The organism is Aquabacterium sp. G14 (assembly GCF_037482285.1).
Lineage (GTDB): Bacteria > Pseudomonadota > Gammaproteobacteria > Burkholderiales > Burkholderiaceae_C > Aquabacterium.
This window is the reverse complement of the sequence record NZ_JBBEYB010000001.1, coordinates 339,173-520,288: the sequence shown is the minus strand read 5'-3', so window position 1 is coordinate 520,288 and position 181,116 is coordinate 339,173. Positions and strand designations below refer to the sequence as shown.

Below are 181,116 nucleotides of genomic sequence, written 5' to 3'. Positions count from 1 at the left end.
CACGAGCGGGCAATTCGGACACTGATTGCGGCGGCACTTGCCCAGCTTGAAGTTGAAACAGGCACCGCCATCGCCGCCAGCGTTGATCCAGCAACACTTGATCGCTGGCGAGCCTCAGTTTCAGAGCTGCGCCCAGATGGACAAACCCAGCAGAGTTGGCTATGGGCTGCACCGGCGAAACACTCAACCCGCCAAATCAGCGAGGTACTGGAGCGCATCGACCTGCTTTACACGCTGGACGTTCATAAGCACCTGGCAGACATCCCCGATCTCATCTTGCGCCGCTACGCGCGCCGACTTGTCTCCAGGCCGCCCTCAGCCGGAGCCAAGATCAAAGAGCCAGCGCGCACCGTGGAGGTCGCATGCTTTCTTCGGTATTGCCTGTTCACCACCACAGACCAGTTGATCCTTATGGTGCAGCGCCGGATCGCCGATCTGTGGCGTCAGGCTGCCGCCGATGTCCCCGCTACCGTCAATTGGGCCGCAATGTACAAAACGCTGCTCGGCGAACTTGTTGCCTTGAGCGCGCAAGGTGCGGTGCCAGATGCTGAGTTGCGTGCCCGTCTTGAAGCCTTGATCACCGAAACCCAGAAACGCAAACCACCGAGCAGGGCCTCCCTGGTCCGCGAGGGATTGATTGATGGAATTCGCCCCGTGCGGTCGTTGCTCGTCGCCATTGCAAAGCTGCCCTGGCAGGCCACCGGCGAGCATCCTGCCATCGAGTACCTTGCCAAGCTGCAAGCTTTATATCTCAAAGGATCCAGAAAGCTGCCAGTTGAAGTGGTGGCACCAAGTCTGGGAATGATCTGGCAGGTTTCGATCTCCAGCCCAGACCGGGAACGGGCGTTTCAGGCGTTGGAGGTGGCCACCCTGTTTGCCCTGCGCCGCGCGGTGCGCAATGGCTCGGTCTGGATTGAGCACAGCCTGAGCTTTCGGGGTCGTGCGCGCTTGTTCTTCACGGACGAGCGTTGGCAGGCAGAGTCCAAGAAACACTATGCCCGTCTATCGTTACCCAGCAAGGCTGCCACTTTCTTGAAGCCTTTGCTGGCCAGAGTAACTGCCGGTGTCGATGCGGTGGCCGCTGCAGCCCGCAGTGGCGTACTGCGCGTGGATGATGAACTCCATTTGTCGCCATTGCCCGCAGAGGACGAAGACCCAGAAGTGACCAAGCTGCGCGCGGCTTTGGATCACCGCATCGGTGAGGTTCAATTGCCGGAAGTGATTCTGGCCGTTGACGCCCAGGTGCGCTTTAGCTGGATCATGCTCGGACGTGAGCCGCGCTCTACCGACGAGCTGCTGATGGTCTATGCCGGCATCATGGCCCACGGCACCAGTCTGACTGCGGTCGAATGCGCGCGCATGATTCCGCAATTGTCTGCCACCAGCATTCGCCAGGCCATGCGCTGGGCGCGGGACGAACGGCGTCTGAGCCAGGCCTGCCAGGCTGTGCTGGAATTCATGCAGCGACACCCGATTGCCGCCACCTGGGGGCGGTCCGATTTGGCATCTTCTGACATGATGAGCATGGAGACCACCAAACGGGTGTGGCAAGCCCGGCTTGATCCTCGGCGCAACACACCTTCCATTGGAATCTACTCCCATGTAAAAGACCGGTGGGGCATCTTCCATGCGCAGCCCTTTGTGCTCAATGAGCGCCAGGCGGGCGTGGCCATTGAAGGTGTCATCCGCCAAGAAAAGCTGGAGACCAGCCAGCTTGCTGTGGATACCCATGGCTACACCGACTTTGCCATGTCACATGCCCGTTTGCTTGGTTTTGATCTTTGCCCGCGGTTGAAGGAACTCAAACAGCGCCACCTCTTTGTGCCACGCGGCACCAAAGTGCCCGCAGAAATCGCTGCGGTGTGCGAAGCCAATGTCGACGTCGCTTTGATCGAAAAGCATTGGGATAGTCTGGTGCACCTGGCAGCCTCGGTCATGAGCGGACATGCCAGTGCGGTGGCAGCTCTTGCGCGGTTCGGTTCTGCCGCCCAGGGCGATCCAATCTATGAGGCTGGCGTGCAATTGGGGCGGTTGCTGCGTACGGCGTTTTTGGCTGACTACTTTGTCAAGGACGCTTTCAGGAACGAGTTGCGCCGGGTGCTCAATCGGGGCGAGGCTGTTAACGCCCTCAAGCGCGCCATTTATACCGGCCGGATCAGCCCGGCGCAGGCCAAACGTGTCGATGAAATGCAGGCTGTGGCCGATGCGTTGAGCCTGATGGCCAACATCGTGATGGCGTGGAATACCTCACAGATGCAGGCGGTCCTGGATCGCTGGTCGAACCGCCGCCAGGTCATTCCACCGGAACTGATCGGGAAGATTGCGCCCACCAGGCTGGAGAGCATCAACTTGCGGGGTGTGTTTCGCTTCCCGGTTGACCGCTATGCTGACCAAATCCTGCCTTCGCGGCCAAATGCATCGATAACTGGCACCAATGGATGAAACCGACCACGGTTTGACGCCACGAATCGCAGATTTGAAAGTGAACAGGAAAGTCAATGAAATCAACGATCTACCAACACCACCTCCGCGCCAGTGCTAGCTTTTCGTACCGTCACTTATTGCACTGAAAACGAGGAGACCCCAAGAAGTACCAGAAGTTGACGCACCACGCGGCCAACAAGAGGCCCACCGCCCCGGAAAAGCCGAACAACAAGGTTGCCAACAAGCGCACACCGGCTGGCAGGTAGACCCAGTTGATGCCAGGCACGTGCTCACTGGCACGGAACAGCAACTCATTGACCCCCACCATCGTCAAGAAGGCGACAAAGGTGGCCAGAACCATCCACATGTGCAGTCCGAGCCGCGCGCTGAATGTCATAAAATTTAGAGTGTGAGGGGTACTGCGCTGTCTATGGTACTCCCACCCACCTGAGGATTGATCTGTGCCCCGTCCCGCCGATATCTATCTGCGCTTCCTGAAACTGGCCGAAGCCGTGCGCGGTTTGCCCAGCCTGCCGCCGCTCGACCCTCTCGAGGAGCGCATTCTGGAGTTGGTGGCACGCACCAACCAGGCGCAGCAACGCCTGTGCGTGCGCGACCTGATCGGCACCGCCGAACTGGGTTCGCCCGCCACCTTGCATTCGCGCCTGAAGTCCATGCGCGCCAAGGGCTGGATCACCCTGGCCGACACCGAAGACGCACGCCGCAAACAGGTGGAGTTGACCCCCGCGGCCCTGACGCATTTCGACAAGCTGTCTGAATGCCTGGTGCAGGCCACACGCCAGTGACCCGTTTGGCGCCACCGATCGGCCTGTCTTCCATAGCTCCAGCCCCGGACTCATTGCGCCAGCGCCTGCGCCTGGCACTGCCGCTGCTGCTGCTGTCGGTCCTGATCGGGGCGGTGGGCTCCTTCGTCTACCGGTCTCTGGCGGACGAAATTCGCCGCGAAACCCACCGTACGCTGACGGTCATTGCCGAACAGAAAACCCTGCAGATCGAGGACCTGCTCGACGAGATCCGCACCGATGCGCGGGTGAATTTTGCTGCCCGCTCCCGGGTGACCGCGCTCTTCACGCAATGGTTGGACAGCGGCCGGCATGACAGCCGTCTGCTCGCCGACATGCAGGTGGCGGCTCGCGCGGGCATGCGTGTGAAGGGCTGGCAGGGCATGGTGGTGCTGGATCTGAACGGGCAGCCGGTGTTCCGACATGGCACGGCAGACCTGGGTCCCCACGCCGCCCTCATTGCCGACCTGCTCAAGCGCCCCCGCATTGAGCTGGTGGACCTGCATCAGACCGCACACGGCCAGGTGCAGTTCGGGGTGCTGGCGCCCATCGGCCCGGACCCACAAGCCCCGCTCGGCTGGGCCTACCTGAGCTGGAACGCCGCACAGACCCTCTACCCCCTGGTGAGCACCTGGCCCGTCCCCACCCGCACGGCCGAAACCTACCTGGTGCGGCGCGACGCGGCTCAGGTGCGCTTTGTGACGCCGCTGCGCCACCGACCCCATGCCGAGCTGAGCCTGACCGAGCCGCTGAACACCCCGACGCTGCCAGCCGGGCGGGCGGCCCAGGGTGAGCGCGGCATCTTGCTGGGTGGGCGCGATTACCGCGATGTGCCTGTGCTGGCCTATGCCTCGGCCGTGCAAGGCACCCCCTGGCTGATGCTGGCCGAGATCGACGAGCGCGAAGCCTACGCCGGCATCCGCAGCATGGCCTGGGCCACCGCCATCGTGATGGGGCTGGGCTTGCTGCTGGTCTACTCCGCAGTGTTCCATGCCTGGCGACGCGCCCGTCAGCGCCAGGAGGTGCAGACCCTGCAGGCACGGCAACTGGCAGAGTCGCGCTTTCGGGTCATCTTCGAGCAGGCACCGCTGGGCGTGGCCCTGGTGGACTCACGGACTGGCTTCATCCTGGAGGCCAACCGTCGCCTGTGCGACATCATCGGTGTGCCGGCGGATGCTTTGATCGGCGTTGACCCGCTGCGCTACACCCATCCCGAAGACCAGGCCCTGTCGCAACAGCACATCGGCGCCCTGAAGGCTGGCGGCAAAGCCAGTCACACCTTCACCAAGCGCTACGTGCGCCCCGATGGCGCAGTGGTCTGGGCCAGCGTGACGGGCGCGCCCATCCAGGTGGATGCCGACGATGCGCCGCGCCACCTGTTCATCGTCGAAGACATCAGCGAACGCAAGCGCCACGAGCGTGAACTGCGCGAGGCCACCGAGGCCGCCAAGGCGGCCAACGCCGCCAAGAGCGAGTTCCTGGCGCACATGAGCCACGAGATCCGCACGCCCATGAATGCGGTGCTGGGCCTGGCCCAGGTGCTGGCGCGCGAACCACTGCCGGAGCACCAGCGCGACATGGTCACGCGCATCCGCACGGCGGGTCAGTCCCTGCTGGCCCTGCTCAACGATGTGCTCGACCTCTCCAAGATCGAAGCCGGTCAGTTGCGGCTGGAGCCACGGCCCTTTCAGCTCGCGAAACTGCTGGCCAACCTGGACAGCCTGATGGGACAGATGGCGCGCAGCAAGGGCATCACCTTGCGCCTGCTCACCCCGGACGCCCCCGTGCCCCCGCTGCTGGGCGATGGCCTGCGGCTGGAACAGGTGCTCGTCAACCTCACCGGCAACGCCATCAAGTTCACCGAGCATGGCGAAGTGGTCGTCACCGTGCGCCTCACGCCCTCTGCCGAATCCCCGGACGCGCCATTGCGTCTGCGCTGCGAGGTCAGCGACACCGGCATCGGCATCGCCCCTGAGGCCCTGGGCCGCCTGTTTGCCCCCTTCACCCAAGCCGATGGCGGCATCGGGCGTCGCTTTGGGGGCACCGGACTGGGCCTGTCCATCTGCAAGCGCCTGGTCGAGTTGATGGGCGGCGAGATCGGCGTGCACAGTGAACTGGGTCAGGGCAGCACCTTCTGGTTCGAGTTGCCGATGTCGAACGTCCCTGTAGAGGCGCTGAACGGCGCCGATGCGATGGGTGCCACCGACACCCAGTCAGACGCTTCGCCCTCTGCCCCCCAGGGTCCCCGCCTGGTGGGCGCGCAGGTGCTGGTCGTGGACGACAGCGCCATGAACCGCGATCTGGTGGAGCGCGCCTTACGTCTGGAAGGCGCCACGGCCACCCTGGCGGCCGATGGTCAACAGGCCGTGCAGATCCTGCGCACCCGCCCCACGGGCTTTGACGCCGTGCTGATGGACGTGCAGATGCCCGTAATGGACGGGCTCAGCGCCACGCGGGTGGTCCGGGAAGAGCTGGGCCTGGCCCAGTTGCCCATCATTGCCTTCACGGCCGGTGTGCGCGATGACCAGCAGGCCGCCGCCCGCGCCGCCGGAGCCAACGACGTGCTGCCCAAGCCCATGGACCTGGAACAAATGGCCGTGGTGCTGGCAAACTGGATCGTGCGTCCTGACAAAGCCACCGCACTGACCGAGACACCTGCCCCCCTCCCGTCGGCGATGAGCCCTGCAGCGACCGACACCATGCCCGCCCCCGCCATGGACCTCGATTTTCCTGACATTGCCGGCATCGACGGCAAACGCGCCGCGCAACGCCTGGGCGGTGACCGCGAGATGTTCATCGACCTGCTCAAGATGTTCGTGACCGAGTACGCCGATGCGGTCGCGCGCACGCGTGCCGACCTGACCGCGGGCGACCGTACACAGGCGTCCCGGCGCATGCACACCATGCGCAGCAGTGCCGGTTTCCTCTGCGCCTTGTCGCTGATGGACGCCGCCGGCGATGTGGAAGACGCCATCGGGGCCGACGACGACAGCCTGGAGCCGGCCCTGCGCCTGCTGGAGCGCGAGCTCCTGTCTCTGCTGGACGCCAGCGCACCCTGGCGCTGAGTCGCCCCCCGCGGCCGACCTGGGGCTTGCAGCCCCGCATTTGGCCCATACTTGAGCTGTTGCAGGCGCCGTGGCGCACGCAACCCCAGGCCGCCGTGCCCGGGATTCCTTTTTTCTTGAACCAGTGAGTCCGATCATGCAAGTTTTGCTGCACACCGACAAGAACATCGACGGCGGCGTCCGCACCGCCGAGTACCTCGAATCCCTGGCCAAGGACGAACTGCACCGCTTCGGCGAACACATCACCCGCCTGGAAGCCCACCTGGCCGACGCGAACAGCCACGCCAAGGCCAACAAGGACGACATCCACTGCACGCTGGAAGCCCACGTCAAGGGCCTGCAGCCCGTGGTCGTCAAGGACCATGCGGCCAACGCCCACCAGGCCATCCACGGCGCCATGGACAAACTCAAGCGCGCCGTCGGCACCGCCCTGGACAAGCACGCCCCCCGTCGTGACGCCACCCTGGCCGTGCCGGAAGCGGACGACGCCCCCAACGCATGAGCGACCACTACGCCGCCCTCGGGGTGGCACCCAGCGCCCCGCTGGCCGAGATCAAGAAGGCCTTTCGCCAGCAGGCGGCGCTGTACCACCCTGACCGCAATCCCTCACCCGACGCACCCGCCCGCTTCCGGGCGGTGCAACAGGCCTACGACGTGCTGTCCGACCCGGACAAGCGTCAGGCCTACGACGACAATCGCCGTCGCAACCTGCTCGATGACCCGCTCGCAACCGCGCAGGACATCTGGCAAGCCTATTTCCGCCCCCTGATCTGATCCCGACGTGAGCCTTTCTCCTTTTTTCCAGCAACTGCGCTCGGCCTATGAGGCCGAACTTGATGACCTGACCTCCGACTCGGAAGGCCGCGGCGTGCTGCGCCAGCGCCTGGCCGAAAAGCGCAAGGAGTTGGGCTTCCTCGTCAAGATGATCGAGATCAGCCCCGAGATGGTGGCCGTGGTCTTCCACCAGGCTTTCCGTTTCGTGCAACCGGCGGTGCTCAACCACCTCCTCAGCTGCGATGCCGACGACCTGCCCGACTGGGACGCCGTGTCCGACGCCGTGGAGTTGGCCCCTTGGGCGCAAGACCTGGTTGACACCATCCTGGCCGAGCCCGCCGGCCCCTGGTTCATGACCCTGGCCGTGGCCCTTGAGTACATGCACAGCCGCCCTGGCCCCGCCGCGCGCGCGGCGGAGGACGAGGACACCGACGGTGAAGACGGCGACGACCGTGAAGACCGCGATGACGACGACCGCTACGACGATGACGGCGAGGCCGATCCGCACGACCGCGATGCCGCCGGTGCCGACTGGCTGGCCGACCAAGGCTTCGACCGCAAAGACTGACCCCGAGCCGAGCGCCCTGCGATGACCCAACACCTTGCCCTCATCACCAAGACTCAGAGCCTGATCGCCGCCGGTGACATCGTCGGTGCCGAATCGGCGCTGGCCGAACTGGCCGACACCGAAGGCGACGGCGCCCTGGTCGTCGTGCTCGACCAGTTGCCGCCCAAAGACGTGCTGGCCGTGATCCGCGAGTTCGACACCTCGAAGGAATCGGTGGTCAACCTCGTCATCACCCCGGAGCAGTTCGCCCGCGCCGTCGTGATCGAAAAGCGCTACAAGGACCTCAGCCACACCCACCTGCGTGGCATGGTCAACTCGGTGATCTTCCGGGAAGACGCCGACCCGATCGAGTTCCTCAACGCGCTGGCCGCCATTGAAGGCGGCGCCGAAGCCCTGGCCAACTACTTCTCCGAGAAGTGGAGCCGCATCGAGGCCTTCGCCCGCACCGGCCGCTTCGATGCCGTCGATGACGATGGCGAGATCCTCAGCGAGAGCGATCTGATGGCCTCGGCCTACGCCCGCCCCGTGCTCGACCACGACGAGGTTGCCGACCAGGATTGGATGGAGCTGGCCTGGCTGATGCGCTACGAGTGCCCCGACCTGTTCACCGAGATGCTGCTGGTGCTGCGCGCCAAGGTGCGCGCCTTCGAAGCCGGTCGCCCCGAATTCGAGGACGACGAGGACGAAGACCGCAGCAAGGTGGAAACCAGCGAGACCGATTTCGGCCGCGTCACCACCGTGGTGCTGGACTCGGACGAAGAATCGGCCATCTGATGTCGGACACGCCCGCCTCCCCCTCCTCTGCTGGCGTCTCGCTCTACGACGCGCGGCCCTTCTTCGAGAAGGCCCTGCAGTACGGCCTCCAGCACGGCCTGATCCCGCAGACCAAGCTCGACGAGATCGCCCGCAGCGCGCCCAAGGGCATGGTGCAGATCGCCGCCTACTTCGGCAGCGAGTTCCTGCGCCCCGAGCTGGAGCGCGCCCGCGACCGCATCGTCAACCTGGTGAGCCTGTACCTGGAAGACAGCTGCGACGGCGACCTGCGCCGCGCCGCCGAATCGCTGCGCGACCACAGCTTCCTGTCGCGCTCCAAAGGCGGTTCGGACATGCTCAAGCGGCTGATCGTGATGCCGCAGACCAGCCACTTCGGCATGAACGAGCGCAAGGAGTTCTCCGACGTTCACATCCCGCAACTCGCCAAGTGGACGCTGCGCCCCCTGGCCGAGTACCGCGCCGAGCTGGCCCGCCGCACCCACGCCGCGCAGCTGATGGCCGCCGCCGAATGGCTGGCCGAGGACCTGGGCCTGGACGAAGACGAGCTGAGCGACGCCGGCCCTGAGGCCGAAGCCGTGATCCGCACCGCCTTGCTGGTGCTGAGCACCGGCCACACCGAGATGCCCGACTGGCGCGCTCTGGGTGCCATCGTGCTCAAGCTGCGCCAGCGCCATGGTGAAGACGCCAGCGGCATCCGCATCACCGTGCCCGCCGAGCTGCCCGTTGAACTGCACCCGGTGGTGGAAAACGTGCGCCGCAGCGTCATGCGCGACCTGCCCAAGATGCTGGACGCGGCCACGCCGATTCGCAAGCTGTTCCAGCAGACGCCGGCCTTCATGGGCCGCTACTTCTGGCTCGACAGCGGCCTGGCTGAAGTCGATGCCCACGAGCGCACCGCCTCGGCCACCTGGAAGAAGATCACCGCGGGCAACGACGACGAGCCCTCGCTGCTCACGCTCTTCCTGTGCGTGGCCGCCGAGAGCCCGCCCAAGACACTGCTGACCGAGCGCATGGCGGGCACGCTGATCCGCAAGATCCGCAAGAGCGGCTGGCAGCCGGAGCTGGCCGAGCAGTACATCCAGGCGCATGCGCCCGCGGCCTACCAGGCGGACTACCTCAAGCTGTGGCACAGTTTTGTGGACGAGGCCCGCGCGCCGCTGACCCGCGACGTCGACGACGGCATCCAGAACGCCCTGACGCTGTTGCGTCGGGAATGTCACGTCAAGGCCAGCTGAACGGCGGACGCTGTCCACCCGGTGGCCATGATCCGCGTTGAAGATCCTGTCTGCCACTTTGCCGATCGACCTGTCATGCGACTTGCACGCCCCCATCCCCACCCCGCCGCCAGCGCATCACCTTTGGGACGCGTGCAGGGACGCCTGTCAGGTCGCGTGGGCCTCGCCGTGCTGGGGCTGATGGTCGGCCTGGTCGTTGTGGGCCCTGCGCGGGCTGCACTGCCATCGGCTGATGCGGTGTTCTTTCAGGAAGCCTCGGAATGCACCGCTGGCTTCAAGGCCCGCGTGGTGCAGCACCTCAAGCAAGCGCCGTCCGAAACGCGCAATCAGGCCATCCTCAAGGACACCGAGCACGGCTTTGTGTTCATCGGCGTGGCCTACAAGAAGGGGCTGCGCAATCCCGAGGCCGATCAGATGCTGAAAGCTGCCGAAGGGCGCTGGAGCCAGCTGAGCACCGCACAGCAGGCCAGCCGCCTGAACCGCTGCACCCAGCAGGCCGATCAGTTGATGGCCGAGGTGTCCGGACTGGAGCGCTTCCTGGTGCGCAATCGGGCGCAAGCGCGTGTGGACAAGCTGCTCGCCAAGGAGCAGCGCCCCGCCAAGCCCTGACGAGGTCACCATGTTCGGCCTGTGGCCTGCCCTGCCCCCAACGCCACGTCGCACCAGCTGCTGGATGCCGCGGCTGGGCGCCCTGCTGGTGGCCGGATGCCTGGCCTGGCCTGCGCACACGGCCGAGCCCCTGCCTGGCACCGATGGCGAAGGTCCGGCGGCGCCTCTGGCCACCACGGTGCCCGTTTTGCGTACGGCCTTCATCCAACTGGTCACGAAGCGCAGCTACCCTGACGACGCCCGACTGGCGCAACTGCAGGCCGCCGCACAGCAGGCCTTCGCCAGCGCTGCGCAGCCCTGGCCCGCAGGAGAACTGTTCCTGTTGATCGACCGCCATCCGCAATCACAAGAAGCCCTGGTGGCCTTGGCGACCGAGGCCGGTGGGTGGGAAGTGATCGGCACCAGTCTGATCAGCACCGGCAAGCCAGGCAGCTACGATCATTTCACGACCCCGCTGGGCGTGTTTTCTCATGGCGATCATCACAGCTTCCGCGCAGAAGGCACCTTCAACGACAACGGCATCCGGGGCTACGGCCTCAAGGGCATGCGGGTGTTCGACCTAGGTTGGGTCCCCGCCGAAAAGGGATGGGAGCCACCGGGGGTGATCCCCATTCGCCTGCAGGTGCACGCCACCGACCCGGTGCTGGAAAAACGCCTGGGCACGCCCGCCTCCAAAGGCTGTGTGCGCATTGATGCGGGCTTGAACCGCTTTCTCGACCAGTACGGCGTGCTCGACGCACGCTTCGAGGCCACCCAAGCCGAGACAGGGGTGCGCCCCTGGTTCTGGCTGCCCGACCGCACCCCGACGCCGTGGTCAGGTCGCTGGGTGGTGATCGTGGATGTGCCCCGCGCCCCAGCACCCTGATGCCCTCTTGATGCGCATCAAACCCCTTTATGCATTGATTGCATAAAGACATTGCGATTTCATCGTTTGCGGCATGAAGGTTTGTCGGTACAGTCGCACACCAAACACCCTAACCCGTACCCGTACAAGCCTTCAGAGGATGACGTCCATGTCCCAGCTCTTCACCGCCTCGCCTCTCCGCGCTGCCGCCTTGGCCGCGCTGTGCGTGGCCGCCCTGCCGCAATCGGCCCTGGCCACCAACGGCTACTTCTCGCACGGCTACGGCGTGAAATCCCAGGCCATCGCTGGCGTGGGCATTGCGCTGCCGCAAGATGGCTTGACCGCGGCCACCAACCCGGCTGGCACGGCTTTCACAGGCAACCGACTGGATGTGGGGGTGAACCTGTTCAAGCCGAGCCGGGGCTCTGAGATCCAAGGCAACGGCGCAGGCCTTGACGGCAAGTACAGCGCCGACGGCCGCGAGCTGTTCCTGATCCCTGAATTTGGCTACACGCGCCAGATCGACTCGCAACTGAGCGTGGGCCTGGCTGTGTACGGCAACGGCGGCATGAACACCAGCTACAACACCAGCCCCTTCCAGGGCTTCGGTGTGACCCAAGCCACCAAGATGAATCTGGAGCAGCTGTTCATTTCCCCTTCGGTGGCCTGGAAGGCGACGCCTGACCATGTGTTCGGCGCCGCACTGAACCTCGCTCACCAGCGTTTCTCGATGCGCGGCATCCAGCCGTTTGCGGGCGCCTCGGCCTCACCGCTTGACGTCTCGGACCGCGGCACCGACAACTCCAGCGGCGCGGGCATCCGCCTCGGCTGGATCGGTCAGATCACGCCTGAACTGCGTCTGGGGGCCACCTGGTCGTCCAAGATCCAGGGGCGCTTCGACAAGTACAAGGGCCTGTTCGCCGAACAAGGTGGCTTTGACATCCCCGCCAACTACGGCGTGGGCCTGGCCTGGCAGCTGGCACAACACTGGACCCTGGGCCTGGACTACCAAGTGATCGAACTGAACGACGTGAAGTCGGTGGGCACTCCCCTGAGCCAGTTGACGGTTCAAGGTCAACCTCTGGGTAGCACCAACGGCCCCGGCTTCGGCTGGAAGGACGTCAAGGTTGTGAAGCTCGGCGTGATCCATCAGCTGAACGATGCCTGGACCCTGCGCGCCGGCTATAGCCACGCCACCCAGCCCATCCCCAAGAGCGAGACCTTCCTCAACATCCTCGCCCCCGGTGTGGTGCAAGACCACCTGACTGCAGGCTTCACCTGGAAGACCAGCGCGAACAGCGAATGGAGCGCCCACTACAGCCACGCGTTTGAGAAGACCGTGAAGGGCTCGGGCGCCATCCCTGCCAATTTCGGCGGAGGCGATGCCAACATCCGCCTCAAGGAAGACATCATCGGCGTGTCGTATGGATGGAAGTTCTGAGGCTCATAACCTGAGCCTTGTGCCCTGAGATACCGGCAGGCTGCCACATGAGCCTGCCGGTTTCCTGCTTTTCTGGAATTCATTCACATGAGCAACTTCACCCCCGTCACCGGTTTGATCGGCGGTCTGCTGATCGGCCTGTCTGCCGTGGTGCTGCTGGCCGGCACCGGTCGCATCGCCGGCATCAGCAACATCGCCCATGGCCTGATCGACGCATGGCGCACCCACCAGGCCCGTCAGGTCTGGCTGTGGCGCCTGCTGTTCGTGCTGGGCATGATCGTTGGCACCTGGATCTGGTTCACCGCCACCGGCCGCACAGTCAACCCACGTGCCGACATGCACCCGGTCTTGCTGGTTGTCGCAGGCCTGCTGGTCGGCTATGGCACCTCCTTGGGCAATGGCTGCACCAGTGGCCACGGTGTCTGTGGTCTGGGCCGCCTGTCGCTGCGCTCGCTGGCGGCCACCGGGGTCTTCATGGCCACCGGCATCGCCACCGTTTTTGTCGTCCGCCACGTCATCGGCGGCTGAACCCCAGGAGGATCACAACATGATGCAACCCTTGGTGAGCCTGATGGCTGGTCTGGTGTTCGGCCTGGGTCTGGCCATCGCCGAGATGACCAACCCCTTGAAGGTGCTGGCCTTTCTGGATCTGGCAGGTGACTGGGACCCGAGCCTGGCCTTCGTGATGGGGGGGGCTGTCACCGTGACCGCCCTGGCCTTCCGCTTCATCCTGCGTCGGCCAGTGCCGTTTTACGGGGAGCGCTTTCACCTGCCCACGTTGACGCAGGTCGATCGCAAGCTGCTGGTCGGTGCCGCGCTGTTCGGCATCGGTTGGGGTCTGGCCGGCTACTGCCCTGGTCCGGCCCTGGCCACGGCGTTGTCGGGCAACAGCGAGGCCTGGCTGTTCGTGCCTGCGATGCTGGTGGGTGGCGCGCTGCAGCGTTGGCAACGACGCCGCGGTCAATGAAGCTCGGCAATGTCCACAAAAATAAACCCCGCCGGAAAAGACGGGGTTTGTCAGCGGTGTGAGGCCCTCTTACGAGGGCCTTTGAACTTGGTTGCGGGGGCCGGATTTGAACCGACGACCTTTGGGTTATGAGCCCAACGAGCTACCAGACTGCTCCACCCCGCGACAGAAGTGATGTATCAGACCGAAATCTGACTACTTGCAGGAAAACTCCACGGCAAGCACTGGAAATAAAAAAGCCTCTCGAATCTGACAGGCTTTCAAGGCATACGCCAAATTTTGGTTGCGGGGGCCGGATTTGAACCAACGACCTTTGGGTTATGAGCCCAACGAGCTACCAGACTGCTCCACCCCGCGACAGAGAAAGCTATTATGGCACAACTTTCTTGCCTTGACCAGTCCTGCGACAAAAAAGATCGCTGGGTCGACCGAAGCCAAAGCAAGCGCCCATGAAAAAACCCGCCACGCTTGCACGTGACGGGTTCAGAGGCGCGAACGCCTAGATGCTTATTCAGCAGCAGCTTCGGCAGCAGCTTCTTCGGTGCGCTCGACCAGCTCCATGTAGGCCATCGGAGCGTTGTCGCCCACGCGGAAGCCCATCTTCAGGATGCGGGTATAGCCGCCAGGACGCTTGGCAAAGCGGGGGCCCAGCACGTTGAACAGCTTGACGACGTTGTCGCGGTTACGCAGACGGTCGAAAGCCAGACGCTTGTTGGCAACGGTCGGCTCCTTGGCCAGGGTGATCAGCGGCTCGACAACGCGGCGCAGTTCCTTGGCCTTGGGAACGGTGGTCTTGATGGCTTCGTGCTCGATGAGCGAGTTGGCCATGTTGCGCAGCATCGCCAGACGGTGCGACGAAGTGCGGTTCAGTTTACGGAGTCCGTGTCCGTGACGCATGGTGCTAGTCCTTTCTTACTTATAAAAACCGACGGCCGTTTCAAGGTACCGCCGGGTGCACCGGATGGCCATGACGGCCATCCACTTTCAAAACAGTGTCAACGCCAGATCAGCGCTTGTCCAGACCTTGAGGCGGCCAGGCTTCCAGGCGCGAGCCCAGGGCCAGACCACGGGAAGCCAGAACTTCCTTGATCTCGTTGAGCGACTTGCGACCCAGGTTCGGGGTCTTGAGCAGCTCGGTCTCGGTACGCTGAATCAGGTCGCCGATGTAGTAGATGTTCTCGGCCTTCAGACAGTTGGCCGAACGCACCGTCAACTCCAGCTCGTCCACCGGACGCAGCAGGATCGGGTCGAACACGGCGCTGGACTTCGGCGCATCGATCAGCGTCTGCAGATCGTTGCCTTCCAAGTGCGCGAACGCAGCCAGCTGTTCCACCAGGATCTTGGCCGAAGCGCGGATCGACTCTTCCGGCGTGATGGCGCCGTTGGTTTCGATTTCCATGACCAGCTTGTCCAGGTCGGTGCGTTGCTCCACACGGGCGCTTTCGACCGTGTAGCTCACGCGGCGAACCGGCGAGAACGAAGCGTCCAGCACGATGCGGCCGATGGCCTTGCTGCTCTCTTCGCCATAGCGACGCACGTTACCCGGCACATAACCACGGCCCTTTTCGACCTTGATCTGCATGTCGAGCTTGCCGCCTTGCGACAGGTGTGCAATCACATGACCCGGGTTGATGATCTCGACGTCATGGGGGGTCTGGATGTCAGCGGCCGTGACGGGGCCTTCGCCGTCCTTGCGCAGCACCAGCGTGACTTCGTCACGGTTGTGCAGGCGGAACACCACGCCCTTGAGGTTCAGCATGATGTGAACCACATCTTCCTGAACGCCATCGATGGCGGAGTACTCGTGCAGGACGCCAGCGATCGTGACTTCCGTGGGCGCGAAACCAACCATCGACGACAACAGCACGCGACGCAGCGCGTTGCCGAGGGTGTGACCATAGCCACGCTCGAACGGTTCGAGCGTGACCTTGGCGCGGTTGCCGCCGAGCGGCTCCACCTGGATGGCTTTGGGTTTCAGCAAATTGGTTTGCATGAGGTCTTCCTGTCAATACCCTCGGCTCGTTACACCGATAAGGCCGCTGGACCAACCGGAGCACCTGCTCCGGCCCTGAAATACAAATGCACAAGGCCACACAACACGACACAATGCCGTGCGGTGCAGCCTGTAAGGTGCATTAACGAGAATACAGTTCGACGATCAGCGATTCGTTGATGTCGGAGCCGAACTCGTCACGGTCCGGGCTCTTCTTGAACACGCCTTCCAGCTTGGCGCCGTCCACTTGAACCCAGCCCGGCAGACCGATGGACTCGGCCAGCTTGTAAGCTTCTTGCACGCGAACTTGCTTTTTGGCCTTTTCACGCACAGCCACGACGTCGCCGGTCTTGACCAGGAACGAAGGGATGTTCACCACTTGACCGTTCACGACCACACCCTTGTGCCCCACCAACTGGCGAGCTTCAGCGCGGGTGGAGGCAAAGCCCATGCGATACACAACGTTGTCGAGACGCGATTCCAGCAGGGTCAGCAGGTTCGCACCGGTGTTGCCCTTGCGACGCTCAGCTTCAGCAAAGTAGCGACGGAATTGCTTTTCCAGCACACCGTACATGCGCTTGACCTTCTGCTTTTCACGCAGTTGCAGACCGAAGTCCGAGGTGCGCGAGCCGGAGGTGCGGCCGTGCTGGCCAGGCTTCGTGTCAAACTTGGCCTTGTCGCTGATGGGGCGACGGGCGCTCTTCAAAAACAGGTCGGTGCCTTCGCGGCGGGCCAGCTTGGCCTTGGGTCCGAGGTAACGTGCCACTTTCGTGTCCTTGTGATCTGTCTGACGTCAGCAACATGCCGACGCGAGTCTGGCGGCGATGAACACCAGCACAGACGGTGGGCTTATCGGTCACAGCCATGCGACACCACTACAGTGCCACAGCCATACGCAACCGTGAATAGCTTGCCATTATAGCAAGACGTCGTCACACACACTGCTGCGCTGATGCGCGTCAGAAATATGCAACGCAATAACCTCGCCAGCCTTGTTTCCATGGCTCGCGAGGTGGAAGCAGACCCATCCGCAGATGAGTCAAGCAAACGACATCAGATGCGACGACGCTTCTGAGGACGGCAGCCGTTGTGAGGAACGGGCGTCACGTCAGAGATCGAAGCGATGCGGATGCCCAGCGAAGCCAGGGCGCGCACCGACGACTCACGACCAGGACCGGGGCCCTTGATCTCGACGTCGAGGTTCTTGATGCCTTGCTCTTGAGCAGCGCGACCTGCCACTTCAGCAGCCACCTGGGCAGCGAACGGCGTGGACTTACGCGAGCCCTTGAAGCCTTGACCACCAGACGAAGCCCACGACAGAGCATTGCCCTGACGGTCCGTGATGGTGATGATGGTGTTGTTGAAGGAAGCGTGCACGTGGGCAATACCGTCTGCAATGTTCTTGCGGACCTTCTTGCTAACACGACGGGCAGCGCTGTTCGCAGGTGCTTTAGCCATGATTTATCTCTCTTGAACTCAGTCGCTTAGCCTGATCACTTCTTGCCAGCGATCGCCTTACGCGGACCCTTGCGAGTGCGAGCGTTGGTGCGAGTGCGTTGGCCACGAAGGGGCAGACCACGACGGTGACGGAAGCCGCGATAGCAGCCCAGATCCATCAGTCGCTTGATGTTCATCGAGAGTTCGCGGCGCAGGTCACCTTCAATGGTGAGCTTGCCCACTTCTTCCCGAATCTTTTCCAAGTCGCCGTCGGTCAATTCCTTGATCTTCTTGTTGAAGGGAATGCCGGCCGCCGTGCAGATTTTCTGCGCGGTGGTGCGACCAATGCCGTAGATCGAAGTCAGACCGATTTCGGTATGCTTGTGCGGCGGAATGTTGATGCCAGCAATACGTGCCATAACTGTCCTCTGAACGCGTGTGTCGTCGCCAGGTCAGGCGATCAGCCTTGACGCTGCTTGTGACGCGGGTCGGTGCAGATCACGCGAACCACGCCCTTGCGGCGGATGATTTTGCAATTACGGCACATCTTCTTGACGGATGCCGAGACTTTCATGGTCTTCTCCTGAACCGCCGATTTCTCAGCGGAAATTCGCCCACGTTTCCGGGGTCAACTAACTTCAAGCTCACTTCGCCCGGAACACGATGCGAGCACGACTCAAAACGTACGGCAAGCAATCAACATCACTCTTCGCCTGGGCAGCCCGCCATTCTAGTACAAATGCGGAGCGCATGGAAGCGATGCAGCCTGCTGGCCGATCAAAACAGTGCGGAAGGGGAATGCCCACCCAGATGGGTGTGTCGGCAAACTGACTCAACCAAACAGCGGAGCTGCCTGATCCCTTTTGCCACCAGCCAGGCTGGTGCGTTTCAGTTCGACTTGAAACTTGCCTTCTTCAACAGCGAGTCGTACTGCTGAGACATGACGTAAGACTGAACCTGCGCCCAGAAATCCATCGTGACCACCACGATGATGAGCAGAGATGTCCCACCGAAATAGAACGGAACGTTGTACTTGAGCACGAGGAACTCGGGCAACAGGCACACGGCCGTGATGTACACCGCGCCCACCAGGGTCAGACGGCCGAGAATCTTGTCGATGTATCGGGCAGTCTGGTCACCTGGGCGGATACCAGGAATGAACGCACCACTCTTCTTCAGGTTGTCTGCGGTCTCACGGCTGTTGAACACCAGCGCCGTGTAGAAGAAGCAGAAGAAGACAATGGCGATCGAGTACAAAATCACATAAATCGGCTGACCAGGCGACAGCATGCCAGCGATGTCCTTCAACCAGCGCATGCTGTCACCCGTGGCGAACCAGCTCACAGCGGTCGTCGGCAGCAAAATGATGGACGAAGCGAAAATCGGAGGGATCACGCCGGCCATGTTGATCTTCAAAGGCAGGTGCGACGACTGACCACCGTACACACGGTTGCCAACCTGACGCTTGGCGTAGTTCACCAAAATCTTGCGCTGGCCGCGCTCAACGAATACGACGAGGTAGGTGACCAGAACCACCAGGGCCACGATGAAGATGGCGGCCGGGATGCTCATGGCACCGGTGCGGATCAGCTCGAACAGACCACCCAAAGCAGAAGGCAAGCCCGCAGCGATACCGCCAAAAATAAGAATCGAAATACCGTTGCCCAGACCACGTTCAGTGATTTGCTCACCCAGCCACATGAGGAACATGGTGCCGGCAGTCAGGCTGATCACCGCAGTCATGCGGAAACCGAAACCAGGATCGATCACCAAGCCAGGCGTACCCTCCAGGGCCACAGCGATACCGAAGGACTGGAACAAGGCCAAGCCCAGCGTCGCGAAACGCGTGTACTGAGTGATCTTGCGGCGGCCGGCCTCGCCTTCCTTCTTCAAGGCTTCGAGTGTCGGCACCACATAGCCCATCATCTGCATGATGATGGACGCAGAAATGTAGGGCATGATGCCCAGCGCGAACACGGTGAAGCGCGACAACGCCCCACCCGAGAACATGTTGAACAGACTCAGGATGCCGCCTTGCTGGCCCTTGAACAACTGTTGCAGCTGCGCCGGGTCGATACCGGGCACGGGGATATGCGCCCCGATGCGGTAGACCACCAACGCGAGCAGCAGGAAGACCAAGCGACGTTGCAGGTCGCCGTACTTGCCGCTTTGAGCCAGTTGTGTGGGAGAAGTTGCCACGCTGAGTCCGTTCTCTGTCTTACGTTCGTGCTTGAATCGCAGGCTTATTCAGCCAGCGAACCACCAGCGGCTTCGATGGCAGCCTTGGCGCCAGCGGTAGCGCCGATGCCCTTGAGCACAACCTTGGCCGACAGTTCGCCCGACTTGATCACCTTGACCACCTTGGCGATCTGGGGGATCAGGCCGGCTGCCTTCAGCGACAGGACGTCGACTTCAGCCGCGCCCAGAGCTTGCAGCTCGGACAGGGTGATTTCGGCGTTGTACTTCAGCAGGTGCGACTTGAAGCCACGCTTGGGCAGGCGACGCTGCAGAGGCATTTGACCGCCTTCGAAGCCCACCTTGTGGTAGCCGCCCGAACGCGACTTCTGACCCTTGTGACCGCGACCGGCGGTCTTGCCCAGGCCGGAGCCGATGCCACGGCCCACACGGCGCTTGGCATGCTTGGCGCCCGCGGAGGGCTTGATGCTATTGAGTTCCATGGTGTTCCCCAAGTCGAAGTGCTTACAGCACCACGACCATGTAGCTGACCTTGTTGATCATGCCGCGGACAGCAGGCGTGTCTTCCAGGACAGCCGTGCTGTTCATGCGGCGCAGACCCAGACCACGCACGGTGGCGCGGTGGTCGGCACGGGTGCCGATCGGGCTGCGCACCAGCTTGACGGTGACAGTTTTCTTTTCGCTCATCTCAGCTCTCCCGCGATCAGTTGAAGATGTCTTCAACGTTCAGACCGCGCTTGGCAGCGACTTCGGCCGGGGTCGTCGCCTTGTTCAGGGCGTCGAAAGTGGCGCGAACCATGTTGTAAGGGTTGCTCGAACCGAGGCTCTTGGCCACGATGTCGGTGATGCCCATCACTTCAAACACAGCGCGCATCGGGCCGCCAGCGATGATGCCGGTACCGGCAGGAGCCGGAGCCAACAGCACCTTGGCTGCACCGTGTTCGCCACGGATGTTGTGGTGCACGGAACCGTTCTTCAACGAGACCTTGACCATGTTGCGACGAGCTTGGTCCATGGCCTTTTGAACAGCCAACGGCACTTCACGCGCCTTACCCTTGCCCATGCCAACGCGGCCATCGCCGTCGCCAACCACGGTCAGAGCTGCGAAGCCCATGATCCGGCCGCCCTTGACCACTTTGGTCACGCGGTTCACCTGGATCATCTTCTCGCGCAGACCGTCGTCGCGACCTTCGTCCGCTACCTTGGGTTGAAACTTAGCCATATGAAATTCCTTCCGGTTGCCGACGCGGCTTAGAACTGAAGACCGGCTTCACGCGCGGCTTCAGCCAAGGCCTTCACACGACCGTGATACTGGTAACCAGCGCGGTCGAAAGCGACCTTCTCGACGCCAGCAGCCTTGGCCTTCTCGGCGATGCGCTTGCCGATCAAGGCAGCGGCGGCGCTGTTGCCACCCGAAGCCTTGAGTTGCTCGCGCACTTCCTTCTCGGCGGTCGAGGCGGAGGCCAGGACCTTGCTGCCGTCGCCAGAAATCACGCTGGCGTAGATGTGCAGGTTGGTGCGGAAGACCGTCAGACGCACAGCGCCTTGCAGGGCGATGCGGGCACGCGTCTGGCGTGCGCGACGCAGGCGCTGTTCCTTCTTGCTTGTTGCCATGATGAATCAGCTCCTTACTTCTTCTTGGTCTCTTTGATGACCACGCGCTCGTCGGCGTACCGAATGCCCTTGCCCTTGTAAGGCTCTGGCGGACGGAAGGCGCGAATTTCAGCGGCGATCTGACCAACGACCTGGCGATCGGAACCCTTGATCAGGATTTCGGTCGGGGCCGGCGTCTCAACCTTGATACCAGCAGGCATGTCTTTCACCACGGGGTGAGAGAAACCGATCTGCAGGTTCAGCTTTTGACCTTGTGCCTGGGCACGGAAGCCCACGCCCACCAGGGTCAGCTTCTTCTCGAAACCCTTGCTGACACCGTTGACGGTGTTGTTCAGCAGGGCACGGAAGGTGCCGGACATGGCATTGGCGGCGGCGGTGTCGTTAGCCGGAGCCACCTTCAACTGACCGGCTTCGTTCGAGACGACAACCAGGCTGTTGGCAGGCAGGCTCAGCGTACCGAGGCTGCCCTTGACGGTGACGGCGGCTGGGGTGATCTGGACGTCCACACCTTGAGGGACGGCGATCGGCATTTTTCCAACGCGGGACATTGCGATTGCTCCTCGATTAGGCGACGTAGCAGAGCACTTCACCACCGATGCCGGCGGCGCGAGCCTTGCGGTCGGTCATCACACCCTTCGGGGTGGTCACGATTGCCACACCCAGGCCATTCATGACCTGAGGGATGTCGTGACGGCCCTTGTAGATGCGCAGACCGGGGCGGGACACACGCTCGATGCGCTCGATGACCGGGCGACCAGCGTAGTACTTCAACGAGATTTCCAGCGTGGGCTTTGCAGCCTCGCCGGTGACGGCGAAACCGTCAATGTAGCCTTCGTCCTTCAGGACCTGGGCAATCGCGACTTTCAGCTTGGACGACGGCATGGCAACACCGGTCTTGGAGACCATTTGGGCGTTGCGGATGCGTGTCAGCATGTCGGCGATGGGATCACTCATGCTCATGGGATAACTCCTGTTCGTGACCTGCTGGGATTACCAGCTCGCCTTGGTGACACCGGGGATGTCGCCAGCGAAAGCCAATTCACGGATCTTGGTGCGACCCAGACCGAACTGACGGAAAGTGCCACGGGGGCGACCAGTCAGGTTGCAGCGAGCGCGCAGACGGGTCGGGTTGGCATTGCGGGGCAGCTTTTGCAGCTCAAGACGGGCAGCGTAACGCTCTTCTTCCGACTTCTTGGCGTCATCGATGATGGCCTTCAGTTCGGCGTACTTTTGTGCGTACTTGGCAACCAGCTTTTCGCGCTTTTCTTCGCGTTGCTTCAAGGATACTTTTGCCACGATGTACCTCAGTTCTTGAACGGGAACTTGAAAGCAGCCAGCAGAGCCTTCGCTTCGTCGTCGGTCTTGGCCGTCGTCGTGATGCTGATGTTCAGACCACGGATGGCGTCGATCTTGTCGTATTCGATTTCCGGGAAAATGATCTGTTCCTTGACGCCGACGTTGTAGTTGCCGCGACCGTCAAAAGAACGACCCGAGATACCGCGGAAGTCACGAACGCGAGGCAGCGAGATGGTGACGAAACGGTCCAGGAATTCGAACATGGTGGCACCACGCAGGGTGACCATGCAGCCGATGGGCATGTTTTCGCGGATCTTGAAGCCGGCGATGGGCTTGCGGGACATGGTGACCACGGGCTTTTGACCAGCGATCTTGGTCAGGTCGCCAACGGCGTGTTCCATGACCTTCTTGTCCGACACGGCTTCCGAGACACCCATGTTCAGGGTGATCTTGGTCAGACGCGGCACTTCCATGATCGACTTGTAGCCGAACTTGGCCATCAGGTCGGGAACGACCTTTTCGCGGTAAAACTGCTGCAGGCGAGCTTGTGTTTGAGCCATTTTTGACCTCAAGCCTTGATTTCTTCGCCGCTGGACTTGTAGACGCGCACTTTCTTGCCGTCTTCCAGGAGCTTGATACCGACGCGGTCAGCCTTGCCGGAAGCAGGGTTGAAAATTGCCACGTTGGACTGGTGGATGGGCATGGTCTTGTCAACGATGCCGCCGGTGGTGCCCTTCAGAGGGTTCGGCTTGACGTGCTTTTTGGCAACGTTCACGCCTTCGACCAACAGATGGTCGGCATCCACGCGAGCGGACACAGTGCCACGCTTGCCTTTGTCACGGCCGGTCAGAACGATGACCTGGTCGCCTGTCTTGAGCTTGTTCATAAGAGCTGTCCTTTGCGTTGCGCCGAGGGATTACAGAACCTCGGGAGCCAGCGACACGATCTTCATGAAGCGCTCGGAACGCAGTTCACGCGTCACGGGGCCGAAGATGCGGGTGCCGATAGGCTCCAGCTTGGCGTTCAGCAGCACGGCGGCATTGCCATCAAACTTCACCAGAGAGCCGTCTTGACGACGAACACCCTTGGCAGTGCGGACGACCACAGCGCTGTAAACCTCGCCCTTTTTGACGCGACCACGCGGTGCAGCTTCTTTGATGCTGACCTTGATGATGTCGCCAATACCGGCGTAACGACGCTTTGAGCCACCGAGCACCTTGATGCACATGACGCTCTTAGCACCCGTGTTGTCAGCGACGTCAAGTCGCGATTGCATTTGGATCATGGTGTACCCCAACTTGGCCCGATCGGCTGCGCAAACCACTTACGCAACAACGAACGGTCAGTCTTGGGCCCGTAGAACGGGCGGATCTGAACAAGCTCACAACCTCGTGAATCCTGCCGCAGCGCGTGCCGGTTGCAATTTGAGTCTTACAACAAGCCAGCGAGGGTAACCAGGCCGAAATTGATCGCTTGAACAGCGAAGCCTTGCATTATGCATGAGGAGCTGAGACGGGGTCAAGCACTTCCTGCAAAAAATCGCAAGGGGCGAATTGTCCCTGCGCGTGCGTGCAGAGACAGTGAAAAATCAGGCGGTGCCGCCGACCGTCAGGCCTTCGATGCGCAGCGTGGGCTGGCCGACACCAACCGGCACGCTCTGGCCTTCCTTGCCGCAAGTGCCCACGCCGGGGTCGAGCGCCAGGTCGTTGCCGATCATGCTGACGCGGGTCATGGCGTCAGGGCCGTTCCCGATCAGGGTGGCGCCCTTGACGGGATACTGGATCTTGCCGTTTTCGACCCAGTAGGCCTCGGAGGCGGAGAAGACAAACTTGCCGCTGGTGATGTCGACCTGGCCGCCGCCAAAGTTGACGGCGTAGAGGCCGCGGTCGATGGAGGCGACGATTTCCTGCGGGTCCTTGTCGCCAGCCAACATGTAGGTGTTGGTCATGCGGGGCATGGGCAGGTGGGCGTAGCTTTCGCGACGGCCGTTGCCTGTGGGCGCGGTCTTCATCAGGCGGGCGTTGGTGGCGTCCTGCATGTAGTTGCGCAGGATGCCGTCTTCGATGAGGACGGTGCGCTGGGTGGCGTGGCCTTCGTCGTCGATGTTGAGCGAACCGCGGCGGTCCGGAATGGTGCCGTCGTCGAGGATGGTGACGCCCTTGGCGGCGACGCGCTGGCCGATGCGGCCGGAGAAGACGCTGGAGCCCTTGCGGTTGAAATCACCTTCCAGGCCGTGGCCGACGGCCTCGTGCAGGAGGATGCCAGGCCAGCCGTTGCCCAGTACCACGGTCATTTCGCCGGCGGGGGCGGGACGGGCTTCGAGGTTGACGAGGGCGGCGTGGACGGCCTGGTCCACATAGGTCTGTGTGACGGCCTGGCTGAAGTAGCCCAGGTCGTAGCGGCCACCGCCGCCGGCCGAGCCGACTTCGCGGCGGCCGTGCTGTTCGGCGATGACGGTGAGCGAGAGGCGGATCAGGGGGCGGACGTCGGCGGCCATGGTGCCGTCGGCGCGGGCGACCATGACAACGTCGTATTCGCAGCCAAGACCAGCCATGACCTGGACGATGCGGGGGTCCTTGGCGCGGGCGCGGCGCTCGACGTCTTCCAGCAGGGCGACCTTGGCGGCGCTGTCGAGCGAGGCGATGGGGTCAAAGGCCGGGTAGAGGGTGCGGCTGGGGGCGACGCGGGGCTCGCCCACTTTCACCTTGCGGCTTTGGCCGGCGGCGGCGATGGTGCGCACGGTGCGGGCTGCGTCGAGCAGGGCCGCTTCGGAGATGTCATCGGAGTAGGCGAAGGCGGTCTTCTCGCCAGAGATGGCGCGCACGCCCACGCCCTGGTCAATGCCAAAGCTGCCGGACTTGACGATGCCCTCTTCCAGGCTCCAGCCTTCGCTGCGGGTGTACTGAAAGTAGAGGTCGGCATCGTCCACGCGGTGGGCGGTGATGACCTGCAGGGCCTTGAACAGGGTGGACTCGTCCAGCTGGTAGGGGGCGAGCAGCAACTCACGGGCAGTCTGGAGGCGGGCGATGGTGGCGTCAACGGCGATCATGGGCGCATTGTAGGCATGGCAGCGTGTGGCTGCGCGGGGAGGATGCGAAGCCCCGCCCGTTGTGTGTTTCAGAGGGCGAGCAGGGCTTCAACGCGGCGACGCTCGTCGGGGCGGAAATGGCTCCGAATGTGGGCGTCGATGGCTTGGCGGCGCTGCGGCGGTGAGAGCTCGGGGGCGGCTTGCAGACGTGACCATTCGGTTTGCGCCGTTTGCAGGCGACCGGTCCAGTCGGCCCAGCGGGCGTCAGCCTGGGCGAGGCGATCTGCCGCGGCAGCGCCGTAGCGGGCGACGCGCTCGCTGTGCGTGGCCGGAGGCGGGGCGCTCATATTGTCCTGGCGCGCGGGAGACACGGGCAGGCCGGGGTCCGCAGGCCAGGGCTCGCCGCGTTCGAGCCGTGCCAGATCGCGCTGCGCCTCGGCTTCCTCGGTGGCGAAGAGGGCCTGGGCCCAGGCTTCGCCCAGCATCTGGCGCCGGACACGCTGCTGCTCGTCGAGCAGGGCGCGCCAGGTGACGAGGTTGTGAGGGTCAAAGACCGTGCGGTAGGGGTGGGCACGCAGTGCGAGGTGACGGTCCCATAGGGACAGGATGTCGGCAACAGGGGCGCTGCCATGCGCCCGTGCGACTTCGTCGGCGACCAGGGCGCGGAGGTCGGCCGCGGTGACCTCGCCCAGCGCCAGCAGGTAGTACTCGAAGCGGTGGCGCAAGGCCTCGCAGGGCTGGAGACGCCCGTCGCGCACGCACCAGTCGCCCGTGGGGCTGGAGACGGCGAGGGAGCCGCGGCGGAACAGGCGTTCGCGCGTTTGTGCTGGGGTGAGGCCGGGCTGGGTCGTGGCTACGGCCGGGGCGGGGCTGGCCGGGACGGGGTGCGGGGCGCCAAACCAGTCGCCCCGCTGGGTGGGGTGCTCGGCTGTGACAGGGGCGTCCTCACGGACATCTCGGAACTGAAGCCAGCCCACTGCCACCACGCCGACGGCCCCCAACGCCACCAGCATCCGGGCGATCCGGGCTGGTCGGCGTGTCTGCGGTGGGGGGTGGGTGGCGCTCATGGTCGGCACAAGAAGGCCCGTGAGCGGGCCCTGGGGGCAGACGACTTACAGGCCGACCAGCTTGAGGCGGTTGGCGTGCTGGACATAGAAGGCCAGCGGGCTGGGCGCATTGCGGCCGACCAGACCGAAGACCTGGTTGATCTCGTCGAGGTGGTTCCAGTCGTAGTTGTCCTTGAGGACCTTGCCCCAGTGGCTGGCGCAGCGGCCCACCAGGCCGTCGTGCGCCTCGGTGAAGTACTTCGAGGCGAAGGTGTCGAGCAGCGTGTCGGAGATGTCCCAGAAATTGGTTTTGACCGAGGTGCCGGAGACGGAATACCAGCGGATCGGATACCCATCCACGGCGGCGACCTCGGGGCCGCTGCCGCAAGGGGTGGTCGGCGCGCCGGCGGGGAAGCGGGCGTTGAACTTGGCCAGACCGGTGGCGCTGAGCGAATCGACCGCGGTGCGCAGGTTGACGTCGGACGTGCTGGGGGTGCCGTTGAGGAAGGAGATCAGCTTGGCCAGGGCGGTGGCGGTTTGCTCGAACAAGGCGCCGGGGGTCATGTTGGCTTCGAGCTGGTCGGCCACCTGGGAGCCGAAGTTGGCGCCGGCCACGGTGGTGACGCTGGCGACCATGGAGGGCATGACGCCCGCGGCGTAACGCACGGTGGGCCCGCCGTGGCTGTGGCCGATGAGGTTGAACTTCTACACGCCGTCGCGGGCGGCCCATTGCTGCATCTGGCGGATCACCTCTTCACCGCGGTATTCGGTGGTTTGAGACGGGTTGACCGAGGCGATGTAGACGGTGGCGCCTTCTTTGCGCAGCGCCTCGGGGATCTCGTACCAGTAGGGGATGCCAAGGACGGTGTTGAAGCCCATGAAGCCGTGGACGAGCACGATGGGGTAGCGGGTCTGCGCCGCGGTGCCGGCATGGGCGGCGGAGAGGGTGGCGATCAACAGCAGCGCCGTCAGGGCACGACGGAGGAGAGGCAAGATCATGGAGGGCTCCCGGTGAGTGCGCCAGGTTCGGCGCGTGGCAACCCCCACTGTCATGCGAGGCGTGCACAAAGTCACAAGTGGTGAACCCTGATTTCTCGGGTTGCCCCTGCCCCTTGCTCGCGGGAACAAGGCGGCCCCGCCGCGTCAGTCGGTGTCGTCGGACTGACGGTAGGTCAGGGCCTGCTCGTACAGGGCCTTGCGGGGCCGGCCGGTGACGTCGGCCAACAGACCGGCAGCCTGCTTCACCGGGATGTGCTGGACCAGGGTTTGCAGGAGCGTCGCCTGGGCGGGGGTGAGCAGGGTCTCGTCCACCTCGGCGGGTTGGGCGTGGACGACGATGACGAATTCGCCGCGCTGGCGGTGGGCTTCGGCGGTGAGCCAGGCGGGGAAGTCGGCCACTGGCAGCGTGGCGATCTCTTCGAACTGTTTGGTGAGTTCGCGGCACAGCGTGAGGCGGCCGTGCGGCAGCACCTCGACGAGGTCGCGGGCCAGGGCGTCGATGCGGTGCGGGGCCTCGAAGAGCACCACGCTGCAGGATTGGCCAAGCACCTCGCGCAGCTGGGCCTGGCGGGCGGCGCCTTTGGCGGGCAGGAAGCCGAGGAAGCGGAAGCCCTGGGCGACGGTGTCGCCGGCCACGCTCATGGCGGTGGTGACGCTGCTGGCCCCGGGCAGGGGCACGACGGTGAGGCCGGCGGCCTGGGCCGCTTGCACGAGGTGGGCCCCGGGGTCGGAGACGGCAGGCGTGCCGGCATCGCTGACATAGGCCACGCGCTGGCCGGCCTGCATGAGCGCGATCAGAGCATGGGCACCGCCAACTTCGTTGTGCTGGTGCAGGGGCACGAGGCGCTTGTCGATGCCAAGGTGGCGCAGAAAGCTGCCGGTGACACGGGTGTCTTCGCAAGCGATGACGTCGGCCAGTGTGAGGGCCTGGACAGCGCGCAGGGTGATGTCGGCCAGGTTGCCGATGGGCGTGGCGACCAGATAGAGCGCACCTTTGGGATACTGCTGGCCGCCGGCCACGTGTTGGGCCGCCTGGAGCAGCAGATTGGCATCGATGGTCACGACAAAGTCCCGGGGAGATGAGGCGGAGGAGCGCGCGCTGCGGCATTTGCTGGCGCAAGGCCTGACGCTGGTAGAGCGCAATTATCGGGTGGCGCGCGGCCCGAGTGCACGCGGCGCGGAGGTGGACCTGATCATGCGCGCCCCGGACGCGGAGGGGACACTGGTGTTCGTGGAGGTGCGACAGCGCAGTGCGCGCACGCATGGCGGTGCCGCGGCCACGGTGACGCGAGGCAAGCAGCGGCGCTGCATTCTGGGCGCGCAGTTTTACCTGTCGAGTCTGAAAGTGTGGCCGCCCTGCCGGTTTGACGTGGTGGCCATCGATGGCGAGGACGTGACCTGGCTGCCTGCGGCCTTTGATGCGTCCTGACACAGGGACTGGCAAACCCTGGGTATCATCCGCGCCATGCCGGATTCCTCCTTTCAGCAGTCTTATCTGCAGCAGCCTTTGCTGGAAACCGCCGACTGGCTGTATCAGTCGTCCGAGCGGTTGGCCCAGCAGTTGAATTACGCGGCCTTGGCCCTGATGCACACCATCACCTCGGGCGGCAAGGTACTGTGCGCCGGTGAGGGTGAAGCCGCCTGGCTGGCCCAGCAGGCCGCCACCTGGCTGGTGCGAGGCACGGGGCGTGAGCGCCCTCCTCTGTCGGCCATGGCCCTGGTGCCGCCCGCGGGCCCGATGCAGCCCACCTTGGCGCAGCAGGTGCGCGCACTGGGTCATCCCGGTGATGTGTGGCTGGCGTTTTCGCTGGAGCGCGATGACCCTGACCTGTTGGCAGCCACGGAAGCGGCGGCGGAACTGGACCTGACTTTGGTGGTCTTCACAGGAGAGGCGGCCCGCACGCTGGGGCCGCAATTGCGTGACACGGATGTGTGGGTGCCCTTGCCGGGTACGCGCGAGTCCACCTTGTTTGCGATCGGCTGGTTGGCCCTGGAAGGCCTGTGTGCGGCCGTGGACACCCACTTGCTTGGAGAGGATGCCTGATGACCCGTTTGACTTTTAGCCCCACCGTGCTGCGCTGGACCGCCGCCTTGGCCGCCGCCCTGAGTCTGTCGGCCTGCGCGCCGCTGGTCCTGGGCACCGCCGTGGGCGGCGCCTTTGTGGCGACCGACCGCCGAACCTCGGGCATGCAACTGGAAGACCAGGGCATCAAGATCAAGGCCAGCAACCGCATCAATGACGCTCTGAAGGACCGCGGCCACGTGAACGTGAACGCCTACAACCGCCGTGTGCTGTTGACTGGTGAGGTGCCGACCGAGGCCGATCGCGCTGCCGCAGCCGCTGCTGCGGGCCAGACCGAGAACGTGGCAGGCGTCGTCAACGAATTGGTGGTGGGTTTCAACAGCACGCTGTCCTCGCGTTCGAATGACGTGCTGGTGGCCACCAAGGTGCGCGCCACGCTGGTCGACGCGCGCGATCTGATGAGCAACGCCTTCGATGTGGTGGTGGAGCGCGGCGAGGTCTACCTGATGGGCATGGTGACCGAGCGCGAAGCCAACCGGGCCGCCGAGCTGGTGTCGACCATCAGCGGGGTGCGTCGCGTGGTCAAGGTGTTCGAGATCATCAGCGAGGAAGAACTGGCCCGCAAGCTGCCCAGGCCGGTGAGCCCGGCTGCCAGCGGCAGCACCCAGCCTTGATGGGCGCTCGGCCGATGGTGTGACGCCCCGGGCCTACTGACCTGGGTCGCACGCGGGAGGCGTGCGCCAGATCGGGCGGCTCAGCGCAGGCGCTTGATCAGGCTGGAGGTGTCCAGCCGGCCACCGCCCATGGCTTGCACGTCGGCGTAGAACTGATCGACCAGCGCGGTGGCGGGCAGTCGGGCGCCCAGGCGGCGACCTTCGTCGAGCACCAAGCCCAGGTCCTTGCGCATCCAATCGACAGCGAAGCCGAAATCGAACTGGTCGGCGATCATGGTGGGACCGCGGTTGACCATCTGCCAGCTGCTGGCGGCCCCTTGCGAGATCACGTTCAGCACCTGGCCCATGTCTAGCCCGGCTTTCTGACCGAACGCCAGCGCCTCGGCCAGGCCTTGCAGCAAGCCTGCCACGGCAATCTGGTTGACCATCTTGGCGAGCTGGCCGGCACCGCTGTCGCCTAGCAGGGTGACCGCGCGGGCATAAGCCGCGATGACGGGCTGAACGCGGGCATAGGCCCCGGCGTCGCCACCGCACATGACGGTCAACAGCCCATTGATCGCGCCCAGGTTGCCACCCGACACGGGGGCGTCGATGAAATGCAGGCCACGCTCGCGGGCGGCCTGCGCGAGTTCGCGGGCGACCTCAGCAGACGTGGTGGTGTGGTCGACGACGACGGCACCGGGCGCGAGGCTGTGGAAGACGCCTTGCGGGCCGGAGCAGACCTCACGCAGGTCGTCGTCGTTGCCGACGCAGGTGACGACGATGTCGGCGCCCTGAGCGGCCTCACGCGGTGTGGCAGCGGACTGTCCGCCATGGGCCTGCACCCAGGCGACGGCTTTGGCTGCGGTGCGGTTGTAGACGGTGACGGTGTGGCCGGCACGCTGGAGGTGGGCGGCCATGGGGGCGCCCATGGTGCCCAGGCCGATGCAGGCGATGCGGCGGGCGGGGGTGGGCTCGTAGGTCTTGTCGGCGACGTTCATCGGGCTCTCCGAGTTGGAGAGCCGATTGTGTCAGACACACCCAGGCCGACCGCGCCCGATCAGACGATCTGGAAGTGCTCGGTGCCGGCCGACAGGTCTTGATTGCGGGCACGCTGGCTGTGCAACTTGATCTGCAGGCGAAGGTCGTTGAGCGAGTCGGCGTTGCGCAGCGCATCTTCGTAACTGACGTAATTGCTCTCGTAGAGGTCGAACAGCGCCTGGTCGAAGGTCTGCATGCCCAGCTCGCGCGACTTCTTCATGATCTCCTTGATCTCGCCCACCGAGCCCTTGAAGATCAGATCGGCGATCAGCGGCGAGTTGAGCATCACTTCCACCGCGGCGATCCGGCCCTTGCCGGCTTCGCGCGGCAGCAGGCGCTGCGAAACCAGGGCGCGCAGGTTCAGCGACAGGTCCATCAGCAGCTGGTCGCGGCGGTCTTCGGGGAAGAAGTTGATGATGCGGTCGAGTGCCTGGTTGGCGCTGTTGGCGTGCAGGGTGGCCATGCACAGGTGACCGGTTTCAGAGAACTGGATGGCGTGTTCCATGGTCTCGCGGTCGCGGATTTCACCCATCAGGATGACGTCCGGGGCCTGGCGCAGGGTGTTCTTGAGCGCCTGTTCCCAGCCTTCGGTGTCGATGCCGATTTCGCGCTGCGAGACGATGCAGTTCTTGTGCGGATGCACGAATTCGATCGGGTCTTCGACGGTGATGATGTGACCGTAGGAGTTCTCGTTGCGGTGGTCCACCATGGCCGCCAGCGAGGTGGACTTACCGGAGCCGGTGCCCCCCACGAAGATGACCAGGCCGCGCTTGGCCATGGCCACGTCCTTGAGGATCAGGGGCAGACCCAGACCGTCAATGGTGGGCAGGTGCGCCGGGATGACCCGCAGCACGATGCCAACCTGGCCTTGCTGGATGTAGGTGTTGACGCGGAAACGGCCGATGCCCGTGGGCGCGATCGCGAAGTTGCACTCCTTGGTGCGTTCGAACTCGGCGGCCTGCTTGTCGTTCATGATCGAACGCGCCAGGGCCATGGTGTGCGAGCCGGACAAGGGCTGGGGCGAGACCTTGTTGATCTTGCCGTCAACCTTGATGGCGGGCGGGAATTCAGCCGTCAGGAAGAGGTCGGAGCCGCCCCGCGAAATCAGGAGTTTGAGCAGGTCGTTGATGAATTTGGATGCCTGGTCGCGTTCCATGGTGGTGTCCTGATTTTGTGGGGTCGGTGAAAGGCCGCGTGCGTGTGGTTCGCCAGGGGATCAACCCGGGAAGTTCTCGGGGATCTTGGCCTTGGAACGGGCCTCGGCCGGCGAGATGATGTTGCGACGCACCAGGTCGGCCAGGTTCTGGTCGAGGGTCTGCATGCCCTGGCCACTGCCGGTCTGGATGGCTGAGTACATCTGGGCGATCTTGTTTTCGCGGATCAGGTTGCGGATGGCCGAGGTGCCGATCATGATCTCGTGGGCAGCGACGCGGCCGCTGCCGTCCTTGATCTTGCACAGCGTTTGCGAGATGACGGCCTGCAGCGATTCCGACAGCATGGCGCGCACCATTTCCTTTTCGGCGGCGGGGAAGACGTCGACCACGCGGTCGATGGTCTTGGCGGCGCTGGAGGTGTGCAGGGTGCCGAACACCAAGTGGCCGGTTTCGGCGGCGGTCAGGGCCAGGCGGATGGTCTCCAAGTCACGCAATTCGCCCACCAGGATGCAGTCCGGGTCTTCACGCAGGGCTGAACGCAGGGCGTTCGAGAAGCTCATGGTGTGCGGGCCGACTTCGCGCTGGTTGATCAGGCACTTCTTGGCCTCGTGCACGAATTCGATCGGGTCTTCCACCGTGAGGATGTGACCGTATTCGGTTTCGTTGAGGTGGTTCACCATGGCGGCCAGCGTGGTGGACTTGCCCGAACCGGTCGGGCCGGTGACCAGAACCAGGCCGCGCGGCTTGAGCGCGAGGTCGCCGAAGATCTTGGGCGCGTTGAGCTGCTCGAGCGTCAGGATCTTGGACGGAATGGTCCGGAACACGGCGCCAGCGCCGCGGTTCTGGTTGAAGGCGTTGACGCGGAAACGCGCCAAGCCCTGGATTTCGAACGAGAAGTCGCACTCCAGCGTCTCTTCGAAGTGCTTGCGCTGGGCGTCGTTCATGATGTCGTACATCATTTCGTGGACCTGCTTGTGGTCCAGCGCATCGACGTTGATGCGGCGCACGTCGCCGTTCACCCGGATCATGGGAGGCAGGCCTGCCGACAAGTGGAGGTCAGATGCCTTGTTTTTGACCGAGAAGGCCAGCAGTTGGGTGATATCCATGGATGATGTCGACCTGTCATTCGTTACAGACCCATTATGGCGACGATCGCGAACAACCTGCAACTCGTACGAAACCGGATTCAGGCAGCGTGTGCTCAAACGGGGCGTCCAGCCGACAGTGTCACGCTGCTCGCGGTGAGCAAAACGTTTCCAGCCGTAACAGTGCGCGACGCATTTCACGCCGGCCAACGCTGGTTTGGCGAGAACTATGTGCAAGAGGCGCTCGACAAGATTGCCGAGCTGGCCGACCTGCGTGAGCAGATCACCTGGCACCTGATTGGCCCGCTGCAAAGCAACAAGACCCGCGTGGTGGCCGAGCACTTTGACTGGGTGCAGAGCGTGGACCGGCTCAAGATTGCACAGCGCCTGAGTGAGCAGCGCCCGGCGCATCTGCCGCCCTTGCAGGTGTGCATTCAGGTGAACACCAGTGGCGAGGAAAGCAAGAGCGGGGTGGCGCCGGGTGAGGCGCTGGCCCTGGCGCAGGCTGTCGCCGCCCTGCCCCGCCTGCAGTTGCGAGGCGTGATGGCCCTGCCCGCCCCCTCGCCCGACCCAGCCGTGCAGGCGGAAGCCCTGGCTCAGGTGCGCGTGGTGTTCGAGCAACTGCGGACGGCGGGCTTGCCGCTGGACGTCTTGTCGATGGGCATGAGCGCCGACCTGGAAGCCGCGGTGGCGCAGGGCTCGACCATGGTGCGGGTGGGCACGGCGTTGTTTGGTCAGCGTTGAGGTCGACCTGCGTCGGGGCCACGCCGGAGTGGGTCACGATTGCGGCATGATGACGGTCATGAGCACCTCCATCGACATCGCATTCATCGGCGGCGGCAACATGGCCACTGCCATCATCGGCGGCCTGTTGCGCCAAGGCACGGCCCCCGCCAGCATCCTGGTCATCGATCCGGTGGCCGAACAGCGTCAGCGCCTGACCGACACCTTGGGTTTGCAGACGGCCGCCGGCCCGGACGAGGCCCTGCGCACGGCACGCACCGTGGTGTGGGCCGTCAAGCCTCAGCAGTTCAAGGACGCGGCGCAAAGCTATGCCCCGTTGACCGGACAGGCCCTGCACTACAGCGTGATGGCCGGCCTGCGCACCGACGACATCGCCCGCCTGCTGGGCACGCCGCGCATCGTGCGCGCCATGCCGAACACACCGGCGCTGGTGGGCCAGGGCATGACGGGCTTGTTCGCCCGCGCCGAAGTCAGTGCCGACGAACGGGCGGCCATTGAAGACATGGTGCGCTCTACCGGCGCGCACCTGTGGGTGGCGCAAGAAGCCGATCTGGACGCGGTGACCGCCTTGTCGGGCTCGGGCCCGGCCTATGTGTTCTATTTCATCGAGGCCATGATGCAGGCCGCACAGGACATGGGCCTGAGCGCCGAGCAAGGTCGCTTGCTGGCCCAGGCCACGTTTGCGGGCTCGACCGCCTTGGCACAGCAGTCGGACGTGAGCCCGTCGGTGTTGCGTGAGCGCGTGACCTCCAAGGGCGGCACCACGTATGCGGCGCTGACCCATCTGGAGTCGGCTGGCGTGAAAGACGCGTTCGTGGCCGCGATGCGGGCGGCGCAACAGCGTGCAGCCGAATTGGGCGACGAGTTCGGCCGCTGACCTTGAGCGTGGCCTGAGCGCCATCTTCCGTGGGTGACATGACGCCCACGGTCTGCTCACCAAGGCATGAGTCTGTGCCGATGCCCGTGGGCCGTGATCAACCGCGCAACGCCAGATCGGCGGCCACGCCCACCCACACGCTGAAGCCCAGCCAGTGGTTGAGGCGGAAGGCCTTGAAACAGGCCAGACGTTCACGGCCTTTGATGAGCGTGAAGTGGTACAGCGCCTGAGCCGCGGCCACCACCAGGGACAGGTCGTAGACCCAGCCCAGGCCCGCCAACTGCCCCGCTTGCCACCAGGAGGCGATGCAGAGCGCGTACAGCGTCATGACCCCCGCCACATCGAAGCGCCCCAGCGTGATGGCCGAGGTGCGGATGCCGATCTTGAGGTCGTCGTTGCGGTCGACCATGGCGTACTCGGTGTCGTAGGCAATGACCCAGGCCAGCTTGCCGGCCAGCAGCCACCACATCACCGGCGGGACCTCGTTGCGCACGGCCGTGAAGGCCATCGGGATGCCGAAGGCGTAGGCCACGCCCAGCACCGCCTGCGGCATGGCGAAGAAGCGCTTGGTGAAGGGGTAGACGATGGTGACGGCCAGCGCCCCGAAGGACAGCGTCACCGTGTAAGCGTTGGTGGTGAGCACCAGCGCGAACGAGATCAGCGCCAGCACCACACCGATGAGGACGACCTCCTTGACGGAGATGCGGCCACTGGTGAGCGGGCGCTGGGCGGTGCGCTCGACGTGGCGGTCAAAGTCCTTGTCGGCGAAGTCGTTGACGGCGCAGCCAGCACTGCGCATCAGGATGGTGCCGGCCGTGAAGACCGCCAGCAGGTGCCAGCCCGGAAAACCTTGCGCAGCGATCCACAAGGCCATCAGGGTGGGCCACAGCAAGAGCAGCCAGCCCTGAGGGCGGTCCCAGCGGATCAGGTCGAGGTAGAGCGACCAGCGGTCGCGCAGGGTCAGGGTGGCGGCGGTGTTCACACCGGAATTATGGCGTGACGGGCTGAGCGGCCGCGGTGGTCGCACCGGACGTCACACCTGGCTGCTGCGCCACCCAGCCTCCACCCAAGGCCTTGTAGACGCCAATGTGGGCCTGCTGACGCGCCAGCTGGGCCGCGATCAGTGCCTGCTGGGTGTTGAACAGGGCACGCTGGGCATCGAGCAAGTCGAGTTGGCTGGCGACACCGGTGTCGTAGCGCAGCGTGGACAGACGTAGGCGCGCCGCTTCGGCCTGGGCCTGGGCCAGCTGCGCTTCGGCCTGTTCGGCGTAGCTGCGGCGGGCCACCAGGGCATCGGCGACTTCCTTGAAGGCAGTTTGCACGGCCTTGTCGTACTGGGCCACGGCAATGTCGCGCTTGACCTCGGCCACGGCCACACCGGCCTTGGCGCGGCCAGCGTCAAAGATTGGCACGCTCAGGGAGGGAGCAAAACTCCAGGCGTTGCGGCCGTCGTCGAACAGGCCCGAGAGCGAGTCGCTGACCACGCCGGCGCTGGCCGTCAGACTGATGCGCGGGAAGCGTGCCGCACGGGCCGCGCCGATGTTGGCGTTGGCGGCGATGAGCTGTTGCTCGGCCTGCGCGATGTCCGGGCGCTGCAGCAGTACCTCGGACGACAGGCCAACAGGCAGTTCGCTCAGACCCGGCCACAGGGTGGCGAGCACGGCCTGGCTGGCGGCCTGGGTGTCGGCGCTGCGGCCCACGGCCTGGGCATCAATCTGCGGCACGGGCGGCAGCAGATCGGCTGGTGCGGTCGAGCCCAGCAGCAGGTTCAAGGCGTTGAGGTCCTGGGCCCACTGGCGCTGCGCCTGGGCACGGGTCACGCGCGCCGCCTCGACCAGAGACTGCGAGGAGCGCAGGTCGAGCTCGTTAAGCACGCCGTGGTCGAACTTGAGCTTGAGCAGCTTGTAGGACTCTTCCCGCGTTTTCAGGGTCTGCTCGGCCAAGGCAAGCTGCCAGCGGTCGGCCCACAGGGCGTAGTAGCTGTTGGCCACGGCGGCCACCAGGCTGATGTGGGCGGCCTTGCGCGCCTCTTCCGAGGCCAGCACCTGGGCGGCTGCCGCCTCGCTGAGCGCCTTGACACGACCGAACAAGTCGAGCTCGAAGGCGGAGACCGTCACCCCACCCGTGACGGTGGTGGTCAGGTCATTGGGCGGGGTGTTCGACGGTCCACGGCTGCCGCTGACGACGCCATTGAGGGTCGGGAAACGGTCGGCGTTCTGGATCTGGTAGGCCGCCCGCAGCTGCTCGATGTTGAGCACGGCCACGCGCAGGTCACGGTTCTGATCCAAAGCCTGGCGGATCAGGCCTTGCAGGCGGGCGTCGGGGAAGTAGGTGGCCCAGGGCAGTTCGGACAACTTGGACGCAGGCGCCGACGCCGTGGCGGCCGCCGAGGGCACCGGCAACTGATCGGGCACCGCCAGCGCCGGGCGCTGGTAGTCGGGCGTGAGCGAGCAAGCAGCCAGGCTCAGCAGCGCCGCCATGGCGATGGCGGGGCGCAGCAGGCGGGTGGTCTTATTCATGAGCGGTCTCCACATCGGAAGCAGGGGCAGCGGCGGGCTTGCCTGGGAAGAAACGCCGCACCACCACGAAGAACACGGGCACAAAGAACACGGCGAGGACCGTGGCGGCGATCATGCCACCCATCACGCCGGTGCCGATGGCACGCTGGCTGGCCGAGCCGGGGCCGGAGGCCAGCACCAGGGGCAGCACGCCCAGGATGAAGGCCAGCGAGGTCATGATGATCGGGCGGAAGCGCAGGTGGCAGGCGCGCAATGTGGCGTCGATCAGGCTCATGCCCTTTTCCTGCAGCTCTTTGGCGAACTCGATGATCAGGATGGCGTTCTTCGCGGACAGGCCGATGATGGTGATCAGGCCAACCTTGAAGTAAACGTCGTTGGGCATGTCACGCAGGTTGGCACCCAGCAGCGAGCCCAGGATGCCCAGCGGCACGACCAGCAGCACGGCCACCGGGATGGACCAGCTTTCGTACAAAGCCGCCAGACACAGGAACACCGCCAGCAGCGAGAACACCAGCAAGATGGTGGCTTGCGAGCCCGACAGGCGCTCTTCACGCGACAGGCCCGTCCACTCAATGCCGATGCCCGCTGGCAACTGATCGGCCAGGCGCTGCAGTTCGGCCATGGCGTCGCCCGAGCTGTAGCCCGGCGCCGCCGCGCCCGAGATGCGCATCGACGGATAGCCGTTGTAGCGCACGGCCTGCATCTGTCCACTCACCCAGCGGGTTGTGGCAAAGGCCGACAGGGGCACACTCTGGCCGCTGCTGTTGACCACGTTGATGCGCAGCAGGTCTTCGGCCTGCATGCGGTCCTTGGCGTCGGCCTGAACGATGACGCGCTGCATGCGACCGGCATTCGGGAAGTCGTTGATGTAGGCCGAACCCAGCGAGGACGACAACGAGGCACTGATCGAGCCAAAGTCCACGCCCAGGGCATTGGCCTTGTCGCGGTCGATGTCGATCTGCAGTTGCGGGGCGTCTTCCAGACCTTCGGGGCGCAGGCCCGTCAGGATAGGGCTCTGCATCGCCATGCCCAGCAACTGGTTGCGAGCGGCCAGCAGGGTTTCATGCCCCAGCGAGGCGCGGTCTTGCACACGCACGGCAAAGCCGGTGGCGTTGCCCAACTCCATGATCGGCGGCGGCACCAGGGGGTAGATGAAGGCGTCACGCACCCCCATCAAGGCCCCAAAGGCACGCTTGGCCAGGGCCTGGGCCGTGTGTGCGTCGCCCTTGCGCTCCTGGTGATCTTTCAGCGACACGAAAGCCAGACCGGCGTTCTGGCCGGAGCCCGAGAAGCTGAAGCCCACCACGCCCACCACCGACTTGACCTCGGACTGCTTGAGGTAGAAGTCTTCCACCTGCTTCATCACGGTCTCGGTGCGCTGCGCCGTGGCCCCGGCAGGCAACTGCACCAGGGTGATCAGGCTGCCCTGATCTTCATCAGGCAGGAAGGAGGTGGGCATGCGAACGTACATCCAGCCCACGGCCCCCACGATGATGGCGTAGATGATCAAGGTGCGGCCGCCACGCTGAACCAGGCGGGCCGCCCAGCTTTCGTAGCCATGCGTGGTCGAGCTGAAGGCGCGGTTGAACCAGCCAAAGAAACCCTTCTTTTCATGGTGATCCTCGGCGGCCGGCTTGAGCAGCGTGGCGCACAGGGCCGGGGTCAGCGTCAGGGCCAGGAAGGCCGAGAACAGGATGGAGGCGACCATCGACAGCGAGAACTGCTTGTAGATGTTGCCCACCGAGCCGGAGAAGAAGGCCATCGGGATGAACACCGACACCAGCACCACGGTGATGCCGACGATGGCGCCACTGATCTGGCCCATGGCCTTGCGGGTGGCCGCCAGCGGCGAGAGCCCCTCTTCGACCATGATGCGCTCGACGTTCTCGACCACCACGATGGCGTCGTCCACCAGGATACCAATGGCCAGCACCATGCCGAACATGGTCAGCACGTTGATGGAGAAGCCGAACACCGACATCACCCCGAAGGTGCCCAGCAGGGCCACCGGCACGACCAGGGTCGGGATCAGGGTGTAGCGCCAGTTCTGCAAGAACAGGAACATCACCAGGAACACCAGGATCACGGCTTCCACCAGGGTCTGCACGACCTGGGTGATGGACAACTCGATGAAGCCCGAGGTGTCGTAGGGCACCGAGTAGTCCACGCCCGACGGGAAGTACTTGCGCAACTCTTCCAGACGCGCCTTGGCCGCCTTCGCGGTGGCCAGCGCATTGCCCGTGGGCGAGAGCTGGATGGCCATGCCCAGCGCAGGCTTGCCATTGAGGCGCGCATAGGCGCTGTACGTTTGCGCCCCCAACTCCACCCGTGCGACGTCTTTCAGACGCACGGTCGAACCGTCGGCCTTGGCGCGCAGCACGATGTTGCCGAACTGCTCCACGTTGGTGAGTTGACCGGCCACCACCACGGTGGCCGACACGGTCTGCTCGCTCAAGTTGGGCAACTCACCCAGGCCCCCGGCGGGCACCAGGGCGTTCTGCGCACGGATGGCCGCATTGACCTCGGCCACACTCAGACCGTAGGACACCAGCTTGGCCGGGTCGACCCAGATGCGCATGGCACGCTCGGTGCCGAACATGGTGACCTGACCGACGCCGGGCACGCGCTGCATTTCGGGCACGATGTTGCGCGAGGCGTAGTCGCCCAGCGCCACCGGGTCATAGGCCGGGTTGCTGGACGACAGCATCACGAACATCAGGATGTTGCTGCGGGTCTTTTCGACCTTCACGCCCTGCTGCGTCACCGCACTGGGCAGGCGCGGCGTGGCGCGCGAGAGGCGGTTTTGCACCTCCACCTGAGCCAGGTCGATGTTGGTGCCGGACTCAAAGGTGACCGTGATGGCCGCGGTGCCGTTGGCCTGGCTGACCGACTCCATGTAGGCCAGACCCGGCGCGCCATTGAGCTCCTGCTCGATGACGTTGACCACGGCCTCGTCTAGCGTCTTGGCTGAGGCACCAGGATAGACCGCACTGATGACGACCGAGGGCGGCGCCACGGTCGGGTACTGGGCCACGGGCAGTTGCGTCACCGCCACCGCGCCGAACACCAGGATGAAGAGGGCGATCACCCACGCAAAGATGGGCCGATCAATGAAGAAACGTGACATGCGCGCGCTCCCTTACTTCGATGCGGCAGCCGATGCGGCCGAGGCGGGTGCTGCCCCCATGCCGGCTTGCGCGCTTGGCTGCTGCCAGGGCACGGCCTTGACGGGTGCCTTGGGGTTCATCATTTTCTGAAAGCCATCGACCATGACCTGCTCGCCAGTCTTGAGGCCGCCCAGCACGACCCAGTTCGTGCCCTTGGCGCCGCCCAGCTTGACCGGACGGGGCGAGACCATGCCCTTGTCATCGACCACCATGACGGTGTCGGCCTGAGGCCCACGCGTGACCGCCTGCTGCGGCAGCAGGATGCCCCCCTCCACCTCGGCCTGAGCCAGACGCACACGCACGTACATGCCGGGCAGCAAGAGGCCTTCAGGGTTGGGCAACTCCGCACGCAGCGCCACCTGACCCGAGGTGGCGTCCACACTCAGGTCCGAAAACAGCAGCTTGCCAGGCAGGGGATATTCGCGACCATCGTCCAGCACGATGCGGATCTCGGCGGCATCAGCCCCGGCGCGCTTGAGCGAGCCGGCCTTCAGCGCCTCGCGCAGCTTGAGCACCTCGGTGGCCGGTTGCGTGAAGTTGACGTAGAGCGGGTTGACCTGCTGGATCAAGGCCAACTGGGTGGCCTCGCCCTGCCCCACCAAGGCCCCCTCGGTGACCATGGCCCGGCCGATGCGGCCCGAGATGGGCGCCGTCACGGCGGCATAGCCGAGGTTGATGCGGGCCGTCTGCACGGCGGCCTTGGCGGCGGCCACATCGGCCTGGGCCTGGCGCTGCGCCACCTGGGCGTTCAGGAATTCTTGCGGGCTGATGGCCTTGGCAGCCTGCAGCGGCTCATAGCGCTTGAGCAGGGCGCTGGCCTGGGCCAGATTGGCTTCGGCCTTGGCCTGGGTGGCCTGGGCGCTGTCGAGCGCGGCCTGGTAGGTGGCCGGGTCGATCTGGAACAGGGGCTGGCCGGCCTTCACATCCGCGCCTTCGGTGAACAGGCGCTTTTGCAGGATGCCGGGCACCCGGGCGCGGACCTGCGCGGTGCGCACCGCCTCCAGGCGCCCCGGCAACTCGCTCATCACCGGCACGCTTTGCGGCTGCACCGTGATCACCCCCACCTGGGCGGGCGGCATGCCGCCGGCTGGCGCGCCGCCGGGTGCAGCAGCCTGCTTGTCACCACAGCCCGCCAACAAGGCCAGCGTCACGGCGCCCAGCGCCAGCCCCCCCATCGACCGCCCACGACGTCGGCGCATCGCAGCAGTGGGTTGCAGGGGAGAAAACGCGGTCACATCTTGACTGGCCATGGGGCACCTCGTGGAACACAAGTCGGGTCGACAATACAAGACTGAAATATACATACATTCTTGTATGTATGTGTCCGAATGGACGATAATCCCCTGTACTGTTCACTGGTTTTATGTCATCGCCATGCGCCGAACCAAAGAAGATGCACAACACACCCGCGAGGCCCTGCTGGACGCCGCGGAGTTGGTGTTCGCGCAACGCGGGGTGTCACGCACGTCCTTGCAGGAGATTGCCAAAGCTGCCGGTCTGACCCGGGGGGCGGTGTACTGGCATTTCAAGGACAAGGCGGAACTGTTCAACGCCATGATGGCACGGACCGCCTCCCCCATGGAAGAGGCCGCCCAGACCCTGGTGGACACCCCTTTGCCCCCGCTGGCCGAACTCAAGCGCACGGCCATGGATGCACTGACACGCATCGCCCACGACCCGCGCACTCGGCGGGTGTTCGGCATCGCCACCCAGAAGGTGGAATATGTGGACGACCTGATGGGCGTGCGGGAACGGCATCTGGAAATCCATCAGACCTGCCAGCAGTGCGTGCGGACAGCCGTGGAGCGCGCCCAGGCGCTGGGCCATGTCTCGGCGCATCTCGACCCTCAGGTGATTGCCATGAGCTACCAGGCCATGCTCAACGGCCTGATCAACCACTGGATGCTCGACCCCGACGCCTTTGACCTTGTGACCTGCGGCGAGCAAAGCCTGGACCTGTTCATGGGCGGCCTCAAGCAGTTGCCCGTGGCGCCAGCGACAGACTGACGCGCCGCGTCACACGCTGGATCAGGCCGCGCGCACGGCCCCGTCACTGCTCTCGTCGAGCGACGTGCCCAGGTGCTGGTCATCGGCCCAGCCCACGAGCGTGAAGCCCTCCGCGCTGTACAGCAGGCGGTTGATGGTGGCGTTGCCCACCTTCCAGGCACGCGGTGCGTCCAGCGCAATGCGGTTGGCCGCACGGTAGAAACAATCGAGCACGCCCCCATGGGCCACCACGGCAATGCACTCACCCGGGTGGCGTCGGGCCAGGTGGGCCAGGGTCCCCACGCAACGGTCGTAAAAGGCCTGCAGGGTTTCGCCGCCGTCCGGACCGAAGGCCGGATCACGCGCCAGCCAGCGACGGGTCTGCTCGGGCCAGCGTTGCGCGATCTCGTCGCGCGTCAAGCCCTCCAGATGGCCGAAATGCCGCTCACGCAAACCGGTCTCGAGACGCAAGGTCAGTTGCTGCGCCTGGGCGATGGCCTCGGCCGTGGCGCGGGCGCGTAGCAGGTCGCTGCTGTAAACCGCGTGCAAGGGCTCGCCGTGCAGCGCCTGCGCCACGCGGGCGGCCTGCCACAGGCCGGTGTCGTTCAAAGGAATGTCGGTGTGGCCCTGGATGCGGCTTTCGGTGTTCCAGGCGGTTTCACCGTGGCGAATGGCCAGGATGCGGGTGGCGTGTGCGGCTGACATGGGGCGATGATGCCTCATTCATGCTGCGCCGCACAATCCCCTCTCGGTTCACACGCCCCAGACGATGGGCTTGTCGGCCGCCTGCGCGCGCTCGATCATCTGGATCAGAGGCCAGGCGCGCTTGCGCAGGCTGACCGGCTCATCGGCGAATTTGGGTTCGGGCTGGGGCAGGCGCTCACCGGTCTCCTCGTCCTCCACCTCCGGCGCCTGAGGCACCTCGTCGGTCAAAGCGCGCAAGGTGGCCAAGGCCGCGGGCATGTCCTTGACTTCGAGGATGCCTTGCGGGGCGGGCGTCTTGCCCAGGAGTTTGAGCAGGGCCTCGGCGTGCACCTGCAGCATGAACAGATCACCCGTGGCCTGGGATTTGAACGTGATGGACATGATGGTGACCCCTCTTCGAAACTTGCTCTAGAGTATCCCACCATGAACACCCCCACCCACCTGCTGTACCTGCACGGCTTCCGCTCCTCCCCGCAGTCGGCCAAGGCGCAGCTGCTGGGCGGTGCGATCGCGCAACTGCAACGCCAGGGCCACAACCTGACGTGGGTGTGCCCGCAACTGCCCCCCTCACCGGCCGACACCCTGGCCGAACTGAAGGCGCTGACACTGGACTGGCCGCGCGAGGACATGGTGGTGATCGGCTCCTCGCTGGGTGGCTTTTATGCCACCGTGCTGGCCGAAGAACTGGATTGCCGCGCCCTGCTCATCAACCCGGCGGTGGCGCCTGCGCGCGACCTGGCCCGTTACATCGGCGAGCAAACGAGCTTCCACAACCCGGCCGATCGCTTCTTCTTCCGCCCTGAATTCATCGCCGAGTTCGAGGCGATGGCCCCCTACCCCATCACCCGGCCGGAGCGCTACCACGTGCTGGTGGCCGAGGGCGACGAGGTGCTGGACTGGCGCGAGATGGTCGCGCATTACCTGGGCACCCAGCTGACCGTACTGCCCGGCAACGACCACGCCATCAGCGACTTCGCCACCCGCCTGCCCACCGTCCTGGGATGCCTGAACCTGCCCACGCCCAAGGCCTGAACCGTCCTGCCCCGTTGACGCCTCAGCGTCCACCCGAGGCGCTGGATTCAGCCGGACACACGCCAGGGCCCTCGGGATGGGACAATCACGCTTCCACCCTCGCGAGATTCCATTTCGATGTTTGCCCTTTTTGATGACGCCGGCAAGTTCCTGGCCGGTCGTGTGATGTCCGAAGCCGACAGTTCGATGCAGATCGAGCTGGATTCGGGCAAGCGCGTGAAGGTGAAAGCCGCCAACGTGCTGCTCAAGTTCGCCAAGCCTGCGCCCGCCGAGCTGATCGCTCAGGCTGCCGCACAAGCCGCCGACATCGACGTGGACCTGGTGTGGGAAGTGGCCCCGGAAGAAGACTTCGGCTTTGACGAACTGGCCCGCGAGTACTTCAGCGACAGCGCCGATGCCGTGCAGCAGGCCGCCATGCTGATGCGCCTGTTCGAAACCCCGCACTACTTCCACCGCCGCGGCAAGGGCCGCTTCAAGAAGGCCCCGGAAGACATCCTCAAGCAGGCCCTGCTGGCCATTGAGCGCAAGAAGCAGATCGCCTTGCAGATCGCGCAGTGGGCGCAGGAGCTGGCCGCCGGCCAATGCCCCGCCCCGATCAAGGAACAGCTCTACAAGATCCTGTTCAAGCCCGACAAGAACGGCGCCGAGTACAAGGCCGTGGTCGAGGCCGCCAAGCAGGCGCAGCGTGCGCCGCTGGACCTGCTCAAAGACGCCGGCGCCATCGACAGCCCCTACCAGTTCCACTGGAAGCGCTTCCTGTTCGAGAACTTCCCCAAGGGCACCGGTTTCCCGACCCTGGAGGCGCCGCCGATCAAGGACGAACTGCCGGTGTCGGCCGCGCGGGCTTTCTCCATCGACGACTCGATGACCACCGAGATCGACGACGCCTTGTCCGTGCAGGGCCTGGGCAGCGGCACCGTGGTGTTCGGCATCCACATCGCGGCGCCCAGCCTGGCCATCCTACCCGGCAGCCCGATCGACGGCGTGGCGCGCAGCCGCATGTCCACCGTCTACATGCCCGGCCACAAGATCACGATGCTGCCCGACGAGGTGGTGCAGACCTACACGCTGCAGGAAGGGCGCGACTGCCCGGCCGTGTCGCTGTACGTCACCTTTGACGAGGCCACGCTGGCCGTGCAGGCCACCGAGACCAAGCTGGAGCGCGTGCCCATCGTCTCGAACCTGCGCCACGACCAGCTCGACGGTGTCATCACCGAGCCCACGCTGACCGGCGAAGCCCCGGCGACCTATGCGCACGCGGCCGAACTGGCCTTTGCCTTCCGCCTGGCCAAGCACCTCAAGGCCCAGCGCGAAGTCGTGCGCGGCAAGCCTGAGAACTTCAACCGTCCCGACTACACCTTCAAGCTGGTGAGCGAGGCGGGCACCAACACGATGAGCGACGGCATCGAGCCGACCGGCGTCGAACAGGTGCTGATCGGCACGCGCCAACGTGGCGCCCCGCTGGACCTGATCGTGGCCGAAGCGATGATCCTGGCCAACAGCACCTGGGGTGGCATGTTGGCCGAGGTGGGTGTGCCCGGCATCTACCGCAGCCAGGCCAGCCTGCAACCGGGCATCAAGGTGCGCATGAGCACCAAGGCCCTGCCGCACGCCGGCATGGGCGTGGCGCAGTACACCTGGGCCACCTCGCCGCTGCGCCGCTATGTGGACCTGGTCAACCAGTGGCAGATCGTCGCCTGCGCCAAGAACGGCCGCACCGCCGCGCTGGCCGCGCCCTTCAAACCCAAGGACGCCGAGCTGTTTGCCGTCATCTCCAACTTCGACACGGCCTACAGCACTTACAACGGCTTCCAGTCGAGCATGGAGCGTTACTGGACCCTGACCTACCTGGGCCAGCAAGACATCACCGAACTGGACTGCGCCGTGATGGTCAACGGTCTGGTGCGCGCCGACAGCCTGCCCCTGGTCTTCAAGGCCATCGGTGCCGACAGCCTGCCGCGCCATGCCCGCGTGCGCGTGCGCGTCACGGGTGTCGATTTGCTGACCCTGGACGTGCACGCCAGCGTGATCGCCCGACTGGACGAGCCCGGCACCACGGATGAGGGTGACACCGAGGGCGACGGCGACGAAGAGGTGCTCGACAATGCAGGACCGCTGACCCTGGCCATCGACGTGAGCGATGCCGACGCCCCGACGGGCGATGCCGCACCGGCCTGAGGTCTCTTGAACTGAACGCTGACGACTGGACGTGCACCGGATGCTGGACCGCCTTCGATCTCTGTGGAGCCGCCTGACCCTGCTGCAAATCTGCCTGGGGATCTCGGTGGCAGTGCACGTGGCCCTGCTGGGTTTTCGCTTTGTCGATCCGGAAGGCTTCAACCGCACCTTCAAGGACACGCCGCTGGAGGTGATCCTCGTGAACGCGGCCAGCGACGAAGCCCCGGAGAAGGCCCAGGCACTGGCCCAGCAGAACCTGGCGGGCGGCGGCGAAGCCGACAAGGGACGCGCCACCTCGCCCCTGCCCCCCTCGCAAGACGCCACCCTGGGCGATGCGATGGAAGACAGCACGCGCATGATCCAGCAGATGCAGCGCGAGCAGCAAAACCTGCTCACCCAGGTCCGCCAGGAGTTGGCGGCCCTGCCCCCCCCCCAGCCTCGCGACCGTGCCGAAACCAACCAGAGCCGCGCCGAGGAAGAGCGCCGCCGCCAACTGACCAAGCTGCTGGCCGAGATCGAAAAGCGCATCCACGACGAAAACGCTCGCCCTAAAAAGCGCTACCTCAGCCCAGCCACCCTGCGCTCGGTCGATGCCCTGTACTACAGCGCCTTCCGCACGCAGGTGGAACGCGCCGGCACCACCTACTTCCCCATGGAAAAGGGGCAAAAGCTCTACGGCGAGCTGGTGATGGAGGTGTGGCTCAACCGGCAGGGCAAGGTCGTGGACGCCATCGTGCTGCAAAGCTCGGGCAATGCGGTGCTCGACAAGCGGGCCCGCGCCATCGTCATGCAGGCCGGCCCCTTCGGCGCGGTCCCGGCCGAAGTCAGCGCGGGCAACGACCTGCTGCTGATCTCCTCGCGCTTCCGCTTCACCCGCGATGCCGGCATGGAAGCGACCACCACCAAAGCCGCCTCGAACGAGGCGCCCTGATGTCCTGTTCTTGTCAAGATGACCGCCACCGACCCTGACCGCTACGCCGTCGCGGGCAACCCGATCGCCCACAGCCGCTCCCCGCTGATCCACACGCAGTTTGCTCAGCAGACCGGCCAGGCCATGGTGTACGAGCGCCTGCTGTGCCCGCTGGACGACTTCTCCGCCACGCTGACCCGCTTCGCGCAAGCAGGCGCCAAGGGCTGCAACGTGACCGTGCCCTTCAAGTTCGAGGCCTTCGAGATGGCCGCGCGCCGCACCCCGCGCGCCGAGCTGGCTCAGGCGGCCAACACCCTGCGCTTTGATGCCGCGGCCGACGGCGGCTGGCTGGCCGACAACACCGATGGCGTGGGCCTGGTCCGCGACATCACGGTGAACGCCGGGATGACGCTGGCCGGTGCGCGCGTGCTGCTGCTGGGCGCTGGCGGCGCCAGTGCTGGCGTGCTGGGCCCGCTGATCGAAGCCCGCCCCGCCGAAATTGTGGTGGCCAACCGCACCGCCGACAAGGCCCAGACGCTGGTCGATCGCCATGCCGACTGGGCGCGCGAACATGGCGTGCACCTGAGCGCACGCTCATTGCAGGAGCCCGGTCAAGCCTACGACGTGTTCATCAATGGCACGGCTGCCAGCTTGTCAGGAGGGGGCATCCCGGTCGGCCCCGAGGTGCTCAAGCCGGGCGGCCTGGCGCTGGACATGATGTACGGCCCCGCCGCCCAAGCCTTCCTGGACTGGGCCCGCGCCCACGGTGCCGTGGCCCGCGATGGTCTGGGTATGCTGGTGGAACAAGCGGCCGAATCGTTTGCCCTGTGGCGCGGCGTGCGCCCGGACACCGCCCCCGTGCTGGCGGCCATGCGCGCGTTGGTCGATGGCACCGCTGCACACTGAAAGCGTTTGAACGACATGCGCACCCCGATGCGCGCCGTCTGGCGCATCTCTGCCCTCATCGTGCTGGCCGGCCTGAGCCTGCAGCTCTACTTTCTGGGCCGCGTGGCGCTGATGGCCGTGCTCAACCCCGAGTCCACCACCTTCCAGCGCAGCGAGATGCGCCGCATCGTGGCCGACACCGGCACGCTGCTATGGAGCCAGAGTTGGCGTGACGCCGACCAGATTTCGGACCACCTCAAGCGGGCCGTGATCGCCTCGGAGGATGCCAACTTCGTGGACCACGCCGGCATCGAATTCGAGGCGCTGCAAAACGCCTGGAAGAAGAACAGCCGTGCCGAAGAGCGGGCCGAGCGGGCGCGTCAGGCCGCGCTGGCACGCCATGAGCGGGCAGTGCAGCGCGCCTTGAAGCGCGGCCGCACCCCGCCACCGCCGCCGGCTGCGGCACAAGCGGTGCCCAAGGTGATCGGCGGCTCCACCATCACCCAGCAACTGGCCAAGAACCTCTTCCTGAGCAAGGAGCGCAACTTCCTGCGCAAAGGCCAGGAGGTGCTGATCACCTTCATGCTCGAAGGCCTGCTCAGCAAGGAGCGCATCCTCACGCTCTACCTCAACAACGTGGAATGGGGGGAAGGCGTGTTCGGCGCCGAGGCCGCTGCCCACCACTACTTCCGGGTCGATGCCGACCAACTGGCCCCCATCCAGGCCGCCCGTCTGGCGGTGATGCTGCCCGCCCCCAAGCGCTTTGAGAAGCAGCCGCGTTCGGGCTATGTCATGGGCCGCGCAGGCACCATTGCCGCCCGCATGCGCGACGCCGAACTGCCCTGATCAAGCACCCTGGGTGGACGTGCGCTTCGCCTGCGCAGCCGCCTCGTCGGCATACTTGGCCATCAGGGCCTCGCGGCGCGGGCCGTACCAGTTGATGCGGCTCAGGTCACCCTGGTAGTGGCGGATCACGCGCTTGTCCATCACGGCAAACCACAGCGGCGGGATGTAGGCCAGCAGGATCATCGCGGCATAACCGGCGGGCAACTGCGGGCTCTCTTCGAAATGGCGCAGAGCCTGGTAATGGCGCGTCGGGTTGGCGTGGTGGTCGCTGTGGCGCTGCAGGTGGTACAGGAACAGATTGGTCACCATGTGGTTGCTGTTCCACGAGTGCTCGGGCATGCAGCGCTCCACGCGGCCATCGGGCAGGGTGCGGCGCAGCAGGCCGTAGTGCTCCAGGTAGTTCACCACCTCCAGCAGCGAGAAGCCGTACACCGCCTGGATCAGCAGGAAGGGCAAGGCCACCCAGCCGAACACGGCCAGCACCGCGCCCCACAAGACCACCGACATGGACCAGGACTGCAGGTTCTCGTTGGACAGGCTCCACACGCCCTTGCCAGAGCGGGCCAGGCGCTCGGCTTCCAGGTGCCAGGCTGAGCGCAGGCTGCCGACCACGGTGCGCGGCCAAAAAGCCCAGAAGGTTTCGCCCATGCGCGAGCTGGCCGGGTCAACCGGAGTGGACACGTTCTTGTGGTGCCCACGGTTGTGCTCAACGTAGAAGTGCCCGTAGAAGGTGGGCGCCAGCGAGATGCGCGCCAGCCAGCGGTCGAGCTTGCCTTTCTTGTGACCGAGTTCGTGCGCCGTGTTGATGGCCACGCCATTGACCATGCCCACGCTGATGGCCAGACCCAGCAGGTGATGCCAGGGCAGATCACCCGTGGCCGCCAGCCAGGCACCGCCCACGGTGGCCGCCAGTTGCAGCGGCACGAAGGCATACAGCACCCAGCTGTAATAGCGGTCTTGCACCAGCCCGGCCAGCGCGGCCTCCGGCGGGTTGGCGGCGTCTTCGCCAAACAACCAGTCCAGCGCCGGGATGATGGCGTGGACCAGGATCACGACGAACCACAAGGCCCACACAGAGCGGGTCTGGGCATAGGTGGCCAGCATGGCCAGACCGATCAGCGGCACCGCCGGGCCGAGCAGCCAGAGGTAACGTTTGGGGTCCGACCAGGCGGCACCGGGCGCCGGGGTGGGGGCAGAGGAAACATGAGACATGAGGCACTCCTTGGAATGGCTTCAGTGTCTGAAAATTGATCTGCCGCAGGAATCCGCACGCCTCCGCCCGACCATTGTCAGACGCCGGCTGCGCCTCGGGGCAAACCCGATCCTGCGTCAGCAGCCCGTATGGCCGCTGCATCAGCGGTATGTGGCATCCGCCATGCGGCGTTTTCGCCAAGACGCTCGCGCCGCGTGCCGTGGCATGCTGCGGGACAATGGACACGCTCAGCCTGATTCTGGACGACATGCACTTCGAGGGCGTCGTCTTCGCCTCCACTCACAACACCGCGCCTTGGGCTTGGTCCCTGGCCACGCCGGGGCTGGCGAGTTTTCACATCGTCACCAGCGGGCAAGCCTGGTTGATGCGCGAGGGTCTGCCCCCTACCTTGATCCAGACCGGCGACCTGTTCGTGCTGCCGGCCGGCTGCGCCCACCGTATCCAGGACAAGCCACAGACCCTGGCCGTGCCCGCCGACCTGCTGCCCATCATGGCGCAAGGCGCACATGACACGCCTCGGTTGCATGGCGGCGGCGGTGTGGCCTGCACCCTCATCAGCGGTCACGCGCGCTTTGACGTGGGCATGGCCGCACCCTTGATCGCCGCCCTGCCCGCAGAGATGCATGTGCGTGGACTGGGCGAGGCGCCCCCGCTGTGGCTGGCGATCGGTCTGCAATTTCTGGCGCAAGAGGTGGCAACCCCCCGCCCCGCACAGCAGGCCATCATCAACCGCCTGGGCGACATCCTGTTCATGGAATGCATCCGCGACCACGTGGAATCCGTGCCCGAGGGGTCTGGCAACTGGCTGGCGGCACTCAAAGACCGCGCCCTGTCCAGCGCCCTGGCCCAGATCCACCGCGACCCACGCCGCGCGTGGACCGTGCCGGAGTTGGCCGCACATGCCTGCCTGTCACGCTCGGCCTTTGCCGAGCGCTTCAGCCAGGTAGTGGGCGAGCCGCCGCTGACCTACCTGACACGTCACCGGATGCGCCTGGCCGCGCGCCACCTGGGCAGCACCGCCCTGACCGTGGGCAAGGTGGCGGAACTGGTGGGCTACGCTTCCGAGGCGGCGTTCAGCCAGGCGTTCAAGCGGGCACATGGGGTGTCGCCGTCGGGGTGGCGGCAGCAGACAGGAGCGAGCGACGCGTAAGTTGCTCACGTCTTGACCGATTTTCCTGGTCCTCAGCTTCGCCTCAGGTTCGGTTTCTAGACTGACCGCCAGTCAAACCGATTTGCTGCCATCAAGTGCCGTCATGAAATCACGATTGCGTGTGTGGCATGGCACGCCATTCGACCGCCATCGTGACGACATGGAAAACCTTCACGTGGGCGAATGATCTCCTCAGTATCTGAGGCAGCGATCAGTTGGTGACAAACCCAATCAGCCATGACAAATGTGCACTGACGCACCCAGGAAATTGGCACCGAAGGCGAAATGCCACTCAAGGAAACGTATGTCACGCATCCATCGCAATCAAAAGACCGCCATGCTCGCCGCCCTATCCATTGCGACGCTTTTATCGGCTTGTGGGGGAGGAGGCGGAGGAACGAGCGGAACACAAGCTCCCGCCAATGCCCTGACCGGTGTTGCTGTGGACGGCTATCTCCAGGGTGCGACCGTCTTTCTGGATGTGAACCGAAACGGCACTCAGGATGCCAGCGAACCGGTCACCACCACCGACCTCAATGGTCGCTACGTGCTGGATGACAGCGGCATCACCACGCCCATCACTGGCCTGCCTGTGGTGGTAACAGGCGGAGTGGATTCAGACACGGGCTTCGCCTTTGTGGGCCAATTGTCAGCGCCGGTCGAGGCCGCGCGCCAAGCTCAGGTGGTGACACCGCTGACCACGCTGGTCGATGCCATGGTGGCCCAAGGATTGGCACCTGATGTCGCCTCAGCCAAGCAGAAGGTGGCCACAGCGTTGGGCCTGACCGTTGAACAGCTTTCCACGGACCCTGTGGCGCAGATTGCCAACAATCCGGGTATCTATACGACGACGGTGGCCCTGCAGCGGTCCATTCAACTGCTGGCCAGTGCGAATGCCGCCTCGGGTGAGACATCGCATGCGTCGCAGGAGCGGGTGATCAAGGCGCTGGCAACAGCCATCCAGTCCCAATCCAGTCCGGTGAACGTGAGCGATCTGGTGGCCAGTTTGCCCCTGAGCAGTTCAGCAGAGGCCAAAAAACTGGCTTTGGCGATCACCAATTCGGTCGGAGGCCGGCTTGAATCCAAGGACCGTGACGGTGCGAAAGCGGCTTTGCGAGCCATGGACGAGATTCGCGCCCGCATGGAGTCCGACCACACACTCAACCTCACAGATGCGGCCGTCAAAATAGACGAAGAGCGCGGGAAAAACAAAACTCGCCCTTATTACTACCTGGTTCTGAATGGTTCTATCCAGGGTATTCCAGGCGGAACGATCACCACCCTGACGCAACCCGTCAACACCACGGGTCGCTTGCTGGCATCAAACTGCTTTCAATGTCATGGCACAGGTGGCGTCGGAGGCTTTGACAAGATCCGAGGCAAAGAGGCCGCCGAGATCAAAGAGTATCTGAGGAAAACCGCCAGCAGTTCCATCATGGCTGCTCATGCGCAGGGCTACACCGACGCCCAACTCAACGCCATCATTTCCTATCTGCAACAGTGATCACAGAGGAACTGTCCATGAAAACGCACGCCACACCCTCTCGTCGCAAACTGTTGCAGCTTGCCGCCGCAGCCCTGTCCGTTGGCATCATCCCCATGATGGGTCGGGCAAGCGACGATTCAGATAATGACTACGAAACCGGGGACGATGACCTTTCGAGCAACAACACCACGTTGGCGCTCGCCAATACTGGATTGAAGGCCAACATCGTCGTGATTGGCGGCGGCATGGCCGGTGTGACCGCCGCCAAGTACCTGAGACTGTGGGGGGGCGTGGACATCAACGTGACCTTGGTCGAGCCCAGTGCGATGTACACGTCCAACATCATGAGCAATCTGGTGCTCAACGGCAGCCGCACGATCAACAGCCTGGCCTACGGATACACCAGTGTCGCCGCCAAATATGGCGTCGTGGTCAAGCAGGCTTGGGTTCAAAGCATTGACACCGCAGCCAAATCGGTGACCTTGTCGAACGGAAGCACCTTGCCCTACGACCGACTGATCGTTGCACCGGGCATTGAGTTCATGAACGCCTTTGGCTTGACCCAGTCGGACTACGAATCGAAGACGCCGCATGCTTGGCGGGCAGGCCCTCAAACGGAGTTGCTGCGTCAGCAATTGGCAGCGATTCCGCTTGACGGCACCTTCGTGATGACGATTCCCAAGGCCCCCTACCGATGCCCCCCTGGGCCCTACGAGCGCGCGTGCCTGGTCGCTGATTTCCTGAAGACCCATAAAGGGGCTGCGTCCAAGGTGGTCGTCCTGGATGAGAACGCCTCGATCCAGGCTGAAGTGCACAGCTTCACGGAGGCCTTCACCCACATCCACAACGGCGTGATTGACTACCGTCCAGGTGTCACCAACATCCAGATTGATCCTGACACGAAAGCTGTCAGCTTCAAGGACGCGCAGGGTTTGCCTGTCACCATCCTTGCCAACGTGGTCAACCCGATTCCACCGCAACGGGCAGCTGGCAGCGATGGCGGCTGGCTGGCGCAGACCGGCTTGAACAACAGTGTTTCAAATGGCGTTCCGGATGGTCGCTGGTGCGTGGTGGACGTGCTCAGCTACGAATCCACTGCCGTGAAGGACGTGCACGTGATTGGGGATGCCGCCAGCTGCGGTTTGCCCAAGGCGGGGCATGTGGCGAACCAAGAGGCCAAGATCTGCGCCGATGCCATCATTCGCACCTTGGGTGGGCAACAGCCCGACAGCGCGCCGGTGGCCAATTCTGCTTGCTACTCACCGATCACGGCGACCACGGCATCCTGGCTGACAGCGGTCTATCAATATGATGCCGTCAACAAGAAGATGGCACTGGCGGCAAATGGCGGGGTGACCACTGGCGCCACGGCGACAGAAGCCGGAGCCATTGACACAGAGAACTTCAGGGACATGAACACTTGGTTCAACACCTTGATGAGCGACAGTTACGCTTGATGACGCCCTCTCGCGCAAGATCTGTGGACGTTTTGGCGTTGAGCGGATCTTGCGTGATGGCTTGAGCTTCCATGCAGCAGTCCTGGATGCTTGGCTGACCTGGGTCACCTGATGACACCGCGGCCGACCACCGGGACACTTGCCCAGCTGCCGAAGGGTCGACAACCCGGGTGAGCAAGCGCGACCGCTTACGCCACCTGCCTGAAACAGATGCGTGCACCACGTTCCATGTGGACTGCACGTCGCAACGTCAGGCGCACATGAGACGACACGGCCGACTCAGCGCACCCCACATCAACGCCGGTGTGTCCCCGAACCACCCAGCAAGGTCGCCACCTTGCGCTTGGGCTTGATGAAGCGCGACAGACCCGAGCCGCCGGCGGACGGCGTGGGCGCCGTGGCCGCGCTCTTGCTCTCCCACGCCGGATCAGCAGAGGGATCGGGCTCGTAAGGCTTGTCGAAGAAGGGGTCGGAGGACGGGCGACGCACCGGCGCGGCGCGCACCGGGCGTTCCTCTCGGTCTTCACGGCCACCGAAATCACGGGCTTCCCGGCGATAGCTCTCGCGCTCGCCGCGTTCACCACGCTCACCCCGGTCGCTGCGCTGGCGGCGCTCCAGCTCGAACGTCTCGACCTCGGGCTTTTTCTTGATCAGCTTCTCGATGTCGCCCATCAGGCGCGCATCCGAGCCCGTCACCAGCGACACGGCCAAGCCGCTCGCGCCCGCACGACCCGTGCGGCCAATGCGGTGCACGTAGTCTTCGGCGTTGAAGGGTATGTCGTAGTTGAACACCGCCGGTAGGGCCGCGATGTCGATGCCGCGCGCGGCCACGTCGGTGGCCACCAGCAGGTCCACCTCGCCGCGCTTGAACGCGTCCAGCGCCTTGATGCGCTCGTCCTGCGACTTGTCACCGTGCAGGGCGGCCGTGCGCAGGCCGTCACGCTCGAAGGTGCGGGCCAGGCGGGCGGCGCCCAGCTTGGAGTTGACGAAGACGATGGACTGCTTGATGTCGCGGTCGCGCAGGATCTGGCGGATCACGTGACGCTTATCGTCGTCCTCGACGCGGTAAAAGCGCTGCTCGACGTTGGTGGCGGTCTGGTTGGGACGAGCCACTTCGACCAGCACCGGGTCTTGCAGATAGCTCTGCGCCAGCTTCTTGATCTCGGGCGAGAAGGTGGCCGAGAACAGCAGGGTCTGACGCGTCTTGGGCAGATAGCTCAGGATGCGCTGCAGGTCGGGCAGGAAGCCGATGTCGAGCATGCGGTCGGCTTCGTCGAGGACCACGTACTCCACCTGTGAGAGGTTGCAGTTCTTGGCCTCGATGTGGTCGATCAGGCGGCCCGGGGTGGCGATCAGCACCTCGACGCCGGCCTTCAATTCGACCGTCTGCTCTTTCATGTTCATGCCGCCAAACACCACGGCCGAGCGCAGGTTGCACTTGCTGGCGTAAGTCTTGACGTTGTCGGCCACCTGGATGGCCAGCTCGCGCGTGGGCGCCAGCACGATGGCGCGCACCGGGTGGCGTGCCGGCGACATGCTGGCGTTCTCGTGCTTCATCATCTTCTGAAGCAGCGGGATCGAGAAGGCAGCAGTCTTGCCGGTGCCGGTCTGGGCGGCACCCATCACGTCGCGCCCGGCCAGGACCAAGGGGATGGCCTTGGCCTGGATCGGCGTCATCGTGGGGTAGGTGATGGCGCTGAGGATCTTGGGATCCAGGGGCAGCGTGTCGAACCGGGCGGGGGCTTCGGGCGCGGCCTGGGGGGCGGCGGTCACCTCGGCCGTCACGGCCGCGTCTTGGGAGAGGTTTTCATTCATCGAGGCCGGATTATCCGCTTCTTGCTGCTTTTTTGCGCAGTTTTCTTGCGAACGCCCCTCAGAACCCCTCAGAAGGTGTAGCCGACCTGCGTCTGGACGCCGCCGTGGGCCGCTTCGGCCTGCTCCAGCAGGCGGGCGAGCGGGCCCAGCCCCTGGTAGCGCGAGGCCACCCGGTGGGCATAGGTCCACACGCGGGGGATGTCGTCCAGGTACTGGCGCTTGCCGTCGCGCAGGGCCAGGCGGGCGAAGATGCCCAGCACCTTGAGGTGGCGCTGCAGCCCCATCCACTCGAACTGGCGCCAGAAATCGGCAAAGTCCTCTGCCACGGGCAGGCCAGCCTTGCGGGCCTTTTCCCAGAAGCGCACGGCGTAGTCCAGTTGGATGTCTTCGTCCCAGATGACATAGGCGTCGCGCAGCAGGGACACCAGGTCGTAGGTCAAGGGGCCGCGCACGGCATCCTGAAAGTCGATCACGCCCAAGCGCGCCTTCGGGTCGGCCGGGTCGGCCATCAGGTTGCGGCTGTGGAAGTCGCGGTGCACGAAGCCGGTGGGCTGGGCCAACACCTCGGCCTTGATGAGGGCGAAGGTCTTGGCCAGCATGGCGCGCGTGGCCTCGTCCATCGTCAGGCCACGCAACTGGGTCAGGTACCAGTCGGGCAGCAGGTCCATTTCGCGCTGCAGCAGGGCGTCGTCATACGGGGGCAGGCTGTCGGCGGGCACGGCCTGCAGGCGCACCAGCTCGTCGATCGCGTTCAGGTACAGGGCGCGATTGTGGGAGGCGGGGCCGTGGTCGTAGTCGGTGGCCTCCAGCGTGGCCAGGAAGGTGTGCTGCCCCAGGTCAGACAGCAGCATGAAGCCCTGGGCCTCGTCCCATTCCAGGATGTGGGGCACGCCCACGCCGCCGGCTTCCAGCAAGCGGGCCACGGCGACGAAGGGGTGGCAGTCTTCCTTCTCGGGCGGGGCGTCCATGATGATGAGCGTGCCGCGTGGGGCGGTGGGCGCGTCCACGCGGAAGTAGCGCCGGAAGCTCGCGTCGGCACTGGCCGAACGCAGGCTGTCGGGCAGCACGCCGTGGCGGCTGGCCTGTGCGGCCAGCCAGGCTCCGAAGGCCTGCTGACGGGCCGGATCGGCCCAGTGGATGTCGGAAGCAGACGGGGCCGAAGCCGGGGTGGACGACGCAGATGTCATGGAGGACTCAGAGAACGGTCAGAAAACAAAGGGACATGAAATAATGCACCGATTTTAGGCAAGGCCAGCACGCGACCGCGCAGGCCCCGCCGCCGCCCTTTTAGCGACGCGCCATCGTGACCGTGAACCCTTCCCTGGCCTGCCCCCCTCGGCGCCTCCGCGCCCTGCCCTCCCGCTGGACCCCGACCGCTGTGGCGGCCGGACTGGCTCTGGTGCACCTTGCCCTGCTGGCCCCGGCCCACGCACAGGGAGTCGACGCCACGCCCCCCAACCTGCTGGCACAGGCTGCAGCGGCCACAGAGGCTGCGTCGGCACCGACCGGTGGCGCCCCCAGCGGCCTGACGTTCTCGCTGCCCAGCATCGTCACCGGAGGCAAACAGGGCAAGCAGCCGATGTACTTCGAGGCCGACCACCTGGAAGGCCAGGCTGGCGAGCGCACCCGCGCCACCGGCAAGGTGCGCCTGCGACAGGGGGACCTGTCCCTGCAGGCCGACGAACTGACCCACACCCAGAGTGACAACACCGCCCGAGCCGTGGGCAAGGTGCGCGTGGTGCGTCAGGGCAACATTTTCATCGGCCCCGAACTGTCGCTGCAGCTGGACCGTCTGGAAGGCGAATTCGTGAGTCCGCGCTTCTGGTTCGCCCGCCCCCAGGCGGGTGGCAGTGCCGAGCTGGTCGAGTTCCTGGGCGAAAAGCGTCTGCGCGCCACCCGCACCACCTACAGCAGCTGCACACCGGCCAACACCGCCGAAGGCCAGCCGGGAGAACCCGACTGGTCGCTCCAGACCAGCAGCGTTTACATGGACATGGAGGCCAACGAGGGCACCGCCCGCAACGCGGTGATCTGGTTCAAGGGGGTGCCCATCCTGGCCACCCCCTACCTGAGCTTCCCGCTGAGCGACGCCCGCAAGTCTGGGCTCTTGCCCCCGAGCTTTTACTTCGACAGCAAGAGCGGTTTCGAACTGTCGCTGCCCTACTACTGGAACATCGCCCCCGATCAAGACGCCACCATCGCGCCGCTGGTGTCCACGCGCCGGGGGCTGGGGCTGGACTTGGAGTACCGCTACCTGAACCCGCGTGACCGGGGCACGCTCAATCTGTTCGGGCTGCCGGACGACCGCGTGGCGGGCCGCTCTCGCGGTATGGTTGACTTCAAGCACCAGGGCAGCCTGCGCATGGGGGAGTCCCCCTCGCAGACCATTTACGACATCCAGTTGCTGCGCGTCTCTGACGATGATTACTGGCGTGACTTCGCGCACACCCTGCCGGCCAAAACCCCACGCCTGTACGACAGCCACCTGACCGTCGAACGGGTGCTCAACCAGCGCAACTGGGGATTGGGCGACAGCCAGACCACGCTGTATGCCGGCGTGCAGAGCTGGCAGACCCTCCAGGACCTGGACCCCGACTCCGACCCGACACTCAGCGCCATTGAGGCGCCCTACCGGCGCACCCCTCAGGTGGGTATCCGCAGCCGCAGTGGCGTGGATCAGGGCTTCAGCTGGCAGCTGCAAGGCGAATTCAACCGTTTCACCCACCCTGACGAGAACAAAGTGTCGGGCAACCGCCTGCATGCGGTCGGGCAGGTGGAGCAATCCTTCGACATGGGCCCCCTGACGCTCACGCCCCGCCTGGCCCTGCACAGCACCAGCTACGATCTGGATCAGCCTGCAGGCGGCTCACCACGCAGCATCACTCGCACGATCCCCACCTTCAGCGTCGACGCTCGCACCGAGCTGGAGCGCCCGGTCGAGTTGTTCGGGCGCCAGCTCACGCAAACCCTGGAACCACGTGTGCGCTATGTGCGCACGCCCTATCGCGACCAGAGCATGCTGCCACTGTTTGACAGCGCCCCGCGCGACTTCAACCAGTACGCCATCTACAACGACAACGCCTTCACCGGCGTGGACCGCATTTCCGACGCCAACGAGATCACCATGGGGGCGACCTCACGCCTGCTCGACGAGCGTGGGGCAGAGACACTGCGCCTGGGCATCGTGCAGAAGTACCTCTTGTCGGACCAGCGCCTGAACCCCTACGACAGCGAGCCCGTCAAGGCCGGCCTCTCCGACACCCTGCTGTTGGGCTCGACCTCGGTGATCCCGAACTGGTACCTGGACGGCACCACCCAACTGGGCGCAGACAACCAGGCCATGCAACAGGCCACGCTGGGCGTGCGCTACTCGCCGGGCGCCTGGCGCACCATCGGGGCCACCTACCGCTACAACCGTGACAAGAGCGAGCAAATCGAAGTGGGCTGGCAATGGCCGCTCGGAGGCCGCAAGCCCCCGCTTCAGGATGTCATGGCTCAGGCCAGCTCCACCGATGTGCCCAAGCCTGGCCAGTTGCTCAGCGGCGGCGGCCAGTGCGGCGGCGCCTGGTACACCGTGGGCCGCGTGGTGTACGACAAGCGCGACAAGCGCTTCACCAACACCCTTGCCGGCATCGAATACGACGCTGGCTGCTGGATTGGCCGCTTCGTGATGGAGCGCGTGGCCATCGGCCAGAGCGAGGCCACCACCCGCCTGATGTTCCAGCTGGAGTTGATCGGCCTGTCCCGCCTGGCACTGGGCTCCAACCCGCTGCGCACATTGCAGGACAATATCCCAGGCTACCGCCTGTTGCGCGACGATGCGCAGCAGCCACCGGCCCTTGCCCCCCAGATTTTCCTCGACGATGACACATCCTTCCCGTAAGCCCCGTCTGCGCCCCCTGGTTCTGGGTCTGTGCGTGAGCAGCCTGCTGCTTGGCAGCCTGACCCCGGTCCAGGCCCAACTGCGCAACCCGGACGCTCCCTCGGTGGCGCCTCGCATCCCGGGTGCCCGCCAGTTGAGCACCGACCTGCTGCTGGCCGGCAAGCCTTCCACGGCCGACTACATCGTGGCGGTGGTGGATCAGGAGCCCATCACCCACGTCGACGTCGACAAGCGCGTGGCCCGCATCCAGGAAACCGCCCCGGCCGGCAGCCGCCTGCCGCCTCCCGACGAGCTGCGCCGCCAGGTGCTCGATGCCCTCATCGATGAAAAGGTGCAGGTCTCGCACGCTCGCAACGTGGGCCTGAGCGTGGCCGATGCGGAGGTGGACGCGGCCATCGAGAACATCGCAGCGCAGAACAAGTTGACCCTGCGCGAAATGCAGCGCCGCATGGAAGCCGACGGTCTGGACTACGCCCGCTACCGCGCCAGCCTGCGTGAACAGATCCTGCTGCAACGCCTGCGCGACCGCGAGGTCAACGCACGCATCCAGATCAGCGACAGCGACATTGACGCCTTCCTGGCCACCGACCCGGCTGCGCAGGCAGAAACGGGCCTCAATCTGGCCCATATCCTGATCCCGGTACCCGAGCAGGCCACGCCCGCTCAGATTGAAGCGCAGCAGGCCAAGGCCCGTCAGGTTCAGGAGCAAGCCCGCAGTGGCGCCAACTTCAACCAGTTGGTGCGCACGCACTCGGCCGACACCTACACCAAGGAGCAAGGTGGCGCTTTCGGCATGATGCCGGTCAGCCGACTGCCGGACATCTTCGTGGCAGCTGTGCGCAATCTGAAGGTGGGGGAAGTGGCCCCGGTGGTGCGCTCCAACGCGGGCTTTCACATCATCAAGCTGATCGAGCGTGAGAACAGCGCCGAGGCCAGCTACACGCAACAGCGCAGCCGCCACATCCTGTTGCGCGCCAATCCCAAGGAGTCCACGCAAGAACAGGTGGCCCGCCTGGCCGCCATCCGCAAGGACATCGTCGGAGGCAGTGCCAGCTTTGCGCAGATGGCACGCCAGTACTCGCAAGACGGCAGCGCACCCAATGGGGGCGAACTGGGTTGGGCCTCGCCTGGCCAGTTCGTGCCCGAGTTCGAGCGCGCCCTCACCTCGCTGCAGGCCGGTGAGATCTCACAACCCGTGGTCAGCCGCTTCGGGGTGCACCTGATTCAGCTGATCGAGCGCCGCGAGGTCAAGCTGACCGAAGAACAAAAGCGCGAAGCCGCCCGCTCGGTGCTGCGCGAACGCCGTTTCGAGTCGGCCTACGAAGACTGGGCCCGCGAGTTGCGTGCGGCCGCCTGGGTGGAAATGCGCGATGCGCCCTGACACCCGCTCCAAGTCCGCCCGTCCGGGCGGCGGCCAACGTGCTGTGCAGGGTGGGGGCGGTCACATCGCCCGCAAGCGCTTTGGCCAGAACTTCCTCGTCGACCATGGCGTGATCGACGAGATCGTGCGCGCCATCGCGCCGCAACCCGGCCAGGCCCTGGTCGAAATCGGTCCCGGCCTGGGCGCCCTGACCAACCCCGTGGTCGAACGCAGCGGCCAGCTCACCGTGGTCGAGCTTGACCGCGACCTGGCCGCGCGCCTGCGCAAGCGCCCCGAGCTGAACGTCATCGAATCCGATGTGCTGAAGGTGGATTTCGGCGCCCTGGCCCAGGCCGCCGGCCAGAAGCTGCGCCTGATCGGCAACCTGCCCTACAACATCTCCAGCCCCATCCTGTTTCACCTGCTGCCCTGGGCCGATCAGGTCGTGGACCAGCACTTCATGCTGCAAAAGGAAGTGGTCGACCGCATGGTGGCCACGCCCGGGAACAAGGACTACAGCCGCCTGAGCGTGATGCTGCAGTGGCGTTACCAGATGGAGTGCGTGGTCGACGTGCCGCCCGGGTCGTTCGACCCGCCGCCCAAGGTGGACTCGGCCGTGGTGCGCATGATCCCGCTGGCGAACCCACCCGAGGTGGACCTGCCCGAATTCACCAAGATGGTGGCCGTGGCCTTCTCGCAGCGCCGCAAGATCCTGCGCCACACGCTGGGCGCGTGGATCAGCGAGCACGGCATCGAGACCGATTTCGATCTGCAACGTCGCGCAGAGGAGGTGCCGGTGACCGACTACCTCGCCCTGGCGGCGTTGAAGAAAGCGAAAAGCGCCGAGGCCTGAGCACGTTGCAGCATCAACCGTGCCAGGCTGAACGCACCAGCCTCGTGCAAGGTCTCTGATCAGGCCATCCCGCCTCGGGTGCGCGGCCTCGCTACACTGCCACCCATGCAGATCTATCTCGTTGGCGGCGCCGTGCGCGACCGCTTGCTGGGCCGCCCTGGGGGCGACCGTGACTGGGTGGTGGTGGGCAGCACGCCCGAGGCCATGACCGCAGCCGGCTATCGGCCGGTGGGCAAGGACTTCCCCGTCTTTCTGCACCCCGACACCCACGAGGAATACGCCCTGGCGCGCACCGAGCGCAAGCATGGCCACGGCTACCACGGCTTCCAGGTCTATGCCTCGCCCGACGTCACGCTCGAAGACGACCTCGTCCGCCGCGACCTGACCATCAACGCGATGGCGCAAGACGCCGATGGCCGTGTCACCGACCCGCACGGTGGTCAGCGTGACCTGACCGCGCGCGTGCTGCGCCATGTGTCGCCCGCGTTCGCCGAGGATCCGGTGCGCATCCTGCGCCTGGCGCGTTTTGCCGCCCGCTTCGCCGATTTCACCGTGGCCGACGAAACGATGGCGCTGATGCGCCAGATGGTGGCTGACGGCGAGGTGGACCATCTGGTGGCCGAGCGCGTGTGGCAGGAGTTGGCCCGCGGCCTGATGGAGGAGCGCCCCTCTCGCATGTTCGAGGTGCTGCGCGATTGCGGTGCGCTGGCCCGCTTGCTGCCCGAACTGGACCGCCTGTGGGGCGTGCCCCAGCGTGCCGATTACCACCCGGAGATCGACACGGGCGTGCACGTGATGATGGTGCTGGACATGGCGGCGAGGCTGCAAGCCCCCTTGAGCGTGCGTTACGCCTGCCTGGGTCACGATCTGGGCAAAGGCACCACCCCGCCTGACATCCTGCCGCGTCACCTGGGCCACGAAGGTCGCAGCGTCCAACTGCTGCGCGACGTCAATGAACGGCTGCGCGTGCCCAACGACTGCTGCGAGCTGGCCGAGGTGGTGGCGCGCGAACACGGCAACATCCACGGCAGCGGGAACTTTGGCGCCGCCGCGGTGTTGCGCCTGCTGGGACGCTGCGACGCCTGGCGCAAGCCACAGCGCTTCATCGAGGTGCTGCTGGCCTGCGAGTGCGATGCCCGCGGTCGACTGGGCTATGCCGACCACCCTTATCCGCAGGGTGAACGGCTGCACCGAGCCCTGGCCCTGGGGCAAGCCGTGGACACCGCCCGCGTCTCGGCCGAGGCCCTGGCCCGAGGCCTGAAAGGACCTGCCATCGGACAGGCCATTGACGAGGCCCGGGAAGCAGCCCTGAGTGCCGGGTTGGACACGGCGCAGCCAGACCACAGCGCGCCACCGGGCGTGTGAGCGAACGCTGGCATCGACGCCGGCACGCGTGCGCCCCCGACGAAAGCCAACTGTCGCCCTTTCATCCCCGCCCGCGGGGATCGGAACCCAGCGGCCCGGCGACAGGCCGGGGGCCCGCCTAGACTGGTCTGATGACCACGCCCGCTTCCGACCGCGCGACCGCCGCGCCCCAACTCGTCCGACTCACCGACTGGATTCCGGCGGCCTGGCGCACCGTCCGCACCGACCTGCGCCTGCTGCTCAAGGGCCTGGTCGGCCTGCTGCGCCTGCGCCCGACCCGCCTGGGCTCCATCGGCCAGACCTTTGCCCAACAGGCGGCCCGCCACCCTGAGCGCCAAGCCGTGGTCTGTGGCGACCGACGCTGGACCTATGCCGAGTTCAATGCTTGGGCCAACCGCTGTGCCCATGCCCTGCAGGCGGCCGGTGTGCGTCAAGGTGACAGTGTGGGCGTGCTGTTCGACAACCGCGCCGAGGTGCTCGCCTGGGTGCTGGGCACGGTCAAGCTGGGCGCCATTGCCACCCTGCTGAACAACCAGCAGCGCGGCGAGGTGCTGGCGCACAGTCTGCGCCTGAGCACCCCGGCTCTGGTGGTGGTGGGTGAGGCCTGCGCGGAAGCCCTGCACAGCCTGCCCCCCGCCGAGCGCGCCACCTTGTGCGAACGCTGGTGGTGGGAGGGCGAGACGCCCCCACCCGATGACCTGGTCTGGGCGCAGGAGCGCCTGGCCGTGGCCCCCAGCCACAACCCGCCCGAAACGGACACCCTCCGCCTGCACCAGCCGGCGTTTCACATCTACACCTCGGGCACCACCGGCCTGCCCAAGGCCTCGGTGATGTCGCACTACCGCTGGCACCGCTGCATGTCCGGCATGGGCATCATGGGCTTGCGCCTGCGGCCTGAGGACGTGCTCTACTGCCCCCTGCCGCTGTACCACAACAACGCGCTGACGGTCTCCTGGGGCGCCGTGGTCGGTGCAGGGGCCAGCTTGGTGCTCGTGCCCAAGTTCAGCGCCTCGCGCTTCTGGGATGACGTGCGGCGCTACCAGGCCACGTCGTTTTGCTACATCGGGGAGCTGTGCCGCTACCTGCTCAACCAGCCGGCGCGCCCGGACGACCGGGCGCACCGCGTGCGCGCCATGATCGGCAATGGCCTGCGACCAGAAATCTGGGACGCCTTCCAGCAGCGCTTCGGCATCGATCACATCGCCGAGTTCTACACGGCCAGCGAATGCAACCTGGCCTTCATCAACGCCCTGGGCCTGCCGCGCACCACGGGGCTGTGCCCGCTGTCTTATGCCATCGTGCGCATGGACCTGGACACCGAACAGCCGGTGCGCAGCGGCCGCAGGCAGCACATGAGCCGGGTCCAGCGCGGTGAGGTCGGGCTGCTCATCACCGAGATCACCACCCGCGCGCCGCTGGACGGCTACACCGATGCCAAGGCGACCGAAGCCAAGGTGCTGCGCAACGTCTTCAAGAAAGGCGACGCCTGGTTCAACACCGGCGACCTGGTGCGGCACCAAGGTCTGCATCACATGCAGTTCGTGGATCGCCTGGGCGACACCTTCCGCTGGAAGGGCGAGAATGTGGCGACCACCGAGGTGGAAGGCGTGCTCGCGCATCAGCCGGAGGTGGCGGAAGCGGTGGTGTACGGGGTGACGGTGCCGGGCACCGACGGGCGGGCGGGCATGGCGGCCTTGACCTTGCGCTCACCAGATCAGCCGCTGGACGGGATGGCGCTGGCGCGTGCGCTGTACACCCAACTGCCGCGCTATGCGGTGCCGCTGTTCCTGCGGCTGCGCGACGACCATGCGGTGACCGCCACGTTCAAGTACAGCAAGGTGGTGCTCAAGCGAGAAGGCTATGACCCGACCGTGGTCCACGATGCCTTGTATGTGCTCACACCCGGCGGTTACATGCCCATGACAGGCGAGATCTGGCAGGCCTTGTCGGCCGGCACACACCGGTTCGACTGACGCTTGGCATCTCAGCGCATCCGCTGGATCGCCCGGTTCAGTCCCAGATCGAATTCGGAACAAGGTTCAAACAACAACGGCCAAAAACCCCCTGCGACCGGCAAGGCGCAGGGGGAAAATGGCAACAACGAGAGAGAGCGCGAGATCAGTCGGCCTGACGACGCAGGAAGGCGGGGATCTCGATCTCGTCCATGCCGTTGCTGGCCAGCGCGTCCACCTTGGCAGCCGCCTGGGTGCGGCCACTGCGCCACACGCTCGGGGTGTTCAGGTTGCTGAAATCGCCACCCACGCTGGCACGACCCATGCCCAGACCGCTCGGGTGCGGGGCGACCGGGTCGGTCAACACGGGGATGTTGTCGGTGCCGGTGCGCAGGGTGCTGTGCACGACGGTCATCGGTGCGGCGGCCCGCTTGGCCGAGCTCAGGCCCGTGGCGATCACGGTCACGCGCAGCTGGTCGCCCAGGCTTTCGTCGTAGGCCGTGCCGTAAATCACGTGCGCGTCTTCAGCGGCGTAGCGACGAATGGTGTTCATCGCGTTGCGCGACTCGCTCAGCTTGAAAGTGGCCTTCGAGGCGGCGATCAGCACCAGCACGCCACGGGCGCCCGACAGGTCGATGCCTTCCAGCAGCGGGCAGGCCACAGCGGCTTCAGCCGCCTTGGTGGCGCGGTCCGGACCACCCGCGGTGGCGGTGCCCATCATGGCCTTGCCCGGCTCGCTCATCACGGTCTTGACGTCTTCGAAGTCGACGTTCACCAAGCCAGGGATGTGGATGATGTCGGAGATGCCGCCCACGGCGTTCTTGAGCACGTCGTTGGCCTTGCCGAAGGCTTCTTCCTGGGTGACGTCGTCACCCATGACTTCCAGCAGCTTCTCGTTGAGGACGACGATCAGCGAGTCGACATTGGCCTCGAGTTCGGCCAGACCGGCATCGGCCTGCTTCAGACGGCGGTTGCCTTCGAAGTCGAAAGGCTTGGTTACCACGCCGACGGTCAGGATGCCCATTTCCTTGGCCACACGGGCGATCACGGGTGCGGCGCCGGTGCCGGTGCCGCCGCCCATGCCGGCAGTGATGAAGACCATGTGGGCGCCGTCCAGCGCGTTGCGGATCTGGTCCACGGCCTCTTCGGCCGCGGCCTTGCCGGCTTCAGGCTTGGCGCCAGCGCCCAGGCCCGAATTGCCCAGTTGCAGCAGCACTTCGGCGCTGGAGCGGTTGAGTGCCTGCGAGTCGGTGTTGGCGCAGATGAACTGCACGCCCTGCACGCTCTCGCTGATCATGTGCTCGACAGCGTTACCGCCGCCGCCGCCCACGCCGATCACCTTGATCTGTGTGCCCATGTCAAAGTTGTCGATCATCTCGATGGCCATGTCGTACCTCTCTCTTGTCTAACGGTTGCCGGTTGAAATCGTGAGAAAAACTATTTTTTAGAAACTGCCTACGAACCAGTCGCGCACGCGGCCGAACAGGGTCTGAACCGACCCGACCTGCTGCGCCGCCTTCATCCCGCGCGTGCGCGCGAGTCTTGCCTCTTCGAGCAAGCCCATGACGGTGGCCGAGCGGGGACTGGCCACCATGTCGTGGAGGGGGCCTGCGTACAAGGGCGTCCCCTTGCGCACAGGCTTGAGGAAGATGTCTTCGGCCAGTTCGACCATGCCGGGCATGACCGCTGAGCCGCCCGTCAGGACAATGCCCGACGACAACAGTTCCTCGTAACCAGAATCGCGGATCACCTGGTGAACCAGCGAGAAAATCTCTTCGACGCGCGGCTCGATCACGCCGGCCAGGGCCTGACGCGAGAGCATGCGCGGGGCGCGGTCACCCAGGCCAGGAACCTCAACGTGTTCGTTCGGGTCGGCCAGCAGCTGCTTGGCTACGCCGTAGTCGACCTTGATGTCTTCGGCGTCCTTGGTCGGCGTGCGCAGCGCCATCGCGATGTCGCTGGTGATCAGGTCACCGGCGATGGGGATGACGGCGGTGTGGCGCACCGAGCCATCGGTGAAGATGGACACGTCGGTGGTGCCAGCGCCGATGTCGACCATGGCCACGCCCAGCGATTTCTCGTCTTCGGTCAGCACGGCCGAGCTCGATGCGCTGGGGTTGAGCACCAGTTGCTCGGCTTCCAGACCACAGCGACGCACGCACTTGACGATGTTCTCCGCGGCGCTTTGCGCACCGGTCACGATGTGGACCTTGACCTCCAGGCGGCCACCGCTCATGCCGATGGGCTCTTTGACCTCGTGTCCGTCGATGATGAACTCTTGCGGTTCGACCAGCAGCAGGCGCTGGTCATTGGGGATGTTGATGGCCTTGGCGGTCTCGACCACGCGCTGCACGTCGATGGGCGCGACTTCCTTGTCACGCACGATGACCATGCCGGTGCTGTTCTGACCGCGGATGTGGCTGCCGGTGATGCCGGTCCAGACACGACCGATCTTGCAGTCGGCCATCAGCTCGGCCTCTTTGAGCGCCTGCTGGATGGACTGCACGGTGGCGTCGATGTTGACGACCACGCCGCGCTTGAGGCCGTGGCTGGGCGCCATGCCCAGGCCAGCCAGGCGCAGGTCACCACCGGGCATGACTTCGGCCACGACCGCCATCACCTTGGCAGTGCCGATGTCGAGTCCGACAACCAGATCCTTGTATTCCTTGGCCATGGTGTGTTTGCGTTAACGGGTTGAAGACAGAGGTTTCTTGGGAGGGGCCACGCCATCGGGCAGGGTCGTCAGGCCACGGAGCTTGACGGCATAGCCTTGGGGATAGCGCAGATCGGCTTGAGACAGAGGCGCCGGGTAATAACGGCGCAATTCAGGCAAGGTGGCGACAAAGCGTTCGGCACGCGCGACGATGTCGTCATCGCTGCCACGCCCCAGCACAACCTGGGCCTCGTCATCGAGTTGCAGCGACCAGGAGCCCCGGTCGCTGAGCTTGAGGGTGACGACATCGCCCAAGGGCTTGAACACGGTCTGCAAGCGGTGCAGCATCTGCAACATGTGGGCGGCCTGGCCTGCGTCGGTGTTGGCAGGGGCCTCGAGCGTCGGCAGACGCTCGTCCTCGACGTCCCCCAGGTTGGCGTCGAACACCTCACCGAAGGTGTTCACCAACTGGTCCTCGCTGTGGGCCTGACGCCAGTAGGCCGCGGGCCGGTGCTCCTCCAAGGTGACACGCAGTTCGTTGGGCCACACGCGACGCACCACGGCTTTGCGCACCCAGGGCACCGACTCGAAGATGGCGCGGCTGCGCACCAGGTCAGCCTGGAAGAAGCTGCCGTACAGGCGCGGCACGGTGTTGGCGCGCACGGTGGCCAGGTTGTTGCGCGTGAGGTCGCCTTCGATCTGCACACGCTGCAGGTCGAAGTAAGGCAGACGCCCCAGCTTGAGCAGACCAGCCGCCAGCACCATCAGCACCGCCACGACCACCAGCGCTGCGGCGGCCGCGTTCATCCAACGGACGTCTTGCGGCGTCTCGTCGGGCGAGCTGTAGCGGTTGAGGGCAGCGGCGGCCAGCATGGTGGGGTTCGTTCAGTCCAAAGGTCAGCGGGTGGTGTCCAGGCTGGCCGATGCCAGCAGGTGCAAGCACAGTTGTTCGTAGCTCAGACCCACCACCTTGGCCGACATGGGCACCAGGGAGTGGCCGGTCATGCCCGGCGAAGTGTTGATCTCCAGCAGGAAGGGCTGACGGTCGGACTTGCGGATCATCACGTCGGCACGGGCCCAGCCCCGGCAACCCAGGGTCTTGAAGGCACGCACCACTTCGCGCTGGATCTCCGCCTCTTCGTCGGCGTCAAGCTGGCTGGGGCACAGGTACTTCACGTCATCGGTGAAGTACTTGTTCTGGTAGTCGTAGTTGCCACCGGGCGCGACGATGCGGATCACGGGCAGCGCCTGCGCCTGACCGTCGACGATCAGCACCGGGCAGGTGGTTTCCTCGCCTTCGATGAACTGCTCGCACAGCACCTCGGGGTCGTGCTGGGCCGCTGCGGCGTAGGCGGCGGCGCATTGCGATGCGTCGGTGACCTTGGTCAGACCAATCGACGAGCCTTCACGGGCCGGCTTGACGATCATGGGAGCACCCAGGGCGATCAGGGCCTGCTCGCACTCGTGGGCATTGGCCACCATGCGCCACTCCGGCGTAGGCAAGCCCTCGAAACGCCAGATGCGCTTGGTCATCACCTTGTCCATGGCGATGGACGAGGCCATCACGCCGGAGCCGGTGTAGGGAATCTTCAAGAGTTCGAGCGCGCCTTGCACGGTACCGTCTTCGCCACCGCGGCCATGCAGAGCGATGAAGCAGCGGTCCACGCCTTCGGCCTTCAGCTCTTGCAACGGGCGCTCGGCAGGGTCAAAGGCAAAGGCGTTCACGCCTTGCGATTGCAGAGCTTGCAGCACACCGGCACCCGACATCAGCGACACGTCGCGTTCGGCCGAGGTGCCGCCGAACAGCACGGCGACCTTGCCCAGGTCCGCAGGGTTCACCGTCGGGGCTGTGAGGTGAATGGTGCTCATGATCAGTGGGATTCCTTCAACAATTCAGCGGTCTTGCCGGCCACGGCGCCGATGGAGCCGGCGCCCATGCAGATCACCACATCCCCGTCTCGGGTGTTGGCGGCAATCGCAGCGGGCAATTCGTTCACGTCGTCGACGAAGACGGGCTCGACCTTGCCGGCCACGCGCACGGCTCGGGTCAGGGCACGGGCATCGGCCGCGACGATGGGGGTTTCACCAGCGGCGTACACCTCGGTCAGCAGCACGGCGTCGGCGGTGCCCAGGACCTTGACGAAGTCTTCAAAGCAGTCGCGCGTGCGGGTGTAGCGGTGCGGCTGGAAGGCCAGCACGAGGCGCTGGCCGGGAAAGGCACCGCGTGCCGCACTGATGACCGCCGCCATCTCGACCGGGTGATGGCCGTAGTCGTCGATCAGGGTGAAGCGACCGCCATCGGCCGCGCGGTGCTCGCCATAACGCTGGAAGCGACGACCCACACCGGTGAAGGCGCCCAGCGCGCGGATGATGGGCTCGTCGGCGACTTCAATTTCGGTGGCCACGGCAATGGCGGCCAGCGCGTTGAGCACGTTGTGCACGCCCGGCAGGTTCAGGGTGACCTGCATGTCGGGCATGACGGTGCCATTGCGACGCTGCACGGTGAAGCGCATCTGGCCGCCAGGCAGGGCCTCGACATCGACCGCGCGCACCTGGGCGTCTTCGCTGAAGCCGTAGGTGATGACCGGGCGCGAGACCATCGGGATGATGGAGCGCACGCCGGGGTCGTCGCCACACAGGATGGCGGAACCGTAGAAGGGCATGCGGTGCAGGAAGTCCACGAAGGCCTGCTTGAGCCGCGCGAAATCGTGGCCGTAGGTCTCCATGTGGTCGGCGTCGATGTTCGTCACCACCGACAGCACCGGCATCAGGTTCAAGAAGGAGGCGTCCGACTCGTCGGCCTCGACCACGATGAACTCACCCTTGCCCAGCGCCGAGTTGGCGCCGGCGCTGTGCAGCTTGCCTCCGATCACGAAGGTCGGGTCCACACCGGCTTCGGTCAGGATGTCGGTGACCAGCGAGGTGGTCGTGGTCTTGCCGTGCGTGCCAGCGATCGCGATGCCTTTGCGCAAGCGCATCAGCTCGGCCAGCATCACGGCGCGCGGCACCACGGGGATGCGCTTGGCGCGTGCGGCGATCACCTCGGGGTTGTCGCCCTTCACCGCCGTGGAGGTGACCACCGCCTCGGCGCCTTCGATGTGCGCGGCGTCATGGCCCACATGGACGCGGATGCCCAGCGAGGCCAGGCGACGCGAGGTGGCGCTGTCGGCCTGGTCGGAGCCCGAGACCACATAGCCGAGGTTGTGCAGGATCTCGGCGATGCCGCTCATGCCGGCGCCACCAATGCCCACGAAATGGATGTTCTTGACGGCATGCTTCATGGGGCCGCCTTTGCAATAGAGGGTTTCACGTTTTCTTCGATGGCATCGGCCACTGCAGCAGCCGATTGGAGACGGGCCAGACCACGCGCCTTGTCGGCCATGGCCAGCAATTCAGAGCGCTGCAGACCCTGCAAGCGCTGCGCCAGGGACGCCGCCGACATGTCGGCCTGCGGCAGGTGCACGGCCGCGCCATGCCCTGCCATGTACTCGGCGTTGTCACGCTGGTGCGCGGTGGTCGAGACCACCAGCGGGATCAGCACGCTGGGCACGCCTGCGGCACACAGCTCGCTCACCGTGATGGCACCGGCCCGACAGACGATGACGTCACAGTCGGCCAGACGCTGTGCCATGTTGTTGATGAAGGGCAGCACCTCGGCATCGGTGGCCGGGTTGAGGCCGGCTTGCACGTAGCTGGCCTTCACCGCTTCCAGATTGGCCATGCCGGTCTGGTGGGTGATGCGGGGACGCTGCTCGGCCGGGATCAGGGCCAGGGCCTGGGGCACGACCTCGTTGAGCGCACGGGCTCCGAGGCTGCCACCGACAACCAGCACACGCAGCGGACCGGTGCGGCCGGCAAAGCGCTCGGCCGGCGGCGCGATGGCCTCGATCTCGGCACGCACGGGATTGCCGGTGACACGGGCCACCTTGTGCTGCGCGGCCGGGCCGTCGAAGCCACAGGCCAGCACGTTCGTCAGAGGCAGGAGCGCCTGGTTGCTCAGCAGCAGGGCCGCATCCGCGTTGACCATCACCAGCGGCAAGCCACGGGCCTTGGCCATCAGGCCACCGGGGAAGCACACATAGCCGCCCATGCCCAGCACCGCCGAGGCCTGACGGGCTTTGAGGATGCGGGCGCACTCGGCGAAGCCCTTGAGCAGCTTGAAGCCGCCCAGCAGCGCGCCCTTGGCGCCCTTGCCGCGCAGGCCATTGAAGGAGATGGTGTCCAGCGGGATGCCTGTGGGCGGCACCAGCCGGTTTTCCATGCCGCCTTCGGTGCCCAGCCAGCTCACGGTCCAGCCGCGGCGCTTCATCTCATCGGCCACGGCCAGGCCGGGCATGATGTGGCCGCCGGTGCCGGCCGCCATGATGACGAGGTGACGAGCGGTCGTGCTCATGCGCGCCCTCCTCGCATGAGTTGGCGATTCTCCATGTCTACCCTCAAGCAAATGGCCAGCGCAATGGCGTTGAGCAGCAGGCCCGAACCGCCGAAGCTCATCAGCGGCAGCGTCAGCCCCTTGGTGGGCAACACGCCCAGGTTCACGCCCATGTTGATGAAGCCCTGGCCACCCATCCACACCGCCACGCCCTGCGAGACCAGGCCCGAGAACACGCGGTCCAGCGCGATGGCTTGGCGACCGATGTTGAACAGCCGCACCACCAGCCAGAAGAAGGTCAGAATCACGGCCGAGACACCGATGAAGCCGAGCTCTTCACCGATCACCGCGAGCAGAAAGTCGGTGTGAGCCTCGGGCAGGTAGTGGAGCTTCTCCAGGCTGGAGCCCAGGCCCTCGCCAAAGATCTCGCCCCGGCCGAATGCGATCAGCGAATGGGTGAGCTGGTAGGCCTTGCCCAGAGCGTTCTCTTCGGACCAAGGGTCGAGGTAGGCAAAAATGCGCTCGCGCCGCCACGGGCTCAGCGAAATCATCAGTCCAAAGGCACCCAGCAGCACCGCGGTGATCAAGGCGAACATGCGGCCGTTGACTCCACCGAGGAAGAGGATGGCCATGGCGATCGTTGCGATCACCATGAAGGCGCCCATGTCAGGCTCGGCGAGCAGCAGCACGCCCACCAGCCCCACAGCCAAGGCCATGGGATAGACAGCCTGCACGAAGTTTTCCTTCACGTCCATCTTGCGCACCATGTAGTCGGACGCATACAGCACGATGGCCAGCTTGGCCAACTCGGACGGCTGAAAGTTCATGATGCCCAGCGGCAACCAGCGCCGCGCGCCATAGACCACCTTGCCAATGCCCGGGATCAGCACCAACACCAACAGGACCAGGGACACGACAAACAAAGGCCGCGCCAGGCGTTCCCAGCTGGACATCGGGATCTGCGTGACGACCGCCGCCAGGGCAATGGCCATGACCAGCGAGATCAGATGGCGCTGCAGGAAGAAGGTTGGCGTGTAGTTCGCAAAGCGCGGGCTGTCCGGCAAGGCAATCGTGGCGGAGTACACCATCACCAAACCCAGCAACATCAACGCCAAGGTGACCCAGACCAAGGCCTGGTCAAAACCCATCATCCGTGTCGGCTGACCGGCATTGACATTCACATAGTCACGCACGGGCAAGCTGCCGACGACGTCGGCCGAGCCCCGGCCGAGACGGGCGCGCACGGCCTCCATCAGGGCCGTCCAGGGCATGCGGCGGACGTTGGACTGGCTCATGCCATGTCTCCCCGCTCAATGGCCAGTTCGCGCACGGTGTTGACGAACACTTCGGCGCGGTGGGCGTAGTTGCGGAACATGTCCAGGCTCGCGCAAGCCGGGCTCAGCAGCACGGCGTCACCGGTCAGCGCCTGTTCGAAAGCCCAGCGGGTGGCGTCTTCCAGGCTGTCGTGACGCACCATCGGCAGGGGCTCGCCCGCGGGCGTGCGCACGTCAGCCAGCACGGTCTGCAGGGCCGGTGCATCCTGACCGATCAAGGCCACAGCGCGGGCAAAGCGCCCCACTGGCTCGGCCAGCGGACCGAAGTCCTGGCCCTTGCCATCGCCACCCAGGATGACCACCAGCTTGCCGGGGGCCAGGTCGGCGCCCAGGCCCAGCAAGGCCGCCACCGTGGCACCCACATTGGTGCCCTTGGAATCGTCGATGGCATCGACCCCGCCGACGGTGGTGACGTGCTCCACACGGTGCGGCTCACCCCGGTACTCGCGCAGACCATGCAGCATCGGCGCCAAGGGGCAACCGATGGCCGTGGCCAGCGCCAAAGCGGCCAGGGCGTTGGACGCGTTGTGGCGACCACGGATGCGCAGGGCGTCAGCGGGCATCAGGCGCTGCAGGATGATCTCGTGCTGCTCGCCCTTCTTGAGCTTGACCGTGGGATCGGCCTCGCGGGCTCGCACCAGCCAGGCCATGCCGGACTCGGTCACCAGACCAAAGTCGCCCGGATGCTGGGGCATGTCCAGGCCAAAGCGCACCACCTGACGGTGCACCAGCTTGGCCGGGCGGCCACGCACCCCCGACTTGATGACCTCGGGCGGTGGCACCATGGCGGCCACTTCGGTGTCGTCGCGGTTGATCACCATCACGGCCTGCTTGCCGTAGATGCGGGCTTTGGCGCCGGCATATGCAGCCATCGAGCCGTGCCAGTCGAGGTGATCCTGCGTGATGTTGAGCACCACGGCAGCGTCAGGCTCGAAGTTGCTCACACCGTCCAACTGGAAGCTCGACAACTCCAGCACCCAGGCTTCGGGCAGGACCTCGAAGGTCGGTGCAGCCGGTGGCGGTGGGGTCAGCTCGACCAGGGGCGCGTCGGCCTCTTCGCTCAAGGGGGCCGACACGCTCGCGTCCTCGTCGCCTGATGCGGCAACTTCGGACGAGCCGGATTCGGCGGCCCCCGGAACCTCCGACACCGCCTCACCTTCACCCAGATCGGGCTCGGCCAGCGCCTCGGCCGACGCTGCGTCCACCTCGGCGGGCAGGGCAGTTTGAGCCCCGTCGAAATTCAACTCAGTCTGCTCAGCGACCGGTTCACGAGGCGGTTCGGCGTCCAGCGCCACGCGCAGCGTGTCCAGCAAGGTCGGACCGATGTTGCCAGCCAGGCCCACGCGCAGCCCGGCACGCTCAATGAGTTGTGCCGTCAGGGACGTCGTCGTGGTCTTGCCGTTGGTGCCGGTGATGGCCACCACCTTGGGCGCATAGCCCAGGTCGGTCTTCAGGTCGGCCAGCGCCGAGGCAAACAACGACAGTTCACCGCGCACCGGGATGCCCAGCGCATCGGCACGCGCCGTCAGGGCGGCCACATCGGGCGCATTGGGCATCAGGCCCGGGCTCTTGAGCACCAGGTTCACGCCGTCCAGCAAGGCCACATCCAGGCCATGGTGCAGCGTGGCAGCAGGCACGTCAGCGGTCAGGGTAGACGCCTGTGGGGGCGTCGCACGCGTGTCGGCCACGCGCACATGGGCGCCGCACCGGGCGCACCAGCGCGCCATGGCCAGGCCCGAGTCACCCAGACCCAGGATCAGCACGGTGAGGTCACGAAGGTAGTGCATGGCGTTCGCTTAGCGCAGCTTGAGGGTGGACAGGCCCAGCAGGCACAGCAGCATCGTGATGATCCAGAAGCGGACCACGACCTGCGTTTCTTTCCAGCCGGATTTTTCGAAGTGGTGGTGCAGCGGCGCCATCAGCAGGATGCGGCGGCCTTCGCCGTACTTGCGCTTCGTGTACTTGAAGTAGCTGACCTGGGCCATGACGGACAGGGCCTCGACCACGAACACGCCGCCCATGAAGGCCAGCACGATTTCCTGACGCACGATGACGGCGATGGTGCCCAGGGCGCCGCCCAGGGCAAGCGCACCGACGTCGCCCATGAAGACCTGGGCCGGGTAGGCGTTGAACCACAAGAAGGCCAGCCCCGCGCCAGACAGCGCCGCGCAGAACACCAGCAGCTCACCCGCACCAGGGATGTGTGGCAGTTGCAGGTACTTGGCGAACACGGCGTTGCCCGTGACGTAGGCAAAGATGCCCAGCGCGCCCGAGACCATGACCACCGGCATGATGGCCAGGCCGTCGAGACCATCGGTCAGGTTGACGGCGTTGCTGGTGCCCACGATGACGATGTAGGTCAGCACGATGAAGCCCCACACGCCCAGCGGGTAGCTGATGGTCTTGAAAAAGGGCACGATCAGGTCGGCCTTCGGGGGCAACTCGTTGGAGAAGCCCGAAGCCACCCAGTTGGCGAACAGTTCCAGCACGCGCAGTGCATTGACCTCGGACACGTTGAAGGCCAGGTAGATGGCGGCAAACAGGCCGATCACCGACTGCCAGAAGTACTTCTCGCGCGAGCGCATACCCTCAGGGTCCTTGAGCACGACCTTGCGCCAGTCATCGACCCAGCCGATGGCACCAAAGCCGGTCGTCACGATCATCACGATCCAGACGAAGCGGTTGGCCCAGTCGAACCACAGCAGCGTCGACAGGCCGATCGCCAGCAGGATCAGCGCCCCACCCATGGTGGGCGTGCCTCGCTTGGCGAGGTGGGTCTGCATCCCGTATTCACGGATCGGCTGACCGACTTTGAGCTCGGTGAGCTTGCGGATCACGAAGGGCCCCAACACCAGCCCGATCAGCAGGGCCGTGACCGCGGCCATCGTGGCGCGGAAGGTCAGGTACTGGAAGACACGCAGGAAGCCCCACTCGGGATTGAGGCCCTGCAGCCACATGGCCAAATTAAGCAGCATGGGCACCTCCAGTCAGGGCGGCGACAACTTGTTCCATCTTCATGAATCGAGAACCTTTGACCAGCACCGAGCCCACCACGGGAGCCTGGTCTGGCGTGGGCAGGGCGGCGACGATGTCGGCACCACTGCGGAAATGACGGGCAGACGGTCCATAGGCCTGCGCCGCGTGGGCGCACAGCTCTCCGGCCGTCCAGACGTGTTCGATGCCGCGCTCGCGGGCGTACTGCCCCACCTCGGCATGGAAAGCCGGGCCTTGTGAGCCCACTTCGCCCATGTCACCCAGCACCAGCCAGTGCGGGCCCGGCAGGCCAGCCAGCATGTCGATGGCGGCGCGCACGGAGTCGGGGTTGGCGTTGTAGCTGTCGTCCACCAGCGTGATCGCACGGGCGTGCAGGCTGAGCGAACGCAGCTGCGACCGGCCCTTGACAGGCTCGAAGGCCTGCAGGCCTTGGGCAATCAGTGCCAGTGGCACGCCCGCACCCAGCGCAGCCGCGGTGGCCGCCAGGGCGTTGCGCACATTGTGTTGACCAGCCATGTGCAGGCTGAACGCGGCCTCACCCATGGGGGTGTGCACGCACAGCTGCCAATGGGGCGTGGGCTCGGCCACCCACTCGGCCGAGCCCAGCGTGACCGCGGCCTCGCCGTCGGTGGCGAAGTCGATGACACGGTGGCCTTGGGCCAGTTCACGCCACACTGGGGTGTAAGCGTCGTCGGCTGGAAAGACCGCCACGCCATCACGCGACAGGGACTGCAGCACGGCACCGTTCTCACGCGCCACGGCTTCGACCGTGTGCATGAACTCCTGGTGCTCGCGCTGGGCGTTGTTGACCAGACCCACCGTCGGTGCGGCCAAGGCGGCCAGCTGTGCGATTTCACCGGGGTGGTTCATGCCCAACTCGACCACGGCACATCGGTGCACGCCCTCGCGCAAGCGCAGCAGGGTCAAGGGCACGCCAATGTCGTTGTTGAAATTGCCCGCCGTGGCCAGGGCCGCGTCGGCATCGCCTTGCGAGGCCATCCAGGTGCGCAAAACGGCCGCGATCATCTGCGTGACCGTGGTCTTGCCATTGCTGCCGGTGACCCCGATCAGCGGCATCTCGAAGCGGGCACGCCAGCCAGCGGCCAGCCAGCCCAAGGCGGCGCGCGAGTCGCTCACGGTCAGGCCGGGCAGACCGCACTCGGCCACACCGCGCTGGCCCATCACCGCGGCCGCGCCGGACTGCGCCACCTGGGGCAGAAAGTCATGCGCGTCATAGCGCTCACCACGCAGGGCCACGAACAGGTCGCCGGCTTGCAGGGTGCGCGTATCGGTGTGCACGCGGATGATCGGCGTGGCCGGATCGCCTGTCAGCACGGCATCGGGCAACAAGCTTTGGGCCAGGCCCAGGTTCATCATCGGTGCGCTCATGCGGCACCTCGCTGCATCAGGGCGGCCACGGCCTCGTCCACATCACTGAAAGGGGTTTTGACACCGGCCACTTCCTGCGTGGCCTCATGGCCCTTGCCGGCCAGCAGCACCACGTCAGCGGCGGCGGCTTCGCTCAGGGCGTAGCGGATCGCCTCGCGGCGGTCATCGATCACGTCCACGCGGTCACGGCCGGCCACCCCCGCCAGGATCTGAGACAGGATGAAGGCCGGGGATTCGCTGCGCGGGTTGTCGCTGGTCAGCACGACCTGGTCGGCGTACTGCTCGGCCACAGCCCCCATCATCGGACGCTTGATCGGGTCGCGGTCGCCGCCGCAGCCGAACACGCACCACAGCTTGCCACCGCGGGCTTCGGCCACCGGCCGCAAGGCGTTCAAGGCCTTCAGCAAGGCATCGGGCGTGTGGGCGTAGTCCACCAGCACCAAGGGCTGCCGAGCTTGCGCGGGCACCAGTTGCATGCGGCCTGGCACGGGCTGCAGGCCGCTGCAGGCCTGAGCGGCATCAGCCAGGGACACACCCTGGGCGCGCAAGGCACCCAGCACGGCCAAGAGATTGGACACATTGAAGCTGCCAATCACGGGGGCGTGCACCACAGCGCGGGCCACGATGTCATGCAAGGAGGGCGAACGCTCGACCACGGTGAAGCGCACACCTTGGACCTCATAGCTCAGATCCTGAGCCTCCAGGCGCACCGGCCCTTGCAAGCCATAGGTCCAGACATCGAGGTGGCGGCCGCGTGCGTGATCGGCCAGGCCCTGCCCCATCGGGTCATCCTGGTTGATGACCGCCGCCCTCAGGCCAGGCCAGTCGAACAGCGCGCGCTTGGCCAGCCAGTAGGCTTCCATGCTCTCGTGGTAGTCGAGGTGGTCTTGCGTGAAGTTGGTGAACTGGGCCACCGCGATGTGGGTGGCATGGAGGCGCAACTCCTCGATGCCGATCGACGAAGCCTCGATGGCCGCAGCCTTGAGACCCTGATCGACAAAGCGGCGGAAGGTGGCGTGCAAGGTGATCGGGTCCGGGGTGGTCAGGCCGGTGTGCACCACGGCGCCCACCTCGCCCACGCCCAGCGTACCGACCACGCCGCACGGCAGGCCCACGGCCGACAGCGCCTGGGCCGTCCACCACGATGTCGAGGTCTTGCCATTGGTACCGGTCACGGCCACCACCTGCAGGCTTGCACTGGGCTCACCGTAGAAGCCGTGGGCGATCTCGGCGCTGCGGGCCTTGAGGCCAGAAACGGCGGCCACGCGGGTGTCGTCAAACCCGAAAGCCTCCACACCCTCGGCCTCGACCAGGCAGGCGCGGGCCCCCTGGCTCAGGGCCTGCGCCACAAATGCACGGCCATCCCGGGCCGCACCGGGCCAGGCGATGAAGCCCACACCGACGTCGGCGCCTGCGGCGATCTGACGGCTGTCGACGGTCAAGGTGCTCACACCCTGGGCGCGCAACCAGGCCAGAGCCTCGGCCGTGTCAGACAAATGAAGAAGCGGTTGGCTCATCAGAAACTCTCCACTTCGCCGGGCTCATTCGAGATGATCTGGGACTGCACCTCGATGTCGGGCAAGACGTTCAGACGCTTGAGCGTCTGCTGAACGACCTGACTGAACACCGGGGCGGCCACCAGGCCACCGTAGTACATGCCATTGCTGGGCTCGTCCACCATCACCGCCACGACAATGCGCGGCTGGCTGATGGGGGCAATGCCCACGAACCACGAGCGATACTTGTTGCTGGCATAGCCGCGACCTTCCTGCTTGTGCGCTGTGCCCGTCTTGCCGCCCACGCTGTAACCGAGGGTCTGGGCTTTCGGTGCCGTGCCGCCAGGGCCGGTGGACAACTGCAACATCTCGCGCACCGCACGCGCCGTTTCGGGCGAGATCACGCGGGTGCCCCGCACGGGCACGAGATCGGCGTCGTGGCCAGGGGCCGGATGTGACGCGACCGCCTCCGGTCGGAAAGCGGTCTTGAAGGCAAGCGTGGGACGAGGGCCATCGCCCTCGGCAGTGAGCGGCGGCCGCTCCCCCTCCCCTTGATCCCGTTTGATCATGGTCATGGGGATCAACTCGCCATCGGAGGCAAAGATCGTGTACGCCTGCGCAATCTGGAACAGGCTGGAGGAGAGACCGTACCCGTAGCTCATCGTGACCTGCTCGATGCGCCGCCACGATTTGTACGGACGCAAGCGGCCGGTGACCGCGCCGGGGAAGCCCAGTTGGGGCTTCTTGCCCAAGCCCACGGCGGAGAACATCTCCCACATCTCCCGCGGCTGCATCATCAAGGCCATCTTGGCCGTGCCGACATTGCTGGACTTCTGGATGACCTGGGCCACCGTGAGATCGCCCTTCGGGTGGGTGTCCGAGATGGTCGAACCGTCGATGGTGAAGCGCCCCGAGGCCGTTTCCAGCACGGTGGTCGGCCGCACACGCCGGGTCTCCAGGGCCAGCGCGACCGTGATGGGTTTCATGGTCGAGCCGGGCTCGAAGGTGTCGGTCAGCGCGCGGTTGCGCAACTGCGCCCCCGTCAGGTTGCGGCGGTCTTCCGGGGTGTAGCTGGGCACGTTGGCCAGCGCCAGCACCTCGCCACGCACGGCGTCGAGCACGACCACACTGCCAGCCTTGGCCTTGTGCAATTTCACGGCATCGCGGATGCTCTGGTAGGCGTAAAACTGGATCTTCGCGTCCAGCGAGAGCTGCACCGCCTGGCCGTCTTCGGCCGGCACCAGCTCGCCCACCGACTCCACCGCACGGCCCAGGCGGTCCTTGATCACGTGGCGCGAGCCATCGCGGCCGGCCAGCTGGTTCTGGTAGGCCAGCTCGATGCCTTCCTGGCCCTCGTCTTCGATGTTGGTGAAGCCGACCACATGGGCCGCGGCCTCGCCTTCAGGGTACTGGCGCTTCCACTCGCGCAGCTCGTACACGCCCTTGATCTTGAGCGCGGCCACCGACTGCGCGACCTCGTCGTCCACCTTGCGGCGCAGCCAGACAAAGTTGGGGTTGGACTTCAGGCGCTTTTGCAGGTCAGCCTGCGGCATGTTCAGCAGACGGGCCAGCTCACGAACCTGTTCGGGCGTGGCCTTGAGGTCCTTGGGGATGGCCCACAGCGAGGGCGAGGGCACACTGGACGCCAGCAGCTCGCCATTGCGGTCGAGGATGCGCCCGCGGTTGGCCTGCAGCTCGATGCGACGCTCGTAGCGGTTGGCGCCCTGCTGCTGAAAGAAGTCGTTGTGGATGATCTGGATCCAGGCGGCGCGCCCGATCAGCACGGCGAAGCCCAGGCCAATGCCACCAATGAGGAACTTCACGCGCCACACGGGGGTGCGCGAGGCCAGCAGCGGGCTGGTGGCGTAGCGCATGGTGGGCATGGCCGCCGGCCCCTGCTTGCGCGGGCGGTGGAACAGGCGACGCCAGAGCTCGGACAGGCGGCTCATGGGGCCACCTCCTGCACCTTGGCAGGCGAGGACGACAAGACCTTGCCCGACTCGGACAGCGCCACATAGTGGGTGCGTGCCGGTGAGTTGTCGAACATCTTGAGCTTGTCGCGCGCGAGCTTTTCGACACGCAAGGGGGTGGCCTGAGCGCGCTTGTCAACCTGCAGGCGCTCGAATTCGATCTGCAACTCGCTGGCCTGGGCACGCGCCTTCTCCAGCGCCACGAACAGGCGACGCGATTCATGGCTGCTGCCAATGAGCCAGAAACTGCTCAGCAGCAAGGCCACGACGAGGGCGATGTTGAGACGCTGGGTCATCGACGCCCCCCTCGTCCACCGGCCTTCGCGCCCTTGGCTCCACCGGTCTTGCCGCGAGGCGCACGCCCACCGCCCACTTCAGGCTCGGGCGACCAAGGCACCTCGGTGCGTTCGGCCACACGCAGCACGGCCGAGCGCGAGCGCGGGTTGCCACTGACCTCGGCCTCGGAGGGCTTGATGCGACCGATGGCACGCAGCATCAGGGGCTTGGGCGCCGCAAACGGCACGCGGCGATCGACCTCGTCCTTGCTGTGCTTGGCAATGAAGGTCTTGACGATGCGGTCTTCCAGAGAGTGGAAGCTGATGACGGACAGACGTCCGCCCGGCGCCAGCATCTTCAGGGCAGAGGCCAGCGCGTCTTCGAGCTCCCCGAGCTCGCGGTTGACGTGAATCCGAAGAGCCTGGAAGGTACGGGTGGCGGGGTCTTGACCGACTTCACGGGTTTTGACCGTACGAGCCACGACCGCGGACAACTCGCCTGTGGTGCGCACAGGCTGGCCTTCATCGCGACGAGCGACAAGCGCCTTTGCAATGGGCCAAGCAAACCGTTCTTCTCCATAGGTGCGAATCACCTCCGTCAGTTCGTCGACCGAGGCCCGGGCCAGGAAATCGGCCGCGCTCTCGCCCTGAGTGGTGTCCATGCGCATGTCGAGCGGCGCATCGAAACGGAAACTGAACCCACGCTCAGGGTTGTCGATCTGGGGGGACGACACGCCGATGTCCATGAGCAAACCCTGCACCGGACCCAGACCCAGGTCGGCGATGACCTCGGCCCACGACGAGAACGGCGCGTGCACGATCTGGAAGCGCGGGTCGGTGATGGCATCGGGCCCCTGCGTGGCGTGGGCAATGGCCTCGGGGTCGCGGTCGAGCGCGATCAAGCGAGCCTCAGACCCCAGCTTCGACAGGATCAGACGCGAATGACCGCCGCGCCCGAAGGTGGCGTCCACGTAGACGCCCTGGGGGTGCGGACCGATGGCGGGATCCCACAAACCATCGACTGCCTCGTGCAGCAGAACGGTCCGATGCTGCCAAGGTGTAGTGACCTGTTGCATCGCGTCAGAAGGAGAAGTCCTGCAGCACGTCGGGCATGGCTTGCGCCATGACTTCGGCCTCGTGCGCGGCATAGCGCTGCGCGTCCCACAACTCGAAGTGGCTGCCCATGCCCAGCAGCATCACATCCTTGCTCAGGCCGGCAGCGGTGCGCAGTTCGGGGGCGACCAGCACACGGGAGGCGCCATCGATGTCCACATCCTGGGCATTGCCCAGAAAGATGCGCTTCCAGCCCGAGGCAGACATGGGCAAGGCAGCGACCTTGTCACGAAAGACCTCCCACGCTGGGCGCGGAAAGACCATCAGACAGCCTTCGGGGTGCTTGGTGAGGGTGAGCTGGCCATTGCACAGGGCCTGCAGGGCGTCGCGATGGCGCGCCGGGACGGCCAAGCGTCCCTTGGCGTCCAGCGACAGCGCTGATGCTCCCTGAAAGACCAGACTCACACAAAACCCCACGAATTTGCACTAAATCCCACTTTACCCGATGCCGGAGCTTCCGAACAGTCCAGAAGCGAAAAAATTCCAATGAAATCAAAGACTTACAGGTGATTTGAGCGCAAATTTGGCGAGAAAAAGTCGTTATGAATCAACAACCTGCGGATGGGTCTGGAAGTGCTGCTTGAGAAGCATCCCTCTTCCGCGTGGGGTAAACACCCCCCATGAACAGGTTCTGCCGGCCAGCCTTTGTGGGGCTGCTGTCCCTCACCCCGCCACGGTCGCTCGATCGGTTTCGCCGGCTTGTGCGCGCCGGCCGCGAGGACGTACACTGCGACCTGCTCCGGGGTGCGCCGCACACGCGATGTGTGTGGGCGCTGAGACGGCACCGTGCCGAACCCGCTGAACTTGATCCGGTTCATACCGGCGAAAGAAGAGCCGTCTCTGCCAGAAGCCCGTCCCGGAGCCGAAGGTGGATGCAGCCCTTCCAGCGCGCTGCATTCCGCCGCTGGCAAGGCCCCTGCTGCCCACCCTCGCCCATCTGTTGACGGCCTCTTGCGGCGTCCCTCGGAGCTTGTGTTGCCCACTTGCTGCCCAGGAGAGATGCCCATGAATGCCCCCGATCCGATCGTAGCCCAGCAGGCGCTGGCCGAATTGACCCGCCTGACGCGTGCGCCCCTGCCCGCGTCGCGCAAGGTGTACGTGACCGGGCACCATGCCGGTGTGCGCGTGCCAATGCGTGAGGTCAGCCTGAGCAACGGGGAATGCGTGAGCCTGTATGACAGCTCCGGCCCCTACACCGACCCGGCTGTCGACATCGACGTGACCCGTGGCTTGCCTCGCGTGCGTGAGGCCGCCGTGGTCGCCCGCGACGACACGCAGACTTATGCGGGTCGCGACGTACAGGCACGAGACGATGGCCTCCAACCCGGCGAGCGTCACGACGCACACATGGCCGCCTTGCGCGCGGCCACGGCAGGCTTGCAACGCACGCCACGCAGGGCGAAGGCGGGTGCCAACGTCACGCAGATGCACTACGCCCGCCGCGGCATCGTGACGCCCGAGATGGAGTTCGTCGCCCTGCGTGAGAACCAGCGTCGCCTGGACCAGGCGGAGGACTGGCGAGGCCACTACGGCGTGGACGCCGAACGCGAAAGCCGTCTGCGCGGCAACCCGATGGGCGCGACGATCCCGCGCGAGATCACACCGGAGTTCGTGCGCGACGAGGTGGCACGCGGCCGCGCCGTGATCCCGGCCAACATCAACCACACCGAACTGGAGCCGATGGTCATTGGCCGTAACTTCCTGGTGAAGGTCAATGCCAACATCGGCAACTCGGCGGTGACCTCGTCGATCGAAGAGGAAGTGGAAAAGCTGGTGTGGTCGATCCGCTGGGGCGCCGACACGGTGATGGACCTGTCCACCGGCAAGCACATCCACACCACGCGCGACTGGATCGTGCGCAACAGCCCGGTGCCGATCGGTACGGTACCCATCTACCAGGCGCTGGAAAAGGTGGGAGGTGTGGCCGAAGACCTCAGCTGGGCCATCTTCCGCGACACGCTGGTCGAGCAGGCCGAGCAGGGGGTGGACTATTTCACCATCCACGCAGGCCTGCGCCTGCCCTTCATCCACCTGACAGCCAGCCGGCGCACGGGTATCGTCTCGCGGGGCGGATCGATCCTGGCGAAGTGGTGCATCGCCCACCACCGCGAGAACTTCCTGTTCACGCACTTTGAAGAAATCTGCGAGATCATGAAGGCCTACGACGTGACCTTCTCACTGGGAGATGGTCTGCGCCCCGGCTCGCTGAGCGATGCCAATGACGAAGCGCAGTTCGCCGAGCTGAAGACGCTGGGCGAGTTGACCCAGATCGCCTGGCAGCACGACGTGCAGACCATGATCGAAGGCCCGGGCCATGTGCCGATGCACCTGATCCAGGCCAACATGGACGAGCAGCTCAAGCACTGCCATGAGGCGCCCTTCTACACCCTGGGCCCCTTGACCATCGACATTGCCCCGGGCTACGACCACATCGCGAGCGCCATTGGTGCGGCCATGATCGGCTGGATGGGCACGGCCATGCTCTGCTACGTGACCCCCAAAGAGCACCTGGGCCTGCCCAACCGCGACGATGTCAAACAGGGGCTGATCGCCTACAAGATCGCCGCGCACGCGGCCGACATCGCCAAGGGCCATCCGGGCGCTCGCGCCCGCGACGATGCGCTCTCGCAAGCGCGCTTCGAATTCCGCTGGCAGGACCAGTTCAACCTCGGGCTGGACCCGGAAACCGCGCGCGACTTCCACGACGAGACGCTGCCCAAGGACGCGGCCAAGGTCGCGCATTTCTGTTCGATGTGCGGCCCCAAGTTCTGCTCGATGAAGATCACCCAGGAGGTGCGCGACTTTGCCGCGGCGCAAGGCGTCAACGACCGCGAAGCCCTGGCCCTGGGCATGGCGGAGAAATCCGAGGTGTTCCGGCAGGTTGGCGGCGCGCTCTACATCCCGATCCAGCCTGCGGACGATCGCGCCTGAGCGGGCCGGGAGCCAAGGATGCCTTCCGACACCTTGATGCCGGCGCGCACACGCCGCGGCGCCGCACACATTGGCATTGCCGGCGCCGGACTGCTGGGACGCCTTCTGGCCTGGACCCTGTCCCGGCAGGGACATGCTGTCAGCGTGTTCGACCCCGCTCCTGGGCCGGCCCCCAGGTTTGACGGCCTCGGCGCCGCCGGCTTCACCGCCGCGGGCATGCTCAGCCCGCTGGCCGAGCTGGAAACCGCCGACCCCGAACTGGCGGCCCGCGGTTGGGACAGCCTGAGGCACTGGGAAGCGCTGTGCGCTGCGTGGGCCCGTCGGCGCAGCCCGGCCCCCCACTTTGCGCGGCAAGGCAGCCTGATGGTGACACACCGATCGGACCTGGGGGCCGCCCACCGCGTCCTGAATCGCTTGTGCGCACTGGCGCGGGCACAGGACTGGCCACAGCAGCCACACCCCCTGGATGCCCCGGCGCTGCGCGCCCTGGAGCCCGATCTGCACAGCAGCACAGGCCCGATGCATGCCTGGATGCTGCCCGGTGAAGGCCAGATCGACACCGTGCAAGCCCTGCAAACCTTGCAGGCAGACGCCGAGGGCGTGCAGTGGCACTGGCGCGCCACCGTCGAGACCGTGCGACCTGGCACGCTGGGACTGGCCGGTGAAGCCACGCTGCGGGGCTTCGATCAGGTCTTCGATGTCCGTGGGGTGGGCGCACGCCCTGAGTGCCCTGTGCGAGGCGTACGCGGCGAGCTCGTCTGGTTGCATGCGCCCGGCGTGGACTTGCGACGGCCGGTGCGCCTGCTGCACCCCCGACACCGGGTCTACATCGTCCCACGTCCAGGCGACCTCGTGCTGGTGGGGGCCAGCGAACTGGAGAGTGAAGACCGCTCTGCGATGTCTTTGCGCAGCGCCGTCGAGTTGATGGCGGCCGCCCACAGCGTGCTGCCCGGTCTTGCCGAAGCACGCATTGTGCGGATGGACACCAACCTGCGCCCAGCCTTGCCCGACAACCGGCCAGAGATCCACACAGAAACGGGCCTCACCCGGATCAACGGCCTGTACCGCCACGGCTGGCTGCTGGCGCCGTCTCTGGTGCACGAGGCGCTCACCCACCTCCAGTTGATCCCCGATACGTCCACCTTGTTGCCCCACCATGGCTGAACACATCACCATCCAGACCGATCAAGGTGCGTTGCGACTGCCTTGCGGCAGCACCCTTGATGACGCACTGGCTCATCTTTTGAGCCCACATCAACACCCTCAGCAGGTTGCCACGGCAGTCAATGGCCGATTCGTGCCACGCGGTGAGCGGCATCTTCACGTTTTGGCAGAGGGCGACACCGTGTTGTGCTTTGCCCCCATCACCGGAGGTTGAACATGACATCCCTCACCCTGCCCGACACCTGGCGCATTGGCGACACCGTGCTGCACAGCCGCTTCCTGCTGGGCACCGCAGGCTACCCTTCCCCCGAGGTGCTGCGCCAAGCCATCGAGGCCTCCGGCAGCCAGGTGCTGACGCTGGGCCTCAAGCGCACGCTGGGGTCGCACGAGGGTCGCGATAACGGCTTCGTGCAGATCATCCGAGACACCGCGCGGGCGCACGGTGCGCACCTGCTCCCCAACACGGCCGGCTGTCGCAGCGCCCAAGAAGCCATCACCCTGGCCCACATGGCGCGCGAGCTGTTGGGGACCCACTGGATCAAGCTGGAGGTGGTGGGTGACGAACACACCTTGCAGCCAGACCCTTTCGAACTGGTCGCGGCCGCCGCACAGCTCACCCGCGATGGCTTTGAGGTGCTGCCCTATTGCACCGATGACCTGGTCAGCGCGCATCGGCTGATCGATGCCGGCTGCCGCATTCTGATGCCCTGGGCCGCCCCCATCGGCTCCGGCATGGGCCTGCTCAATCCCTGGGCGCTGCGCACCCTGCGGGCGCGATTGCCCGACGTCACACTGGTTGTGGATGCCGGCCTGGGTGCGCCCTCACATGCGGCGGCGGCGATGGAGTTGGGCATGGACGCCGTGCTGCTGAACTCGGCCGTCGCTCAAGCACTCGACCCGGTGCGCATGGCGGGGGCCTTTCGCCGCGCGGTGATGGCCGGCCGCGACGGGTTCCGCGCCGGACTGATGAGTCCCAGCGACGTTGCCATCGCCTCCACCCCAGTCAGTGGGCAACCCTTTGTGCTGCCATGATGCCCCTGAATCACCCCGAACCAATTTCCCGTCCCGGCCGCCCCCCCGTCATCTGGAGCATCGCAGGCCAGGATTCGGCCGGCGGGGCCGGGCTGAGCGCCGATCAACGTGCCGCCGATGCCCTGGGCGTGCACCTGTGTCCCGTGGTCAGCGCCATCACCGCGCAGCACTCTCAGGGGGTCGAGGCCGTCTTCCCCCTTCCCGCGGACCAGCTGGAACACCAACTGCAAGCCCTGTCGAGCGATCTGCCGCCGCGGGCCATCAAGACAGGCTTGCTGGGCAGTGTCGCGGCCATCGAGCTCGTGGCACGCTGGGTCGACCATCAACGTGCCCGGGCTCCAGCGGGCGTGGACCCGCATGAGCACCTCGCCCTGGTGGTTGACCCCGTGCTGGGCGCCAGCGCAGGCGGCGCCGCCTTCAGCGATGACGCCATCGTGGCTGCGTACCGGACCCAGCTGCTGCCCCGCGCCACCGTGCTCACCCCCAACCGTTCCGAGGCCTGCAGGCTGCTGGGATGGCCCGCCCCTCACGATGTCCCCAAGGACGCCTTGCCTGGCATGGCCCGCGCCTTGCGGGAACAGGGCGCGCGCAGCGTGGTGATCACCGGGGGCGATGACCTGGCGCCCCCCGATGCGCCAGCCTCCGCACACTGCCTGGACTGGATGGAGACGCCCCAGGCCCGTGGCTGGCTGACCGCCCCCCGCGTGCCCACCCGCCACACCCATGGCACGGGCTGCACCTTCGCCAGTGCGGTGGCCGCGGCCTGGTCGCACGGCCACGCCGAGGCCGATGCCATCGTGCTGGCCAAGATGCTCGTTCACCATGCCTTGGTGCGTGCCCACCGTGCCGGCCAGGGCCCCGGACCGGTCATGGCCCATGCCGACTTTGGCCTTGGCACTGGGACGGGCGGCGCGCCGCTTCCCTGGCTCGGACTGGGGGAGGCATTGCCCTGGCGACTGCAGCTGGACGGCTGCGCAGAGTTGCAGACACCGCTGTTCCAGCCCTTCCGCCCCCCGAACGATGGGCTGTATGGCATCGTCGCGGACAGCCTCTCGCTGCGCGACGCCTTGCAAGCGGGGTGGCGATGCCTGCAATTGCGCCACAAAGCCCCGCAGGGCCTGATGCCCCATCTGCAAGAGAGTCTGGCGCAATGCCAGGCGCACGAGGCTCGGCTCTTCGTCAATGACCACTGGCGTGAGACGCTGACCGCCTTGGAACGCGCCCCGCAGCCTGGCACGGTGGGCGTGCACCTCGGTCAGGAAGACCTGCTGAGCCTGGACACCGCCGACCACACAGCCCTGCTGGCCGCGCGTCACCGCATCATGCTGGGACTGAGCTCACACAGCCTCTGGGAGTTCGCACGCGCCGCAGGCTGTGGCGCCAGCCTGATCGCCTGTGGGCCGGTGCAGCCCACCACCACCAAAGACATGCCCTGGCATCCCCAAGGCCCCGACAACCTGAGCTGGTGGGTGCAACACAGCCCGGTGCCGGTGGTGGCCATCGGCGGCCTGCTCACGCCCAAGGACGTGGCCACCACAGCAGCCTGCCGCCCCGCCGCCGTCTGCATCGTGCGAGGCATGGGGCACAACCTCGCCGAGATGCTCACCCGGCGTCCGGCGTTGCAACGAGCCTGGCAACACGGCCACCAGTCGCCCCGGCTGCCCCCCACGCGCCTGCCCCACCCTTGTTTACCCGAACACACCCGGGCAAGCACCGAGACTAGAGGATGGCGCCCGGGATGATGGCCGCCTAAACTGGACACCCAGGAATTCGGCCACGCGCGGACACCGCCACCGAACGCCTGGGAACCTGCCGCCCTCACATGATGTCCTGCCCCCTGCATGCCGTCCTGCCCACAGCGCAGCGCCAACACGTCGCGCTGATGATCATCCCCCTGCTGGTGTTGGTGCTGGTGACCGGGCTGGCCATGGCCGCCGTGCAGGTTCAGGCGGCCGTGCGGGCATTCGAGCGCAGCGCCAACCAGACAGCCAATGTGCACCTGCAGGCCATCAACGCCCTGCTGCGTTACGCCCACGATCGGCGCGACAGTGACTGGCAGCTCTACCGCGAGGCGATGCGCATCCCCGAGAGCGCGCAGCAAACAAGGCGCCTGCTGCTGCAACACGGACCGGAAGCCCTGCCCGAAGTCGAGAAGCTGATGATCGCAGCCGGGCGAGAGCCCGAGGACGTGGCGGCCATGCTCCGCTTGTACCGCTGGTTTGGACAGCGCTTCATGTCCAACACCACGCGCATGGGATGGCGTCAGACCGACGCCATGATGCAAAGGCTGGAGCAGGAAGCCCAGCACCTGCGGGCCGCCGCCCAAGCCGGCCTCGATCCGACCACCACCGACACGCCAGCCATCCTGCAGCGCATCAACGCCATCGATGCCACCTTGCGTGCCACCAACCTCGACCTGGCCCACTCCTGGGCGCGGGCGGCACGCACCACCACCTTGCTGCTGCAGATCGGCATCGGCCTGATTGCGGCCGTGCTGGCGCTCATCAGCGCGCTGCTGATCCGGCGCAGCCTGCGCGAGCAGACCCACTACACCCGCGCACTGACCGAAGCCCACCGACGCTGGGAGCTGGCCTCCCATGCCGCGGGCCTGGGCCTCTATCAGATGGACGCGGCCACCGGGGACATCCAGCTGGACGGAACCGCCGCGGCCATGCACGGCCTGGGTGAACAGCCGCGCACCCTGTCACGCGACAGTGTGCGGGCGCTCATCGTCGAAGAGGATGCCCTGCGCACCCGACAGGAAGTGGAGCAGGCCCTGCGGGTGGGCGACGACTACCGGATCACCTACCGTGTGCGTCACGCAGATGGCCAGGTTCGGACCCTGGAAGCCAGCGGCCGGCGCATCCTGGCCGACCGGCACGAGCGCACCAGCCTGATCGGGGTGCTGCGGGACGTGACCGATGCGGCCACGCAAGCCGAAGAAGCCTTGAAACGCCATGCGGCAGAACGGGTGGCGCAAGCGCAGCGCGAGTTTCTGTCCAGACTGAGCCACGAACTGCGCACCCCGCTGAATGCCATCCTGGGCTTTGCGCAACTGCTGGACCTGGACGGGCAACACCCGCTGACCGACACACAGCGCCGCCAGGTTCACTGGATCCTGACCGCCGGCCGCCAACTCCTCTCCCTCATCGAAGACGTGCTGGACCTGTCCAAGGTCGAAGCTGGCGAGATCAACCTGCACCTGGAGCGCGTGGACATCAACGGCCTGGTGCGGGACTGTCTCCCCCTTCTGGAGGCGGCTCGCCAGCAGCACCAGGTCACCCTCCTGAACCGGGTCGCCGACACCCCCTTGTATGCCCAGGTCGATGCCCAGCGACTGAGACAGATCGTCATCAACTTGCTGAGCAATGCCTGCAAGTACAACCGTCTGCACGGACACGCCACGATCGACACCCGGCAGGAAGGCGACACGATCGTCATCGACATCGGTGACAACGGCATCGGCATGCGCCCGGAAGAGGCAGCCCAACTTTTCCAGCCGTTCAAGCGGCTGCCCTCCTCCGTGCCTCATGCAGAAGGCACGGGGCTGGGGCTCTACATCGTCAAACAACTGGTGGAGCGGATGCAGGGCAGCGTGAGCGTGTCGAGCGAGCCCGGTGTGGGCACCCGCTTCAGCGTTCGCCTGCCTGCCCCCGACGCCCCTGCACTCTGACGCTCACAGCCCTTCGTCCGACAACCACTGACGCAGCGTGCGCACCATGTCGCGGTCGTTGTGCAGCCAAGCGTTGTGACGGTACTCGTTGTAATAGCGCTCTTCGTCGGTTTGCTCGGCCAGGGCCTCATACACGAAGCGCAGCACCATCTGCCCCGGCTGAGGCTCCTCGATACGGATCGTCAGCTGGATCGGGGCGGTGTCACCATGGGCTTGAGGCGTGAACACCACCTCCGCATGCGGCCGGGCCACCACCACATCATGGAGGGTGTGTGGGCCAAACACCTGGGTGCGCGCATAGACGCCCGGCTCGGTCTCGCGGCAGGTGCAGGACTCCGGGCCCATGGGAAAGCGCTGCGGCTGCTGGACCCGCAGCATCAACCCCTGCCAGAGTTGCTCACGCGTGAAAGTGGGCGCCACCAGTTGCAGGCTGGCCGCCGGGGCATTGACTTCAATGAGGTGTTCAAAACGCATGGTGCGAAGCTTACCGCTGACGCAATGTCCATGTTACGTCAACACATTGCTGATGACGTCAAGACAGTCACCCGGCAAGGAGACTAAACTGGCACCCGCTTGTGTTTCAACTCCAACCGCGTTCAGGCGCGGACCTCGCCATGTCCCAGTGCACGACCTCGTCTTCTGCAGCCCCGGCCGCCGACCCTTCGGCCAAGCCCATCAAGCTCGTGCCGCCGAAGTCGGTGCTCAACAGCCACGGCTGCGGTGGCGCCTGCACGGACCCAGACTTCGCCGAAGGCCGCTGGCCACGCGCCAAGGTGCTGGAGCTGTTCAACCTGCCCTTCAACGACCTGCTGTGGCAGGCCCAACAGGTGCACCGCGCCCATTGGGATGCCAACGAGATCGAGCACGCCACGCTGCTGTCGGTGAAGACCGGTGGCTGCCCCGAAGACTGCGGCTACTGCCCGCAATCGGCGTCGTACGACACCGGTGTGGAGGCCAGCAAGCTGATGTCGCCCGACGAGGTGCGCGAGGCCGTGATCGCTGCGCGCGATGCCGGTGCCAGCCGCTTCTGCATGGGCGCCGCCTGGCGCGCCCCCAAAGACCGCGACATCGAAAAGGTGGCCGAGCTGATCGGCGTGATCAAGCAGGAAGGTCTGGAGGCCTGCTGTACGCTGGGCATGTTGACCGACTCGCAAGCCCAGTCGCTCAAGAACGCCGGCCTGGACTACTACAACCACAACCTCGACACCGCCCCCGAGCTGTACGGTGACATCATCACCACGCGCGACCTGGAAGACCGCCTGCACACGCTCGAACACGTGCGCAAGGCCAACCTGAAGGTGTGCAGCGGTGGCATCGTCGGCATGGGCGAGACCCGTGAAGGCCGCGCCGGCCTGATCGCCCAGCTGGCCAACCTGCCGGTCTACCCCGAGTCAGTGCCCATCAACGACCTGGTACGCGTGCCCGGCACCCCGCTGGCCGAGACCCCGCAGCTCGATCCGCTGGAGTTCGTGCGCACCATCGCCGTGGCCCGCATCACCATGCCCACGGCGCGCGTGCGCCTGTCGGCCGGCCGCCAAGCGATGAGCGAGGCCGTGCAGGCCCTGTGCTTCCTGGCCGGCGCCAACTCCATCTTCTACGGCGACAAGCTGCTGACCACCGGCAACCCCGAGTTCGACAAGGACCAGGCGCTGATGGCCAAGCTGGGCCTCAAGAGCGGCAAGGCTGTGACCGCCAAGGCCCAGGCCGCCTGACCCGGTGCCAACGCCACATGACAAAGGGGCCCGCGGGCCCCTTTGCTGTTGATGGCGCGTGGCACAACGGCCTGGACGCGCCGCCCACCATCAGAGCCAGCCCAATTGGCGCAGGCGCTGATTGACCTGGTTGCCCAGCAACTCATGCCCGCGAGGCGTGGGGTGGAAGTTGTCGGCAAACAGATAGGTGGTCCACCATGTGGTGCCCGTGCCAGCCGAGGGTGTGATCGAAGAGGCATTCGTGTCGGTACACGATGCTCGAACCGGCCCGGCATTGAGCGATGTGGCGCCTGCCGTGGCCAAGGTCGGGGTGTAATCGTCAGCCTGGGCATAGGTCTCGTCACACACGGTCTGCGTCAGGTTGGTCAAGCCATAGGCCGCAGGATCCGCCAGCTGCGTGTTGAAGACGGCATAGAAGTCGAACACCTCCACCCGGCCCTGCAACTGGCGCGTTTCATTGACCAGCGCCGTGTTGTAGGCGTTGATCCAGGCCCGGACCAGATTGCGTACGGCATTGGCCTGCTCCGGCGAACCGCCCGGCGCTGAGGCGATCTGGGCCAGCGTGGCTTCGAACCGGGGCGTGCGGGTGATGTCCAGCGTGTTGAGAATCAGCACCCGGCGAGCGCCGTTTTGGATGGCGTTCGTCCGCACCGAATCCACCAGGGCCTTGGCCAGTCCCTCCATGTAGGCCGTCCCAGCCACCACGGGGCCTTGCGCCAACACGGCCTCGCCGTTGTCGAGCAGCGAATTGACCACCTGACTGAACAGGGTGGTGTTCAGCGTGCCGGCGGTCTGCAGATCGGTCAGGAAGGCCGTGACCAAGGTGGCCGTGTCATTGGCCGAGCCTTCGCCCACGATCAGCAAATCCCCAAAGGAAAAGCCCTGGGCGCCGAGCGCTTGCAGTTGATAAAGCTGAGACGCTGGCACGGACGGCAGTGCGGTGAACGTGTCACTGACCTCGTCTTCATTGGTGTCAGACAAGCGCCCGAAATTGATGCCGGCGCCGGCCACCGCATGGTTGGTACATCCCGGCTGCACGGCGAAGGTGCTCGGCCCGGTGGCCACGTAGGCCGAGCACAAGGTCGGCAGGTTATAGGCCTGGGCCACCCACTCCGGGTACACCCGGTAGGACTCCCCCATCGCGCTCGCCTGAACGGTGAACTTGAAGCCAAAGGTCCCTGTGTCGGCCAGACTTGCGCCGACCACTTTGACCGCGGTCACACCGTTGGTGCCACTGTCACCACCACCGCACGCGGCCAGCAAACTGGCCGCGACCAACGCGGCGATCATGGAACGTTTCATGCTGATTTCCCTTTTCGGCTAAACCGAAACAACCACGTTCCGGCAACCGGGATTCTCAGGACCCCTGTCGTCCAGCAACATCAGGGAAAACGTCAGAGCCGCCCGTTGGGGTGAGCGCTGACCTGTTTTTGTTTCGGCACCCAGGCCCAGACCATCTCCGCCTGAATGGGCTGCTGCCCCGACTCATCGGTGATGACCACCGGCACGGTCACCTCACCCTTGTCCTGGGACCGCATCAGGGCGATCTGCTCTGGTTGCAGACTGGCCGCGGCGGTCAAGCCCCCCACCGCGCGCCGCACGAAATCCACCTTCATGGACTTGATGAGCGGCAGCTTGTCGTCGGGCACGTTCATGCCGACGCAAAAGCCGGTGGCCGTTTCGGCCAGCAAGGCCATGCCGGCCGCATGCACACCGCCGATGTGGTTCTGCACCTTGCGACGGTTGGCCACGCGCACCACCACCCGGCCCGACGTGATCTGCTCGAAACGCAAGCCGGCCGTGCCGACCAGAGGCACCGCGCGCCCCAACAGAAAGCTGACCACCCAGCTCCGCAAGCCCGAGGGCAGCGGCAGGAAGCGGGCCACCGTACGGGCCAGACGATTGGGCCGAACGGCCCCGGTGAGAGGGTCAGAGGACATGGACGCAACGGAGCCGTGAGGCATCAAAGAATGGACAACAGGGCGCCACCCGCACCAGGTGAAGCCGCACACGGCAACCAATATATGAGCAATCCAGAAGGCAATCTCCGTCATCGCTTTGTCACCGGAGTACGCTTGCTCCTTTGACCCCGTATCTCGGAGACGCTCCTCGATGGCCGCCCCCTCTTCCACGCCTCGCCCCCGCACCGCCGCACGTCGCGCCGCCTCTGGCGACATCAGCCCCGCCCGGACACCGGAGGGCCTGGCCTTGCAGGTGGCCCAGCAGGCCACCGAAGCCCGCCAGATCGCCCAGGTGGAGGCCCTGCGCGACATCGTGACACAGACGCCGCCCGCCACCCTGGCGCACGCACTGGAGTCGGTGCTCAAGGGCGCCTCACCCGATGACGCCGAAGTGCTGCGCGCCGCGCTCAAGGGCATGCTCGATGAGCCCGAGGTGACCGTGCACCCCGACGAGGAGCTCAGCCCCCACTGGCGCGACGCGACGGCCTACCCCTATCGCAACCTGATGGCCCGCAAGACCTACGAGAAGCAGAAGTACCGCCTGCAGGTGGAACTGCTCAAGCTGCAGGCCTGGGTCAAGGCCTCGGGCCAGAAGGTCGTGATCCTGTTTGAAGGGCGTGACGCCGCCGGCAAGGGCGGCACCATCAAGCGCATGATGGAGCACCTCAACCCCCGGGGCGCCCGCGTGGTCGCGCTGGAAAAACCCAGCGATGTGGAGCGTGGCCAGTGGTACTTCCAGCGCTATGTCCAACACCTGCCCACCGCCGGTGAGATCGTGCTGTTCGACCGCAGCTGGTACAACCGCGCCGGGGTCGAGAAGGTGATGGGCTTTTGCTCGGATGCCGAGTACAAGGAATTCATGCGCCAGGCGCCCGAGTTCGAGCGCAACCTGGTGCGCTCGGGCGTGCACCTGATCAAGTTCTGGTTCTCGGTGAGCCGTGACGAGCAACGCCGCCGCTTCAAGGAGCGCGAGACCCACCCGCTCAAGCAGTGGAAGCTCTCCCCGGTGGACCTGGCCTCGCTCGGCAAGTGGGACGACTACACCCGCGCCAAGGAGGCCATGTTCTTCCACACCGACACGGCCGATGCACCCTGGACCGTGATCAAGAGCGATTGCAAGAAGCGCGCGCGCCTCAACGCCATGCGCTACGTGCTGCACAAGCTGCCCTACACCAACAAGGACATGAGCCATGTGCCCATGCCTGATCCGCTGCTGGTGGGACGCGCGAACGTGGTCTACGAAGAGGGCGAGCACGACAGCAACTCGCCCGACAAGGCCTGAGGCCGGCCCATCCGTCCAGCCCGGCTCAGTCGAAGATCTCACTGAGCCAGGACTTGGGCTTGCGGTAGCCCTGGCGCTTGCCAAAGTCGGAATCGTCGAAATCGCGGTGATACGGCGGACGCTGAGGCGCCTGGGGGGGTGCCGGCTGGGGCGCCGGGGCCGCAGGCTGGGAGGCATAGGACGCCTGGGGAGCCGGGGCTGCGGACACCTGGGCGCTGCGCTCGATCAGCTTGTCGAGCTCACCGCGGTCGAGCCACACGCCGCGGCACTGCGGGCAGTAGTCGATCTCCACACCCTGCCGCTCCGACATGACCAGGGTGACATCGTGACAATGGGGGCATTTCATCGGGAACTCCTCGGCAACACGCAACACGGGCTCAACGATAGCGCCCCACACATATCGTGAAAATCAGAAAAATCCAGGCGCATGATGCGAAGGATTCGATATGTCGACCCCGACTTAGAATTTCAACGACCTCACAGACGAAGCACACACATGAACAAGGTCTACGCCTGCATTGACGGCCGCGCCAACACCACCGCCGTGATCGATGCAGCAGCCTGGGCAGCCCTGCGCCTGTCCTGCCCCCTGATGCTGGCCCATGTGGTCGAACCCCAGGTGGGTCTGGCCACTGGCCTGGATGCCAACGCCGCCATCGGCCTGGGCGCCCCCGACGTGCTGCTGCAGCAACTCAGCGAACTCGATGCACAACGCACCCAACTGGCTCAGGAGGCCGGCCGTCGCATGGTCAGCGCGGTACAGGCGCGCGCCGCCGAAGCCGGCCTGAGCCAGGTAGAGAGCGTCGTGCGCACCGATGAGCTGAGCGAAGCCACTCAGGCCTGGCAAAACGACGCCCGCGTCTTCGTGCTGGGCCAGAACCGCGACACCGCACCGCGTGGACGTCGCCACCTGGATCACCACATCGAGCGCGTGGTGCGCAGCGTCAGCCGCACGGTGCTGGTCGTGCCTGTAGACACCTTCACGGCCCCCGATCAGATTGTGGTGGCCTACGACGGCAGCCCGACCGCGCAACGCGTGGTGGAGCGCCTGGCGGCCAGTCCCATCCTCACCGGCCTGCCGGTGACCCTGCTGATGGTGGCACACGACACGCCGGACAACCGTGCCACCTTGCTGACCGCCCGCCAGAAGCTGGAGGCCGAAGGCCGCCACGTCGAAACCCTGCTGTCGCCGGGCACGCCGGAAACCGAGATCCTCAACCTGCTGGGCCAGCGCCCGCGCAGCCTGCTGGCCATGGGCGCCTACGGACACTCGCGCATCCGCGAGTTCATCGTCGGCAGCACGACCACCACCTTGCTGCGCCTGAGCCCGGTGCCCGTGATGGTGCTGCGATGAGCGGCACCTCGGTCCTGAAGTCCGCGCTGTTTGTCGACTTTGACAATGTGTACTCCGGGCTGCGGCGCCTGGATGTGGCCTATGCCGAGGCCTTCGCCAGCGACCCGCTGCGTTGGCTGAACTGGGTCACGACCCAACTGGCCATGCCGCTGGCACCCGAGGCCCCGGTGCAACGGCGCATCCTGGTGCGGCGCTGCTATCTCAACCCGGTGATGTACCAGCGCTTTCGCTTTGGTTTCAGCAAGGCGGGTTTCGAGATCACCGACTGCCCGCCCATGACTTCCGCCGGCAAGACCAGCACGGACATCCACATGGTGCTGGACATGGTGGATGTGCTGCAAAGCCCCACGCATTACGACGAGTTCATCGTCTTCTCGGCCGATGCCGATTTCACGCCTGTGCTGCGCAAGCTGCGGCGCGACGATCGCCGCACCACCATCTTCGCGGCGGGTGCCACCTCGGCGTCGTACGACGCCTCGTCGGACCTCATCATCGACCCCGACGCCTTCGTCAGCGAGGCCCTGGGCTTTGGCGATGAGGAGATGACGCCGACCGCCCCGCCGGACTTCGAGAGCCTGTTGTCTCAGGCCGAAGCCCTGATCTGGTCGGTGATGGACAAGTCGTCCGAGCCCATCATGCTGCCAGCGCTCACGCGCATCCTGGCCACGCAGGTGCCGGGCCTGACCGACTCGCGCTGGGCTGGCCGCGGCACCTTCACCGGCTTCCTGCGCGACCTGACGCTGGACCCGCTGCGCATCGACCGCGAGAACAACTGGCTGTATGACCCGCGCCGCCTGCGCGGTGCCGGCGCCACCGAAACACCTCGCAACGGACGGGTGGACGCGCCGCCGAGCGCCCCCGCGGCCACAGCCTCGTCCGACACGCGCGCGCAGATCGAGCGCCTGCTTGTCGAGGCGGTGGCCAGTTCGGCCCGGCCCGTGGCGGTGGCCCGACTGGCGCATCTGGTGCGCCAGCACATCCCCGGCATCGACACCGACTGGCTGGGCCACGGCACCTTCAAGCGCCTGCTGGAAACGCTGCACCCGCCGGGCGTCGAGATCTCGTGGTCGCACCTGGGGGGGCATGCCCTCGACCTGCAGCGCCACAGCACCGATTTCCTCAGCCAGTCGGCCGCCACGGCGGGCGACCTGCCCTCGCGTGACCCGCGCTGGCCGCAGGTGGCGCCCATGCTGCAGGTGGCCAACCTGCCGGCCATGCCGGGCTACAAGTACCGCGCCGTGCTGCAGGCCCTGTCGACCGCGCTGGCCGAGGGGCCCTATGCCCTGGCACACACCAGCAAGCGCATCCACGAGCTGTGCCTGGATGCACACGTGAGCGTGAGCCGCCCCGACATCCATGCGCTGCTGCGGGCGCTGCTCTTCAACGGCTTCGACCCGACCACGTCGGCCACCTCGTTTGACGACCTCGTGGCCACCACCTGCGGGGTGGCGCTGGCCGCATGCGAGCGCGAGGGCATGACCATCAGCGACGCCGACCGGGCCGCCCTGCTGGGCTGGGTGGTGAGCGAGCAAAACGCGCCCTGACGGCGCGACACCAGAGGAGACGCACCATGTTTGAGTCGGCCGCCATCGGGCACAAGATCAGCAAGGACGTGTACAAGGCCGAGGTGCCCGCCTTGCGCGCCGCCTTGCTCGACGCACAGATCGAGCTGTTCGAGCGCAAGAAGATGCCCGTGCTGGTGCTGATCAGCGGGCAGGATGGCGCGGGCAAGGGCGAGACCATCAACCTGCTCTACGAGTGGATGGACCCGCGCTTTCTGTCCACGCTGGCCTTTGCCGACCCCACCGACGAAGAACGCGAGCGCCCGCACATGTGGCGCTACTGGCGCTCGCTGCCCCCGAAGGGCCGCATCGGCATCTTTGCCGGCTCCTGGTATTCCGACCCGATCCGCGAGCGCCTGCTGGGCCACATGTCGCTCAAGGAGCTGGACGCGCGCGCCGACCAGATCAACCGCTTCGAGGCCATGCTGGTCAACGAAGGCGCGCTGGTGCTGAAGTTCTGGTTCCACCTGACCAAGGATGCGCAGCGCAAGCGCCTGAAATCGCTGGCCAGCGCCCCCCGCACCGCCTGGCGCGTGACGCAATGGAACTGGGACCGCCTCAAGACCTTTGACAAGCTGCAAGAGGCCGCGGGCCACATGCTGCGCATGACCAACACGCCGCAGGCGCCGTGGGTGGTGCTGGACGGCAGCGACGACCGCTACCGCCACCTGACGGTCGGCAAGGTGATGCTGGACGCGATCCGTGCGCGCCTGGCCAGCCCGGAGCCCGCCCGCCCGCCGGTGGCCCCGATGGTGCGCGTGGACACCGACGGTCGCAATGTGCTGACCGAGCTGGACCTGACGCTCAAGATGGAGGAGCGCCAGTACGAGAGCGAGCTGTCGCGCTGGCAGGCGCGCCTGTTCGAGCTGATGCGCGATCCGCGCTTCAAGGACCGGGCGCTGGTGTGCGCCTTCGAAGGGGCCGATGCGGCCGGCAAGGGAGGCGCGATCCGGCGTATCTCCGCAGCGCTGGATGCGAGGCAGTACCAGATCGTGCCGGTGGCCGCCCCCAATGAGGCCGAGAAGGCGCAGCCTTATCTGTGGCGCTTCTGGCACCACCTGCCGCGCCGCGGGCACCTGACGATCTTCGACCGCACCTGGTATGGCCGCGTGCTGGTGGAGCGCGTGGAAGGTTTTTGCAGCGAGAGCGACTGGCTGCGCGCCTACAGCGAGATCAATGACTTCGAGCACGAGCTCAGTGCCGCGGGCATCATCGTCATCAAGTTCTGGCTGCAGACCAGCCGCGACGAGCAGCTGCGGCGCTTCGAGGAGCGGGCCAAGGTGCCGTTCAAACGCTTCAAGATCACCGAAGAGGACTGGCGCAACCGCGACAAGTGGGATGCCTATCAACAGGCGGTGTGCGACATGGTCGAGCGCACCAGTACCGGCGAAGCCCCGTGGACGCTGGTCGAGTCGGATGACAAGCGCTATGCGCGGGTCAAGGTGCTGCGCACCGTGTGCGAACGGCTGGAGGCCGAACTGGCGCGCGGGCTGCCCGATGGCGTACATGCCGGTGCCTGGGACCGCATTCTGAGCCCCGAGACCGCTCCGGCGCGGCCCGGCAAGAGCCAAGCCAAGCGCAAGAGTAAGGGTCAGGGCAAGCACAAGGCCCGCAAGGCCGGGCAGTCCAAAAAGGACTGATCAGGAGGCGGTCGTGGGCGGCGCCCCGTCGCTGGCCACCCGCCCATCCACCAGTTCGATCACGCGGTCACAACGCGCGGCCAGGCGCGGGTCGTGCGTGACGACGAGGAAGGTGGTGGCGACCTGCTCGTGGATGCGCCGCATCAGCGCGAACACTTCGCTAGAAGAAGCCGTGTCGAGGTTGCCGGTGGGCTCGTCGGCGAGCACCAGCTTGGGCTCGAGCATGAGCGCACGCGCCATGGCCACGCGTTGCTGCATGCCGCCGGACAAGGCCCCCGGCACGCGGTCCATCGCATACGCCAGGCCCACTGCGTCGAGCAGGCTGCGCGCGCGTTCACGCTGGCGCGGCCCGATGCGACCGTCGCGGGCCAGCACGGGCATCAGCACGTTTTCCAGCGCGGTGAAGGCGGGCAACAGGTGGTGGAACTGAAAGACAAAACCCAGGGTGTCGCGGCGCAGGCGGGTCAGCGCCTCGTCATCGAGTTCGGCCACCGACTGGCCATCGAGCACATAGCGGCCGCTGGTGGCGGGCTCCAGCAGGCCGAGGATGTTGAGCAAGGTGCTCTTGCCCGAGCCGGAAGGGCCGATCAGCGCGGCGAACTCGCCGGTGGCCAGGTGCAGGTTCAGGCCGTGCAGCACCTCGGTTTCGTTGGGTTGGCCCACGTTGTAGCGCTTGCGCAGGTCGGTGAGCAGCACCAGGTCGCGGCCAGCCCGTGATGCCGAGGTCGGCGCGGCAGCAGACAGCCCGGATGAGGCCGGTGATGAGGATGATGCCGTCGATGCGGGCATGACAGATTGGGGGAGGAGGGGCTGGCTCATGTCGTGCGCCTCACATCCGGATGGCCTGCGCTGGATCCATGTGCGCGGCCCGACGCGCTGGCGCGACGGCGGCCAGCACACCCGCCACGCTGGTGATCAGCACGATCTGCAGGGCCATTGCGGGCGGCAAGGTGATCGAAAAGAGCGGCAGGCCGTCCGAGCCCTTGACGAAGGCCGTGAAGCCCGCGATCAGGCCCGCGGCCAGCAAGACGCCCAGCAAAGAACCGAGCGTGGCCACCAGCACGCCTTGCAGCAGGAACACCCGCAGGATCTGACCACGGGTGGTGCCCATGGCGCGCAAGATGCCGATTTCGCGCTGCTTTTGCACCACCGACACCACCAGTACGCTGGCGATGCCCAGCACCACCACCAGCATCACCACGGTGCGGATCACGGCGGTGCTGACGCTCTGCGCACGCAGGGCCGACACCAACTGGGCGTTGGCTTCTTGCCAGCTTTCGACCTTGTTGGGCAATTCGCGGGCCAGCACCTTGGCCAGGTCCTGCGCGGTCCAGACGTCGTCCAGGCGCAGGTCGATCTGGGTCACACCGCCGGGCAGGTTCAGCAGGGTCTGGGCCGAGCGCAGGGGCACGAGCACCATGCGGCGGTTGAGGTCCTTGATGCCCAGGTCGACCAGCCCCGTCAGGCGCACGGTGTCGCGGCGCTCGTTGATGACCACGGTGATGCGGTCACCCACGCGCACGCCCAGGTCCTCCGCCAGGGTCTGGCCGATGATGGCCTCGCCGGGCGACAGGGTCAGGGTGCCGGCCACCAGCTTGCTGCGCAGGTTGACGATGCGGTCGTAGCGGCTGAGCTCGACGCCGGACAGGGCGATGGCGCGGGTGGCCTCGCCGCGCTGAGCCAGAGCGGCGCCCGAGGTCATCGGAGACACGGCTGACACGCCGGGGCGCTGCGCCAGCAAGGTGGCGATGGCCTGCCAGTTGGTGATGGTCTGCAGGCGCTGGGCGCGCGCCTGGGTGTCGCTCCAGCGCAGTGCATTGGGCTGCGCTGACAGGGCCGGGGTGACGCGCTCGTCGAGCGGGGAGACGCTGATGTGGGCCTGGGCGCCCAGGGTCTTTTCCAGCGTGTTGCGCTGCAGACCGGTGATGAGGGCCGAGATGTAGGCGACCACGGCCACGCCGGCGGCGACGCCCACGATGATGAGCAGGCTCTGGAAACGCCCCTCGGTGAGGAAGCGCACGGCCACCCGCCATTCGAAGCCCAGCGCGGAGAGGGTCGGAAGGCGCACGGCGAGGCCCGTTTCAGCGGCTGAAAGTTTGCGAGATGCCGCCCTCGGCGCGGTCGCGCGAGACGCCCCCTTGCGCTGGGGTCGGAGCAGCCCGTTGTGTGGCTTGTTGCGCGGCGTTCTGTTTCGCCGACTCGGCCGGTGTGAGCGCACGCACGCGAGTGCCCGGTACCACGGTCGGGTCAAGCAGCACCTGCTCGCCTGCGCGCAAGCCGCTGCGCACCGCGACCTGGTCCAGCGTGCGCAGGCCCAGCGTCACCTCGCGCACCTGCGCACGGCCGTCAGCCAGCACCAGCACGCTGGCGCGGCCATCGCTGGCACGGGTCTGGGCGCTGTCGGCTGCGTCGCGCACCGCCTGCAAAGGCAGCGCCAGCACGGCGGCTTCGCGGGCAGTGACGACCTCGATGGACAGGGTCATGTCTTCGCGCAAGAAGGCGGGGCGCTCGCCTTGCAAGCGCAGCGTCACTTCGACCGCGCCGCTTTGGGCGTTGACGGCCGGGGCCAGCCGGTCGACCACGGCCTCGAAAGGCTGGGCCGGGTAGGCGTCGGCCAACACGGCAGCACGCTGGCCGACCTGCAACTGGCCGAGGTAGCGTTCATCGACCTGGGCCACCAGCTCGGTGGGACCATCGACCGACAGGGTCAGCAGGCTCTTGCCGGCCTGCACGATCTGGCCGGGCTCGACGCTGCGCACCAGCACCCGGCCAGGCCCCGGGGCGCGCACGGTGGCCTGGTCCAGCTTGGCACGCGCCACCTCGACCGCCGCCTTGGCCGCCGCCAGCTGAGCCTGGCTGACGGCGCGCTCGGCGCCTTGCGGACGGTTGGCCTGCACCTGCACGCGGGCGGCCTCGCGCTGGGCACGGGCCACGGCCACGCTGCGCTGGGCTTCGTCCATGCGGGCCTGGCTGTAGAACTGCTGGGCGACCAGCTCGCGGGTGCGGGCCAGATCACGCTCGGCCTGCAGCACGGTGGCTTCAGCCTGCGCCAAGGTGGCTTCGGCGCTCGGCAAGGCCAGGGCCTGCACACTGCCCAGTCGCGCCTGGGCCTGTTGCGCGCTGGCCTGGGCCTGCAGCCAGGCGGCGCGCCATTCGTCGGATTCCAGCTCGATCAGGGCATCGCCCTCGGCGACCACGTCACCCTCGCGCACGCGCACCTGCTGCACGCGGCCGGTGACGGTCACGCCCACGTCGACCCGCGCCGGGGTCTTGACCCGCCCCGTGAACTGCAGCGTTCGCACCAGGGGTTGAGAGACCACCGTGAGCACGGCGACGGGCTGAGCTCGGGTCCATAACCAGGCCGCGATCACCCCAAGCAGCACCACGGCGGCGATCAACCACCAGCGAGGTCGGGTCCACCAGGAGGAAGACGATGCGGTCATGACAAAGCGGTCAAGGGGGTGAGTCGGGGATGACAGGGGCCGAACTCAAAGTGTGCCCGAAATCACAGCCATGCCCGCCGCGTCAAAACGGCGGCAAACCGGCGTCGGTCGACACGGCATCGCCGGCGCCCGCTGGGGTCGCCTGGGCGGCGTGCCAGCGTGCCTGCCAGCGGGCGTTCTCGGCACGCAGGGTGGCCACCGTCTGCAGCAGGCGAGCAATGGTGGCGTCCGGAGTCTCGCCGGGACGGGGGCCGTCATCCGCCGCGCCCTGACCCTGTGCCGTGTCGGCATCGGCGGCGACGCCCTCGTCCGATTGCGGCGCGCGGGCCACGCGGGCCGCCGCCCGGGCTTCGCGCACCTGGCGGGCAGCCTGCTGCAGCTCCTTCTTGCCCCCGGCCACGGCGGCGACCTGCTGCTCGACCGGCAGCGAGGCCACGGTGGCCGCGGCGTTGATCGAGATGGTGCCGGCCTTGACGGCTTCGACCAGCTCGGGCGCAGCGGCCTTCTGGATCTTTTCGATCTGGGCGACGGTGGTGCTGCTCAGGCGGGCCACGCGGGCGAGTTCTTCGCGACTGGGCACGGCCACCTTGGGTGCGTCAGCGTCGCTGCCCTCAGCCGCTTCGCGCTCGGCCTGCGCTGCGGCGGCTTCGGCCTGGGCCGCGGCCAGGCCCGCCTGCACGGCCTGGGTGCGTGCGCTCAGGATCTCCTTCTTGCGCAGCGCCAGCACGCCGCGCTGGAAGTCGGACACGCTGCGTCGGCCCAGGTGCTGGTCGATCATCCACAGGTGCACGTCTTCCATGCAGGTGAAACGCGGGTTCTGCACGGTCTGGAAGGGGATGCTGTGTTTCTGGCAGATGCCATAGCGGTTGTGCCCGTCCACCAGCACCTCGCCCCACAGCACGAGGGCATCGCGGCAGCCCTCGGCCAGGATGCTGCGCTCCAGCGAGGCGTGCTCTTCCGGGGTCAGCGGATCGATGTAGGCGCGCAGTTCCTCGAGGACGGTGATGTTCATGGTGGGCAGATAGGCAGGTAGGGGCGGTGCGCGCCCGGAAGGCAGGCTCTCGGCGTGGCCAGAGGGGCCGCAACCGAAGGGGCGCCATTGTAGTGAGGCCCCAGTGGCGGGGCGCAGGGCGAGTACCGCCGGTTCACCCCAGGGTCGAAATCACCCCAGATCGAACTGCGCGCGCAGGGCGTCGCAAAAGGCCGGCGTGCCGCTGAGCGAGAGGCTCACGGTGTGACGCGGCGTGCCGGGGGGCTGGGGCTCGACCGTGATGCGGCCGGTGCGCTCGTCAAAGCACAGGGACTCGGCAGCGGTGAACTCGCGCTGGCCCTGCAGGTCGTAGTCCCACTCGAAGCCTTCGGCCACGGGGCCGTGCCCGTCGGGGAAGGTGCGAAAGGCCCAGGCCAGCACCTCGGCGACCTCGGCGTGCACGGCGGCCACCTGCGAGGGGCTCACCGAGGCCAGGGTTTCGAAGGTGCCGATGCCCTCGGCGTCTTCGCTGTAGTCAAATTCCAGGTAGTTCAGCGTCATGCGCGCCGAGCTTACGCCGAATTCCTACGCGGCGTTCGCCCGGGTGGCCTGTTCGGCATACCAACCCAGACAGCCGGGGTTGGCCATCGCCTCGGGGTTCACCACCTTGCGGATGTCGTGCCCCAGGAAGAGCTTCTTGATCGGCACCTCCTGCTTCTTGCCCGACAGGGTGCGTGGGATCTCGGGCGCCTGCCACAGGTCGTCGGGGATGAAGCGCGGCGACAGCGTGGTCTTGATGGCCTCGTGGATGCGCGCGCGCAAGGCCTCGTCCAGCCTCAAGCCCTCGCGCAGCACCACGAACAGGATCATGCGCGAGGGCCGCCCCAGGTACTCCAGGTCGATCACCATGGCATCGAGCACCTCGGGCAGGGCCTCGACGGCGGCGTAGATCTCGCTGGTGCCCATGCGCAGGCCATGGCGGTTGATGGTGGCGTCGCTGCGGCCGTAGATGACACAGCTGCCATCCGGATGGATGCGCACCCAGTCGCCATGGCGCCAGATGCCGGGGTAGACATCGAAATAGCTCGACAGGTAGCGGGCGTTGCCCGTGTCGCCCCACAGGTAGAGCGGCATGGACGGCAGCGGCCGCGTGCAAACCAGCTCGCCCACCTCGTCAATGACGGGCTCGCCGGCCTCGTTCCAGGCTTCGACCGCGCTGCCGAGCTGGCGGCAGGCCAGGCGCCCCGGTTGTTGCGGCAGCTCGCGGTGGCTGCCGATGAATACGCCGCAGAAGTCGGTGCCACCCGAGATGTTGTTCCACCAGATGTCGGGCGTGCCCAGGCGCGCAAACTGCGCCGTGCCCCAGCGCTGCACGTCTTCGGACAAGGGCGAGCCGGTAGAGCCCAACGCGCGGATGCGCGAGAGGTCGCCACAGCTCGACAGGTCCACGCCGGCCTTCATGCAGCCGGCATAGAAGGCCGCGCCCGCGCCGAAGTAGGTGACGCGGTGACGGGCGGCAAAGCGCCACAGCACGGACCAGTCGGGCGCCTCTTTCGAGCCAGCGGGGCTGCCGTCGTACAGGCAGATGGTGGCGCCATCGAGCAGACCGCTGACCTGGCTGTTCCACATCACCCAGCCGGTGGTGCTGTACCAGTGAAAGCGCTCGCCCAGGCTGTTGGGCGCGTAGCTGCAGCCCACATCGCCCAGCTTGCGCGAAGCCGCGCTCACCATCACGATGCCACCGTGGCCGTGCACCAGGGCCTTAGGCAGGCCGGTGGTGCCGCTGGAGTAGACGATCCAAAGCGGGTGGTCGAACGGCAGCCACTCGGGCTCGAAGGCGGCGGTGGCCGCGTCGTCGCGGGCAATCGCCTGCGCGAACTCGCGCTCGGCCGCCACGCGGTGGGTGGCGTGCGGGCTGCGCAGCACGATGAGGTGCTCGACCGTGGGCAGGTCGGCGCGCAGGGCCTCGACCACGGCGCCACGGTCCAGCGCCTTGCCAGCGTAGTGGATGCCATCGACGGCGATCAGCACGCGCGGCGTGATCTGCGCAAAGCGGTCGGCCACGGCCTGGGTGCCCATGTCGGGGGCGCACACGCTCCAGATGGCGCCGACGCTGGCGCAGGCAAGGAAGGCCACCACGGTCTCGGGCGTGTTGGGCAGGTAGGCGGCCACGCGGTCGCCGCGCTGTACGCCCAGCTCGCGCAAGGTCAGCGCCAGCGAAGCCACCTGGCGCCGCAGCTCGGGCCAGCTCAGCTCGCGCACCTCACCCAGTTCGTTTTCGCTGACGATGGCCGGAAAACCGGCGGCATGGGCCGGCGTCACATGGCTGAGCACGCGCTGGGCGTAGTTGACCTGGGCGCCTTCGAACCAGCGTGCGCCCGGCATGCGGGCGTCGGCCAGCGCGGCCGTGTGCGGCGTGGGCGAGACCATGCCGTCGTAGTCCCACAGGCTCTGCCAGAAGGCCTCCTGGTCGGTGACGGACCAGCGCCACAGTGCGTCGTACGAATCGAAGTACAGACCGCGTTCGGCGGCCAGCCAGTTCTGGTAAAGCCGGATCTGGGGAACGTAGGGAGGCGTCATGGGCGAGCATCCAAAGGAGGGGATCGTCGCAATTTAGCCCCGTCCGCATGGCCGCGCCATGCTGGATAAGCCTGAGTTCGCCACACCCACTGTCCGAAAGCCCCCAAAGTTCACCCCCACGCGCCGGCACCCGGGTCACAATGCCAGGACGTTCACCCACCACGACATGAAGTTTTCGACCCCTCATCTCCGCCTGGTTCTGGAAGTCACGCTCGCCGCCGCGCTGATCGAGCTCCTGATCATGCGTGTGGTGCCTTTGAGCCTGCCAGGCATCAGCGGCTGGAGCGAGGCGGTGGCCGATGCCGTGCTGCTGATGCTGCTCCTGGGCCCGATCGCCTGGTGGCGCAGCGTGCGGGCCTTCCAGCGTCATGCCCGCCAGGGCAGGCATCCGACCCTGGCGATCGACGCCGCGGGCAGCCTGGGCCTGAGCATGCTCGTGCTGGTCACCGGCATGTTGCTGAGCCTGTGGGCGGGTCAGCGGGTCGGCGCCACCATCGAGAACCAGGCCCGTGAGCGCTTTGACCGACTCTCACTGCGCCTGGAGCAGAGCATCCGACAGCGCTTTGCCATGCCGCTGTTCGGCCTGCGCGGGGCCCACGGCACCCACAATGCCAGCGATACGCTCGACCGTGCAGCGTTTCGCAACTATGTCCATGCGATCAACATCGACCAGCAGTTCCCGGGCGTGCGGGGATTTGGCTACATCGTCAAGGTCGATCGACAGGAGCTGAGCGCGTTCGAGCAAATCGAACGGGCCGACCATGCGGAGTCGTTCTCGGTCAGCACCCAGGGTGACGCGCCCGATCTGTATGTGATCAAGATGCTCGAGCCGACGGCTGGCAATGAGGCGGCCCTCGGGCTGGACGTGGGTGCCGAGCCGGTGCGACGGGCCGGGGTCCTGAGCGCCATTGACACGGGGCAACCCACGCTGACCGGGCCGATCACCCTCAAGCAGGATGAGCGCCAGCGCCCCGGCGTGCTGTACCTGCTGGCGCTCTACCAGGGCGCGGTCCCGCCCCAGGACGTGGCACAGCGTCGCACCAGCCTGGTGGGCATCTACTACGCCCCCATCGTGATCGACGAGCTGATGCAGGGCCTGTTCGACACCAGCGACCGGCAACTCAACATCAGCCTGAGCGACGAGACCGGTGCTGACCCGGTCGAGATGTTCCGTGCCGATGGCGACGAGGCGGGTGAGTATGGCCAGCGATTGACCGCACAGCGCACACTGGCCATCGCCGGACGGCAATATGTGCTGCGCACCCAGGCCAACGCCGCGTTCGAGCAGCGCGTGGACCGCAGCACCCCGAGCTGGATCGTGCTGGGCGGCTCCCTGCTGAGCGCCTTGCTGGCCCTGGCCACCTGGATGCTGGCCAGCGCGCGGGCCCGTACGGAGGCGCACGCGGCCAGCCTCACGACCGATCTGGAGCGGCTCGCCGAGGTGGCCCGCCGCACCTCCAATGCGGTGATGATCACCGACCCCGACATGCGGGTCAGCTGGGTCAACGAGGGCTTCACGCGCCTGTACGGCTACAGCTTTGACGAGGCCAAAGGCCAGCTGGTGCGCTCGCTCGTCGGCACCCCGGCCTGCCCCGCCGACCGGCTGGCCCAGCTCGATGCCAGCTTGGCGCGGGGCGAAGGCTGTCGCGTCGAATTGCTCAACCGCGACAAGGATGGTCAGACCTTCTGGATCGACACCGAGATCCAGCCGCGCCACAACGCGCAGGGCGAGTTGCTGGGCTACATCGAGATCACCCAGAACATCTCGGACCTGAAGGAAGCGACCCGACGCCTGGAGGCCGCGCAGCGCGAAACCGATGCCTTGCTGCGCACGCTCAATGCACACGCCGTCATCTCGGTCGCTGACCGCGCGGGCCGCATCGTCGAGGTCAACGACGCCTTCTGTGCACTCAGCGGTTACAGCCGGGACGAGCTGATCGGACGCAGTCACCGCATCACCAACTCCGGGACGCATGACCGCGCTTTCTGGGCGCACCTGTGGAACACCGTGCTGGCCGGCCGCCCCTGGCAAGGTGAGGTCTGCAACCGCGCCAAGGACGGCTCGCTGTACTGGGTGGACAGCGTGATCGCCCCCTTCCTGGATGCCGAGGGTCGCGTCGAGCGCTTCATCGTCATCCGCCACGACGTGACGCTGCGCAAGCTGACCGAGCAGCAACTGCGCGAAACCAGCACCTTGCTGACCAATGTGCTCAATGCGGCGTCCGGCACCGCGGTGATCGCCACGGATGCCGACCTGGTGATCCGCGTGTTCAACACCGGGGCCGAACGCCTGCTGGGCTACCGCGCCAGCGAGATCGTGGGCCACGCCACCCCCTTGCGCTTCCACGAGCCGGCGCGCATCAACGCTCGCAAGGAGGCCCTGCGAGCGCAACTGGGACTGGGTGACGCCGACCCCTCGCCCGTGCAGATGCTGATCGAGCCCAGCTGGCTGGGCCAGGTGCGTCAGGTCAACTACGTCCGCCAGGATGGCAGCCGGGTGCCGGTGTCGATCGTGGTCACCGAGATGCGCTCCGAACAGGGCGAGGTCAGCGGCTACCTGGGCATCGTTCAGGACCGCACCCAGAGCCTGGAGTACGAGACCTCGCTGCAACAGGCCAAGCTGGTCGCCGAGCAGGCCAGCGCGGCCAAGGGGCAGTTCCTGGCCAACATGAGCCACGAGATCCGCACCCCCATGAACGCCATCCTGGGGATGCTGCGCCTGCTGGACAAGACCGCGCTGGACGCGCAGCAGCGCGACTACGCCAGCAAGGCCGAGCGGGCCGCGCAGTCGCTGCTGGGTTTGCTCAACGACATCCTGGACTTCTCCAAGATCGAAGCTGGCAAGATGAGCCTGCACCCCCGCGCCTTCTCGGTGGGCCGCCTGCTAGGTGACCTGCACGTGATCCTGTCGGCCAACCTGGGTGACAAGCCCGTGGCGCTGAACTTCACCCTTGATCCCCAGCTGCCCGAGTACCTGGTCGGCGACGACATGCGACTGCTGCAGGTGCTGATCAACCTGGGCGGCAACGCCATCAAGTTCACCCACCAAGGCGAAGTGGACGTGGCGCTGACGGTGCTGTCACACGACGACGAACAGGTGCGCCTGCGCGTCGCAGTGCGCGACACCGGGATCGGCATGAGTGCCCAGGCGCTCGCGCGCATCTTCGAGGGCTTCTCGCAGGCCGAAGGCTCGACCACCCGCAAATACGGTGGCACCGGCCTGGGCCTGTCCATCAGCCGCCGCCTGGTCACGCTGATGGGCAGCGAGATCCGGGTGCGCAGCGAACCCGGCCAGGGCAGCACCTTCTGGTTCGACCTCACGCTGCGCGAACCCAATGTCGACGACGCCGATCCCAGCGCCCCCATGCCCCTGGAGGCCTTGCCCCCCACGCAGCGCCTGGCGGGCTGGCGCCTGCTGCTGGTGGAAGACAACCCCAACAACCGCCAGGTGGCCAGCGAGTTGCTGGAAGGCGAAGGTGCCGAGGTCAGCATGGCCCACAACGGCGCCGAGGGTGTGCAGGCGGTGCTCAATGGCCCGGACCTGATTGATGCGGTGCTGATGGACGTGCAGATGCCCGTGATGGATGGGCTGGCGGCCACGCGGGCGCTGCGCGAGGCCCTGGGCGAGGCCGCGCCCCCCGTCATCGCCATGACCGCCAACGCCCTGCCCGCCGATCTGGCCGCGTGCCAGGAGGCGGGCATGGTGGCCCATGTCGGAAAGCCTTTCGACCTGACGCACCTGATCGAGACCGTGCTGGCCCACGGGCGGCGCGGGCCTGCCCCAGTCGCCGGCAGCACATCCCTGACGCCGCCTGGGCAGACCCCGACACCCACCTTGCCAGTGCCCGCCCAGGTGACGGCGCAAGCCCAGGGCGTGGCCCTGGAGGCCGCCCTGGGCCGGCTGGGCCATCGCCAGGACGTCTACCGGCGCCTGCTTGCCCGCTTCTGCGAAGAGTTGCCCGGCGCGGCCGAACAGGCCCGCCAGGACTGGGCCCAAGGCGACGCGCCCGCCCTGCGGGCCTGGTTGCACAGCTTCAAGGGCCTGTCCGGCACCCTCGGGCTGCAGGCGCTGCAAGCGCAGGCGAGCGCCGCCGAGCAGGCCTGCCCCCTTGAAGCGCCAAGCGGCCCGCTGCCCGACTGGCTCGCGACGCTGCTGCATGCCATGGACGAGGCCCACACCGGCCTGCCGACCCTGCTGGCCGCGCTGACCCCGCCCGCCCAGGCCACCCGCGGCGCGGCCCCACCCCTCGACCGCACTCTGTTGCACACGCAGGTGCAGGAGCTGATTAAACTGCTGCAACACTCGGACATGACCGCGCTCGACTGCCACGCCCGCCTGCAGGCCGCTCACGCCCCGGCCCTGGGCGAGGCATTGACGCCCCTCAACGACGCGTTGGCCCACCTGGACTTTGCCCGTGCCATCGAACACAGTCAGCATCTGCTGACGAACTGGCCCCTGGAGTGACACGGATGCTGCCTGTCGATGCCGCCCTAGCAGATCTGCTCAAAGAGCCCGAGCGCAAGCCCCGGCTGCTGGTGGTCGATGACCAGCCCACCAACATCCAGGTGCTCTACCGCGTCTTCGCCGACGACTACCAGGTCTTCATGGCCACCTCGGGCACGCAGGCCTTGCAGACGGCGCGACAGGAAAGCCCCGACGTCATCCTGCTCGACGTGATGATGCCGGACCTGGACGGCTACGAGGTCTGCCGCCAGCTCAAGCAGGACAGCGCCACCCGCGACATCCCGGTGCTCTTCGTCACGGCCCACCACGAAGCCCAGGAAGAGACCCGCGGCCTGGACGCCGGGGCCGTGGACTTCATCACCAAGCCCATCAACCCGGCGGTGGTGCGCGCGCGGGTGCGCACCCACCTGACCCTCAAGCGCCAGACCGACCTGCTCAAGCGCCTGGTCTTCATCGACGCGCTCACCCACGTCTTCAACCGCCGCTACTTCGATGAGCGGCTGAGCGACGAGTGGGGCCGGGCGCAGCGCACGGGCAAGCCCCTGAGCCTGATCCTGATCGATGTGGACTTTTTCAAGCAGTACAACGACGTGCACGGGCACCAGCGTGGCGACGAGGCCCTGCGCCAGGTCGCCCACGCCCTGACCGCGACGGCCCTGCGCCCCGGCGATGTGGTGTGCCGCTACGGCGGCGAAGAGTTCGCCTGCCTGCTGCCCGACACCGACCTGGACGGCGCCTGGCAGGTGGCCCAGCGCATGAAGCTGGCCGTGCGCGAGCTGGCCATCGCTCACCCTGCCTCAACCGTGGCCGAGGTCCTGACCATCAGCGCGGGCCTGGCCGTGCGTACACCCAGCTCCCGCGAGGATGCGGCCGCCCTGCTGGCCCTGGCCGATGCCCAGCTCTACCGCGCCAAGGCCGAGGGCCGGGCGCGGGCCTGCCACGCGGTACTGGGCTGAGTCCAGGCCTCGCTCATGCCGCGCGACGCGCCTGCTCGAGCATGAAGTCGATGAAGGTGGATGCCGCCCGGGTGTGGTGCCGGTTGGGCATGTAGAGCATGTACATCTTGGTGCCGAAGATGCTGAGCTTCCAGTTGTCGAGGGCGGTGACCATCTCGCCGCGCTCGACCAAGTCCTGCACCACGTAGTCGGGCACCAGGCCCACGCCCAGGCCGGCCACGATGGCCTCGCGCAGGAACAGGAAGTTTTCGCTGGTGAGGGTGGGCGCGAGTTGCACCTCGTGGCGCTCGCCTTCCAGGTAGGCGGCCAGGCGCAGCTGCCGCCCCACCACCGCGGAGGTGATCAGCGGCGCCCGTGACAGGTCTTCCAGCGTGGTCGGCATGCCCTGGGCCTGGGCATAGCCCGGCGTGGCGCAGGCCACGTAGCGCACCGAGCCCATGTCGCGCGCCACCAGGTTGTCGGGCGGGTCGGTCATCACGCGCACGGCAATGTCCACCTCGTCGCGCATCAGGTCGACCACGCGGTTTTCAAACACCACGTCCAGCACGATGCCGGGGTAGGCGCGCTTGAAGTCGATCAGCCAGGGCGCCATCACCAGCTGACCGTAGCCGCTGGGCACGCTCAGGCGCACCCGCCCCTGCAGGGTCTGGCCCAGGGTGGTGACGGTTTCGCGGGCCGCTTCGAGCTCGTTTCGGATCTGACGGCCGTGCTCGTACAGGCGCAGACCGATCTCGGTGGGCTCGATGCGGCGGGTGGTGCGGCGCACCAACTGCTGCCCCACGGCGCGCTCGAACTGGTTAAGGTGGTAGCTCACGTTGGCGCGGCTCATCTTCAGACGCCGGGCAGCCTCGGAGAGGTTGCCAGCGTCGAGGATTTCGACCAACATCGACAGGGACTGCAGTTCCATAGCGCAATAGAGCGGCCCATCGAGCGGGCCAACTGTCAAATTCTGCTTGACAGTCTGTCAATGCCTGAAGGGATTGTCAAGACAGCGCCCCTGTCGAACAATCCGTGTCAACCTGCTGGCCGTCCGGCCCGGGTCGTTTTCTGCTCCAAGAAAGAGACACACCACCATGGAACCCACCGCTGCCGCGCCCGTTGTCCAGACCACCGTGAGCGATCACATCGCCCTGGTGAAGATCTCCAACCCGCCCGTCAATGCCCTGAGCACAGCGGTGCGCCAAGGCCTGCAGCAAGCCTTCACCGAACTGAACCAGAACGCCGACGTCCACGCCATCGTGGTGACCGGCTCGGGGGCCAACTTCATTGCCGGTGCCGACATCCGCGAGTTCGGTCTGCCCCCGCAAGCGCCTGCGCTGCCCGATGTGTGCAACCAGATCGAAGCCTCGGACAAGCTGGTGATCGCCGCCATCCACGGTGCGGCACTGGGCGGTGGCCTGGAAATCGCCCTGTCGGCCCACTACCGCGTGGCCGTCGAAACCGCCAAGATCGGCCTGCCCGAAGTGAACCTGGGCCTGCTGCCCGGCGCCGGTGGCACGCAACGCGCTCCGCGCCTGGCTGGCGCCGCCGCCGCCCTGGACCTGATGCTCAGCGGTCGCCACGCTGGCGCCAAGGAAGCCCTGCGCCTGGGCCTGATCGACCACATCGCGACCAGCGACGACATCGCCGCCGAAGGCATTGCCTACGCCCGCAGCCTGCTGGCCGATGGCGCCCCGATCCGCCGCACCGGTGAGCAGACCGCCGCCCTGGACGACCGCGCTGCGCAGCAAGCTGCCATCGATGCCGCCCGTGCCGACGTGGCCAAGAAGAAGGGCCTGTTCTCGCCCGCCAAGATCGTGGACTGCGTGCAAGCCGCCCTGGACCAGCCCTTTGCCGAAGGCCTGGCCACCGAGCGTGAGCTGTTCACCCAGTGTCTCAACAGCCCGCAGCGTGCCGGTCTGGTCCACGTGTTCTTTGCCGAGCGTGAAGTCACCAAGTCGCCCGAGACCCAGTCCGCGAAGCCCCGCCCCTTCCAGAAGGTCGGCGTGATCGGTGGCGGCACCATGGGCGCCGGCATCGCCGTCTCCCTGCTGGACGCCGGCTTGAGCGTGACCATGATCGAGCGCGATGACGCCGCCCTGGCCCTGGGCCAGTCGCGCGTCGCCAAGGTGTACGATGGGGCCATCGCCAAGGGCCGCCTGAGCGAAGAAGGCAAGGCCGCCATCCTGGCGCGCTTCCACGGCTCGACGAGCTACGACGCGCTGGCCGATGCCGACATCGTCATCGAAGCCGTGTTCGAAGACATGGGCGTCAAGAAGGCCGTGTTCGCCGAACTCGACCGCGTCTGCAAGCCCGGCGCCGTGCTGGCCACCAACACGTCCTACCTGGACATCAACGAGGTGGCCAACAGCGTCTCGCGTCCGCAAGACGTGGTGGGCCTGCACTTTTTCTCGCCGGCCAACATCATGAAGCTGCTGGAGATCGTGGTGCCCGCCAAGGTGAGCGCCGACGTGGTCGCCACCGGCTTTGCGCTGGCCAAGAAGCTCAAGAAGGTGCCGGTGCGCGCCGGCGTGTGCGACGGCTTCATCGGCAACCGCATCCTGGCCGTGTACCGCCAGGCCGCCGACTACATGATGGAAGACGGCGCCTCGCCGTTCGAGATCGACGCGATGGTGCGCGCCTTCGGCTACCCGATGGGCCCGTACGAGATGAGCGACCTGGCCGGTGGCGACATCGGCTGGGCGACGCGCAAGCGCCGCGCCGCCACGCGTGACCCCAAGGCCCGCTATGTGCACATCGCCGACAAGCTGTGCGAGCGCGGCTGGTTCGGCCAGAAGACCGGCCAGGGCTGGTATGTGTACGAAGCCGGCACCCGCGGCGGCAAGCCCAACCCGGCGGTTGACCCCATCATCGCCGAAGAGCGCGCCAAGGCCGGCGTGACCCCGCGCACCTTCACCCGCGAAGAGCTGGAGCGCCGCTACGTGGCCGCCATGGTCAACGAAGGCGCCAAGGTGGTGGCCGAGGGCATCGCCCTGCGCCCGCTCGATGTCGACGTGACCCTGGTCTATGGCTACGGTTTCCCCCGCTACAAGGGCGGCCCGATGAAGTACGCCGACCTGGTCGGCCTGCCGCAGATCCTGGCCGACATCGAAGCCTTCGCCAAGGAAGACCCGCTGTTCTGGCAACCGGCCCCGCTGCTGGTCAAGCTGGTGCAAGAAGGCAAGAACTTCGACAGCCTGAACAAGGCCTGATCTCACACGGCCTGAACCGCCGCTCACCGCAGAACATCTAGGAGACCCGCATCATGCGCCAAGCCGTCATCGTGTCCACGGCACGGACCCCCATGACCAAAGCCCACCGGGGCGAATTCAACGTCACCCCCGGCACCACGCTGACGGCCTTTGCCGTCAAGGCCGCGGTCGAGCGCGCCGGCATGGACCCGGCCCTGATCGAAGACATCATCATCGGCTGTGGCTACCCCGAAGGCCGCAGCGGCCGCAACCTGGGCCGCACCAGCGCCCTGCGCGCCGGCCTGCCGCTCACCATCGCCGGCGCCACCGTCAGCCGCTTTTGCGCCTCAGGCCTGATGGCCGTGGCCACCGCGGCCAGCCGCATCATCGTGGACGGCGCCCCCGTCATGGTCGCTGGCGGCATGGAGAGCATCTCCGGCCTGCGTCGCCCTGACGGCACCGGCCTGGAGTCGGGCATCGACCCCTGGCTGCTGGAGCACAAGCCCGATCTGTACATGACCATGATCGAGACGGCCGACGTGGTGGCCCAGCGCTACGGCATCAGCCGCGAAGCCCAGGACCAGTTCTCGCTGGCCAGCCAGCAAAAGACCGCCGCGGCCCAGGCCGCCGGCATCTTCAAGGACGAGATCATCTCGGTGACGACCACCATGGGCGTGACCGACAAGGACACCAAAGAGGTCTCCTACAAGGAAGTCTCGATCGACCACGACACCTGCAACCGCGCCGACACCACCTACGAAGGCCTGGCCAAGCTGGCCCCGGTGCGCGGCCCCGACCAGTTCATCACCGCGGGCAATGCCTCGCAACTGTCGGACGGCGCATCGGCCTGCGTGCTGATGGACAGCCAGGAAGCCGAGCGCCTGGGCCTGCAGCCGCTGGGTGCCTTCCGCGGCTTTGCCGTGGCCGGCTGCGAGCCCGATGAAATGGGCATCGGCCCGGTGTTCGCGGTGCCCAAGCTGCTGGCCCGCCATGGCCTGAAGGTCGAAGACATCGACCTGTGGGAAGTCAACGAAGCCTTCGCCTCGCAGTCCATCTACTGCCAGCAACAGCTCGGCATCCCCGAAGAGCGCCTCAACGTCAACGGTGGCGCCATCTCGATCGGCCACCCCTTTGGCATGAGCGGCGCCCGCATGGTCGGCCACGTGCTGCTGGAGGGCCGTCGCCGCAAGGCCCAGGACCCCAAGGTCAAGTGGGCCGTCGTGACCATGTGCATTGCCGGCGGCATGGGCGCCGCCGGTCTGTTCGAAATTTTCTAAAACGCCCCGAGGAGCACCAACATGGACCTGAATTTCACCCCTCAGGAAGAAGCCTTCCGCGCCGAGGTGCAACGCTTCCTGAACGACGAAGTGCCCGCCCGCCTGAAAGAAAAAGGCGACGCTGGCAAGCGCTTCACCAAGGCCGACTTTGAAGAGTGGCACGCCCTGCTGAACAAGAAGGGCTGGCTGGCCTCGGGCTGGCCGGTCGAATACGGCGGCACGGGCTGGAACCCCGTCGAGAAGTTCATTTTCGACAACGAATGCGCGCTGGCCCACACGCCCCGCATCCAGCCCTTCGGTGTGGCCATGGTCGCCCCCGTCATCATCAAGTACGGCAACGAAGCGCAAAAGCGCTACTGGCTGCCTCGCATCCTCAATGGTCAGGACTGGTGGTGCCAGGGCTACTCCGAGCCCGGTGCCGGTTCTGACCTGGCCTCGCTGAAAACCAGCGCCGTGCGCGATGGCGACCACTACATCGTCAACGGTCAAAAGACCTGGACGACCCTGGGCCAGCACGCCAACATGATCTTCTGCCTGGTGCGCACCGACCGCGAAGCCAAGCCGCAGCAAGGCATCAGCTTCCTGCTGATCGACATGGCCACCCCCGGCATCGAGATCCGCCCCATCATCACGCTCGACGGCGAGCACGAGATCAACGAAGTCTTCTTCACCGATGTGAAGGTGCCCGTTGAAAACCTGGTGGGCGAAGAGAACAAGGGCTGGGACTGCGCCAAGTACCTGCTGACCCACGAGCGCACCAACATCGCCGGTGTCGGTCACTCGGTCGCTGGCCTGGATCGCCTCAAGCACCTCGCCAGCCGCGTGATGAAAAATGGCAAGCCGCTGGATCAGGATCCGTTGTTCGCCGCCCGCCTGGCCAAGGTCGAGATCGACCTGGAGAACATGAAAACCACCAACCTGCGCGTGATCGCCGCCGTGGCCGGTGGCGGTGTGCCGGGTGCAGAAAGCTCGATGCTCAAGATCAAGGGCACCGAGATCCGTCAGGAACTGTTCTCTCTGGCGCGTCGTGCGCTGGGCGTGCATGCGCTGCCCTACATCGCCGAAGCCCTGGACGAAGGCTACACCGGCGAGCCCATCGGCCCGCAAGAGTCGGCCTTTGCGGCATCGCACTACTTCAACTACCGCAAGCTGTCGATCTACGGCGGCTCCAACGAAATCCAGAAGAACATCATCTCCAAGATGATCCTGGGTCTGTAAGCATCGACTGGCGAGGAACACAACCATGAACTTCAACCAATCCGACGACCGTCGCATGCTGGCTGATTCGCTCGACCGCTACCTGGCCGAGCAGTACAGCATCGAAACCCGTCACGCCATCAGCAAGTCGGCCACCGGCTACAGCGCCGAGCAGTGGGCCAAGTTCGCCGAACTGGGCCTCATCGGTGCCCTGTTCACCGAAGAGCAAGGCGGCTTCGGCGGCACCGGCTTTGACATCGTCACCGTGTTCGAATCGCTGGGCCGCGGCCTGGTGGTCGAGCCTGTGCTGGCGACGGCCGTGCTGGCCGGCTCCGCGCTGGCCCACGCTGGCAACGACGCACAAAAGGCCCTGATCGAAGAGATCATCGGCGGTGGCCTGATCGCCACGCTGGCCCACGAAGAAGCCGATGCCCACTACGCCCTGAACCGCGTCAGCACCCGTGCCACCCGTGACGGCGACCACTATGTGATCGACGGCGCCAAGGCGGTCGTGCCCTTCGCCGACCAGGCCCAGCAGATCATCGTCTCGGCCCGCACCAGCGGCGACGTGGCCGATGAGGCCGGCATCTCGCTGTTCGTCGTGCCCGCGGGTACCGCCGGCCTGAGCATCCGTGCGTACGGCAATGTGGACGGCACCCGCGCGGGTGAAGTCACGTTCAGCCAGGTACGTGTGCCCGCCTCCGCCCTGCTGGGCGCCGAAGGCCAAGGCCATGCCACGCTGGAGCACGCCGTCGGTCGTGGCCTGCTGGCCCTGGCCGCCGAGTCCCTGGGCGCGATGGAAGTGTGCAAGAAGGCCACCATCGAGTACCTGCAGACCCGCAAGCAGTTCGGCAAGGTCATCGGCAGCTTCCAGGCCCTGCAACACCGCATGGCCACCGTGCTGCTCGAAATCGAACAGGCCCGCTCGGCCGTGATCAACGCCGCCTCGGCACTGGACGGCGACGACCGCATCGCCCGTGAGCGCGCCCTGTCGGCAGCCAAGTACTCGGTGGGCAAGATTGGTACGCTGGTGGCCGAAGAATCCATCCAGCTGCATGGTGGTATCGGGGTGACCTGGGAGCTGCCCATGCCGCACTACGCCAAGCGTCTGGTCATGATCGACCACGTGCTGGGTGACGAAGACCACCACCTGCAGCGCTTCATCGCGCTGGGTCAGGCCTGAGCCTCAGACTGACAGCATGTCCGATCGCCACCTTGCTCACTGGCCCGACCAAGTGCCCCGGCACCTGGACGTCCCCGCCACGCACCTGTACGCCAACGTCGAGCGTGCTGCCGCGCAGCACCCCGACAAGCCGTACTTCATCTTCTACGACACGCCCCTGAGTTACGGGCAGTTCCATGTCGAGACCGAGCGGCTGGCCGGCTACCTGCAGCAGGTCTGCGGGGTGCGCAAGGGCGATCGCGTCCTGCTGTACATGCAGAACAGCCCGCAGTACGCGCTGGCGTACTACGCCATCTTGCGCGCTGACGCGGTGGTGGTGCCGGTCAACCCGATGAACCTGACAGACGAACTCCGTCACTACGTCAGAGATGCCCAGGCCACCACCATCTTCGTACCGCAGGACCTGTACCACCACGTGCAGCCCCTGCTCAACGAAGGCGTGCACGAGGCGCCAGACAGCGAAGGCCTGCGCCACGCCATCGTCGCCACCTACAGCGACTACCTGACCGAGCCGACCGACCTGCGCGTGCCGCCCTTCGTGACCGAACCGCGTCGCACCTTCGGCGATGCAGGCGCCGTGGCTTGGATGGACGCCCTGGCCGCCAACCTGTCGCCCAGCCCCATGACGGCCGGCCCCGACGACATGGCCGTGATGCCCTACACATCAGGCACCACCGGCCATCCCAAGGGTTGCGTGCACACGCACCGCAGCGTGATGTACAACACCATCGCGCGCCACGTGTGGCTCAAGTCCAGCGCTGACACCGTGATGCTCGCGGTGCTGCCCTTCTTCCACGTGACGGGCATGCAGAACGCGCTCAATGGCGCGATCTACCTGGGCGCCACCGCCATCGTGATCCCGCGCTGGGACCGCGACGTGGCGCTGCAGTGCATCGGCCGCTACAAGGTGACGGCCGCCCAGCTGATCTCGACCATGGTGGTGGACATGCTGTCCCACCCGAATCTCGATGCGTTCGACCTGTCCAGCCTGAACAGCGTGGGCGGTGGCGGCGCGGCCATGCCCGAAGCCATCGCACAAAAGCTCAAGAACCTGGTGGGGGCCGATTACATCGAGGGTTACGGCATGTCCGAGACCATGGCGGCCACCCACATCAACCCCACACAGCGCCCGATGAAGCAGTGCCTGGGCATCCCCATTTTCGATGTGGATGCGCGCGTGGTGGACCCCGCCACCTTCGCCGAACTGCCCGCGGGCGAGATCGGCGAGATCATCGTGCACGGCCCCCAGGTCATGCGCGAGTACTGGCGCGCCCCTGACGCCAACCGCGACAGCTTCGTCGAGATCGACGGCAAGCGCTTCCTGCGCACGGGCGACTTGGCCTATGCCGACGAGCACGGCTATTTCTTCATGGTCGACCGCCTCAAGCGCATGATCAATGCCTCGGGCTTCAAGGTCTGGCCAGCCGAAGTCGAAGCCATGCTGTATCACCACCCGGCCATCCAGGAAGCCTGCGTGATCGCGGCGCAAGACCCACGCCGTGGTGAAACCGTCAAGGCCGTCGTCGTGCTCAAGCCCGATCACGTCGGCACCGTCACCGAACAAAAGATCGTTGAATGGGCCCATGACCACATGGCCGCCTACAAGAGCCCCCGCATTGTCACCATTGTCGACCACCTGCCCAAGTCCGCTTCGGGCAAGATCCAGTGGCGTGAGCTGCAAGACCGCGAGCTCAGCCACCCTTCGGCCGCTCAGGCCTGACCCCTCTGCCCTGCCACCACCCTAAGGAACCCCTCATGTCTGCACACGCCAAAGCCACTTTCCAATGGGATGACGCCCTGCTGCTGGAACAACAACTGACTGAAGACGAACGCGCCGTGCGCGACGCCGCCCGCGCCTACTGCCAGGACAAGCTGGCCCCGCGCGTGCTCGAAGCTTTCCGTCACGAGAAGACCGACCCGTCCATCTTCCGTGAAATGGGCGAGCTGGGCCTGCTGGGCGTGACCATCCCCACCGAGTACGGCGGCTCCGGTCTGAACTACGTCTCTTACGGCCTGGTGGCCCGTGAAGTCGAGCGCGTGGACTCGGGCTACCGCTCGATGATGAGCGTGCAGCACTCGCTGGTGATGGTGCCCATCAACGAATTCGGCACCGAAGCGACCAAGCGCAAGTACCTGCCCAAGCTGTGTACCGGTGAGTACATCGGCTGCTTCGGCCTGACCGAGCCCAACCACGGCTCCGACCCTGGCAGCATGATCACCCGCGCCACCAAGGTGGAAGGCGGCTACAAGCTCAGCGGCTCCAAGATGTGGATCTCGAACTCGCCGATCGCCGACGTGTTCGTGGTCTGGGCGCAGTGCAATGAGAACGGCAAGGACGCCATCCGCGGCTTCGTGCTGGAAAAGGGCTGGAAGGGCCTGAGCGCTCCGGCCATCCACGGCAAGGTCGGCCTGCGTGCCTCCATCACCGGTGAGATCGTGATGGACGAAGTGTTCGTGCCGGAAGAAAACGCTTTCCCCGAAGTGCGTGGTCTGAAGGGCCCCTTCACCTGCCTGAACAGCGCCCGCTACGGCATCTCCTGGGGCGCCCTGGGTGCGGCCGAAGACTGCTACACCCGCGCCCGTCAGTACGTGATGGACCGCAAGCAGTTTGGCAAGCCCCTGGCCGCCAACCAGCTGATCCAGAAGAAGCTGGCCGACATGCTCACCGAGATCACGCTGGGCCTGCAAGGCAGCCTGGCCCTGGGTCGCCTCAAGGACGCCGGCAAGGCCCCGGTCGAAGTGACCTCGATCATGAAGCGCAACAACTGCGGCAAGTCGCTGGACATCGCCCGCATGGCGCGCGACATGATGGGTGGCAACGGCATCTCCGACGAGTTCGGCGTGGCCCGTCACCTGGTCAACCTCGAGGTGGTCAACACCTACGAAGGCACGCACGACATCCACGCCCTGATCCTGGGCCGTGCGATCACCGGCTCGGCCGCTTTCTGATCGCGTTGATCGCGCGCTGATCGCCACTTGACCAGGGCGGGCGCACCACCCGCGCCGGCCCCGGCAGTCCCCACAGCCCCTTGCGAGGGGCTGTTTGCGTTGCACGCGTCAAAGTGGGGTCATCGTGAAAAATCCCGGTCACTCCGGGTAGTTTTCACATGTTGAACGTGAGCAGCACCCCTCACAATGGCCTGTCGTTGATAAGTGCCCCAGCCGGCGCCTCCCGTACCCGCCATGCGCGCTCACCAGCTCCCACTTGCCTCGCTTCGGCCCTTGGTCACGGCCAAGCCTGAAACGCTGTGGCGCACGGTGTTCGAGCAATCCCACCTGGGTATCGTGCTGATCGACCCGGCCACCGACCGCATCATCGACCTCAACCAGCGCTTCGCCGACCTGGCCGGCCGCTCCCGCGATGCACTGCGGGGGCAGGACTGGATGCACCTGACCCACCCGGACGACCTGCCTCTGGAGATCGAGCACAAGACACAACTGCGCCAGGGCCAGATCCCCTGCTTCCTGCGCGACAAGCGCTACGTTCACCCCGACGGCACTGTGGTGTGGGTGCACGTCAACGAAACCCGCGTGACCGTGGCCGAGGGCGAGCCGCCGTGCTTTCTGGCCATGGTGGAGGACGTCACCGAGCAACGTCAAACCCGCTTGGCGCTGCGTGCTGAACGCGAAGCGGCCGCACGCTACGAGCAGGAACGTGCTCTGCGCCAAACCCAGGAGTTGCTCCAGATGGCCGAGCGCGCCGCAGGGGCCGGCGCCTGGGACTGGGACATACGCACCGAGCGCCTCAACTGGTCGCCAGCCCTGTTCCAGCTGTTTGGCCTCGACCCACAACACGCACCGCCCAACTTCGACACCTGGCGCGCCCTGGTCCACCCGGACGATCTGCCCGACGCCGAGCTCGCCCTCGAAGAATCCATCCGGGAGCACCGTCCGTTCGTCGCCTCCTACCGCATCGTGCTCACCTCGGGCGAGGTCCGCTGGATCGACGCCTACGGACAAGTCAGCTACGACGCCAGCGGGGAGCCCGTTCACTTCACAGGCCTGTGCATCGATGCCAGCTTGCGTCACCACACCGAGGCGCAGATTCGCCAGCTCAACGCCGAGCTGGAATCCAAGGTCGAGGCCCGCACCGCCGAACTGGCGCAGGCCAATGCCGCGCTGCACCGCCTGGCCCGCCACGATGTGCTCACGGGCCTGCCCAACCGCCTGGCGGCCAACGAACGCCTGCGCGAAGAGTTGCTGCGCATGAAACGCAGCCACCTGCCCTACGCCGTGCTCATGATCGACGTCGACCACTTCAAACGGGTCAACGACCAGCATGGCCATGCCGTGGGCGACCAGGTGCTGCAGCGGGTGTCGCAATGCCTGCGCGGCCCCTTGAGGGAGAGCGACTTCGTCTCACGTTTCGGCGGCGACGAGTTCCTCGTCCTGCTGCCTCACACCGATGAGGCAGGCGCCTGCCTGGTGGCCGAGAAACTGCGCCAGGCGGTCGAGAACGCGCCGGACCCCACCGCCGGACTGGTCACCATCAGCGTGGGGCTGGCCATGTCCGACCCCGCACAGGACGACCAGGACGCCGCCGTCCAGATGGCCGATGCACGTCTGTACGCGGCCAAACAGGGTGGCCGCAACCGCGTGGTGCACCGCGATCCGGCGAACGGCTGAGCCGATCACCGGATCACCAGATCAGCTGCCCGGGAATCAGGGAGGCGGCGGCGCGGTGAAGTCCTGCTGGTTGTTCAGGTTGGCGCTCACCGTCACGTTGCGGGCACCCTGGAAGTTCAGCGCCTCGCTGCTCTCGGGCTGATCGGTCGCGCCCACACAGGTGAACACCACCGTGTAGTCGCCCGGGGACAGAAAGGCCGCCTTGTAGGTGTAGACGCCGCTGCCGACGCTCGTCTCCTTCACCGAGGCCGTGGTGACTGGCTCGGCGCCAGTGGCGTCGATGTCATCCGGGGTCACACCGGCGCCCGCAAACACGTAGACGCTGGGGCCATTGGGAACGAGCGGCGACGCGGACGCAGGACACAGCCCTGACAAGGCCACGGTGCCCGTGATGCCTCCGACCTGGGCGTTGTCGACCAGACGCAGTGCCGGCTTGAGGTAATAGCCAGAAAACGCACCGGAGGGGTCCACCACCGACTTACGCAGGTCAAAGTCGATGGTGAACGAGGCCGATCCGTTGACCGGCACCGTGAACCCGCGCACCAGCTTCAGGCCAGTTTGCGAGCCACTGGGCACGTACAGCGGGAACTTCGTGGGCACGCCGGAGACGGTTTTCTCCAGATACGAGTCCAGTGTGGACTGCGACGTCACCACCTTCAGGCGCACCCACTCATACCGCCCCGCCAGCACCGTCTGGCCGTTCAACAGCGACTCGGCATCGCCGTCCTGCAGCGCCAGCAGGTCAATCGTGCGCGGCGTCGGGTAATCAATGTTGATCGCGTTGGCACCGGCTGGCTTGAGCTCCACCCCGGTGAACTGCACGACCACGCTGGTCGCCTCATCGACTGGGGCATCGGTCACCTGCAAGGACAGCTGACCGGTGCCGCCCGCAGACGAGCCACCACCGCCACAGGCCGCCAGCAGCGTGGCGACCCCGAGGGCCAGCACAGACAGGGAAAAACAAGTTCGCATGATGGGGACTCCTTCTCAAATGCCCGCCTCTTGCGCCGAGACATCGGCTGGGCGAACAACCGCGCTAATTTACGACGCCGCCCCTGTTCGGCCAAGCGCAGACGCATCCAGATGTAGCGCCGCCCTGCAGGCCGGCTGTCGACCGTTACAACTCGGGACCAAGTCTTGGGGCATTCATCACACAGAGCGGCTTGATCTGCTTCCAACGTGAAACATGTCGTACCCACGCCGGTATCATCCCCGTCAGTCGGACATCCCTCCGAGATCCTCCCCGCCCTTCACATGTCTCTCCCCTCGCTCTCTGTACGCACCCGACTCTCGTTGGCCTTTGGGAGCCTCGCCGTGCTGGTCACAACCGTCTCAGGCATCGCTGCCTACAGCCTGGACGATGCCAACAGCCGCCTCAATGATTTCGCCGCTGGCGCCACGCTGGCAGGTCACGTTGAAGCCGCCATAGACCGCCGCGCCATCGCCGCGCGCAATCTGGTGCTGATCCCCGAATCGGAAGACCCCACCAGCGAGCGCAACAAGGTCATGGCCGCTCACGAAGAAGCTGCAGTGAGAATCAAGCAGTTGCAAGACCTGGTCACTCAATCGGCCAACGTCACCGAAGACGAGCGCAAGCTGGCGCGTGAAATTGCCGAAGTGGAGTCTGCCTACGGGCCGGTGGCCCTGGAGATCGTGCGCCTGGCAGGCCAAGGCCAGCGCGAGGCAGCCATCGCCAAGATGAACAACGACTGCCGCCCGCTGCTGGAGCGGCTCATGCGGGCCACCCAGGCCTTTGCCGAAGCATCCGATCAACGAGGTCGCCTGCTGCGCGAGGAAGGTGCCGCACGCGCACAGACTCAGAAAATGATCCTGTGGGGTGCCAGCTTGCTCGCGGTGCTGTATGCGCTGGGAGCCGGATGGCGCCTGATCCGCAGCATCACCCATCCCTTGCGCCACGCGGTAGCGGTGGCAGATCACATCGCCAGCGGTCAACTCAATAACACCGTGCACGTCGAGCGCGAGGACGAAATCGGCCAGTTGCTCAAGGCCCTGGAACGCATGCAGCACAGCCTCGTGAACACGGTGCGCAGCGTGCGTCAGAGCTCACAGAACGTGGCCACGGCCAGCGCCGAGATCAGCCAGGGCACCTTGGACCTCAGCGCCCGCACCGAAAGCCAAGCCAGCGCACTCGAAGAAACGGGGGCCTCCATGGAGGAGCTGGGCAGCACCGTTCAGCACAACGCCAGCAGCGCCGCCCAAGCCAACCAGCTCGCGCAGCAGGCCTCCAACGTGGCCCAGCAAGGCGGCGAGACGGTGTCGCAGGTGGTGGACACCATGCGCGACATCAGCCAGTCGAGCCACAAGATCGTCGACATCATCGCCGTCATCGACGGCATCGCCTTCCAGACCAACATCCTGGCGCTCAACGCGGCGGTGGAAGCCGCCCGTGCCGGTGAACAAGGACGCGGCTTCGCCGTGGTGGCCAGCGAGGTGCGCACGCTGGCACGACGCAGCGGCGAAGCTGCCCGCGAGATCAAGCAACTGATCACCGAGAGCGTGGCACGCATCGAACAAGGCGCCACCCTGGTCAACCACGCCGGCGCCACCATGGAGGAGGTCGTGACCAGCATCCGCCGCGTGAGCGACATCGTGGCCGAGATCAGCGCGGCCAGCCGAGAGCAAAGCGCCGGCGTGAGCCAGGTGGGCGAAGCCGTGATGCAGATGGACACCACCACCCAGCAGAACGCCGCCCTCGTCGAGGAAATGTCGGCCGCCACAGCCAGCCTGAACCTGCAGGCGCAGGAACTGGTGCGCGCCGTGGCCGTGTTTCAGCTGGACCCCGACCGCGCGGCGGCCTGAGCCGCCCCACGCAGAGCCCGCTCAGCCCTTCTTGATCTGGCGCATCATGCCTTCCTGCATGACCGAGGCCACCAGACGGCCATCGCGCGCGTAGTAACGCCCGGCGCACAATCCGCGCGCCCCACCGGCGCTCGGCGAGTCGATCACGTACAGCAACCAGTCGTCCAGGCGGAAATCGCGATGGAACCACATCGCGTGATCCAGACTGGCCAGGCGCACATCCCCGCGCAGCAGGCTCAGCCCATGCGGCTCGGTGGCCGCCAGCAGCAAGCCGTGGTCGGACACATAAGACAGGATGGCGCGGTGCAACAGCGGGTCATCGGGCAGGCGCGCCTGCGTGCGCACCCACATGGCCGAGCCGCCCGTACGGGGCTGCGGGTTCATCGGATGCAGCGGCGACACCCGGCGCAACTCCAGTCCACGCGGGCCCAGCAGCTTCTCGTTGAACGGCGGCGGCAAGAGGTGACGAATGGCGTCGCGCCCCACGCTCTCGGGCACCAGCCCCTCGGGCCCTGGGTGCACCGGCATCGGCACCTGGTGCTCCGGCCCCTCATCGGCCGTCTGGAACGAGGCCGTCAATTCGAAAATGATCTTGCCGCTCTGGCGCGCCACCACGCTACGCATGCTGAAGCTGCGGCCATCGCGCACCCGGTCCACCTCGTAGGTGACGGGCGCGTGCTCGCCGGGCAGCAAGAAGTAGGCGTGCAACGAGTGCACCATGCGGTCGGCCGGCACCGTCAGGCTCGCGGCCATCAGGGCCTGGCCCAAGGCCTGCCCGCCAAACAACGCCGGCGTGCCGATGTCATCGCTCTGCGCCAGGAAATGGTCATTCCCTTGGGGCGCCAGGCGCATCAGTTCCACCAGGCGGTCCACATCAGGGTGGTGAGGCAGCAAATCGCTCATGTCAACCTTCATACAACAACAGTTGTGCAAGGTCATGAGTATGTACCGAGGACGAATCGGCTGCAGCCCACACGCCCGCCTAGCAGAACGAAGGTTCCGCCCGCACAATGCGAAGGGTGCAAGCCTTCTACGCCGATCACTTCGTTCTGCCCTTGCCCGCCGGGCACCGCTTCCCGATGAGGAAGTACGAGATGCTGCGCGACGAGATCACACAGCACCTGCCCGAGGTCCAACTGCAACAGGCCGAACCGGCCGACGATGCCGCTCTGGCGCTGGTGCACGACCCCGCCTACATCGACGCGGTGCGCGACGGCACGCTGAGCCCGGCCGCGCAACGGGAAATCGGCTTTCCCTGGAGCCCCGGCATGAACGAGCGCGCCCGTCGCTCGGTGGGCGCCACGGTGCAGGCCTGCCGCGTGGCCCTGTCCGGCGATGGCGTGGCAGCCAATCTGGCCGGCGGCACCCACCACGCCTATGCCGACAAGGGCAGCGGTTTTTGCGTGTTCAACGACGCCGCCGTCGCCGCCCGCCTGATGCAAGTCGAGCGCCTGCGTGCCGGCATTGATCCCCCCTCGCAGCCCCTGCAGGTGGCCATCATCGACCTGGACGTGCACCAGGGCAATGGCAGCGCCAAGATCTTCCACGGCGACCCCAGCGTGTTCACGCTCTCGCTGCACGGCGCCAAGAACTTCCCCTTCCGCAAGGAACCCAGCGACTGCGACATCGACCTGCCCGATGGCTGCACCGACGAGCCCTACCTCGCCGCACTGGAGCAAGGCCTGGCAGAAGTGACGCGCCGCTGCGAGCCCGGCCTGGTGATCTATCTGGCCGGCGCCGACCCGCACGAAGGCGACCGCCTCGGCCGCCTGCGCCTGAGCGACGCCGGCCTGGCCGCCCGCGACCAGCGCGTGTTCGACTGGGCCTGGCAGCACCACCTGCCTGTGGCCCTGGCGATGGCCGGTGGCTATGGACACGACATCCAGACCACGGTGCGGGTGCAGTTGCACACCTACCGCATCGCCCAGGCGGCGTGGGCGCGCTGGCAGGGTTTGCCAGCACGCTGAAACGAGGTGCCATGTCGCACCAACGATGTGGTGCCCGGCTACCATGTCCGCAAACCCTAACCGGCACAGGCAAACCCTGAGCCCACCCGCACCCAGTCGACCCCCACTGTCCGATAAACTGGAGCGTTCACCTGTGCGGAACAAGGAGCGTCTGTTGTGAAAACTGGCGATGGACGGCAACACACCTTGCCCCCGGTGTGTCAAACCCTGCTCATCCCCCTCGTGGCCCGTGCGCGTGGGGGTGAGGCCTTTCCGGCGCTGGCCTGTCACGATGCGGCGGCCGAGCAACTCCTCGACCAACTCGACCTCGACCTGCGCCCTTACCTGAAAGACCGCATCACGACGCAGAACATCCTGTGGCGCACCCGGGTCATTCAAAGCGCGGGCCGCGCGTTTTTCCAGGCCCATCCCGACAGCCAGGGCGTGAACCTGGGTTGCGGCCTGTCGCAGCATTTCCAATGGCTGGATCAGGGCTGCAACCGCTGGCTCGACAGCGACCTGCCCGAGGTGATGGCCCTGCGCGACACCTGCCTCGCGGCCGATGTGCCCCGTCAGCATCACGCCGAAGTCGACCTGCGCACGCCCGGCTGGTGGCAGCGCCTGGGCCTGCCCAGTGGCACCCATGACAAGCCGGTGTTCGTGCTCTGCGAGGGGGTGCTGATGTACCTGACACCGGAGCAGGTCGAGGCTGTGCTGGCCGAGTTTGCCGAGCAGGCACCGCCCGGCTCCCAGATGGTGCTGGACACCATGTCCCGGGTGGGCCGTGGCATGGCCCGCGCCCACCCCACCGTAGGCCCCACCGGCGCGCAGTTCCTGTGGTGCCCGGCCAGCGCCGACGAACTCATCCGCCCCCATCCACGCCTGCGCCTGCTGCAAACCCGCAGCGTCTCGGAATGCTATGGCTGGCTGGGCGCGGTCACCGAAGCCTGCTGGATGCCGGTGACCGGCACCCCGATGTATGCAATGGTCACGCTGTCGGTCTGAGACCTGAGGTCCGCCCCCCGCGCGTGGCCTCAAACCGCTAGACTGATACACCCATTCCGGCATTCGTTTGCGCCACACCGTGACCGCCTCCGCGCCCTTGCCAGACACCCTCCGGTCGATGCCCCCCCGCGGCGCAATGCGTGCCTTGGTCCCGCCCACCCTCATGGCGCTGGCCATCTGGTGGGCCAACCAGCACGGGTACCTGCTGGGTCACACGCTGGCCGAGCTGATGTCAGCCGTGGTCGCCTGGACGGCGCTGGCGGTGGCCACCACCTCGGTGCAGTTCACCCGCAACCACTTCGTGGTGTTCATCGCCGTGGGCATCGGCTGGTGCGCCGGGCTCGACCTGCTCCACACCCTGAGCTTCAAGGGCATGAACCTGCTGCCCATCGACAGCACCAACCCCGCCATCCAGTTCTGGGTGGCCGGGCGCGCCCTGCAGGCGGTGGTGTTGCTGCTGGCTCCGCTCATGCTGTGGCGCTCGGTCTCGGTCATGCGCTTGCATCTGGGCTTCGGCGGCTGGACGGTGCTGTCCGTCCTGCTGATCGCCACCGGGCACTTTCCCGACGCCTACATCGATGGACAGGGCCTGACCCCCTTCAAGGTCTACGCCGAGTACCTCATCATCGCCACGATGGGTGCGGCGGCCGTGCTGTTCTGGCGCTACCGCACCCTGATGCCCGCACACCTGTGCCAGCGCCTGTTGCTCGCGACCCTGCTCATGATGGCGGCCGAGTTCGCCTTCACGCGCTATGTGAGCGTGGAAGGACCCGCCAACCTCGTCGGCCACCTGCTCAAGATCTACGCCTACTGGTTCGTGTACGACGCCCTGGTGCAGCACACCCTGCAGGCGCCGTTCGACATGCTGGCCCGCACCGTCAGCCGCTATGACGCCGTGCCAGAGCCCACCGTGGTCGTGGCGGCCGATGGCACCATCCAGCAAGCCAACCAGGCTGCGGCCCACTGGGTCGACCAGTCACCCGCCGCCCTGGTCGGACAATCGGTTCGCATCCTGCTGCACCCCGCCCAGTCCTCCGCTGAGGTCTGCCCGGTGTGCCTGCGTCTGCAACAGGCCCGTACCGGCTTCCTGATCACCCTCGATCTACCCGGCCAGCGGACCGTGGAGTGCCACGCCGCCCCGCTGCACGGCGACGGGCCACATGCCGCCTGGGTGCTGGTGCTGCGCGATGTCTCCGAGCGCGAGCGCCTGAGCCGAGAGCGCGAAAGCCTGCTCCATGACCTCAACGAGCGCGTCAAGGAGTTGCGCGGCCTGCACGGGGTCGCCAACCTGCTCAAAAGCACCGACCTGAACGTGCCCGCCAAGCTGGAAAAGCTGGTGGCGCTGCTGCCACCCTGTTTCGTGCTGCCCCAACAGGTTCAAGCCTGCATCGACAGCAGTTGGGGCCATGTCGGCGCCAGCCTGCCCAGCCCCTTGCCACGTCGCCATCTGCAGGCCAGCATCGAGCGCAACGGCGTGCTCGTCGGCCACATCCACACCTGGTACCCGGACGAACTCAACAGCCCACAGGCCACCTTCCTGAGCGAAGAGCGCGAGCTCATCGCCAGCGTCGCAGCGCAGCTCAATGAAATGCTCCAGCGCCTGCAGGCGGCCGAACGCGTCGAGCGCCTGACCTCGCTGTACGACATGCTCAGCAGCACCAGCCGGGAGGTGGCACAGCGGCATCAACGTGACGACATCCTGAGCGCCCTGCTGGGGGTCTTGCGTCGCCGCAGCGCGTTTCCCACCCTGTTCATGGCCTTGAACGACGGTCCCGGCACCCCGCTGCGCCTGCACCCGAGCCTGCATCACGGGCTCACGCCCGACCAGGTGAGCACCCTCCACGAGCTGCTGGCGCAGTCCACCAGTCCGTTCGACCCGACGCAAGCGCGCCTGGCACGGGGTCATGTGGTGTCGCAAGGCGTACCCCTGCCGCCCTCGCGCGCCAGCGATGCCCCGCTGCCGCCCAGCGCATCCGAGCGCTGGCTGCACAGCCTGATGCAGCGTGGCCTGAGCCATCAGGCTATGATGCCCTTGCGTTGTGAAGACCGCCCCATTGGCATCGTGGCCCTGTACACCCACGGCCTGTCGGATCTGGATGCCGAGCAGACCCGGCTGCTGGAGGACATCGCCAACGAAGTGCAGGCGGCGTTGGACCGCGCGGCCTCCCGCGCCCGCAGCCTGAGTGCAGAGGAAACCGCCGAGCACATGGCCCGCCGCTTTGAGCAGGTGTTCCAGGCCACCCCGATCCCGATGCAGATCCACCGCCGACCGGATCGGCGCGTCATGGCGCTCAATGCCGCCCATCAGCAATGGCTGGGCTACTCGCTGGCCGATTTTGCCGACGAAGCACAGTGGTTCGAGCGCGTCTATGCCGACGAAGGCGAGCGCACCGTGCTGATGCGCCACTGGTACGAGCACCTGGACACCTATCGCAGCGGCGAGCCGGTGGTCTCCCCCGAGCTGACCCTGCGCTGCAAAGACGGCAGCCGTCGCATCGCGCGTGGCACCATGACCGTGAGTGGCGACGACGTGATCGTGGCCTGGACCGATCTCACCGAGATCCGCCGCAACGAGCAGGCCCTGCGCGACAGCGAGCAGCGCTTTCGCAGCATGGTGGAGCAGACGATCAGCGGCATCTTCGTGCGCCGCGAAAGCCACTTCATCTACGTCAACCCCCGCTTTGCCGAGATCATGGGCTACCCGCCCGCCGAGCTCATCGGGCAAGATACGCTGCGCTTTGTCGTGCTGGACGAGAAAGAGCACACCGAGTCCAGCCTGCGCACACGCCAGGCCCAGGTGGACGATGGCGCCCTGGCCAGTGACAGCACCAGCGTGCCGGTGCGTCGCAAGGATGGTCGCGTGATCGAGTTGGGCCTGCACGCCAAGCGCATCATCTGGGATGACGGGCTCCCCGCCACCATCGTGATGGCGCAAGACATCACCGATCGCAAGCACGCCGAAGACCAGATTGCCAGCTATGTGCACCAACTCGAAGCCGCCATGCAGGGCACCTTGCTGGCCGTCTCGAACATGGTCGAGATGCGCGACCCCTACACGGCCGGCCACGAGCGCCGCGTGGGACTGATCGCCGGGGCCATCGCCCACGAGCTGGGCTGGGACGAGGCACGTTGCCGCGATCTGGAAATGATCGGCCTGGTCCACGACATCGGCAAGATCGCCGTGCCCTCGGAAATCCTGACCAAACCCAGCCGGCTCTCCAAGCTCGAAATGGAGTTGATGAAGGGCCATGCGCAGGCGGGCTACGACATCCTCAAGGACGTGCCCTTCCGCACACCGGTGGCCGAGATCATCCGCCAGCACCACGAGCGCCTGGACGGCAGTGGCTACCCGCGTGGCCTGAAAGGCGACGAGATCCTGCCCGAGGCCCGCGTGCTGGCCGTGGCCGACGTGCTGGAATCCATGTCCTCGCACCGCCCCTATCGGCCAGCGGTGGGCATCGACGCCGCCCTGGCCGAGCTGATGAACAACCAGGGCACGTTGTTCGACCCCGAGGTGGTGGGCGCGGCGGTGCGCCTCGTCCGCGAGCGGAGCTACGCCTTACCCACCTGACACCTGATTGCGGCCTGCGTGCTTGGCTTGGTAGAGCGCCTGGTCGACACGCTCCATCAAGTTCGCCAGGGTCTCGCCCCGCTGCAACTCGGCCACGCCCATCGACACCGTCACGCGCCCCATCTCCCCCTGCTCGGCATCGGCCACGCGTTCACGCAGGCGCTCGGCCTGCAGCAGCGCCGCAGCCTGCTCGCAATAGGGCAGCACCAGCAAAAACTCCTCGCCACCCCAGCGCACCACGCTGTCGGTGGCGCGCACCCCGGTGCGCAGCACCGCAGCGACACGCTGCAGCACCTGGTCACCCGCCGGGTGTCCCCAGGTGTCGTTGATGGCCTTGAAGTGGTCCACATCGGCCATGATCAGGCAAAACGGCTTCTGGCCTTCGCGGGCGGCCAGGAAGGCCCGCTCCAGTTGCCACTCGCCGGCGCGGCGGTTCAGCAGGTCGGTCAAGGGGTCCCGTGTGGCCTGCTCCCTCAAGGTTTGCTCGGTGTGCGCACGCGCGGTCTGGTCCCGGATCACGCTGACAAAGTGGGTCACCGCCCCACCGGCATCGCGGATGGGCGAGACGGTTTCTTCACAATGAATCAGGTGCCCCTGCTTGTGCCGGTTGATGAACACCGCCCGAAAGGCCTGCCCTGACTGGATGGCCGCCCAGAGACGCCCGTAAAAGGCCTCGGTGTGCTCACCGGACTTGAGCATGGCGGGGTTCTGGCCCAGGGCCTCGACCCGGCTGTAGCCGGTGATGAGTTCAAAGCCATGGTTGACGAATTCGATCTCGCCCTGGGCATTGGCAATCATCACCGCATCCTGGGTCGCGTCCAGGGCCTGCGCCAGCAACTGGCTGGTGGCGCGCGCCTCGGTCACCGCACTGATGTCTTGCTGGACCGACACGTAATGGGTGGTGACGCCGGCCTCGTCCTTCACCGGCGAGATGTTCCACTCCACGGTATAGGGTCGGCCGTCCTTGCGGTAATTGATGGTCGAGCCGCGGAAGAAGCGATCGGCCTGCAGGCACTCGCGCAAGGTCTGAAGCACCTCAGGACTGGTCTGTGCCCCCTGCAGGATGCGCGGCGTCTGCCCCAGCAGCTCGGTCGCGCTGTAGCCTGTCATCTCGCAAAAGGCCGGGTTGGCATACACGATGCGCGGGCCCATTGGCCCCGGCTGTGCATCCGTGATCAACACAGAATTGAAGGACTGCTCCAAGGCCGAGCGCAGCAAACCTGAACGCACCAGCCATGTCTCATCATGAGAGCTCATTTGCCTCCTTATCGGGCATCTTGTCCGCGCCGCTGGTCCATGACCCCGCAGGCCATCATCTGTGTTCTCACAGTATGACAGTCTAGAACATGGCTCCCTCAGGAAATGCCCTGCATGACGCCCTACCCAGCGATCAACAGCCAGCGCCGCACTTGATGTGGCGCAAGACCCTCGACGGACACGGGCTTACCGTGGCAACATCACCTTGTCCGATTTCGCGAAGGAAATGCCATGCCCTTGCCCCCGCTTGCAAGCGCCTCACGGGCGCCCTCCTCCCGCCCCTGGCTGGCTCAATGGGTGCTGGGTCTGGCCATGTTCGCCATGTTGGGTCTGGCCCACGCGGGCAAGAAGCCCTACAGCTACTTTGTCACCGGCAACGCCGACGCGCCGGTCAGCGTGAGCACCCCACCGGACACCCCGTCCCTGGTGCTGATGGGCGGCGGCCCCGACGTCGATGCGGCTTTTCGCTGGATGATCCAGCGCGCTGGGGTGCGCCCCGGCACGGGCGGTCGCTTGGTGGTGATCCGCGCCACCGGCACCGAAGCCTACAACCCCTACATCTACTACAGCGACGCCAGCAATGCCACCTCGGGCGTCCCTGCGGACGGCTGGGTGGGCGGTGCCGCCCTAGGCCTGAGTGCGGTGGAAACGCTCGTCATTCCCAGCAGCACCGCGGCCAATTCCCCCTTCGTCAACGCCGTGGTGGCCCGCGCCGATGCGGTCTTCATCGCCGGCGGCGACCAGAGCGACTACATCAAGAACTGGAAGGGCACAGCGCTGGACCGCACCCTGCAGGCCCTGCTGGCCCGCCAAGTCCCGCTGGGCGGCACTAGCGCCGGACTGGCGGTGCTGGGCCAGTTCGACTTTGCCGCCCTCAAAGGCACGGTGACCTCGGCCGACGCACTGGCCAACCCCTACAACCGGTACGTCACGCTGGACCCGTCCCCGTTGAGCCTCACCGGAGGCTTCCTCGCGCCGGCGGCCCTGCGCCACACCGTCCTCGACTCGCACCTCGACACCCGCGACCGCATGGGCCGCCTCATCACCTTCATGGCCCGCCTGGTCGCGCCGGTCAGCAGCACGGGCTGCCCCGGCGGCATCCTGGCGGCCAGCAACGCACGCGCCATCGGCATTGGCGTGGAGACCGCCCTGCTGGTGGAGGGGCAGCACAGCAGCTACGTGGCACGGCGCGTGACCAACCCGTCCACCACCACCGAGAGTGCCGTCTACTTCCTGCGCCCGCTGCAAGCCCCCACCACCTGCGCCTCGGCCCAGCCCTTGAGCATGTCCACGGTCGAAATCCGCAAGCTCGCCGACGACAGCGTGTTCGACCTCGGCAGCTGGAGCGGCGCCAGCCCCTATTACGTGGACGCGCTCTCCGGCCAGCTGACCAGCAGCCCGTACTGACCCCTTCCCCCGCGGGCCCCCTGGCCCCGACCTCCTGACAGGAGCCGCATTTGCTGTCCGCCTACATCACCCACCCCGATTGCGCCCGCCATGAAATGGGCCCGCACCACCCCGAGTGCCCTGAGCGGCTGGGCGCGATCAACGACATGCTGCTGACCAAGGGCCTGCTGGACTACATGGCCCCGTACGACGCCGAGCCGGCCACCGTGGACCAACTGGAGCGCGCGCACGCTGCGCTGTATGTGCAGGAGCTGATCGCCGCCTCGCCCACCGAGGGCTACCACCACGTCGACCCCGACACCAGCATGAACCCGCACACGCTGCAGGCCGCCCTGCGCGCGGCAGGCGCCGTGGTGCAGGCCACCGACCTGGTGCTGGGCGGCAAGGCCCCCTCGGCCTTTTGCAACATTCGCCCCCCCGGCCACCATGCCGAACGCGACTCGGCGCAGGGCTTTTGCTTTTTCAACAACGTGGCCGTGGGCATCCGCCACGCGCTGGACGTGCATGGCCTGCAACGCGTGGCCCTGATCGACTTTGACGTGCACCACGCCAACGGCAGCGAAGACATCCTGATGGGCGACGAGCGCGTGCTGATGTGCTCCATCTACGAAAAGGGCCTGTTCCCGGACTCGGGCGAGTCCCACGATGGCCCAAACATGGTCAACGTGGGCCTGCCCGCCCGCGTGGGCAGCGACGCCTTCCGCGAGGCCGTGCTCGAACAATGGCTGCCGGCGCTCGATGCCTTTGCGCCCCAGTTGATCTACATCTCGGCGGGCTTTGACGCCCACCGCGAAGATGACATGGGCAACCTGGCGCTGGTCGAAGCCGACTACGCCTGGGTCACCCAGCAGATCATGCGCCTGGCCGACCGCCACTGCCGAGGCCGCGTCATCTCCTGCCTGGAAGGCGGCTACGCCCTGAGCGCCCTCGCCCGCAGCACCGCCGCCCACGTCCGTTCCCTCATCGGCGCCGACTGATTGCCATGGACCAACATTTCCTCACTCCCCTCTTCGCCCCGACCTCGATTGCGATCTTTGCCGGATCGACCGACGACCCCGAGCAACTGACCGAGCAGGCCCGCCTGCTGCACCCGGCCTTGCGGGCCCAGCGCTTCACCGGCACCTACCGCTTCATCGACATCCGCGCGACCAGCGGCACGCTGGCCGACCTGGCCTCGGCCAAGTCCGATCTGGCCATCATCGCGCTGCCGTTCGAAGACATCGCGCCGGCCATCGAGCTCGCCAGCCGCATGGACTGTCACGCCGTGATGGTGCTGTCGGCGGGCATCACGGCCGAACAGGCCGAGGTGCTGCACAAGGTGGCGAAGCAGGCCGATGTGCACCTGCTGGGTCCCAACGGCCTGGGCATCCAGCGCCCGCCTTCGCAACTCAACGCCAGCGTGGCCGGCCCCCTGGCGCGCAGCGGCAGCCTGGCCCTGGTGTCGCAATCGGGCTCGCTGACCTCGTCCATGCTGGACTGGGCGGCCAACAACGCCGTGGGCTTCTCGTCCGTGGTGTCGCTGGGCCCACACTCGGCGCTCGACATCGCCGACGTGCTGGACTTCCTGGCGGCTGACCGCCAGACGCACAGCATCATCGTCTACATGGAGGGCATCAACAACGCCCGCCGCTTCATGAGCGCGTTGCGCTCGGCGGCCACGGCCAAGCCGGTGGTCATCCTCAAGGCGGGGCGCAAGCGGGCGGGCAACGAGGCTGCGCAAACGCACAGCAGCGCCATCGTCGGCAGCGACGATGTGTTCGATGCAGCCCTACGCCGCGCCGGGGCCGTGCGCGTGCAGTCCTTCGTGGCGCTGTTCTCGGCCGCCAAGTGCCTGGCCTCGCGCTACCGCCCGGTGGGCCGCCACTTGGCCATCATCACCAATGGCGGCGGCCCTGGCGTGCTGGCGGCCGACTGGGTCACCGAGATCTCGCTGGAGCTGGGTCGCCTGTCGCCCGAGTCGGCCGCGGCCTTGTTGCCGCAACTGCCCCCCGGCGCCTCGCTCACCGACCTGATCGACCTGTCGCAAAACGCCGGTCCCGAGCACTACCGCGCCGCCTTGCAGGCTGCTGCCAAGGACCGCCAGATCGACGGCGTGCTGGTGATCTTCTCGCCCAAGACCGGGGTGGACGCCGCCGAGATCGCCAAGGTGCTGGCCGAGGCCAACCGCACCATCGGCAAGCCGCTGCTGACCTGCTGGATGGGTGACGCGTCGGTGGGCGAAGGCCGCGCCGTGCTCAAGAGCGCCGCCATCCCCACCTTCCGCACGCCCGAAGCCGCGGTGGGCGCGTTCGGCAACATCGCCAACTTCGCACAAAACCAGTTGCTGCTGCAACAGACGCCGCCGCCGGCCTCCACCGCAGCCGAGCCCGACATCGAAGGCGCCCGCCTCATCATCGAGAGCGTGCTGACCGAGCGGCGCAAGGTGCTCACCGAGATGGAGTCCAAGACGCTGCTGGCGTCCTTCCACATCCCGGTCACCGAGACCATCCTGGCGCGCAGCGCGCCCGAGGCCATGATGATCGCGATGCAGCTGGGCTTCCCGGTGGCGCTCAAGATCGACTCGCCTGACATCACCCACAAGTCCGACGTGCAGGGCGTGGTGCTCAACATCATGAACGGCACCCAGGCGCGCGACGCCTTCACCGACATGGTCGAGCGCGTGCGCCGGCTGCAGCCCAACGCCCGCATCAACGGCGTGACGGTGCAGAAGATGGCGCGCAACCGCCGTGGCCGCGAGGTGCACATCGGCGTGGTGACCGACGACCCGTTCGGCCCGGTGATCGTGTTCGGTGCCGGTGGCACCATGATCGAGCTGATCAACGACCGCGCCATGGAGTTGCCACCGCTCAACCAGTTTTTGGCACGTCACCTGATCAGCCGTGCCCGCGTGGCCGAAACCCTGGGCGAATGGCGCGGTGCCAACGCCGTGAACATGGAGGCGCTGGAGCAGCTGCTGTTGCGCGTCTCGGAAATGGTGTGCGAGCTGCCGCAGCTGCGCCAGATGGACATCAACCCCATCATCATCGACGAGGATGGGGCGGTGGCCGTGGACGCGCGCATCGTCATCGACCATGCGCCGCCCAACCTCGCGGGGCGCCCGAACAGCTACCAGCACCTGTCCATCCTGCCCTACCCGGCACGCTACGAGCAGGTGTGGCCGCTGCGCGGCGGTGGCGAGTACACGATCCGCCCGATCCACCCGGATGACGCGGAGATGCTGCAGACCTTCGCCAAGGGCCTGTCGTCCGAGAGCCGCTACTTCCGCTTTGCCTCGGCGATGACGGAACTGCCGGCCAACATGCTGGCCCGCTTCACGCTGATCGACTACGACCGCGAGATGGCCCTGGTGGCGGTGGTCAAGGAGCGTCATGCCGACGAAGACGGCGAGATCACCGAGACCGAACGCGTGGTGGGGGTGTCGCGCTACATCACCAACCCGGACCAGTCGACCTGCGAGTTCTCGCTGGTGGTGGCCGACGACTTCGCCGGCAAGGGCCTGGGCTCTCGCCTGATGGAAAGCATCATGGACGTGGCCCGCGAGAAGGGCCTTTCCGAGATCATCGGCCTGGTGCTGGTCAACAACGGCAACATGCTCAAGTTGATGCGCAGCCTGGGCTTCACGGTCAAGCCCAATCCGGAGGACCCGGACTTCCGGCTGGTCACGCACAGCCTGTGAGGCATGAAAAAGGGGGCTGCGTGCCCCCTGGGTCGTTCAGTGCAGCGTCGCCGTGGCGCCATCCGGATCAAAGTCCATCAGCACGCTGGCACCCTCCAGCACCTTCCACAGGTGGGCGGGCATCTGCAGGATGCGGTCGGGGGTGCGGGCCTGGCGCACCCAGGCACCGATTTCGGTGTGCTGGTCTGCGGTGAGCAGGTTCAGCGCAAGCATCTCGTCGAGCAACAGCATGGCACCCTCCTTTCCGATGTGAGACCACTATCTCACAGCTGAGGGCGGCATGGGGGCAAAACAAGAGGCGCCCCCGCTGAAGCGAGGGGCGGGGTGTGACCGATGCCACAGCGGCACCGGGTCACGAGGCAGCGTGGCCTCAGTTCGGGCCGGCGGCGAACAGCGCGGCGGCGCGGGTCTTGATTTCCTGCAGCTCGTTGACGCTGACCGAGTACTGGCCGGTGGTCTTGTTCACGTCGACGCGGAACTCGACTTCCTTGCCACGGTTGCGCAGGATGCCGACGCTGAACTCGTAGTCCTCGCGCTCGCAGGGCAGACCCTCGATGCCCACGTCGTAGTCTTCGTATTCCACGCGGGTGATGTCACCGCTGGCCATGTCCAGCAGGCCGGTCGCATTGACCTCGTCGTCTTCGCTGAATTCTTCGACGATGGTGATGGGCACTTTCAAGTCCACGGGGATACCTTTGGGGGAGAGAGAAATGAGGGGAAGGGGGCGGATTCTGGCACGGATCAGGCCGCGGGCGAAGCGGCCTCACCCGCCAGGCCCAGTCGCCACAGCGAGGTGAGCTCGGCGGCGCGGGCGGCGTGCAGCGGGTCGTCCGGGTCGGTGACCTTGCCATGGCGCGGGCGGATGTCCAGGCGGCCCAGCACCTGCAGGCCGGCTGCTTCGATCCAGCCCAGCAACTCGGCGCGGCTGCGCAGGCCCAGGTGCTCGGCCAGGTCGGACAGGATCAGCCAGCCCTCGCCACCCGGGGCGAGGTGCGGCGCCAGCCCTTGCAGGAAGCCACGCAGCATCCGGCTGTCGGGGTCGTACACGGCCTGCTCCACCGACGAATGCGGACGCGCCGGCACCCAGGGTGGGTTGCACACCACCAGCGGCGCCTGGCCGTCCGGGAACAGGTCGGTCTGCAGCAAGTCAACCTGGGATAGCACGCCCAGGCGTGCCAGATTCTCGCGGGCGCAGACCAGGGCGCGCGGGGCCAGGTCGGTGGCGCGCACGCGCGCAATGCCGCGGCGGGCCAGCACGGCCGCCAGCACGCCGGTGCCCGTGCCGATGTCCCAGGCTTCGTTCTGGGCCTGCAGCGCGGCGGGCAAGGGGGCTTGGGCCACCAGGTCCAGGTACTCGCCCCGCAGCGGGGAGAACACCCCGTAGTGCGGGTGGATGGCGGCCTGTAGCGCCGGGATGGCCACGCCTTTCTTGCGCCACTCGTGGGCGCCGATCAGGCCTTGCAGTTCACGCAGTGACAGCACATAGGCCTCGTCGGCCGGGCCATAGGCCTCGGTACAGGCGGCGACCACGTCGGGCGCACGGCGCAGGGCGATGCGGTGACCGGCCTCGACCGGAATCAGCACCTGCCCCAGGATGCGCGCCCGCTCGGCCTGACGTTTGCGGTGCAGGTGAAAGGCCTGGGCCGGGTCAGGGCTGGCGTGCACGGCCGCGTCGGGTGCCGCACCGGAGGCCGGCTTCGCCGTGCCACGCGACGTCGAGGCAGCACGATCGCGCGTCTCGCGCTTGTCGAGTCGGCGCACCAGCGCCTGCAGCAACTGGCGGGCATTGTGGAAGTCGCCCTGCCAAAGCAGGGCCGTGCCCTCGCAAACCAGGCGGTAAGCGCGGTCGGCAGGCGTCTGGTCGTCGGCCACCATCACGCGGCGCGGCGCGGACACGCCCGATTCGCTGCGCCAGCGGGCGGTGTGGGTCAGGCCGCGCGCGTCGGTCCAGGTGAGGGTCGGGTGGTCGCTCATGAGGGGGCGATGGTAGCCCCTCCTCAGGCGGCGGTCACCACCACGTCGCGGTGCAGGCGCTCCACATCGGCCGGATCGCACAGGTTCGTGCCCGGCGACAGCAGCGCCGCGGCCCCGGCCGCCATCGCGTAGCGAAAGGCCTCGTCCAGGGCCTTGCCCTCGCTGAGCGCCCACACCAGGCCGCCCACGAAGCTGTCGCCCGCGCCAATCGTGCTGGCCACGCTCACCTTCAGGCTCTGCGCCCGCCAGGCCTCGTCGGCCGTCACGAGCAAAGCGCCGTCCTCGCCCAGCGACAGGGCTACGATCTGCGCCTGGCCCTTCGCAATGATCTGGCGGGCCGCATCGCGCCACGAAGCCTCGTCCGGCAAGGGCTGGCCGGTCAGCTCACGCAACTCGCGCAGACTGGGTTTGACGAGGTACACGCCCGCGGCCAGGGTTTCGGCCAGGGCGGCGCCGTTGGAATCCAGCACCAACCAGCCGCCCACCGCGCGCACGCGCTGCGCCAGGCGCGCATAGAAGTCGGCGGGCACCCCCGGTGGCAAGCCGCCGCTGACCACCACATAGCGCGCCTGCGCCAGGCCCGCCACCACCGCGTCCAGGCAGGCCGTCCACTCCGGTTCGGTCAAGGTGGGGCCGGGCAGCACAAAGCGGAAGTCCTGCCCGGAGCGACGCTCGAAAACCGAAAAGCTCTCGCGGGTGGAACCCGCAATCGGCACCACCTGGGCTGGCACGCCCTCGGCGTCCAGCAAGGTGCTCAGCTCGCGCCCCAGCGGGCCGCCCGCCGTGTAGATCGCCGTCACGCGGCTCCCCAAACGGTGCAGCACACGCGCCACATTGATGCCCCCGCCACCCGGATGGGTCTGGTGCGGGCCGCAGCGCAGCTTGTGCACCGGCGCCACGCGGTCGATCGCCGTGGAGATGTCCAGGGCCGGGTTCATCGTGAGGGTGAGGATGTCGGACATGCGCGCAGGAGTCGTCATACAAGAGCCCCCATCCTAAGCCGCCCCGCGGCAAAAGTTCACACCGCGCTGTCCGAATGCACAAGATGGGTGCATGGCTGGCCCGTCTCTTGCGTGCGCCTGTCGGCATGTCCGACACGAGAACATGGGCGCCGACCCATGAGAAAGAGCTGAGCATGAACCTGGACGACTACCTGCCTTACATGCGCGATGTGGTGCGCTGCGAAGCCTCACTGCGCGAACTCAACCTGATGTGGCGCGTGATCGAAGCCATGGCCGAGATGAACTGCGGCGACGACGCCAGTGGCCTGCTGCCCATGATCGCCGCCACCCGCCAAGGCTTCGAGCGCCTGGAGCGCGACCTCGTTGACAGCCTGGTGCGCCAGCGCGTGGACAACGTCATGGCCGAGGTTGGCACCCAGGCCCGCGACGTCATCGACATCGTCGTGCGCAACCTTTACGAGCGCACCGCCGACGTCGGCTTCCTGGCCACCGACCGCGAGCTGTGCGAATACGTCGCCGGCCTGCGCACCGACCGCGACAGCGCCGTCGAGCGCCTGCGCGCCTACCGTGACAAGTACACCGTCTACCAGGAGATCATCCTGTTGGACACCCAGGGTGCCGTGCTCGCCCACATCGACCCGCTCTCGCCCATCGAAGGCAGCCGCGACCCACTGATCCCCGCCACGCTGGCCAGCGAGACCCACGTCGAAACCTTCCGCGCCACCGACCTGCGTCCCGGCGCCGGCCCCGCCTTGGTCTACTCCCAGCGCATGCTGCACCCGCAGACCCAGGAGGTCGTCGGGGTGCTCTGCCTGGTCTTCGGCTTCGAAGACGAAATGCGCGGCATCTTCGAGGCCCGCCACCGCGACGACGCACGCTACAACATCCTGCTGCTCGACGGCGACAACCGCGTGCTGGCCAGTGCCGATGAGGCCTGGATCCCGCGCGGCGTGCGCGTGCCCGTCAACCGCTCCGGCCAGCCCGAGCTGTGCATCCACGGTGGCCGCAAATACCTGACGCAGACCTACGCCACGCAAGGCTACCAAGGCTACCCCGGCCCCCCGGGCTGGCAAGGGCAGGTGATGGTGCCGCTGGACGTGGCCTTCACCCAGGTCGGCGCCGGCATCCTGGAGAAGCTCGACGAATCCATCGCCGAAGGCCTGCTGTCACACGCCGCCTCCTTCTGCCCGCCGCTCTACGAAATCATCCAGACCGCCGACACCGTGCGCCGCGTGGTCTGGAACGGCGAGGTGATGGCCGCCGGCGACCAGCGCGACCTGCGCCAACTCAAATCGGTGCTGGCCCAGATCAGCGACAACGGCGCACGCAGCAACCAGCTGTTTTCGGGCGCCATCCGCGACCTCTACGACGCCGCCCTGGCCTCCAACCTGGAAGCGGCCGACTTCACCACCCGCCTGATGGTGGACCTGCTTGACCGCAACCTGTACGAGCGCGCCAACGACTGCCGCTGGTGGGCCATGACGCCCGAACTGCGTCGCACCCTGGCCCAAGCCCACCCGACGGCCGCCGACCTGCAGCAGCTCAACGCCATCCTGTCGCACATCAACGGCCTCTACACCGTCTATACCCAGCTGGTTGTTTACGATCGGCACGGCCGCATCGTGGCCTCCTCGCGCCAGAGCACGCCCGACGGCCACGCGGTCATCGGCACCCCCATCGACGCCACGGCCCTGGCCGCCACGCTGTCGCTGAGCCACGCCCAGCAATACCACGTCAGCGGCTTCGAGCCTTCACCGCTCTACCAAGATCGCCGCACCTACACCTACCACGCCGCCATCCGCGATCTGGACGACCCCAGCCAGGTCGTCGGCGGCATCGGCATCGTGTTCGACTCGGCGGTCGAGTTGCACGCCATGCTCCGAGGCGGCCTGCCGCTCATGGCCAAGGCCCAGGCGGTCTATGTGGACCGCAACGGCCTCGTGCTCTCCAGCACCCAGGACGAGGTCGCCACAGGCACCCGCTTCGCCCTGCCCGCCGAGTTCCACCAGCTCCAGCGCGGCGAGTCCCGCTCGCGCATCGTCGTGCGTGACGGCCAGTACGTCGTGATGGCTGCCTGCGTCTCCAGCGGCTACCGCGAGTTCAAGGTCAGCGACGGCTACCAGGACGATGTGCTGGCCGTGTGCTTCTGGCCGCTGGGTGAGGTGCGCTCGCTGCAGCGCGACCCGGCCCGCCGCCGCGAAGCCGCGCTGCTCGAGCGCAAGGTCTTGCCGCACTGCGAGCAGTTCGCCACCTTCTTCGTCGACGACAGCCTCTTCGCCCTGCCCGCCACCGCCGTGCTCGAAGCCCTGCCGGCCACCCAGCTCAAGCGCGTCTCGGCCGACCCGACGCGGCACCGCATCGGCCTGCTCGCCCGTCACCGCGACGGTCGCATCGTCAGGTACCTGTGGGTGTTCGACCTGTTCGGCCTGCTCGGCCTGCCCGAGAGCGACCAGCTCGGCAGCCAGGTCATCGTGTTCCAGCACCAGGGCGTCGAAGTGGGCCTGCTGGTGGGCGACCTGCACGCGGTCCCTGCCTTCGAGGCCCAGCAGATCTCCCAGGCCCCGGCTCTGCCGGGTAGCGGCAGCCAGGTCATCAGCCACCTGATCCGCGCCAACCAGGGCAAGCTGCTGATCCAGTTGCTGGACCCCAACGCGCTGGCCGCCCGGCTCAAGCCCGAGGCCACGCTGGCCGTGCGCTGAGCCCCGCAGCGCCCCCGACGTCACACCGCGTCCCGTCGCGGTGTGACGTCCCCTTACCAAGGGGTGGGCGGTGCCGGATGGCGAGGGGCTTCCCATCCGGCAAAATGGCAGGATGACCGAAGCGCCCCTTCCCGACGTGCTGCGCCCCGAGCGTGGCGGCAGTCCGCACGCCGAGTCGCCCGACAGCCCCAGCTTCGAGAGCTACTTCCGCGACCCCGACTTTCCCCCCAGCCAGCCCCTGGCCTGGGCCCTGGGCCACCGCACCGAGCTGCTCGACGCCCTGCGCGGCCTCTTCCACGGCCCCGCCGCCATGGTCCAGCTGCGCCTGTGGTGCTTTCTGGAGCTGTGCAGCCAACCCCAGGCGCGCCTCTCGCGCGAAGACATCCAGCAGCTCTTCCACGCCGTCTGGCCCGACGCGCTGGAAACCGTCCTCAAGCGCCTGCGCGACCTGCACCTGCTGGCCTGGGACGCCACCACGCAGGACTACCAACTGCCGCCCCTGGCCCAGCAGGTCCAGGGCCTGCTCGCCCCATTGACCACCCCGCCCGCGGTGGACGAGGACGACGAGATGGCGCCCCTGCTGGCCCAGGTCGCCGGCGCCCAGCAGCTCGGCCTGGTCAACGCCAACCAGCTGCGCCACCTGCACGCCTCGCTGGCACGCCTGCACGACGAGTTCGCCGAGGCCATCGCCAGTGGCTCCGAAGCCCAGCTGCGCACCGCCCAGCCGCGCTTTGACCGCGCCCTGCAACTGGTCGATCGCGCCGGCCAGGCCCTCACCGCCCTGATCCGCGCCGACCACGAAGACCCGCGCCTGGAGCGCGAAGCCCGCGCCATCGGCCAGGAGCAGGCCCGCCTGCTGTCCATGGCCAGCCAGTTCACCCGCGCGCTGCAACAGGCCGACCGCCAGCGCGTCACGCTCGGCTCCACCGGCCTGACCACGTCGGATGTGCGCGCCTGGCTGCGCGCCCACCCCGCGCTCTACGAGCTGATGGGCGAAGCCCTGTCCGTGCCCGTGCGCCCGGTCTTTGTCAGCCAGCACGACCTCATCGACGTGGCCGAAGGCGAGTTCGAACGCGACCGCCCCGACCCCGAACGCAGCGTGGGCCTGCCCCCGCCCGCCGAGGCCGCCGCCGGCACGCTCGACACCCTCAGCCTGCCGCCTGAGCTCAACGGCCTCATCCACCTGCTGGGCCGCTGGTCGGAGCAGCTCAGCGAGCTGCCCGCGCAAGCCGACCCCACCGACGAGAACGCACCCCCGCCCGGTACCCGCCCGCTGCACGAGGCCATTCTGGGCGGTCGTTTCGCCCAGGCCGCCTACCGCCTGCAGCTCATGCCCCTGCTCGGCGACGCACAGGCCCAGACCCTCAAGGGCGCCACCGGCGACCTCGCCCGCGCCCCCTGGCAGTGGCAAGCCAGCCCCCGCCACCTCCCGACCCAAGACGAGGCCGTGGCCCTGATCAGCGAAGGTCTGATCAGCCCCCGCTCCGTTGACGACACCCCCACGCCCCCATGAGCTCACACCTGGACGACGCGGCCCAACTGGCCGCCGAACTGCTGGCCCGCCGCTGGCTGCCCCGCCAGCACCCCAAGGTCAAGCGCGCCCTGATCGACGCCGACCTGTGGGCTGCCACCCAAGACCGTCTGGCCCAGGTCGGCCTGCGCCTGATCGACAACCTCTACGCCGACCACGTCAGCGTCGCCCTGCTGCGGCCCGCTGAAACAGCCGTGTTCGGCGAAGGCGGTCTCAACAGCCACAACAACATCGACCTGCCGCGCGACGCCGTCTCGCTGCTCGTCGTGCTGTGGTCGCTCATCGTGCTGCCCAAGCGCGAACGCCAGGCCGCCCGCGCCGCCAACGCCCAGGGCGACGACCAGAACGACATGTTCGGCAAGGACCGCCCGCTGCCCACCGCCGCCAGCGTCAGCCCCCTGGTCTCCTACCGCGCCCTGCTCGCCGACTTCGGCGTGCAGCTCGGCAAGAAGACCCGCCTCGACGCCAACCTCAAGCGCCTGGAAAACCACGGCTTCATCCTCCGCAAGGGCGAAGACATCGCCGAAGGCCCGCTGCTCGACCTGCTGCTCGACTACGACGCGCTGGCCCAGCGCATCCTGCAAGGCGCCCTCGGCGACGTGCTGGCCCAGGCCAAACAGCTCGCCGGCAACCTGCCCCTGGCCCTGACCCAGCCCCCGCTGGAAGAGCTGCCCACCGACGACGAACTCGCCGAAGACGCCGCCCTGCTGGCCGACGAGGCCGGTCAGCGCAGCGATGCCAGCGATGGCAACCACGCCCACGCGGCAGATCCCGACGCGCGCCCCACGACAGGCTCACCCCCTGAGCCCCTGACACCTGCCGACCCCGACGAGGCCTGATCCGAATGTTTCACCTGCAAAGCCTCGAACTGCTGCACTGGGACTACTGCCAGCGCCTGACCCTGCCGCTCGACGGCAGCATCATCACCGTCGCCGGCCCCAACGGCTCGGGCAAGACCACCCTGCTCGACGCCATGCGCACCCTGCTTGGCCTGGACTGCTCGGGCGGGCGCAACTACAAGACCTACGCCCGCCACGCCAACGCCGACAGCGCCTGGCTGCGCGCCACCGTCGACAACCGCCCGCGCAACCGCCAGTCCTCCAACCGCCCCTTCGCCCGCTGCCTGCTCTACAGCGACGTCGTCACCCTCGTCTGCCGCATCGACCGCAACGGTGGCGACTGGGTGCGTCGCTACCTGATGGTCGAAGGCGACGTCAGCATCGAACAGCTCATCGAGCGCCAGGACAAGGACTGGCTGGGCATCGACAACTGGCGCAAGCGCCTCGAAGGCGCGGGCCTGTCACGCGCCATCGCCAAGGTCCTCGCGCTCGAGCAAGGCCAGACCGACCGCCTCTGCGAATACAGCCCCAAGGAACTGCTCAAGCTGGTCTTCGACGTCTTCGGCGACCAGGACGTGCTCGACCGCTACGACGAAGCGCGCAACCATCAGCGCCAACTCACGCAGGAAGTCGAAGCCGCCGAGCGCGAACTCTCCCACGGCAAGGCCCAGCGCGCCGAGCTCGAAATCCGCGTCAACTCCTACCGCCAGTACGAGCTCAAATGCCAGGAGCGCGAAACCCTCGCCACCGAGGTCGTGCCCGTGCTGAGCAGCCACGAAACCCGTCGGGTGCTCGCCAGCAAGCTGCGTGAACTGCACCGCCAGCGCCTGCAGTCGCAAGAAGACCGCCGTCAGCACGCCCAGGTCAAGGCCGAGCTGCTGCAACGTCTGCAAGACCAGACCGATGCGGCCACCCGCGTCGAAGAGCTCGAAGCCCAGGTCCGCACCGCCCGCCGCCTGCAGGAAGAGGCCCGGGACGCCGAGCGCCCGGTCGAAGCCCTGGTCAAACGCGCCGACGAACTGCAAGGCTTGGCCGTGGTCGAAGGCGACGCCGACAAGCTCACCACCCGCATCGCCGAACTGAGCGAGCACAAGCAAAAGCTCGCCACCCAGTGGCAACGCCTCAAGGACCAGCGCGACGACGCCCAGCGCGCCTACGACGCCCTCAAAGGCCAGCGCCAGGCGCCTCCTCCGCCTGAGGTCGCCCGCTTCACCCGCACCCTCACCGAGGCCGGCATCGCCCACCACCTCATCGCCGACATCATCGAGATCAGCGACGAGAAGTGGCGCGCCGCCGCCGAAGGCGTGCTGCGTGGCAGCCGCTGGGTCGTGGTGCTGGCCAAGCCCAGCCACGAAGCCCAGGCCATGGCCCTGGCCGAGAAGGAGCGCTTCCGCCACTACATCGTGGCCGACGCCGAAGATGCCCCCGCGCAACCGGATCCCGACAGCCTGCTGGCCGTCCTGAAGTTCTCCGCCGCCGCGCCGCGCTGGCTGCTGCGCCAGCTCGCCAACATCCGCCGCGTGGCCAGCACCGAAGCCGGCGTCAAGCTTGGCGGCGAATGGATCACCCCCGAGGCCTACCACCGCGACAACCGCGGTGGCCGCTCGGTCTGGGTCGACCCCGGCCAGCACCAGTTCGGCGCCGCTGCCATAGCGGGGCGTCGCCAGTCCATCGAAGCCCGCCTGGCCCAGCTCGACGAAGAAATGACCCGCCTGGTGCGCGACCAGGCCTTCTTCGACCGCCAGCTGCAAGACGCCCGCCAGGCGGCCAAAGGCTTCACCGCCGCCGCCGAACTGGCCGAGCGTGCCGCCGAGTTCCACGAAGCCCGCGAGCAGCTGCCCACGCTCAAGCAGGCCCGCGTGCAAGCCGGTGAGCGCTGGCAACAGGCCGAGGCCCTGCTCAAGCACGCTGTGGTGGCGCAGACCAACGCCCAGCACGCCTACAAGCAGGCGCAAGAGCGGCTGGCTCACCTGGAGAGCCGCAGCGCCCAGCACGACCGCGACTGGCAGATCCGCTTCGATGACCTGATGGCCCAGGCCCTCATGTCGCGCGAGGTCAAGCTGCAACTGCCCCGCCGCTGGCGCGAACCCGCCCGCATCACCGAGATGCAGGCCAAGTACGGCAACGTCACCCAGGCCCGCCTGCGCGCCGAAGCCGTCGACCGCGAGCTCAACGAAGGCCAGTGGGAAACCGACCCCACCGTGCTGGAGCAGCTCACGCTGATGAACGCCAACGTGCTGCGCCAGGAAGACGAGCTCAACCAGCGCAAGGCCAGCAACGCCGCCGCAGCCATCGCTGTCGACAACGCCCGCGCGCGCTACACCGACGTGCTCAAGGTCACGGTGCGCCGCTACCGCAAGAACATCATCGAACTCGGCCACCTCGCCGGGGTCGAGGTCAACGCCGAACTGCCGCATCTGGACGGTGACGACATCGGCCTGCGCCAAGCCGAGCTCAAGGTGCACTTCAACTTCGACGGCAAGGGCAGCATCGGCCTCAACGACGGCGAAGCGTCCGGCGGCCAGCAGGTCATCAAGTCCCTCATCCTGCTCGTGGGCCTGATGAAGGACGACGAGAGCACGGGCGGCTTCGTCTTCATCGACGAACCCTTCGCCCACCTCGACGTGCGCAACATCCAGCTCGTTGGCCACTTCCTGCGCTCTACGCGCGCGCAGTACGTGCTCACCACGCCCATCACGCACAACGTCGAGGTGTTCGAACCGGCCGACGTCACCCTCGTCACCGCCAAGAAGCCCAAGGGCGCGCGCTGGGCCCCCCCGATCGGCGTGCTGCAGCGCCGCCCGCCGGCCGAGGTACTCTGAGGCCTCCAGCGTTTCTGCGCGAACGTCACGCGCCACAAAGAAAAAAACCGGGCCATGCCCGGTTTCTTCATGCGACGCCTGTGTACCTCAGGCAGTTTGGCGACGACGCCCCGCCACAGCCGCACCGACCAGGCCCAGACCCATCAGGGCAAGAATGGCAGGCTCAGACACCTGAGCGGGCTCACCGATCACCACCCCTCCCACGGTGATACCGTCAAAGGCCAAACCAGAGTCGTAAGCCGTATCACTCCAGTTCGTCACACCGAACTCCAGGACGTAATTGCCGGCCGTCGCAATTTCATAATTGGACTGAACCCAGCCCGTGTAACCACAGCCACTGGAATAGCAGCTGCCCGAACTGCCGCCGAGGGGCGACCAAGAGGGGCCACCGGCGATGATGGTGACCGATGCGGGCGACAGCGTCGCGGCAGGCGCCGGCATGCTGAAGCCAGGCACGATGCTGCCACTCGGTGCCGTGCGAGCTGTGAACAGCAAGGCCACTTGATTCGATGAGGAATCCAACAGACGCGCCCACGCGTAGTCAGCGAAACCGGCGCCATCGGACGTCACGTAGTTGAAGAAAAACTCCAAATCGTCACCCGCCGCGGCCGAGAACACGGCCGAGCGCAGGGTCGACCCATTGGTACCAGAGCCGCTACCGCCAACGCCAGGCAAGGCCACACCGTTGACGCCATTGTTGCTGGACACATAACCATACTGGCTGCCACCGGATGGCGCCAAAGTCACCACGCCATTGGCACCCAGGGTACCGGCATTGCCATTGGCCGTCCAGCCAGCGGGCAGGCCCGCATCAAACAGGGCGGCCGAAGCCGGGCCCATCATCCCCAGTGCGAGACCCAACGTCCACACCGATGCCTTGATTTTGCTCATCATCATGTTCACTCCACTTCAGTTGCTTTAAGACTCAATGCAGGTACGCGCAGCCGGCACCACACCTGCCGCTTTCACCAACCTCTTGCCCAGCCCTTGAAAGCAACTGACGTGCCACGTAGAAAACACATTACAAATCAATAAGTTACATCAAATATCCCATCTTCTTTGAAGGTGCATGTAAAGCAGACCGACACCCTTGAACAGGTGGTGCGCCAATGCCGTCGGACTGCGCGGGCAACAAAAAAGCCCGCAGGGATGAGCTGCGGGCTTCGGGGCGAGGACAGGCGCAAGCGCCTGTCTGACGCGAGATCACTTCTTGCGCAGGCGGCGGATGGCAGCCAATTGCGCCACCAGTTCGGCCAGCTCGCTTTGTGCGCGGGCCAGGTCCAGTTCGCCCTTGGCGTTTTGCACGGCTTCCTCGGCCAAACGCTTGGCTTCGGTGGCCTTGGCCTCGTCCAGGTCGTGACCGCGGATGGCGGTATCGGCCAGCACGGTCACGCAGTGAGGCTGCACTTCCAGGATGCCGCCAGCCACGAAGACGAACTCTTCTTCGTTGTTGTCAGCGCGCTGGATGCGCACGGCGCCCGGCTTGATGCGGGTGATCAGCGGGGTGTGACGCGGCAGGATGCCAAGCTCACCCACCTCACCCGGCAGGGACACCAGCGTGGCTTCGCCCGAGAAGATCGACTCTTCGGCGGAGACCACATCAACGTGAATGGTGGACATATCGAGCTTTCAAAAGAGGTTCAACGATTTGCACCGTCCGAAGACAGCTTTCACACGATCTCAAACGGCGCAAGAAGCAAGCAATCGGGTGTGGATCAAGGCGCTGCGCACAACCGTAGCGGAAGCTACGGTGAGCACGGCAACGCCGAACCACGCCCGAGTGCGCCGCTTATTGCATCGTCTTGGCCTTTTCGAAGGCTTCGTCGATCGTGCCAACCATGTAGAAGGCCTGCTCGGGCAGTGCGTCGCACTCGCCGTTCACGATCATCTTGAAGCCACGGATGGTTTCCTTCAGAGGCACATACTTGCCAGGTGCGCCAGTGAACACTTCGGCGACGTGGAAAGGCTGCGACAGGAAACGCTGGATCTTACGAGCGCGGGCCACCAGCAGCTTGTCTTCCGGAGCCAGTTCGTCCATGCCCAGAATGGCGATGATGTCGCGCAGTTCCTTGTAGCGCTGCAGCGTGTTTTGCACGGCGCGGGCCACTTGGTAGTGCTCTTCACCGACCACGTGCGGGTCCAACTGACGCGAGGTCGAGTCCAGCGGGTCCACGGCGGGGTAGATACCCAGCGAAGCGATGTCACGCGACAGCACCACGGTGGAGTCCAAGTGGGCGAAGGTCGTGGCAGGCGACGGGTCGGTCAAGTCGTCCGCAGGGACGTACACGGCCTGGATCGAGGTGATCGAGCCGACCTTGGTCGAGGTGATGCGCTCTTGCAGACGGCCCATTTCTTCGGCCAGCGTCGGCTGATAGCCCACAGCCGAAGGCATACGACCCAGCAGAGCAGACACTTCGGTACCGGCCAGGGTGTAACGGTAGATGTTGTCCACGAAGAACAGCACGTCACGGCCTTCGTCACGGAAGGCTTCGGCCATCGTCAGACCGGTCAGGGCCACGCGCAGGCGGTTGCCCGGCGGCTCGTTCATCTGACCGTACACCATGGCGACCTTGGATTCGGCCAGGTTGTCCTGCTTCACCACGCCGGCATCCGACATTTCGTGATAGAAGTCGTTGCCTTCGCGGGTACGCTCACCCACACCAGCGAACACCGACAGACCCGAGTGAGCCTTGGCGATGTTGTTGATGAGTTCCATCATGTTCACGGTCTTGCCCACACCGGCGCCACCGAACAGACCCACCTTACCGCCCTTGGCGAACGGGCAGACCAAGTCGATCACCTTGATGCCGGTTTCCAGCAGCTCGGTCGAGGGCGACAGTTCGTCGTAAGCGGGAGCCTTGCGGTGGATCGGGGCCGTTTGAGCCTGCGACACTTCACCACGTTCGTCGATGGGGTTGCCCAGCACGTCCATGATGCGGCCCAGGGTAGCCGGGCCCACGGGCACGGTGATCTGAGCGTTGGTGTTGAACACCTGCATGCCGCGGCGCAGGCCGTCGGACGAACCCAGCGCGATGGTACGGACAATGCCGTCGCCCAACTGCTGTTGCACTTCGAGGGTCAGCGCGGAGCCTTCCATCTTCAGAGCGTCGTACACCTTGGGCATCTGGTTACGCGGGAACTCCACGTCCACCACGGCGCCGATGCACTGAACGATCTTGCCCACTGTTTGCGTGTCAGCCATTTTTCGTTCCTTCAATCAATTCAAAATCTTCGGATCAGACCGCAGCCGCACCGGCGACGATCTCGGACAGCTCGGTCGTGATCGCGGCCTGGCGGGTCTTGTTGTAGACCAGCTTCAGTTCCTTGATCACATTGCCGGCGTTGTCGGTCGCGGCCTTCATGGCCACCATGCGAGCCGACTGCTCCGAAGCCATGTTCTCTGCCACAGCCTGGTAAACCAGCGCTTCAACGTAACGGGTCATCAACTCGTCGATCACCAGCTTGGCGTCCGGCTCATAGATGTATTCCCATGCATGAGTCGTTTCGCCTGCGAACTCGTCGGCCGCCAGAGGCAGCAGTTGCTGGACCTGGGGCTCCTGCTTCATCGTGTTGATGAAGCGGGTGTAGCACAGGTAGACAGCGCTGAGTTCACCAGCGGTGTAAGCGTCGAGCAGCACCTTGACCGGGCCAATCAGCTTTTCCAAGTGCGGGGTGTCGCCCATGCCGACGACTTGCGCGACGACATTGGCACCGATGCGGTTGAAAAAGCCAGTGGCCTTGTTGCCGATGGCGACCACGTCGGCCTTGACGCCCTGACCGTCCAGCTCACGGAGCTTGTTGGTCACGGCACGCAGCACGTTCGTGTTCAAACCACCGCACAGACCCTTGTCCGTGCTCACCACGATGAAGCCCACCTTCTTGCCGCCTTGACCAGGCAGCATGAAGGGGTGGACGTACTCGGGGTTGGCCTTGGCCAAGTTCGCCGTGATGTTGCGCACCTTTTCAGCGTAGGGGCGAGCCGCAAGCATGCGATCTTGCGCCTTGCGCATCTTCGAAGCCGCGACCATTTCCATGGCCTTGGTGATCTTCTTGGTGTTCTCGACGCTCTTGATCTTGTTGCGAATTTCCTTGCCTACGGCCATGGTGCGCTCCTTTAGGCGAAGGTCTTCTTGAACGCGACGATGGCCGATTGCAGTTCGGCTTCGGCGTCCTTGTCCAGAGCCTTCTTCTCTTCGATCTTGGCCAGCAGCGCAGCGTGGCTGGTCTTCAGGAACTGGTGCAGACCGGCTTCGAAGGCCAGAACCTTCTTGACGTCCACGTCATCCATGAAGCCCTTGTTCACGGCGAACAGGGTGGCACCCATCAGAGAGATGGACAGCGGCTGGTACTGAGCCTGCTTCAGCAGTTCGGTCACGCGGGCACCGCGGTCCAGCTGCTTGCGGGTGGCTGCGTCCAGATCGGAAGCGAACTGCGCGAAGGCAGCCAGTTCACGGTACTGGGCCAGGTCGGTACGGATACCGCCGGACAGGCTCTTGATGACCTTGGTCTGAGCAGCACCACCGACGCGCGACACCGAGATACCGGCGTTGATGGCGGGGCGGATACCAGCGTTGAACAGGTTGGTTTCCAGGAAGATCTGACCGTCGGTGATCGAGATCACGTTGGTCGGAACGAAAGCGGACACGTCACCGGCTTGCGTTTCAATGATCGGCAGGGCGGTCAGCGAACCGGTCTTGCCCTTCACTTCGCCGTTGGTGAAGGCTTCGACGTAGTCGGCGTTCACGCGAGCGGCACGCTCCAGCAGGCGGGAGTGGATGTAGAACACGTCGCCGGGGAAAGCTTCGCGGCCGGGCGGACGACGCAGCAGCAGCGAGACTTGACGGTAGGCAACGGCTTGCTTGGACAGGTCGTCGTACACGATCAGGGCGTCTTGACCGCGGTCGCGGAAGTATTCGCCCATGGCGCAGCCGGAGTAGGCCGACACGAACTGCATGGCAGCCGAGTCAGAAGCCGAAGCGGCGACGACGATGGTGTAGTCCATGGCGCCAGCTTGTTCCAGCGAGCGCACGACGTTCTTGATCGACGAAGCCTTCTGACCGATGGCGACGTAGATACAGGTGACGCCTTGACCCTTCTGGTTGATGATCGCGTCGATGGCGACGGCGGTCTTACCAGTTTGGCGGTCACCAATGATCAGCTCGCGCTGACCACGGCCGACGGGCACCATCGAGTCGATGGACTTGATGCCGGTCTGCAGGGGTTGATCCACGGATTGACGTGCGATCACGCCCGGAGCGATCTTCTCGATGGGAGAAGTCAGCTTGGCGTTGATCGGGCCCTTGCCGTCGATGGGCTGACCCAGGGCGTTCACCACGCGACCCACCAGTTCGGGGCCGACGGGCACTTCCAGGATGCGGCCGGTCGTCTTGACCGTGGCGCCTTCGGAGATGTGCTCGTAGGAGCCCAGGATCACGGCGCCGACGGAGTCACGCTCCAGGTTCAGGGCCAGACCGTAGGTGGGGACGCCGGAGGCGTCCGCGGGGAACTCCAACATTTCGCCTTGCATGGCATCGGACAGGCCGTGCACGCGGACGATACCGTCGGTCACGGAGATGACGGTACCTTGGTTGCGAATGTCGGCAGCCGCGCCGAGACCCTCGATGCGGCTCTTGATCAGTTCGGAAATTTCTGCGGGATTCAGTTGCATTGCTTTGCTCCCAGGCTGGTCAAGGGCCGCGCGAAGGCGAACCGCGTTGACAACAACCGGTGGCGCAATACCACCGGTAGGGTTGAGCGACTATTCGGATGGAGGCCGGGCTCTGGTTCAGGCCAGAAGTGCCGACTTCATGCGTTCCAGGCGGGCCTTGACGGAGGTGTCGAGCACCTCGTCGCCGACCACCACGCGCACACCGCCGATGAGGTCGGCGTCGACCTCCACAACGGCTTCCAGCTTGCGACCAAAGCGCTTTTCCAGCGGTGCCACGATCTCGGCCACTTGGGCATCAGAGATCGGGAAGGCACTGAAAATGCGGGCTTCGGCCACGCCCTGGCGGGCATGCACGAGCGTCTGGAACTGCTCGGCCATCAGCGGCAGCGCCGCCAGACGACCGTTGTCCAGAACGGTACGCAGGAAATTGGACACAGCCGGAGCCAAAGCCACCTTGGCGGCCTCGGTCAGCACGCCGAAGACTTGCTCCTGCGTGACGCGAGGGTTGTCGGCGAAGCTTTGCAGGGCGGCGTCACCGGCGACTTGCGCCAGGGCGGCCACTTGCGTCACGACCGCAGATTGCTCTGCTTCCGGGACGGCCTTGAACAAGGCTTCGGCATAAGGACGGGCGATGGTGGCGAGCTCGGCCATGATCACAGCTCCGACTTCAGGCGGTTCAGCAGGTCGGCATGGACCTCGGCCGACACCTCACGACGCAGAATCTGCTCGGCACCCTTGACGGCCAGACCGGCGACCTGCTCACGCAGGACTTCACGGGCTTGCACGGCCAGTTGATCGGCTTCTGCCTTGGCATCAGCAACGATCTTGGCACCTTCATCGGACGCACGCTTTTTGGCGTCGTCGATGATGGCGGCTGCGCGCTTTTCAGCGTCAGCAATGCGTTGAGCGATCTCGTCGCGGGATTGGGCGAGCTGTTCCTGGACGCTCTTGTTGGCGTTCGCCAGTTCCAGCTTCGCCTTGTCGGCAGCAGCCAGACCGTCCGCGATCTTGGTTGCGCGCTCGTCGAGAGCCTTCGTGATCGGGGGCCACACGAACTTCATCGTGAACCACCAGAGGATCCCGAAGACCACGATCTGCGCGAACAGCGTTGCGTTCAGATTCACGGCTCGGACCTTTCTCGGTTAAATGGAATGTTCAGTCGAGAAGGGACCGATTACTTGGCCAGAGCGGCGATGAAGGGGTTCGCGAAGGCGAACAGCATGGCGATACCCACGCCGATCAGGAAGGCGGCGTCGATCAGACCAGCCAGCAGGAACATCTTGGTTTGCAGTTCGTTCATCAGCTCAGGCTGACGAGCGGTGGCTTCGAAGTACTTGCCACCCATCAGGGCGATACCGATACAAGCACCGATGGCGCCCAGTGCGATGATCAGACCACAAGCGATAGCGACGTTAGCCAACACCAGTTCCATGATTGCTCCTAAAAGAAAGGTAAGTTAAGAAAGGAAAGGGAAAGGGAAAAGAAAGACTCGTTCAGGCCACACCGATGGGGATCAGTGACCTTGATGTGCCTGACCGATGTACACCAGGGTCAGCATCATGAAGATGAAGGCCTGGAGCGCGATGATCAGGATGTGGAAGATGGCCCAGGCAGAGCCTGCCAGCACGTGGAGGATCCACAAGCCAGCGCCACCCATGGTCAGGGCTGCGCCGACAGCGCCACCCAACAAGGCGATCAGCATGAAGACCAATTCGCCAGCGTACATGTTGCCCCACAGTCGCATGCCATGAGAGATGGTCTTGGCACCGAACTCCACCAGGTTCAGGAAGAAGTTGGGGATGGCCAGGGCAATCGTGCCGCCCACGCCGTGCGCATGGAAGGGAGCAGTGAACAGCTCTTTGATGAAGCCGCCCACACCCTTGATCTTCATGTTGTAGTACAGGCAGATCAGCAGGACCGAGATGGACATGCCCAGGGTGATGGACAGGTCGGCGGTCGGCACGACGCGCATGTAGGCGTGGTGCGGATCGTGGCCAGCGGCGGCGTAGACGCCTTCCCAGATGCGGGGCAGCAGGTCAACGGGCAGCAAGTCCATCGCGTTCATGAAGAAGATCCACACGAACACGGTCAGGGCCACCGGGGCCACAGCCTTGCGCGAGGTTGCGTTCGGGATGATGCTCTTGGCTTGCGTGTCAACCAGCTCGACCAGCATCTCGACGGCAGCCTGGAAGCGGCCGGGCACGCCGGACGTGGCCTTGCGGGCCGCTTTCCACAACATGAATACACCCAGCAGACCCAGGACGATCGACCAGAACATCGAGTCGATGTTGATGTACGACCAGTCGACAATGGCCTGGGCCTCTGCGTGGTTCTGCAGATGGCGCAGGTGGTGCCCGATGTATTCCGGAGCGGTTGGCCCGTGGTGGGCCGCGTGTTCAGCCGTAGCGGCGACAGCGTCAGCAGACATCAGCAACTCTCGTCAAATCAAGATTTCTTATAGCGACGCTGCCCGGCGAGCAGCACCACCCCAACAACTTTCAAGACCAGCACCAGGGTCACCAGCAGCGCCACCCAATTCAGGGGCTGCACCACCTTGGGCGCCAGCGCCAGCAAGGCGCAGATCAAACCCAACTTGAGCACCTCCCAGACCAGAAGGCGCCCGACCCCGCGTCCCGCGTTGCGTCCAAACACCCCGCGCGCCATCAGCAGGCTGGGCACCACCACCACAGCCGTCGCGTACAGCGACGACCAAAGGGCAGACACATCGCGCGACACACCACCCCAAACGAGCGCGACCAGCACCCCAAAGGCGCCTTGCGCGGCAATGACCTGCCACACAGACATCGACGGGTGCTTGGCAAGAAGGGCTTGCGCCTCTTCCCGCGTCAGCGGCTCAACAGGCGGATCGATGTCTTTGGACCAGTCGGACACATCGAAGTCGGTATCGTGAACCGTTTCGCCGCCTCTTGGCTTGGAACGTTGAGGCGTGGACATGTCGCTTGCTCTTTGCGTGGGAGCTTTGGTTAACGGGCGCTTTTGGCACCGGCCTGGCACAAACACACCGACCCTGGTGTCGGCAAAACCTAAAGATTATACGCAGTAACCCGCACGGAGCCAAGTGCCCCGTCCGATTTGACGCCTCCCGCCCCTCGAATGCGGCTGCTCCGTTAAATACCCCCCATCCGAGGGAAACCCTGGGGCAAGCCCGGTGGGCGGCCCGGTGGCGCGTCGTCATGCTCAGGGCCATTCCTTGTCGACGGCATCCCTGACGCCTTCGATGCGAGCCACCCGGTGGAGTCACGACATGCCCGAAGCCAGCCGTAAAGAGAGCGTCAGCACCTTCTACCGCCCCCTGCGGGGCATCACGGTCACCCACATCAAGCAGATGTATGACCTGTACGCCTCGTTCTACGAGAACACCGCGCTGGATGTGTTCATGCACGACCTGAGCAAAAAGTCGGGCGTGATCCTGGTGACGCGCAAGTCGGACGAGAAAGTTGTTGGGTTTTCGACACTCACCTGCTTCGACCTGCAGGTAGAGGGGCGGGCCGTGCGGGGCATCTTCAGCGGCGACACCATCATCGAGCCAGCGTATTGGGGCAGCAACGCGCTGGCTGCAACCTTCCATCGTCGCGTCGTGATCGAGCGACTGAAGAAACCACTCACCCCCTTCTATTGGTTCCTGATCTCCAAGGGCTACAAGACCTATCTGCTGCTGACCAACAATTTCTACAACTACTACCCGAATGTCCGCGGTGGCGATGCGCGTTATCGCCGCGTCACCGAAGCGTATTGCGAGGCATTGTTTCCCGAAGCTTTCGATCGCCAGAAGATGGTGCTGGACTTCGGGCATGACTACGTTCGGTTGAGGGGCGATGTGGCCGAGATCACGCCGGAACTGAAGGCAGCCAATCCGCACATTGCCTTCTTCGAGAAGGTCAACCCAGAGTGGCGTCGCGGCACCGAGTTGCCTTGCGTAGGCTCTTGTGATTACGAGAGCGTGTTGCGCTCATGCGTGGACATGCCACTGAAATGGCTCCGCAAGCATGTGCTGCGCACGCACCGCCCCGCGGGGATCGAGGTTGCGCCGATGTCGCCCTCGGATTCGCCCTGGCAGGACACGGATGTGTTGCCGGACGGCCTGGATCGCCAGAGAGCTTCCTGAGCATGGGCATCGGCACGACCCTGGGTCATCAACTGCTGCGTCAGCTTGTCGCACCGGGTCGCCGGCGCTTCGAGCGCCAACTACACAATCTGGAGGGCGTTCAGCGTGCGCGCTTGGCACGCTGGCTGGCCGCCGCAGCACGCTCGCCCGAAGGGCAACGCCGGGGCATCCGTGCAGACTGGTCCTGGGAGACGTTTGCACGCGAGCTGCCCGTGAGCAACTATGCGGACCACGCCGCCACGATCACGCGGCAGCGAGAAACGCAACAGCCGCTGCTGATTGACTCGCCGGTGATGCGCTACCAGCCGACCAGCGGCTCGACGTCGGCCGTGAAGTGGGTACCCTACACCCAGCTCTTCCTGGAGGAACTGGACGAGGTCATCAGCGCCTGGGTGAGCGATCTGTATCGGCAGTTTCCGCAGCAAGGCCGGGGCACGCACTACTGGTCACTGTCGTGGATGCCCACCGAGATGCGCGCGCAGACCACCGGGGATCTGAATGACGACATGCAGATCCTGTCGTGGGGCAAGCGCTTGCTGGCCTACCTGACCCAGGCGGCTCCGCAGGAGATCGCGCTGGCGGAAACGTCGGAAGACTCCTTGTTTGCCACGATCGCCTGGCTGGCCTCGGATGCCTCACTGGGTTTCATCTCGGTGTGGAGCCCCACGTTCGGTTTGGGGCTGCTGGAGCAGCTGTCGGCGTGGCGGGAAGAGCTGGCCAAGGCTTTGCAACGCGGGGATTGGGGCGCACGCACGCCGCGCATGGCGGGCCTGCCCTGCCCCAAGTCGGCGCGCGCAGCCCGGCTGCTGCAGGAGTGGGGCGGCCAGCTGAACCCAGCCTTCTTTCAGCAGCTGTGGCCGAACCTGACCGTGATCAGCGCCTGGGACACCGCGGCTGCGGCACCGTGGGCGCGGCAGTTGCAGGCACAACTGCCGCAAGCGGGCTTTCAGGGCAAGGGCCTGTGGGCGACGGAGGGAGTGGTGACGTTCCCCTTCCAGGGTCGCTACCCCTTGGCCTACCTGAGCCATGTGTATGAGTTCATGGATGCCCAGGATGGCCGCGTGCTGCCGCCCTGGTCCCTGCGCGAAGGTCAGGATGTGATCCCACTGCTGACCACAGGCAGTGGGCTGGCCCGGTATCAGATGAGTGACGTGCTGCGCGTGGAAGCCCCCTTGGGTCAGGTGCCCTGCTTCACCTTCCTGGGACGCAACGATGGCGTCGATCTGGTGGGCGAGAAGACCAGCGCGACCACGGCACAGGCGGTGATCGACGAACTGGATCTGCAAGGCGCCCTGCCCGTGACGCTGCTGGCCCTGGACGAGGCACGCGGACGCGCGCCCGGATATGCCTTGTTGGTCGAATGCCAGGCGGATACCCCCCGCGGGGCCTTGCAGCGCGATCTGGCCGACCAGGTGGAAAAGGCCCTGCAGCGGCACTTTCACTACAAGCTGGCACGCGATCTGGGCCAGTTGCAACCGGCCGCGTGCGTGGCCTTGCCGCGCATGCGTGATCTGTACCTGGCGCAATGCCGCGAGCGCGGGATGATCGAGGGCAACATCAAGATCGAGCCGTTGCGGCACTGGTCGGGTGCGGCCCCTGCCGCCTTGCGACAGGCCCTGGACATGGTCTGACCCGCGCCCCCGTTTCTCTTGCCGTACCCCACCCCATGAGCATCACCATCCGCCTCGGCAACCCGTCGGACAACCCGCGCATCCACGACCTGATCAGCAAGATCACCATGCCCGGGCCGGCCGAGCTGTGCTTTCAGCGCCAGCCCGATTTCTTCATTGGCGCCAAGGTGATCGGCGATGAGCATGTGCTGGCCGTGGCCGAGGACGCGGAGCGCCCGGAGGTGCTGGCCGGCCTGACGATGATCTCGGGACGCACGCTCTACATCAATGGCCAGCCCCGGCGGGTGTACTACTCGGGGGACACGCGGGTGGACCCGGCGTATCGGCGTCGTGGCATTGCGGGCCAGTTGTTCACCGAACAGAAGCGCCACCGCAGCACCGAAGATCTGCTGCAGGGCGTGGTCATCAAGGGCAACACGGCGCCGCTGGATGCCGCGGCCAACATGGCCGACGGCATCCTGTTTCAGTACTGGGTGACACACACCATCGAGACCAGCTTCCTGTTTGTGCGCAAGCAGACGCCGCGCATCCCGGCAGGTGTGACGATCCGCGCCGCGACCGCCGCCGATGTGCCGCAGATGCAGACCTTTCAGGATCGAGAGGCCCCGCGCCGCCACGGTTATCCGGTCTATGACTTCCAGAAGCTGATGGCCGGTGACCCGTACTACGCGGGTCTGCGCGTCACCGACTATGCGCTGGCCTGGCGCGGCGACACCCTGATCGGCATGCTGGCTGGCTGGGACCAGAAGGCCTATAAGCAGACGCGGGTGATGGGCTTCAAGCCGGTGGTGCAGGCCCTGCGCCCGCTCTACAACGTGTATGTGGGGCTGGTGGGCGGCTTCAAGCTGCCGCCGGTGGGGGGCGCATTGAACTACCTGACGCTGTACAACGTGTTGATCGCCAACGATGACCCGGCCGTGTTCCAAGCCCTGATCGACTGGATGATGGCACACCAGGGGCAGCGCTATGACGCACTGGCCACCGCCGTGGTGCATGGCGATCCGTTGGTCGAGGTGCCGCGCGGCTACAAGCGCCAGAAGCTACTCTCAGAGAACTTCTGGATGAGCTACGGCGAAGATCCGCGCCCGGGCATGGATGGGCGGCCGCTGTACGCGGAGTTGGGGCGACTGTAAAACGCCTGGCGCCAACGGCGCGCAAGTGTGCCGGCACCGCGGTGCCGCACGCCATGGCGCGTCAGGCAGCGCCACCGTGCGGTGCGCGTTGCCTCAAGGTGGCGCCGGGGGGGCGCGCTTCGGACACCAGGCGCGCCAAGGTCCGATCAAAGCGCTGCAGGAAGTCGCTCATCTCGGCATGGCTGGTCTCCGACAGCTGCCAAGCCGTGGGCACGAACAGGCGGCCGTTCATCTCGGTGAGCACGGGCAGCGGCGAAATGCTGTTGACCACGCCAAAGAGTTGCGCCGCCCGCACGCTTGCACCGGGTTCGTTGACCGCATTGGCATCCCCGAGGCTGGTCGCGTGACAGCTGATGACAGGGAAGCGCTGCTTGCGCTTGAGTTGCACGCCGATGTGGCCGATAAGGGTGCGGCCCAGCCAGGGCACCAGCTCGTCCCACAGATAGGTCCAGCACATCTCGCGGCGCTCGTAGCGGGCCTGGCCTTCACGGATGCAGGCGTCCACCGAGCGCAGCCGCTCGGGCCAGGGCTTGTGCGCGTCCTGCTCGATGACCAGGAAGGCGCCCACGTGGTTGCCCCACAGTGGGCCGTGCCCTGCCTCCGGCGGATAGAAGCGCCGCAAGTTGACCGAGATACGGATGACGGCGGCGGCCTGCGGATCGTCGGGCGCCTGCTCCAGAAAGGTCTGCGTCAACGCGGCGATCAGCAAGGTATTGAGCGAGACGCCCGCCTGGCGGGCCAGGGCACGCAGCTCGGCGGTGCCGGTGGTGGCCTCATACAGGCGCAGGCCGGTGGTGGAATAGTGCAGGCCCAGGCGCGTGGGCACCTGCTGGATGTGCAGCGTGGCCAGGCGGCGCGCCTCGGCCACCTTGTGACGGCGCGCCTTGAGCAGCTGACGCGGCCATTGCCACCAGCGATGCGGCGCGATCGAGCCGATCATGGCCGGTGCTTCCAGCGGCATGGGCTCCAGCGACTGGCCGTTGAGACCGCGCAGGATCTGGCGTACCAGCTGCACCATGGTCATGCCATCGGCCAGGATGTGGGGCACGCCAAACAGCAAGGCGGGCTGCTGGGGGTGGGGGGCGAAGCGCACGCGTAGGCCCAGGCCCCGCTCCAGAGGCAGCACTTCGTTGATGAGTTGGCGCTGCCAGGCTTCGACCTGCGCCGGGTCGCCCAGGTCCACCTGGGTGTCGATGCGAAAGGCCCAGTCAAAGAGCTGATCGACGATGTCGTCGTCGGGCAGGATGCGCAGGTGGTAACGGTGCCAGCCCGGCTCCAGCTTGGCGCGCAGCTTGGGATAGGCTGTGACCAGCTCGCGCATCACGCGGCGCACGGCGGTCACGTCCACGGGTCCATCGAGCCGGATCAGATAAGGCTGGACCATGGTGGCCGCCAGCCCTTCGATGGCGGCGTAGCCGTGCTCGGTGCGATTGAGGGGAACGATGTCGCCAGTCAGGAAAGCCATGCGCTCGATGCTGGCAGATGGAAGGGGGACAGCGGCTCATGGCTTGTGCGGAGAGCCCCCCTGAATGAGCAGGCCTGCTCGCGGTGCGCCGCCCGAACCTCGCTGAGAGCACGCCCAGACGCCATGCGTGCGGGGACTGCCTACAATCGGAGGATGACTGCTGCCCACACCCCTGCGATTTCGCTCCCGCCCCTGGCCAACGACCGCTTCCTGCGGGCCTGCCTGCGCTTGCCCACCGACTGCACACCCGTGTGGCTGATGCGCCAGGCCGGACGCTACCTGCCCGAGTACCGCGCCACGCGCGACCAGGCCGGCAGTTTCATGGGCCTGGCCACAAACCCGGAGCTGGCCTGCGAGGTCACGCTGCAGCCGCTGCGCCGCTACGACCTGGACGCCGCCATCCTGTTCAGCGACATCCTGACCGTGCCCGATGCCATGGGCCTGGGCCTGAGCTTTGCTGCCGGAGAAGGCCCGAAGTTCGCCAAGGTCGTACGTGACGAAGCCGCCGTGGCCGAACTGGCCGTGCCCGACATGGACAAGCTGCGCTATGTGTTCGACGCGGTCGGCACCATCCGCAAGGCCCTGGCCGATGAGAACGGCGTGGGCAAGGTGCCGCTGATCGGTTTCTCAGGCAGCCCGTGGACCCTGGCCTGCTACATGGTCGAAGGCGGTGGCTCGGACGACTACCGCCTGGTCAAGACCCTGATGTACCAGCGCCCCGACCTGATGCACCGCATCCTGGCGGTCAATGCCGATGCCGTCGCGCTGTACCTGAACACCCAGATCGAAGCCGGCGCGCAGGCCGCGATGATCTTCGACTCCTGGGGCGGCGTGCTGGCCGATGGCGCTTTCCAGCAGTTCAGCCTGGCGTACACCAAGCGCGTGCTGTCGCAGCTGAAGAAAGAGCACAACGGCTACCGCATCCCGCACATCGTCTTCACCAAGGGCGGTGGCATCTGGATCGACGAGATCGCCGACAGCGGCTGTGACGTGGTCGGTCTGGACTGGACCATGAACCTGGGCAAGGCCCGTGCGCAAGTCGGCGACCGCGTCGCCCTGCAAGGCAATCTGGACCCGAACGTGCTGTTTGCCCAGCCCGAGCAGGTGCAGGCTGAGGTCATCAAGACCCTGGACAGCTTCGGCAAGCCGTCGGCCACGTCTGGCCACATCTTCAACCTGGGCCACGGCATCAGCCAGTTCACCCCGCCCGAAAACGTGAAGGTGCTGGTGGATACGGTGCACGCGCACAGCCGCCAGTTGCGCGACTGAGTCACCAGACTGACGGGCCGGGGCGGACGCTCGCCCCGCGCCAGGGCCTCAGGCCTTGTCGCGGCTGGCCATCAAGGCAGCCAGCAGGATCAGGGCGCCACCCGCCAGCACCGTTGGTCGCAGCACCTCGCCGCCCAGCCACACGGCCGAACCTGCGGCAAACATCACCTCGGTGAGCATGACCACCGACGTGATGTGCACAGGCAGGCGCGAGGCGCCGAACTGCAAGGCCATGTTTCCGATCAGAAAGAGCGAGCCCAGCGCCAACGCCTGCCACAGCCAGGTCAGTTGCAGCGGTGGCCAGGGTGGGATCACTCCCTGAACGGCCAGCACCGTGCCCATCAAGGCCGGCAAGGTGATGCCGCCGAGGAACATCGCCAGAGCCCGCGCCGACGTCGGCTGCGCCGCCTGGCGCCGTAACACCACATTGGTGAGCGCAAAGCCCATGCCGCCCAGCAGGCCCAGCCAGTCGGCCAGCCCCTGGAAGGCGGGCCAGCCGCCCTCGACCGGCCGCAAGACCAGCAAAGCCCCGCCCAAGGCCAGGCCCACGCGCACAAGCGCCAGGCCCGTGATGCGCTCACCGAGCAGCCACCAGGCCAGGCCGACCGCCCACAAGGGCATGAGGTAGAACAACAGCACCACGCGCACCACCTCACCGGAGCTCACGCCCCAGTTGAAAGCGGCGTTGGTGGCCCCGGAGGCCAGCGCCAGCACCCACAACGCCGGCGTGCGGCACACCGTGGCCCAGGCCTGCGGGCGCGTCAGCGCGATCACGGTACCGCCCAGCGCGAAAAACAGCAGCGTGGCCCACAGCGGGTGCAGCCCCTGCGCCTGCAGGTGACGCAAAGGCCACCACGACAGCCCCCACACGAAGGCGTTGAACAACAAAGCCAGATACGGCATGCAGGCTCAGCGGCGCTCCACCACCATCGGGCTCAGTTGCAGGGCTTCGCGGGCCTGTGCCGCGGCCACGACCGCATCCTCACGGGTGGCATAGGGCCCTACCTTCAGCTTGTAAAGCGAGGCCTCGTGGAACACCGCCAGCATCGGCAGCAGATCGGCCAACTCGTTGGAGACGCGCTGCTGCAAGCGATCGACCCCTTCGCGCTGGCGCAAGGCGGCCAGCTGCACATAAAAGCCCCGCTGCGCCGGGGTGTGGGCGCGCGAAGGCGGGGGCGAAGGCGGCACCGACGCGTCCGACACACGTTCAGGCACCAGGGCCGCAGGCGTGGACACCGCCGCGACCTCGGCGACATCGGCGTCGGCCGGCTCCGGCTCGCTGCCCCAGACGCCCCTGCGGATGTCATCGAAGGTCAGGCGCGTGACCTCGACCTGTGCGTTGCCCGCCGAGGCCATGCCCAGCTTGACGGCGGCGGCATAACTCAGGTCGATCACCCGCGAGGCATGGAAAGGCCCACGGTCATTGATGCGCACGATGATGGACTTGCCGGTTTTCAGATGACGCACGCGCGCGTAGCTGGGGATGGGCAAGGTGCGGTGGGCGGCAGTCAGGCCGTACATGCTGAACAGCTCGCCACTGGCGGTGCGGCGGCCATGGAATTTCGTGCCGTACCAAGAGGCCACGCCCTGCTCGCGCCACGGCACGTCGTCGGCGATCGGCTCGTAGGACTGGCCCAGCACCGCATAGGGCTTGTTCGGCCCGCCCTTGCGGATGGGCTCGATGCGCGGCAACGGGTCGGGCAGCGTGGCCAGATCGGCCGGGGCCTGGGCAGGCGCTCCGTCGCGCTGAGAAGGCGTCGCGGTGCGCGGCTCCGGGCCACTGGCGCACCCGGCCAGCAAGGCGGCCACACACAGTGGCAGCCCCCAGGTCAGGAGGTGAGCGGTGGAACGTTGCATGGTTCGCACGATAACCGATCTGAGCATCACATGCCTCGGTGGCCCGCGAGCGACCCGGCCCCAGGCGGCACAATGTCGCCGTCATCGATCTTTCGGGAACACACGCCATGTCAGAGCCAACGGACCGCCTCGTCGACCACCCTTTCGATCATCCTTTCGAGCGCGGCATGCGCAACCGCCGCGCCGCCCTGGGCGATGCCTGGGTGGACAAGTCCGTGGCCAAGGCCAATGCCTTCAACGCCGGCTTCCAGCACTTCATCACCGACTACGCCTGGCATGGCGTGTGGGGCCGCCCCGGCCTGGACTGGAAGACCCGCCGTGTGCTGGTGATGGCCGTGACCTGCGCCCTGGGCCGCTGGGACGAGTTCGAGATCCACATGCGCGGCTCGCTCACCCCCGGCAACGCCCACACCCTGACCCCGGCCGAGGTACGCGAAGCCCTGTTTCAGATCGCCATCTATGCCGGCGTGCCGGCGGCCAACACGGGTTTTTCGAAGGCCCTGGGCATCATGCGCGAACTGGGCATCGAGCCCCCGCCCCACCCGGCCGACCAGTCGTGGCACCCCGGCGTGGGCCGCTCGGTGTTCACGCGCAGCCGCCCCAAGCTGCACGCCACGGTACGCGACGCCCGCAGCGACACGCCACGCCACACCGTGATCCTGAGTCACGCCTTGGGGCAAGACAGCGCCATGTGGGACCTGGTGGCCAACGAACTGGCCGCCACCTGCCGCGTGATCTGCCCGGACACGCGCGGACACGGCCGCTCGGCCCTACCCACCGGCGCCCTGAGCCTGGACGACCTCGCCGATGACGCCGCCCGTCTGATCGACGAGGTGGCTGACGGCGAGCCGGTGATCTGGGTGGGCCTGTCGATGGGCGGACTGATCGGCCAGGCACTGGCCATGCGCCACCCCGGCAAGGTGAAGGCCCTGGTGCTGGCCAACACCACCAGTGGCTACGACGACGCGGGGCGCGCGGCCCTGCAGCAACGCATCCAGACGGTCGAACAAGAGGGATTGGAGGCCGTGGCGGAAGGCACGATGGCGCGCTTCTTCAGCGAGGCCTTCCGCGCCAGCCAGACCGCTGCCGTGCAGCGCCACCAGCGCCTGCTGCTGGCCACAGACCCCGAGGGCTACACCGCCTGCGCCGCCGCCCTGGGCGAAGCAGACATGACGGCGCACCTGGGCCAGATCCGCGTGCCCACCCTGCTGCTGGCTGGCGGCGAAGACAGCAGCACGCCACCCGCTGGCATGCAGGCCATGGCCGCCGCCATGCCCCATGCGGAATGCGTGACCCTGCCAGGGTGCGCCCATCTGAGCGCCGTGGAACAGCCCTGGGCCTTCACCGACCTGGTTCAAGCCTTCATCGACCAACTGGGTTGATCCACGGGGCGACGTGCGTCGCCCTGGCCTGTACTGGGCGTACCCGCGGGCCACGCGCCCAGAAAAAAACCCGCCGCAGCGGGTGAGTCACAGCGGTGCCGCCGGAGCGGCCTCCTTGCCCTCAGGCTGCGTGGCGGCGACGCGCGCACACCAAGCCGACCAGCCCCAAGCCCATCAAGGCATACGTGGCAGGCTCAGGCACGGCCGTCACCAGAACGGGGGCTGCGCTCACAAAGTGAACGGTGTTGCCCATTGAAGGCAGGCCGTAGGTGCCCCCCACGTTGCCCAAGCTGAGCATGATGGGGGTTTGCTGGGCGATGGTGGCCAAGGTGGCGGCACTCAGGCCCGCACCCGACAGGGTCAACACGGCCGACTGTCCTTCAACGAAGCTGGTGCCGGCAAAGTCGATGTTCCAGTTGTAGGCATACCCGACATCCTTGATGAATGGGGTGGCGCTGTAACCGGCCCCTTCCACCAATGCAGCGCCGGACAGGCTGGCCAGCGTGCCGGCGGGCGCCTTGATCCACAACGCGTCCACCACATTGCCCTCCGTCGACAAGGCGGCGAAGGTGTGATTGTTCTGCTGCAACGTCAGCTGCACGCCATTGCCACCAGCCAAGTCACTGATGGTCAGCTTGGCCACGCTGTAGTTCAGCGTCTTGGTATCGAAGGCGTTGTCGGGCGTGGCGGTATTGAAGAAGGTCTTGAAATCAATGGTGTAGCTGTCGGCCCAGGCCGATGAGGACACCGAACCAAGCACGGCCAACGCAGCAGCCACGAGGGTCTGACGGCCAATGGGTTTCATGTGTACTCCTTCCAAAATCCGCATCGCCGGGACAGCCGACGACGCCGCAGGGTCATTACGTCAGTCGATGGTATGCAAGCGCCGCCGTCATGTGTCACGGGTTCACCCTTGAAACCCTTGAACGGGGGGCACCGTTCCGGCAGCCAATGGAACATCCCGCGACAAACCGCGGCGCGCGCCGTGCACTATCCTTGCACCCCTGCCCGCCCGTACGCTTGCGCTGCCCCCCCCGATGTCCTCCCCCGCCGATTCCGCCGCCCCCACCATGAACCCGGCCCAGATGGCCGCCGTGCAGCACCTCGACAGCCCCTGTCTGGTGCTGGCGGGCGCCGGTTCGGGCAAGACGCGCGTGATCACGCACAAGATCGCGCGCCTGCTGCAGCCCGGCCCGGGCGCTGACCTCAAGCCGGCCGAAATCGGCGCCATCACTTTCACCAACAAGGCCGCCGCCGAAATGCGCGAGCGCGTCAAGGGCCTGATCGGGCCGCGGGCCGCGGGCAAGCTGCTGGTGTGCACCTTCCACTCGCTGGGCGTGAAGCTGCTGCGTGAAGACGGCGCGGCGCTGGGACTGAAGCCCAGCTTCTCCATCCTGGACAGCGACGATGTCACCAGCATCCTGCGCGATGCCGGCGGCACCACCGACGCCAAGCTGGCGCGCAGCTGGCAGTGGACGATCAGCCTGTGGAAGAACAACGGGCTCAACAGCGCCCAGGCGCTGGCTCAGGCCCAGGATGACGACGAACAGGTCGCCGCGCGGGTGATGAAGCTCTACGAAGAGCGCTTGCTAGCCTACCAGGCGGTGGATTTCGACGACCTGATCGGCCTGCCCATGAAGCTGCTGGCCGAGCACGAACAGGTGCGCGCCAAGTGGCAGCGCCAGCTGCGTCATGTCCTGATCGACGAGTACCAGGACACCAACGCCACGCAGTACGAACTGCTCAAGCTGCTGCTGGGCCCCGAAGGCATCTTCACCGCCGTGGGCGACGACGACCAGTCGATTTACGGCTGGCGCGGCGCCACGCTGGACAACCTCAAGCGCCTGCCACAGGACTACCCCAACCTCAAGGTCATCCCGCTGGAGCAGAACTACCGCTCGACCTCGGCCATCTTGCGCGCGGCCAACCACGTCATCGCCACCAACCCCAAGCTGTTCCAGAAGACGCTGTGGTCGGACCTGGGCGAAGGCGAGCCCGTCAAGCTGATGATGTGCGACAACGAAGAGCACGAGGCCGAGCGCGCCGTGGCCCACTTCCAGCTGCTGCGCAGCGGCCTGCTGGAACGCCACCCAGGCGATCCGAGCAAGACGGACTGGTCGAACTTCGCCATCCTCTACCGCGCCAACCACCAGGCCCGTCCCTTTGAGCAGGCGCTGCGCAAGGCCAACATCCCCTACAAGGTCTCCGGTGGGCAGAGCTTTTTCGACAAGGCCGAGATCAAGGACCTGTGTGCCTGGCTTCGCCTGCTGCTCAACAACGACGACGACCCGGCGTTTTTGCGCGCGGTGACGACCCCGAAGCGCGGCATCGGCCACCAGACCCTGGGCACCCTGGGTGAGTTCGCCGGCAAGTGGAAGGTCAGCCTGTTCGAGGCGCTGTTCTCCGACTCGCTGCACGCGGCGCTCAACAAGCGGGCGCTGGACGGCCTGCATGAGTTCGGGCGCTATGTGAACGACCTGGAGTACCGCGCCCGCCACACCTACGGCAGCGAAGAGGCCAAGACGCTGCTGCTGGAGTGGCTCAAGGACATCGGCTACGAGCAGCACCTCTACGACAACGAGGAAAACGAGAAGGTGGCGGCGGCCCGCTGGACCAATGTGCTCGATTTCATCGACTGGGTGGCCAAGCGCTGCGGCGGCCAGATCGAGAACGATGGTGGCCTGTCGGTCGAGACCGAAAAGAAGAGCGTGCTGGAGATCGCCCAGCTGATCTCGCTGATCACCAGCCTGGCCGAACGCAACGCCGAGCAGAACGTGGTGACACTGTCCACCCTGCACGCCTCGAAGGGTCTGGAATGGCCGCATGTCGTGCTGGCCGGGGTCAACGAAGGCTCCCTGCCCTTCTCACGCGAAGAGGGCGACATCACGCCACAGCAGGTGGAAGAAGAGCGTCGCCTGATGTACGTGGGCATCACGCGCGCCAGATTGACGCTGGGGGTGAGCGTGCTCAAGCGCCGCAAGAAGGGGCGCGAGTACGTGCAAGCCACGCCCAGCCGCTTCATTGCCGAGATGAAGTTGGACGAAGGCGGCGTGCCGAAGGAAGACCCGCGCGAAAAGCTCAAACGCCTGCGCGAGGAAATGGCCGCCAAGGCCAAGGCCTCTCAGGCTGCCGCGCGGGCCTTTGACAATCAGTGAGTACCCACTCACATTGGTGAATCGAAGGCCTGTCGCCACGAACGGACGAAAAAAAACCCGAGACCATGATCTCGGGTTCGGAATCCGTTTGAACGGTAAAGTGGAGAGACAAAAGAAACAAGCAGTGGTGTGAGCCTTCTCGTTTCGAAAAGTTCCACGCTGCTGTGACTGATTGTATCTGGCGTGACATAGTTACGCAATAGCGTGTCAAAACGCAGCACGGTCGTACCCGACTGCATCGCAAAGGACAGATTTCAATGGAATGCACGATCAACTGGCAACCGGCCTCCGGCATGGCCTTCATGGCGGAAACCGGCAGCGGCCACATCATCAACATGGACGGCGCCCCCGAGGGCGGTGGCCGCAATCTGGCCCCGCGTCCGATGGAAACCGTGCTCGCGGGCACAGGCGGCTGCACGGCCTATGACGTGGTGCTGATCCTCAAGCGTGGCCGCCACGATGTGCGCGGCTGCCAGGTCAAGCTCACCGCCGAACGCGCCGACACCGACCCCAAGGTCTTCACCAAGATCAACATGCACTTTGTGGTGACCGGCGTGAACCTGATGGAAACCGCCGTGGCGCGCGCCATCCAGATGTCGCACGAGAAGTACTGCTCGGCCTCGATCATGATCGGCAAGTCCGCCGAGATCACGACCAGCTTCGAGATCGTGGCAGCCTGAACGGGCCCGATCCGGCCCGACCGCCCTGCCCGACTCAGATCCGGTGCGCCACCGTCGTCATGACCTTGGCGGCCAGGCGCATCAGGCCCTGCACGGGCTTGGGCAGGGGCACGCCGCCGGCGCGCTCAGCAGCGTCGGCATGCTGCACCTCGTCGTCGCGCATCTGCGCCACGATGGCGCGTGAGGACTGGTCGCCGACGGGCAGACGGTCCATGTGGCTGTTGAGGTGGTGCTCCACCTGACGCTCGGTTTCCACGACGAAACCCAGGCTGATTTTGTCGCCGGCTTTGGCGGCCAGCAGGCCGATGCCGAAAGCACCGGCGTACCACAGCGGGTTGAGCAAGCTGGTACGGCTGCCCAACTGCTTCAGCCGCTGCTCGGTCCAGGCCAGGTGGTCGGTTTCTTCGCGGGCGGCCTCGTCGAACTGGGCTTTGAGCACCGGGTCGTTGGTGCCCCAGGCCTGCGAGGCGTAGAGGGCCTGCGCGCACACCTCGCCCACATGGTTCACCCGCATCAAGGCGGCCGACAGACGCTTGTCTTCGTCGCTCAGATCCCCATCGGGCTGCGCCGCCTGAGGGCAGGGGCGTGAGGCCTGGTGCTCGGCAAACACCGTGCGCAAGGCCGTGTCGAAGGACATGATCAGGCGGTCCATGCCGTCGTGGCGGATGGGCGAAGCAGACGTGGGCGTGTTCATGGCGGTGAATGTTAACCCCGGGCGGCCTGCGCCGGCTTGCTTTGCATCAGCGATGCCGCCGCTTGGACTCAACGCTGCATCAAACCGCGGCTGCGCGAGATGGACAACAAGAGCCCCAAGGCCAGACCCAGCGTGACCATGGCGGTGCCACCATAGCTGACGAAGGGCAAGGGCACCCCCACCACGGGCAAGATGCCACTGACCATGCCCAGGTTGACGAAGGCATAGGTGAAAAAGCTCAACGCCAGACTGCCCGCCAGCAAGCGCGAGAACAGCGTGGGCGCCTGAGAGGCGATGTACAAGCCGCGGAAGATCAAGGCCACAAAGCCGGCCATCAGCACCAGGCAGCCGATCAGACCGTGCTCCTCGGCATAGCCAGCAAAGGCAAAGTCGGTGGTGCGCTCGGGAATGAACTCCAGGTGGGTCTGCGTGCCCTGCATGAAGCCCTTGCCGGTGATGCCACCCGAGCCGATGGCGATCATGCCCTGGATGATGTGAAAGCCCTTGCCCAGCGGGTCGGCCGTCGGGTTGAGCAGGGTGCACACACGCTGCTTCTGATAGCCATGCAGCACCACCCAGTCCCGCTCCGGTTCACACAGGGTGTCCTGGTAGCCCACGATCAAGCTGATGCCGATCACGCCAGCCAACAGCACCGGCAAGATCAAGCGCCAGCTCAGACCGGCAAAGAAGATGACGTACAGACCGCCGGACAGCACCAGCAAGGACGTCCCCAGATCGGGCTGCTTGAGCACCAGCCCAACCGGCAAGAGCAGCAAGGCCCCTGCGGCCGCATAGTCCAGGCTGCGCAGTTGCCCTTCGCGACGCTGAAACCACCAGGCCAGCATCAAGGGCGTGGCGATCTTGAGGATCTCGGAAGGCTGGATGACGATGCCGACATTGAGCCAACGCGTGGCCCCCTTCTTGGTGATGCCAAACAGCGCGGTCGCCACCAGCAACACCACCCCAAGGGTGTAAAGAGGCACCGCCAGCGCCATCAAACGCTGCGGCGGCACCTGGGCCACCACGAACAGGATCACGGCGCCCAGGAGCATGTTGCGCCCATGCTCGATGAAGCGGGTGCCGTGGTCGAAGCCCACCGAGTACATGTTGACCATGCCCAGCAGACACATGAACACGACGATGCCCACGAAAGGCAGGTCAAAGCCCTGGAACACAGGGGCCAGGCGCTGCCACCAAGAGGGCTTGGCAAAGGCGACGTTCATGGTTGCTCCCGTGAAGCGGCAGGGGCCACCCCCAACACACCCGAGGGCGCAGGCGCCGTGGGCTGGGGCGACTCAGGTTGAGACGGTGCCGAGGGGGCAAGCGGGGGCGCCGATGCCCCCCCACTCACCGAAGCGGGTGACGCCACCGGCGCTGGGGTCGCCGTGGGCACGGGCTCCTCGGGCGCATCGAAGGCATTGCGGCGTGGGGGCAGCGGCACGTCGGCCACGGGGCGCTGCTGGCCAATGGGCGCGGGAGCACGGCCCTGCTGCACGGCCACGATGTCTTCCTCACTGGGATACAGACCCAGAATCAGGTAGTCCAGCACACGGCGGGCGATGGGCGCCGCCGCCGCAGCGCCGAACCCCGCGTTCTCCACGATGATCGCCAAGGCCACGCGCGGGTTCTCGACCGGCGCGAACGCTTCGTACAAGGAGTGGTCACGTCGGTACTCCTCCACCTTGGAGGCCACATAACGCTCATTCTGGCGCAGGCCCACGGCCTGGGCCGTGCCGGTCTTGCCGCCACTGGTGTAGCCGGCCCCTGCAAACACCCGGGTCGAAGTGCCCTCTTGCGTGACGCCGTACATGGCTTCGCGGATCAATCCCGTGTGCCCAGGCTGGAAGGCGAGCGGCGTCTGAGGCTCGCGCTCGGGCGGGCGACGCTCACGCGTCACCACGTTCTCGATCTGGCGCACCAGGCGAGGCTGGAAGCGCTGACCATCGCTCACCACGGTAGACAGGGCCGATGCCACCTGCAACATGGTGAAGGTGTTGTAGCCCTGGCCGATGCCCAGCGAGATGGTTTCCCCGGCGTACCACTTCTTTTGCTCGGGGCGGCGATAAGCCTTGCGCTTCCACTCGGTCGACGGCAGGATGCCGGTCACCTCGCCGCGCAGATCGATGCCGGTGAGGCGACCAAACCCCAATTCCGACATCTCCTGGTGGATCAGGTCCACGCCCATCTCGTTGGCCAGGGAGTAGAAATAGACATTGCTGGACTCGACGATCGCGCGGCGCATGTTCATGGGCCCGCCCTTCTCGCCGGCCGGGCTGCGGAAGCGGTTGCCGCCGAACACGAAAACCCCGTTGTCCATGATCACCGTGCTGGCCGCGCGCTTGCCGGTGTGCAGCGCGGCCAAGGCCATGAAGGGCTTGTAGGTGGAGCCGGGCGGATAGGTGCCGCGCAAAGCCCGGTTCAGCAGGGGCTTGTCCGGCGACTCGTTGAGGGCCTTCCAGCTTTCGGTATCGATCCCGTCGACGAACAGGTTGGGATCGAAGGTGGGCTTGGAGACGAAGGCCAGTACCTCACCGTTGCGCGGGTCGATGGCCACCAAGGCCCCGCGCCGGTTGCCAAATAACCGCTCGATCAGCGCCTGCAGCTTGATGTCGATGGCCAGATGGACCGTGTTGCCCGGTGTGGCCGGATGCGAGCGCAGCAGGCGCACGGCACGCCCCCCGGCACTGGTCTCCACCTCTTCAAAACCGGTGATGCCGTGCAACTCACGCTCGTAGCTCTGCTCGATGCCCAGCTTGCCGATGCGCTCGGTGCCGCGGTAGTTGGCCTGCTCTTCATCAGGCCAGTCGAGCATGGCCTCGGCCTCGCGCTGGTTGATGCGGCCGATGTAGCCCAACACATGGCTGGCCAGCTCGCCGTAAGGATAGTGACGGAACAGGCGCGCCTGAATGTCCACGCCGGGGAAGCGGAAGCGCTGCGCGGTGAAGCGCGCCACCTCTTCGTCGGTCAACCGGGTGCGGATCGGGATGGACTCGAAACGCTTGGACTCCTCACGCAGTCGCTTGAAACGGCGACGGTCACGCGGCTGGATCTCGACGATCTCCGCCAGTGCGTCAATGGTGGCCTCCAGATCCTCGGTCTGCGAGGGCGTGATCTCCAGCGTGTAGGCCGAGTAGTTGTTGGCCAGCACCACACCATGACGATCGACGATGAGCCCGCGGTTGGGCACCACGGGCACCACGGCAATGCGGTTGTTCTCGGCCCGGCTGGCCAGGTCATCATGGCGCTCGATCTGCAGCACCGTGAGCCGGTACACCAGCAAGCCGAAACAGCACAACACGAACGCCGCCGCCGCCCACAAACGACGGCGGAACTGGCCCAGCTCGACATCGATGTTCTTGAGTTCGGTCATGGAGGCAAGCAGCGAGCGAGACCGGTCACAGCGGCCGGTTCTTGTCGCGGTCGGGTGCGCGCCGCTGCGGCGCCAGCAACACGATGGACGCCAGCGGCCAGAGCGCGGACTCGATCAGCGGCGCGATGAACAAGGACCACCCCGGAAAGGCCGCCCCCGCCATCAACCGCACCAGCAGCGAAACGGCGTGCGCAGCCACAAACAAGGGCAGGATCTGCGCGGCCTGCGAGGGCACCGTGAACCACAGCAGGCGGCGGTGCACCGTGATGGCGAAGAAGCTCAACAGCGTGTAGGCCAAGGCATGCTGACCGAGCAAAGCGCCCTGATGCACGTCCATGAACAGGCCAAACAGGAAGGCCGCCCCCACGCCCACACGACGCGGCTGGTGCACGTTCCAGAACACCAGAGTGACGGCCAGAAGGTCGGGCATGCCCGCCCAGCGCCCCCATGGCAGCATGTTGAGCAGGAACGCGACCAACAACGAGAACCAGATGAAGACCGGGTTGACCGGGAGCAGCAAGGTGCTGCCGCGGGGCATCATGGCTGACTCCTGGAGACACTGACGGCCTCGGCGGCCGGATCGGCCGCTTCGGACTCCGGCCGGGGAGGCAAGCCCGCCGACAGGGGTTGCAACAAGAGCACATGCCGCGAGCTGTCCGGTTGGGCCAGCGGTTGCAGCGTGATGCGGGCAAAGGCCGAATCCGCACGACGGTCAACCCTCACCACCTTGGCCACCGGCACCCCTGCGGGGTAAATGCCATCCAGACCAGAGGTTTGCAACTCGTCGCCCGCCTGCACGTCGGCGTTGCCCGCCATGAAACGCAGCTCCATGCCACCGGACTGCGGCAAGCCATAGGCCACGCCACGGTGCTGGGTGCGCACATTGACCACAGGCACGGCGGCATCCTTGTCGGTGACCAGGGTCACTTCAGCCGTGACGGGATAGACCCGCGTCACCTGCCCCAGCACCCCCCGTTCATCGATCACGGGTGCGCCCAAGGTCACCCCATGGCGACGGCCCTGGTCGATCACGACCTTGCGCGTGTAGGGGTCGGGGGCGTCGTAGAGCACCTCGGCGGCCAGCGTGCCCACCTCGATGCGGGGGCGCAGACCCAACAACTCACGCAGCCGCGCATTCTCGCGCTCCAGCTGCACCATGCGGGTCACGCGCTCGGCCTGCTGGGCCAATTGCTGCTGCGAGCGCGCCTGCAGGGCGCGCGCCTCTTCCACGCCCGCCAGGTAATGGCCCGCCATCTCCCACGCGCGAACCGGCGCAAGCAACACGCTCTGCACAGGTTGCAAAAGGGTGGCGGCGGCTGCGCGCAGCGGCTGCGTCATCTTCCAGCGGGCATCGGCCACCATCAGCAAAATGGCCAGCGCCGAGAAAAACAGCAGACGCGTGAACGCCGAAGGCCCCTGCTTGAAAAAAGGGGGCGGCGTGCGATCCAGCGTGGCCAGCGGCATGAAAGCAAACGGACCCGAGGGTCCGTACATCCTTCGAGTGGGTTATTCGGAGGTGAAGATGCTGCCCAGGCGGTCCATGCGCTCCAGCGCCAGGCCGCAACCGCGCACCACGCAGGTCAGCGGGTCTTCGGCCACGTGCACCGGCAGGCCGGTTTCCTCGGCCAGCAGACGGTCAAGGTCGCGCAGCAGCGCACCACCACCGGTCAGCATCATGCCGCGCTCGGCGATGTCAGCACCCAGCTCGGGCGGGGTCTGTTCCAGCGCGTTCTTGACGGCCGACACGATCTGGTTGAGCGGATCGGTCAGCGCTTCCAGGATCTCGTTGGACGAGATGGTGAAGCTGCGCGGCACGCCTTCAGACAGGTTGCGACCCTTGACTTCCATTTCCTTGACTTCGGAGCCGGGGAAGGCGCTGCCAATTTGCTTCTTGATGGCCTCGGCGGTGGGCTCACCGATCAACATGCCGTAGTTGCGGCGGATGTAGCTGATGATGTGCTCGTCGAAACGGTCACCACCGACGCGCACACTGCCCTTGTAGACCATGCCACCCAGCGAGATCACGCCCACCTCGGTGGTGCCGCCGCCGATGTCGACGACCATGGAGCCCGACGCTTCGGAGACCGGCAGGCCGGCACCGATGGCGGCGGCCATGGGTTCTTCGATCAGGTAGACCTCGGAAGCGCCGGCGCCCAGCGCCGATTCACGGATGGCGCGGCGCTCGACCTGGGTCGAGCCGCAGGGCACGCAGATGATGATGCGCGGCGAGGGCTTCAAGACCGAGCGCGGGTGCACCATCTTGATGAACTGCTTGAGCATCTGCTCGGTGACGGTGAAGTCGGCAATCACGCCGTCCTTCATCGGGCGGATGGCCTCGATGTTGCCGGGCACCTTGCCCAGCATGGCCTTGGCCTCGGCGCCGACGGCCTGGATGGTCTTCTTGCCGTTGGGCCCGCCTTCGTGACGGATCGAGACGACCGAAGGCTCGTCGAGCACGATGCCCTTGTCACGCACATAAATCAGCGTGTTGGCCGTGCCCAGGTCAATGGCCAGGTCGGTGGAAAAATACTTGCGAAACATGCCGTACATGCGGTGAACTCCGATGGGGCCCACGCCAACAGCCCGGCCCCGCATGCGGATGACACACGCACACGGCAACACAGACAAAGATGACGATGGCCCGCTGTTAGGTGAGACCGGCGCCACAGCGGCGACCTGTGCAAGGTTCGCAACACACCGCAACGCCTGTCCGAAAATCTGGCAAACCCCCGGCCAAACCACCTTGACCAACCCTGGACAAATGTGGTTTGTGGATAACCTACGATAATACCTTATGGCCTGCCCGTTGACGGGCAGTGCAACCGTCTGTTACCCCTGGAAAAACCATGGCCCTGACCTCTCAAGACGTCAGCCGCATTGCCCAACTCGCCCGCCTTGAACTGCGCGACGACGAACAGGCTGCGATGCTGACCCAGCTCAACGAGTTTTTC

General features: G+C 66.1%; 158 protein-coding genes, 2 tRNA genes, 1 pseudogene and 1 riboswitch (1 of these 162 running past the window's edge). Of the genes and pseudogenes, 71 read left to right on the top strand and 90 right to left on the bottom strand.

The genetic code is table 11. The annotated features are described in order from the left end of the window. The coding region (locus WIT60_RS02380; protein ID WP_339582334.1) for a Tn3-like element IS1071 family transposase at positions 1-2,442 on the top strand (2,442 nt) is incomplete at its 5' end. Between the two features lie 112 nt (positions 2,443-2,554). On the opposite strand, the gene WIT60_RS02375 is transcribed toward WIT60_RS02380, so the two are convergent. Next, positions 2,555-2,791: a hypothetical protein gene (locus WIT60_RS02375; RefSeq protein WP_339582333.1), complete on the bottom strand. Its 237-nt coding sequence runs from the start codon at positions 2,789-2,791 to the stop codon at positions 2,555-2,557. Between the two features lie 94 nt (positions 2,792-2,885). On the opposite strand from WIT60_RS02375, the gene WIT60_RS02370 reads away from it, so the two are divergent. From WIT60_RS02370 to WIT60_RS02315, 12 genes are all read left to right on the top strand, one after another. Continuing rightward, complete coding sequence (locus WIT60_RS02370; protein ID WP_339582332.1) at positions 2,886-3,230, top strand: winged helix DNA-binding protein; 345 nt, start codon at positions 2,886-2,888, stop codon at positions 3,228-3,230. Continuing rightward, the gene (locus WIT60_RS02365) at positions 3,203-6,292 is read left to right on the top strand and encodes a hybrid sensor histidine kinase/response regulator (RefSeq protein ID WP_339582331.1); all 3,090 of its coding nucleotides are present in this window, start codon (positions 3,203-3,205) and stop codon (positions 6,290-6,292) included. The genes WIT60_RS02370 and WIT60_RS02365 overlap by 28 nt, the downstream gene beginning before the upstream one ends. 136 nt (positions 6,293-6,428) lie before the next feature. Further along, complete coding sequence (locus tag WIT60_RS02360) at positions 6,429-6,794, top strand: HPF/RaiA family ribosome-associated protein (protein WP_339582330.1); 366 nt, start codon at positions 6,429-6,431, stop codon at positions 6,792-6,794. Beyond that, entirely contained in the window at positions 6,791-7,066 is a 276-nt protein-coding gene (locus WIT60_RS02355) for a DnaJ domain-containing protein (RefSeq protein WP_339582329.1), read from the top strand. Before WIT60_RS02360 ends, WIT60_RS02355 begins: the two co-directional genes overlap by 4 nt. A 7-nt stretch (positions 7,067-7,073) precedes the next feature. Then, entirely contained in the window at positions 7,074-7,634 is a 561-nt protein-coding gene (locus WIT60_RS02350) for a hypothetical protein (protein ID WP_339582328.1), read from the top strand. A gap of 21 nt (positions 7,635-7,655) precedes the next feature. Further along, entirely contained in the window at positions 7,656-8,408 is a 753-nt protein-coding gene (locus WIT60_RS02345) for a hypothetical protein (protein ID WP_339582327.1), read from the top strand. Next, complete coding sequence (locus WIT60_RS02340; RefSeq protein ID WP_339582326.1) at positions 8,408-9,643, top strand: hypothetical protein; 1,236 nt, start codon at positions 8,408-8,410, stop codon at positions 9,641-9,643. The genes WIT60_RS02345 and WIT60_RS02340 overlap by 1 nt, the downstream gene beginning before the upstream one ends. A gap of 75 nt (positions 9,644-9,718) precedes the next feature. Next, the gene (locus WIT60_RS02335; RefSeq protein ID WP_339582325.1) at positions 9,719-10,252 is read left to right on the top strand and encodes a hypothetical protein; all 534 of its coding nucleotides are present in this window, start codon (positions 9,719-9,721) and stop codon (positions 10,250-10,252) included. A 10-nt stretch (positions 10,253-10,262) separates the two neighbouring features. Beyond that, the gene (locus WIT60_RS02330; protein WP_339582324.1) at positions 10,263-11,117 is read left to right on the top strand and encodes a murein L,D-transpeptidase; all 855 of its coding nucleotides are present in this window, start codon (positions 10,263-10,265) and stop codon (positions 11,115-11,117) included. Positions 11,118-11,265: 148 nt separating this feature from the next. Continuing rightward, entirely contained in the window at positions 11,266-12,537 is a 1,272-nt protein-coding gene (locus WIT60_RS02325) for an OmpP1/FadL family transporter (RefSeq protein ID WP_339582323.1), read from the top strand. 87 nt (positions 12,538-12,624) lie between these two features. Further along, positions 12,625-13,065, top strand: a complete 441-nt coding sequence (locus tag WIT60_RS02320; RefSeq protein WP_339582322.1) for a YeeE/YedE family protein — start codon at positions 12,625-12,627, stop codon at positions 13,063-13,065. A 19-nt stretch (positions 13,066-13,084) separates the two neighbouring features. Beyond that, a complete protein-coding gene (locus tag WIT60_RS02315) occupies positions 13,085-13,504 on the top strand; it encodes a DUF6691 family protein (RefSeq protein WP_339582321.1) in 420 nt (139 codons plus the stop codon). Between the two features lie 88 nt (positions 13,505-13,592). Here the strand turns inward: WIT60_RS02315 and WIT60_RS02310 are convergent. The 24 genes from WIT60_RS02310 to rsmI form a co-directional block, all read right to left on the bottom strand. Continuing rightward, positions 13,593-13,669, bottom strand: a tRNA-Met gene (locus tag WIT60_RS02310). 115 nt (positions 13,670-13,784) lie between these two features. Further along, a tRNA-Met gene (locus WIT60_RS02305) sits at positions 13,785-13,861 on the bottom strand. A 150-nt stretch (positions 13,862-14,011) separates the two neighbouring features. Beyond that, a complete protein-coding gene (rplQ, locus tag WIT60_RS02300; RefSeq protein ID WP_339582320.1) occupies positions 14,012-14,401 on the bottom strand; it encodes a 50S ribosomal protein L17 in 390 nt (129 codons plus the stop codon). Positions 14,402-14,510: 109 nt separating this feature from the next. Beyond that, a complete protein-coding gene (locus WIT60_RS02295; protein WP_320362191.1) occupies positions 14,511-15,497 on the bottom strand; it encodes a DNA-directed RNA polymerase subunit alpha in 987 nt (328 codons plus the stop codon). A gap of 142 nt (positions 15,498-15,639) precedes the next feature. Continuing rightward, entirely contained in the window at positions 15,640-16,263 is a 624-nt protein-coding gene (gene rpsD, locus WIT60_RS02290; RefSeq protein WP_339582319.1) for a 30S ribosomal protein S4, read from the bottom strand. A 287-nt stretch (positions 16,264-16,550) separates the two neighbouring features. After that, positions 16,551-16,955 carry a 30S ribosomal protein S11 gene (gene rpsK / locus WIT60_RS02285; protein WP_339582318.1) on the bottom strand — a complete coding sequence of 135 codons (405 nt, stop codon included), beginning with the start codon at positions 16,953-16,955 and terminating at the stop codon, positions 16,551-16,553. A 35-nt stretch (positions 16,956-16,990) separates the two neighbouring features. Then, positions 16,991-17,353: a 30S ribosomal protein S13 gene (gene rpsM / locus WIT60_RS02280; RefSeq protein ID WP_339582317.1), complete on the bottom strand. Its 363-nt coding sequence runs from the start codon at positions 17,351-17,353 to the stop codon at positions 16,991-16,993. Positions 17,354-17,394: 41 nt separating this feature from the next. Beyond that, a complete protein-coding gene (rpmJ, locus tag WIT60_RS02275; RefSeq protein WP_035036301.1) occupies positions 17,395-17,508 on the bottom strand; it encodes a 50S ribosomal protein L36 in 114 nt (37 codons plus the stop codon). 314 nt (positions 17,509-17,822) lie between these two features. Continuing rightward, a complete protein-coding gene (gene secY / locus WIT60_RS02270; protein ID WP_339582316.1) occupies positions 17,823-19,133 on the bottom strand; it encodes a preprotein translocase subunit SecY in 1,311 nt (436 codons plus the stop codon). 44 nt (positions 19,134-19,177) lie between these two features. Continuing rightward, positions 19,178-19,612 carry a 50S ribosomal protein L15 gene (gene rplO, locus WIT60_RS02265; protein ID WP_320362197.1) on the bottom strand — a complete coding sequence of 145 codons (435 nt, stop codon included), beginning with the start codon at positions 19,610-19,612 and terminating at the stop codon, positions 19,178-19,180. Positions 19,613-19,634: 22 nt separating this feature from the next. Next, positions 19,635-19,817, bottom strand: coding sequence for a 50S ribosomal protein L30 (rpmD, locus tag WIT60_RS02260; protein ID WP_339582315.1), 183 nt, complete (start codon positions 19,815-19,817; stop codon positions 19,635-19,637). 16 nt (positions 19,818-19,833) lie between these two features. Further along, the gene (rpsE, locus tag WIT60_RS02255; RefSeq protein ID WP_339582314.1) at positions 19,834-20,352 is read right to left on the bottom strand and encodes a 30S ribosomal protein S5; all 519 of its coding nucleotides are present in this window, start codon (positions 20,350-20,352) and stop codon (positions 19,834-19,836) included. A gap of 29 nt (positions 20,353-20,381) precedes the next feature. Beyond that, a complete protein-coding gene (gene rplR, locus WIT60_RS02250) occupies positions 20,382-20,744 on the bottom strand; it encodes a 50S ribosomal protein L18 (protein WP_339582313.1) in 363 nt (120 codons plus the stop codon). A 14-nt stretch (positions 20,745-20,758) separates the two neighbouring features. Continuing rightward, positions 20,759-21,292: a 50S ribosomal protein L6 gene (rplF, locus tag WIT60_RS02245; protein WP_320362202.1), complete on the bottom strand. Its 534-nt coding sequence runs from the start codon at positions 21,290-21,292 to the stop codon at positions 20,759-20,761. A gap of 16 nt (positions 21,293-21,308) precedes the next feature. Then, complete coding sequence (gene rpsH / locus WIT60_RS02240) at positions 21,309-21,704, bottom strand: 30S ribosomal protein S8 (protein WP_320362203.1); 396 nt, start codon at positions 21,702-21,704, stop codon at positions 21,309-21,311. Between the two features lie 30 nt (positions 21,705-21,734). Further along, positions 21,735-22,040 (bottom strand): 30S ribosomal protein S14, encoded by a 306-nt coding sequence (rpsN, locus tag WIT60_RS02235; RefSeq protein ID WP_109037607.1) that lies wholly within the window; start codon positions 22,038-22,040, stop codon positions 21,735-21,737. An 8-nt stretch (positions 22,041-22,048) separates the two neighbouring features. Next, a complete protein-coding gene (gene rplE / locus WIT60_RS02230; protein ID WP_339582312.1) occupies positions 22,049-22,600 on the bottom strand; it encodes a 50S ribosomal protein L5 in 552 nt (183 codons plus the stop codon). Positions 22,601-22,608: 8 nt separating this feature from the next. After that, complete coding sequence (rplX, locus tag WIT60_RS02225) at positions 22,609-22,926, bottom strand: 50S ribosomal protein L24 (protein ID WP_339582311.1); 318 nt, start codon at positions 22,924-22,926, stop codon at positions 22,609-22,611. A gap of 30 nt (positions 22,927-22,956) precedes the next feature. Further along, entirely contained in the window at positions 22,957-23,325 is a 369-nt protein-coding gene (gene rplN, locus WIT60_RS02220; protein WP_260788821.1) for a 50S ribosomal protein L14, read from the bottom strand. A gap of 303 nt (positions 23,326-23,628) precedes the next feature. Beyond that, complete coding sequence (tldD, locus tag WIT60_RS02215; RefSeq protein WP_339582310.1) at positions 23,629-25,089, bottom strand: metalloprotease TldD; 1,461 nt, start codon at positions 25,087-25,089, stop codon at positions 23,629-23,631. A gap of 68 nt (positions 25,090-25,157) precedes the next feature. Then, the gene (locus tag WIT60_RS02210; RefSeq protein ID WP_339582309.1) at positions 25,158-26,135 is read right to left on the bottom strand and encodes a lipase secretion chaperone; all 978 of its coding nucleotides are present in this window, start codon (positions 26,133-26,135) and stop codon (positions 25,158-25,160) included. A gap of 45 nt (positions 26,136-26,180) precedes the next feature. Continuing rightward, the gene (locus WIT60_RS02205; RefSeq protein ID WP_339582358.1) at positions 26,181-26,807 is read right to left on the bottom strand and encodes a lipase family protein; all 627 of its coding nucleotides are present in this window, start codon (positions 26,805-26,807) and stop codon (positions 26,181-26,183) included. Positions 26,808-26,819: 12 nt separating this feature from the next. Then, entirely contained in the window at positions 26,820-27,113 is a 294-nt protein-coding gene (locus WIT60_RS02200) for an esterase/lipase family protein (RefSeq protein ID WP_339582308.1), read from the bottom strand. Positions 27,114-27,257: 144 nt separating this feature from the next. After that, on the bottom strand, positions 27,258-28,175 hold the full coding sequence (gene rsmI, locus WIT60_RS02195; RefSeq protein WP_339582307.1) for a 16S rRNA (cytidine(1402)-2'-O)-methyltransferase: 918 nt from the start codon (positions 28,173-28,175) through the stop codon (positions 27,258-27,260). Here rsmI and WIT60_RS02190 point away from each other — a divergent pair. From WIT60_RS02190 to WIT60_RS02180, 3 genes are read left to right on the top strand one after another with little or no spacing between them, the layout of a single operon-like run. Continuing rightward, a complete protein-coding gene (locus WIT60_RS02190) occupies positions 28,168-28,542 on the top strand; it encodes a YraN family protein (protein WP_339582306.1) in 375 nt (124 codons plus the stop codon). The two genes, rsmI and WIT60_RS02190, sit on opposite strands and share 8 nt — an antisense overlap. A 36-nt stretch (positions 28,543-28,578) precedes the next feature. Beyond that, complete coding sequence (locus WIT60_RS02185) at positions 28,579-29,157, top strand: SIS domain-containing protein (protein WP_339582305.1); 579 nt, start codon at positions 28,579-28,581, stop codon at positions 29,155-29,157. Further along, positions 29,157-29,810: a BON domain-containing protein gene (locus WIT60_RS02180; RefSeq protein WP_339582304.1), complete on the top strand. Its 654-nt coding sequence runs from the start codon at positions 29,157-29,159 to the stop codon at positions 29,808-29,810. The genes WIT60_RS02185 and WIT60_RS02180 overlap by 1 nt, the downstream gene beginning before the upstream one ends. An 80-nt stretch (positions 29,811-29,890) precedes the next feature. Here WIT60_RS02180 and WIT60_RS02175 read toward each other — a convergent pair whose 3' ends face one another. Genes WIT60_RS02175 through WIT60_RS02165 form a run of 3 tightly spaced genes read right to left on the bottom strand, consistent with a single transcriptional unit; the run spans position 29,891 to position 33,090 of the window. Next, a complete protein-coding gene (locus tag WIT60_RS02175; protein WP_339582303.1) occupies positions 29,891-30,790 on the bottom strand; it encodes an NAD(P)-dependent oxidoreductase in 900 nt (299 codons plus the stop codon). A 59-nt stretch (positions 30,791-30,849) separates the two neighbouring features. Next, entirely contained in the window at positions 30,850-31,986 is a 1,137-nt protein-coding gene (locus WIT60_RS02170; protein WP_339582302.1) for a PilT/PilU family type 4a pilus ATPase, read from the bottom strand. Positions 31,987-32,046: 60 nt separating this feature from the next. After that, the gene (locus WIT60_RS02165) at positions 32,047-33,090 is read right to left on the bottom strand and encodes a type IV pilus twitching motility protein PilT (protein ID WP_339582301.1); all 1,044 of its coding nucleotides are present in this window, start codon (positions 33,088-33,090) and stop codon (positions 32,047-32,049) included. 36 nt (positions 33,091-33,126) lie between these two features. Between WIT60_RS02165 and WIT60_RS02160 the strand changes: the two genes are divergently transcribed. Further along, positions 33,127-33,813 (top strand): YggS family pyridoxal phosphate-dependent enzyme, encoded by a 687-nt coding sequence (locus tag WIT60_RS02160; RefSeq protein WP_339582300.1) that lies wholly within the window; start codon positions 33,127-33,129, stop codon positions 33,811-33,813. 58 nt (positions 33,814-33,871) lie between these two features. Next, positions 33,872-34,690, top strand: a complete 819-nt coding sequence (gene proC / locus WIT60_RS02155) for a pyrroline-5-carboxylate reductase (RefSeq protein WP_339582299.1) — start codon at positions 33,872-33,874, stop codon at positions 34,688-34,690. Positions 34,691-34,787: 97 nt separating this feature from the next. Here the strand turns inward: proC and ubiA are convergent, their stop codons facing one another. The 4 genes from ubiA to WIT60_RS02135 are packed head-to-tail and all read right to left on the bottom strand — an operon-like array spanning position 34,788 to position 41,575. Further along, entirely contained in the window at positions 34,788-35,672 is an 885-nt protein-coding gene (gene ubiA / locus WIT60_RS02150; RefSeq protein ID WP_339582298.1) for a 4-hydroxybenzoate octaprenyltransferase, read from the bottom strand. 7 nt (positions 35,673-35,679) lie between these two features. Then, positions 35,680-37,209, bottom strand: a complete 1,530-nt coding sequence (locus WIT60_RS02145; RefSeq protein WP_339582297.1) for an efflux transporter outer membrane subunit — start codon at positions 37,207-37,209, stop codon at positions 35,680-35,682. Further along, a complete protein-coding gene (locus WIT60_RS02140; RefSeq protein ID WP_339582296.1) occupies positions 37,202-40,336 on the bottom strand; it encodes an efflux RND transporter permease subunit in 3,135 nt (1,044 codons plus the stop codon). The genes WIT60_RS02145 and WIT60_RS02140 overlap by 8 nt, the downstream gene beginning before the upstream one ends. Positions 40,337-40,348: 12 nt before the next feature. Then, complete coding sequence (locus WIT60_RS02135) at positions 40,349-41,575, bottom strand: efflux RND transporter periplasmic adaptor subunit (protein ID WP_445207632.1); 1,227 nt, start codon at positions 41,573-41,575, stop codon at positions 40,349-40,351. 175 nt (positions 41,576-41,750) lie between these two features. On the opposite strand from WIT60_RS02135, the gene WIT60_RS02130 reads away from it, so the two are divergent. Next, positions 41,751-42,383, top strand: a complete 633-nt coding sequence (locus WIT60_RS02130) for a TetR family transcriptional regulator (RefSeq protein WP_339582295.1) — start codon at positions 41,751-41,753, stop codon at positions 42,381-42,383. A gap of 21 nt (positions 42,384-42,404) precedes the next feature. Here the strand turns inward: WIT60_RS02130 and WIT60_RS02125 are convergent, their stop codons facing one another. Both WIT60_RS02125 and WIT60_RS02120 read right to left on the bottom strand, forming a co-directional pair. Further along, entirely contained in the window at positions 42,405-43,067 is a 663-nt protein-coding gene (locus WIT60_RS02125) for a histidine phosphatase family protein (RefSeq protein WP_339582294.1), read from the bottom strand. A gap of 48 nt (positions 43,068-43,115) precedes the next feature. Continuing rightward, a complete protein-coding gene (locus tag WIT60_RS02120) occupies positions 43,116-43,448 on the bottom strand; it encodes a DUF1840 domain-containing protein (protein WP_339582293.1) in 333 nt (110 codons plus the stop codon). A 42-nt stretch (positions 43,449-43,490) separates the two neighbouring features. On the opposite strand from WIT60_RS02120, the gene WIT60_RS02115 reads away from it, so the two are divergent. From WIT60_RS02115 to WIT60_RS02095, 5 genes are all read left to right on the top strand, one after another. Beyond that, a complete protein-coding gene (locus tag WIT60_RS02115) occupies positions 43,491-44,099 on the top strand; it encodes a YqiA/YcfP family alpha/beta fold hydrolase (RefSeq protein ID WP_339582292.1) in 609 nt (202 codons plus the stop codon). 117 nt (positions 44,100-44,216) lie between these two features. Further along, positions 44,217-46,277 carry a ribonuclease catalytic domain-containing protein gene (locus tag WIT60_RS02110; RefSeq protein WP_339582291.1) on the top strand — a complete coding sequence of 687 codons (2,061 nt, stop codon included), beginning with the start codon at positions 44,217-44,219 and terminating at the stop codon, positions 46,275-46,277. Positions 46,278-46,317: 40 nt separating this feature from the next. Continuing rightward, positions 46,318-47,208 carry a TonB family protein gene (locus tag WIT60_RS02105; protein WP_339582290.1) on the top strand — a complete coding sequence of 297 codons (891 nt, stop codon included), beginning with the start codon at positions 46,318-46,320 and terminating at the stop codon, positions 47,206-47,208. 18 nt (positions 47,209-47,226) lie between these two features. After that, entirely contained in the window at positions 47,227-48,093 is an 867-nt protein-coding gene (gene aroE, locus WIT60_RS02100; protein WP_339582289.1) for a shikimate dehydrogenase, read from the top strand. A gap of 15 nt (positions 48,094-48,108) precedes the next feature. Further along, entirely contained in the window at positions 48,109-48,918 is an 810-nt protein-coding gene (locus WIT60_RS02095) for a transglycosylase domain-containing protein (RefSeq protein WP_339582288.1), read from the top strand. Here the strand turns inward: WIT60_RS02095 and WIT60_RS02090 are convergent, their stop codons facing one another. Next, positions 48,919-50,130 carry an alkane 1-monooxygenase gene (locus tag WIT60_RS02090; RefSeq protein ID WP_339582287.1) on the bottom strand — a complete coding sequence of 404 codons (1,212 nt, stop codon included), beginning with the start codon at positions 50,128-50,130 and terminating at the stop codon, positions 48,919-48,921. A gap of 218 nt (positions 50,131-50,348) precedes the next feature. On the opposite strand from WIT60_RS02090, the gene WIT60_RS02085 reads away from it, so the two are divergent. The 3 genes from WIT60_RS02085 (at position 50,349) to WIT60_RS02075 (ending at position 54,224) form a co-directional block, all read left to right on the top strand. Then, entirely contained in the window at positions 50,349-51,281 is a 933-nt protein-coding gene (locus tag WIT60_RS02085; RefSeq protein ID WP_339582286.1) for an AraC family transcriptional regulator, read from the top strand. Between the two features lie 304 nt (positions 51,282-51,585). After that, complete coding sequence (locus WIT60_RS02080; protein WP_339582285.1) at positions 51,586-52,785, top strand: c-type cytochrome; 1,200 nt, start codon at positions 51,586-51,588, stop codon at positions 52,783-52,785. Between the two features lie 17 nt (positions 52,786-52,802). After that, a complete protein-coding gene (locus tag WIT60_RS02075; RefSeq protein WP_339582284.1) occupies positions 52,803-54,224 on the top strand; it encodes an FAD-dependent oxidoreductase in 1,422 nt (473 codons plus the stop codon). 294 nt (positions 54,225-54,518) lie between these two features. Here the strand turns inward: WIT60_RS02075 and WIT60_RS02070 are convergent, their stop codons facing one another. Then, complete coding sequence (locus WIT60_RS02070; RefSeq protein WP_339582283.1) at positions 54,519-56,039, bottom strand: DEAD/DEAH box helicase; 1,521 nt, start codon at positions 56,037-56,039, stop codon at positions 54,519-54,521. A gap of 68 nt (positions 56,040-56,107) precedes the next feature. Next, positions 56,108-57,226: an aminoglycoside phosphotransferase family protein gene (locus WIT60_RS02065; protein ID WP_339582282.1), complete on the bottom strand. Its 1,119-nt coding sequence runs from the start codon at positions 57,224-57,226 to the stop codon at positions 56,108-56,110. 122 nt (positions 57,227-57,348) lie between these two features. On the opposite strand from WIT60_RS02065, the gene WIT60_RS02060 reads away from it, so the two are divergent. From WIT60_RS02060 to WIT60_RS02040, 5 genes are all read left to right on the top strand, one after another. Further along, positions 57,349-59,922: an LPS-assembly protein LptD gene (locus WIT60_RS02060; RefSeq protein WP_339582281.1), complete on the top strand. Its 2,574-nt coding sequence runs from the start codon at positions 57,349-57,351 to the stop codon at positions 59,920-59,922. Then, the gene (locus tag WIT60_RS02055) at positions 59,903-61,303 is read left to right on the top strand and encodes a peptidylprolyl isomerase (RefSeq protein WP_339582280.1); all 1,401 of its coding nucleotides are present in this window, start codon (positions 59,903-59,905) and stop codon (positions 61,301-61,303) included. Before WIT60_RS02060 ends, WIT60_RS02055 begins: the two co-directional genes overlap by 20 nt. Continuing rightward, a complete protein-coding gene (rsmA, locus tag WIT60_RS02050) occupies positions 61,293-62,135 on the top strand; it encodes a 16S rRNA (adenine(1518)-N(6)/adenine(1519)-N(6))-dimethyltransferase RsmA (protein WP_339582279.1) in 843 nt (280 codons plus the stop codon). Before WIT60_RS02055 ends, rsmA begins: the two co-directional genes overlap by 11 nt. 105 nt (positions 62,136-62,240) lie before the next feature. Next, on the top strand, positions 62,241-63,500 hold the full coding sequence (locus WIT60_RS02045) for a multifunctional CCA addition/repair protein (protein ID WP_339582278.1): 1,260 nt from the start codon (positions 62,241-62,243) through the stop codon (positions 63,498-63,500). 131 nt (positions 63,501-63,631) lie between these two features. Next, complete coding sequence (locus WIT60_RS02040; RefSeq protein ID WP_339582277.1) at positions 63,632-65,473, top strand: long-chain-acyl-CoA synthetase; 1,842 nt, start codon at positions 63,632-63,634, stop codon at positions 65,471-65,473. Positions 65,474-65,618: 145 nt separating this feature from the next. On the opposite strand, the gene ftsZ is transcribed toward WIT60_RS02040, so the two are convergent. The 15 genes from ftsZ to mraZ form a co-directional block, all read right to left on the bottom strand. Next, a complete protein-coding gene (gene ftsZ, locus WIT60_RS02035; protein ID WP_339582276.1) occupies positions 65,619-66,839 on the bottom strand; it encodes a cell division protein FtsZ in 1,221 nt (406 codons plus the stop codon). A gap of 57 nt (positions 66,840-66,896) precedes the next feature. Further along, the gene (gene ftsA, locus WIT60_RS02030; protein WP_339582275.1) at positions 66,897-68,126 is read right to left on the bottom strand and encodes a cell division protein FtsA; all 1,230 of its coding nucleotides are present in this window, start codon (positions 68,124-68,126) and stop codon (positions 66,897-66,899) included. Positions 68,127-68,138: 12 nt separating this feature from the next. Further along, positions 68,139-68,978, bottom strand: coding sequence for a cell division protein FtsQ/DivIB (locus WIT60_RS02025; protein WP_339582274.1), 840 nt, complete (start codon positions 68,976-68,978; stop codon positions 68,139-68,141). Positions 68,979-69,002: 24 nt separating this feature from the next. Continuing rightward, entirely contained in the window at positions 69,003-69,974 is a 972-nt protein-coding gene (locus WIT60_RS02020; RefSeq protein WP_339582273.1) for a D-alanine--D-alanine ligase, read from the bottom strand. Positions 69,975-69,976: 2 nt separating this feature from the next. Continuing rightward, positions 69,977-71,386, bottom strand: coding sequence for a UDP-N-acetylmuramate--L-alanine ligase (gene murC, locus WIT60_RS02015; protein ID WP_339582272.1), 1,410 nt, complete (start codon positions 71,384-71,386; stop codon positions 69,977-69,979). Further along, positions 71,383-72,498 (bottom strand): undecaprenyldiphospho-muramoylpentapeptide beta-N-acetylglucosaminyltransferase, encoded by a 1,116-nt coding sequence (murG, locus tag WIT60_RS02010; RefSeq protein WP_339582271.1) that lies wholly within the window; start codon positions 72,496-72,498, stop codon positions 71,383-71,385. Before murG ends, murC begins: the two co-directional genes overlap by 4 nt. Further along, on the bottom strand, positions 72,495-73,772 hold the full coding sequence (gene ftsW / locus WIT60_RS02005) for a putative lipid II flippase FtsW (RefSeq protein ID WP_445207626.1): 1,278 nt from the start codon (positions 73,770-73,772) through the stop codon (positions 72,495-72,497). Before ftsW ends, murG begins: the two co-directional genes overlap by 4 nt. After that, the gene (gene murD / locus WIT60_RS02000; protein WP_339582270.1) at positions 73,769-75,598 is read right to left on the bottom strand and encodes a UDP-N-acetylmuramoyl-L-alanine--D-glutamate ligase; all 1,830 of its coding nucleotides are present in this window, start codon (positions 75,596-75,598) and stop codon (positions 73,769-73,771) included. The genes ftsW and murD overlap by 4 nt, the downstream gene beginning before the upstream one ends. A gap of 9 nt (positions 75,599-75,607) precedes the next feature. Continuing rightward, positions 75,608-76,786 carry a phospho-N-acetylmuramoyl-pentapeptide-transferase gene (gene mraY / locus WIT60_RS01995; RefSeq protein ID WP_339582269.1) on the bottom strand — a complete coding sequence of 393 codons (1,179 nt, stop codon included), beginning with the start codon at positions 76,784-76,786 and terminating at the stop codon, positions 75,608-75,610. After that, positions 76,776-78,194: a UDP-N-acetylmuramoyl-tripeptide--D-alanyl-D-alanine ligase gene (locus WIT60_RS01990; RefSeq protein WP_339582268.1), complete on the bottom strand. Its 1,419-nt coding sequence runs from the start codon at positions 78,192-78,194 to the stop codon at positions 76,776-76,778. The genes mraY and WIT60_RS01990 overlap by 11 nt, the downstream gene beginning before the upstream one ends. After that, positions 78,191-79,711 carry a UDP-N-acetylmuramoyl-L-alanyl-D-glutamate--2,6-diaminopimelate ligase gene (locus WIT60_RS01985; RefSeq protein ID WP_339582267.1) on the bottom strand — a complete coding sequence of 507 codons (1,521 nt, stop codon included), beginning with the start codon at positions 79,709-79,711 and terminating at the stop codon, positions 78,191-78,193. The genes WIT60_RS01990 and WIT60_RS01985 overlap by 4 nt, the downstream gene beginning before the upstream one ends. Next, the gene (locus WIT60_RS01980) at positions 79,711-81,573 is read right to left on the bottom strand and encodes a peptidoglycan D,D-transpeptidase FtsI family protein (protein ID WP_339582355.1); all 1,863 of its coding nucleotides are present in this window, start codon (positions 81,571-81,573) and stop codon (positions 79,711-79,713) included. Before WIT60_RS01980 ends, WIT60_RS01985 begins: the two co-directional genes overlap by 1 nt. Before the next feature lie 62 nt (positions 81,574-81,635). Further along, positions 81,636-81,956 (bottom strand): cell division protein FtsL, encoded by a 321-nt coding sequence (gene ftsL, locus WIT60_RS01975; protein ID WP_339582266.1) that lies wholly within the window; start codon positions 81,954-81,956, stop codon positions 81,636-81,638. Then, entirely contained in the window at positions 81,953-83,011 is a 1,059-nt protein-coding gene (gene rsmH, locus WIT60_RS01970; protein ID WP_339582265.1) for a 16S rRNA (cytosine(1402)-N(4))-methyltransferase RsmH, read from the bottom strand. The genes ftsL and rsmH overlap by 4 nt, the downstream gene beginning before the upstream one ends. 4 nt (positions 83,012-83,015) lie before the next feature. Then, on the bottom strand, positions 83,016-83,447 hold the full coding sequence (gene mraZ, locus WIT60_RS01965) for a division/cell wall cluster transcriptional repressor MraZ (RefSeq protein WP_339582354.1): 432 nt from the start codon (positions 83,445-83,447) through the stop codon (positions 83,016-83,018). A gap of 331 nt (positions 83,448-83,778) precedes the next feature. Continuing rightward, positions 83,779-83,896, top strand: a riboswitch (TPP riboswitch). 157 nt (positions 83,897-84,053) lie between these two features. Here mraZ and thiC point away from each other — a divergent pair. The 6 genes from thiC to WIT60_RS01935 all read left to right on the top strand — a co-directional run bounded on the left by thiC (position 84,054) and on the right by WIT60_RS01935 (position 91,848). Then, positions 84,054-85,979, top strand: a complete 1,926-nt coding sequence (thiC, locus tag WIT60_RS01960; RefSeq protein WP_339582264.1) for a phosphomethylpyrimidine synthase ThiC — start codon at positions 84,054-84,056, stop codon at positions 85,977-85,979. Positions 85,980-85,997: 18 nt separating this feature from the next. After that, a complete protein-coding gene (locus WIT60_RS01955) occupies positions 85,998-87,143 on the top strand; it encodes an FAD-dependent oxidoreductase (RefSeq protein WP_339582263.1) in 1,146 nt (381 codons plus the stop codon). Next, positions 87,136-87,357, top strand: coding sequence for a sulfur carrier protein ThiS (gene thiS / locus WIT60_RS01950; protein WP_339582262.1), 222 nt, complete (start codon positions 87,136-87,138; stop codon positions 87,355-87,357). The genes WIT60_RS01955 and thiS overlap by 8 nt, the downstream gene beginning before the upstream one ends. A gap of 2 nt (positions 87,358-87,359) precedes the next feature. Next, positions 87,360-88,175, top strand: coding sequence for a thiazole synthase (locus tag WIT60_RS01945; RefSeq protein WP_339582261.1), 816 nt, complete (start codon positions 87,360-87,362; stop codon positions 88,173-88,175). Continuing rightward, positions 88,175-89,917, top strand: coding sequence for a bifunctional hydroxymethylpyrimidine kinase/phosphomethylpyrimidine kinase (locus tag WIT60_RS01940; protein ID WP_339582260.1), 1,743 nt, complete (start codon positions 88,175-88,177; stop codon positions 89,915-89,917). The genes WIT60_RS01945 and WIT60_RS01940 overlap by 1 nt, the downstream gene beginning before the upstream one ends. An 83-nt stretch (positions 89,918-90,000) precedes the next feature. Beyond that, positions 90,001-91,848, top strand: coding sequence for a sensor histidine kinase (locus WIT60_RS01935; RefSeq protein ID WP_339582259.1), 1,848 nt, complete (start codon positions 90,001-90,003; stop codon positions 91,846-91,848). A gap of 3 nt (positions 91,849-91,851) precedes the next feature. Here WIT60_RS01935 and WIT60_RS01930 read toward each other — a convergent pair whose 3' ends face one another. Further along, positions 91,852-92,322, bottom strand: coding sequence for an AtaL-like protein (locus WIT60_RS01930; RefSeq protein ID WP_339582258.1), 471 nt, complete (start codon positions 92,320-92,322; stop codon positions 91,852-91,854). Positions 92,323-92,462: 140 nt separating this feature from the next. On the opposite strand from WIT60_RS01930, the gene bioB reads away from it, so the two are divergent. Further along, entirely contained in the window at positions 92,463-93,560 is a 1,098-nt protein-coding gene (gene bioB / locus WIT60_RS01925) for a biotin synthase BioB (RefSeq protein ID WP_339582257.1), read from the top strand. A gap of 90 nt (positions 93,561-93,650) precedes the next feature. On the opposite strand, the gene WIT60_RS01920 is transcribed toward bioB, so the two are convergent. Both WIT60_RS01920 and WIT60_RS01915 read right to left on the bottom strand, forming a co-directional pair. Further along, on the bottom strand, positions 93,651-94,862 hold the full coding sequence (locus WIT60_RS01920) for an SGNH/GDSL hydrolase family protein (protein ID WP_339582256.1): 1,212 nt from the start codon (positions 94,860-94,862) through the stop codon (positions 93,651-93,653). Positions 94,863-94,954: 92 nt separating this feature from the next. Continuing rightward, positions 94,955-95,500 (bottom strand): DUF4442 domain-containing protein, encoded by a 546-nt coding sequence (locus WIT60_RS01915; protein WP_339582255.1) that lies wholly within the window; start codon positions 95,498-95,500, stop codon positions 94,955-94,957. A 172-nt stretch (positions 95,501-95,672) separates the two neighbouring features. On the opposite strand from WIT60_RS01915, the gene ppk2 reads away from it, so the two are divergent. Then, on the top strand, positions 95,673-96,803 hold the full coding sequence (ppk2, locus tag WIT60_RS01910) for a polyphosphate kinase 2 (RefSeq protein WP_339582254.1): 1,131 nt from the start codon (positions 95,673-95,675) through the stop codon (positions 96,801-96,803). A 25-nt stretch (positions 96,804-96,828) separates the two neighbouring features. Here ppk2 and WIT60_RS01905 read toward each other — a convergent pair whose 3' ends face one another. Further along, positions 96,829-97,149 carry a TFIIB-type zinc ribbon-containing protein gene (locus WIT60_RS01905; protein ID WP_339582253.1) on the bottom strand — a complete coding sequence of 107 codons (321 nt, stop codon included), beginning with the start codon at positions 97,147-97,149 and terminating at the stop codon, positions 96,829-96,831. 150 nt (positions 97,150-97,299) lie between these two features. On the opposite strand from WIT60_RS01905, the gene WIT60_RS01900 reads away from it, so the two are divergent. Genes WIT60_RS01900 through pap form a run of 3 tightly spaced genes read left to right on the top strand, consistent with a single transcriptional unit; the run spans position 97,300 to position 101,359 of the window. After that, complete coding sequence (locus WIT60_RS01900; protein WP_339582252.1) at positions 97,300-98,157, top strand: universal stress protein; 858 nt, start codon at positions 97,300-97,302, stop codon at positions 98,155-98,157. Then, the gene (locus WIT60_RS01895; RefSeq protein WP_339582251.1) at positions 98,154-99,701 is read left to right on the top strand and encodes an NYN domain-containing protein; all 1,548 of its coding nucleotides are present in this window, start codon (positions 98,154-98,156) and stop codon (positions 99,699-99,701) included. The genes WIT60_RS01900 and WIT60_RS01895 overlap by 4 nt, the downstream gene beginning before the upstream one ends. 26 nt (positions 99,702-99,727) lie before the next feature. After that, positions 99,728-101,359: a polyphosphate:AMP phosphotransferase gene (gene pap, locus WIT60_RS01890; RefSeq protein ID WP_339582250.1), complete on the top strand. Its 1,632-nt coding sequence runs from the start codon at positions 99,728-99,730 to the stop codon at positions 101,357-101,359. Here pap and WIT60_RS01885 read toward each other — a convergent pair whose 3' ends face one another. The 6 genes from WIT60_RS01885 to WIT60_RS01860 all read right to left on the bottom strand — a co-directional run bounded on the left by WIT60_RS01885 (position 101,360) and on the right by WIT60_RS01860 (position 108,352). Further along, entirely contained in the window at positions 101,360-102,148 is a 789-nt protein-coding gene (locus WIT60_RS01885; RefSeq protein ID WP_339582249.1) for an ABC transporter ATP-binding protein, read from the bottom strand. Positions 102,149-102,188: 40 nt separating this feature from the next. Next, entirely contained in the window at positions 102,189-103,427 is a 1,239-nt protein-coding gene (locus WIT60_RS01880; protein WP_339582248.1) for an ABC transporter permease, read from the bottom strand. A gap of 13 nt (positions 103,428-103,440) precedes the next feature. Beyond that, positions 103,441-104,802 (bottom strand): efflux RND transporter periplasmic adaptor subunit, encoded by a 1,362-nt coding sequence (locus tag WIT60_RS01875; protein ID WP_339582247.1) that lies wholly within the window; start codon positions 104,800-104,802, stop codon positions 103,441-103,443. Between the two features lie 82 nt (positions 104,803-104,884). Continuing rightward, the gene (locus tag WIT60_RS01870; RefSeq protein WP_339582246.1) at positions 104,885-105,814 is read right to left on the bottom strand and encodes a ParB N-terminal domain-containing protein; all 930 of its coding nucleotides are present in this window, start codon (positions 105,812-105,814) and stop codon (positions 104,885-104,887) included. Positions 105,815-105,964: 150 nt separating this feature from the next. Beyond that, a complete protein-coding gene (locus tag WIT60_RS01865) occupies positions 105,965-106,333 on the bottom strand; it encodes a hypothetical protein (RefSeq protein ID WP_339582245.1) in 369 nt (122 codons plus the stop codon). Between the two features lie 24 nt (positions 106,334-106,357). Then, on the bottom strand, positions 106,358-108,352 hold the full coding sequence (locus WIT60_RS01860) for an acetoacetate--CoA ligase (protein ID WP_339582244.1): 1,995 nt from the start codon (positions 108,350-108,352) through the stop codon (positions 106,358-106,360). Between the two features lie 166 nt (positions 108,353-108,518). Between WIT60_RS01860 and WIT60_RS01855 the strand changes: the two genes are divergently transcribed. Together WIT60_RS01855 and WIT60_RS01850 are read left to right on the top strand one after the other, a co-directional pair. Further along, positions 108,519-112,817 (top strand): CHASE domain-containing protein, encoded by a 4,299-nt coding sequence (locus WIT60_RS01855; RefSeq protein ID WP_339582243.1) that lies wholly within the window; start codon positions 108,519-108,521, stop codon positions 112,815-112,817. Positions 112,818-112,822: 5 nt separating this feature from the next. Next, on the top strand, positions 112,823-113,773 hold the full coding sequence (locus WIT60_RS01850; RefSeq protein ID WP_339582242.1) for a diguanylate cyclase: 951 nt from the start codon (positions 112,823-112,825) through the stop codon (positions 113,771-113,773). Between the two features lie 13 nt (positions 113,774-113,786). On the opposite strand, the gene WIT60_RS01845 is transcribed toward WIT60_RS01850, so the two are convergent. Further along, the gene (locus tag WIT60_RS01845) at positions 113,787-114,680 is read right to left on the bottom strand and encodes a LysR family transcriptional regulator (RefSeq protein ID WP_339582241.1); all 894 of its coding nucleotides are present in this window, start codon (positions 114,678-114,680) and stop codon (positions 113,787-113,789) included. 166 nt (positions 114,681-114,846) lie between these two features. On the opposite strand from WIT60_RS01845, the gene WIT60_RS01840 reads away from it, so the two are divergent. The 7 genes from WIT60_RS01840 to WIT60_RS01810 all read left to right on the top strand — a co-directional run bounded on the left by WIT60_RS01840 (position 114,847) and on the right by WIT60_RS01810 (position 125,226). Continuing rightward, positions 114,847-116,964: a 3-hydroxyacyl-CoA dehydrogenase NAD-binding domain-containing protein gene (locus tag WIT60_RS01840; RefSeq protein WP_339582240.1), complete on the top strand. Its 2,118-nt coding sequence runs from the start codon at positions 114,847-114,849 to the stop codon at positions 116,962-116,964. Between the two features lie 53 nt (positions 116,965-117,017). Further along, positions 117,018-118,220: an acetyl-CoA C-acyltransferase gene (locus WIT60_RS01835; protein WP_339582239.1), complete on the top strand. Its 1,203-nt coding sequence runs from the start codon at positions 117,018-117,020 to the stop codon at positions 118,218-118,220. A 21-nt stretch (positions 118,221-118,241) separates the two neighbouring features. Then, positions 118,242-119,438 carry an acyl-CoA dehydrogenase family protein gene (locus tag WIT60_RS01830; RefSeq protein ID WP_339582238.1) on the top strand — a complete coding sequence of 399 codons (1,197 nt, stop codon included), beginning with the start codon at positions 118,242-118,244 and terminating at the stop codon, positions 119,436-119,438. 25 nt (positions 119,439-119,463) lie between these two features. Next, entirely contained in the window at positions 119,464-120,600 is a 1,137-nt protein-coding gene (locus WIT60_RS01825) for an acyl-CoA dehydrogenase family protein (RefSeq protein WP_339582237.1), read from the top strand. Positions 120,601-120,616: 16 nt separating this feature from the next. Continuing rightward, positions 120,617-122,320, top strand: a complete 1,704-nt coding sequence (locus WIT60_RS01820; RefSeq protein ID WP_339582236.1) for a long-chain fatty acid--CoA ligase — start codon at positions 120,617-120,619, stop codon at positions 122,318-122,320. Between the two features lie 35 nt (positions 122,321-122,355). Then, positions 122,356-123,549 carry an acyl-CoA dehydrogenase gene (locus WIT60_RS01815; RefSeq protein WP_339582235.1) on the top strand — a complete coding sequence of 398 codons (1,194 nt, stop codon included), beginning with the start codon at positions 122,356-122,358 and terminating at the stop codon, positions 123,547-123,549. A gap of 234 nt (positions 123,550-123,783) precedes the next feature. Continuing rightward, on the top strand, positions 123,784-125,226 hold the full coding sequence (locus tag WIT60_RS01810) for a GGDEF domain-containing protein (RefSeq protein ID WP_339582234.1): 1,443 nt from the start codon (positions 123,784-123,786) through the stop codon (positions 125,224-125,226). A gap of 36 nt (positions 125,227-125,262) precedes the next feature. Here the strand turns inward: WIT60_RS01810 and WIT60_RS01805 are convergent, their stop codons facing one another. Next, positions 125,263-126,198, bottom strand: coding sequence for a DUF4382 domain-containing protein (locus WIT60_RS01805; RefSeq protein ID WP_339582233.1), 936 nt, complete (start codon positions 126,196-126,198; stop codon positions 125,263-125,265). 282 nt (positions 126,199-126,480) lie between these two features. Here WIT60_RS01805 and WIT60_RS01800 point away from each other — a divergent pair, with 282 nt between their 5' ends. Beyond that, positions 126,481-128,046, top strand: coding sequence for a methyl-accepting chemotaxis protein (locus WIT60_RS01800; protein ID WP_339582232.1), 1,566 nt, complete (start codon positions 126,481-126,483; stop codon positions 128,044-128,046). A gap of 21 nt (positions 128,047-128,067) precedes the next feature. On the opposite strand, the gene WIT60_RS01795 is transcribed toward WIT60_RS01800, so the two are convergent. Continuing rightward, a complete protein-coding gene (locus tag WIT60_RS01795; protein ID WP_339582231.1) occupies positions 128,068-128,949 on the bottom strand; it encodes an acyl-CoA thioesterase in 882 nt (293 codons plus the stop codon). A 116-nt stretch (positions 128,950-129,065) separates the two neighbouring features. Between WIT60_RS01795 and WIT60_RS01790 the strand changes: the two genes are divergently transcribed. From WIT60_RS01790 to WIT60_RS01780, 3 genes are all read left to right on the top strand, one after another. Continuing rightward, positions 129,066-130,013 (top strand): histone deacetylase family protein, encoded by a 948-nt coding sequence (locus WIT60_RS01790; protein WP_339582353.1) that lies wholly within the window; start codon positions 129,066-129,068, stop codon positions 130,011-130,013. A 156-nt stretch (positions 130,014-130,169) separates the two neighbouring features. Then, positions 130,170-130,997: a class I SAM-dependent methyltransferase gene (locus WIT60_RS01785; RefSeq protein WP_339582230.1), complete on the top strand. Its 828-nt coding sequence runs from the start codon at positions 130,170-130,172 to the stop codon at positions 130,995-130,997. A gap of 136 nt (positions 130,998-131,133) precedes the next feature. Continuing rightward, complete coding sequence (locus WIT60_RS01780) at positions 131,134-134,568, top strand: MASE3 domain-containing protein (RefSeq protein ID WP_339582229.1); 3,435 nt, start codon at positions 131,134-131,136, stop codon at positions 134,566-134,568. Here the strand turns inward: WIT60_RS01780 and WIT60_RS01775 are convergent. Beyond that, positions 134,557-135,825 carry a sensor domain-containing diguanylate cyclase gene (locus WIT60_RS01775; protein WP_339582228.1) on the bottom strand — a complete coding sequence of 423 codons (1,269 nt, stop codon included), beginning with the start codon at positions 135,823-135,825 and terminating at the stop codon, positions 134,557-134,559. The two genes, WIT60_RS01780 and WIT60_RS01775, sit on opposite strands and share 12 nt — an antisense overlap. A 231-nt stretch (positions 135,826-136,056) precedes the next feature. On the opposite strand from WIT60_RS01775, the gene WIT60_RS01770 reads away from it, so the two are divergent. Genes WIT60_RS01770 through WIT60_RS01760 form a run of 3 tightly spaced genes read left to right on the top strand, consistent with a single transcriptional unit; the run spans position 136,057 to position 140,908 of the window. Beyond that, entirely contained in the window at positions 136,057-137,232 is a 1,176-nt protein-coding gene (locus tag WIT60_RS01770) for a cyanophycinase (protein WP_339582227.1), read from the top strand. A gap of 50 nt (positions 137,233-137,282) precedes the next feature. After that, positions 137,283-138,209, top strand: coding sequence for a histone deacetylase family protein (locus WIT60_RS01765; RefSeq protein ID WP_339582226.1), 927 nt, complete (start codon positions 137,283-137,285; stop codon positions 138,207-138,209). Between the two features lie 5 nt (positions 138,210-138,214). Further along, positions 138,215-140,908, top strand: coding sequence for a bifunctional acetate--CoA ligase family protein/GNAT family N-acetyltransferase (locus WIT60_RS01760; RefSeq protein WP_339582225.1), 2,694 nt, complete (start codon positions 138,215-138,217; stop codon positions 140,906-140,908). 36 nt (positions 140,909-140,944) lie between these two features. Here WIT60_RS01760 and WIT60_RS01755 read toward each other — a convergent pair whose 3' ends face one another. The 4 genes from WIT60_RS01755 to WIT60_RS01740 all read right to left on the bottom strand — a co-directional run bounded on the left by WIT60_RS01755 (position 140,945) and on the right by WIT60_RS01740 (position 143,844). Further along, positions 140,945-141,139, bottom strand: coding sequence for a hypothetical protein (locus WIT60_RS01755; protein ID WP_339582224.1), 195 nt, complete (start codon positions 141,137-141,139; stop codon positions 140,945-140,947). A gap of 139 nt (positions 141,140-141,278) precedes the next feature. Then, positions 141,279-141,593, bottom strand: coding sequence for a hypothetical protein (locus WIT60_RS01750; protein WP_320365311.1), 315 nt, complete (start codon positions 141,591-141,593; stop codon positions 141,279-141,281). A gap of 56 nt (positions 141,594-141,649) precedes the next feature. Continuing rightward, the gene (locus tag WIT60_RS01745; RefSeq protein WP_339582223.1) at positions 141,650-142,882 is read right to left on the bottom strand and encodes a methyltransferase; all 1,233 of its coding nucleotides are present in this window, start codon (positions 142,880-142,882) and stop codon (positions 141,650-141,652) included. A 23-nt stretch (positions 142,883-142,905) separates the two neighbouring features. Beyond that, positions 142,906-143,844, bottom strand: a complete 939-nt coding sequence (locus WIT60_RS01740) for a 1-phosphofructokinase family hexose kinase (protein WP_339582352.1) — start codon at positions 143,842-143,844, stop codon at positions 142,906-142,908. A gap of 74 nt (positions 143,845-143,918) precedes the next feature. On the opposite strand from WIT60_RS01740, the gene WIT60_RS01735 reads away from it, so the two are divergent. The 4 genes and pseudogenes from WIT60_RS01735 to WIT60_RS01720 all read left to right on the top strand — a co-directional run bounded on the left by WIT60_RS01735 (position 143,919) and on the right by WIT60_RS01720 (position 151,735). Then, a complete protein-coding gene (locus WIT60_RS01735; RefSeq protein ID WP_339582222.1) occupies positions 143,919-146,543 on the top strand; it encodes a chemotaxis protein CheW in 2,625 nt (874 codons plus the stop codon). A gap of 112 nt (positions 146,544-146,655) precedes the next feature. Then, complete coding sequence (locus tag WIT60_RS01730) at positions 146,656-148,056, top strand: hypothetical protein (RefSeq protein ID WP_339582221.1); 1,401 nt, start codon at positions 146,656-146,658, stop codon at positions 148,054-148,056. Beyond that, positions 148,053-148,691: pseudogene (locus WIT60_RS01725) on the top strand (hypothetical protein); the annotation flags it as partial. The gene WIT60_RS01730 and the pseudogene WIT60_RS01725, both read left to right, overlap by 4 nt. A gap of 227 nt (positions 148,692-148,918) precedes the next feature. Continuing rightward, positions 148,919-151,735 carry an ATP-binding protein gene (locus WIT60_RS01720; RefSeq protein WP_339582220.1) on the top strand — a complete coding sequence of 939 codons (2,817 nt, stop codon included), beginning with the start codon at positions 148,919-148,921 and terminating at the stop codon, positions 151,733-151,735. A gap of 87 nt (positions 151,736-151,822) precedes the next feature. Here WIT60_RS01720 and WIT60_RS01715 read toward each other — a convergent pair whose 3' ends face one another. From WIT60_RS01715 to WIT60_RS01670, 10 genes are all read right to left on the bottom strand, one after another. Further along, on the bottom strand, positions 151,823-152,632 hold the full coding sequence (locus WIT60_RS01715) for an NF038132 family protein (protein ID WP_339582219.1): 810 nt from the start codon (positions 152,630-152,632) through the stop codon (positions 151,823-151,825). A 306-nt stretch (positions 152,633-152,938) separates the two neighbouring features. Beyond that, entirely contained in the window at positions 152,939-153,355 is a 417-nt protein-coding gene (locus WIT60_RS01710) for a F0F1 ATP synthase subunit epsilon (protein WP_320365325.1), read from the bottom strand. A gap of 169 nt (positions 153,356-153,524) precedes the next feature. Continuing rightward, on the bottom strand, positions 153,525-154,937 hold the full coding sequence (atpD, locus tag WIT60_RS01705; protein ID WP_339582218.1) for a F0F1 ATP synthase subunit beta: 1,413 nt from the start codon (positions 154,935-154,937) through the stop codon (positions 153,525-153,527). Positions 154,938-154,971: 34 nt separating this feature from the next. Continuing rightward, positions 154,972-155,838: a F0F1 ATP synthase subunit gamma gene (atpG, locus tag WIT60_RS01700; RefSeq protein ID WP_339582217.1), complete on the bottom strand. Its 867-nt coding sequence runs from the start codon at positions 155,836-155,838 to the stop codon at positions 154,972-154,974. 11 nt (positions 155,839-155,849) lie between these two features. Beyond that, positions 155,850-157,403 (bottom strand): F0F1 ATP synthase subunit alpha, encoded by a 1,554-nt coding sequence (gene atpA / locus WIT60_RS01695; RefSeq protein WP_339582216.1) that lies wholly within the window; start codon positions 157,401-157,403, stop codon positions 155,850-155,852. A 117-nt stretch (positions 157,404-157,520) separates the two neighbouring features. Further along, positions 157,521-158,054 carry a F0F1 ATP synthase subunit delta gene (locus tag WIT60_RS01690; protein ID WP_339582215.1) on the bottom strand — a complete coding sequence of 178 codons (534 nt, stop codon included), beginning with the start codon at positions 158,052-158,054 and terminating at the stop codon, positions 157,521-157,523. Positions 158,055-158,056: 2 nt separating this feature from the next. Further along, positions 158,057-158,527 carry a F0F1 ATP synthase subunit B gene (locus WIT60_RS01685; RefSeq protein ID WP_339582214.1) on the bottom strand — a complete coding sequence of 157 codons (471 nt, stop codon included), beginning with the start codon at positions 158,525-158,527 and terminating at the stop codon, positions 158,057-158,059. A 50-nt stretch (positions 158,528-158,577) separates the two neighbouring features. Continuing rightward, a complete protein-coding gene (atpE, locus tag WIT60_RS01680; RefSeq protein WP_339582213.1) occupies positions 158,578-158,835 on the bottom strand; it encodes a F0F1 ATP synthase subunit C in 258 nt (85 codons plus the stop codon). 81 nt (positions 158,836-158,916) lie between these two features. Then, complete coding sequence (atpB, locus tag WIT60_RS01675) at positions 158,917-159,831, bottom strand: F0F1 ATP synthase subunit A (protein ID WP_339582212.1); 915 nt, start codon at positions 159,829-159,831, stop codon at positions 158,917-158,919. A gap of 17 nt (positions 159,832-159,848) precedes the next feature. Beyond that, positions 159,849-160,358 (bottom strand): ATP synthase subunit I, encoded by a 510-nt coding sequence (locus WIT60_RS01670; protein WP_339582211.1) that lies wholly within the window; start codon positions 160,356-160,358, stop codon positions 159,849-159,851. 310 nt (positions 160,359-160,668) lie between these two features. Here WIT60_RS01670 and WIT60_RS01665 point away from each other — a divergent pair, with 310 nt between their 5' ends. The 3 genes from WIT60_RS01665 to WIT60_RS01655 are packed head-to-tail and all read left to right on the top strand — an operon-like array spanning position 160,669 to position 164,293. After that, positions 160,669-161,529 carry a hypothetical protein gene (locus WIT60_RS01665; protein ID WP_339582210.1) on the top strand — a complete coding sequence of 287 codons (861 nt, stop codon included), beginning with the start codon at positions 160,669-160,671 and terminating at the stop codon, positions 161,527-161,529. A gap of 2 nt (positions 161,530-161,531) precedes the next feature. After that, entirely contained in the window at positions 161,532-163,160 is a 1,629-nt protein-coding gene (locus WIT60_RS01660) for a GH3 family acyl-acid amido synthetase (protein ID WP_339582209.1), read from the top strand. A gap of 35 nt (positions 163,161-163,195) precedes the next feature. Beyond that, positions 163,196-164,293 carry a GNAT family protein gene (locus WIT60_RS01655; protein ID WP_339582208.1) on the top strand — a complete coding sequence of 366 codons (1,098 nt, stop codon included), beginning with the start codon at positions 163,196-163,198 and terminating at the stop codon, positions 164,291-164,293. A 61-nt stretch (positions 164,294-164,354) separates the two neighbouring features. Here the strand turns inward: WIT60_RS01655 and WIT60_RS01650 are convergent, their stop codons facing one another. Beyond that, positions 164,355-165,758, bottom strand: coding sequence for a hypothetical protein (locus tag WIT60_RS01650; RefSeq protein ID WP_339582207.1), 1,404 nt, complete (start codon positions 165,756-165,758; stop codon positions 164,355-164,357). A gap of 153 nt (positions 165,759-165,911) precedes the next feature. On the opposite strand from WIT60_RS01650, the gene hemE reads away from it, so the two are divergent. Further along, positions 165,912-167,027 carry a uroporphyrinogen decarboxylase gene (gene hemE, locus WIT60_RS01645; protein WP_339582206.1) on the top strand — a complete coding sequence of 372 codons (1,116 nt, stop codon included), beginning with the start codon at positions 165,912-165,914 and terminating at the stop codon, positions 167,025-167,027. Between the two features lie 48 nt (positions 167,028-167,075). Here hemE and WIT60_RS01640 read toward each other — a convergent pair whose 3' ends face one another. Both WIT60_RS01640 and WIT60_RS01635 read right to left on the bottom strand, forming a co-directional pair. After that, a complete protein-coding gene (locus WIT60_RS01640; protein WP_339582205.1) occupies positions 167,076-167,930 on the bottom strand; it encodes an EamA family transporter in 855 nt (284 codons plus the stop codon). A 6-nt stretch (positions 167,931-167,936) separates the two neighbouring features. Beyond that, entirely contained in the window at positions 167,937-168,884 is a 948-nt protein-coding gene (locus WIT60_RS01635) for a septal ring lytic transglycosylase RlpA family protein (RefSeq protein ID WP_339582204.1), read from the bottom strand. Positions 168,885-168,991: 107 nt separating this feature from the next. Between WIT60_RS01635 and pcaCD the strand changes: the two genes are divergently transcribed. Next, positions 168,992-170,266, top strand: coding sequence for a bifunctional 4-carboxymuconolactone decarboxylase/3-oxoadipate enol-lactonase PcaCD (gene pcaCD / locus WIT60_RS01630; protein ID WP_339582203.1), 1,275 nt, complete (start codon positions 168,992-168,994; stop codon positions 170,264-170,266). A 121-nt stretch (positions 170,267-170,387) separates the two neighbouring features. On the opposite strand, the gene WIT60_RS01625 is transcribed toward pcaCD, so the two are convergent. Continuing rightward, the gene (locus WIT60_RS01625; protein WP_339582202.1) at positions 170,388-171,071 is read right to left on the bottom strand and encodes a PEP-CTERM sorting domain-containing protein; all 684 of its coding nucleotides are present in this window, start codon (positions 171,069-171,071) and stop codon (positions 170,388-170,390) included. A 232-nt stretch (positions 171,072-171,303) separates the two neighbouring features. On the opposite strand from WIT60_RS01625, the gene WIT60_RS01620 reads away from it, so the two are divergent. Together WIT60_RS01620 and WIT60_RS01615 are read left to right on the top strand one after the other, a co-directional pair. Continuing rightward, on the top strand, positions 171,304-173,421 hold the full coding sequence (locus tag WIT60_RS01620) for an ATP-dependent helicase (protein ID WP_339582201.1): 2,118 nt from the start codon (positions 171,304-171,306) through the stop codon (positions 173,419-173,421). Between the two features lie 257 nt (positions 173,422-173,678). Next, positions 173,679-174,101 (top strand): OsmC family protein, encoded by a 423-nt coding sequence (locus tag WIT60_RS01615; RefSeq protein ID WP_339582200.1) that lies wholly within the window; start codon positions 173,679-173,681, stop codon positions 174,099-174,101. A gap of 34 nt (positions 174,102-174,135) precedes the next feature. Here WIT60_RS01615 and coq7 read toward each other — a convergent pair whose 3' ends face one another. The 6 genes from coq7 to WIT60_RS01585 all read right to left on the bottom strand — a co-directional run bounded on the left by coq7 (position 174,136) and on the right by WIT60_RS01585 (position 180,715). Beyond that, positions 174,136-174,753 carry a 2-polyprenyl-3-methyl-6-methoxy-1,4-benzoquinone monooxygenase gene (coq7, locus tag WIT60_RS01610; protein WP_445207631.1) on the bottom strand — a complete coding sequence of 206 codons (618 nt, stop codon included), beginning with the start codon at positions 174,751-174,753 and terminating at the stop codon, positions 174,136-174,138. Between the two features lie 110 nt (positions 174,754-174,863). Then, positions 174,864-176,018 carry a rod shape-determining protein RodA gene (gene rodA / locus WIT60_RS01605; RefSeq protein WP_339582198.1) on the bottom strand — a complete coding sequence of 385 codons (1,155 nt, stop codon included), beginning with the start codon at positions 176,016-176,018 and terminating at the stop codon, positions 174,864-174,866. Further along, the gene (gene mrdA, locus WIT60_RS01600) at positions 176,015-178,165 is read right to left on the bottom strand and encodes a penicillin-binding protein 2 (protein ID WP_339582197.1); all 2,151 of its coding nucleotides are present in this window, start codon (positions 178,163-178,165) and stop codon (positions 176,015-176,017) included. Before mrdA ends, rodA begins: the two co-directional genes overlap by 4 nt. A 25-nt stretch (positions 178,166-178,190) precedes the next feature. Further along, positions 178,191-178,706 (bottom strand): rod shape-determining protein MreD, encoded by a 516-nt coding sequence (gene mreD / locus WIT60_RS01595; protein ID WP_339582196.1) that lies wholly within the window; start codon positions 178,704-178,706, stop codon positions 178,191-178,193. Beyond that, positions 178,703-179,659, bottom strand: a complete 957-nt coding sequence (mreC, locus tag WIT60_RS01590; RefSeq protein ID WP_339582195.1) for a rod shape-determining protein MreC — start codon at positions 179,657-179,659, stop codon at positions 178,703-178,705. The genes mreD and mreC overlap by 4 nt, the downstream gene beginning before the upstream one ends. A gap of 12 nt (positions 179,660-179,671) precedes the next feature. Then, a complete protein-coding gene (locus WIT60_RS01585) occupies positions 179,672-180,715 on the bottom strand; it encodes a rod shape-determining protein (protein ID WP_339582194.1) in 1,044 nt (347 codons plus the stop codon). 296 nt (positions 180,716-181,011) lie between these two features. Between WIT60_RS01585 and gatC the strand changes: the two genes are divergently transcribed. After that, positions 181,012-181,116, top strand: partial view of an Asp-tRNA(Asn)/Glu-tRNA(Gln) amidotransferase subunit GatC gene (gatC, locus tag WIT60_RS01580; protein WP_339582193.1) — the 5' end (the start) only. It continues 195 nt past the right edge of the window; 105 of the gene's 300 nt are visible here — the first part of the coding sequence; it begins with the start codon at positions 181,012-181,014; the stop codon falls past the right edge of the window.

Bases quoted from the DNA above. Each gene is read 5' to 3' on its own strand.
- WIT60_RS02375 (WP_339582333.1), bottom strand. From the start codon at position 2,791: ATGTGGATGGTTCTGGCCACCTTTGTCGCCTTCTTGACGATGGTGGGG.
- WIT60_RS02365 (WP_339582331.1), top strand. From the start codon at position 3,203: ATGCCTGGTGCAGGCCACACGCCAGTGACCCGTTTGGCGCCACCGATC.
- WIT60_RS02360 (WP_339582330.1), top strand. From the start codon at position 6,429: ATGCAAGTTTTGCTGCACACCGACAAGAACATCGACGGCGGCGTCCGC.
- WIT60_RS02355 (WP_339582329.1), top strand. From the start codon at position 6,791: ATGAGCGACCACTACGCCGCCCTCGGGGTGGCACCCAGCGCCCCGCTG.
- WIT60_RS02345 (WP_339582327.1), top strand. From the start codon at position 7,656: ATGACCCAACACCTTGCCCTCATCACCAAGACTCAGAGCCTGATCGCC.
- WIT60_RS02340 (WP_339582326.1), top strand. From the start codon at position 8,408: ATGTCGGACACGCCCGCCTCCCCCTCCTCTGCTGGCGTCTCGCTCTAC.
- WIT60_RS02335 (WP_339582325.1), top strand. From the start codon at position 9,719: ATGCGACTTGCACGCCCCCATCCCCACCCCGCCGCCAGCGCATCACCT.
- WIT60_RS02330 (WP_339582324.1), top strand. From the start codon at position 10,263: ATGTTCGGCCTGTGGCCTGCCCTGCCCCCAACGCCACGTCGCACCAGC.
- WIT60_RS02325 (WP_339582323.1), top strand. From the start codon at position 11,266: ATGTCCCAGCTCTTCACCGCCTCGCCTCTCCGCGCTGCCGCCTTGGCC.
- WIT60_RS02320 (WP_339582322.1), top strand. From the start codon at position 12,625: ATGAGCAACTTCACCCCCGTCACCGGTTTGATCGGCGGTCTGCTGATC.
- WIT60_RS02315 (WP_339582321.1), top strand. From the start codon at position 13,085: ATGATGCAACCCTTGGTGAGCCTGATGGCTGGTCTGGTGTTCGGCCTG.
- rplQ (WP_339582320.1), bottom strand. From the start codon at position 14,401: ATGCGTCACGGACACGGACTCCGTAAACTGAACCGCACTTCGTCGCAC.
- WIT60_RS02295 (WP_320362191.1), bottom strand. From the start codon at position 15,497: ATGCAAACCAATTTGCTGAAACCCAAAGCCATCCAGGTGGAGCCGCTC.
- rpsK (WP_339582318.1), bottom strand. From the start codon at position 16,955: ATGGCTAAAGCACCTGCGAACAGCGCTGCCCGTCGTGTTAGCAAGAAG.
- rpsM (WP_339582317.1), bottom strand. From the start codon at position 17,353: ATGGCACGTATTGCTGGCATCAACATTCCGCCGCACAAGCATACCGAA.
- rpmJ (WP_035036301.1), bottom strand. From the start codon at position 17,508: ATGAAAGTCTCGGCATCCGTCAAGAAGATGTGCCGTAATTGCAAAATC.
- rplO (WP_320362197.1), bottom strand. From the start codon at position 19,612: ATGGAACTCAATAGCATCAAGCCCTCCGCGGGCGCCAAGCATGCCAAG.
- rpmD (WP_339582315.1), bottom strand. From the start codon at position 19,817: ATGAGCGAAAAGAAAACTGTCACCGTCAAGCTGGTGCGCAGCCCGATC.
- rpsE (WP_339582314.1), bottom strand. From the start codon at position 20,352: ATGGCTAAGTTTCAACCCAAGGTAGCGGACGAAGGTCGCGACGACGGT.
- rplR (WP_339582313.1), bottom strand. From the start codon at position 20,744: ATGGCAACAAGCAAGAAGGAACAGCGCCTGCGTCGCGCACGCCAGACG.
- rplF (WP_320362202.1), bottom strand. From the start codon at position 21,292: ATGTCCCGCGTTGGAAAAATGCCGATCGCCGTCCCTCAAGGTGTGGAC.
- rpsH (WP_320362203.1), bottom strand. From the start codon at position 21,704: ATGAGCATGAGTGATCCCATCGCCGACATGCTGACACGCATCCGCAAC.
- rplE (WP_339582312.1), bottom strand. From the start codon at position 22,600: ATGGCTCAAACACAAGCTCGCCTGCAGCAGTTTTACCGCGAAAAGGTC.
- rplX (WP_339582311.1), bottom strand. From the start codon at position 22,926: ATGAACAAGCTCAAGACAGGCGACCAGGTCATCGTTCTGACCGGCCGT.
- rplN (WP_260788821.1), bottom strand. From the start codon at position 23,325: ATGATCCAAATGCAATCGCGACTTGACGTCGCTGACAACACGGGTGCT.
- tldD (WP_339582310.1), bottom strand. From the start codon at position 25,089: ATGATCGCCGTTGACGCCACCATCGCCCGCCTCCAGACTGCCCGTGAG.
- WIT60_RS02210 (WP_339582309.1), bottom strand. From the start codon at position 26,135: ATGAGCGCCACCCACCCCCCACCGCAGACACGCCGACCAGCCCGGATC.
- WIT60_RS02200 (WP_339582308.1), bottom strand. From the start codon at position 27,113: ATGATCTTGCCTCTCCTCCGTCGTGCCCTGACGGCGCTGCTGTTGATC.
- WIT60_RS02190 (WP_339582306.1), top strand. From the start codon at position 28,168: ATGGTCACGACAAAGTCCCGGGGAGATGAGGCGGAGGAGCGCGCGCTG.
- WIT60_RS02185 (WP_339582305.1), top strand. From the start codon at position 28,579: ATGCCGGATTCCTCCTTTCAGCAGTCTTATCTGCAGCAGCCTTTGCTG.
- WIT60_RS02180 (WP_339582304.1), top strand. From the start codon at position 29,157: ATGACCCGTTTGACTTTTAGCCCCACCGTGCTGCGCTGGACCGCCGCC.
- WIT60_RS02175 (WP_339582303.1), bottom strand. From the start codon at position 30,790: ATGAACGTCGCCGACAAGACCTACGAGCCCACCCCCGCCCGCCGCATC.
- WIT60_RS02170 (WP_339582302.1), bottom strand. From the start codon at position 31,986: ATGGAACGCGACCAGGCATCCAAATTCATCAACGACCTGCTCAAACTC.
- WIT60_RS02165 (WP_339582301.1), bottom strand. From the start codon at position 33,090: ATGGATATCACCCAACTGCTGGCCTTCTCGGTCAAAAACAAGGCATCT.
- WIT60_RS02160 (WP_339582300.1), top strand. From the start codon at position 33,127: ATGGCGACGATCGCGAACAACCTGCAACTCGTACGAAACCGGATTCAG.
- proC (WP_339582299.1), top strand. From the start codon at position 33,872: ATGAGCACCTCCATCGACATCGCATTCATCGGCGGCGGCAACATGGCC.
- WIT60_RS02145 (WP_339582297.1), bottom strand. From the start codon at position 37,209: ATGAATAAGACCACCCGCCTGCTGCGCCCCGCCATCGCCATGGCGGCG.
- WIT60_RS02140 (WP_339582296.1), bottom strand. From the start codon at position 40,336: ATGTCACGTTTCTTCATTGATCGGCCCATCTTTGCGTGGGTGATCGCC.
- WIT60_RS02135 (WP_445207632.1), bottom strand. From the start codon at position 41,575: ATGCGCCGACGTCGTGGGCGGTCGATGGGGGGGCTGGCGCTGGGCGCC.
- WIT60_RS02130 (WP_339582295.1), top strand. From the start codon at position 41,751: ATGCGCCGAACCAAAGAAGATGCACAACACACCCGCGAGGCCCTGCTG.
- WIT60_RS02125 (WP_339582294.1), bottom strand. From the start codon at position 43,067: ATGTCAGCCGCACACGCCACCCGCATCCTGGCCATTCGCCACGGTGAA.
- WIT60_RS02120 (WP_339582293.1), bottom strand. From the start codon at position 43,448: ATGTCCATCACGTTCAAATCCCAGGCCACGGGTGATCTGTTCATGCTG.
- WIT60_RS02115 (WP_339582292.1), top strand. From the start codon at position 43,491: ATGAACACCCCCACCCACCTGCTGTACCTGCACGGCTTCCGCTCCTCC.
- WIT60_RS02110 (WP_339582291.1), top strand. From the start codon at position 44,217: ATGTTTGCCCTTTTTGATGACGCCGGCAAGTTCCTGGCCGGTCGTGTG.
- WIT60_RS02105 (WP_339582290.1), top strand. From the start codon at position 46,318: ATGCTGGACCGCCTTCGATCTCTGTGGAGCCGCCTGACCCTGCTGCAA.
- aroE (WP_339582289.1), top strand. From the start codon at position 47,227: ATGACCGCCACCGACCCTGACCGCTACGCCGTCGCGGGCAACCCGATC.
- WIT60_RS02095 (WP_339582288.1), top strand. From the start codon at position 48,109: ATGCGCACCCCGATGCGCGCCGTCTGGCGCATCTCTGCCCTCATCGTG.
- WIT60_RS02090 (WP_339582287.1), bottom strand. From the start codon at position 50,130: ATGTCTCATGTTTCCTCTGCCCCCACCCCGGCGCCCGGTGCCGCCTGG.
- WIT60_RS02085 (WP_339582286.1), top strand. From the start codon at position 50,349: ATGGACACGCTCAGCCTGATTCTGGACGACATGCACTTCGAGGGCGTC.
- WIT60_RS02080 (WP_339582285.1), top strand. From the start codon at position 51,586: ATGTCACGCATCCATCGCAATCAAAAGACCGCCATGCTCGCCGCCCTA.
- WIT60_RS02075 (WP_339582284.1), top strand. From the start codon at position 52,803: ATGAAAACGCACGCCACACCCTCTCGTCGCAAACTGTTGCAGCTTGCC.
- WIT60_RS02070 (WP_339582283.1), bottom strand. From the start codon at position 56,039: ATGAATGAAAACCTCTCCCAAGACGCGGCCGTGACGGCCGAGGTGACC.
- WIT60_RS02065 (WP_339582282.1), bottom strand. From the start codon at position 57,226: ATGACATCTGCGTCGTCCACCCCGGCTTCGGCCCCGTCTGCTTCCGAC.
- WIT60_RS02055 (WP_339582280.1), top strand. From the start codon at position 59,903: ATGACACATCCTTCCCGTAAGCCCCGTCTGCGCCCCCTGGTTCTGGGT.
- rsmA (WP_339582279.1), top strand. From the start codon at position 61,293: ATGCGCCCTGACACCCGCTCCAAGTCCGCCCGTCCGGGCGGCGGCCAA.
- WIT60_RS02045 (WP_339582278.1), top strand. From the start codon at position 62,241: ATGCAGATCTATCTCGTTGGCGGCGCCGTGCGCGACCGCTTGCTGGGC.
- WIT60_RS02040 (WP_339582277.1), top strand. From the start codon at position 63,632: ATGACCACGCCCGCTTCCGACCGCGCGACCGCCGCGCCCCAACTCGTC.
- ftsZ (WP_339582276.1), bottom strand. From the start codon at position 66,839: ATGGCCATCGAGATGATCGACAACTTTGACATGGGCACACAGATCAAG.
- ftsA (WP_339582275.1), bottom strand. From the start codon at position 68,126: ATGGCCAAGGAATACAAGGATCTGGTTGTCGGACTCGACATCGGCACT.
- WIT60_RS02025 (WP_339582274.1), bottom strand. From the start codon at position 68,978: ATGCTGGCCGCCGCTGCCCTCAACCGCTACAGCTCGCCCGACGAGACG.
- WIT60_RS02020 (WP_339582273.1), bottom strand. From the start codon at position 69,974: ATGAGCACCATTCACCTCACAGCCCCGACGGTGAACCCTGCGGACCTG.
- murC (WP_339582272.1), bottom strand. From the start codon at position 71,386: ATGAAGCATGCCGTCAAGAACATCCATTTCGTGGGCATTGGTGGCGCC.
- murG (WP_339582271.1), bottom strand. From the start codon at position 72,498: ATGAGCACGACCGCTCGTCACCTCGTCATCATGGCGGCCGGCACCGGC.
- ftsW (WP_445207626.1), bottom strand. From the start codon at position 73,772: ATGAGCCAGTCCAACGTCCGCCGCATGCCCTGGACGGCCCTGATGGAG.
- murD (WP_339582270.1), bottom strand. From the start codon at position 75,598: ATGCACTACCTTCGTGACCTCACCGTGCTGATCCTGGGTCTGGGTGAC.
- mraY (WP_339582269.1), bottom strand. From the start codon at position 76,786: ATGCTGCTTAATTTGGCCATGTGGCTGCAGGGCCTCAATCCCGAGTGG.
- WIT60_RS01990 (WP_339582268.1), bottom strand. From the start codon at position 78,194: ATGAGCGCACCGATGATGAACCTGGGCCTGGCCCAAAGCTTGTTGCCC.
- WIT60_RS01985 (WP_339582267.1), bottom strand. From the start codon at position 79,711: ATGAGCCAACCGCTTCTTCATTTGTCTGACACGGCCGAGGCTCTGGCC.
- WIT60_RS01980 (WP_339582355.1), bottom strand. From the start codon at position 81,573: ATGCCCACCATGCGCTACGCCACCAGCCCGCTGCTGGCCTCGCGCACC.
- ftsL (WP_339582266.1), bottom strand. From the start codon at position 81,956: ATGACCCAGCGTCTCAACATCGCCCTCGTCGTGGCCTTGCTGCTGAGC.
- rsmH (WP_339582265.1), bottom strand. From the start codon at position 83,011: ATGCAACAGGTCACTACACCTTGGCAGCATCGGACCGTTCTGCTGCAC.
- thiC (WP_339582264.1), top strand. From the start codon at position 84,054: ATGAATGCCCCCGATCCGATCGTAGCCCAGCAGGCGCTGGCCGAATTG.
- WIT60_RS01955 (WP_339582263.1), top strand. From the start codon at position 85,998: ATGCCTTCCGACACCTTGATGCCGGCGCGCACACGCCGCGGCGCCGCA.
- thiS (WP_339582262.1), top strand. From the start codon at position 87,136: ATGGCTGAACACATCACCATCCAGACCGATCAAGGTGCGTTGCGACTG.
- WIT60_RS01945 (WP_339582261.1), top strand. From the start codon at position 87,360: ATGACATCCCTCACCCTGCCCGACACCTGGCGCATTGGCGACACCGTG.
- WIT60_RS01940 (WP_339582260.1), top strand. From the start codon at position 88,175: ATGCCCCTGAATCACCCCGAACCAATTTCCCGTCCCGGCCGCCCCCCC.
- WIT60_RS01935 (WP_339582259.1), top strand. From the start codon at position 90,001: ATGTCCTGCCCCCTGCATGCCGTCCTGCCCACAGCGCAGCGCCAACAC.
- WIT60_RS01930 (WP_339582258.1), bottom strand. From the start codon at position 92,322: ATGCGTTTTGAACACCTCATTGAAGTCAATGCCCCGGCGGCCAGCCTG.
- bioB (WP_339582257.1), top strand. From the start codon at position 92,463: ATGTCCCAGTGCACGACCTCGTCTTCTGCAGCCCCGGCCGCCGACCCT.
- WIT60_RS01920 (WP_339582256.1), bottom strand. From the start codon at position 94,862: ATGAAACGTTCCATGATCGCCGCGTTGGTCGCGGCCAGTTTGCTGGCC.
- WIT60_RS01915 (WP_339582255.1), bottom strand. From the start codon at position 95,500: ATGTCCTCTGACCCTCTCACCGGGGCCGTTCGGCCCAATCGTCTGGCC.
- ppk2 (WP_339582254.1), top strand. From the start codon at position 95,673: ATGGCCGCCCCCTCTTCCACGCCTCGCCCCCGCACCGCCGCACGTCGC.
- WIT60_RS01905 (WP_339582253.1), bottom strand. From the start codon at position 97,149: ATGAAATGCCCCCATTGTCACGATGTCACCCTGGTCATGTCGGAGCGG.
- WIT60_RS01900 (WP_339582252.1), top strand. From the start codon at position 97,300: ATGAACAAGGTCTACGCCTGCATTGACGGCCGCGCCAACACCACCGCC.
- WIT60_RS01895 (WP_339582251.1), top strand. From the start codon at position 98,154: ATGAGCGGCACCTCGGTCCTGAAGTCCGCGCTGTTTGTCGACTTTGAC.
- pap (WP_339582250.1), top strand. From the start codon at position 99,728: ATGTTTGAGTCGGCCGCCATCGGGCACAAGATCAGCAAGGACGTGTAC.
- WIT60_RS01885 (WP_339582249.1), bottom strand. From the start codon at position 102,148: ATGCCCGCATCGACGGCATCATCCTCATCACCGGCCTCATCCGGGCTG.
- WIT60_RS01875 (WP_339582247.1), bottom strand. From the start codon at position 104,802: ATGACCGCATCGTCTTCCTCCTGGTGGACCCGACCTCGCTGGTGGTTG.
- WIT60_RS01870 (WP_339582246.1), bottom strand. From the start codon at position 105,814: ATGAACATCACCGTCCTCGAGGAACTGCGCGCCTACATCGATCCGCTG.
- WIT60_RS01865 (WP_339582245.1), bottom strand. From the start codon at position 106,333: ATGACGCTGAACTACCTGGAATTTGACTACAGCGAAGACGCCGAGGGC.
- WIT60_RS01860 (WP_339582244.1), bottom strand. From the start codon at position 108,352: ATGACGCCTCCCTACGTTCCCCAGATCCGGCTTTACCAGAACTGGCTG.
- WIT60_RS01855 (WP_339582243.1), top strand. From the start codon at position 108,519: ATGAAGTTTTCGACCCCTCATCTCCGCCTGGTTCTGGAAGTCACGCTC.
- WIT60_RS01850 (WP_339582242.1), top strand. From the start codon at position 112,823: ATGCTGCCTGTCGATGCCGCCCTAGCAGATCTGCTCAAAGAGCCCGAG.
- WIT60_RS01845 (WP_339582241.1), bottom strand. From the start codon at position 114,680: ATGGAACTGCAGTCCCTGTCGATGTTGGTCGAAATCCTCGACGCTGGC.
- WIT60_RS01840 (WP_339582240.1), top strand. From the start codon at position 114,847: ATGGAACCCACCGCTGCCGCGCCCGTTGTCCAGACCACCGTGAGCGAT.
- WIT60_RS01835 (WP_339582239.1), top strand. From the start codon at position 117,018: ATGCGCCAAGCCGTCATCGTGTCCACGGCACGGACCCCCATGACCAAA.
- WIT60_RS01830 (WP_339582238.1), top strand. From the start codon at position 118,242: ATGGACCTGAATTTCACCCCTCAGGAAGAAGCCTTCCGCGCCGAGGTG.
- WIT60_RS01825 (WP_339582237.1), top strand. From the start codon at position 119,464: ATGAACTTCAACCAATCCGACGACCGTCGCATGCTGGCTGATTCGCTC.
- WIT60_RS01820 (WP_339582236.1), top strand. From the start codon at position 120,617: ATGTCCGATCGCCACCTTGCTCACTGGCCCGACCAAGTGCCCCGGCAC.
- WIT60_RS01815 (WP_339582235.1), top strand. From the start codon at position 122,356: ATGTCTGCACACGCCAAAGCCACTTTCCAATGGGATGACGCCCTGCTG.
- WIT60_RS01810 (WP_339582234.1), top strand. From the start codon at position 123,784: ATGCGCGCTCACCAGCTCCCACTTGCCTCGCTTCGGCCCTTGGTCACG.
- WIT60_RS01805 (WP_339582233.1), bottom strand. From the start codon at position 126,198: ATGCGAACTTGTTTTTCCCTGTCTGTGCTGGCCCTCGGGGTCGCCACG.
- WIT60_RS01800 (WP_339582232.1), top strand. From the start codon at position 126,481: ATGTCTCTCCCCTCGCTCTCTGTACGCACCCGACTCTCGTTGGCCTTT.
- WIT60_RS01795 (WP_339582231.1), bottom strand. From the start codon at position 128,949: ATGAGCGATTTGCTGCCTCACCACCCTGATGTGGACCGCCTGGTGGAA.
- WIT60_RS01780 (WP_339582229.1), top strand. From the start codon at position 131,134: ATGCGTGCCTTGGTCCCGCCCACCCTCATGGCGCTGGCCATCTGGTGG.
- WIT60_RS01775 (WP_339582228.1), bottom strand. From the start codon at position 135,825: ATGAGCTCTCATGATGAGACATGGCTGGTGCGTTCAGGTTTGCTGCGC.
- WIT60_RS01770 (WP_339582227.1), top strand. From the start codon at position 136,057: ATGCCCTTGCCCCCGCTTGCAAGCGCCTCACGGGCGCCCTCCTCCCGC.
- WIT60_RS01760 (WP_339582225.1), top strand. From the start codon at position 138,215: ATGGACCAACATTTCCTCACTCCCCTCTTCGCCCCGACCTCGATTGCG.
- WIT60_RS01755 (WP_339582224.1), bottom strand. From the start codon at position 141,139: ATGCTGTTGCTCGACGAGATGCTTGCGCTGAACCTGCTCACCGCAGAC.
- WIT60_RS01745 (WP_339582223.1), bottom strand. From the start codon at position 142,882: ATGAGCGACCACCCGACCCTCACCTGGACCGACGCGCGCGGCCTGACC.
- WIT60_RS01740 (WP_339582352.1), bottom strand. From the start codon at position 143,844: ATGTCCGACATCCTCACCCTCACGATGAACCCGGCCCTGGACATCTCC.
- WIT60_RS01735 (WP_339582222.1), top strand. From the start codon at position 143,919: ATGCACAAGATGGGTGCATGGCTGGCCCGTCTCTTGCGTGCGCCTGTC.
- WIT60_RS01730 (WP_339582221.1), top strand. From the start codon at position 146,656: ATGACCGAAGCGCCCCTTCCCGACGTGCTGCGCCCCGAGCGTGGCGGC.
- WIT60_RS01720 (WP_339582220.1), top strand. From the start codon at position 148,919: ATGTTTCACCTGCAAAGCCTCGAACTGCTGCACTGGGACTACTGCCAG.
- WIT60_RS01715 (WP_339582219.1), bottom strand. From the start codon at position 152,632: ATGATGATGAGCAAAATCAAGGCATCGGTGTGGACGTTGGGTCTCGCA.
- WIT60_RS01710 (WP_320365325.1), bottom strand. From the start codon at position 153,355: ATGTCCACCATTCACGTTGATGTGGTCTCCGCCGAAGAGTCGATCTTC.
- atpD (WP_339582218.1), bottom strand. From the start codon at position 154,937: ATGGCTGACACGCAAACAGTGGGCAAGATCGTTCAGTGCATCGGCGCC.
- atpG (WP_339582217.1), bottom strand. From the start codon at position 155,838: ATGGCCGTAGGCAAGGAAATTCGCAACAAGATCAAGAGCGTCGAGAAC.
- atpA (WP_339582216.1), bottom strand. From the start codon at position 157,403: ATGCAACTGAATCCCGCAGAAATTTCCGAACTGATCAAGAGCCGCATC.
- WIT60_RS01690 (WP_339582215.1), bottom strand. From the start codon at position 158,054: ATGGCCGAGCTCGCCACCATCGCCCGTCCTTATGCCGAAGCCTTGTTC.
- atpE (WP_339582213.1), bottom strand. From the start codon at position 158,835: ATGGAACTGGTGTTGGCTAACGTCGCTATCGCTTGTGGTCTGATCATC.
- atpB (WP_339582212.1), bottom strand. From the start codon at position 159,831: ATGTCTGCTGACGCTGTCGCCGCTACGGCTGAACACGCGGCCCACCAC.
- WIT60_RS01670 (WP_339582211.1), bottom strand. From the start codon at position 160,358: ATGTCCACGCCTCAACGTTCCAAGCCAAGAGGCGGCGAAACGGTTCAC.
- WIT60_RS01665 (WP_339582210.1), top strand. From the start codon at position 160,669: ATGCCCGAAGCCAGCCGTAAAGAGAGCGTCAGCACCTTCTACCGCCCC.
- WIT60_RS01660 (WP_339582209.1), top strand. From the start codon at position 161,532: ATGGGCATCGGCACGACCCTGGGTCATCAACTGCTGCGTCAGCTTGTC.
- WIT60_RS01655 (WP_339582208.1), top strand. From the start codon at position 163,196: ATGAGCATCACCATCCGCCTCGGCAACCCGTCGGACAACCCGCGCATC.
- WIT60_RS01650 (WP_339582207.1), bottom strand. From the start codon at position 165,758: ATGGCTTTCCTGACTGGCGACATCGTTCCCCTCAATCGCACCGAGCAC.
- hemE (WP_339582206.1), top strand. From the start codon at position 165,912: ATGACTGCTGCCCACACCCCTGCGATTTCGCTCCCGCCCCTGGCCAAC.
- WIT60_RS01640 (WP_339582205.1), bottom strand. From the start codon at position 167,930: ATGCCGTATCTGGCTTTGTTGTTCAACGCCTTCGTGTGGGGGCTGTCG.
- WIT60_RS01635 (WP_339582204.1), bottom strand. From the start codon at position 168,884: ATGCAACGTTCCACCGCTCACCTCCTGACCTGGGGGCTGCCACTGTGT.
- pcaCD (WP_339582203.1), top strand. From the start codon at position 168,992: ATGTCAGAGCCAACGGACCGCCTCGTCGACCACCCTTTCGATCATCCT.
- WIT60_RS01625 (WP_339582202.1), bottom strand. From the start codon at position 171,071: ATGAAACCCATTGGCCGTCAGACCCTCGTGGCTGCTGCGTTGGCCGTG.
- WIT60_RS01620 (WP_339582201.1), top strand. From the start codon at position 171,304: ATGTCCTCCCCCGCCGATTCCGCCGCCCCCACCATGAACCCGGCCCAG.
- WIT60_RS01615 (WP_339582200.1), top strand. From the start codon at position 173,679: ATGGAATGCACGATCAACTGGCAACCGGCCTCCGGCATGGCCTTCATG.
- coq7 (WP_445207631.1), bottom strand. From the start codon at position 174,753: ATGGACCGCCTGATCATGTCCTTCGACACGGCCTTGCGCACGGTGTTT.
- rodA (WP_339582198.1), bottom strand. From the start codon at position 176,018: ATGAACGTCGCCTTTGCCAAGCCCTCTTGGTGGCAGCGCCTGGCCCCT.
- mrdA (WP_339582197.1), bottom strand. From the start codon at position 178,165: ATGACCGAACTCAAGAACATCGATGTCGAGCTGGGCCAGTTCCGCCGT.
- mreD (WP_339582196.1), bottom strand. From the start codon at position 178,706: ATGATGCCCCGCGGCAGCACCTTGCTGCTCCCGGTCAACCCGGTCTTC.
- mreC (WP_339582195.1), bottom strand. From the start codon at position 179,659: ATGTACGGACCCTCGGGTCCGTTTGCTTTCATGCCGCTGGCCACGCTG.
- WIT60_RS01585 (WP_339582194.1), bottom strand. From the start codon at position 180,715: ATGTACGGCATGTTTCGCAAGTATTTTTCCACCGACCTGGCCATTGAC.